The organism is Pseudomonas sp. GNP012 (genome assembly GCF_054343835.1).
Genome location: NZ_JBTGUU010000001.1, coordinates 1,125,172 through 1,355,857, shown reverse-complemented (window position 1 = coordinate 1,355,857; position 230,686 = coordinate 1,125,172). Strand labels below are relative to the sequence as shown.

Sequence of the window (230,686 nt, the reverse complement as noted above, 5' to 3'; positions counted from 1 at the left end):
GACGCCTGGCGGTGTGGGTGTCCCTCGGATTTCTCGCGGCCTCCCTGCTCTGCTCCATGGCCTGGAGCCTGGAGAGCATGATCGTGTTTCGCGCCCTGCAGGGGTTTACCGGCGGTGCGCTGATTCCACTGGCGTTCACCCTGACCCTGATCAAGCTCCCGGAACACCACCGCGCCAAAGGCATGGCCATGTTCGCCATGACCGCCACGTTCGCGCCCTCCATCGGCCCGACCCTCGGCGGCTGGCTGACGGAAAACTGGGGCTGGGAGTACATCTTTTATATCAACATCCCGCCCGGCCTGATCATGATCGCCGGCCTGATGTACGGCCTGGAGAAGAAAGAAGCGCACTGGGAATTGCTGAAAAGCACCGACTACGCCGGCATTCTCACCCTCGGCGTCGGGCTCGGTTGCCTGCAGGTATTCCTGGAGGAAGGCCATCGCAAGGACTGGCTGGAATCCAGCCTGATCGTGACCCTGGGCAGCATCGCGCTGGTCAGCCTGATCACCTTTGTGATCGTGCAGTTTTCCAAACCCAATCCGTTGATCAACCTCGGCATCCTCGGCAATCGCAACTTCGGCTTGTCCAGCATTTCCAGCGTCGGCATGGGGGTCGGGTTGTACGGCTCGATCTACCTGCTGCCGCTGTACCTGGCGCAAATCCAGAACTACAACGCCCTGCAGATCGGTGAAGTGATCATGTGGATGGGGGTGCCGCAGCTGTTTCTGATCCCGCTGGTGCCCAAACTGATGAAGTTCGTCTCGCCGAAATGGCTGTGCACACTGGGCTTCGGGCTATTCGGGTTGGCGAGCTTCTCTTCGGGCGTGCTCAACCCGGACTTTGCCGGGCCGCAGTTCAATCAGATCCAGATCATCCGCGCCCTGGGCCAGCCGCTGATCATGGTCACCATCTCGCTGATCGCGACGTCCTACATCCTGCCCCAGGATGCAGGGTCGGCATCGAGCCTGTTCAACATCCTGCGCAACCTCGGCGGGGCCATCGGCATCGCCCTGCTCGCCACGCTGCTGGATGCGCGAACCAAGGTTTATTTCGATTACCTGCGTGAGTCCATCGTGCCGAGCAATCCGCAGGTGGCCGAGCGCATTGCCTCACTGACCGACCGGCTGGGCAGTGAAACGGCGGCATTGGGCAAACTCAGCGAGATCGCGCGTCAGCAGGCATCGATCATGGCCTACAACGATGCGTTTCATTTTGTCGGGATTGCGCTGGGGATCAGCATGCTGGCGGTGTTGCTGACCCGGAAATTGCCGGCGGGTTTGAAGGCTGGCGAGGCGCACTAATTGATACTTGCAGTACCCTGACCGGCCTCATCGCGAGCAAGCTCGCTCCCACATTGGACCGCGCCCGTCAGGACAACTCAGTCAACTGTGGGAGCGAGCCTGCTCGCGAAGAGGCCCGCACACTCACCGCAAATCTCAAACAGTGATCAACCGCTCGCGCAACTTGGCAATTTCGTCGCGCATCTGCGCCGCCGCTTCGAATTCCAGGTCGCGAGCGAGCTGGTACATCTTCTCTTCCAGGGCCTTGATACGCTTGCTGATCTCACCCGGCGAGCGCAATTCGGCTTCGTACCTGGCGTTTTCCTCGGCGGCCTTGGCCATGCCTTTGCGCTTCTTGCTGCGCGAGCCGGGCACTGTGGCGCCTTCCATAATGTCGGCGACGTCCTTGAACACGCCTTTGGGCGTGATGCCATTGGCCAGGTTAAAGGCAATCTGCTTGTCGCGACGACGCTCGGTTTCGCCGATCGCCCGCTCCATGGAGCCCGTGATGCGGTCGGCATACAGAATCGCCCGGCCATTGAGGTTACGCGCCGCCCGCCCGATGGTCTGGATCAGCGAGCGCTCGGAACGCAGGAAGCCTTCCTTGTCGGCATCGAGGATCGCCACCAGCGACACTTCCGGCATGTCCAGGCCTTCGCGCAACAGGTTGATGCCCACCAGCACATCGAAGGTGCCGAGGCGCAGGTCGCGGATGATTTCGACCCGCTCCACGGTGTCGATGTCCGAGTGCAGGTAGCGCACGCGCACGCCGTGGTCGGCCAGATAGTCGGTCAAGTCTTCGGCCATGCGCTTGGTCAGCGTCGTGACCAGCACCCGCTCTTCCAGAGCGACACGCTTGGTGATTTCCGACAGCAAGTCGTCGACCTGGGTCAGTGCCGGGCGGATCTCGATTTGCGGGTCCACCAGCCCGGTCGGGCGCACTACCATGTCAATCACGCGCCCGGCGTGCTCGGCTTCATAGTTGCCCGGCGTCGCCGAGACGAAAATCGTCTGCGGGCTGATGCTTTCCCATTCATCGAAACGCATCGGCCGGTTGTCCAGGGCCGAGGGCAGGCGGAAACCGTATTCGACCAGGGTTTCCTTGCGCGAGCGGTCGCCCTTGTACATGGCGCCCACCTGCGGAACGCTGACGTGGGATTCGTCGATCACCAGCAAGGCATCGGCCGGCAGGTAATCGTAAAGGGTTGGTGGCGGCGCGCCGGCTTCGCGACCAGACAGGTAACGGGAGTAGTTTTCGATGCCGTTGCAGTAACCCAGTTCGAGGATCATCTCCAGATCGAAACGGGTGCGCTGCTCCAGGCGCTGAGCTTCCACCAGCTTGTTGTTGGAGCGCAGGTATTCCAGGCGCTCCTGCAACTCGACCTTGATGCCTTCGACCGCGCCCATCAGGGTTTCCCGGGGCGTGACGTAGTGGCTCTTCGGGTAGAAGGTGAAGCGCGGCAGCTTGCGGATCACTTCGCCGGTCAATGGATCGAAGGCCGACAGGCTTTCCACTTCATCGTCGAAGAGTTCGATGCGGATTGCTTCGAAATCCGATTCCGCCGGGTGGATATCGATCACATCGCCGCGCACGCGGAAGGTCGCCCGGGCGAATTCCATGTCGTTGCGGGTGTATTGCAGGTCAGCCAGGCGGCGCAGTAACTCACGCTGGTCGAGCTTGTCGCCGCGATCCACGTGCAACACCATCTTCAGATAGGTTTCCGGGCTGCCCAGGCCGTAGATGCACGACACCGTGGTGACGATGATCGCGTCCTTGCGCTCGAGCAGTGCCTTGGTCGCCGACAGCCGCATCTGCTCGATGTGGTCGTTGATCGAGGCATCTTTCTCGATGAAGGTGTCCGAGGACGGCACGTAGGCTTCGGGTTGGTAGTAGTCGTAGTAGGAAACGAAATACTCCACCGCGTTGTTCGGGAAAAACGCCTTGAACTCCCCGTACAACTGCGCCGCCAGGGTCTTGTTCGGCGCCAGCACCAGCGTCGGGCGCTGCACCTGGGCGATCACGTTGGCGATGCTGAAGGTCTTGCCCGAGCCGGTCACACCGAGCAGCGTCTGGTGCGCCAGCCCGGCCTCGATGCCCTCGACCATCAGGCGGATGGCTTCCGGCTGATCGCCGGCGGGCTCGAAACGGGTGACTAGCTGGAATTCAGACATGAAATACCTCTGGATCACTCTTGCCGGTCAAACCGGCACGAACGAGAAAGACCGCAAACGACCGATGTCGCCCGAGGAAAAAACTGGATTGTGCTCAATGTGGAGCCGATTGCCAGCGCTTTCAAGGCAAACGTCCTGCATCACGCAAAACCTTTGCCGACACCATTCGACTGACGGTCGATAAATAATCGGAAAAACTTGCCTTAAAAGGTAAATCGCCTGTCGCCAGCAATCGCCGATGGCCTCTATACTAGCTCCCCGTTTGTGCACCGCTCTAGTGCATTCGGCTGGAGCGCGACACGTCCCTCCACTCTCCATTCAGAGCCGCCGCAATAATGAGCCTGTTCTCCGCTGTCGAAATGGCACCACGCGATCCAATCCTGGGCCTCAACGAAGCATTCAACGCCGATACCCGCACCAGCAAGGTCAACCTGGGGGTCGGTGTTTACTGCAACGAGGAGGGGCGAATTCCACTCCTGCGCGCCGTTGTCGAAGCCGAAACGATTCGCGCCGCTCAACACGTTTCCCGTGGCTACCTGCCAATCGACGGTATCGCCGCCTACGACCAGGCCGTGCAAAAGCTGCTGTTCGGCAATGATTCGCCACTGCTCGCCGCTGGCCGCGTCATCACCACCCAGGCCGTTGGCGGTACTGGCGCTCTGAAAATCGGTGCCGACTTCCTCAAGCAACTGCTGCCGAACGCCGTCGTGGCGATCAGCGACCCGAGCTGGGAAAACCACCGCGCGCTGTTCGAAACCGCCGGTTTCCCGGTGCAGAACTACCGCTACTACGATGCCGCGACCCACGACGTGAACCGTACCGGCATGCTGGAAGACCTGAACGCGCTGCCAAACGGCTCGATCATTGTGCTGCACGCCTGCTGCCACAACCCGACCGGCGTGGACCTGAGCCCGGCCGACTGGAAAAACGTCCTGGAAGTCGTTAAAGCCAAAGGCCACGTGCCGTTCCTCGACATGGCATATCAAGGTTTCGGCGATGGCATCGACGAAGACGCCGCTGCCGTGCGCCTGTTTGCCGAGTCGGGCCTGACTTTCTTCGCTTCCAGCTCGTTCTCCAAGTCGTTTTCGCTGTACGGCGAGCGCGTAGGTGCCCTGTCGATCGTCAGCGAATCGAAAGAAGAAAGCGCGCGCGTACTGTCGCAAGTCAAGCGCGTGATCCGTACCAACTATTCCAACCCGCCGACTCACGGTGCCAGCGTTGTCGCTGCCGTGCTGAACAGCCCGGAACTGCGCGCCCAGTGGGAAGCCGAACTGGCCGAAATGCGCCTGCGCATTCGTGGCATGCGCACCCAGATGGTCGACCTGCTGGCAAAAAAAGCGCCTCAGCGCGATTTCAGTTTCGTCGGTCGTCAGTGCGGCATGTTCTCCTACTCCGGCTTGAGCGTTGAGCAAGTTCATCGCCTGCGCAACGAGTTCGGCATCTACGCCCTGGACACCGGCCGCATCTGCGTGGCTGCTCTGAACCAGAGCAACATCGAGGTGGTGACGGACGCGATTGTCCAGGTCATCTGATTCAGCCTTGAAATGAAAAACGGGAAGCCTGTGGCTTCCCGTTTTTTATGGACCATCGATATTCCCCTAGACTGAGTCAGATCAAGGTGTGGGAGCGGGCTTGCTCGCGAAAGGGCCAGCAGCTCCAACACCGATGTCTCAGTCAGATCGCATTCGCGAGCAAGCCCGCTCCCACAGGTTTGCGCACACCTGAATGACCTATGAGAACCCACATGAAAAACGATGACCTGCGCGCCGACCGCGATGACCTGGATGACCTGGATCACTTCATCCCCCGCGCCCCGGCCAAACGCGGCAACAACCTGGTAATGCAAGTCGCTGCGGGTGTATTCCTCGGCGGCCTGGCCCTGTGGCTGGTGCAATTGGGTGCCACAGCGCTCTACGCAAAACTGATGGTTGCCACCATTACCTTCGGCGGTTAAGCCAGTTCGGTCGCACGCTGGCTGGCAGCGTCGTCGTAGGCGACATACAGCGATTCGGCGATCTGGCTCTTGATCGCCTTGGCGCTTTCCAGCCCCAGGACGAAACCTTCGGCCTTGCCACCCGCGCGGTTCAATGCTTCAGCGGTGCCAGCCTGAGTGATGGCGTCGAACAACTTTTCGGCATGGGGGCCGACACCCTTGGGCAGGCTGATCTGAGAGATGCTCATGGGTGCACCCCGTGGTGTCGAGGTGTGAGGGTCAAATGATTCATGGCGCGTACCTTTTCGGCGAATGGCCGGCAGCGCGTGTCACCACTTCCGGGCGACCATGGTAGACCTCCGTGGCGATCCTGGTAACCGCCAATCGCCGCCAAACCACCGCCCGTCCCGATAATTTGCTCCCGTTGTTATTCGATGCTTGACTTCTCTTTTTGAATCAGTAAGATACGCGCCATTCCGCGATAGCTCAGTTGGTAGAGCAAGTGACTGTTAATCACTGGGTCCCTGGTTCGAGTCCAGGTCGTGGAGCCAGACAGCAACATTGAAAAGCCCCTGAATCGAAAGATCCAGGGGCTTTTTTGTGGCCGATGAAAAGCCATCTCTTGAAAAGAAAAAAGGGCCGATCTGTCTATTCGACAGATCGGCCCTTTTCAGTCGCCGTGAACGTCAGACATGTTCACTGCTTTTCGCGTGCACCGCCCGTGGTTCTGCCCCACCGTGTTCCGATTCCAGCACCGGAATCTCCTTGCCATCGCAATCGTGCAGCTTACCGTCGCTGAAGTAGTCCCCTTCGCGCAACGCCGCAAGATCCTGATAACGCAGCACCCGCTCGGTACCGGCCGCAAACACCGATTGCTGATCGGAGTTACCGGCGGTGAGGTGGTTGAAGGTCAGGTTCAGCACGATGGCCATGATCGCCGACGAGCTGATGCCCGAATGGAAAATGGTCGCGAACCAGCTCGGGAATTGATCGTAGAAGCTCGGTGCCGCGATCGGGATCATGCCGAAGCCGATGGAGGTGGCGACGATGATCAGGTTGACGTTGTTGCGGTAGTCGACCTTGGACAAGGTCCGAATGCCGCTGGCCGCGACGGTGCCGAACAGCACGATGCCGGCGCCGCCCAATACCGAGGTCGGCACGGCGGCGATGACCCGGCCCATGAAGGGCAGCAGGCCGAGGAGCACCAGGAACAAACCGCCAGTGGCCACCACGTAGCGGCTCTTGATGCCGGTGACCGCCACCAGCCCGACGTTCTGGGCAAAGGCGCTCTGGGTGAAGGACCCGAAGATCGGCGCGAACATGCTCGACAGCATGTCGGCGCGCAGGCCGTTGCCCAGGCGCTTGGAGTCAACCTTGGTGTCGATGATCTCACCGACCGCCAGAATGTCGGCCGAGGTTTCCACCAGCGTCACCATCACCACGATGCACATCGACAGGATCGCCGCGAAGTGGAAGGTCGGCATGCCGAAGTGGAAGGGTGTCGGGAAGCCGAACATCGGCCCCTGGGTCACGGACGAGAAATCCGCCATGCCGAGGAACACCGCGATCACCGTACCGACGACCATGGCCAGCAGGATCGACAGGCGGGAGATGGTCGCACTGCCGATTTTGCTCAGCAGCAGCACCAGCACCAGCGTCACCGCCGCCAGACCGATATTCGCCATGCTGCCGAAATCCGGTGCGTGGCTGTTGCCGCCCATGGCCCAGCGCGCGGCTACCGGCATCAGCGTCAGGCCGATGGTGGTAATCACGATGCCGGTCACCAGCGGCGGGAAGAACTTGGTGATACGCGAGAACACCGGGGTAATCAGCAATCCGATCAGGGACGCCGCGATCACCGCCCCCAACACCGACTGGAACCCGCCCTCCCCGCCACTGCTGACAATCGCCACCATGGTCGCGACGCCAGAGAAGGATACGCCCTGCACCAGCGGCAACTGACAACCAAAAAACGGTAGACCCAGGGTTTGCAGCAGCGTTGCCAGCCCCCCCGCAAACAATGAAGCAGCAATCAACAAACCGATGTCCGCTGGCGAGAGCCCGGCCGCCTGGCCGATGATCAATGGCACCGCAACGATACCGCCATACATGGTCAGAACATGTTGCAGGCCATAAGCCATATTCGCGCCGATCCCTAGGTTTTCGTCCTCGGGCCGTTGGTGTGAAACATGGGGCGTTTTCATGGAGGGGGTTCCCTGGTTTTTGTTATGCGCACACTGTATGCAAGACACAGGACAAATGTCTATAGAGCTGTATACAACTTGTCGGTCACAAAATGGATACTTGTCCATTTCCGCCTGATAGCCCCCCTCCTGATCCCGCCAAAAACCTTGAAATACTTCCCTCGCTGCCCCCCCTGGGTGCTGACTAGTCTTTTGAATTCCTGGCGACCATCGGTATGACTCGCCTCTTTTTTATACATATAAAGTATGCATAATGAAGCCATTCGACATTCAGTTCCACAGGGCAAAGAACGCAGCCAACAAACTCAAGCACCAAGGCATCAGCCTCGCAGAGACTGAACCGGTATTCCATGACGAACGAGCGCTAACCATCGAGGACAACCACCACGACGAACAACGCTGGATCACCCTGGGGCTGGATGCCAAAGGCCGTTTGCTGGTCGTCGTGTACACCTACCGCGATCCGAATTTCGTTCGAATCATTTCCGCGCGCATCGCCACCAAAGCGAGCGCCGTCAGTACCTGGAGACATGACCGATGAAAGACGAATACGACTTCAGTGACGCCAGGCGCGGGGCCGTGGCGCCCGCCAAAGGCAAGACCCGCATTACCATCATGCTCGATGACGCCGTCATCGAAGCCGCCCGGGCCCTGGCAGAACACGAGGGGTACGGCTACCAGACGGCAATCAACAATACGTTGCGCCGGGCCCTGCTCAACGAAGGCAAGAGCGCAAAACTGAAACCAACCCTCACCCCTGCCGAACTCAAGGGCCTGGAGCAGAAACTGGCAGAGGCCTTGCGCGAAATTCAACGGGTGATGGCGCCGGGTGTTCGACCCTGAAACGCAAAGAGCCGATCAATCTGACCAGCCCTTTGTGATGCCTGCGATCAGCCCGCTATTGCGGCGGTGCGATCAATCGCTCCAGCGTCCGCGCCAATTGCGCCTGTTCCGGTACGCGGATGCCGAACTCGCTGCCCAGCAGGCCAATCAGTTCCCGCACATCCGTCACCTCCCGCCGCTTGCTGTCATGGCCGATCCGGTGAATGGCGAAACTGCCGTTGTTGAGCGTACGGCGCCAGCCCTCTCCGGTGCGCGCCACCATCAACTGCCTGACGAAGGTCGACTCGGGGTGGGTCGAGACGTACCAGTTGCCCACAGCAAAATCGATATCTTCCTGGCGTTGCAGGTCGAAGATGTACATCGCTCGCCATTCACCGGCTACGTTAGCGCGCAGGGTAAAGCCGTCGACGTGCAGGTCGATGCGATACGATTCGTGCGGGGTGAGTTGTTCGGCGCGGGAATCGAGCAACAGTGGCGCGGTCGGTACCATGCCGCCGAAGCCGACGTCGGTGATATAGCGTACGTCATCAATGATGACCAGGCTCAGGCGATGGGTCCGGGCCGTCCAGGCGCCCTCCGGCTGCCCCATCACTACCCGACCGCTGATGGCGCGGGCGTCGAAACCCAATTCCTGAAGCAAGGCCAGAAACAGCTTGTTGAGTTCGTAGCAATAACCGCCACGACCCGCGTGCAAGACCTTCCGCTCGATGGACGGCAGGTCGATCAGCACCGGTTCGCCGGATAACGTGGTGAGGTTTTCAAACGGGAAAACCCCGGTATGGCGCCCTTGCAGTTGGCGCAAGGTTTCCAGGGTCGGTGCCGGGGGTGCATCGAAGCCCAGGCGTTGCAGATACAGAGCACGGTCAGTCAGGCGTGGATCGCTCATCGTTCAATCCTTTTGCACGCAAGCGGCGGATTGCTCCGCCAGTGGTCGCTATGTATACGGGATCAGGCACGGCCACCGACAATTGATTTAGCCAATCATTCGTCATGAAAAACTCAACGCTGCTTGCGCGAACCCAATTGAATCCAGGTCGGTGCATGGTCGCTGGCATGGGGTTCATTGCGCACCCAGGCATCCACCCCGGCGTCTTGCAGATACGGGCTCAGGACCGGGTTGAGCAGCAGATGATCAATGCGCAGACCGGAGTTTTTCTGCCAGTGCTGACGGAAGTAATCCCAAAATGTGTAGAGCCGATCCTGCGGATGCAGGTGCCGCAATGAATCGGTCCAGCCCTGGTCCAGCAACCGCTGGTAGCACTCGCGACTCTCCGGTTGCAGCAAGGCGTCCTTGAGCCATGAGCGCGGGTTATAGATGTCCAGGTCGGTGGGTACCACGTTGTAGTCACCCGCCAGCACCACCGGATGTTCACTGCCTTGAAGCGCCTGTGCATGACGGATCAGTCGTTCGAACCATGCCAGCTTGTACTCGAATTTCGGCCCCGGCTGCGGGTTGCCGTTGGGCAGATACAGGCAACCCACCAGAACCCCGTGGACCGCGGCTTCCAGATAACGACTGTGGTTGTCGCTGTCATCGCCGGGCAACCCGCGTCGGCTCTCCAGCGGCTGCGCATCCCGCGCCAGGATTGCCACGCCGTTCCATGACGCCTGCCCCTGCCAGATGGCGCCGTAGCCGAGCGCTTCAAGCTCCGCAGCCGGGAATGCACTGTCCACTGCCTTCAACTCCTGCAAGCAGGCGATGTCCGGTTTTTCCCGTTCAAGCCAGGCCAGCAGGTTGGGCAGCCGGGCGCGCAGGCCATTGACGTTGAACGTGGCAATCCGCAGTTTCTTCATGATCGGACACTCCTGAGGACGAGGTGCCTGAACTGTGACACCTACCCTTTTCGGTGGTTGCATCCGTGGTCCCGGGGGCGGCAGCACCTTGAGCGCAAGCTGGTCGATTCGAGGGTGTCCGCAAATTTCCCGTCCGACATATCTCAAGTGTGGGAGCGGGCTTGCTCGCGAATGCGCTGTGTCAGCCAACATAAATGCCGAATGGGCCGACGTCTTCGCGAGCAAGCCCGCTCCCACAGGGTTCTCGCTGGCCATGGATCGGCGGCCCACCAGTCCCCCGCGCCACTCGTCAAGCAGATCGGCACCTACCACGCGCCCTGTCACACTAACCTCAGGTAACGACTCATCCTGGAGACGACCATGATGAACATAAAGATGGCTTCGCTGCTCATGGCCACATGGATGTCGGCTACGTCCCTGGCCACCTTTGCGGCGTCCGGCGAGAGTCCTGGTACGACCGGTACGGCACCCGGCGCAACCCGCAGTTCAACCATGCTGCCAGACAGCAACAGGTCCAGCGACCCCTCGGGTAACAACGGGCGCGCAAAGAGCCCCGGCTCGTCAATGGGCAGCACCGGCGTCAATGGTCCGGGCAGTGGCGCGGGCGGCGGCACCGGCGCCCCCGGAGGTGGAACAGGCGGCGCTGGCGGCGGGACGGGCAGTTGGACAAACAAAAGCAGCCAATGACATGACGTCGTTGGCTGCTTTTTTCGTCCTGGGCTTACAGCTGCTTGATCGCCGGCGGGTTCCACTTGCCATTCAACGCCTCGGCTTTCGGGCCGTACAAACGCATGGTCAGATTGAATGAGCCTTTGGGCGCCGGCAGCCAGTTGGCCTCCAGATCCTTGCCGGGGCTTTCGTTCTGGAAATAGAGGTCCAGCGAGCCATCGGCGTTGTGCTTGAACGGCATCCAGCTACTGACTGCAAAACGGTTGAGTGAGTTGCCGACCTGGAAACCTTGCGGGTCATACAGGGTGATCGACCAGAAGGCGTTAACCGGCGGTGTCTCGCCCTTGCTGAAATGCAACACGTATTTATTCGCGCCATCGAGTGGCTTGCCGTTGCTGTCGCCGATATTCAACGGATAAATCGCGTCCTCGGGCAGGTTAGCGCCGAGCCCCACCTGCGTAACGATGGCACGCTTGAGGTAGTAGTTGCCGTAGACGCCCATGGTGTCGGTGTTCATCGACCAGCCATTGACCTCCCGCGCCAGGGTCGGCACTTTCCAGGTCATCAAGGCCTGCGCATCCTTAGGCACCTTTTGCAGTGCGGCCTGGATTTGCGGGTCCAGCGCGTCCATGTTGAACGACTTGCCGACTTCGATTCCAAGACGCTTGATCTGCGCCAGCATTGGCTGGTCGGTGCTGTGCGGCGGGTTCACCTTCAGCAACTCGGCAGCGTAAGTGAAGTAATCGGCAGCCGACATGGAGTCGACCTGAATCTTCGGTGGCGTTTTCATGTCCACCGCTGGGTCGACTTTCACGGTGACGGCTTCAGGCTCCTTACCTAAACGCGACAACGGCGTCACCGTGTAGCCGGCCTGGATCTTGTGCACCGCCGCGTAATCCTCTGCGCCGTCAGTCTTGGTCCTGCCGATGACCCAGACAAAGGGCGTTGGCGCCGGCAGATGGCTCATCCCGGCAGGCACCGCGCCCGTCCAGCCCGGTGGCGTCACGAGGAATTGTCCGGCCTCGGTGCCCGTGGTGCGCCAGCCCGGCGACGCAAACACGTCGGTCCACATATCGAGCATTGGCAGCAGGTAGAAGCGTCCATCGGTATTCGGCGCGGCGATCACCAGCGGCTCCTTGCTCAAGTCCAGCCAGGCAATCGAATACAAAGTGTCGAAGTTGGAGCGCACCACCCCTTTGAAATCGGCTGGTGGGTACTGCGGCACACTGACAAACATGTTCATCGGGCCCTTGCCGAATTCCTTGCCTGGCTCGATGTTGGTGAATTGCTTGCGGGTGATGTCCATGCTCAGCAGCGGGTAAAAATAGATGTAGGCATCCACGCCGATGGCATGCGCTTCTTCGGCGGTGATTTTCGGTTGCGCCTGGCTGACCAGCGGAAAAATGGCAGCGGCTGCGACGGTCAGAGCAACGGCTGTCAACGTTTGAGGTAGCAACATGTTGGCGATCGTCCTTACGTGGGGGAGCCTGCCGGGTTCGACAGCGCTAACGGAACTCTAGACGATCAATTCTGACTGGCCAGCAAGACGGTCCACCGGCAACAAAAGCACTTCAACGATCGGAGCGCATCAATGCCTCGCCACCGGCCATCGACAATGTGGCCACGCGGTTGCGACCCGAATGCTTGGCTTGATACAACGCCGCATCGGCCCGCTGGACAAACACGTCCATGCTGTCACGCCCCGAGGGCACGAACGAATAGCAGCCCAGGCTGACCGTCACGTAGCCATTGGGTGAGCCGGTGTGAGTGATGTTCTTGTCGATGACACTGCGACGGATCTGCTCGGCAATCGTCATGGCGCCGTGAATGTCGGTGTCGGGCAGCAGCACCGCAAACTCTTCACCGCCGTAACGCACCGCCAGATCGGCCTTGCGCTGGCAGCAACTCTTCAGCGCACGCGCCACTTCGGCCAGGCAGTGATCCCCCACCACGTGGCCGTAGGTGTCGTTGTAGCGCTTGAAGTAATCGATATCGAGCATGATCAGGCTCAAGGAGCTTGCCTGCCGGGCACCGCGCCCGAACTCGATGTCCATCGCCCGCTCGAACAACCGGCGGTTGGCCAGGCCGGTCAGGCTGTCATGCGTGGCGATCAGCTCCAGTGCTTGCTGGGCCCTGCGCAAATCCTTCTCGACCCGCTCGCCCACGCGCACCTGACGAATGAACACCCAACCGAACAACCCCACGCCCAGCAGCACCAGGGCAACGATGAGGCTGGAGCGGAACGCCGTGTCGTACCAGTCCGCGAGAATGGTCTGCGTGGACGACGCAGCGGCGACCACCAGCGGATACGCCTCCAGCTGGCGGTAACCGTACAGGCGTGTCACGCCATCGATGATGGACGTGAACATCACATTGCCAGAGTTGGCCTGTGGCAGGAACTTCTGGAAGATCTCGCCTTGGGCCAGCGACACGCCGATCTGCGCTTCTACAAAGGGTCGACGCGCCAACAAAGTGCCATCGGTCAGGCCGAGAAACATCGAGCCGTTGTCGTCGAGGCTGAAGCTTTTGAAGAACTGGTCGAAGTACGACATCTTGATGCCGGCCAGCAATACGCCCTGGAAATGGCCGTTCCTGTCGTTGACCCGCTTGGAAACAGGGATGATCCACTCGCCGTTTTCCCGGCTGCGGATGGCCGGGCCGATATGCGCCACCGACGATACGTTCTGCTGGTGATACTTGAAGTACTCGCGATCCGCGACCCCGGCACCCCGGGGCAGGTTTTCAAACGAGGTCACCACCCACTGGCCCTTCTGGTCGAACAACAGGATGCCGTGCAATTGATCCAGTGCCAGCACCCGCCGGGCAAAGGTCTGCTGCAAGCGAGGTCGCATGTCCTGGTCGAAACCGTCGACCTGAATCCAGTCCACCAGGCTGGTCAGCACCAGGTCAGCCTTCATGAAGGTGTCTTCGGCTTGCTGCGCCATGGCCCGCGTCAGGTTCGAAGACGCCACTTGCGCCAGGCTCAGATCATGGCGACGGGATTGCTCCAGTTGCAGGTAGAGCAAACCGCACAGGCACAGACACACCGTGGCAATGAACAACACCGCGGCCTTGCGCAGCGGTATGCGTTTCAATGCAACGTCAGGGGCGTGGTCCGGGTTGTTAAAGCGCGTGGGCAAAAGTTCATCCTGTCAGGGACAAGGCATGGGCAACGGCCCAAAGCCCTCAGTTTTTGTGGGCCGTAGTTTACGGGGTTATCCACGACAAAGGGGCAACCACTTGCCCGGTGGCGCTGCAAACATGACCCAGGGCAGTACTGTCTGCGCGTCAACGAGCTACGATTAGACTGACCTCCATACAGGGAATCGACATGAGCAAGGCAGACGAGCTCGCTGCAAAAATGAAACGGACAGGGCTGACCAGCGCAGATCAGGCAATTGATGGCTGGCCGGGCCAGGTCTACGAACTGTATCAACGGATAGAGCACTGGCTGCTGCCCTTGACCGAAGCGGGCCTGGTCCTGCGGCGCAACGCCACCCATGTGTTCGAAAGTCATCCCGAGGATGGCTCCTACGATTACGCCATTGACCAGTTGGTGATCACCGGCAACAAGCACAGCATTACCTTTGACCCGGTTGCACGCTTCACCGCCGATGGCGAGGGGCGCGTCGAGATTCACTCCCCGGGCAACGAGTTCGCCCTGTTGCGCACCGTGGACGAACACGGCGAAACACACTGGTGGCTACAAACGATCGAGCAAGCCACAGCACAACAGGATGCGGTGGCGCTGACAGAAAGCGATCTGCTTGTAGTGGTGCAACAAGGATTGGCGCTTTAGGAAGGTTGCTAAAGGGCATGGGAAACTGTAATTAAATGGACTCGCCCAAGCCGAGGCGTCTGTGCGCCGCGGTGGCATTCTTATAGAAGCCAACGACAGCGAGGGCGAGGCCATGAAAAAGCATACGATGTTCAATCAGTCTTTGTCAGCCGACGTGTCGGCGTGCACGACCGTTGCGGTAGATCTTGCAAAAAAGGTCTTTCAGGTCGCCGGGGAGGATGCTCTCGGCCAGGAGCCAGCCTGCTGGCGATGGACTCCAGTGCGCCGCGTTTATCCAGTTCACACGCGTTATCGTTAACGACCATCGCTGGCAAGCCGGCTCCTACAGGGGACCGTGCCCACGCTCCAAACCAGTACCCCCCCAAAAATGGCGCTCCCGAGGCGTCTTTTCAGTCTTTGGTTACTGTTGGCCCTGCCCCGTCACCACCAGTGGGATCTCTGCCTGACGCAAATCCAGGGGAGGCAATTTCGTCGGCTGACTCAAGCCCTGCAACACCCGGGCATCGTAATCATAAATGTCCGGCTTGAACGTCACCCGCCCGTCATTGCTCAGGTCCACGGTCCAATAGGCCAGCAGCACCGGCACCTTCACCGGCAGCTGGATATTCTCGGTCCTGCCATTGGCCAACTGCTTTTGAATCCCGGCACTGTTCCAGCGCACCGGGTCGTTGAACAACAACTCGACCAGTTGCAGCGGGTTTTCCACGCGGATGCAGCCCGAGCTGGTGGCCCGGACCGTCTTGGCAAACAGCTCGCGGTGCGGCGTGTCATGCAGGTAAATCGCATAGTCGTTGGGGAAGCGGATCACCACCTGCCCCAACGAACTGTCGGGGCCGGCATCTTGACGCAGGCGAATGCCTCGCGGGTTGCTCCAGTCAACGTCCGACGGATCGAGCACATTGCCTTCGCGATCAAGCACGCGAATCCGGTTGGCCGCCAGATAGCCAGGATCGTTCTGGATTTTTGGAATCACGTCCTGCTTGAGGATGGTCGGTGGCACGGTCCAGGTCGGATTGAACGTAATGTAGGTGATTTCGGCCTGGAACACCGGCGTACTGCGCACCGGCTTGCCGACCTGCACCCGCGAACGCCAGATCGGCAGACCGTCGCGGTACATCGCCACCTTGTAGCCGGCGATATCGACGATCACGAACGTGCCCTGAAGTTTGTACAACAGCCAGCGGGCGCGCTCCATGTTGACCCGCACCTGATCGATCCGCGCCTCGACCGGCACGTTCAGCGCCGCCAGCGTCGCCGCCCCCGCCACGCCGTCGGCCCCCAGGTATTGCTCGGTCTGATACTTCTTCACCGCGGCGATGACCTTGTCGTCGTAACCGGCTTTTTTCGCCAGGTGCGGCTCCAGGTACCCGCCCGCCACCAGGCGCGCACGCAATTGTCCGACCGCCACCCCGTCCATGCCAGGCTTGAGCGATTGGCCTTCGGTGACTTTCGGCCAGCCGCCCGCATCACGCACCTGGCGCAACCGGGCCAGGCCTTCACGCAAATTGCGGTAAATCTCTTCCTGAGGAGGCGCATCGGCGAATGCACGTGCCACGTCATGGGCATCGAGGGCGGCGAACAGGTGGTTCATGTCCTCGCGGGCATTGCCGCCGGCAGGATCGAAATTCCAGTGAATGTCCAGCCGCGACGGATCGACCTTGCCCCGGCGCAGTTGCAGCAACGCGGTGATGAAGGTGCGGGTGGCCGCCATGTCGAACATCGCCCGCTGTGCCGTGGAGGGCATGGCGGCCATCAGCGATTCATGGGCCCGGGCCAGTTCGGTGATACGAAAATCCGCCGGGGTCAGGCCGTCGACCCGGGTATCTTCCAGGCTCTTGAGTAACTGCAGCACATCACGATCATCCGTCCACGCGGCGCGATAGTTGCGATGCATATAGAAATCCAGCACCACCCGACTGACGTCCACACGCTGATTGCGCCTTGATGTGAGCAACGGCGGAAAGGCCGAGCGCAGCGGTTCCAGCGTTGCCTGAATCGCCTGGCCGACCGCATCGTCAGGCGCCGCGGCATCGCTTGTGCTGCTCGCTGCAGATACCGTCTCAATCGGCGAAGATTGCGCAAAGGCCGCACCGCTGATCAGAAAGCCCATAAAAAACATGCGGCTTATGACGAATGACCTTGTTAATTGCACCATGGATAATCCTTAATCCCCTGATTCAACGGCGCCAGCTTTGCGCTCGCTGCTAGACTCGAAATTATCATGATGAGACCCGACTATGGCGCTAAACCGCTTTGGCCTTTTATTTGCCATTTTACTGACGTGCCTTTCAGTAACGTCAGCCTACGCCGATTCGCTTGAAAACGCGCTGGTCAAAGCAGCACCAGGCGCCGACGCCAAAGTAATTGCCCTGGCCGTTCGCGCCACCCAATGCAGCCGTGCCCAAGGCGTCGCCCCAGCCCAAAGACTGGCGGTGATCGATTACTCCCTGCCTTCGACCGAACAACGCCTGTGGGTCTTCGACCTTAAACGGCGCAAGTTGCTGTTTCACGAACTGGTCGCCCATGGCCGCAACAGCGGCGAAAACATGGCCACGCTGTTCTCCAACCGCAACGAAAGCCACGCCACCAGCCTCGGCCTGTTCCGCACCCAGCAAAGCTATCTCGGCCAGAACGGATACTCGCTGCGCATGGAAGGCCTGGAGCCCGGTTTCAACGACAACGCCTTTGACCGGGCCATCGTCATTCACGGCGCGCCCTACGTCAGTCCGGTGCTGGCCCGCGCCAATGGCCGCATCGGCCGCAGCCTGGGTTGCCCTGCCGTCAGGCCGGCAATTGCCCATCGGCTGATTGATTCGATGAAGGACGGCCAGTTGTTGTTTTCCTACTACCCGGACCAGCGTTGGCTGAAGTCGTCCTCCTACATCAACTGCGGCGACACCGTGGCCTCAAGGGAAAAGTCCACTTCAAGCCAGAAAGCGACGTCCAACCTGTCAAAACTGTAATCTTCGCCTCAGCCTGCTGAAAGGCGCCGCCTGCTAGCCTCATCGACAAGTTCAACGGTCTGACGGGCGGAACACACGGCATGCACTCCCACACTTCAAGACGCACCTTCGTCAAAGGGCTGGCCATCGGCGGGCTCTTCGGCGGCCTCGGGTTATGGCGCACGCCGGTCTGGGCGATCAGCAGTCCCGGCGAACCGCAGGTGTTGGCCGGCAATGATTTCGACCTGTTCATCGGCGAATCCCCGGTCAACTTCACCGGCACCCCGCGCACTGCACAGACCATCAACGGTGGCATTCCCGGCCCGCTGCTGCGCTGGCGTGAAGGCGATACGGTGACGCTGCGGGTGCGCAACAGACTCAAGGACAGCACCTCCATTCACTGGCACGGCATCCTGCTGCCGGCCAACATGGACGGCGTGCCGGGCCTGAGCTTCAAGGGCATCGAGCCGGGCGGCCTGTACGTCTACCAGTTCACCGTGCGGCAGAACGGCACCTACTGGTATCACAGCCATTCGGGGTTCCAGGAGCAATCCGGCGTCTACGGCCCGCTGGTGATCGACGCCAAGGACCCGGAACCGTTCCAGTACGACCGCGACTACGTGGTGATGCTCAGCGACTGGACCGACGAAGACCCGGTCGACCTGATGAAGACGCTGAAAAAACAGTCCGATTACTACAACTTCAACAAGCGCACCGTAGGCGACTTCATCCACGACGTCAGCGAAAAAGGCTGGGGGCCGACCGCCGCCGATCGCAAGATGTGGGCCGAGATGAAGATGAACCCCACTGACCTCGCGGACGTCGGAGGCGCCACTTACACCTACCTGTTGAACGGCCAGGCGCCTGACATGAACTGGACCGGGGTGTTCCGCCCGGGAGAAAAGCTGCGGCTGCGCTTCATCAATGGCTCGGCCATGAGTTACTTCGACGTGCGCATCCCCGGCCTGAAAATGACCGTGGTCGCCGCCGATGGCCTGCACGTCAAACCGGTGAGTGTCGACGAGTTTCGCATTGCCGTGGCGGAAACCTTCGACGTAATCGTCGAACCGACCGAAGCGGCCTACACCCTGTTCGCCCAGGCGATGGATCGCACTGGCTACGCACGCGGCACCCTGGCGGTGAAGGCGGGACTGGTAGCGCCGCTGCCAGCACTGGACCCACGCCCCCTAGTGACCATGGATGACATGGGCATGGCCGGCATGGACCACGGCAGCATGGCGGGCATGGATCACAGCAACATGCCCGGCATGCAGTCCCACCCCGCCTCGGAAACCGACAACCCGCTGGTGGACATGCAAGCCATGTCCACCTCAGCGAAACTCGACGACCCCGGCATGGGCCTGCGCAACAACGGGCGCCGCGTGCTCACCTACTCCGACCTGCGCAGCACCTTCGAAGACCCGGACGGCCGCGAGCCTGGCCGCACTCTTGAGCTGCACCTGACCGGGCACATGGAAAAATTCGCCTGGTCGTTCAACGGCGTGAAGTTCTCTGATGCAGAACCGCTGCGCCTCAAGTACGGCGAACGGCTGCGGATCGTACTGGTCAACGACACGATGATGATGCACCCCATCCACCTGCACGGCATGTGGAGCGACCTCGAAGACGAGAACGGCGAGTTCATGGTGCGCAAGCACACCATCGACATGCCACCGGGCTCCCGGCGCAGCTATCGGGTCACTGCCGACGCACTCGGCCGCTGGGCCTATCACTGCCATCTCCTGTACCACATGGAAATGGGCATGTTCCGTGAAGTTCGCGTGGAAGAATGAGGCGCACCCCATGATTCGATTCACCCCGGTTTTTCTCGCACTCGTGACCTCGACGGCGATGGCCGCCAGCGACGGCATGCAAGGCATGGATCACAGCCAGATGGACCACAGCCAGATGCAAGGCATGGATCATAGCCAGATGGACCACAGTCAGATGCAAAGCATGGACGAGGGCCAGATGCAGCCCGCCGCCCCCAGCGAAAGCCGTACGCCGATCCCGGTGCTGACCGATGCCGATCGCGCGGCGGTGTATGTCGATCCCGCCGGCCACCATGTGCACGACAACACACTCAATTCGTTTTTCCTCGCCGACAAACTCGAATGGCAGGACGCCGATGACGGCAGCACCCTGGCCTGGGATTTGTCCGGCTGGGTCGGCGGCGACATTGATCGCCTGTGGCTGCGCTCCGAAGGCGAGCGCACCAACGGCGTGACCGAGGACGCGGAAATCCAGGCCCTGTGGGGCCACGCCATTTCCCCGTGGTGGGACGTCGTCAGCGGCGTGCGCCAGGACTTCAAACCCGGCGCCCCGCAAACCTGGGCCGCCTTCGGCGTGCAAGGCATGGCGCTGTACAACTTCGAGGCCCAAGCCACGGCCTTCATCGGCGAAGGCGGCCAGAGCGCCGTGCGGCTGGAAGGCGACTACGACATTCTGCTGACCAACCGGCTGATCCTGCAGCCGACCGTCGAACTCAACGCCTACGGCAAAAACGATCCGCAACGGGGCATCGGCGCGGGGCTGTCCAACACCGAAGCCGGCCTGCGCCTGCGCTACGAAATCCGCCGGGAATTCGCGCCTTACCTCGGCGTGACCTGGAACCGCACCTACGGCAACACCGCCGACTACACCAACGACGAAGGCGAGGACCGCAGCGAAGCCCGCCTGGTGCTCGGTGTTCGGATGTGGTTCTGAACAGACTCACCCAAAACCAACAACAACCGCTTCGAGCGGTAAAGGACCTTGCATGCGCATCATCAAACCCACCGCCGTCGTTATCGCGTTACTCAGCGGTCTGCTCATGAGCACCCTCGCTCAAGCGCACCCCAAACTGCTCGCCTCCACCCCTGTGGAAGGTGCAGAAGGTGCGCCGCCCGACAAGATCGAACTGCACTTCTCCGAAAACCTTGTCACCCAGTTTTCCGGCGCAAAACTGCTGATGACCGAAATGGCCGGCATGGCCCACGCCCCGATGCCGGTCAAGGCCAAGGTCAGCGGCGGCAGTGATCCGAAAACCATGCTCATCACCCCGACAGCCCCTCTGGTTGCCGGCACCTACAAGGTCGAATGGCGCGCGGTGTCGTCGGATACCCACCCGATCACCGGCAGCGTCACGTTCAAAGTGAAATGATCGATGAGCGACTCGGCCAACGTCGTTCTGCGGTTTGTGTTGTATGTGGACTTGATGCTGTTGTTTGGCGTGGCGCTGTTCGGGCTCTACAGCTTCAAAGGACAGGAACGGCGATCCGGGACGGTGCTGCCCTTTCGCCGATTGCTGACGGGAACTGCCGGGCTCGGTGCGCTGCTGTCCATCGTCGGCATGGTGCTGATGGTCCGCGCCATGAGCGGCGAGTCAGACGTTGCCGAGCTACGCCCTCACCTCGAGATGATGCTGTTCGAGACAGACGTCGGGATGGCCTGGGCCGTGCGGATGATTGCGTTGGCGGTCGCAGGCCTGGCAGTGATGCTCAACCCACGCGCCCCCGGTCTCAGCCTGGTGATCGCCAGCACTGCGGGCGGCATCGCCCTCGCCAGCCTGGCCTGGAGCGGGCATGGCGCCATGGACGAAGGCAGCCGTCGTTACTGGCACTTCACCACAGACATCCTGCACCTGCTGGTAGCGGGCGCGTGGCTCGGCGCGTTGCTCGCGTTTGCGTTGATGGCGCAACCCCGGATCCTGCAAACCGAAGCACGCATTCGTTTGCTGGCTCACGCCGTCAGGCGATTCGAGCTTGTCGGTGCGCTGATCGTCGTGATCATCACCGTGACGGGCGTGGTGAACTACCTGTTCATCGTCGGGCCGAGACTCGATGAGGTTTTACTCAGCCATTACGGAATTCTGCTGGCGATCAAAGTGCTGCTGTTTGCCGGGATGCTGGCTTTGGCGGCGCTGAACCGCTTTCATCTTGGCCCCTTGCTGCAGCGGTCATTGCGGGAGGGCCAGTATCGCGTGGCAGCCCATGTACTTCGGCGCAGTGTGGCAGCGGAAATGGCCGCGGCGGTTTTGATCGTGGGCTTGGTGGCGTGGTTGGGGACGTTGAGCCCGGAAGTGGAATGAGCCATCTACAGGGGGGCGTTGATTTTTCACACCGGTGAAAGTTTCACTACACTCCCCTTTCAAAACCACTCCAGCACAAAAGCCCGATAACAATGACGAAAATCAATAGAGCAATGATGCTCGGCGGCTTGCTCGCATTCACCCTTGGCGCCCAGGCAGAACCTTCGCATCTGGACAGCGTCATGCAACGGGGACAACTGCGCGTTTGCACCACCGGCGACTACAAGCCCTACACCCTTAAAGCCGAGGACGGCGCGTATTCCGGCATCGACATCGCCATGGCCCACGCCCTGGCCGACAGCCTGGGCGTCAAGGTCGAGTGGGTGCCCACCACCTGGAAAACCTTGATGCCCGACATGCTCGCCAGCAAGTGCGACATCGCCATGGGCGGCATCTCGGTCACCCTGGAACGGCAGAAAAAAGCTTACTTCAGCAACATCCTGGACGTCGACGGCAAAATCCCGCTGGTGCGTTGCGAAGACCAGGCGCTGTACCAGACTGTCGAACAGATCAACCGGCCCTCGGTTCGCCTGGTCGAACCCGCCGGCGGCACCAACGAAGCGTTCGTCCACGCCTACCTGCCCCAGGCGCAATTGCAGCTGCGCGATAACCTGAGCATCTTCCAGGAACTGCTGGATAAAAAGGCTGACGTGATGATCACCGATGCGTCGGAGGCGCTGTATCAGCAGAAGCTCAAACCGGGCCTGTGCGCCGTCAACCCGACGCACTACATGCAATACGGCGAAAAAGCCTACCTGCTGCCCCGTGACGACATTACCTGGAAGCTGTACGTCGATCAGTGGCTGCACCTGGCCAAGGCAACGGGCATTTATCAGAAGATTCGACGGCAGTGGCTGGCGGTGCCTGAGGGCAAATAACGGCGTGGACAATGAGCAGCACGGATGAATTGCAAACCTACAATGCCAGCCCGAAATGGCAGGAACGTTTCGCTTTTTTTGATCAGTACGGCGGCTCCAAAAGCCCCCGGATAGCAAAACGGTGGAAATCACTCCACCGTTTTGCGTCATCGGTCAATCGCCGTGCAACAACCCCGCACCATACTCGCCGAAGCTATTGCCCAGCGCACTGCCATGGAAATTCATCTGGTTGGCGTTACTGTGGGTGGGTCCCGGACCAAAGCCGGCTGGCTGCACCGAGTCGGCCGAACAATCACGATGAGTACTCACACCCGAACAGGCGCTCAATAGCACGGCACCTGCGATTAGCGAGACCTTGACCAGGTTTGCGATCATTTTTTTATTCCTGTGGGTTGAGGCGTGGGGACATGACCTTTGGCGGTCATCCTATGCCTCGTCTGTGCCGGGCATCATGAAACAATGCGCAGCGACAGCGTCGGTTCAGGAACCCTGTGCACCGGGCGATATCTTGCCAGGCACACAGGCATAGAGCCCCAGCGACACACCATCAGGCAATGATGTCTGCGCTAGCGAGTGTCGCAACACCAATCAGGGAAATCTCGAACTCCGCAGCCGTGTCGGCATCGGTGCTGCCGGACAGGATGCCGCCAGCGAAGCGCAGCTGCCCCGTCGCGTTACTGCTGAAGGCGTTCGCCCCGATAAAACTGAAAGCATCATTGACCGCGGTGGCCACGTTGGCGTCCAGGGTCGACAGGTCGATTTTGTCGCCTTCACTGGTTTTGAAATCCCCAATCACATCGCGCAAGGTGCCCAGGCCCATCTCGCTCAAGGCATCGAAGTCGAAGCGATCGGCTCCGAGATTGCCATTGAGCCGGTCAACACCCACCCCGCCTGTCAGCAGGTCGTTACCGGCACCGCCATTGAGCACATCATTGCCCGCGCCCCCGTTGAGGGTATTGGCAGCCGTATTGCCGGTCAGGGTGTCGTTGAAGTTACTGCCCGTCAGGTTTTCGAAGGCCAGCAGCGTATCGCTGCCTGAACCACCGGTGGCCTGGGCGGTCGTCAGGGCCAGGTTGACCGTCACCGCACTGGCAGCAAAGGCAAAGGACGCGGTATCGACACCATTGCCGCCATTGAGAATGTTGTTGCCGGCCCCGGCAAACAGCGTGTTGTTCAATGCATTGCCGGTACCGTTGGCGGCCGTGGTTGCCAGCAGGCGCAGGTTTTCCACGTTGGCGCCCAGGGTATAACCCGCCAGGGAGCTGTAGACAGTATCCGTGCCGCCAGTGGCGGCAACCGCATTGGTTTCACTGACCACGTCACCCACGTTATCGACAATGTAAATGTCCGAACCGTCGCCACCCACCAGTGTGTCGACGCCGGCACCCCCATCGAGAGTGTCATTGCCGGCGCCGCCATTGAGCACATCATTGCCCGCGCCACCACTGAGGGTATTGGCCGCCGCATTACCGGTCAGGGTGTCGTTGAAGTTACTGCCCGCCAGGTTTTCGAAGGCCAGCAGCGTATCGCTGCCTGAGCCGCCCGTGGCCTGGGCGGTGGTGACAGCCAGACTGGCGACCACCGCACTGGCGGCAAAGGCAAAGGACGCGGTATCGACCCCGTCGCCGCCATTGAGAATGTTGTTACCGGCCCCGGCAAACAGCGTGTTGTTCAATGTATTGCCGGTACCGTTGGCGGCCGTGGTTGCCAGCAGGCGCAGGTTCTCCACGTTGGCGCCCAGGGTATAACCCGCCAGGGAGCTGTAGACAGAATCCGTGCCACCGGTGGCGGCGACCGCATTGGTTTCACTGACCACATCGCCGACATTATCGACAATGTAAGTGTCCGAACCGTCGCCACCCACCAGTGTGTCGACGCCGGCACCCCCATCGAGAGTGTCATTGCCGGCGCCGCCATTGAGCCCATCATTGCCCGCGCCGCCACTGAGGGTGTTGGCGCCGGCATTGCCGGTCAGGGTGTCGTTGAAATTACTGCCCGCCAGGTTTTCGAAGGCCAACAGCGTATCGCTGCCTGAGCCGCCCGTGGCCTGGGCGGTGGTGACAGCCAGACTGGCAATCACCGCACTGGCGGCAAAGGCATAGGACGCGGTATCCACACCGTCGCCACCGTTGAGAATGTTGTTGCCGGCCCCGGCGAAGAGCGTGTTGTTCAACGCATTGCCGGTACCGTTGGCGGCCGTGGTTGCCAACAGGCGCAGGTTTTCCACGTTGGCGCCCAAGGTATAGCCGGCCAAAGTGCTGCTGACCGTATCCGTGCCACCGGTCGCCGCGACGGCATTGGTTTCATTGACCACATCACCGACGTTATCGACAACGTAAGAGTCCGAACCGTCGCCCCCCACCAGAGTGTCTGCACCGGCACCGCCATTGAGGGTGTCATTGCCCGCGCCGCCACTGAGGGTGTTGGCACCGGCATTGCCGGTCAGGGTGTCGTTGAAGTTACTGCCGGTCAGGTTTTCGAAGGCCAGCAGCGTATCGCTGCCCGAGCCACCGGTGGCCTGCGCGGTCGTCAGGGCCAGGCTGACCGTCACCGCACTGGTGGCAAAGGCGTAGGACGCGGTATCGACCCCGTCGCCGCCATTGAGAATGTTGTTGCCGGCACCGGCAAACAGCGTGTTGTTCAAGGCATTGCCGGTACCGTTGGCGGCCGTGGTTGCCAACAGGCGCAGGTTTTCCACGTTGGCGCCGAGGACGTGGTTCGCCAGGGTACTGTTGACCGTATCGATGCCACCGGTAGCCGCAACGGCATTGGTTTCGCTGACGACATCGAACAGGTTATCAACGAAGTAGATGTCGGAGCCGTCGCCGCCAGTCATCCTGTCTATGCCGGCACCACCGTTGAGCGTGTCGTTGCCCGCATCACCGTTGAGATGGTCGTTTGCACTGCCGCCCGTGAGGGTGTCGTTACCCGCCCCGGCATCGATGACCACGCTGCCGACACCCGCCCAGGTCAGCACGTTGGCCGCGGCATCGCCCGCCAGGCCGGTCAGTTTGTTGCCACTTGCATCGAAACGCTGGAAGTAAGTGCCTGAACCTGCGCCATCCTGGCCGATGGACTCCCACACCACCACATAACCGCCATCAGTCAGCGTAGTCACCCGCGTAATGATCTGATCGCCCGCTACCGTCGTGTTGACACGGGTTTGCGCACCGACCAGAGCGCCACTGGCATTAATACGCTGGGTGAAAACGCCATCGACATCACCCGGGCCATTGCCCACCCAAGTGACCAGGTAACCACCATCGAACATTACCGAGACGTGAGCCTCTCCCTGAGCACCAGTGGTCGTGGTGTTGACCCGGGTCTGCGGGCCAATCTTGCCACCGGCGGAGTTATAGAGCTGGGAAAATACGTCTCTTTGTTCCACTCCGGTAACAGTATTAGGGTAAGACTCCCAGACGAGCAGGTAATTGCCGTTGGCCTGCACAGCGACCATATGCTCGGACTGGATATCCACAGAGGGTGTGTTGACCAGGGTTTCCACACCAACCTTGGCGCCAGCCGAGTTAAAGCGCTGGGTGAAGATGCCGTAGTCATCTCCCGGGCCACTCCCCTCCCACACCGCCAGGTAACCACCGTCGGGAACACCAAAAATCTGTGGAAAATCCTGAGGCCCCGCGGTGGTGGTGTTGATGTGAACTTCCCCACCGACCTTGACCCCGCTGGCATTGAAGCGCTGCAGAAAAGACCCGAAGTCGCCAGTGGTCTCCTCTGCCCCCCATGTCACCACATAACCACCGTCGGCCAGGGCGGTAATTTCAGGGGAATCGCGCAAACCTGCCGTGGTTGTATTGACCACAGTTTCGCCACCGACCTTTGCCCCGCTGGCACTGTACTGTTGGGTAAAGAGGCACTGTAGCCCCCCGGTATTGAGGCCGGACCAGGTCACAACGTAACCGCCGTTAAGCAACCCGACCACCGAAGGCTGACTCTGCTCGCCCGCCAGCGTGGTATTGACCAGCGTCTCGCCCCCCACCTTGGCACCGCTGGCGTTATAGCGCTGGGTAAAGAGGCCGGTGGCGTCACCCACACCATTGCCTTGCCAGGCAATGACAAAACCACCATCGATCAACCCGTAGATATTGGGATCTCCCTGGTCCCCTGCAGTCGTGGTGTTGATCAGAGTTTCACCAAAATTTGGCATGGCATACACCTTCTGCGGGATGACGAGGCGAGTCGCGGAGATTTGAGAGTTTGAGGATAGATGGGTGCCATCAAAACGCTAGCTCGTCTGTCGGGTATGGATCCGATTTATGGGGGGTTGGGGGAAGGGGTCGTTGAAAGGAGTGTTTGAGCCAACTGGTGATTTGATTGGTTCGATGTTTAAAACTGTATGGAAATGAACACCGGTGAGGCGGTCGCGCAAGTTGCAAGGTAACGTCGTTTCCGTTTGCGACGCATCCAGACCGGTCGCTCTTTTCACTTCGGTGTTAAGACTTCTTTGGCGTAGGCCTGACAGGCCACCAAGGCGATCAGTCCATGGTGGCCTGCATCAGAGATGCCGATAATTCGCCGAGCATGCGCCGGTCAAATTGGGCACTTGTGACATGAACTACGGCGCCAGCCTCGATAGCGCTAGCTAACACCGTAAAATCCAGGCTCCTCTACCAACGCTCTTGCTCGACTGGTCTTCACACCCCACCAACCGGATCAACATTATCCAACGCCCGATTCACCAACAACTCCCCCACCACCGCCAACTGCTGAATCGACAGCGCCAGACTGCGTGGCGAGCCTTCGAGCTTGCAGGCCAGATCGGTAGTCAGGACGTTCAGCGACGCGAGGGTTTCGCAGGCGTGGCACAGCAAGGTTTCGGTGTCGACGTCGGGAAGGATGGTAAAGACGTGGCAGACGGGGTCGGCGTGATTGGGGTTGCGCAGGCGTTTACTGACGATGCGATGGCTGGCTTCGGATAGCTGGTCGAGATCAAGTGAGTCGCAAGCTGCTGAAGCAACAGGAGGATCAGGCGTGACTTTTTTCATTGTTGTCGTTCCTAGAATTGAATGAAGGAACTGCCAGCATCACTTCCACATGATGGGTGGCAGCTGTGCGCAGGTGTGGAAGACCGGGGATCTAGGAACCCGGCGCACCCGAAGGTGCCCCGCGCACAGCCGCCATAATTTAACAGCAGACATGAAAAAAGCGCCTGCCTAAATTCAGGTGGCGCCTGTGCGCCTAGATCTTGTGAAGGGCTTCCACACCCTTGTCGCTGAATTTGCAGCGACTCAAAAAGGCTATCCGGGTGGCTGAGGGAGTGCAATGTGGGCGATGGGGACGTGTATTGCGGGAAACATCCGACATTTTCATGCTGATTTAAACAGACCTGATTGCCGGTATCCGGACTCCTGAGCCCCGTCATCCCATTCCTGATAAACTCCCCCTCCTCCCAGCCTCACCGATTCCAGATTGCCAATGTCCGCAGCCAACGCTTCACCCGCCCCGCTCTCCCGCCGTTTCTCCGTCGCACCCATGATGGACTGGACCGACCGCCACTGCCGCTTCTTCCTGCGCCTGCTGTCGAAAAACGCCCTGCTCTACACCGAAATGGTCACCACCGGTGCCCTGCTCAATGGCGATCACGAGCGTTTCCTGCGTCACAACGAGGCCGAGCATCCGTTGGCGTTGCAGCTTGGCGGCAGTGTGCCGCTGGACCTGGCGGCGTGTGCGCGCATGGCGCAGGAGCATGGTTACGATGAGGTGAACCTGAATGTCGGCTGCCCGAGCGATCGGGTGCAGAACAATATGATCGGTGCGTGCCTGATGGGGCATCCGCAGTTGGTGGCCGATTGTGTGAAGGCGATGCGGGATGCGGTGTCGATTCCGGTGACGGTCAAGCACCGTATCGGGATCAATGGCCGGGACAGTTACGAGGAGCTGTGTGATTTCGTCGGCACGGTGCGGGATGCCGGGTGCACCAGTTTTACCGTGCACGCGCGGATTGCGATTCTGGAGGGGTTGTCGCCGAAGGAGAACCGTGACATTCCGCCCCTGCGTTATGACGTGGCGGCGCGGTTGAAGGCGGACTTTCCTGAACTGGAGATCATTCTCAACGGCGGCATCAAGTCGCTGGAGGCCTGCCACGAGCATTTGCAGACGTTCGACGGCGTGATGCTGGGCCGCGAGGCGTATCACAACCCTTATGTGATGGCCGAGGTGGATCAGCAGCTGTTCGGCAGTACGGCGCCGGTGATCACGCGTGCCGAAGCGCTGGCGCAGTTACGGCCGTATATCGCTGCACACATCGATGCCGGCGGTTCGATGCACCACATCACGCGGCATGTGTTGGGGTTGGGCACCGGGTTTCCGGGGGCGCGCAAGTTTCGGCAGTTGCTGTCGGTGGATATCCACAAGGCCAAGGAGCCCTTGGCCTTGCTGGATCAAGCGGCCGGGTTGCTTGAAGGGCGTTGATGCCCGGTTGTTATCGCCATTAAGCCAGGCGGTTTGATCCGCCTGGCTCGCCTGTCAGCTGGCGGCCGCAGCCGTCCAGTTCACCCAACCGAATGCCCAGGTCGCCAGGATGAACAATCCGAAAACTATCCGGTACCACGCGAAGGTGGCATAACTGTGGTTCGCAATGAACTTGAGCAAGCCGCGTACGGCGATCATGGCGAAAAAGAACGCTGTGACGAAGCCCAGGGCGAAAACTGCCAGGTCGCCGGCCTGGAACAGCTCCCGGTACTTGTAGCCTGAATACACCGCCGCACCAACCATGGTCGGCATCGCCAGGAAGAACGAGTACTCGGTGGCGGCCTTGCGCGACAGGCCAAACAGCAACCCGCCGATAATGGTCGATCCGGAACGGGAAGTGCCCGGTATCATCGCCAGGCATTGCGCGAAGCCTACCTTCAGCGCATCCGGCCAGCGCATGTCGTCGACATGTTCGATGTGCACCACGTGGTCCCTCTGCTCCGCCCACAACATGACAATGCCGCCCACGACCAATGCGACTGCCACGGTGATCGGGTTGAACAGGTAGTGATGAATCTGGTCGGCGAACAAGACACCCAGAACGACGGCCGGAAGAAAGCCGATCAGCAAGTTCAGCGTGAAGCGTTGTGCATTGCGTTGGGTCGGCAGTCCTTTGACAGTCTCTGTAATCTTGCGGCGAAACTCCCAGACAACGGCAAGAATGGCGCCCAGCTGAATAATGATATTGAACGCCATGGCGCGTTCACCGCCAAACTCCAGTAAGTCCGCAACAATAATCTGGTGGCCCGTACTGGAGATGGGCAAGAACTCGGTCAGGCCCTCTACCGCGCCCAGTACCACCACTTTGAAAAGGGTCCAGAAATCCATCAATCCTCCGTCAGACCGTTCTTTGGGAACGATCCGTCAACTGTACTCAGATATTGAGTAGCTCAAGCAAAACAATCGAGACATCCACACCCATTACCTGATGTAGCGAGGGAGAATATGTCTTATCAAAAGACACACTCAAGCCATGTTAATAATCGTCCGGGTACGAACAGCCCGGAAAATATTTAGGTAATTAGTAGAAAAAAGTCTCGCCACTCAATAAAGTGTGATCGCTCTCACAGTATTTGGGTTCTTACTGGATTCATCACCTTGGCCTGAATAGTGGCACGTAGTGGGCCAAACAGTGGCAAAAGGACATAAAAACAAATCGCCATCGTTTCAAAATAGTGGCACAATTCCATATTGCCACCATCTAAGGACGATATTTCACTAGTTCAGCCTGCCGAGAAAATCAACTAAAAGCTTGAAAAGCTTAACTATTGTTAGAAAACTCGAGAGCCACGTCTAAAATTGGCGTAAATGTTACCAATTGTCAGTCACAGATGAGAACCGGTGCTTTAACATCCCGATGTCAGCACCTATTCGAGTCAATGCATGATGCTTACAGGGAACTTAGCGACTAGAAGCCAGCGCCAGACTAACGATGAACCCGGAGTTCTCACTCTGGGTCGTACCCGTGGCGTGGCTGAACATTTTAGAGCGCTAGTCGCAAGGCATGTGCGGACCGATATGGCACTAGATGCCAATTCCTACACTAGTTCATTCAAGAAGAATGAACGCTCTGGTTCGTACCGCGCCATCTTCATCATCATCGACAGCCCCCAGGCCCTCGAGGAAAGCCTCGCGCTAGTGGAAAACCTGCGCACCAGCAACTTGAAACCCATCATTTGCGCGGTGATCACGGGCCGAGGCAGCTACAACAAGATCAAGTACTATCTTGCGGGGGCTGACTACTGTATCAAGTTCAATACCCTTTCCGATGAAAGCTCCGAGTTGCTCGCCGAGTTCTTCAACAGTGAAGAATGGCAAAGAGATATCAATTTGATATTGGACCCCACCCGTATCTGTCTACTGGGCACCAGCAAGAAGCTGGACATTTCCTTTGCAGAAATGAAGATTCTGGAAGCCTTTGCGCAAACCAGTAACCACATACTAAGCCACGATGAAATCGCCAACATCATGGGGCTCAACACCAACTTTTATGACCCCAGGGCGCTGGAAAAATCGATCAGTCGCCTTCGTGGAAAAATCAAGGACATGTATGGCACAAACGCCATCCAGAGCATCCGGGGGCATGGGTACCGGTTGATGAGGGGGCTGATCTCGACTCCCTGACACACAGCGGAGCTGGCGTTTTAATATCAATTCAACAGGCGATTTTCCTCAACGATACAAAGGTCTCGACTTCATCGTTTTTTTTGTATTTCATACTGACGGCACCTATCGATTCCATCACCGAGGCAACATCGGACCATAACAATAAGAGTTTATTCTGTAGCTGTAGATCGAGTGGAACCTATCGAGGGCCAAATTTGGGCCCAGACCCTGCCTTTCGATTACTTCCGAGGGAGTCTTTACTCCCCTGCCGATCATCTTTTCGCCAAATTTGGTGTGTACTTCAGGAGAGAGACATGGAAACTAGTACAACCCTCCCAAGGAAATACTTTGTCGTCGTGACCCACAGCACTACGTCGCAGCGTGAACTTGAGACCATCCTGTCCAGTGAGCGCTTCAACTCGTTTGGCACCTCCCAGGCACAAATGTTTGTTGAAGGTGTTGCTTCGCCCTCTTCCGCTCCCGTGCTGATGGAGTTCAGCTACCCCAACGTTTCAAGGAAAAACGTTGCGCGCAGTATCGAACACGACACACAGCGACTATTGGCCACCCTGGAATCCGAATGGCTGGCAGCGCAATCGACAAATCCATTCCACAGCATGCCGGCAACTGCCGGGGCAGCCAACGATATCTCGCGAACAATCGAGGGCGACACTCCTTACAGCGAAGCCTGGCAACTCGACAAGGATCAAAGCGTATTGGCAAAAGAGGGCGTCGAAATCAGCCTGACCGGATTGGAAGCCGCGCTGGTAAAGAAAATGTTGCACCATGAAGAGCGTGTCGTCAGTCGCGACGAACTGATCCTCAGCATCGGCAGGGAGCCGGAGCAATATCGCGGCCTGGAAATGTGCCTGAGTCGGCTGCAAGACAAATTCAAATTGGCCAGTAACGGTGAGCGCCTGTTTCGCGCAGTCAGAAATCGCGGCTATTGCCTGATCCAGGAAGTCGTGGCGTAAACACCCCAAACTTTAGCAATTAAAACAAACAGAAACAGTGCGATTACAACAATAAAAAAAGCACTCTGTTTGGTTTCAACCTCCGCGCTGGCACAACCCTCTTATCCCCACCCCTCCTACAATACCAAAGACCACTCTAATTATTCACCCACTTCCATTTGACCTTTTCTAACGCTCGACTTTTTCTAAAAACTCGATAGTTGGCACTTTGCCATCTTGTTAGAACTCGTCAGACAGTATCTTCGCCAATAACTTAGTCTATTGACTGACGACAGTTCGGCATATCGACGTTGTTACCTCAGGACACTCGCTCTAACAACAATAACAAGTCTGCTTAACAACTCGGATTTCAACTGTCGAAACCTGAATGGACGTCTTTTGGGGATATTGTATGGATCTTACTCTTAGTATCAATCGAAACACTGGCCTCAAGGGACTTACCTTTTGGGGACAATGGGCACTGGCACAGGGCTTTGTAGTTTCTCTGCTGTTCATACTTGCTGAACGGCACACCGGATCGGTCGAGTTCTATTACCGAATGTGCGCAACGCTCGCCGTCCTGGCCTCGGTTCCGGCTTATACGTTCAGCGGTGTGTACCGCAAAAGAGACAATTATCTGTCAGGGCTGGGACGCCTGTTCATGGGCTGGTCCATGACGATGGCGGCGCTGGCCTGCATCGCGTTTATCTGCAAGGCCGATGAGCTGTTTTCCCGCCAAGTCATCCTGGGTTGGGCGGTGTACGGTTTCCTCGGACAGGCATTGCTGTATGCGCCGCTGCATGCGTTCTCGAAGTTCTACCAGCGGTCACGTAAAAGCGAGCATAAAACCCTGATCGTCGGCACCGGTGAACTGGCACTGGGATTGGCGAACAAGCTGAGCGATCTCGAAAACCTGCCATTGGTGGGCCTGGTCAGCAACGGCGCCCCTCCTTCCCTGGAACCCGGCGCACCCCGCATCGTCGGCGCCCAGGAAGACCTGCTGGATCTGATCAAGACCCATGACATCCGTCGTTTGTACATCACGCTACCCCTGTCGGAAGCGGCACAAATCGAAGCCATGTACGTCGATTTGCTGGATGCCAACGTTGACGTGGTCTGGGTGCCGGACTTAAACAGCCTGACGCTGCTCAATCACTCGGTGAAAGTCGTGGACGGCTTGCCGGCGATCTACCTGAACGAAAGTCCGCTGACCAGCCGGCCCACTGCCGCACTGAGTAAAAGCCTGGCGGAAAAAAGCGTGGCCCTGCTGGCCATTATCCTGCTGAGCCCGGTTTTGCTGCTCATTGCACTGGCCGTAAAGCTCAATTCGCCCGGCCCGGTGTTCTTCAAGCAGGACCGCCATGGCTGGAACGGCAAGGTGATCCAGGTGTGGAAGTTCCGCTCCATGCGGGTGCACGATGATCATGAGGTCAAGCAGGCCAGCCGTAACGACTCGCGCATCACCGCCGTCGGACGCTTTATCCGTCGCACGTCGCTGGACGAGTTACCGCAACTGTTCAACGTGCTGCAAGGACACATGGCACTGGTCGGCCCGCGCCCTCACGCCATCGCGCACAACAACTACTACTCCGGGAAAATTCTCGCCTACATGGCCCGCCATCGAATCAAACCGGGCATTACGGGCCTGGCGCAAATCAATGGTTGCCGCGGCGAGACGGACACCATCGACAAGATGCAGAAGCGTGTCGAGATCGACCTCAAGTACATCAACAACTGGTCGTTGTGGCTGGACCTGAAGATTCTGGTGAAGACTCCGTTCACCTTGTTGTCGAAAGACATCTACTGATGGTCTAGGGCTGCACCAGGCAACACCGCAAGGGGACGCAAGTCCCCTTTTTTGTGGCTGTGATTCTGGAGTTGGGCGGCTACCCGAATCTCCGGTCCACCAATATTTCCCTGTGGGAGCGTGGCTTGCCCGCGAAAGCGTCGGGTCAGCCAACATCAATGCTGGATATGCCGACGCCATCGCGAGCAAGCTCGCTCCCGCAGGGGATTGGCGGTGTGCCTGGATCTACGGGTCGCCAAGTAACTACTGTGGGAGCGTGGCTTGCCCGCGAAAGCGTCGGGTCAGCCAACATCAATGCTGGATATGCCGACGCCATCGCGAGCAAGCCCGCTCCCACAGGGGATTGGCGGTGTGCCTGGATCTACGGGTCGCCAAGTAACTACTGTGGGAGCGTGGCTTGCCCGCGAAAGCGTCGGGTCAGCCAACATCAATGCTGGATGTGCCGACGCCATCGCGAGCAAGCTCGCTCCCACAGGGGATTGGCGGTGTGCCTGGATCTACGGGTCGCCAAGTAACTACTGTGGGAGCGTGGCTTGCCCGCGAAAGCGTCGGGTCAGCCAACATCAATGCTGGATATGCCGACGCCTTCGCGAGCAAGCTCGCTCCCACAGGGATTGGCGGTGTGCCTGGATCTACGGGTCGCCAAGTAACTACTGTGGGAGCGTGGCTTGCCCGCGAAAGCGTCGGGTCAGCCAACATCAATGCTGGATATGCCGACGCCTTCGCGAGCAAGCTCGCTCCCACAGGTTACTCGGTGATCTTCTCGAAGTTGCGGTAGAACATGTCGTCGTCGCGGCTGTCGGTCATGGAGTGCAGCTGGTAGCTGCGATTGAGCCGTGCACCGCCATCCCGGGTCAGTGGCGACCAGACGAGGTTGGCGCGGCGCATGGTCGACATGCTCATCAGTTCGTCGAACGGAATAGACAGGTAGATGCCTTTGTCGAAACTACCTTCGCCGTATTCAGCGCCGGTGGCCGTGGTGATCGTTGCCCAGGCGCCAAACCGTACACCGTTGGAAAACTCCCGCGAGATATCCAGTGTGCCGCCCCAGTCACCCGCCAGGTAGCGCCCGACGCTGACGGCTGCCAGCGTATCGTAGGGCAAGTCGGTGTAGCCGGTGATGTGGCCGGTCACCACTGAATAATCACGCAAGCCAAACCCCTGGTCGAACTCCCGCTGGCGGACGTAGTTCAGGTCCGCGCCCACCGACCAGCGCTCGCCGGTCGAACGGAACAGCACCTCGCCCCCGACGCCGGCAAACATCGACTCCAGGTAGCCACCGTAGACCATGCCATACAGGTCTTTGTCCAACTGCTCGGCATGGCTGACCTGGAACAACGGCATGGTGACATCGGACGTGGTCATGTACTGGCGCAAGTCCGTGCGCACACGGGGCAAGCCGCTGGGTGCGTCATAGGTGAACTTGTCGAAGTTGTTGATCAGGTTGGCACTGAGCAAGCCGCTCCACCAGGTGTTGCGGTTGAAGCGGTACTCGGCGTCCGCGTCGGCGCTGAACTGATAGAGCAAGCCATCGGGGCCGCCGACGTTCTGCTTGAAGCCCAGCCCGACGCCATAAGCGAATGGCTGCATCGCTTCGGTGTAGAGGGTTTTCTCGTTGTGCGGCATCGCCGGGTTGATCTCGGTGGTGCGGTGCAGCGATTGCAACGGCTCCTCGTTGTTGATGACTTCGCGGAAGGTTTGCCGAGGCACGCTGGTTTCTTCAAGCGGCAGGCCGTAGCGCTTGTTCACCACGGTGAACCAGTCGATATCGTCGTTGACACTGTTGTCCAAAATCCGGCTCGCGCGGCCTACGGCCTTGGCCGAATGGAAGTAACGCTGCTGCTCGCCGTACACGAACAATTCGGAATCGCGCTGGCTGATGCGCTCGACCTTGTACCCGGCATTTTGCTGCAGGCGCCGGGACACATCGGCCCAGTCGACCTGATCCATCCCGGTGCTCGGCGCCTTCGCCGGCAAGGGTTCAGCCGGTGGATCGAACGTCTTGGCCGGCGCCTTGCGGCTGGCGAAGTTGGTGTGGAAAGTGACGCCGAACATCGCCGTGTTGCCGCGCTCCCAGGCCGCGCTGACGTCGATCGAGTCAGTCAGTTTGAACACCGCACCAAGGTTGATCGGCGAGTCCTGCTTGATCTCGTTGTCCTTCGGCTCGTGCTTGTAATCGTTGCCTTCGTATTCGAGTTTCAGGCTGAGCCGATCCCAAGGCGTCTGGTAACTCACGCCGCCGAACAATGAAGGCTCGCCGCGAAAGTAGGCCCCGGTATTGACGTCACCGGTGCCTTCGCTGTCGGGTCGGGTCTTGAAGCGATCGTCGATATAGCCCAGCGGATTTTCAAAGTCGCCGCGGTTGCCCAAGTAACCCCAGGCAATGCCGGCGCTGAAATCAAAATTGTCGTAGCGCTTGTTGGCCACCACGAACTCACTGGAGAACAGGCCTGTACCACCGATGTCCCGGAAACCCAAGGCCACCTCGGGCGCCCAATGGGTTTCTTCCCACAGGCGGGCCTTGAGGTCGACCGCCTTGTCCTTATAGCTCTGGTTGCCGCTCAACGATTCGGGGCCATAGGGACGGTTGGTGATCGCGGTGTAGCGAAACGAACCTTCCAGCCACTCAAGCGGCTGAAGTGAAACGCTGTAGCGACTATAGGGGTCGGTGCGGTTGGCATTCAGGCTCAACTCACCGGCCGGCGCCATCCGCGCCGTCGGCGTTTGCAACAAGCCCGCGCCACCGAAATCATTCTGGGTAATGCGTGGTTCTGCATAAGCCAGACCACACGGCAATAACAATACGGCTGCAAAACGTAAATTCAACGAACCACCTCAGCCAGCTGCGTGGCAATAAATTCGGCCAACTGCTGATTCAGTTCAGTGACAGGCGGATCAAGGTCATCGGTTTTGACCGGGACCAGAATCCTGCTGCCGGCGACAGGTATCTGCCCGCTCTCGCGATTCCAGTGCGCAATGCCGACGCGCCGGGTGACGCCGTTGGGCTGGATCAACCACAGGTAATCGGCGTCCGCATCGACCAGCGGCGTGCAACCCTGCAGGTAATCGCGGGCCTCTTGCAGTGGCTGATAGGTCAACCTGCACGACTCGGCGACAGCGCCGAGCACCTCGACTTCGTCGACCCGCAACGGGTAGATGAGGCGATCGCCGTCGTCCAGGCGGATGTTGCGGGCAAACCCGACTTCCACGGCGACCGGGTCCAGAACGGCCACCTGGCGCCCGGTGACCGGCATGCGCCGGACTTGCCCGGCCAATCGCACCGCCAGGGCAGCCCGGCTCGGCCTGTCGAAAAGCACGGCCATGCGCTGCAACACGTCCAGATCGAACAGCACCCCGGCCTTGAGCCGGGTCTGTTGCTCGAGCAGGGACTGACGAAGCAATACGCCCGCCAACCAGTAACTTTCGGCATTGGGCTGGGCCACGTTGATCACATCCAGCAACCGCCCGCCCGCCGGCAGGTCGACCGGCCCCGGGTTGGCCACGTCACCGGTGACGGTGACCGCTGCATGGCTGACGCTGGCGATCAACAGCAGGCACGCCGATAGAGCCCTGACCCGCTTCACCGGGCATGCCTGCGGTCAGGGGTCAGTTGCACGATCTTGACCCGCAGTTGCGAGGTCAGTTGCTGCTCACTCTGCACAATGAAACCGTCAACGGGGTCGACCCAGTAACGATTGGTCGCACGCAGGCCGATGGCCGGCGCGTCAATCTGCTCATCGACACGTAGCACGGCGTATTCCTTGTTGAGGATTTCCAGGGTTTCCAAGGATTTGCGGGAGAAGCGACTGTTCAAGGTCACCCCGACTTCCTGGCCCTGGTAGAGATCGATCCAGCGCTGGCTGGTGTAGCCATCGGGCACTTGATGAAGGCCTTGCTTGAAGGGCGAGACGTCGGCAAGGCGCGTCCCGTCCAGATCGCCGCCCAGGCCCAGGCCGATGCTGCGCACCGCCAGGCCATCGCGCATGAGCAGGACCTGTTTGCCCGACGCGACCCAGAACTGCAGGTCGTCGCGCTCACGCACCAGCGCCAGCACGCCGGAACCGGACGGTGTGGTCAGCTTGAGCTGGGGATAGCGGACATCCGCGACCTGGGCCGCCGTCACGTCCAGCTCATCCGGCCCCGACACCGCCGATTTGAGGTTGGTCAACGAAGCGACCATCAGCGGGTTACAGCCACACAACATCAAGGCCGCTATCAAGCAGACGCCAACTTTCAACGTTCTCACGATCGGACCCGGCCTTAATTGCTGTTGTTGCTGACTTCACTCATGTTCTTCGCCGCGGAAGCGCCCGTACCGACAATCGATGCCGACGGCACCAACTGGCTGATGAAGCGATTCCAGCGAGTCACGTTGGCAGGACCTACATAGACGACGTCCTGGGGACGTACTTCAAAGTGCGTGGCCAGCGCCATGGCGGTGGGTGATTCGGCTTGCAACTGGTAGACCTTCGCCGGCTCCAGATCGAGGTTTTCAACCCCCCTGATTACGTACACGGCATTACCGTTGGAGGTGGTCTGACTCAATCCGCCGACCGAGCCCAGCACATCGGACAGATTCATGGTGGCGGTCTTGAAGCTCAGTGCACGCGGCTGGTTGACCTCACCCATGACGTAGATGCGCTTCTTGTCGTTGTACGGCAGGTACAACTGGTCGCCACCTTTGAGGTAGACGTTCTGCAACTCGGAATCCGACTGATTGAGCGTGTCGAGATTGAGCGTATAGACCCGCCCGTTTCGCGTCAGCAACAGACCGGACAAGTCGGCGCTCGCCGTATCGATACCGGCCGAACCGAGGGCCTCGACCACACTGAGCGGGTTGGTGGAAATCGGTTGTGGACCGGCCTTCGAAACGGCGCCCGTCACCACGACTTTCTGGCTGGAAAAGCGCAACACGGCGACATCCACTTGCGGCTCCGCGATGAAGGCCGACAGCCTGGATTCGATGTCCGCCCGCAGTTGCTGGACGGTTTTACCGGCCGCCTGGACCTCTTTGATAAACGGGTAGTAGAGCGTGCCATCGGCACGCACCAGGCGACCGTTGGCGTCAATCTGCTGTTGCGCGCCGGAGGGCGCCGTCAACTCCGGGTGATCCCAGACCGTGATGTACAGGACATCGTTGCTGCCGATGAGGTACTCGGCCGGCGCCGCCAGCAACTCCGCCGGCACGGACTCACGCTTTTGCGTGGCCCTGTTCATGGAGATGAGCTTGGGTGTGATCGGAATGAGCTCGACCCGGCTGCTCTCACTGGCGCCCTGACGCGTGATATCACTGGTGCTCAGGTATTGGCCGGGGGAAAACATGCAACCTTGTAAAGCGATGCTTGCCAACATTAAAAGAGAAAAACTACGAGTCATAATGGCACTACGCTATTCAAGGGCGAATCTAAAAACAAAGTCACCCGATTTGCATCGGGCGACCTTGTACTGCACCAACAGGTGTTTCAGTTAGTTGTGCGTGCCGGTTGTACCCGTGGTACCTGTCGTACCCGTCGTACCGCCGTTTGCACTTCCACCACTGTTGGACGCCGCTACAGCACTGGCGACCATTGCAGTACTGGCTGCAGTGGCTTGAGTCGCCGCCACGTTACCCAATACATTGGTCGCAGTTGTAAGCGGCGCTTCTACCGCGGACGCCCAGTTGCTCAACATCGTCAACAGGGCAATTGCCATCGCTTTCTTCATATCAACTCCTTTCTAACATTCAACCTGATAGAAATCGGGCATTACGTTAGAGGTGGTAGAGTTCAAGTCCGCGAAAAATGCGAACAAGATCCGTTGTTCTTTCATAGTCTTACCCAACTGATAAAAGTCGAACGGCAGGTTTATATCTACGGACTTGCAAAAGGCATGGCCAGTGTATTTTCCCGACGATATCTAACAACCTGACCGGAAATAACATTAGGCTAAAACGCCATCATCCCAGGTAGCCTTTGGGGTGATTCGATTGCCAGCGCCAGGTATCAACGACCATGTCCTGCAAGTTGCGCGTAGCCTTCCAGCCCAGTTCCTTCTGCGCCTTGGATGGATCGGCCCAGCTCTCGGCGATATCACCCGAGCGACGCGGCATCATCCGATAGGGCACAGGCTGGCCACACGCCTGCTCGAACGCCCGCAGGACTTGCAACACGCTATAGCCATCGCCCGTACCCAGGTTCCAGGTATGGATGCCGGTGCGCCCGGCGATGGACTGCAAGGCCTTGAGATGCCCGTCCGCCAGGTCCACGACGTGGATGTAGTCGCGCACCCCGGTACCGTCGACCGTGGGGTAATCGTTGCCGAAGATCGACAACTCCTGCAGGCTGCCCACCGCCACCTGGCTGATGTAGGGCACCAGGTTATTCGGAATGCCACTGGGGTCTTCCCCCAGATGACCGCTGTCATGCGCGCCGATCGGGTTGAAGTAACGCAACAGCGCGATGCTCCAGCGCGGTTCGGCCAGGCTCAGGTCGCGCAGCACATTTTCGACGATCAGCTTGGATTGACCGTAGGGATTGGTGGGGTTGCCCGTGGGGAAATCCTCGCGGATCGGCATCTGCTCCGGCTCGCCGTATACCGTGGCCGATGAACTGAACACCAGGCGAAACACCCCGGCAGCAGCCATCGCCTGACACAGCGTGATGCTGCCGCTGACATTGGTCTCGTAATACTCAAGCGGCTTGCGCACGCTCTCGCCCACGGCTTTGAGACCGGCAAAATGCAGGACAGCATCGATGGCGTGCTGCTGGAAAATCCGGTCCAGCAAAGCCCGGTCGCACACATCACCGCGAATCATCAGCGCGCTCTTGCCGCAAATGGCTTCCACCGCGTGCAATGCCGCGTCGCTGCTGTTGCAAAGATTATCCAGCACAACGACTTCATAGCCTGCCTCAAGCAGCGCGAGCGTAGTGTGCGAACCGATATATCCAGCTCCACCCGTTACCAGAATTTTCATAGCGCGGTCCATAGTGGGAAAAGTGCGAAGTTGCGTGTCAAGCCCCTCTTGTTAAAGCTGTGTGCTGAACCACACAAATAAGAGCGACAACAACCCAAAACAAAATTAGTTCAACGACTGGCAATAAATATTTTTTCAGGCCAAACTGTATTGCGGAATACTTATTAGCATTCCGACGCACTCACCACTATCAACAGATACCGACTAAAAATAACTAACAACTATCAACCCGACATCTCATAACATTGTCGCGTTATCCGCACATTGCTATTTGCCACTAGTGGCCAGACTCAGGTATTAAAGTAAGCCTTCAATAATCATTGAAACTTGCAATCACCCGTTATTGCGCGCACCCGTTGGCTGTGTTCCATGACTGTCCAGGATACTTTTATGATTCGTAAATGTTTGTTCCCCGCTGCCGGCTATGGCACTCGTTTCTTGCCGGCGACCAAAGCCATGCCCAAGGAAATGCTGCCGATCGTCAACAAGCCATTGATCGAGTACGCCGTCGAAGAAGCACGGGACGCCGGCCTGCAACACATGGCGATCGTCACCGGGCGGGGCAAGCGCGCGCTGGAAGACCACTTCGACATCAGCTATGAGCTGGAGCACCAGATTCGCGGCACCGAGAAAGAGAAGTTCCTGGCCGGGACCCGCGAGCTCATCGACACCTGCACCTTCTCCTACACCCGCCAGGTGGAAATGAAGGGCCTGGGCCACGCGATTCTCAGTGGCCGTCCGTTGATCGGCGACGAACCTTTCGCCGTGGTACTGGCCGATGACCTGTGCCTGAACCTGGAAGGTGATGGCGTCCTCACGCAAATGATCGAGCTCTACAAGAAATTCCGCTGCTCGATCGTGGCGATCCAGGAAGTCCCCCGCGACCAGACCCACAAGTACGGCGTGATTGCCGGCGAGCCGATCTCCGACGGGATCTACCGGGTCAACAACATGGTGGAAAAACCTGCCCCGCAGGACGCCCCGTCGAACTTGGCGATCATCGGCCGCTACATTCTGACGCCGGATATCTTCGACCTGATCGCCGACACCGAACCGGGTAAAGGCGGGGAAATCCAGATCACCGACGCGCTGATGAAACAGGCGCAGAACGGCTGTGTGCTGGCCTACAAGTTCAAGGGTTTGCGCTTCGATTGCGGCGACGCCGAGGGTTACCTGCAGGCGACCAACTTCTGCTACGAAAACGTGTATTTGAAGGGCCGCTAAGACGGCTCCAACACCCGACGCCCACTCTTCATTCAGGCAGGCCAACCATGAACATTGCACAACTCTCGGCATACATTGAAATGGAGGTGGGCAACCTCGGGGTGATGTCCTCGCTATCGCGCCATCAGCGACTGCCGAGCGCCAACGAATCCTGGCTCGGCCCCACTCTGCTGGTGGAACGAATCGGTATGTTTCCCTCTTCCGGAGACATCCGCCGGCCGATGCTCGACCCCTATCCCCTCCTCGCTCACCTGAAAAAGGTTTACCGCGGGCAGGCGCTGGAAATCGATGACCGCGATGGACTGAAAGTGATTTTCAGCGACTGGCGGTTCAGGGTGCGCATTTGCTGCAACGACCCGGCCATCATCATCAACGTGGAGACCCGTTGTGCTACGCAACTGATGCCGCTTAAAACCGCAGAGTTGCTGAGCCACCTGGAGTCCTTCGAGAAAGGTTGAACGGCTACTCGAAAATTGTCGCTACTTCCGTAGGAGCTGCCGCAGGCTGCGATCTTTTGATCTTGATCTTAAAAATCAAAAGATCGCAGCCTTCGGCAGCTCCTACATCAATCCGCAGACATTCGAAAAAGCCGAAAACAGTCGCAGCTCCTACATCACGCCGGCATCGCAGCTGTCCTGTCCGCCAGCAATCCAGCGATAAAAGAAATCGGCAATCACTCGCCCACCCGTGGCCGGAACCGGATGAATCTTGTCCGGGCCGATCATGGTGGCGGCATAGCGCTTGAAGTCGGTACCGAACGCGCACTGCAGATTGGCGTAACCGAGGTGTTCCTTGCGTGCCCAGGGTTCCAGGACTTGTGCATAGGCCGACATCGGGTAAGCGCTGGAACGTGTGGTGTCCTGACGCAGGATCAGGTTGATGCTCGCCGCCGGTTGAATCTCGCGGACCATCCCCACCAGACCCTGAATGTTCTTCAGGTACTGCTCGGGTTTCACGCCAAAACCCTGGTCGTTACCACCCAGCATGATCAGGTAGATGTCGGCGGGAATCTTCGACACCACCGTCTTCCATTGCGCCTGCCAACGGCCATCGCTGTGGTAGAAGTCAGCGGACGCCGCACCGGACGCCGCCAGCTTGGACACCCTGACGCCGTCCTGTTGGTTGCTCATCCATAGCCCGAAGAGTGTTGGCGCGCCTTTCACCACTTCCAGCCGAAACGCCCAGTCTTTCGCTACCGATGTGCCTGGCAGTGACACTTCCTGAACCCCTGAGCCTGCGAGCGTCAATGGCTGCCAGGATTGCGACGGTGCCCAGCGGTAGCGAACCTCATTGGGTTCGCCATTGCCGAGGTAGAGCAATTTCGCCTGGGTGACAGCCGTGTCGATGGCCGGTGTCGGATCGGCATCGATCTCCAGCCAGGCGCCGGTCCGACCGGTAAGGGTACGACTGTCGGGGCTGGCCTGGCCGAGGGCGGACACCTGCCAGTCACCGCCGAAGTATTTTTCGCTGCTGCGGGTGTATTTGAAGTGCGTGCCGCCAAGTGCCGCGCCGTGGTTGAAGCCGACATAGCCGGGACCGGCGAAACCCGCCTCCCCGGCCAGCCGCTGCACCAGTTTGTTCAGATAGAAATCCTGCCCGGCACTGTAGCTGTCGCCGATCACCGAGATGGACAGGACCTTGCCACCCTTCCCTTCGCGCCACTGGCCGAACCGTTCGCGTGCGTCGCCGACCTCGACCACTGACGCCGCAACAGGCTGGACGTCATCAACTGCCAACATGCATCGCTTCCTTCACTCGGACACTCATCAGGTCTGGGGCACCGGGGCGACGTTTGCCGGCGGTTTTTTCGCCGTCGCACGCTCACCCAGGAACAGTACGGAAGTGAAGTTGAATCGACTGAAAACCATCGACAGCACCACCGGCCCCAGCAAGCCACTCGCCAGGCCACCGAGCACCAGAAGGCTTTCGTCCTTCACGCCCAAACGCCCCAGGACAAACCGCGAAGTGGCGGCAAACAACACATGGAACAGGAAAATCCCATAGGAGTACCCGCCGAGCCAGGTCAGCCATTTCGAGCGCATGTCACTCGACAGCAACGCAATGCAGGACACGCAACCCACGGTCAAACCGATCAGGCTGCGGCGGTCGACGATCAACTCGCGATCCACCGCCGCCACGTACAGCAGCGTCAGCGAGATCAACACAAACACCAACGGCCCGATCACCTTGAACCGTTGCTTCAACCCATCGACATTTTCCTGACCAATCATCCCCGCCACAAAAAACGGTAGCAGGTAGATCGCGCCGTTGATGCCGAACGCATCGAACTTGAACGGCGGTAGCAAAAACAGCACCGCCGCAAAGGCAAACAGCAGATACAGGCGCGTCGCCGAACGCAGCAAACCACGCCACTCCAACAGGCCGACGAACATGAAAATGATGAACACCGCCTGCAAGAACCAGAAGTGGTTGATCGGCACCCAGAACGACAACAACGCGTCGATCACGCTGACGTCCTTGTTCACGCCCGGGCCAACCGCCTGCAATACGGAGAACGGCACGCCCACGCAGAACAGCGGCACGATCAGACGCCGGACCTTGCCGCTGAAGAACGCCGAAAAGTCATTCCCACGGATTTTGTAGATGGAATAGATGTAGCCGGAAATGAAGGTGAACAGCGGCATGCGTACATACACCATCGAGTCGGCAATCACCCGGAACGGCGAGCCCAGGTCTATTTTCAAGCCACCGCCCAACGGGCCGATGACGTGATAGAGCACCAGCAGCAGGCACGCCAAGCCGCGCAGGGTTTCGATCTCCAGGGACTTTTTCTTGCTCGACATAAAGCACCTGCCTCAATTCAGAATTCTTGATTCAACTTGCACCGGCTTGTTCGCCCGCAACATCAACCCCAGGCCCACGAACAACACCGGTACCACCATCGAGAAGTGCCGGGCAAAGGAGCCGAAGTCCGGCTCGAACAGGCCTTGAACCAGCAAAAATGCCAGCGGAATCGCGATCAGTTCCTTGGGTTTGGTCTGGATCGGCGCGCCTTTGTAATCGGTCGAGGTGATGACTTTGAACAGCAGCAGCGCGGTCATGATCATCAACGCCACGAAGATCACCTGGCCTGGCCCCGACAGCAGAATCAACTCCACCGGGAACGACAACCGGAAGAAGATGATCATCGAGTCCAGCGCCTGCGAGACAAAGTCGCCTCCGCTGAGCCACGAGACGATCAACGACTTGGAACCCTCCTCGCCCGCCGTGCGCAGTTCGTTGTTACTGGCGCGAATCGACGACACCGGAAACCCGAGTGCCACCTGGATCGCCATGGCGACCGCCAGGTAGAACAGGAACAGCATCAGGAAAAAGGTGAAGCGCGAGACATACTTCTTCATCACGCAGACGCCGACCCAGGACAGTGAAAACAGAATCCAGTAGGGCCGGATCAGCACGCCGTAGATCACCGCCGAGAGAAAGAATCCGCCGCGATACTTGCGCGTCAAGGCGCTGAGCAAAATGCTCAACACCGCCACCGACACAATGATTTCCTTGGTCAGGTTTTCCAGGAAAAACGAGCGAACGATGCCCCACAGACACAGCGTGCCGAAAATCGTCAGGGGCATGCGCCGGAAGACCACCACCGGAATCGCCGTGAGGAAAAAATTGCAGAACATGCCGTAGGCCCAGGCATTGGTCAGATTGATCCCGGTGGGCCGCAGCAGAAACGCCGAACACTCATAGGAAGAGCGATCCGGCGAGAACGGGTTCCAGAAATTGCAGTTGTCGGCACGGGCGTAGGACGACCACAGGGTCATGGCATCCGGGCCAGGATCGCGGGGGACCAACAGCGGCATGGCCACCGACAGAAACAACCCGGTGAAGAGGATCAGGAACGAAATCGAGGAATCGAGTCTCTTGCCGCGAAACTCGATGCACGGCAGCTTCAACCCCATGCCAAAGCCCCTTTCGGCCGTGTCACACGGGTCAACACGGCAATCACGCCAAGCTGCACGATGATCGCAAAGACATTGCCCCAGGCAGCGCCGTAGATCGAGTAGTGCTTGATCAGCACGTAGCTGACCGGCACCGAAACCAACAAGCAGATCGCCGCACTGGCCAGTGACACCCGGCTGTTCTTCGAGGCAATCAACCCGCCCCAGACGATGTCGCCAATGGCACGCAAGGCGAAGGAAAAAATCAGCACGCCAAGAATCGTATTGTCCGGACGCGGAACACTCGTGGCGACGTAATCGAGCACAACGTTGAAGAATAGATAAATCAACACCGCCACCGCAGCGGACACCAGCAGCGAACGCATGACCCATTTGTTCACGAACAGTTGCCGGACCGTGAACGGCTGTTGATCAGCCTGAAAACGCTTGGCGAGCACTGGAATACCGACCACCGCCACCACCGCATAGGACAGCGCCTGCAAGGTATTGGCCGCCGACCAGGCGTACACGTATTTACCGAGGCTGGCGTAAGGCTCCAGATCGACGATCAGAAAACGCTCGGCGTACTGACTCAACGCGATCAAACCTGTGCCGAGATAGAACGGCAGCCCGGCCTTCCACACGGTTGCCGTGGCCAGCGTCCCGCTCACCCGGCCTTTGTGCACCTTCACCACAATCAGGTAGCCGGCGACAATCACCAGCACGTTGGCCGCCACCCACAACCACAGCACACTGGCGATCCCGGACACCCAGCCGAGCATCATCCCGCCAACGGCCAACAGCGCCCAAAGGCCGGTCTTGATGAAAAACAGCAGCGCGCCGGCCGTGGCTTTCTGCGCGGAAAACACGAAGGAGTTGATTTCGAACGACAGGTGTTCGGTGAGCAAAACCAGGGTCACGCAGAGGATCAGCGCCGTTGCCGCCTCGACTGCCTGGAACAGCGAATACACCAGCACCGTCGCCACAGACAACAGCAGCCCGACGGCCAGGTACAGCAGCAGGACCTTGTCGACGACCCGCCGCGAACTGCCACCGACACTGATCAACCGATTGATTTCGGAACTGAAGCCGACGCTGTAGAACTTCGACGCAATCAACGAGGCGGCGACCACCACGCCGTAAAAGCCCAGCGCCTCATAACCGAGGAAATGGGTGATCGCCAGCACCAGCAAAAACTTCGCGCCCAATGCCCCGCCGCGAAGCAATAGCCGAAATATCATCGAACGATACCTTTGATGATGTCGTCCATGGCCACGGTTTTCGCCTCGATCTCGCGGCAGGTATCGGTCAGACGCTTGCCAAAATTCGACAGCGCATTCGGTGCGTAGACCGTGTCGATGATGGTGTCGACGTTAATGTCTCCGCCGTTGATCACCCAGTCTTCCACACCCATGTCCTGATAGGCGCCGAAACCTTTGCGCTCATAGCTGATGTGGTACGCCGGGACGCCGGACAGCAGCGATTCGATGGCGCCGTGCAAGCGCACCGAAATCACCAGGTCCGGCTGATATTTGGCCAGGGTCGCTTTCAATGGCAGCAGGTCTTCGGTAATGCCCAGTTCGCGATAGAACGCACCGTCATCGTTGCCGCGAACGGCGCTCTGCACCGCGCAAACCACTTTGCTCTTGTTCTTCAAGCGCTGCAGCAGCACCTTCAGATTGGCCACGTAGGCGACCTTCTTCTCCTTGCTCCACTCTGGCGGCTTGCGCAGCACAACGCACACCGTTGCCGGTGATGAGGCGCAACGGGTGAACTTGGGCTGCATGAGGATTTTGCTGGCCAATGACTGGACCGCCAGATCCGGCGCGCGGTAGACATTTTCACAGGCATCGAAAATCGCCGATGAGCGATTGTCGCGCACGAACACCGCATCGGCGCTGGCGTAATGCTCGACGATCTTGCTGCTCTCGCCGTGGAACGGCCCGATGCTTTGCGGCAGGTACACCGACGGCACTTTGCTGAGAATCGCCGTTTCCAGTTGCTTGGCGTGGCCCAGTTTCAACTTGATGTGTTCGAAGGCACTTTTGGAGCGCATGTAGCCGCCACCGACGCCGACGATCAAATCGGTTTTCTTCAACAGATCCGCGAGACCGGCGTAGGACTGGTTGAGGAACACTGCTTGCTTGACCCGCCCCAGCCCCTTGGCCGCCATGACCGGCGCGTCAAAGCGCGGATGCGGCAAGTAACTGAAGGACTCTGGATCGGAAGCCACGACACTGATCGAGGTGTCCTCACCAAAGTTTCGCTGCACCAGGGCGATGGCCAGATCGACGAGCAGACCGTCACCGGAGTTGGACGCACTGTAGCCATGCAAAATCGTTACGTTCATATGCTTGAGTTCTACTTAAAAAGTGGGGGCGCGATACAGGTCATAGGTCTGGCGGATCATCAACGCGGCGCTGAAGCGCTCGCGGACGATGCTGCGCCCTTCGCTGCCAAGGTCGAGCAACCGCGGCTTCTGGATTTTCGTCAGCACATCGGCCAGCGCCTGGTGGTCGCCGCTGGGGAAGACGTAGCCGGACACCTCGTTGGTGACCAGTTCGGGCAGCGACGTGCAGTTGCTGGCAATCACCGGCAAGCCCATGGCCATGCCTTCGAGCGGCACCATGGCAAAGCCTTCCCAGCGACTCGGGACGATCAACGCGTCGGCTTTGCGGTACAGCGCCTGGACTTCGCTCGGCGTCACCCAGGGCAGGTATTCAACCCCGTCCATCGGCGGGCACTCGACCGAATCCTCGTTCACGGCACTGCCGACCACCGTCAGTTTCAGGTCGCTGCGCTGGACGTTGGCGAAAGCCTTGAGCAACACGTCGAAGCCTTTCTGATAGTCGAGACGACCGACGAAGAGCAGATGAATCGGCTCGGGGCTGCTGGCTTTCGGCGCGTCATCCTTGTGATGAATGCCGTTGTAGATCAGCTTCATGCGCTTGCGCTCAATGCCGAACCGCGCGGCTTTGTCGAGCTCGTACTGGCTGACGCAGATGATCACGTCGGTGACCTTCTGCAATACCCGCTCGATCCACGCGTAGGCTTTCTGCTTGGTCGGCGAGCTTTCCATCAGGAACGAAAAGGCATGGGGGCAGTAGACGACTTTCGGCTTGCGCCAAGGTCGCAACATCACGCACACGCAACGCCCGATAACCCCGGAAAAGGTGCTGTGCAAATGCACGACATCGGGTTTTTCCTTGAGCATCACCTGGGTCAGTCGCCAGGCGAAGCGCAGCAACGACGGCACATTGCGTCCGGTCCGGGCGAAGGTGCGGATCTGTTGTCCGGCAATCCCGTGCAGTTCCTTTTCCTGATCCTGCGGGACCAGATAGACCAGTTCATAGCTTGCCGCGTCGCCTTCGGGCGAATCCGAAATCGTGCGGATCACCGTCGCGACGCCACCTTTGATCGTCTCTGCCACGTGCAGTATTTTTTTCACAACTCACCCACTTCAAACATGAAAGGACAACCGCTGACACTCAGGATTTGTCGGACGCGTATTCGTAGTTGTAATAGCCGTAGCCGCCGTTGCCGTAGTAGCTGGCCGCGCGCTTCTCAACGCCGTTGAACACCGCGCCCTTCAACTCGATGCCGTTCTGCGCGAAGCGCCGAATCGTCAGTTCGATCTCTTTGGCCGGGTTCACCCCGAAGCGCGTGACAATCAGGCTGATCCCCGCTTCGCGACCGACAATCGCCGCATCCGTCACCGCCAGCAGCGGTGGCGTGTCGATGATCACCACGTCATACAGCTCGCTGAGTTGCGCCAGCAGCTCACGAAAGTTGGCGTGCATCAGCAGCTCGGAAGGATTGGGCGGGACCTGCCCGCGGCTGATGAAATGCAGGTTGTCGACTTCGACTTTATTGATCGCCTGCTCAAGGCTGCAGCGCTTGACCAACAGGTCCGACAAGCCATTGGCAATCGGTGTGTTCAGGGTCTTGTGCAGATGGCCTTTGCGCATGTCGGCATCGATCAGCACCACTCGCTGCCCGCTCTGCGCCATGACTGCCGCCAGGTTGGAGGAGACGAAGGTCTTGCCGACCTGGGGGCTCGGGCCGGAAATCATGATCCGGTTGCTGGTCGAATCCAGCCCGGCAAAGTGCAGGCAGGTGCGCAAACTGCGGATCGACTCGATGGACAGGTCCGTCGGGTTACGCAGGGCCAACAAGTACGCCGACTTGTCCGCCCCGTCCTTGGCGCGAACTTTTTTACTGTCTTCTTCCTGTTGCAGTGCGCTGTATGGAATCGACGCGTACACCGGCAAGCCGAGTTGCTCGATGGCCTCCGGACCTTCCAGGCCCCGGCTCAGGGACTTGCGCAGCAATACCAGCGCTACCCCGAAAAAGGCACCGAGGAAGGTTGCAATCAGAACGATCAAGGCTTTTTTCGGTTTGATCGGGCTGGTCAGGTCGACATCCGCGGAGTCGACCAAGCGCACATTGCCCACCGCCCCTGCCCGGACGATGTCCAGCTCCTGGGATTTGTTCAGCAGTTGCGTGTAGATCTGCGACGCCACTTCCACATCGCGAGTCAGGTTCAGCAGTTCCTGTTGCGTCGCAGGCAGGTCCTGGGCCTTGCTCTCCAGCGACTTCTGCTGCTGGGTCAATTCGCCGATCTGGGTCATCAGCGCGCGATACGCCGGATGCTGCCTGGTGAACTTGCGATCCATCTCCGCCTGCTGCATTTTCAGCTCGGAGATACGGGTGTCCAGACTGACGACCTGTTCCAGCACCGATTGGGTTTCGAGGGATATGTTGACCGTTTTGCCGCGGGTCTGATAACCGTTGAGCGCTTCGCTGGCCTTGGCCAGGTCGCGTTTGACCTGCGGCAACTGGCCTTGCAGGAACGCCAGGCTCTGCGCCGCTTCCGCCGACGTGCGTTGCACGTTCTGCTGCACATACAACGAAGCGATTTTATTGAGGATTTTCACCGCCTCGGCGGCGTCGGTGCTGGCCAGGGCCAAACGAATAATCCCCGACTCCTTGCCCTGCTCGGAAATATCCAGCGCATCCTGGTAACTCTGGATAGTCACGATCCGTGGATTGCGCACCACTTCGAAGCGGGTGCCAGGGTTCGCCGACAGCTGAGTGATCTGCCCCTCTATACCGTCTTTCGCGAACGCCTCGCCAGCGACTCCTTCGACCAGCAAGTTGTCGTTTTCATCGAACAGCTGGAATCGATGCTGCTCACCGGCAATCAGCGTGAGTTTCTTGCCCAGCCGTTCTTTCGGCAGATTGAGCCGGTTGATCTCCAGGCGCTCACCGCCCCAGGCGTAGCTGTTCAGGCCGAAACGCGGCGCCGCGACACTGAACTCGGTCTCGCCGCGATAACGTCGGGCGAGAAAGCCGCCGATGACCGGGAAGGTGTTGGGGGTGACGTCAATATCAAGGCGCAGATCATCGACCGTTTTGCCGATCACCGCGCGGGACTTGATGATGCCGATTTCGGTCACCGACGGCGATTGCCCGCCGAGCATGCTGTTGAGATCGGAGAACCCGAGCATGTCGTTCTTCTTCGGTTCGACCTGCACCAACGCGTTCGCCAGGTACACGGGAGTTGCCAAAACCGCATAGGCAACGCCGGTCGCCATGAAGGCACCGGTGAGCGCGCCGATCAACCATTTCTGGTCGATCAAACTGCCGAATATGCCGAGAAGATCAATGCTGTCTTGATCGTTGTCACGGGTGCCGATTACTGACGGTAACTGCATAAGTCTGTTCTTACCATTCACTGATCTGAAGAATATTCATCAATGTCCGAGGCGCTGCGCCCATGAGCTAACAGCATCTTCAATCAATGCATGGGCATGAATAAAAGCGGCCTTTCCTTGACGATACGGATCCTGTATTTCTCGTTCGCTCTGCCACTTTCCGAGCAGAAACACTTTGCCCCTGGCATGAGAGGCAATCTTCAGTACTTGTTTTACATGCTCTTTTTCCATGACCAGAATCAGGTCTGATTCATTAACGATGTCCGGTGTAATTTGCCGCGCCTTAAAACCCTGGGCACTGTGCCCATGTTCTTCCAGAACCTGGAGGGCCGACGGTTCCATGGCCTCGCCAACCCGTGCGGCAAGGCCCGCCGAGGTGACAGTGATCGTTGAAGGGGCCAGCGCGTTACGCAGCAAAGTTTCTGCTGTCGGACTTCGGCAGATGTTGCCCACGCAAACGACAAGGATCTTTCTGAACAAGGTTACTTTCCCGTGTAATATCAATAGGCCAACATACCAGTGGGCTTTAGTGAACCCACAAGACCTCGCGGAACTGAGAAATAGATTCGCCCTGTTAATACAAGTGCATTAAGTACCACAGCCCCCAAAAGCCACCCAACCAGAATTACCGGACCAAAAATAACTGTGATTTTCCAGAACTGACTACCTGACAAAAAATAACATTCGCGCACTTCGCACCCTCGCGAGTATCGAAATGAAAGTAACGCGTCAACCATTGGAAAATCGTTATTACCCGCCAGGAGTGCAGGCATGAACGCAGCACGTTTCAAACGGCTCACCGCCTCAACCCTGTTAATGCTGGGTGCAGCCAGTCAGGTTTATGCCAGTGACTTGTTCCCTTTGCTTGCCGCCAACAAGACCATCGGTGTCCAGGTGAAGATCCAGACCTTCTCCCCCACCGACGCCGAGCAGATCAAAGCCGCCGGCTTTGGATTCGTGCGCTTTGGCGTGTGGACCAACAGCCTGGGCGGCCCGGCCTATCAAAAGCAGATCAGCGACGCCTTTGCCGCAGCCAGGTCCGCCGATCTGCCGGTACTGATGACCGTACGCTCGACCAAGGCGCTGACCTCCGCGCCCGACAACACCAGCGAACTCGTTGCGGCGGGCGAATCGTTCGCCAGTTCGGTGAAGGGGCTGGAAAAATCATACGGCGCGCAGCTCGTCGCAATTGAAATATGGAACGAACCGGACCTGGCGAAGTACTGGCCAACCCGAAATCTCGACACGACCTTTGTGCCGTTCATGAGTGCCCTGTGCAAGTCGATGCAGGACCAACCGCCATCGACGCCGCTTATCGGCTTTGGCTTTGCCCGGCCACCGAGTGTCGGCACGACGTCAGCCTTGGCGCTGAAAAAAATCGTCGGTGAATACCCCCAATGCCTGAGTGCGATCTCCTATCACCCCTATGGCATGTCCGGCGAGCAGATCAGTAAGTCCCAGGCGTTTATTCAGCAGAACTACCGTCTGCCGGGCGTCATCACTGAATGGGGCGTACCCTCCCTCAGCTCAAACGGCGGGATTGAAGCCCAGGCCAGCAAAATCAGCACCTTCATCGCCGACGCCAAGAAGCTCGACATCCCGCTGACATCGATTTACGAGTGGAAAAACAGTGAAACGGGCAGCAACGACCGGGAGCGGAATTTCGGTTTCCTGACCTCCGACGGCCAAGCGAAACCGGCGAAAATGGCCGTCTCTACCCAGTTGAATCCGCAGTAGGACGTACGTCCACGGGGCGCTGACGGTCAGTTGCTTTGAACCTGTGCCGCGTTTGGGCATCGTATTAATCGATACCACGCCCCGCCTTTCAAACAATTGTTTTCAGGTTGTTGCCGCAGGGGCCGTCTATACACGTACACGCCCTTGAGTGGCTGTCAGCGCTCGGGTAATGTCATCAGACCCATAGGACAGAGCACGCCCATGACTTCCAAGCTGGAACAACTCAAACAAATGACCACCGTGGTTGCCGACACCGGCGACTTCGAAGCGATCGCTCGCGTTAAACCGGTGGACGCCACCACCAACCCTTCCCTGCTGCTCAAGGCCGCGGCCATTCCTGCGTACGCCGAGCTGCTGAACGCCAGCGTCAACGACTGCAAGGGCGATGTGGGCTTGGCCAGCGACCGTTTTGGCGTGGCCGTGGGCCTGGAAATCCTGAAAGTGATCCCGGGCCGCATTTCCACCGAAGTGGATGCGCGCCTGTCGTTCGATACCGATGCCATGCTCAAGCGCGCCCATCGCCTGATCGAGCTGTACGACAAGGCCGGCATTGGCCGCGACCGCGTACTGATCAAGATCGCCTCCACCTGGGAAGGCATCCGCGCCGCCGAGATCCTGGAAAAGGAAGGCATCCAGACCAACCTGACCCTGCTGTTCTCCTTCGCCCAGGCCGCCGCTTGCGCCGATGCCGGGGTGTTCCTGATTTCGCCGTTCGTGGGCCGTATCTACGACTGGTACAAGAAAGCCAACGGCAACGATTACACCGGTGCGGATGATCCGGGCGTGCAGTCGGTGACGCGCATCTACAACTACTACAAGGCCAATGACTACAAGACCGTGGTCATGGGGGCGAGCTTCCGCAATCTGGGCCAGATCGAACAACTGGCCGGCTGCGACCGCCTGACCATCAGCCCGGACCTGATCGACAAGCTGGCAGCGGATACCGGCAAGCTGGAACGCAAACTGGCGCCAGGCCATGCCGGTGAAGCGCGCCTGAGCCTCAACGAATCGCAGTTCCGCTGGTTGTCCAACGAAGATGCGATGGCGACCGAGAAGCTGGCCGAAGGTATTCGTCAGTTTGCGCGGGATCAGGAGAAGCTTGAGGCGCTGTTGCAGGCCAAGCTGTGATCTGAGCGGGCGTCATGCAAAAAGGGCGAACCCTCACGGGTTCGCCCTTTTTTGTCAGCAAGCTCGCACTCACAGGGATTGTGGATTGAAATCGAATCGTGCGCCAAGTGCAAAACCAATGTGGGAGCGGGCAAGTCGGATCGCCGCACCGCCGCTCCCACAGTGGATTGTGGTGAATCTGTGTTTAGCCAGACCAGACAGCATCACCTCAAGGGATCAATGCCGCTCCAGCGCATTCACCAGGTCATGGAAGGCTTCACGATTGGTGTCGTTCAGGCCCATGAGGATCTTGTGCGCTTCGAGCACCTTGATCCGCACCACTTCTTCGGACTGATCCTGGTCTGGCAGGTCGTCCAGGCATTCCGGGCAGGGCACCGGCTTGTCGACGATGTTGAAGACCTGCTCGAAGCCCATGGACTGCAACAGCCGCGTGATGTCTTCGTGGGTGGTGACGACGGTCGGCAGCAGGCCGACTTTCTGCCGCGACAGGATCGACAGCTTGGCCAGCAGGCCAAGCGTGGTGCTGTCGATGCTGCGAGTTTCGGTCAGATCGATCACGATCGCGTTGAAATTCAATGCGCTGAAGATCCGCTCAATAGTCGCATCCAACGCCGAACACAGGGTCAGGCGAACTTCACCGACGAACTTCAGGACGAAGGTGCCGTCCTGCTCGGCGAACTGGATTCTACCGGTACTCATCAAAGATTCCTGCTCAACACCAACAGGGCGATATCATCCGGCATCTCCCCTAGCGTGGCCAATCCAAAAACCTGCCGCAGCCCATCCAGGGTGCCGCCCGCAGCCTTGACCCTTTGGGGCAATGCCGCTTCTTTTTCTTTGAGTGTGGGTTCTGGCAAAAGGTCCAGAATGCCATCAGACATCAGCGTCAGGCTGAACGTCGGTGGCAATTCCAGCACGTGGTCTTCATAGGTGGCTTCGTTGAAAAGGCCCACCGGCAGGCCACGCCCTTCCAGATAACGAACACTGTCTGGCGTGTACAACACTGGCAACGGCAAATGACCGCCGATGCTATAGGTCAACAAACCGGTCTCCTCGTCGATGACTCCACCGACCATTGTGACGTGTTTGCCCAGCTTACAACTGATCAGGCCCCGGTTGATATGACCAAGAACCTCTGAAGGCTTGAATTCCGGCAAGGTGCCGCTGCGCTTGGACTCGAACAGCAGGCGCGTGGTCATGAACTTCAACAGCACGGTGACGAAAGCTGAAGAGGCGCCATGCCCGGAAACGTCCGCCAGGTAAAACGCTACCCGACGCTCGTCGACGCGAAAGTAGTCGACGAAATCACCCGACAGGTACAGCGACGGGATGATCTGGTGAGCAAATTTGAACTCGTCGATGGTCCATGGGCTGACCGGCAGCATGTTCATCTGCACCTGGCGACCGGCATTCTGGTCTTCCTGGAGCAGGTTCAGGCTGGCTTCGAGCTCGCGGTTGGCCTTCTCCAGCTTCTCGCGGTAGCGCTGGTTTTCCAGCAGCAGGCGCGCGCGATCCAGGGCCCGGCGCACAGAGTGCTCGAGCACCGCCAGATCTTCGAGAGGCTTGATCAGGTAGTCCGCCGCGCCCAGGCGCAGGGCCTCGACCGCGTCGTTCATCACGCCGGCACCCGACACCACGATCACCGGTGTTTGCGGCGACAGCTCGGTGACCTGGCGGATGAGTTCGAGTCCGCCCATCTGCGGCATGCGCAGATCGCAGATGACCAAGTCGGGCTTGTCTTGCTCGAATACCTGAAGACCCTGCTGGCCATTGCTGGCCTGCAAGACGCTGAAACCACTGTCTTCCAAATAGGCGGCGAGGCTCGCGCGCACTACTTCGTCATCATCGATTATCAGCAGCGTGGCACTGGTTTTTGGCATGTGGGCAAACGGCGCCAGAATTAGGTTGGCGTAGCAGGCGGGGAATTTGACCCGGCACTCACTACTGGATTCGCTTTCTAGCCTCTCTGTCGCACCGCTTTCGGGCATTTGCCCTACACACGTGTACACCAGAGGTGCCCTTCTAAGGCGCAGACGGTACTCCCATCCGCGGGGCGTTTCAAGCTCACGCCGATGGTCGCTTGACGTCTTTGTTTGTCAAATCACCGAGAGTTATAAGAACAGTCAAATCCGTAACCCAATGGAAGGTTCGAACCCGCGAGTCAAACCGGTCGGCACTAAAGTAAAAAGCCCGATTTCACCCGCTGGCGGGTCTTCGCAAACAAAAAAGGCGACCTTGATTAACGGCCGCCTTTTTTCAGTTTACCGGTCGAGATCAGAAATCGTCTTCGACCTGACCGTCTTTTACCTTGAATTCCCGGTTCTGCAGGTACGCATTGCGGATGAAGGTGTACTTGTCGCCAGTGATCAGCTTCTCGCTCGACAGCAGGTTGGCACGCGTATCGATGATGTCCAGGGCGAAGAACGAGTTACGCACAGGAACGTCGTTCACGTAGCGATAGGCGCCCGTGTAGCTGTCGACGTACTTGGACGGTGCATCGCGCAAGGTGCTTGGGCCCAGCAGTGGCAGCATCACGTAAGGGCCGCTGCCGACACCCCAGTAACCCAGCGTCTGGCCGAAATCTTCGTCATTGCGTTGCAGGCCCATTTTGGTGCCGACATCAATCACGCCCAGCAAGCCGAAGGTGGTGTTGAAAATGATGCGTGCGGTATCAACGCCCGCGGCATGAGGCTTGGCCTGCAGGATATCGTTGGCGAGGTTGCGCACATCGCCGATGTTGCGGAAGAAGTTGTGAACGCCGTCCTCGACAAACTGCGGTGTTATGTACTGGTAGCCCTGGGCCAAGGGTTTCAGTGCATAGGTGTCGACCACGTCGTTGAACTGGTAGATCGGGCGGTTGACGCTTTCCCAAGGATCATCTTCCGAGGCTGCCTGGGCAACGAACGGAACCAGCATCACACTGGCGCATACACAAATCCTGGCTAGATGATTGCTCCAGCGCATAGAAAAAAAACTCCTTGGTTTGTACCGGCTCGGGCACCTGGCCCGGGCAATAAGTGGGCAAGTATAAGACGTAAACGCCGTTTAAGGCACTTTGCACGCATCTTGCCGTAGGAATCGTGCGAACTGTGAGCGATTCACATCCATGTCACTCAACTGTCACCGTCGCCCGGTAGCCTTCAGGCTATTTCAGGGACGTCCATATGCCGCTCGCCGAAGCCTTGCCCCAAACCGCACCCCGTCTGACCGCCGTACTGTTCGGCCTCAGTGGCTGCCTTGTGGATTTCGGCGCGCACACCCATCGCCACGCCAGCCACTCGGCCGAGCACGCAGAGTCCACACCCGGCGCACTGGACAGCCTGCTCAGTTTGCAGCGCCAGCAAATTCCCTGTGCCTGGCTTGATGAACTGCCCCCGGACCTGAGCCAGTCCCTGGCGGCTGCGCTGCCGGAATGGATCAAACCATCGCAACATCCAGCAACAATTAGCCCATGGCCCGCCCCGGATGCCTGCTGGCAAGCCTTGATGAGCCTGAACGTCGACCGACTCGACGGCTGTGTACTGGTGAGCGGTGAACCGCGCCTGCTGCAAGCGGGGCTTAATGCCGGGCTGTGGACCATCGGCCTGGCGTCCTGCGGTTCGCTGTGCGGGTTGGCGCCCCGGCAATGGCAAGCGTTGACCCAGCAGGAGCGCGACATCAAACGCGGCAAGGCCACGATGCAACTGTTCGGCCTGGGTGTGCATTCGGTGATCGATCACCTCGGTGAACTCGACACCTGCCTGGCAGACATCCAGTTGCGCCGGTTCAAAGGCGAAAAGCCCTGATCGAGATCATGCAGGTTAGACAGGAGTGGATTAATCTAAAGGTCAGCCATAGACCTTTGGCGGACCGCTGCGGTCTATGCCAGTGCCAATCGAGAGAAGGAAGAACGCCATGCCTGCCCGCGAACTGCAAGAACAGCTCAATACCCTGCGCGAGCAATTGGAACAGAATCCTCCACTGTCCGATATTGAACGGGAAGATCTGCGCGCACTGATGCAACAGATCGAACTTGAGCTTGAGCTCGAAACCAAGACCCAGGATTCCAGTATCGCCGACAACGTCAACCTCGCCGTCGAACGCTTCGAACTCGAACACCCTACCCTTGCCGGCACCCTGCGCAACATCGGGCAGGCCTTGGCCAACATGGGGATCTGAACCCTCCTGATGCAAAAACCCCGCTGGCGATGGCGGGGTTTTTTAATTTCCATGATCTGTGGGAGCGGGCTTGCTCGCGAAAGCGGTGGGTCAGTCAACATCATCGTTGAATGTGAAGCAGCCTTCGCGAGCAAGCCCGCTCCCACATTAAAGCGTTACTGGCGGACCAGGCGATGGTTCGGCAACTGCACCTCTTCAGTGCTGCGATACGGGTTGATATCCAGCCCGCCACGACGCACATAACGCGCGTACACCGTCAGTTTCTCCGGTTTCAACAACCGCTGCAGGTCGAGGAAGATCCGCTCCACGCACTGCTCATGGAAGTCCGAATGCTGACGGAAGCTGACGATGTACTCGAGCAGACTCGCGTGATCCAGCGCCGCACCCCGGTACTCCACTGCCACGCTGCCCCAGTCCGGCTGGCTGGTGACCGGGCAGTTGGACTTGAGCAAATGGCTGTGCACGCTCTCCTCGACGATGCGCGAATCATCGCAACGCAGCAGTTCCGGCCGTGGATGCTCGTAGTTGCTGACGCTGATATCCAGTTCGTCGATGCACACGCCCGGCAAGGCCACGACGCCTTCGCGCTCGACATCCTTGAGACTGCGAATGCGCACCCCCACCGGCTTGCCGGCAGCCGCCGACAAGTCCTTGGTCAGCGTCGCCTCGAGGCTCGCGGTGTCGACAAACGGCGTCTGGTTCAGGGAGTTGAGGTAGAGCTTGAACGATTTCGACTCGATGATATTCGGCGAATCCGCCGGAATGCTGAATTCGCCGATCGCCACCACCGGCTTGCCCGAAGGCAGCAGCCAGGACAGTTCGAAGCAGTTCCAGAAGTCCACGCCTTTATATGGCAGGGTTTCAGCCGTCAGGCCCAGCTCCGCCCACTTCGCGGTGCGCGGGATCGGGAACAGCAAGGACGGCGTGTAGGTGGCGATGTATTCGCTGGACTTGCCCAGCGGCGAGTGTTCGGCTGCGGGATGCATGGCGGAAACCTGACTGAAGAATCAGCGGATTCTATCAGCCTTTGCTCCCGCCTTTGAGTGCTTACTGACTGACAGTCAGTTTGCCGACCATACCGGCCTGATAATGACCGGGGATGTTGCAGGCAAACTCAAGGCCGGTGGCCTTGCTGAAGGTCCAGGTCAGCTCGGCGGTCTTGCCTGGCTCCACCAGCACGCTGTTGGGGTCGTCATGCTTCATGCCGTGATCCATTTTGCCGTGATCCATGCCGGCCATTTTGCCGTGGTCCATGGCCTTCATGCCGCTCTGTTGCATCTGCAACATTTCCTGCTGGTGCCTGGCGTGCATCGCCGCATCCCCCAGGTTGAACTCATGCAGCAACCGGCCTTTATTGACCAGCACGAAGCGCACGGTTTCTCCGGCCTTGATGTCGATGGCCTTCGGCGCGAAGGACATGTCCCCCATGACCACTTCGACATTGCGGGTCGCCTTGGCCGCCGGGGCCGGCTGGCCGAAATCGTAGGCATGCCCGCCGTCCGCCCACACCGGTGAGCTCAGCGCCAGCAAACACAGGATTTGCGCCAGGGATTTGCGTAAAAACATCGTCATACTCCAACAAGATAAGGCTCAGCATGAGGAAAACTCTAAACTGCTGCCACTGCCCGTAACCTGACAGCCAGATTACAACTTTGTCAGGTTGACCTGTATGAACGCTGCCCACGGTATAAAGCGTTCGTTCCACTTGCCATGAGTCGCCCATGAAACTGCTGATTGTCGAAGACCAACCGAAGACCGGCCACTACCTGCGTCAGGGTCTGGCCGAGGCCGGGTTCAACACGGAACTGGTGGCCGACGGCAGCACCGGCCAGCAACTGGCCCTCAGCGGCGAGTATGCCCTGCTGATTCTCGATGTGATGCTGCCCGGCCGCGATGGCTGGCAGATTCTGCAAGCCGTGCGCGGCGCCGGCCTGGACACGCCGGTACTTTTTCTGACAGCGCGCGACGCCGTGGAAGACAGGGTCCACGGCCTCGAACTGGGCGCCGATGACTATCTGGTCAAGCCGTTTGCGTTCTCCGAACTGCTGGCCCGGGTCCGCAGCCTGTTGCGTCGCGGTAGCGCCACGCCTCAGGAGACCAGCCTGCAACTGGCCGATTTGCGCCTGGACCTGATCCGTCGCCGGGTCGAACGCAGCGGCCAGCGGATCGACCTGACCGCCAAGGAGTTCGCCCTGCTGGAAATGCTCCTGCGCCGTCAGGGCGAAGTCCTGCCCAAGTCGCTGATTGCGTCCCAGGTCTGGGACATGAATTTCGACAGCGACACCAATGTCATCGAGGTGGCGATCCGCCGACTGCGCCTGAAGATCGATGATGAGTTCCCCAACAAGCTGATCCACACCGTGCGCGGCATGGGTTACGTGCTTGAAGAGCGCCCTGCCTGATGCGCCGTCTCTCCTTGAGCAGCCGCCTGGCGCTGTTGTTTGCCGCCTGCACCGCCGTGGTGTCGCTGTTCGCCGGGGTGCTGTTCAGCCGCGCCAGTGAGGCGCACTTTGTTGAGCTCGACCAGCAATTGCTGGGCGCCAAGCTGACGGGCCTGCGTCGGGCCCTGCACGACTTTCAATCGAGTAACAGCGAAGTGAAGCTGACGGAGGAACTGAGCCGACAGGCTGATCTGTCACTGCGTATCACCGGCAGCGACGGTCAGCGCTGGTATGACAGCTCGACAAACCTTCCGCTGCTGTTGCCGCGCCAGCCCGGATTGTCGACGGTGAGCCATGAAGGCATGGATTACCGCGTGCTGAATGCGCCGCTCGATGCGAACAAACCCGATTCACCGCAACTGACCCTGATGCTGGACATCACCCACCACCAGCACTTTCTGCAACGCATGCAGCATCTGATCTGGCTGACCGTCGGCCTGTCAGCCCTGGCCACCGCACTGCTGGGGGCATGGGCGGCGCGCAGCGGCTTGCGCCCGTTGCGGCGCATCAGTGCGGTCGCCAGCGGTGTTTCCGCGCAATCGCTGAACATGCGGTTGCCTGAAGAAAACATGCCACCGGAACTGGCGGAAATGGCCCACAACTTCAATGCCATGCTCGGACGCCTCGACGACTCTTTTCAGCGCCTGTCCGCGTTCTCTGCCGACATTGCCCACGAACTGCGCACCCCATTGTCGAACCTGCTGACCCACACCCAGGTCACCCTCACCCGCCCCCGCCCCATCGAGGACTACCGCGAAGCCCTGCACAGCAACCTCGAAGAACTGCAGTGGATGGCGCAACTGGTCAACGACATGCTGTATCTGGCCAAGGCTGACCATGGCCTGTTGATGCCCAAGCGCGAGACCTTGGAGCTGGGACACGAAGCGGATCTGCTGCTGGAGTTTTTTGCGCCGCTGGCAGAGGACGCTCAGGTGAAGTTGAGCCGTGACGGTAATGCGCGCATGGAAGGTGATCGCAGCATGTTGCGTCGGGCGCTTTCCAATTTGCTGGACAATGCGTTGCGGTTTACACCGATTGAGGGCGAGGTTCGGGTGCGGATTGTCGAGCAGCCGAAAGAATTGTGCCTGACCGTTGAAAATACGGGCCAACAGATTTCCGAAGATCTATTGCCGCGCCTGTTTGACCGGTTTTATCGGGCCGATCCTGCACGTCGCGAAGGCAGCAGTGAACATGCGGGGTTGGGGTTGGCGATTACGCAGTCAATCATTCGCGCCCACGGCGGGCAGATTCGTTGCGAATCGGAGAATGGATGGACGCGGTTTGTGATCGAGTTGCCAAGGGGGGATTGAGGCCGGCAGTTCCGACCTCTTCGCGAGCAAGCCCGCTCCCACAGGGGGACGCATTCCAATGTGGGAGCGGGCTTGCTCGCGAAAGCGGTGTAACGGCTTACGAATAGCGCAATGCGTGAGCCGGTTCGATCTTCGCCGCACGCCACGCCGGGTAAACGGTGGCGAGGAAGCTCAAGACAAACCCTGCCGAGCAGATCAGCACCACATCGCCGCCTTGCAGCTCGGACGGCAGGTTGCTGACGAAATACACGTCCGAACTGAAGATGTGCTGCCCGCTGACCCGCTCGATCCAGCCCACGATCTGGCTGACATTCAGCGCGGCAATCACGCCCAACACACCGCCAATCAGGGTGCCGACAATACCGATCACTGTGCCCTGCACCATGAAGATCGCCATGATCTGTCGCGGCGTGGCACCGATGGTGCGCAGGATCGCGATGTCTGCGCCCTTGTCGTTCACAACCATGATCAGGGTCGCGATGATGTTGAACGCCGCCACCGCGACGATCATCAGCAACAGCAGGCCGATCATGGTTTTTTCCATCTTCATCGCACTGAACAGGCTGCCCTGGGTGTGGGTCCAGTCGTCAGCCTTGTAGGCGGCACCGAGCCCCGTGGCGATGTCGCTCGACACTTGCGGTGCGGCGTACAGGTCCTTCACCGCCAGGCGCACGCTCTGCACCTGATCCGGCTCCCAATGCTGCATCTGCGCGGCATCGGCCATGTGGATCAGGGCCATGGTGCCATCGAGCTCGGCACCGACCTTGAACACGCCGACCACATTCAGCCGCTGCATGCGTGGGGTAATGCCGCCCGGCGCATTGCTGACTTCCGGCACGATGAGGGTGATCCTGTCGCCGACGTTCAGGCGGAAGCGCCGGGCCGTGATCTCGCCGATCACCACGCCGAATTCGCCCGGCTTCAGGGCCTCGAGACTGCCCTGGACGATGTGCTTGGCGACGATCGACACCTGGCCTTCCAGCGCCGGGTCGACACCGCTGACCTGGATGGGCTGCATCGTGCCCTTGTAGGACAGCATGCCTTCCATCTCGGTGAACGGCACCGCCGCCGTCACTTCCGGGTTTTTCATCGCGGCCGCTGCCACGGGCTTCCAGTCATCAATCGGGTTGACGCCGACGATGGTGGCATGAGGCACCATGCCGAGGATGCGCGAGCTCATTTCGCGCTGGAAGCCGTTCATCACCGACAACACCACGATCATCGCGAGCACGCCCAGGGCGAGGCCGATCATCGAGGTCATCGAGATGAAGGAAACAAAGCGATTACGACGCTTGGCGCGGGTATAGCGCGTGCCGATAAAGATCGATAACGGTCTGAACATTCGCTGGGGCACCGTATAAAAATAAAAGACCCGACGCCTTTCCAGGCATCGGGTTGCAGCCAATCAGATGGGCGTGAGGCAACCTTCCTGCAGGTGCAGGACTCGGTCCATCTGGCGGGCCAGGTTCATGTCGTGGGTCACCACCAGGAACGCCGTGCGCATCGAGGTGCTGAGTTCCAGCATCAAGTCCTGAATGCCCTGGGCGGTGTGGGCGTCGAGGTTGCCGGTCGGCTCGTCGAGCATCACCAGGCCCGGTGTGTTGACCAGGGCGCGGGCGATGGCCACGCGCTGACGCTCACCACCAGATAATTCGGCCGGTTTGTGTTCCAACCGGTGGCCCAGCCCTACCCGCTCCAGCAACGCCGTGGCACGCTGGCGCGCTTCGGGGATCGCGGTCTTGCCGATCAGCAGCGGCATGCAGACGTTTTCCAGCGCGGTGAATTCCGGCAGCAGGTGGTGGAACTGGTACACGAAGCCCAGGGCTCGGTTACGCAGCAGGCCGCGCTTCTTCTCGCTCAGCGCCGACAGTTCTTCGCCATCGAGCCAGACGCTGCCCTTGGTCGGCGTATCGAGGCCGCCCAACAGGTTGAGCAAGGTGCTTTTGCCCGAGCCCGACTTGCCGACAATCGCCACACGCTCGCCCGGATGCATTTCCAGTTGCAGCCCGGCCAGGACCTCTACCGACTCCGGACCTTCCTCGTAGGATTTGCCCAGGTTGCGGCAGCTCAAGATTGCTTTATCACTCATGCCCGACTCACTCATAACGTAGCGCCTCCGCAGGCTGGGTGCGCGCGGCACGCCAGGCTGGATACAGGGTGGCGAGGAAACTCAGGATCAACGCGGCGGCGCAGACCATGACAACGTCCTGGCTCTGCACTTGCGACGGCAGGTAATCGATGAAGTACACGTCGGCGTTGAGGAATTTGTGGCCGATCAGGCCTTCGAGGGCCGAGATCGCGGCACTGACATTCAGCGCGGCGAAGATCCCGACCACGGCGCCGATCGCGGTACCGACCACGCCGATCACCGTGCCCTGCACCATGAAGGTGCGCATGATCGTGCCCGGCGTGGCGCCCAGTGTGCGCAGGATCGCGATGTCACCCTTCTTGTCGTTCACCACCATCACCAGTGTGGAAATGATGTTGAACGCCGCGACGGCAACGATCAGCAGCAGCAACAGGCCGATCATGGCTTTTTCCATGCGGATCGCCTGGTACAGGTTGCCGTGGGTGCGGGTCCAGTCGCGGGCGTAGAAGCGGTCTTCGCCGAGGTCGCGGGCGATGCTCCACGCGGTACGCGGCGCCTGGAACAGGTCGTCGAACTTCAGGCGCAAGCCCTGGACCTGATCCGGTTTCCAGCGATGCAGCCGGGCCAGGTCCTGCAGGTTGGTGACGCCCAGGTAGCCATCGAGCTCACCGGCGCCGACATGGAAAATGCCGACCACGGTAAAGCGCTTCATGCGCGGGAACATCCCGGCCGGGGTCACGGTGACCTCCGGCGCGACGAAAGTCAGCTTGTCGCCGATTGCCGCACCGAGCTTGGCCGCGGCCTTGTCGCCGATAACGATGCCGAACTCGCCCGGCACCAGGTCGTCGAGTTTGCCCTGGGTCATGAAGTGATCGATGATCGACACCTGGCGCTCTTGCGCCGGGTCGATGGCATTGAGCAGGACCTTCGAGACCTTGCCGTTATTGGTCAGCAACCCCTGCATTTGCGTAAACGGCGCCACGGCCGTCACTTGCGGGTTCTGCCTGACCCTGGCCGCCAGGCTTTGCCAATCGCTGATCGGCTCGCCGGACTCGATGGTCGCGTGGGGCACCATGCCCAGCACGCGGGTGCGCATCTCATGATCGAAGCCGTTCATCACCGACAGCACCACGATCATCACGACCACGCCAAGGGCGAGCCCGATCATCGAAGTCAGGGAAATGAATGACACAAAATGATTGCGACGCTTTGCACGGGTGTAACGCGTGCCGATAAATACGAAGAGAGGTCTGAACATGTCGGGGCTTGTTCGGAGGGAAAAGGAACGTCCTTGTGGCGGGGGTCGATAACCAGCTTTACACTCAGACCACCGCCGCTACCATGGGTTCGCCATGTCGACATTAGATGAAGAAGATCGCCGCGAATACTACCGTATCGAGGATACGATCGCACTGGAAATTCGGCCCCTGTCCGCTTCTGAAGCCGCAGACCAGGAAGTGTTGCAGGATGCTTCCCCCCTCTTCAACCTGCTCAGCGAACTGCACCTAAGTGAATTCGAGTCGCAGCACCTGTTGCGCCAGATCAATGAGCGCGACCGCAACATTGCGGCATTCTTGAAATCACAGAACAAACGCATCGATCTGCTGAGCCAGGTGATCGCCATCACCGTGCTCGGGCAGATCGGCGAACCGCAGCCGGTGATCATCTCCGAAGGCGGCATCGACTTTCAGCATCCATCGCCCATCGCCGCTGGCGCACACCTGTCGGTCAAGCTGGTGTTGATGCCGCAAGCCCTGGGCCTGCTGCTGCGCGCCCGCGTCACCCATTGCGACCGCAAGGGCGATGGCTATGACGTTGGCACCGAGTTCGAACACCTGACCGACGCCCAGCGCCAACTGTTGGCCCGCCACATCTTGCAGAAGCAGGCCCAGGTACGACGCCTGGCCCGCGAACAACTCGAATCAGGCAATTAATTTAAGGAAGAACCGTGACCCTCATCTACGGCCATCGCGGCGCCAAGGGCGAAGCACCGGAAAACACCCTGACCAGCTTTCAGGAATGTCTCAAGCACGGCGTGCGTCGCTGCGAACTGGACCTGCACCTGTCCAGGGACGGCGAGTTGATGGTCATCCACGACCCGACCCTCAAGCGCACCACGGACCGTCGCGGCAAGGTCGTCGAACACACGGCGGCCGAGCTTGTGACCTATGACGCGCGCAAGGGTGGCCCGGGCTGGATCAAGCCGTGCCCGATTCCGACGCTGGAAGAACTGTTCGAGAAGTGCGACTTCGATCACTGGCAGCTGGAAGTCAAGAGCGCATCACGGATGCGTGCCGCGACCACCGTGTTGGCGATTCGCGAAATGGTCCAGCGTCATGGCCTGATGGACAAGGTGACCATCACCTCGAGCTCCCGTGAAGTGCTAAAGGCAGCATTGGAGCTGGTGCCGGACGTGTCCCGCGGACTGGTGGCCGAATACGCTTGGCTCGACCCGCTGAAGGTCGCGGCCAGTTATGGCTGTGAGATTCTGGCGCTGAACTGGACCCTGTGTACGCCGGAACGCCTGCAAAAGGCGCAGCGTCAGGGGTTGCATGTGTCGGTGTGGACCGTCAACGAGCCTGCGTTGATGCGCAGACTCGCCGACTTCGGCGTTGACAGCCTGATTACAGACTTTCCCGGTTTGGCCAGCGCCACGCTCGAGAATTGCTGAAATCGGTCTCCCCGGCCGGCTCAGGCCACCGGCCGGAGCCGCTCAAAAAAGCCGGTTGAGGCCGTCGTACGCCGCGACCCGATAGGCTTCGGCCATGGTCGGGTAGTTGAACGTGGTGTTGACGAAATACTTCAGCGTGTTCTGTTCGCCCGGCTGGTTCATGATCGCCTGACCGATGTGCACGATCTCCGATGCCTGATAACCGAAGCAGTGAACGCCCAGCACTTCCAGGGTTTCACGGTGGAACAGGATCTTCAGCATGCCTTGCGGCTCGCCGGCAATCTGCGCCCGCGCCATGCTCTTGAAGAACGCCTTGCCGACTTCGTACGGCACTTTGCCCTGGGTCAGCTCCTGCTCGTTCTTGCCGATCGAACTGATCTCCGGAATGGTGTAGATGCCGGTCGGCACGTCATTGACGAAACGCCAGCTGCCGTTATCAACGATGCTGCCAGCGGCCGAGCGACCTTGGTCGTGGGCGGCACTGGCCAGGCTCGGCCAGCCGATCACGTCGCCGGCGCCATAGATGTTCGGCACGCAGGTGCGATACGCCTCGTCGACTTCGATCTGGCCACGGCTGTTGACCTTCACGCCGATGTTTTCCAGACCCAACTGATCGGTGTTGCCGGTACGGCCGTTGCACCAGAGCAAGGCGTCGGCCTTGATCTTCTTGCCGGACTTGAGGTGCAGGATCACGCCATTGTCCACGCCTTCGACGCGGTCATACTCTTCGTTGTGGCGAACGGTGATGTTGTTGTTGCTGAAGTGATAGCTCAGGGCCTGGGAAATTTCCGAGTCCAGGAAGCTCAGCAACTGACCACGGTTGTCCACCAGTTCGACCAACACACCCAGCCCGCTGAAGATCGAGGCGTATTCGCAACCGATCACGCCTGCGCCGTAAACGATGAGTTTGCGCGGGGTGTGGCCGAGGCTCAGGATGGTGTCGCTATCGTAGATACGCGGGTGGTGGAAATCGATGTCCGCCGGGCGATACGGACGCGAACCGGTGGCGATGATGATGTGCTTGGCCACCAGTTTCTCGACCACGCCGTTGGCGCAGACCACTTCGATGGTTTGCTCGTCGGCGAAACTGCCGGTGCCGAAGAACACGTCGACGCGGTTGCGGGCGTAGTAGCCGGTACGCGAAGCGACTTGCTTGGAGATGACTTTCTCGGCGCTTTTCAACACGTCCGGGAACGAGAACCAGCGCGGCTCACCAATGGCCCGGAACATCGGGTTGGTGTTGAACTGCATGATCTGCCGCACCGAGTGACGTAGTGCCTTGGAAGGGATGGTGCCCAAGTGAGTGCAGTTGCCGCCGACCTGGCGACGGCTATCGACCATCGCCACCTTGCGCCCTGCCTTGGCGGCGTTCATTGCCGCGCCTTCCCCCGCCGGGCCGGAACCCAACACCACCACGTCGTAGTTGTAGACAGCCATGCGTACTCCTCAGAACAGGCCGCGGCACCCTCGGCACCTGCGGCTAAATCACGCCAATCTATGGCATGAAGGAACAATTTGGGGCCAGTGCAGAACCCGGACACAGTCTATAGAAGCGTCAACGCCGGGCACATTAACCCTTGGTCGCGTCGTAGGCTACTTTTGCCTGCACTACAACGCCAGTTTTCAATGCTCAAATCGCCACAATCACTCGGTTTTCTTGCCACTGAGGCGCTCAAAAGCGTGACTGCTGCGTGTGACGAAACCTGTATCGGCACGAATCACAAAAAATGCGCCGATATCGTGTTTTTCCGCGTAGTCCCAACCGCGTTCCGGGCCGAGAATCAGCAACAGCGTCGATAAGCCATCGGCCATCAACGCTGAAGGATGAATGACCGTGACGGACGCCAGAGCGTGTGAGACCGGCGCACCGGTGCGGGCATCGAAGGTGTGGGAAAAACGCTGGCCGCCCTGCGCGAAATAATTCCGGTAGTCGCCGGAAGTTGAAAGGCCATAACCGTCGACCACAATGACGCGCTCAGCCACCTGCCGATCATCCCGCGGCTCTTCCAGTGCAATGCGCCATGGCGAACCGTCGGGTTTCCTGCCAGCCGCCTTGAGCTCGCCTGTCGCCTCGGCGAGGTAGTCGTGGATGCCCATCGCCTCGAGTTTTGCGGCAATCGTGTCCACCGCATAACCGGCGGCGATGCTGTTGAAATCGACCTCGACGGCGGCGTCCTTGCACAAATTGTCGCCTTCGATGCGCAAGTGCTGGTGGCCGACGCGCTGGCGGGCTTCAGCGAGCGCTTCGGCGACCGGGACCTTCTCCTCCCGTGCCTGCGGACCAAACCCCCAGAGGTTCAGCAACGGCTCCACTGTCAGGTCGTAGGAACCATCGCTTTGCACTGACAGTTGCTCGCCCACGCGGACCAACTCTAGGATCGACGCCGGCATTGCCTGACAGCGGTTGGCCGGCAACGCGTTGAAGCGCTCGATGTCCGAGTCGCTGCGGTAGGTCGACATTTGCAGGTCCACGTCAGCGAGGATTTGCTCGACCTGGACACGGACTTCGTCCGACGCCGGAAGGCCGGCATGGCGTACGTACTTGATCGAATAAGTGCTGCCCATGGTCGGGCCGCCGAAGCTTTCGAGGGCGTCGTTGTTGCCACAGCCTGATAGTGCGCCGAGTAGCAAACATGCCACCCCCTGCCACCTGATCAACAATTCCCGAGCTCCCCAATACATCCCCTGACACGCCGCCAAGGCCAGCCATTATGCGATAGAACTGTGGGAGCGGGCTTGCTCGCGAAGAGGCCGGCACACTCAACAGAGATGTCGACTGATCCACCGCTTTCGCGAGCAAGCCCGCTCCCACAATTTTGATCTTCAGTGACCGCCAATCCCACGGCCGGCCACAATCCCTGTGGGCGCGGGCTTGCCTGCGAAGTGGCCAGGCCGAACAACACACCCATCAACAGCCAAAAGCAGCACAAACAAAAACGCCCCGACCAAAGTCGGGGCGTTTTCATGTGCAGCTAAGGCTTAGCGCGGGAATGCTGGCGGGTTTACACCGGCCATGTCTTCCATCACGCGAACCACCTGGCAGCTATAACCGAACTCGTTGTCGTACCAAACGTACAGCACAACGCGGTTATCCTGGGTGATGGTCGCTTCAGCGTCCACTACGCCTGCGTGGCGCGAGCCAACGAAGTCGGTGGAAACCACTTCCTGGGAGCTCACGTAGTCGATCTGCTTGTGCAGATCCGAGTGCATGGCCATCTGGCGCAGGTACTCGTTGATCTCTTCGCGAGTGGTGGCCTTTTCCAGGTTCAGGTTCAGGATGGCCATCGACACGTTCGGCGTAGGAACGCGAATCGCGTTGCCGGTCAGCTTGCCCTTGAGCACTGGCAGCGCCTTGGCGGCTGCGGTGGCGGCACCGGTCTCGGTGATTACCATGTTCAGCGGCGCGGCGCGGCCACGACGGCTGCCCTTGTGGAAGTTGTCGATCAGGTTCTGGTCGTTGGTGAACGAGTGAACAGTTTCGACGTGACCGTTGACGATGCCGTACTTGTCGTTGACTGCCTTGAGCACCGGCACGATGGCGTTGGTGGTGCAGGAAGCCGCCGAGATGATCTTGTCGTCAGGGGTGATGTCGCCGTGGTTGATGCCGTGCACGATGTTCTTCAGCGCGCCCTTGCCAGGTGCGGTGAGGATCACGCGGGCAGCGCCCGGGCAGGCCAGGTGCTGGCCCAGGCCGTCGGCGTCACGCCATACACCGGTGTTGTCGACGATCAGAGCGTTTTCGATGCCGTACTGGGTGTAGTCGACTTCGGTCGGGCTCTTGGCGTAGATAACCTGGATCAGGTTGCCGTTGGCGGTGATGGTGTTGTTGGCTTCATCGATGGTGATGGTGCCATCGAACGGACCATGCACCGAGTCACGACGCAGCAGGCTGGCGCGCTTGACCAGGTCGTTCTCGGCGCCCTTGCGGACAACGATGGCACGCAGGCGCAGGCCGTCGCCGCCACCGGTTTTCTCGATCAGGATGCGCGCCAGCAGACGGCCGATACGACCGAAGCCGTAGAGGACAACGTCGGTGCCTTTGCGGGCCGATGCGTTTTGCTGGCCAACCACGTCGGCCAGTTCTTCACGGACGAACTGCTCTGCAGTACGGCCATTGCCTTCGGCCTTGAATTTGGCCGCCAGCTTGCCCAGGTCCACCGAGGCGGCACCGAGCTTGAGTTCGCTCATTGCCTTGATCAGCGGGAATGTTTCGTGGACGGACAGCTCGCTTTCGTCGGACTGACGGTGACGAGCAAAGCGGTGAGCTTTGAGAATCGCAATGACTGAACGATTGATCAGGCTGCGGCCATAGATCGAGCTCACCACGTTGTTATTGCGGTAGAGCTGACCGATAAGCGGAATCATCGCTTCTGCGAGTGCTTCACGGTCGATCCATTCACCAAGACACTGGTCGGGCTTCTGAGTCACGGGAACCTTCCACATGTAGGGGCAGAAAAAAGGGGCTACATTATGCCGCCGAGTGACAGCCGTAGCAATGCGCGCCCGTCGTGCTTTACGTAACAATTCGTCGTTCAAAAAAATTGCGCCTCGCGCAAACCCAATAAAACCGGGGCTTTCAGCGCAGTCAATTTTTTGGAGGTCACGCTACCTTATCCGTAACCCTCCGTAACACTCGTTGTATTTGCCACTACATATTCAATAATTTCCGGCAAATAACCGCCGAATTTTGTCTTTACCACTACATTTCACCAAACCCGTGCTTTAGACACAGTCAGCAACTGACAGGCGGCATCCTGGACCGCTACAATTACCGACTTTGTCGCAACGCTTGGAGCTCAACCTTCCGTGCCCGTTCTGCGTCTACCGCTTCTCCCTGCCTCGGCAGGTAAACAGCACTGGGGCAACCTGCCCGGTGCCGCCCTGAGCCTGGCCATTGCCGAGGCCGCCAGCGCTGCCAAGCGCTTTACCCTGCTGCTGACCGCCGACAGCCAAAGTGCCGAACGGCTGGAACAGGAGCTGGGTTTCTTCGCCCCGGATTTGCCCGTACTGCACTTTCCCGACTGGGAAACCCTGCCCTACGACCTGTTCTCGCCGCACCAGGACATCATTTCCCAGCGCATCGCCAGCCTGTACCGGTTGCCGGAACTGAGCCATGGCGTACTGGTGGTGCCGATCACGACCGCCCTGCATCGCCTGGCACCGACCAAATTCCTGCTCGGCAGCAGCCTGGTGCTGGACATCGGCCAGAAACTCGACGTCGAGCAAATGCGCACCCGGCTTGAAGCCACGGGTTATCGCTACGTCGATACGGTGTATGAACACGGTGAGTTCACCGTTCGCGGCTCGCTGATCGATCTGTTCCCGATGGGCAGCAAGTTGCCGTATCGCATCGACCTGTTCGACGACGAAATCGAAACCCTGCGCACCTTCGACCCGGAGAACCAACGCTCGATCGACAAAGTCGACTCGGTCAAGCTGTTGCCGGCCAAGGAGTTCCCGCTACAGAAAGAAGCGGTCACCCGTTTCAAGGCGCGCTTCCGTGAGCGTTTTGACGTCGACTTCCGCCGCTGCCCGATTTTCCAGGATTTGAGCAGCGGGATTACCCCGGCCGGCATCGAGTACTACCTGCCGCTGTTCTTCGAGGAAACCTCGACGCTGTTCGATTACTTGCCCCAAGACACGCAAGTGTTTTCCCTGCCGGGCATCGAGCAAGCCGCGGAAAACTTCTGGAACGACGTGCGCAATCGCTATGAAGAACGCCGTGTCGACCCGTCCCGTCCTTTATTGCCGCCCGCCGAACTGTTCCTGCCGGTAGAGGATTGCTTTGCCCGCCTCAAAAACTGGCCACGGGTGGTCGCCAGCCAGCAGGACGTGGAGCCCGGCGTCGGCCGCGAACGCTTCCCCGCGCGGGAACTGCCGAACCTGGCCATCGAAGCCAAGGCCACCCAGCCGCTGGCGGCGTTGGCCGGTTTCCTCGACGAGTTTCCCGGTCGCGTGCTGTTTACCGCCGAATCCGCAGGCCGTCGCGAAGTGCTGCTGGAACTGCTGGAACGCCTGAAGCTGCGACCGAAAACCGTCGACAGCTGGCCAGATTTCGTCGCTGGCAAAGACCGCCTGGCGATCACTATCGCGCCGCTGGATGAAGGCCTGGTACTGGACGATCCAGCCCTGGCCCTGGTTGCCGAAAGCCCGCTGTTCGGCCAGCGCGTGATGCAGCGCCGTCGCCGGGAAAAACGCGCCGATGCCAACAACGACGCGGTCATCAAGAACCTCACCGAGCTGCGCGAAGGTGCGCCGGTGGTGCACATTGACCACGGTGTCGGCCGTTACCTGGGCCTGGCCACCCTGGAAATCGACAACCAGACCGCCGAATTCCTTGCCCTGGAATATGCCGAAGGCGCCAAGCTTTACGTGCCGGTGGCCAACCTGCACCTGATCGCCCGCTACACCGGCAGCGACGATGCCCTGGCCCCGCTGCACCGCCTCGGTTCCGAGACCTGGCAGAAAGCCAAGCGCAAAGCCGCCGAACAGGTGCGCGACGTGGCCGCCGAATTGCTCGACATCTATGCACGCCGCGCCGCCCGTGAAGGCTATGCCTTCGCCGACCCGAAAGCCGACTACGCCACCTTCAGCGCCGGTTTCCCGTTCGAAGAAACCCCGGATCAGCAAACCACCATCGAGGCGGTGCGCGAAGACATGCTCGCGCCCAAGCCAATGGATCGCCTGGTGTGCGGCGACGTCGGCTTCGGCAAGACTGAAGTGGCGATGCGCGCCGCGTTCATCGCGGTGCATGGAGGTCGCCAGGTGGCGATCCTGGTGCCGACCACCCTGCTCGCCCAGCAGCATTACAACAGCTTCCGCGACCGCTTCGCCGACTGGCCGGTGACCGTGGAAGTGATGAGCCGCTTCAAGTCGGCCAAGGAAGTGAATGCCGCCGTCGCCGATCTGGCCGAAGGCAAGATCGACATCGTCATCGGCACGCACAAGCTGCTGCAGGACGACGTGAAGATCAAAAACCTGGGCCTTGTGATCATCGACGAGGAACACCGTTTCGGCGTGCGCCAGAAAGAACAGCTCAAGGCCCTGCGCAGCGAAGTCGACATCCTGACCCTGACCGCCACGCCAATTCCGCGCACGCTGAACATGGCGGTGTCGGGCATGCGTGACCTGTCGATCATCGCCACCCCGCCGGCCCGCCGCCTGTCGGTACGCACCTTCGTCATGGAGCAGAACAAGAGCACGGTCAAAGAGGCCTTGCTGCGTGAGTTGCTGCGTGGCGGCCAGGTCTATTACCTGCACAACGACGTGAAGACCATCGAGAAATGCGCCGCTGACCTCGCCGAACTGGTACCGGAAGCACGGATCGGCATCGGTCACGGGCAGATGCGCGAGCGCGAACTCGAACAGGTGATGAGCGACTTCTACCACAAGCGCTTCAACGTGCTGATCGCCTCGACCATCATCGAGACCGGCATCGACGTACCGAGCGCCAACACCATCATCATCGAGCGTGCCGACAAGTTCGGCCTGGCCCAGCTGCACCAGCTGCGCGGCCGGGTCGGGCGCAGTCACCACCAGGCCTACGCCTACCTGCTGACGCCACCGCGCCAGCAAATCACGCCGGACGCGGAAAAGCGCCTGGAAGCGATCGCCAACACCCAGGACCTCGGCGCGGGCTTCGTGCTCGCTACCAACGACCTGGAAATCCGTGGTGCCGGCGAACTGCTCGGTGACGGTCAGAGCGGGCAGATCCAGGCGGTCGGCTTTACGCTGTACATGGAAATGCTCGAGCGCGCGGTGAAGTCGATCCGCAAGGGCGAGCAGCCGAACCTCGATCAACCGCTCGGCGGTGGGCCTGAAGTCAACCTGCGGGTACCGGCACTGATTCCGGAAGACTACCTGCCGGATGTCCACGCCCGCCTGATTCTCTACAAGCGCATTGCCTCGGCCACCGATGAGGACGGTCTCAAGGATTTGCAGGTGGAGATGATCGATCGTTTCGGCCTGTTGCCGGAACCGACCAAGAACCTGATCCGCATCACTGCATTGAAGTTGCAGGCCGAGCAACTGGGCATCAAGAAAGTCGACGGCGGCCCGCAAGGCGGTCGCGTCGAGTTCGCGGCGCAGACGCCGGTCGACCCGCTGACCCTGATCAAGCTGATCCAGAGCCAGCCAAAACGCTACAAATTCGAAGGGGCCACGATGTTCAAGTTCATGGTTCCGATGGAGCGCCCGGAAGAGCGCTTTAATACTGTAGAGGCGCTGTTCGAGCGCCTCGTTCCGAAAACTGCTTGAAGGACGCCGCATGCGCCTGTTCCGCTCACTGACCCTGCTGACCCTTTTGATGCCAGCGCTGGCCGCCCCCACGGCATCTGCCGATGACCTGTATCAGGTCGAAATGATTCTGGTCCGGCAAAACGCCGTGCCGGCGATTGTCAGCCGCGCCGCACCGGAAGACTGGGCTGCTGGCGCCCAACCCGTCAGCCCCGACAGCCTGCGTACGCCAAGCCTGAATGGCGAGGTGGAAAAACTCACCAGCAGCGCCGACTACACGGTATTGCTGCACAAGGCCTGGCAACAGACGCTCGGCGAAAACGCCAGCAAAGTGGCGATCAGCGACGGCAAGGAACAATATGGTCAGTTCCCGATCGAGGGCACGCTGAGCATGAAACTGGGACGTTTTACCGACGTCGACGCCGATTTCTGGGTCAATCAGATCGATGCCAATGGCATGGTGACTGCCAGCGAGCGCTTGAAACAGGAAAGCCACACCAAGAACGGCCAGTTGAACTTCCTCGACAACGGCCACCTCGGCCTGCTGATCAAGATCACTTCGCTGACCGCCCCCGCCCCCCGAGCAGCTCCCGAAGAAATTCCGGACTGATTCCCTATGTCCGCGACCCTGAGCAAACCCCTGGCACCATCCTGGGTCAGCCGATTCAAGGAACAGAGCCTGGAGCGTGGTCGCCGTTACGCGCTGGAGAATCGTGTCAGGATCGTCGAGGCCGGCGACGCAACCATCGTCGCCGCCTGCGAAGGCTCGGGCGGTAACGTTTACCGTCAGACCATTCGCCTGCGCGAGTCAGCCAAAGGCACGCTGCTGATGGTCGACGCCATCTGCTCCTGCCCGGTCCACAACAACTGCAAACATTGCGCAGCGGTGCTCCTGCAAGTGCAGGAAACCCTCGACTACCCCGCTGCCGCCAAAGACGCCGAACTCCTGGAAAAACTCCAGGCCGTCCTGGAAAACCGCAGCCCGAAAGCCCCGCCGCAAGTGCTGGTGGACAATGTGCAGCCGGTTCCGCGCCTGTGGCTGGCCAGCATCGAGTTCAGCGCCTTCGAACCGCGCAACGGCCGGATGCAGCGTTACATCCAGCATCGCGCGGCGCTGTCCTTCAGCTATCTGGACGAGTACGTCTCCGGACAGAAAAACACCGATATCCTGATTCGCCAGGAAACCCAGACGCTGCGGATAAAACGCCACCCGGAAGTGGAACAGTCCTACCGGGAACAGTTGAGAATCCTCGGCTTCAAAGTCGCTACCCGGCAAAGCAAGGCCTTGCCGGAAAGTGCCGGCGAGCTGTTCGAAATGGTCAATGACAGCGCCTGGCTGACCTTTACCCTCAATGAACTGCCGAAGTTGCGCACCCAGGGCTGGGAATTGCAGATCGACGAGGACTTCGGGTTCGACCTGACGGCGGTAGATGACTGGTACGCCACGGTCGAACAGGCTCCGGAGCGCGACTGGTTCGACCTGGAACTGGGGATCATCGTCAACGGCGAGCGCTTGAGCCTGCTGCCGATCCTGCTCAACCTGATGCGCTCCCACACCGAAATCCTCAACCCGGAGCGCCTTGCCCGACGCCGCGACGACGAGTTGATCCTGGTCAACATCCCCCATCGCCCGAACTCCGAGCACGGCCCGCTGCAAGTCGCCCTGCCCTTTGGCCGCTTGAAACCGGTGCTGGCCACCCTCGGCGAGTTCTACCTGCAGGAACCCGGTGACACCACGCTGCGCCTGAGCAAGGCCGATGCCACGCGCCTGAATCCGCTGGAAGACATGCCACTGCTCTGGGAGGGTGGCGAACAGATCCGCACCTTTGCCCAGCGCCTGCGTGACATCAAGGACCACACGGCCGCCGCCCCCGAAGGTTTGAATGCGACCCTGCGCCCGTATCAGCTTGAGGGCTTGAGCTGGATGCAATCGCTGCGGCAGCTGGAAGTGGGTGGCATTCTCGCCGACGACATGGGCCTGGGCAAAACCCTGCAGACACTGGCGCACGTACTGAGCGAGAAAAACGCCGGCCGTCTCGATCGGCCGTGCATGGTGGTGATGCCGACCAGCCTGATTCCCAACTGGCTCGACGAAGCAGCGCACTTTACGCCGCAGCTCAAGGTACTGGCGCTGTACGGTGCCAGCCGCAAAAAACACTTCGACAAGCTGGCTGACTACGACCTGATCCTGACCACCTATGCGCTGTTGCCCAAGGATGTCGAGCGTCTGGCGGCGCAGCCCTTGCACATACTGGTGCTGGATGAAGCGCAGTACATCAAGAATCCGACCAGCAAGGCCGCCCAGGCTGCCCGCGAGCTCAATGCCCGGCAGCGCCTGTGCCTGAGCGGCACGCCACTGGAAAACCATCTCGGCGAACTCTGGTCACTGTTTCACTTCCTCTTGCCCGGCTGGCTCGGTGACGTCAAAAGCTTCAACCGCGATTACCGCGTACCGATTGAAAAACGCACCAGCGAGGTCCGGCTTCAGCACCTCAACGGCCGGATCAAACCCTTCCTGCTGCGCCGCACCAAGGAACAGGTGGCCACTGAGTTGCCGCCGAAAACCGAGATCATCCACTGGGTCGAACTCAACGAGGCCCAGCGTGACGTTTACGAAACCATGCGCCTGGCCATGGACAAGAAAGTCCGCGACGAGATCACCCGCAAAGGCGTAGCCCGCAGCCAGATCATCATTCTCGAAGCGCTGCTGAAACTGCGTCAGGTGTGCTGCGATTTGCGCCTGGTCAACGAGGCGACCCTGCCAAGCCGTGGCAGCACCTCGGGCAAACTCGACAGCCTGATGGAAATGCTCGAGGAATTGTTCGAGGAAGGTCGGCGGATCCTGCTGTTCTCGCAGTTCACTTCAATGTTGTCGCTGATTGAGGATGAGCTGAACAAGCGTGGAATCGCCTACGCCCTGCTGACCGGCCAGACCCGCGACCGCCGCACTCCGGTGAAGGAATTCCAGAGTGGCAAGCGTCAGATATTTCTGATCAGCCTGAAGGCTGGTGGCGTTGGCCTGAACCTGACTGAAGCGGACACGGTGATTCATTACGACCCGTGGTGGAACCCGGCGACTGAAAACCAGGCGACCGACCGGGCGTATCGCATTGGCCAGGAGAAGCCCGTGTTCGTTTACAAACTGATTGCGCGCGGCACGGTGGAAGAGAAGATCCAGCACCTGCAGAAGGAAAAATCCGACCTCGCGGCCGGCGTGCTGGATGGGCGCAAGGCCGGAGACTGGAAACTGCAGAATGATGATATCGAGGCGCTGTTTGCGCCGTTGCCGGAAAATCTCGGAAAACGTTGAGATATGCGGCGCTTATTCGTCCGCTATCGCGAGCAAGCTCGCTCCCACAATGACCGCGTCGAACACAAACTCTACGAACGCCACTAAACCTGTGGGAGCGAGCTTGCTCGCGATGAAGTCAACTCGATATCAAGCGGAGCTCAGCCCTTGAGCACCCGCGCCAACGTCGATTTCACCTTGCCCATGCCGTCATGCAACGCCTGCTCGATCTCGGCCATGGTGATCACCGCCGTCGACTTGCCCGCCGCCGGGTTCACCACCAGCGCCAGACAGGCGTAATCCAGTTCCAGCTCGCGGGCCAGGGCCGCTTCCGGCATACCGGTCATGCCGACGATGTCGCAACCATCACGCTCCAGCCGGGCGATTTCAGCCACCGTCTCCAGGCGCGGCCCTTGAGTGCAGGCATACACGCCATGACTGCTGTAGCCCACACCTTCCGCCGCCAGCGCCGCGATCAATTGCTGGCGCAACGGCTCGCTATAGGGGTAGCTGAAGTCGATATGGGTGACGTGTTCCAGGTCATCGGCAAAGTAGGTGTGCTCGCGACCACTGGTGTAGTCGATCAACTGATGCGGCACGCAGAAATGCCCGGTGCCCATGGCGGCATGGATGCCGCCCACGGCATTGACCGCCAGAATGGCTTCGGCACCTGCCTGCTTCAGCGCCCAGAGATTGGCGCGGTAATTGACCTGATGCGGCGGAAAACGATGGGGATGGCCGTGACGCGCGAGGAACAGCACTTCCTTGCCGGCATACTCGCCGATTTGCACGTCGGCCGAAGGTGCACCATAAGGCGTGTCCACTGCCAGTGACTGGCGAATGCTCAGGCCTTCGAGTTGAGTCAGGCCAGTGCCACCGATAATCGCGTAAACCGTCATAACGAACAGTCCTTAATCAATCAATTGAGCTTCTTTGAGCGCGCCGACAGCGGCCAGCCAACGCGGGTCTTGACGGTATTCGGTGCTGGCAAACGACTGGCCGCGCATCCGCGCAATGCGCTCGGAAGGCTTGACCTTCAGGCGTTGCGCAGCGCTCAGGGCCAATTCGGCGGCAGCGCGATCGTTGCACACCAGGCCCATGTCGCAACCGGCCGTCAGCGCCGCTTCGATACGGCTGGCGGCATCGCCGACCACGTGGGCGCCCGCCATGGACAGGTCGTCACTGAAGATCACGCCATCGAACTGCAACTCGCCGCGCAGGATGTCCTGCAACCAGCGGCGGGAGAAGCCTGCGGGCTGGGAATCGACCTGTGGATAAATAACGTGGGCCGGCATTACCGCGGCCAGTTGCTTGCTCAGTCTGGCAAACGGCACCAGGTCGTTGGCGCGGATCTCATCGAGACTGCGTTCATCATTCGGGATCGCGACGTGGGAATCAGCCTCGGCCCAGCCATGACCCGGGAAATGCTTGCCAGTAGCGGCCATCCCGGCGCTGTTCATGCCACGGATGAATGCACCCGCGAGCAAGGCAGCGCGCTCGGGATCACCTTCGAACGAACGGGTGCCGACAACGGCGCTGCGCTGGTAATCGAGGTCGAGCACCGGGGCGAAGCTCAGGTCCAGGCCAACGGCCAGCACTTCGGTCGCCATGATCCAGCCGCACTGCTCGGCCAGGTATTCGGCGTTCGGGTTGTCGGCAATGGCGCGCATGGCGGGCAGGCGCACGAAACCCTGGCGCAGGCGCTGCACGCGGCCGCCCTCTTGATCCACCGCCAACAGCAGATCGGGGCGAATGGCGCGAATCGCTGCACTCAGCTCGCGCACTTGACGCGGATGCTCAATGTTACGGGCAAAAATGATCAGGCCGCCCACTTCGGGCTGGCGCAACAATTGGCGATCTTCAGCCGTCAGCCAGGTACCGGCGACGTCCACCATCAACGAGCCTTGCAAGCCAGCAGTCATAAAAATTCCTTGATAACAGAAAACCCTGCCCACACGAATTCGCCACCAGGGGCAAGACCTGGCAGATTGGCGAGTTCGATGGAAAACGGGTTCAGAACGAGAGTCGGCATGGGCGGCTAGCTTAGCGGATGTCAGCTGCCGCGCCCACCCGTGCGCGGTTAAACCTTGGCGGCAACCGGTGTCGATTTGCTGCGCGGACGCAACTGGGCAGTGGCCATGGCCGTATCGGTCACACCGGATTCGGCACGCATGCCGGCGGCCAGGAATGGCACCATCAGGCGCATGACCTGCTCGATCGAGGTGTTCACGCCGAAGTCGGTTTCGGCAATCGCGCGCAAGGCCTTGATACCGGACATGCTGAACGCCGCCGCACCCAGCATGAAGTGCACCCGCCAGAACAGTTCGATGGGCGGAATACGCGGCGCCGCTTCATTGACCAGCATCATGTAGCGGCGGAATACCTTGCCGTACATGTCCTCCAGATAACGACGCAAGTGCCCCTGACTCTGACTGAACGCCAGCCCCAGCAAACGCATGAAGATGGACAGGTCGTTGCCGCTGCGCGGCTGCACCACCAGGGCCTGCTCGACGAGGATTTCCAGCAACTCTTCGAGGGTCGGCTTGATTTCAGGCTTGGCCTGACGCCGCTCCAGCTCTTTATCGAGGCTGATGCAGAACGGCCCGAGGAACCGCGAGAAAACCGCCTGGATCAACGCCTTCTTTGAACCGAAGTGATAGTTCACCGCCGCCAGGTTGACACCGGCCTTGCTGGTGATCAGGCGCAACGAGGTTTCAGCGAAACCTTTTTCCGCGAACAACTGCTCGGCTGCATCAAGAATGCGTTCAACGGTTTCCGACTGGGCCATGGCTACTCCGCCTGACAAACACTTGTTTGAAACATACGTTTCAGCCTGTGCCTTGTCAAGTCTGGCAGTTCGTTTCGGGAATGGTCGGTCAGATATTTAACCACACAACGGCGAAGCTTGAATCCACTGACTGATTGACCGTCTGGCGGCGACTGAAAAATGGAGCATTGCCAAGATCGCCTTACTGTATATAATCCCAGTCACTGTATAAAAAAACAGAGCGATCAATATGCTAAAGCTGACGCCACGACAAGCAGAGATTCTGGCTTTCATCAAACGCTGCCTGGAAGACAACGGATACCCCCCCACCCGTGCGGAAATCGCTCAGGAACTGGGTTTCAAGTCACCCAATGCGGCGGAAGAGCACCTCAAGGCGCTGGCCCGCAAGGGTGCCATCGAGATGACGCCTGGCGCCTCCCGTGGCATTCGCATCCCCGGCTTCGAAGCCAAGGCCGACGATTCCACCCTGCCGATCATTGGCCGGGTCGCAGCCGGTGCCCCGATTCTAGCGCAGCAACACATCGAAGAGTCCTGCAACATCAATCCTGCCTTCTTCCATCCGCGCGCCGACTACCTGCTGCGCGTCCACGGGATGAGCATGAAGGATGTCGGCATTTTCGACGGCGACCTGCTGGCCGTCCACACCACCCGCGAAGCCCGTAACGGCCAGATCGTGGTTGCACGAATCGGCGACGAAGTGACCGTCAAGCGCTTCAAGCGTGACGGCAGCAAAGTCTGGCTGATCGCCGAGAACCCCGAGTTCGCCCCTATCGAAGTGAACCTTCAAGATCAGGAACTGGTGATCGAAGGCTTGAGTGTCGGCGTGATTCGCCGCTAAAGGAGGCTCCATGCAGTTCCCACAGCCATCACCACAGCAAACCCAACTGCCGTTGTTCGAAGCGTTCATGGCACAGCCATTGGCGCCGATCCTGAAAGACGTAGTCGAGTCCCCTTGGAGCGCCGAACCTGACGTTTTCAGCGAGCTGTCACTGCGTGGTGCAGCCGGGAACTGCCTGAGCCTTCTGGCACCTATCCTCAGGGAGTTGAGCCAGGACCAGGACGCACGCTGGCTGACACTGATCGCGCCGCCCGCCAGCCTGACTCAAGCCTGGCTGCGAGATGCCGGCCTCAACCGCGAGCGCATTCTGTTGCTGCACCCCCGAGGCACCCAAAGTGCTCAGCAACTGACCTGCGAAGCCCTGCGTCTTGGGCGCAGCCATACGGTTGTCAGCTGGCTCAACCCGTTGAGCAGCCAATCCCGGCAACAGCTGATCAGCGCCGCCCGGACCGGGGACGCTCAGAGCCTGAATATTCGTTTGGGATAACTGACAGCCGGGGCGCGAACTTCACCGCGCGAGGCTTCTCCAGGGAGAGAGAAGCCGATGTGTAGCGACATCAAAAAAACCGACGGACGGGGATCAATGAAGAACCCGCGGCCCCTCGTCCTTGTCGAATTCGCCTTCAACCAGGCGACCTGCCATCTGGACTCCCACGCTCAACATCGCCTTGGCGACTTCCACGTGCTGCCCTTGCAGGAACGCTTTGGCGTCCTCGGAGAAATCCAAAGTAACCAGAGAACCCTCGTCCTCAGCCCTGCGCAGCTCGATACGGCCGTCTGGTAACTCGACAATTTCTAGAAAGGACGTTGGCATAAAGGACTGTTCTCCACGAAAGGCGGGGATTATATAGGCATCGGCCAGGCTTCGCTCGGGATCTTGACCAGATGCCATCCCAAAACTGTTTCTGTCAGCACTCGTTCAGACCTTCGCGAAAGCGGATCGCCAATCCTTTCAGATTCTGGCGCCAGCTCTCCAGCTCTTCCCGACTCAGTTCCTCTGGCTCATCCACTTCATCCAGATTGACCGCCTGGATCAGTGGCTGGGTCACGTCCCCTTTTGGCTTGTGGGGCGCGCGCGGCGGCTGAAACAACGCAGCATGGGCAGCCAACAACTTGGCCAGCCAGGTCTCCGGGTTATTGGCCAGTTCGACCAACTCGGCCATTTCCGGAATGGCGATGGTTTCCAGCACTTCGCGGGTCAGCAGCAGCTCCGCACGGGGTGCATTGGCCTGAGGCAGGCGATAGAAGCCGGCGATTTCATGACACAGGCCCAACAGCGCGCCGTACAGGTGAAACAACGCAGATTCGCGTCCGGCCTGGATCAGCGCCAGCGAATTCATCGCCCGACCCTCTTCAGTGCGCGCCAGTGCTTCCAGCGACAAGCCGGCGAAATAAATCTTCTGATTGGTGCGGGTATAAAGTTCGTGGGCCATGACGGCAGCCTCCACAACGAAATAATTGCTTCACGCAGGTCCTGTAGGAGCGAGCCTGCTCGCGATGGACTTGAGAGCAACGCGGGCATCCTGAAAGCCCGCGTTATCGTTGACGACCATCGCGAGCAGGCTCGCTCCTACAGGGGTCTTGCGATTCTACGCCTTCGCAGTTCCCATGCGGCCTTTTGTAGGAGCGAGCTTGCTCCTACAGTTTCAAGCCTTCGCTGCCGGGCGCTTGTCTTCAACCGTCCACTTGCCACCGTCGTAGAACGCTTTCCAGCCAGTCGGCTTACCGTCAACTTCGGTCTGCACGTACTGTTCCTTGGTCTTGCGGCTGTAACGAATCACAGCCGGGAGGCCATCGGGATCTTTCTTCGGCGCTTCGCAGAGGAAGTGATACTTCGGATCGATCTCATCCTTGTGCGGGATGATTTCCATCACCAGCGGAGCACGAGTCTCACGGTTTTTCGGGAACTGGCTGGCCGCCAGGAACAAGCCGGATGCACCGTCGCGCAGGATATAGGTGTCGTTGACCTTTTCGCATTTCAGCTCAGGCATCTTCACCGGGTCCATCTTCGGCGGCGCCGCATCACCGCTCTTCAGCAGTTTGCGGGTGTTCTTGCAGGTCGCGTTGGTGCAGCCGAAGAACTTGCCGAAACGGCCGGTCTTGAGCTGCATCTCGCTGCCGCACTTGTCGCATTCCAGGCTCGGACCTTCATAGCCCTTGATGCGATAGGTGCCCTCTTCGATTTCGTAGCCATCGCAATCCGGGTTGTTACCGCAGATGTGCAGCTTGCGCTTCTCGTCCAGCAGGTAGGCATCCATCGCCGTGCTGCAGATCGGGCAGCGATGCTTGCCACGCAATACCAGCGACTCCGACTCACCTTCGTCGTCCGCGGCGATTTCGTCGCCCGGTACCAGGTTGACGGTGGCCTTGCAGCGTTCTTTCGGCGGCAGGCTGTAGCCCGAGCATCCGAGGAACACGCCGGTCGACGCGGTGCGGATCTGCATCGGACGACCGCAGGTGGTGCACGGAATGTCTGTCATCACCGGCTGGTTGGCACGCATGCCGCTTTCCGGGCTTTCGGCTACTTCGAGCTTCTTCTTGAAGTCGCCGTAGAACTCGTCGAGTACGTTTTTCCAGTCGCGTTCGCCCTGGGCCACGTCATCGAGATGCTCTTCCATGCCGGCGGTGAAACCGTAGTCCATCAGGTTCGAGAAGCTCTCGGCCAGGCGTTCGGTGACGATGTCGCCCATCTTTTCCGAGTAGAAGCGACGGTTGTGCAACGCCACGTAACCCCGGTCCTGAATGGTCGAAATGATCGCTGCGTAGGTCGAAGGACGACCGATGCCGCGTTTTTCCATTTCCTTGACCAGGCTGGCTTCCGAGTAACGCGCCGGTGGCTTGGTGAAGTGCTGGGTCGGATCAAGCTTGATCAGCTTCATCGCGTCGCCCTGGGCCATGTCCGGCAGCACATCGTCGTCGCCTGGCTTGGCGATTTGCGGCATGACACGGGTGTAACCGTCGAACTTCAGGATGCGGCCCTTGGCGCGCAGCTCGAAGTCGCCGGCGCCCACAGTGACGGTCGTCGACAGGTATTGCGCCGGCAGCATCTGGCAAGCCAGGAACTGGCGCCAGATCAGCTCGTAGAGGCGCTCAGCGTCACGCTCCATGCCCGACAGCTTGCTTGGTTCGGTGTTGGCGTCGGAGGGACGAATCGCTTCGTGAGCCTCTTGTGCGCCTTCCTTGCTGCTGTAGACGTTCGGGGTTTCCGGCAGGTACTTCTTGCCGAACTCGCCTTCAATATAAGTACGCGCCATCGCCACGGCATCAACCGAGAGGTTGGTCGAGTCGGTACGCATGTAAGTGATGTAGCCGGCTTCGTACAGACGCTGGGCCATCATCATGGTTTTCTTCACCCCGAAGCCCAGGCGGTTGCTCGCGGCCTGCTGCAGGGTGGAGGTGATGAACGGCGCCGACGGCTTGCTGCTGGTCGGTTTGTCTTCGCGCTTGACGATGCTGTAGCTGGAAGCCTTGAGCTTCTCCAGCGCAGCCATGGCCTGGGCTTCGTTGAGCGGCTTGAAGGCTTCGCCTTTTTCGCGGGCCACGTCGAAACGCACGGTCGCGCCTTTTGCGGTGCCGAGGTCGGCGTGCACTTCCCAGTACTCTTCCGGGATGAACGCACGGATTTCACGTTCGCGCTCAACCACCAGCTTCACGGCAACCGACTGCACGCGACCGGCGGACAGACCACGAGCGATCTTGGCCCACAGCAGTGGCGAAACCATGTAGCCCACGACGCGGTCGAGGAAACGACGGGCCTGCTGGGCGTTGACGCGGTCGATATCCAGCTCGCCCGGCCGGGAGAAGGCTTCCTGGATCGCCTTCTTGGTGATTTCGTTGAATACCACGCGCTTGTAGCGGCTATCGTCACCACCGATGGCTTCGCGCAGGTGCCAGGCAATGGCTTCCCCCTCGCGGTCCAAGTCGGTTGCGAGATAGATGGTGTCAGCATCCTTGGCGAGCCGGCGCAGCTCTTCGATGACTTTTTCCTTGCCCGGGAGGATCTCGTACTTGGCTTTCCAGCCATGATCCGGATCGACCCCCATGCGCGCGACCAGCTGCTTGCGCGCTTTTTCTTTAGGCGACAGTGCCGGCGCTTCACCCGCAGCAGCCTTGCCGCGCTTGGCGGCCGGCTCTTTGCTGGCGCTAGCCGAACCGCTGGTGGGCAGGTCTCGGATATGGCCGATACTCGACTTCACCACGTATTCGTTGCCCAAATACTTGTTGATGGTCTTGGCCTTAGCCGGGGATTCCACAATGACCAGCGATTTGCCCATGGATCAGAAAATTCCTGAATTCGAGAAGTGAAAGGCGGTTGGCGCCTGACGCGGCACCGCTATATATAGTGGCTACAAGGTGAGGTCAAGCGCAGGGTATTGCGCGCACTCAGCTTATGGCTTGGTAAAAAGGCTTTCTTCGGCCTGCACCAAAGCAAAGCGTGGCACCTGTTCGCCGTCAACTTCGACCGACTCCAGGAACATGCTCAAGGGACGCACCCAAAAGCCGTAATCGCCATACAGGGCTTGATAGAAGACCACTTCTTCTTCGGTTTCCGAATGCCGCGCAACACTGAATACGCGGTACTGCGGACCTTTGTAATGTTGGTAGAGCCCAGGTTGTATCGGCATGCTTTGGCCCTCACTCAAATTTTTTCAAAATAAAAACAAAAATAAATCCGGAAAAACAAAAACCGGGGCACTTGGCCCCGGCTTCCTTCAACGAAACGCTTAAACGCGTTCGAAGACGGTGGAGATGCCTTGGCCGAGACCAATGCACATGGTGGCTACCCCGAAGGTACCGCCATTCTGCTTCATCACGTTGAGCAAAGTGCCGGAGATACGCGCACCGGAGCAACCGAACGGGTGGCCCAGGGCGATCGCGCCGCCGTGCAGGTTAACCTTCTCGTTCATCTTGTCGAGCACTTTCAGATCTTTCAGCACTGGCAGGGCCTGTGCGGCGAAAGCTTCGTTGAGCTCGAAGAAGTCGATGTCGGAGATGCCAAGACCCGCGCGCTTCAGTGCTTTTTGTGTGGCCGGTACTGGACCATAGCCCATGATTGCCGGATCCACACCTGCTACCGCCATCGAGCGAATCACCGCCATAGGCTGGATGCCCAGGTCCTGTGCGCGCTGCGCCGACATCACGATCATGCACGAAGCACCATCGGTGATCTGCGACGAAGTACCCGCTGTCACGGTGCCGCCCTTCGGATTGAACGCTGGCTTGAGAGCCGCCAGGCTTTCCAGGGTGGTTTCCGGACGAATGGTTTCGTCGTAGTCGAAGGTTTTCAGGAAACCGTTCTCGTCGTAGCCCTGCATCGGGATGATTTCGTCTTTGAACTTGCCTTCCACGGTCGCCTTGTGGGCGAGTTGGTGGGAGCGCACGCCGAAAGCATCTTGCTGCTCGCGCGTAATGCCGTGCATTTTGCCCAGCATTTCCGCGGTCAGGCCCATCATGCCCGAGGCTTTCGCCGCGTACAGCGACATGTGCGGGTTCGGATCGACACCGTGCATCATGCTCACGTGACCCATATGCTCGACGCCACCAACGACGAACACGTCACCATTGCCGGTCATGATCGCTTGCGCAGCAGTGTGCAAGGCGCTCATGGACGAGCCACACAGACGGCTGACGGTCTGGCCGGCCGAGGTGTGCGGGATCTGGGTCATCAGCGACGCCATGCGCGCGATGTTCCAGCCCTGCTCCAGGGTCTGGTTCACACAGCCCCAGATCACGTCTTCGACTTCGTTCGGGTCGACCTTGACGTTGCGTTCCAGCAATTTGCTGATCAGGTGCGCCGACATGTCTTCGGCGCGGGTGTTGCGGTGCATGCCGCCCTTGGAGCGGCCCATCGGAGTACGACCGAAGTCGACAATCACGACGTCTCTAGGATTCAAGCTCATAAGTTCACTCTCACTCTAGTTGGGGGCGCTTAACCGAAGAAGCTCTGGCCGTTCTTGGCCATTTCGCGCAGCTTCGCGGTCGGGTGGTACAGCGCGCCCAAATCAGCGTACTGGTCAGCCAGGGCAACGAACTCTGCCACACCGATCGAATCGATGTAACGCAGCGCACCGCCACGGAATGGAGGGAAACCAATGCCGTAGACCAGACCCATGTCGGCTTCGGCAGCGGTTTCGACGATGCCGTCTTCCAGGCAACGCACGGTTTCCAGGCACAGCGGGATCATCATCCAGTTAATGATGTCTTCGTCAGTGACTTCGCGCTGTTCAAAGACGATTGGCTTGAGCACTTCCAGCACCGAAGGATCGGCGACTTTCTTCTGCTTGCCGCGCTTGTCGGTCTCGTAGGCGTAGAAGCCCTTGCCGTTCTTCTGGCCCAGGCGCTTGGCTTCGTAGAGCACGTCGACAGCCGAGCGACGATCGTCCTTCATGCGGTCCGGGAAGCCTTCAGCCATCACGTCACGGCCGTGGTGGCCGGTGTCGATGCCGACCACGTCCATCAGGTAGGCCGGGCCCATAGGCCAGCCGAACTTTTCCATGATCTTGTCGATACGGACGAAGTCCACACCGGCGCTGACCAGCTTGGCGAAACCGCCGAAGTACGGGAACAGTACGCGGTTGACCAGGAAGCCCGGGCAGTCGTTGACGACGATCGGGTTCTTGCCCATTTTCTTGGCGTAGGCAACGGTGGTGGCAACGGCCAGCTCGCTGGACTTCTCGCCACGGATCACTTCCACCAGCGGCATCATGTGCACCGGGTTGAAGAAGTGCATGCCGACGAAGTTTTCCGGGCGCTTGAGGGCCTTGGCCAGCAAGGTGATGGAAATGGTCGAGGTGTTGGACGCGAGGATGGTGTCCTCTTTGACCTGGTCTTCAACCTCAGCCAGTACGGCCTGCTTGACCTTCGGGTTCTCGACGACCGCTTCCACCACCAGGTCCACGTGACCGAAATCACCGTAGGACAAGGTCGGACGAATGCCGTTGAGCACTTCAGCCATTTTCGCGGCGGTCATGCGGCCTTTATCAACGCGGCCAACCAGCAGTTTGGCGGCTTCGGCCAGCCCCTGCTCGATGCCGTGCTCGTTGATGTCCTTCATCAGTATCGGCGTGCCTTTGGAAGCCGACTGATAGGCGATACCGCCACCCATGATGCCGGCGCCCAGTACGGCGGCCTGCTTCACGTCCTTGGCGATTTCGTCGTAGGCCTTGGCCTTTTTCTTCAGCTCCTGGTCGTTCAGGAACAGACCGATCAGGCTCTGCGCAGCAGAGGTCTTGGCCAGCTTGACGAAACCTGCGGCTTCAATTTCCAGGGCCTTGTCGCGACCGAAGTTCGCGGCTTTCTGGATGGTCTTGATCGCTTCAACCGGCGCCGGGTAGTTCGGGCCAGCTTGACCGGCCACGAAACCCTTGGCGGTTTCGAAAGCCATCATTTGCTCGATAGCGTTCAGCTTCAGCTTTTCCAGCTTCGGCTGGCGCTTGGCCTTGTAGTCGAACTCGCCGCAGATGGCGCGCTTGATCAGTTCCAGCGCGGCCTCTTGCAGCTTCTCTGGAGCAACCACTGCATCGACAGCGCCAACTTTGAGCGCGTCTTCAGGACGGTTTTCCTTGCCGGCGGCAATCCACTCGATGGCGTTGTCGGCACCGATCAGACGCGGCAGACGAACGGTACCGCCGAAGCCCGGGTAGATGCCCAGCTTGACTTCCGGCAGGCCGATCTTGGCCTTGGTGGACATGACGCGGTAGTCCGCCGCCAGGCACATTTCCAGACCGCCACCCAGCGCGATGCCATTGATCGCGACAACGGTCGGAACGTTGAGGTCTTCGAAATCGCTGAAAATCTTGTTGGCTTCGAGGTTGCCAGCAACAAGCTCTGCATCCGGCAGCTTGAAGTTGTCGACAAATTCGGTGATGTCGGCGCCGACGATGAACACGTCCTTGCCACTGCTGACGATCACGCCCTTGATCGAAGCATCTGCCTTGATGGTGTCTACGGCCTGACGCAGTTCGTTCAGGGTTAGACGGTTGAACTTGTTGACGGACTCACCCTTGAGGTCGAACTTCAGTTCGACGATGCCACTTTCAAGAGCCTTAACCGTGATGGCTTTACCTTCGTAAATCATCAACTGATCTCCACGATATGGAAGCTGAACAGTACACGTCGGACGCAGGCGAATGGCTTGGCAGGGACGTCGATCGTCAATGCTACGCCCATTCCCCCGGCACACCCGCCAACGCGATAGTCGGGATTCTGTAGGAGCGGTCTGAAATACAAACGCTCAATTCATACGCCCGTTTGATTTGGGTACGTCACCTTCACGGAATTTCCGACAATTGTCAATCGCCCGAAACACGGGTTGAAACGCGACTTTCCGGTCATATCCGTACTGCGAAGACCTTAAACACGCCGAAGCATGCAGGGTCATTCATAGAATCAATTGTTAGAAAATGCGCCCTAATTCGCTGCAGCCCGTGTTTAACAAGCTACGCTGGCGGAACCAGGGGGAAATTGTGAACGCTTTTGGCGAATGCCCAGCGTAAGATCAGCCAACACCGTTTTACCGGCCTGCCTGGCCAACTCCAGCCCGATGATGAATGTCGGGCTTTTTATTGCGTACAAAAAAGCGGCAATTGCGCTCCTCTGCACTCTGTAGGAGCGAGCCTGCTCGCGATGAACCTGAGAGCGCCACGGGGTGTCAGGTTTCAAGCATCATCGTTCACGTCCATCGCGAGCAGGCTCGCTCCTACAGGGGATCGGAGCTTCAGGCGAGCGCCTTGAGGGTGGCATCGATGTGCTGCAACACCTCGGCCTCGCCCTTCTCGCCCCAATACAAGGCAATCATTTGCTTGTCGGCCTCGACCTTGTAGACATTACCCGGCAATTTTTCGAAATAATTGAGCAGCGCTCGATCTTCACAGGTTTCCTGCCATTGATTGACCCAGACACCCGGTGATTTTTGCCAGTAACTCCAGCACGCCGCCTGACTGCCACGCCGCGGGCGATGGTATTGGGCACACGGGCTCGGCGGCTCCTGGCTCAGCCAGTGTGGCCACTCCTGGGGCGCCAGCTGCATGGCCAGCCCAATGCGCCGAGCCTCCATGCGCAGGGCGATGCGCCCACTCTGAACACGCGACGGGCGCAACCATGCCAGTGGGCTGAGTACCACCAACAGGATTGACACCACTATCCACACCGTCATATCTGTACTCCCGATTCTTGATGAGCCCATTGTGTCACTTTGGAACCAATGCGCTTGAAACCAGCCATACTTACCAATATTGCAATCCTCAGGAGGAGCACCTCATGCCCTACAACCATATTCTGGTCGCTGTAGATCTGACCGAAGAGTGCGACCCTGTGATCCACCGCGCTCGCGAGCTGTCGGTGAGCAACGGCGCGAAATTGTCACTGGTGCACATTGTCGAGCCGATGGCGATGGCCTTCGGCGGCGACGTGCCGATGGACCTGTCACAACTGCAACAACAGCAGTTCGATCAGGCCAAGGAGCGCCTTGACCGGTTGATCCTCAAATACCCGGAGCTCTCCAAGGAATACAGCCACCTGACCTATGGCCAGCCACGCCAGGAAATCCACCACCTGGCCAAGGAGCAAACCTGCGACCTGATCGTGGTGGGCAGCCACGGCCGGCACGGCCTGGCACTGCTGCTGGGCTCCACCGCCAATGACGTGCTGCATGGCGCGCCTTGCGATGTGCTTGCGGTGCGCCTGCAAACCAAAAGCTGACAACACCCGTCCTGTAGGAGCGAGCTCGCTCGCGATGAACCTGAGAACGCCGCGGGGCATCAGGTTTCCCGCGTCATCGTTGACGACCATCGCGAGCGAGCTCGCTCCTACAGGGAACTGCAGTTCATATGAAAAGCCCGGCGTTCACGTGTGTGAAGCCGGGCTTTTTTATTGCAGGATCAATCAGGCATCCAGTTCGGCCCAGCGCTCGACCATCACGTCGAGTTCAGCCTGCAACTGCGCCAGCTGAGCGATCACTGCAGCCGTCTCGGCAGCCGGGCGCAGGTAGAAACCCGCGTCGGCCATCTGCGCTTCAACGGCAGCGATCTGCTGCTCCATGGCTTCGATCTCGCCGGGCAACGCTTCCAGCTCACGCTGCAATTTGTAGCTGAGCTTCTTCTTCGCCACTGGCGCTTCGACTGCCGCCGCAACCGGTGCCGGCTCGGCCTTCACCACTGCAGAGTTCAGGTCGGCCTTGCCGGACTTGCTCTCGGTTACGCCGAGCAGGCGCGGCGAGCCGCCCTGACGCAGCCAGTCCTGATAACCGCCAACGTATTCGCGCACCTTGCCTTCACCTTCGAAGACCAGGGTGCTGGTCACCACGTTGTCGAGGAATGCCCGGTCGTGACTGACCATCAATACGGTGCCGTTGAAGGTCAGCAGAACCTCTTCGAGCAATTCGAGGGTTTCGACGTCGAGGTCGTTGGTCGGTTCGTCGAGTACCAGCAGGTTGGCCGGCTTGCTGAACAGCTTGGCCAGCAACAGACGGGCACGTTCACCGCCGGACAGCGCCTTGACCGGCGTGCGGGCACGCTGCGGGCTGAACAGGAAGTCGCCGAGGTAGCTCAGCACGTGGCGACTCTGGCCGTCGATATCGATGAAGTCGCGGCCTTCGGCGACGTTGTCGATCACGGTCTTTTCCAGATCCAGCTGATGGCGCAACTGGTCGAAGTAGGCAACATCGATCCTGGTGCCCTCTTCCACCTTGCCGCTGGTTGGCTGCAAGCCGCTGAGCATCAGCTTCAGCAGCGTGGTCTTGCCGGTACCGTTGGCGCCGAGCAGACCGATACGGTCGCCGCGCTGCAGCACCATGGAGAAGTCCTTGATCAGGAACGGACCGTCCGGGTGAGCAAAGCTCACGTTATCGAGGACCATGACCTGTTTGCCGGACTTGTCGGCGGTTTCCAGCTGAATGTTGGCCTTGCCGGTCCGCTCGCGACGTTCGCTGCGCTCGACGCGCAAGGCTTTGAGCGCGCGTACGCGGCCTTCGTTACGGGTGCGGCGGGCCTTGATGCCCTGGCGAATCCACACTTCTTCCTGGGCCAGGCGCTTGTCGAACAGCGCGTTGGCGGTTTCTTCGGCCGCCAGCGCGGCTTCCTTGTGTACGAGGAAACTGGCGTAGTCGCCGTTCCAGTCGATCAGGCCACCACGATCCAGTTCGAGGATGCGGGTTGCCAGGTTCTGCAGGAAAGAACGGTCGTGCGTGATGAACAGCACGGCGCCCTGGAAATCCTTCAGCGCCTCTTCAAGCCAGGCGATGGCACCGATGTCCAGGTGGTTGGTCGGCTCGTCGAGCAGCAGCAGGTCCGGCTCGGACACCAGGGCCTGGGCCAGCAGGACGCGACGACGCCAGCCGCCGGACAACTCGGCGAGGGTCTTGTCGGCCGGCAGTTGCAGGCGACTCAGGGTGCTGTCGACCAGCGTCTGCAAGCGCCAGCCATCGCGGGCTTCGAGGTCGTGCTGGACGTGCATCAGCTTGTCCAGATCGGCATCGGTGACGATGTTCTGGCTCAGGTGGTGATACTCGGCGAGCAACGCACCGACGCCGTCCAGGCCTTCGGCCACCACGTCGAACACTGTCCGCTCGTCGGCCACCGGCAATTCTTGCGGCAATTCGCCGATCTTGAGACCGGGTGCGCGCCAAACGGAGCCGTCATCGGGCTTCTGGTCGCCCTTGACGAGCTTCATCATGCTGGACTTGCCAGTGCCGTTGCGGCCGATGATGCACACCCGCTCACCACGGGCGATCTGCCAGGACACCTTGTCCAACAACGGCATAGCGCCGAAAGCAAGGGACACATCGCTGAATTTGAGCAGGGTCATGAGCTTCTCCAAAAACCGGGCGCGCATTCTACCTGACTTGAGGCTTCAGAAGGCCGGCAATTTCACTCTCGTAGCACTCTGAACGACAAATGTTGCGAACTGATGCGGGAAGACCCGCAAAGCTTTCGCCGGCTGCTGGCAAAAGGCTAAGCTACAGACAATTCAGTGCGGGCCTGACCCGCACTTGTCATGTTTTCTCTGCCTGGACGTCTCATGCGCAGTCGCCTTTTCAATCTTTTGTCGTGTTTTTTACTTTCAGCCGCAGCGCTTCAATCCGCCCAGGCGGTGGACCTGTCCACCCAACGCCAATATTACGATGAAGCCAAGCGCGCCCTGGCCAAGGGCGATTCCGGCCCGTATTTCCGTTACAGCCAGGCCCTCGCCGATTATCCGCTGGAGCCGTATCTGGCCTATGACGAACTGACCGCGCGCCTGAAAACCGCGAGCAACGCCGAAATCGAGAAATTCCTCGCCGAACACGGCGACCTGCCCCAGGCCAACTGGATGAAACTGCGCTGGTTGCGCTGGCTGGCGGACCGGGGCGACTGGGCGACTTTCGTCAAGTATTACGACCCGAAAATGAACTTCACCGAACTGGACTGCCTGAATGCGCAGTACCAGATCAGCCACAACCTCAAGGCCGAAGGTTACGCCAACACCGAAAAGCTCTGGCTGACCGGCAAATCCCAGCCCGAAGCCTGCGATGCCCTGTTCGGCATGTGGGCGGCCGAAGGCCAGTTGACCGAGCAAAAACGCTGGGAGCGCGCCAAACTCGCCGCCCAGGCGCGCAACTATCCGCTGGCCAACAGCCTGGTCAACGGCTTGACCACCCTCGCCCCGCGCGGTCGCTTGCTGGTGGACGTCGCGCAGAAACCGGAACTGCTCAACCAGCCGTCACGCTTCACCCCGGCAGATGAAGCCATGTCCGACGTGGTCAGCCTCGGCCTGCGCCGCCTGGCTCGCCAGGACCCGGACAGGGCCATGAACCTGCTCGACGGCTACGCCAGCAGCATGCACTTCTCCCGGGATGAAAAAGTCGCAATCGCCCGGGAAATCGGCTTGACCCTCGCCAAACGTTTCGACGGCCGAGCCCTGGACGTCATGACCAAATACGATCCGGAACTGCGCGACAACACAGTTTCCGAATGGCGCCTGCGCCTGCTCCTGCGCCTGGCGCGCTGGGACGATGCCTACCAGTTGACCCGCCGCCTGCCCCAGGACCTGGCCACCACCAACCGCTGGCGCTACTGGCAGGCCCGCAGCCTGGAACTGGCGCAACCGCAGAATCCGGAAGTGCAGACGCTCTATAAAAACCTGGCCCGCGAACGCGACTTCTATGGTTTCCTCGCCGCCGATCGCTCGCAGTCACCCTACTCGCTGAACAACAAGCCGCTGGTGATGAGCCAGGCGCTGATCAACAAAGTGCGCAACACCCCCGGCATACGTCGCGCCCTGGAGTTCCACGCTCGCGGGCAAATCGTCGACGGTCGCCGCGAGTGGTACCACGTCAGCCGCCACTTCAGCCGTGACGAGATGGTTGCCCAGGCCAAACTGGCCTACGACCTCAAATGGTACTTCCCGGCCATTCGCACCATCAGCCAGGCGCAGTATTGGGACGATCTGGATATTCGCTTCCCGATGGCCCACCGCAACACGCTGGTGCGTGAAGCGAAGAATCGCGGCCTGCATCCGAGCTGGGCATTCGCCATCACTCGCCAGGAAAGCGCCTTCATGGAAGATGCCCGCTCCGGGGTCGGCGCCTCGGGCCTGATGCAACTGATGCCCGCCACCGCCAAGGAAACCGCACGCAAGTTCAGCATTCCCTATAGCTCGCCACAGCAACTGTTCAACCCGGACAAGAACATCCAGCTCGGCGCCGCTTACCTGAGCCAGGTGCACAGCCAGTTCAACGGCAACCGCGTCCTTGCCTCCGCCGCCTACAACGCCGGCCCGGGTCGCGTGCGCCAATGGCTGCGCGGTGCCGACCACCTGAGTTTCGATGTGTGGGTAGAAAGCATCCCGTTCGACGAAACCCGCCAGTACGTGCAAAACGTGTTGTCGTACTCGGTGATCTACGGCCAGAAGCTCAACTCGCCACAGCCGATCGTGGATTGGCATGAGCGGTTTTTCGACGATCAATGACCGGTAATGCCGGTTATGTAGGAGCTGCCGAAGGCTGCGATCTTTTGATCTTGCTCTAAAAATGCCCGCATCAAACGATGCGGGCATTTTTTTGTCAGGGGTCTTCAAGATCAAAAGATCGCAGCCTGCGGCAGCTCCTACAGTTCGGCGGCAATCTTGCCGTCACTGAACTGCAACGCCGCCAGCCGTGCATACAAGGCATTGCTGGCAATCAGTTCCTGGTGCGTCCCTACCGCCACCAGCTTCCCCTGATCCATCACCGCGATCCGGTCGGCGTTTTTAACCGTGGCCAGGCGATGGGCGATCACCAGGGTGGTTCGGTTCTTCATCAGGCTCGGCAGCGCCTGCTGGATCAGGTGCTCACTCTGGGCATCGAGGGCGCTGGTGGCTTCGTCGAGGAGCAGGATCGGGGCGTCCACCAGCAACGCGCGGGCGATAGCCAGGCGTTGGCGCTGGCCGCCGGACAAGCCGAGACCGCCATCCCCCAGATGAGTCTGGTAACCGCTGGGCATGGCTTCGATAAAGTCATGGGCGTAAGCGATCTTTGCCGCATCCTGTACCTCGGCCAGCGTCGCCTGCGGATTGCCGTAGCGAATATTGTCTTCAATGCTGCCGAAAAACAGCGCCGGGGTCTGTGACACCAGGGCGAAGCAGCGGCGCAAATCCAGCGGATCGAGCTGAGTCAACGGCACGCCATCGAGCAGGATGCGCCCCTCGGCCGGGTCGTAGAAACGCAGCAGCAAGTCATACACCGTCGACTTGCCGGCCCCGGAGGGCCCAACCAGCGCCAGCGTCTCACCGGCATTGACTGTCAGGCTCAAGCCGTCGACAGCGTAACTTTCCGGCCGCGACGGGTAGGAAAAACGCACATTTTGCAGCTGCAGGTGGCCGTCGACCCGTTCCGGCAGCGTCACCGCGCCTGCGACCGGTGGCAGGATGATGTTTTCCGAACGCAGCAACTCGGCAATCCGTTCGGCTGCGCCGGCCGCCCGCTGCAATTCCCCGATCACCTCGCTCAAGGTGCCGAACGCACTGCCGACGATCAGGCTGTAGAACACGAACGCCGCCAGCTCGCCGGCGGAAATTCGCCCGGCGATGACGTCCATCCCGCCGACCCAGAGCATCACCCCGACCGCGCCCAGGACCAGCACGATCACCAGGGTAATCAGCCACGCCCGCTGGAAAATGCGCTTGCGTGCGGTGTTGAACGCCTCCTCCACGGTCAGGGCAAACCGTTGCTCGTCCTGGACCTGATGGTTGTAGGCTTGCACGGTCTTGATCTGCCCCAGGGTTTCGGAAACATAACTGCCGATATCGGCAATCCGGTCCTGGCTAAGGCGCGAGAGGTTACGCACCCGGCGACCGAAAATCAGGATCGGCGCGATCACCAGGGGCAAGGCCACCACTACGATACTGGTGAGCTTGGGGTTGGTGATGAACAACAGGACGATCCCGCCGATCACCATCAACAGATTGCGCAGGAACAACGATAGCGAAGACCCGATGACCGATTGCAGCAGCGTGGTGTCGGCGGTCAGGCGAGACTGGATTTCGGAGCTGCGATTGTCTTCGTAAAAACCCGGGTGCAGGTAAATCAGGTGATTGAACACGTCACGCCGGATATCGGCGACGCAGCGCTCGCCGATCCACGACACCAGGTAAAACCGTACAAAGGTGCCGATCGCCAGCCCCACCACCAGCAACATGAACAGGCCAATGGACTGATTGAGCAGGTGTGGCGACTGGGTCATGAACCCCTTGTCCACCAGCATGCGGATGCCCTGCCCCATGGACAAGGTGATGCCGGCAGTGACGATCAACGCCAGCAAGGCGCCGAAGGCCTGCCAGCGATACGGCGCAATGAAACGACTGGCCAGGCGAACAGCACGGCGGTGACGGGCAGAGAGCATCGCAAACATCCGGGACAAGACAATCATTAGGGTCAGCCTACACCGCTCAATGGGGTGGCTCGCTGCAAATCACAATGAGTCAGGTTAATTATGTCCACCAACACTAGAGGCTAGACGCTATTGGTCTAAAGTTCGGCTAGCCACGCGAAGGCATTTCTGCTGCACTGGTTCTGTTCCCCCGGAAAGATCGCAGGGAGTTGTCATAGCCCGGTCACCTGGTGGTTCTACAGTAAGCGCACAACCTGATGAGGAGACAGGCCATGTCCTTGCAACACAGCAGCGATGACAAGATTCAAGTGATCCGCACGCAACCAGACCAGTCTCTGGGCTGCTCGATTATCGACGAGCAAGGCCGCGAAGTACCGATCACTGAAGAAATGATCCAGAAAGCTTGCAGCGAACTGGAAAAGCGATTGGTCAAGCCTGCCGAACAAGAGTGATATAGCCACCGTCTTCTTGACCCGGCCCATAGTTGGCCGGGTTTTTTATGGGTGCCTGTCCGGACATTGTGGGGTGCCCTTCGCGAGCAAGCCCGCTCCCACACTGGATCTATATGCACCACAAATCCCCTGTGGGAGCGGGCTTGCTCGCGAAGGGGCCGCCATGGCCCATCAGATTGCCATCGCTCCCAACGCCGCCACAATCCTCTGCAACTCAGGCGCATCCCCCTCGATCCGCACCTGCAAGCCGTCGATCTCACGGCGCGACGGGTATTGCTTGCGCAGCACATCGAACGCCGCGCGCTGCTCGCTGACACTGCCGACAAGGCTGCGGCGGAAATCCGCATCGTCACGACGCGGGTCATACACGCCACGGCACAGCATCGCCAAGGCCCAGGCCGGGTCGCTTTGCGCATTCAGTGTCACGTGCGACAACCAGGGTGCCGGCAGCAAATCGCTCAGACTGACGCGGGGCGGTTGCCCGAGGAAATCGCAATAGGCCTGATAGATCTGCGCGGTCCCCCGCTGCTTGCCGTCGAGGCTGTAACCGGCAATGTGCGGCGTGGCCAGCACGCACAGCTCGGCCAGCGCCACGTCGACTTCAGGCTCGCCTTCCCAGACATCGAGCACTGCTTGCAGGTCTTCACGCTCCAGCAGCAAATCGCGCAGTGCCGCGTTGTTGACCACAGGTCCACGACTGGCATTGATCAGCCAGGTACCGGACCTGAGCTGGTTGAGGCGTTTTTCATCGAACAGATGCCAGGTCGATTGAGGCCCCTGCTTGGTCAGCGGCGTGTGCAGGCTGATGACGTCGCACTCGTCGATGATCTGCTCGAGGCTGACGTAGTCACCGCCTTCATTCGCCTGCCGTGGTGGATCGCACACCAGCACCTTCCAGCCCAGACCCTGCAGGACCTTGACCAGTCGGCCGCCCACCTCGCCGGCGCCGACCACGCCGTAGGTACGCCGGGTCAGGTCGGCCCCTTCGATTTCAGCCAGGGTCAGCAAGCTGCCGAGCACATAGTCGACCACGCCGCGGGCATTGCAGCCCGGTGCACTGGACCAGGTGATGCCGGCCTGCTGAAAGTAATCCAGGTCCAGATGATCGGTGCCGATGGTGCACGTACCGACAAAGCGCACCTTGCTGCCTTCAAGCAGCGCGCGGTTGACGTTGGTCACCGAACGCACCAACAGCACATCGGCCTGCTCGACCGTGGCACGGTCGATGGCGCGACCCGGCACCCGGCGGATTTCACCGAAGCCTTCAAAGAAGGCCTCGAGCAGGGGGATATTTTCGTCGGCAACAATCAGCATGGCAGGCTCCTTTTGGCGGATCGGCAGTGTAGGCGTAGATGACGCATCGCGCCTAGACGCATCTCTCTGTAGGAGCGAGCTTGCTCGCGAAGGACGCAAGGATGCCACGTTCATTCAGGCATCCCGCGCCATCGTTGACGCTCATCGCGAGCAAGCTCGCTCCTACAGAGGGTTGATTACAAATCCATAACACGGGCCTTTTCCTGACTGCCGCGTCAACGCGTAGAATGCGCGGCTGTGCATCAAAACCTCTTGGACGTTTCGCTATTGAATCCTGTTATTGAAAGTACCGTCGCCACTGCGCCTTCGCGGACGACCCCCGTTCGCCTGGAACTCAAGGGCCTGCTCGGCCTGGCCCTGCCCATCATGATCGCGCAACTGGCCACCACGGCCATGGGCTTCGTCGATGCGGTGATGGCCGGCCGTGTCAGCCCGAGGGACCTGGCCTCGGTGGCCCTGGGCAACTCGATCTGGATTCCGGTCTACCTGTTGATGTCCGGCGTTCTGCTGGCAACCACACCCAAGGTCGCGCAACGCTTTGGCGCCGCACAGTTCGACGAGATCGGCCCGCTGGTACGCCAGGCGCTGTGGCTGGCATTGTGTGTCGGCTTGATCGGCAGCGGCCTGCTGCTCAGCGCCGAGCCGATCCTGCACTGGATGAAAGTCGATCCGCAATTGATCGAGCCGAGCATGGGTTACCTGCACGGGATCGCCTTCGGGTTTCCCGGCATGGCGTTCTACTACGTATTGCGCTGCTACAGCGATGGCATGGGGCGTACCCGCCCGAGCATGGTCATCGGCTTGTGCGGCCTGCTGCTGAACATCCCGCTGAACTATGCGTTGATCTACGGCCATTTCGGCGCACCGGCCCTGGGCGGCGTCGGTTGCGGCTGGGCCAGCGGCATCGTGATGTGGTTCATGGCGTTGAGCATGGCTGGCTGGACCTTCTGGGCCCCCTTCTATGCCCGCACCCGGGTACTGGTGCGCTTCGACCGCCCGCAATGGGCCGTGATCAAGCGCCTGGTCGGCATTGGCCTGCCGATTGGCATAGCCGTCTTCGCCGAGTCCAGCATCTTCGCAGTTATCGCGCTATTGATCGGCAGTCTCGGCTCTACCGTGGTGGCCGGGCATCAGATCGCCCTCAATATCAGCTCGTTGCTGTTCATGATTCCTTATTCGCTAGGCATGGCGGTGACCGTGCGCGTCGGTCAGGCACTGGGGGCCGGCAATCCCTGGCAGGCGCGCTTCGCGGCGAAGGTCGGGCTCGGCGCGGCACTGGTGTTCGCGGCGTTCTCGGCGAGCCTGATCCTGCTCCTGCGCGAACCTATCGCCTCGATCTACACGCCTGACAAGGCCGTGATCCAGATTGCGTCGATGTTGATTGTGTATGCCGCGCTGTACCAGTTTTCCGATGCCATCCAGGTGATTTGCGCGGGCGCGTTGCGTGGCTACCAGGACACCCGGGTGACCATGATCCTGACCTTGTTCGCCTATTGGGGCATCGGTCTGCCGGTCGGCTACGTGTTGGGACTGACCGACTGGTTCGGTCCGGCCAGCGGCCCGAGCGGGCTGTGGGAAGGGTTGATTGCCGGCTTGAGCTGTGCGGCGCTGATGTTGTCGATCCGCCTGACGCTCAGTGCGCGCAAACGGATTCGTAACAGCCGCTCGGCCGGCTGATTGCACAAACAAAAAGACCTGCGTTTGCAGGTCTTTTTTTGGAGGTGTCGTCAGCCTGACTTCTTGCGAATCCAGTAGAGGTAGGTGCCCTCCTCCTCGTGCTGCGCTACCAGTTCGTGGTCAAGAAACACACAGAACTTGGGAATGTCACGACGGGTCGACGGGTCGGTGGCGATGACCTTGAGCAGGCCGCCGGGCACCAGGTCACGGATGTGCTGGTGCAGCATCATCACCGGCTCGGGGCAGTTGAGGCCGGTGGCATCGAGGGTGCCGTCTACCGGCGTATCAAGCATTTCACTCATGATTCACTCCTGAAACTGGCCGGCATTGTCGCCCATTGCCGGGTGTAACGTCATCTGTGGCATAACGCCGTACTCTTGTAGGAGCGAGCTTGCTCGCGATGATCGTTAACGATAACGCTGGATGCCTGACACCCCAATGCGCTCTCAAGTCCATCGCGAGCAGGCTCGCTCCTACAGGGGGGTTGCGGTGCTTCAGCGGGACTTGGGTTTCTTCACGTCCAGCCGGCGCAAATGGCAAGTCACTTCCTCGCGGTCGTGGTACAGCTGCTTGCAGCCGATCTCGACCTTGATACCCCGTGCCTTGAAACCATCGGCAATGCGCTCGAGCAGCCGCTTCACTTCGGCATAGCGCTGCTTCATCGGCAGCTTGAGGTTGACCACCGCCTCACGGCAATGGCCGTCACCGATCCACTCTTCCAGCATCGCCGCATTGCGCGCCGGCTTCTCGACGATGTCGCAGACCATCCAGTCCACCGGCTGCTTGGGTTTGAAGGTGAAACCGTCGGCCATCAGGTGTTGCACCAGCCCCGTGTCCATCAGGCTTTCAGCCATCGGGCCGTTGTCGATGGCGGTCACCAGCATGCCGCGGTTGACCAGTTGCCAGGTCCAGCCACCGGGAGCGGCCCCGAGGTCGACGCCGGTCATGTCGCTGTGCAGGCGCTCGTCCCACTGGTCGCGCGGGATGAAGTGGTGCCAGGCCTCTTCCAGCTTCAGGGTCGAGCGGCTCGGCGCCTCCCGAGGAAACTTCAAGCGGGGAATGCCCATCGGCCACATCGCCGAGTTGTTCGACTCGGCCAGCCCCATGAACACCTCACGGCCGCTTTTGAAGGTCAGCAACAGCCGCGGCTTGTGAGCGTCTTCCACCAGTTTGCCGGCGGCCATCAGCGCCTTGCGCAGGTGCACTTCGAACTTTTTGCAGAAGTTCGACAGTTCCTTGCCATCATTGGTGTCGACCATTTCCAGCCACAGGCTGCCGCACAGCGGAAAGTCCGCCATATGATCGAGGATCACGCTGATGCGGTCGGTTTCCGGCAGATCGATGAAAATCCCCCGGGCCCATTGGCGCGGGAAGATCAGCTCGGCGAAACGCTGCCCGCGCATCAGGCGCTCGGCGCCGTCTTCTTCGGTGCAGACGAATTCGGCGCAAGCGGTGGCGGCTTTGGCCTTGGCGTAGCCGGCCACGTTCAAGCGCGCGGCGAGGTCGGAAATCTCGGAACAGACTTCACCTTCGAAGCCCGGCCGGCAATGCATGAATAGGGTGTTCATTCTTACTCCTGGACCCTGTAGGAGCGAGCTTGCTCGCTCCCACAAAGAGAGACCGCTTGCGTTGAAGCAAAGCCTGTCACGAAAACCGGCGCATGATAGCCGAGATCGGAACCTGGGTCTGTCCATAGAGTCCAGTTATTAGCCAGCTACCGAAAACAGGGCTAGGTTTAAGGCTCTGTCCGTCCCCTCAGTCCGTAGCCGTGCGGACTTCAAGGAGTGATCGCAATGCCGTCCCTCGATAGCCTGAATACGTTGAAAACCCTGCAGGTCGGCAACAAGACCTACCACTACTTCAGCCTGCCCGACGCCGCCAGGAGCCTGGGCGAGCTGGACAAGTTGCCGATGTCGTTGAAAGTCCTGCTGGAAAACCTGCTGCGCTGGGAGGACGAAAAAACCGTCACCGGCGCCGACCTCAAGGCACTGGCCGCGTGGCTCAAGGAGCGCCGCTCCGACCGCGAAATCCAGTACCGCCCGGCGCGGGTGCTGATGCAGGACTTCACCGGTGTTCCCGCCGTGGTCGACCTGGCCGCCATGCGCGCGGCGATGGCCAGGGCCGGCGGCGATCCACAGCGCATCAACCCGCTGTCGCCGGTGGACCTGGTGATCGACCACTCGGTGATGGTCGACAAGTTCGCCAGCAGCAGCGCTTTCGAGCAGAACGTCGACATTGAAATGCAGCGCAATGGCGAGCGCTATGCGTTCCTGCGCTGGGGCCAGAGTGCCTTCGACAACTTCAGCGTGGTGCCGCCGGGCACCGGGATCTGCCACCAGGTGAATCTTGAATACCTCGGTCGCACGGTCTGGAACAAGGACGAGGACGGCCGCACCTATGCCTTCCCCGACACCCTGGTCGGCACCGACTCCCACACAACCATGATCAACGGCCTCGGCGTGCTCGGCTGGGGTGTCGGTGGCATCGAGGCGGAAGCGGCGATGCTCGGGCAACCGGTGTCGATGCTGATTCCCGAAGTCATCGGTTTCAAACTCACCGGCAAGCTCAGGGAAGGCATCACCGCCACCGACCTGGTGCTGACCGTCACCCAGATGCTGCGCAAGAAAGGCGTGGTGGGCAAATTCGTCGAATTCTACGGCGACGGCCTTGCCGACCTGCCGCTGGCCGACCGGGCGACCATCGCCAACATGGCGCCGGAATACGGCGCCACCTGCGGTTTCTTCCCGGTGGACGACGTCACGCTGGAGTACCTGCGCCTGTCCGGCCGCCCACTTGAAACAGTGCAATTGGTCGAGGCCTACAGCAAGGCCCAGGGTCTGTGGCGCCTGCCCGGCCAGGAGCCGGTGTTCACCGACACCCTGGCGCTGGACATGGGCAGCGTCGAAGCCAGCCTCGCGGGACCAAAACGTCCGCAGGACCGGGTGTCGCTGCCGAATGTCGCGCAAGCCTTCAGCGACTTCGTCGACCTGCAATTCAAACCCACCAGCAAGGAAGAAGGTCGCCTCGAAAGCGAAGGTGGTGGTGGCGTCGCCGTCGGCAATGCCGATATGGCCGGTGAAGCGGACTACGATTACGAAGGCCAGACCTATCGCCTGAAAAACGGCGCCGTGGTCATTGCCGCCATCACCTCCTGCACCAACACCTCCAACCCGAGCGTGATGATGGCGGCCGGGCTGGTGGCGAAGAAGGCCGTGGAAAAAGGCCTGAAACGCAAACCCTGGGTGAAGAGCTCGCTGGCCCCCGGCTCGAAGGTGGTCACCGACTACTACAAGGCGGCCGGCCTGACCCGCTACCTCGATGAATTGGGCTTTGCCCTGGTCGGCTACGGCTGCACCACCTGCATCGGCAACTCCGGACCGCTGCCGGAACCCATCGAGAAAGCCATCCAGCAAGCCGACCTCACCGTGGCATCGGTACTCTCGGGCAATCGCAACTTCGAAGGCCGGGTGCATCCCCTGGTGAAAACCAACTGGCTGGCTTCCCCGCCACTGGTGGTCGCCTATGCGTTGGCAGGTACGGTACGCACCGACCTCAGCCGCGAACCGCTGGGCGAAGACAAGGACGGTAAACTGGTATACCTGCGGGACATCTGGCCCAGCAGCAAAGAAATCGCCGACGCGGTGAGCCAGGTCAACACCGCCATGTTCCACAAGGAATACGCCGAAGTGTTTGCCGGAGACGAACAATGGCAGGCGATCGAGGTGCCGCAAGCGGCGACCTATGTCTGGCAGGACGACTCGACCTACATCCAGCATCCCCCCTTCTTCGACGACATCGGCGGCCCGCCGCCCCTGGTCAAGGATGTCAGCGCAGCGAACATTCTCGCCCTGCTCGGCGACTCGGTGACCACTGATCACATCTCCCCCGCCGGCAACATCAAGGCGGAAAGCCCGGCAGGGCAATACCTACGCGACAAAGGCGTGGAACCGCGGGACTTCAACTCCTACGGTTCGCGACGCGGCAACCATGAAGTGATGATGCGCGGCACCTTCGCCAACATCCGCATACGCAACGAAATGCTCGGCGGCGAGGAAGGCGGCAACACCCGCTACATTCCCACCGGGGAGAAAATGCCGATCTACGACGCCGCCATGCGCTATCAGGCGTCGGGCACCCCGCTAGTGGTGATTGCCGGCCAGGAATACGGCACCGGATCGAGCCGCGACTGGGCGGCCAAAGGCACCAATCTGCTGGGCGTCAAAGCGGTCATCGCCGAAAGCTTCGAACGCATCCACCGCTCCAACCTGGTGGGCATGGGCGTATTGCCGTTGCAGTTCAAGCTGGATCAGAACCGCAAGAGCCTGAACCTCAACGGCAGTGAAACCCTGGACATCCTCGGCTTGACGGGTGTCGAGCTGACACCACGGATGAACCTGACACTGGTCATCACTCGCGAAGACGGCAGCCGCGAGAAAATCGAGGTGCTGTGCCGCATCGATACGCTCAATGAGGTGGAATACTTCAAGTCCGGAGGGATTCTGCATTACGTGTTGCGGCAGCTGATTGCCTCCTAGCCATGCGCTGATACAAACACCGCCTTCGGGCGGTGTTTTTGTTTGTGACCACATCCCTATAATCTCGCACTGCTTGATGTTGGCCCGACACTAGTCCCTGTGGGAGCGAGCTTGCTCGCGATAGCGGAGTGTCATTCAACATCATCTTTGAATGTTCCGCCGTCATCGCGAGCAAGCTCGCTCCCACTGGAGACTGGGGGAATCCAGAATTTCGATACAAGGACTTTCAATGTTTGCTCTGCCAAGGACTTTTCTGGCCCTCCTCTCCCTCGGCTACTACTTAGCACTGGACTTCAGCAGTATGAGTTGGCCGGCGGCGACTTCTGTTGCTTTGCTGTTGGTTTCCGGTTTTGCCGCTAGCCAGCAAACACTTCAGTTCGGTCGGTACCTCGGCCATGGCCTGTTCATCATTCTCGCGCTGGCCCTTGCCACGCATTGGTGGCCCGGTTTCTACAACGGCCCAATCATCGCCACGCAGCGTTTCACCGACGACGCGGTGCCGTTTTCCATGTACGCGAACCTTGACAAACCCCTGATCGGTTTTTGGCTGTTACTGGTCTGCCCATGGCTTGTCGGTCGGCGCTCGTTTCGATCGATCCTGTTTGCCACCGCACTGGCGTTGCCCCTGAGTGCCGTGCTGGCCTTGGGCGGCGCACTGTTGCTGGGTGTCGTCACTTGGGCACCGAAGTGGCCGGATTCTGCCTGGTTGTGGCTGCTCAACAATCTGCTGCTGGTGACGCTGGTCGAGGAAGCGCTGTTCCGCGGCTATATCCAGGGTGGCCTTAACCGATGCCTGAAAAACCTGCGCCATGGCGAAAACCTTGCCCTGCTCCTGGCTTCGTTGATCTTCGGCCTGGCCCATGCCGGGGCAGGCTGGCAATGGGTCCTGTTGGCCGGCCTGGCCGGGATCGGCTATGGCCTGGCCTACCGCTTCGGCGGGCTGGCGGCCGCCATCGCCACCCACTTCGGCTTGAACCTGCTGCACTTCGGCCTGTTCACGTATCCGATGCTCGCCGGCTGACGCAAGGGTCATTTTGCGACGCATCGCTAATTATCGAAAAATAATCTCAACAATCCGCCGGTATTGCCGATACAGCACTTGAAAGCCTTGCGGATTAAAAAAGCCATGCGTAACAACCAGCCAATTACACAACGCGAGCGGACCTTCCCGGCCCAGCAACGGTTGATTTCCACCACCGATGCCAAGGGCATGATCACCTACTGCAACGACGATTTCGTCGATATCAGCGGGTTCTCCCGGGAGGAGCTGATCCGTGCACCGCACAACCTGGTCCGTCACCCCGACGTCCCGGCCGCGGTGTTCGCCCACATGTGGGGCACGCTGAAACAAGGCTTGCCATGGATGGGCATTGTGAAGAATCGCTGCAAGAGCGGTGATCACTACTGGGTTAACGCCTATGTGACACCGATCTTCGAAGGCAATCAGGTGACCGGTTACGAGTCGGTGCGGGTCAAGCCCACCGCCGAACAGATCCGCCGTGCCGAAGCGCTCTACCAACGCATCAACCAGGGCAAGTCAGCCATTCCCTCTTCGGATAAATGGTTGCCGATCCTGCAGGACTGGCTGCCGTTCATCCTGGTCAGCCAGTTGAGCTTCATGATCGGTGCATCGCTTAACTCCCATTGGGGTTTTGCCCTGGCCGCCGGTCTTTCGGTGCCGCTGGGCCTGATGGGCCTGCAGTGGCAACAGCGCGGTCTCAAGCGTTTGCTGCGCCTGGCCGAGCAGACCACCTCCGATCCGTTGATCGCACAGATGTACACCGACAGTCGCGGCGCCCAGGCGCGGCTGGAGATGTCTATCCTCAGCCAGGAAGCACGCTTGAAAACCTGCCTGACGCGACTGCAGGATACGGCCGAGCACTTGACCGATCAGGCCAGGCAGTCCGATGCCCTGGCGCACAACAGCTCCAGCGGCCTGGAACGTCAACGGGTCGAGACCGAGCAAGTGGCCACGGCGGTCAACCAGATGGCCGCGACCACCCAGGAAGTCGCCAGCCACGTGCAACGCACGGCCGACGCCACCCAGGAAGCCAATCGGCTGACCGGTCGCGGTCGTGACATCGCCGGGGAAACCCGCGAAGCCATCCAGCGCCTGTCGGTGGTGGTGGGTGAAACCGGCGTCACCGTGACCCAACTGGCCAAGGACAGCAACGAAATCGGTGGCGTGGTCGACGTGATCAAAGGCATCGCCGACCAGACCAACCTGCTGGCCCTGAACGCCGCCATCGAAGCGGCCCGTGCCGGTGAGATGGGTCGTGGTTTTGCGGTGGTGGCCGACGAAGTCCGTCAGCTGGCGCAACGCACCAGCGAGTCCACCGGGCAGATTCATGCGCTGATCGCCAAGCTCCAACAAACCGCCGGTACTGCGGTGCAAACCATGGAAGCCGGGCATCGTCAGGCGGAAGAAGGCGTGGCGCGGGTGCTGGAAGCGGACCAGGCACTGGTGGGGATCAGTGAAGCGGTGGCCAACATCACCGACATGACCACCCAGATCGCCGCCGCGACCGAAGAGCAAAGTGCCGTGGCCGAAGAAATCAGCCGCAACATCAGCAACATCTCGGAGCTGGCGGACCAGACCTCGGAACAGGCGCAGAACTCGGCTTTGTTGAGTGAAGAGCTGACCAAGACTGCGAACACCCAGTATTCGTTGGTGGAACGGTTTAACCGCTGATTGCTGCTGGAATGACAAGAACCCGGACAGTGAGAGCTTCCGGGTTTTTTATTATCAATTTGAAAAGTATGTTGTCTGTGCGGGCGCCTTCGCGGGCAAGCCCGCTCCCACAGGGTTTTGCATTGATCACACGATCAAGCCACACCACAGATCACTGTGGGAGCGGGCTTGCCCGCGAAGAGGCAGGCCCAGACACCACTCATCTCAGAGAAGAAATGCGACCACTTTCTGCGCCGCAGCCGCCAAATGCTGCTCATGGCTAAAGCCCGAAGCTTTCAACGGCTTCAAGTCATGATCCCCCGCCACCAGCCAGAACACCTCGATAACCGGCGATAGCGAATACCCTTCGACCGCCTCCCGGTTGCACAACGCATCGCGCTCGCCTTGCACGATCAAGGTTCTAGTCTTGAGCCCCGCCAGATGCTCGACCCGCGGCTTCTCCGGCTTGCCCACCGCATAAAACGGGTAGCCCAGGCACACCAGCGCATCCGCCCCCAACTCATCGGCCAGCAAACTGGCCATGCGCCCACCCATGGACTTGCCGCCGATGGCCAGCGGCCCAGTGACATGGCGTCGCACCTGGGCATACACCTCACGCCAGCATTCGAGCAGTTTCGGCGCCGGATTCGGTGGGCGCTTGCCGCCGTCGAGGCGCCGCTGCGCCATGTAGGGAAACTCGAAGCGCAACACGTTGACGCCTTGTGCGGCGAGGCGTGCAGCCATGTCGCTCATCCAGTCGCTGTCCATCGGTGCACCGGCGCCGTGGGCGAGGATCAGCGTCGCCGCTGCCTTGCCGGCAGCGGCATTCCACAACCATCCATGATCCCGCACACACTGCGCCCATTGATCCCCGTCAATACCGGCCTTGTGCCCTTTGTCCATGCTTGCCTCGCTTTTAGTCTGCCTATAACTCCGGCCGAAGGGTGCGCTGCCTTGCGCGAGTGCGCTCACTTCGGCTGAACCGTGGATGGGGAACCATGAACACTTCTATCAGTACCGCCTACAACTACAAGGTGGTCCGCCAATTCGCCATTATGACGGTGGTGTGGGGCATCGTCGGCATGGGGCTCGGGGTTTTTCTCGCTGCCCAGTTGGTCTGGCCCGAACTCAACTTCAATTTGCCCTGGACCAGTTTCGGCCGCTTGCGCCCACTGCACACCAACGCGGTGATCTTCGCCTTCGGCGGCTGCGCGCTGTTCGCCAGCTCGTTCTATTCGGTGCAACGCACCTGCCAGTCGCAACTGTTTGCACCGAAAATCGCCGCGTTCTGCTTCTGGGGCTGGCAGCTTGTGATTCTCCTGGCGGCCATCAGCCTGCCGCTGGGCTACACCAGTTCCAAGGAATACGCCGAGCTGGAATGGCCGATCGACATCCTGATCACCATTGTCTGGGTCGCCTACGCCATCGTGTTCTTCGGCACGATCATGCAGCGCAAGACCAAACACATCTATGTCGGCAACTGGTTCTTCGGTGCGTTCATCATCACCGTGGCGATCCTGCACATCGTCAACAACATGGAGTTGCCGGTCAGTTTCACCAAGTCCTATTCGCTGTACTCCGGTGCCACCGACGCGATGGTGCAATGGTGGTACGGACACAACGCCGTGGGCTTTTTCCTCACCGCCGGTTTCCTCGGCATGATGTATTACTTCGTGCCGAAACAGGCCGAGCGCCCGGTGTATTCCTATCGCTTGTCGATCGTGCACTTCTGGGCGCTGATCACCCTGTACATCTGGGCCGGCCCCCACCACTTGCACTACACCGCGCTGCCGGACTGGGCGCAGTCGCTGGGCATGGTGATGTCGCTGATCCTGCTCGCGCCGAGCTGGGGCGGCATGATCAACGGCATGATGACCCTGTCGGGCGCCTGGCATAAGTTGCGCAGCGACCCGATCCTGCGCTTCCTCGTGGTGTCGCTGGCGTTCTACGGCATGTCGACCTTCGAAGGGCCGATGATGGCGATCAAGACGGTCAACGCCCTCTCCCACTACACCGACTGGACCATCGGCCACGTACACGCCGGCGCGCTCGGCTGGGTGGCGATGATTTCCATCGGCGCGCTGTACCACATGATCCCGAAAGTCTTCGGACGCGAGCAGATGCACAGCATCGGCCTGATCAACGCGCACTTCTGGCTCGCCACCATCGGCACCGTGCTGTACATCGCCTCGATGTGGGTCAACGGCATCGCCCAGGGCCTGATGTGGCGTGCGGTGAACGAGGACGGCACGCTGACCTACTCCTTCGTCGAGACCCTGGTGGCCAGCCACCCTGGCTTCGTCGTGCGGCTGGTGGGCGGCGCGATCTTCCTCAGCGGCATGTTCCTGATGGCCTACAACACCTGGCGCACCGTGCGGGCCTCGCAGCCTGCCGAAGTCGCCGCTGCCGCGCAGATGGCCTGAGGAGTCCGCCATGAAACACGAAACTATCGAGAAAAACGTCGGCCTGTTGCTGCTGTTGATGATCCTGGCCGTGAGCATCGGTGGCCTGACCCAGATTGTCCCGCTGTTCTTCCAGGACGTGACCAATAAGCCGGTCGAAGGCATGAAGCCCTACACCGCGCTGCAACTGGAAGGCCGCGACATCTACATCCGCGAAGGCTGTGTCGGCTGTCACTCACAGATGATCCGTCCGTTCCGCGCCGAGACCGAACGCTACGGGCACTACTCGGTGGCCGGCGAAAGCGTTTGGGACCACCCGTTCCTGTGGGGTTCGAAACGTACCGGGCCGGACCTGGCACGGGTCGGTGCGCGCTACTCGGATGACTGGCACCGCGCGCACTTGTACAACCCGCGCAACGTCGTGCCGGAGTCGAAGATGCCCGCCTACCCGTGGCTGGTGGCCAACCAACTCGACAGCAGCCACACCGAATCCAAGATCAAGGCCATGCGCACCCTGGGCGTGCCGTACACCGACGAGGACATCACCGGCGCCGTCGCTTCGCTCAAGGGCAAGAGCGAGATGGATGCGCTGGTAGCCTACCTGCAAGTGCTCGGCACTGCCATCAAGAGCAAGAGGTGAGCAATGTTTGAATTGAGCACTGGAATGATCCGCGGCCTGGGCACCGTCGTCGTGTTCGTGGCCTTCGTCGGCCTGACGCTGTGGGTATTCAACAGCAAGCGCGGCCCGGAATTCGCCGAAGCGCGCCTGCTGCCGTTCGCCGACGAACCACAACCCGACATCACCGAAGATTCAGCAACAAGGAGTACCCGGCCATGACCACCTTCTGGAGTACGTGGATCTGCGTACTGACCATCGGCAGCCTGATCGGCCTGACCTGGCTGCTGATTGGCACCCGCAAGGGCGAGACCAAGGGCAGCGTCGACCAGACCATGGGCCACAGCTTCGATGGCATCGAGGAGTACGACAACCCGCTGCCGCAATGGTGGTTCATGCTGTTCGCCGGCACGCTGGTGTTCGCCGTCGGTTACCTGATCCTTTATCCCGGCCTGGGCAACTGGAAAGGCGTCCTCCCCGGCTATGAAAACGGCTGGACCGGGGCCCACGAGTGGGAAAAGGAAATGGCCAGGGCGGACGCGAAATTCGGACCGATCTTCGCCAAATTTTCGGCAATGCCACTGGAAGAAGTCGCCAAAGACCCGCAAGCGCTGAAAATGGGCGGCCGCCTGTTTGCCTCCAACTGCTCGGTGTGCCACGGCTCGGACGCCAAGGGTGCATTCGGTTTCCCCAACCTGACCGACAGCGACTGGCGCTGGGGTGCCAGCGCAGAAACCATCAAGACCACCATCATGGGTGGCCGGATGGCGATGATGCCGGCCTGGGGTGAAGTGCTGGGGGAGGAAGGTGTGAAAAACGTCGCCGCTTATGTGCGCCATGATCTGGCCGGCCTGCCGTTGCCGGAAGGCAGCAAGGCGGACCTGCAAGCCGGACAGCAAGCCTTCAGCACCACCTGCGTCGCCTGCCATGGAGCGAACGGCCAGGGAACCGAAGCCATGGGCGCGCCGAACCTGACGCACCCGGCCGGCTTCATTTACGGCACCAGCCTGACGCAGCTTGAACAGACGATTCGTCATGGCCGCCAGGGCCATATGCCGGCGCAGAACGAACTGCTCGGCAATGACAAGGTGCAATTGCTGGCCGCGTATGTGTACAGCCTGTCCCACGGTTTGAATACCGAGCGCCTGCAGGCTGAAGACAACCGCGAATAAATCCCGACCGCTCTGCTGCCGCATTCTCCCGGATGCGGCAGTTCCCTGCCCCTTTGCGACGCATTGTCGCACCCTCTCTGACTCTTCCTTTCGGTTCCCCGGATTCAGGTCTAAGCTTCCCCCGATGCGGACTGGCCGGTGCCGGTTCCAGGTCGACCCTGAACGATGTGTTCGACGAATCTGCCCGATGACAGGCCGCAAAGGCTGGTAGATACCGGCTGTCGCGCCAATCTCCTTCGGTCAGCCAAACGTTGCGTTTGAACACACCCCGTTACATCCGACCTGACCCCCTCGCCTGATCATTCCGCCGGGACGTTTTGCCCGCGGGCAATTTTGTCCCTACGCGGCGCATGGAAAGGCCGCAGAATCAGCATTTGAAAGCATTGACCCAGGTCATGGCGCGTTGCAATGACCCCCTGCTTTCTCCATACTTGCGGCCGATTTTTAATCCTAATAAAACACCCAAACCGTGGAACCTTAGAATGAGCACAGCAATCAGTCCGACTGCTTATAACTATAAGGTAGTCCGCCAGTTCGCCATCATGACGGTGGTCTGGGGGATCCTTGGCATGGGGCTCGGTGTCTTCATCGCCTCGCAACTGGTCTGGCCGGAGTTGAACTTCGGTCTGGCATGGACGAGCTTTGGACGCCTGCGCCCGCTGCACACCAACCTGGTGATTTTCGCCTTCGGTGGATGTGCACTGTTTGCCACTTCCTATTACGTCGTGCAGCGAACCTGCCAAACGCGACTGATTTCCGACAGCCTCGCCGCCTTCACCTTCTGGGGATGGCAAGCGGTGATCGTCGGCGCGATCATTACCTTGCCGATGGGTTTCACCACCACCAAGGAATACGCGGAACTGGAATGGCCCCTGGCTATTCTGCTGGCCATTGTCTGGGTCACCTACGGTCTGGTGTTCTTCGGCACCATCGTCAAGCGCAAGACCAAGCACATCTATGTGGGTAACTGGTTCTACGGCGCCTTCATCGTCGTGACCGCGATGCTGCACATCGTCAACCACATGTCGCTGCCGGTCAGCCTGTTCAAGTCCTACTCGGCCTACTCGGGTGCGACGGACGCAATGATCCAGTGGTGGTACGGCCACAACGCCGTGGGCTTCTTCCTGACCACCGGCTTCCTGGGCATGATGTACTACTTCGTGCCGAAACAGGCCGAGCGCCCGATCTACTCCTATCGCCTGTCGATCGTGCACTTCTGGGCGCTGATCACCCTGTACATCTGGGCCGGCCCCCACCACCTGCACTACACCGCACTGCCGGACTGGGCTCAGTCGCTGGGCATGGCGATGTCGATCATCCTGCTGGCTCCGAGCTGGGGCGGCATGATCAACGGCATGATGACCCTGTCGGGCGCCTGGCATAAGCTGCGCACCGACCCGATCCTGCGTTTCCTGGTGGTGTCGCTGGCGTTCTACGGCATGTCGACCTTCGAAGGCCCGATGATGGCCATCAAGACCGTCAACTCGCTGTCGCACTACACCGACTGGACCATCGGTCACGTACACGCTGGCGCCTTGGGCTGGGTAGCGATGATCTCGATCGGCGCCATCTACCACATGATCCCGAAACTGTTCGGTCGTGCGCAGATGCACAGCACCGGCCTGATCAACACGCACTTCTGGCTCGCGACCATCGGTACCGTGCTCTACATCGCCTCGATGTGGGTCAACGGCATCACCCAGGGCCTGATGTGGCGTGCAATCAACGACGACGGCACCCTCACCTACTCGTTCGTCGAAGCGCTGCAAGCCAGCCACCCGGGCTTCATCGTTCGCGCCCTGGGCGGTGCGTTCTTCGCCACCGGCATGCTGTTCATGGCCTACAACGTATTCCGTACCGTACGCGCCTCGAACCCGGCTGAAGCTCAAGCCGCCGAACAGATCGTTGTAGTTGGAGCTCACTGATGAAGCATGAAGCAGTCGAGAAGAACATTGGCCTGCTGGCCTTCTTCATGGTCATCGCCGTCAGCGTCGGCGGCCTGACCCAGATCGTTCCGCTGTTTTTCCAGGACGTCACCAACAAGCCGGTCGAGGGCATGAAGCCCCGCACCGCCCTTGAACTGGAAGGCCGGGACGTTTATATCGCCAACGGTTGTGTCGGCTGCCACTCGCAGATGATCCGTCCGTTCCGTGCTGAAACCGAACGTTATGGCCACTACTCGGTCGCCGGTGAAAGCGTCTGGGACCACCCGTTCCTGTGGGGTTCCAAGCGTACCGGTCCGGACCTGGCCCGTGTCGGCGGTCGTTACTCCGATGACTGGCAGCGTGCGCACCTGTACAACCCGCGCAACGTCGTGCCCGAATCGAAAATGCCGGCCTACCCGTTCCTCGTGGAAAACAAGCTCGACGGCAAAGACACCGCCAAGAAAATGGAAGTGTTGCGCACGCTCGGCGTCCCTTACACCGACGAAGACATCGCCGGCGCCAGGGATGCCGTGAAGGGCAAAACCGAAATGGACGCGCTGGTGGCCTATCTGCAAGGCCTGGGCACCATCATCAAAAGCAAACGGTGAATTAGATGGATATCGGGATGATTCGTGGCCTGGGCACCGTTGTCGTGATGGTGGCCTTCATCGGACTGGCACTGTGGGTGTTCAGTCCCAAGCGCAAGTCGGAGTTTGAAGACGCGACCTTGCTGCCTTTCGCGGATGATCCCGAAGCCATCAAGCACGTCGAGCAAGCTTCTAGGAGTAACAAAGAATGACTACATTCTGGAGTCTGTACGTCACAGTCCTCAGTCTCGGTACGATCTTTTCCCTGACCTGGCTGCTGCTGTCGACCCGCAAGGGCCAGCGCACCGAGCAGACAGACGAGACGGTCGGGCACTCCTTCGACGGGATCGAGGAGTACGACAACCCGCTGCCGAAATGGTGGTTCATGCTGTTCGTGGGCACCATCATCTTCGCACTGGGCTACCTGGCGCTGTATCCGGGCCTGGGTAACTGGAAAGGCCTGCTGCCGGGTTACGGCTACCTCGACAACGAGAAGCAGACCCCCTTCGCCAACGGCCAGACCGGCTGGACCGGCGTCCACGAGTGGGAAAAGGAAATGGCCAAGTCGGACGCCAAGTTCGGTCCGATCTTCGCCAAATTCGCAGCCATGCCAATCGAAGAAGTGGCCAAGGACCCGCAAGCCCTGAAGATGGGTGGCCGACTGTTCGCCTCCAACTGCTCGGTCTGCCACGGTTCCGACGCCAAGGGCGCCTATGGCTTCCCTAACCTGACCGACGCCGACTGGCGCTGGGGCGGCGAGCCGCAAACCATCAAGACCAGCATCATGGGCGGCCGTCATGCGGTGATGCCGGCGTGGGCTGAAGTGATCGGCGAGCAAGGCGTGGCCGACGTGGCAGCGTTTGTCCTGACCAACCTCGATGGTCGCAAGCTGCCGGAAGGCGCCAAGGCCGACCCGGTTGCCGGACAGAAGCTGTTCGCCGCCAACTGCGTGGCGTGCCACGGTCCGGAAGGCAAAGGTACGCCAGCGATGGGCGCACCCGACCTGACTCACCCGGCAGCGTTCATCTACGGTTCGAGCTTCGCTCAACTGCAGCAGACCATCCGTTACGGCCGCCAGGGCCAGATGCCTGCGCAAGAGCAACTGCAAGGTAACGACAAGGTTCACCTGCTGGCCGCTTACGTCTACAGCTTGTCTCATGGTGAGAAGGCTGCGGACGCCGAGTAAGGCAAACGCTTGATGCAATAAAAAACGGCCCCGCCAATGAGAATTGGCGGGGCCTTTTTTATGGTTCTTCACGCATTCCCGGGAAACTGTAATTAAATGGACTCGCCCAAGCCGAGGCGTCTGTGCGCCGCGGCGCCCTTGACTCCATCGCCAGCAGGCTGGCTCCTACAGGTTGTTGCGTTGAGAAATGACTCCGCCCACACCCAAAAACCGTCCATAATTCCCAAGTCAATTGATTCAAGTCATTACACCATCAATTGATTTTGCCAAACGTGACCAAAGGTCGCACCCTTGAGCTAGAGCGACAGGCGTATCATTGCGCCACTGCAACACTCCTTTTTGACCGCGGTCGGCACGTACTGACCGAGGCACTTTTCCACTGCCGTGGGATGCAATGATGAGCAACCAGATTCCGGTACACGACGTCACTCCACCCACCAAGAACGCGAACAACAGCGTCGACCTCTACGCCGCCAGGGAAAAAATCTACACCCGCGCCTTCACCGGCCTGTTCCGTAACCTGCGGATGACCGGCGGTGCCCTGTTGTTCCTGCTGTATTTCGGTACGGTGTGGCTGGATTGGGGCGGTCATCAGGCGGTCTGGTGGAACCTGCCGGAGCGCAAGTTTTTCATTTTCGGCGCCACCTTCTGGCCCCAGGACTTCATCCTGCTGTCCGGCATGCTGATCATCGCCGCGTTCGGCCTGTTCTTCATCACGGTGTACGCCGGCCGGGTCTGGTGCGGTTATACCTGCCCGCAAAGTGTGTGGACCTGGATCTTCATGTGGTGCGAAAAAGTCACCGAAGGTGATCGCAACCAGCGCATCAAGCTCGACAAGGCGCCGATGAGCGCCAACAAGTTCCTGCGCAAGTTCAGCAAGCACAGTCTGTGGCTGTTGATCGGTTTCGTCACTGGCATGACCTTCGTCGGTTACTTCTCGCCAATCCGCGAACTGGTGTTCGACTTCTTCACAGGTCACGCCGATGGCTGGTCTTACTTCTGGGTCGGTTTCTTCACCCTCGCCACTTACGGCAACGCTGGCTGGTTGCGCGAACAGGTGTGCATCTACATGTGCCCGTACGCGCGCTTCCAGAGCGTGATGTTCGACAAGGACACCCTGATCGTTTCCTACGACCCGCGCCGCGGCGAAGGCCGTGGCCCGCGCAAGAAAGGCATCGATTACAAGGCCCAGGGCCTGGGTGACTGCATCGACTGCACCATGTGCGTCCAGGTCTGCCCGACCGGTATCGACATCCGCGACGGCCTGCAAATCGAATGCATCGGCTGCGCCGCCTGCATCGATGCCTGCGACGCCATCATGGACAAGATGGATTACCCGCGCGGGCTGATCAGCTACACCACCGAGCACAACCTGTCCGGGCAGAAAACCCATAAACTGCGTCCACGCCTGATCGGCTATGCCGTGGTACTGCTGGCGATGATCAGCTTGCTGGTGACCGCGTTTTTCATGCGTGCGCTGGTGGGTTTCGATGTCAGCAAGGACCGCGTGCTGTACCGCGAGAACGCCGAAGGCCGGATCGAAAACGTCTACAGCCTGAAAATCATGAACAAGGACCAGCGCGACCATACCTACCTGCTCGAAGCCTCCGGCCTGCCGGATCTCAAATTGCAGGGCCGGCGCGAGATCAAGGTCGCGGCCGGCGAGATCGTCAGCCAGCCTGCCGAACTGTCGGTCGCGCCGGAAAAACTGCCGTCGAGCACCAACGAGGTGAAATTCATCCTCAAGGATGCCGATGACGACAGTGTCCACATTGAAGCCAAGAGCCGGTTCATCGGCCCACAAATTCGTTGAGAGAACTGAACATGCCCGCAGCAACTGCCGCAAGCCCCTGGTACAAGCACCTCTGGCCGTGGATCATCATCGGGATCCTGGCCTGCTCGGTTGCCCTGACCTTGTCCATGGTGACCATCGCGGTGAAGAACCCGGACAACCTGGTCAACGACAACTACTACGAGGCCGGCAAAGGCATCAACCGCTCCCTCGACCGTGAGCTGCTGGCCCAGAACCTGAAAATGCGCGCCAGTATTCATCTCGATGACGTGACCGGCGAAGTTGACCTGCGCCTGAGCGGCGACAGCCATCCGAAAACCCTGGAGCTGAACCTGATCTCGCCGACCCAGCCCGAGAAGGATCGCAAGATCACCCTGACCCGCAGCGAAACCGAGCAGGGTCGCTACATTGGCCAGTTGAGCGACAAGATCGAAGGCCGGCGTTTTGTCGAATTGCTTGGCACCCAGGACGACCACATCTGGCGCATGTTCGAAGAAGAACTGGTCAACCATGACAAGGATCTGCAGCTCGGTGATGAACCTCTGCAAGGCGCCGAAGACCTGAAGAAATAAAGCAGCGCTTCGCGCATCGCGAGCAAGCTCGCTCCCACAGTTGATCACCGCCGTGCTCAGAACCTGAGTACACCTATGATCCCTGTGGGAGCGAGCTTGCTCGCGATGAGGCCCTATCAGACGCCAGAGATTCAGCAGTACTAGTGAATACTCCATGACCACCACCCCACTCCCCTGCTACCACTGCGCCCTGCCCGTTCCGGCCGGCAGTCGCTTCACCGCCGTCGTACTCGGGGAGTCCCGCGAGTTCTGCTGCCCGGGTTGCCAGGCCGTGGCCGAGGCCATCGTCGCCGGGGGACTGGATAGCTATTACCAGCACCGCAGCGAAGCCTCGGCCAACCCCGAGGCGCTACCGGTACAACTGGTCGACGAACTGGCGCTTTACGACCGCGCCGATGTGCAGCAGCCCTTTGTCCGCCACGAAGGCGAAATGGCCGAAACCACGCTGCTGATGGAAGGCATCAGTTGCGCCGCCTGCGGCTGGCTGATCGAAAAACACCTGCGCACCTTGCCGGCGGTGGCCGAAGCGCGCCTGAACCTCTCCAACCACCGCCTGCACGTGCGCTGGAGCGACGCGCAATTACCCCTGAGCCGGGTCCTCAGCGAACTGCGCCACATCGGGTACGCCGCACACCCCTATCAGGCCGATCGCGCCAGCGAGCAACTGGCCAGCGAAAACCGCCTGGCCCTGCGCCAGCTTGGCGTGGCCGGGTTGCTGTGGTTCCAGGCGATGATGGCAACCATGGCCACCTGGCCTGAATTCAACATCGACCTCAGTCCCGAACTGCATACCATCCTGCGCTGGGTCGCGCTGTTCCTCACCACCCCGATCGTGTTCTACAGCTGCGCGCCGTTTTTCAAAGGCGCCATGCGCGATCTGCGCACCCGCCACCTGACCATGGACGTTTCCGTGTCGCTGGCCATCGGCAGCGCCTACGTTGCCGGGATCTGGACCTCGATCACCGGGGTGGGCGAGCTGTATTTCGATGCCGTCGGCATGTTTGCCCTGTTCCTGCTGGCCGGGCGCTATCTGGAGCGGCGCGCCCGCGAGCGCACGGCCGCCGCCACCGCGCAGCTGGTGAATCTGTTGCCCGCCTCGTGCCTGCGCTTGACGCCTGAAGGCCAGAGCGAACGCATTCTGCTCAGCGAACTGCGAATCGGTGATCAGGTACTGGTTCATCCAGGCGCCATTCTCCCGGCTGACGGCAAGATCCTCGACGGCCAATCGAGTATCGACGAATCGCTGCTGACCGGCGAATACCTGCCGCACCCTCGCACCCTCGGCGATGCGGTCACCGCCGGCACTCTGAACGTCGAAGGCGCACTGACCGTCGAGGTCCAGGCCCTGGGCCAGGACACACGTCTCTCGGCCATCGTTCGCCTGCTCGATCGTGCCCAGGCCGAAAAGCCGCGCCTGGCGGAAATCGCCGACCGCGCCGCACAATGGTTCCTGCTGTTGTCGCTGATCGCGGCTGCGGCCATTGGTCTGTTGTGGTGGGAACTGGACTCATCGCGAGCCTTCTGGATCGTGCTGGCGATGCTCGTGGCGACCTGCCCGTGCGCGTTGTCGCTGGCGACGCCGACCGCCCTCACCGCGGCCACCGGCACCTTGCACAAACTCGGCCTGCTGCTGACCCGCGGTCATGTGCTGGAAGGCCTGAACCAGATCGATACGGTGATTTTCGACAAGACCGGCACCCTCACCGAAGGCCGGCTGGCGTTGCGCTCGATCCGCCCCCTCGGCGCCCTCGACAGCGACCAATGCCTGGGCCTGGCCGCCGCCCTGGAAAACCGCTCCGAACACCCCATCGCCCGCGCTTTCGGTCGTGCCCCCATGGCGGCCGAAGAAGTCCACAGCACACCGGGTCTTGGCCTGGAGGGGCTGGTTGAAGGGCGGCGCCTGCGCATCGGTCAACCGGGATTCGTCTGCGAACTCAGTGGCGCCCTGGTGCCGTCGATGCCCGAAGAAGCCGGCCAATGGCTGCTGCTCGGCGACAGCGAAGGGCCGCTGGCCTGGCTCGTCCTCGATGATCGCTTGCGCGCCGATGCGCCGGCCTTGCTGGCCGCGTGCAAGGCGCGGGGCTGGCGCACGCTGTTGTTGTCCGGCGACAGCTCGCCGATGGTCGCCAGCGTGGCAGCGGAACTGGGCATCGATGAAGCGCGCGGCGGCTTGCGCCCGGACGACAAACTGCAAGTCCTGCAACAACTGCACAAGGAAGGTCGCAAGGTGTTGATGCTGGGGGACGGCGTCAATGACGTGCCGGTGCTGGCGGCTGCGGATATCAGCGTCGCCATGGGCTCGGCCACTGACCTGGCGAAAACCAATGCCGATGCGGTGCTGCTGTCCAACCGCCTCGACGCGCTGGTGCAAGCCTTCAGCCTGGCGCGGCGCACCCGTCGAGTCATTATCGAGAACCTGTTGTGGGCCGGGTTGTACAATGGCCTCATGTTGCCCTTCGCTGCCCTCGGCTGGATCACTCCGGTCTGGGCGGCGGTAGGCATGTCGATCAGTTCGTTGACCGTGGTGCTGAACGCGCTGCGCCTGACTCGCATGCCGAGCGAGCGCACCCTCGACACCCCGCCAGAAACCCGCCCGCTGCCGGCCTGAGCCGCGCGGGCATGGAGTCCAGATGCCAGCTCTCTACGTGATGATTCCCGCTGCGCTGCTGATCGTGGCCATCGCCGTCTATATCTTCTTCTGGGCGGTCGACAGCGGGCAGTACGACGACCTCGACGGCCCGGCCCACAGCATCCTGTTCGACGACCAGGACCCGAACCACACCGCCGCCGTGGACGAAGCCAGCGGCCAACCGGCCAAACCGCAAGACAAGGCCCCGCCCCATGCTTGAACTGGCGCCACTGCTGGTATCGGCGGTGATCCTCGGCTTGCTCGGCGGCGGTCATTGCCTGGGCATGTGCGGCGGCTTGATGGGCGCGCTGACCCTGGCGATTCCCAAGGAGCAACGCAGCCGCCGCTTTCGCCTGCTGCTGGCCTACAACCTGGGGCGGATTCTGAGCTACGCCTGCGCCGGACTGTTGATCGGCCTGGCCGGATGGGCCGTGGCCAGCAGCCCGGCGGCGATGTTCCTGCGCATCCTCGCCGGCTTGCTGCTGATTGCCATGGGGCTTTACCTGGCCGGCTGGTGGAGTGGCCTGACCCGTATCGAAAGCCTCGGTCGAGGCTTGTGGCGGCACATCCAGCCAGTCGCCAACCGGTTGCTGCCAGTATCAAGCGTTCCGCGCGCGTTGCTGCTGGGTGCGCTCTGGGGCTGGCTGCCGTGCGGCCTGGTTTACAGCACCTTGCTGTGGTCGGCCAGCCAGGGCAACGCGCTGGACAGTGCATTGTTGATGCTCGCGTTCGGGCTTGGCACTTGGCCGGTGCTGCTGGCGACCGGCCTGGCCGCCGAGCGCGTCACCGCGGTGTTGCGCAAGCGCAGCGTGCGGATGGCGGGTGGGGTGCTGGTGATGTTGTTCGGCATCTGGACCTTGCCGGGACCGCATCAGCATTGGCTCATGGGGCACTAACATTGTGGCGAGGGGGCTTGCCCCCGTTCGGCGGCGAAGCCGTCGTAAACCCGGTAACTCCTTTCGCACTGACTCACCGCATTCTCCGATTTTGGGGCTGCTTCGCAGCCCAACGGGGGCAAGCCCCCTCGCCACAAATGAGCCTCAAACACTCACTTGATGCAAATCAAGATGCCCCACCCCGCCCTCGCATAAAGTGGCCGACACTGCCAGCCTATCCGGGGAATGCCCGCATGATGCTCGACGCCATTCGTTGGGACACTGATCTGATCCGCCGTTATGACCTGGCGGGACCCCGCTACACCTCGTACCCGACCGCCGTGCAATTCAACAGCCAGGTCGGCACCTTCGACCTGTTTCATGCCCTGCGCGACAGCCGCAAGGCCCAACGCCCATTGTCCCTGTACGTGCACGTGCCGTTCTGCGCGAACATCTGCTACTACTGCGCCTGCAACAAGGTCATCACCAAGGATCGCGGCCGGGCGCAGCCGTATTTGCAGCGCCTGGAACAGGAAATCCAGCTGATCGCCTGCCACCTCGACCCCACCCAGAAAGTCGAGCAACTGCACTTCGGTGGCGGCACGCCGACCTTTCTCAGCCACGACGAATTGCGCCAGTTGATGGCGCACTTGCGCAAACACTTCAATTTGCTGGACGACGATTCCGGCGACTACGGCATCGAAATCGACCCTCGCGAGGCCGATTGGTCGACCATGGGACTGCTGCGCGAACTGGGTTTCAATCGGGTCAGCATCGGCCTGCAAGACCTCGACCCGGCGGTGCAGCGAGCGGTCAATCGCCTGCAAAGCCTGGAAGAAACCCGCGCGGTGATCGACGCTGCCCGCACCTTGCAGTTTCGCTCGATCAATATCGACCTGATCTACGGCCTGCCGAGACAGACGCCGGAGAACTTCGCCCGCACCGTCGAAGAGGTCATAAACCTGCAACCGGACAGGTTATCGGTATTCAACTACGCCCACCTGCCGGAACGCTTCATGCCCCAGCGACGCATCAACAGCAATGAGCTGCCGACGCCCGCGCAGAAACTGGAAATGCTGCAGCGCACCATTGAGCAACTGATCAGCGCCGGTTACCGCTACATCGGCATGGACCATTTCGCCCTGCCTGACGACGAGCTGGCGATCGCCCAGGAAGAATCGACCCTGCAACGTAATTTCCAGGGCTACACCACCCACGGTCATTGCGATCTGATCGGCCTCGGCGTCTCGGCAATCAGCCAGATCGGCGACCTCTACTGCCAGAACAGCAGCGACCTGAACCACTATCAGAACACCCTGGCCTCAATGCAACTGGCCACCAGCCGCGGCCTGCTGTGCAATGCCGATGACCGGCTGCGGCGCGCGGTCATTGCGCAATTGATCTGCAACTTCAGCCTGGAATTCTGCGACATCGAACAGGCCTTCAACGTCGACTTCCAGGGCTACTTCGGCGAACTCTGGCCCCAACTGCAAGACATGGCCAAAGACGGGCTGATCGAACTCGATCGCGACAGGATCACCATCCTGCCCGCCGGGCGACTGTTGGTGCGTTCGGTGTGCATGGTGTTCGACGCGTACCTGGAACAACACAGTCGCCAGCGATTTTCGCGGGTGATCTAATTCTGCAAGCTAGCGCCCCAGACTGGCCTCGATCTCCTATGGTGAGTTACCCTTACGTCTTATGTGTGATTTCCCACAAGGATTGCAGAAATGTCCGAGCCAGTAAAACAGCGCGCTCATAATCAAGCCCATTGCAAGGATTGCAGCCTGGCTCCTCTTTGCCTGCCTCTTTCGCTGAATCTGGAAGACATGGATGCGCTGGACGAAATCGTCAAGCGCGGCCGGCCGCTGAAAAAAGGCGAGTTTCTGTTTCGCCAGGGCGATACCTTCGATTCTGTCTACGCCGTCCGTTCCGGCGCCCTCAAGACCTTCAGCCTGAGCGACAGCGGTGAAGAACAGCTCACCGGTTTCCACCTGCCCAGCGAACTGGTCGGCCTGTCGGGCATGGACACCGAAAAGCACCCGGTGTCGGCACAAGCCCTGGAAACCACTTCGGTGTGTGAAATTCCTTTCGAACGCCTCGACGAGCTGGCCCTGCAACTGCCGCAGTTGCGCCGTCAGTTGATGCGCGTGATGAGCCGCGAAATCCGTGACGACCAGCAGATGATGCTGCTGTTGTCGAAAAAGACCGCCGACGAACGCATCGCCACCTTCCTGGTCAACCTGTCGGCACGTTTCCGCGCCCGGGGTTTTTCCGCCAATCAGTTCCGCCTGAGCATGTCGCGCAACGAAATCGGCAACTACCTGGGCCTGGCGGTGGAAACCGTGTCCCGGGTCTTTACCCGCTTCCAGCAAAACGAGCTGATTGCGGCAGAAGGCAAGGAAATCCGGATTATCGACCCGATCCAGCTGTGCGCCCTGGCCGGTGGCTCACTGGAAGGCTGAAACAAAACGTTGCGGCTGAGCGCAACGGTTCAGCCGCCGTTATACTGCCTCGTTTGCAGCCCTGCCAGGACACCTAGACGATGGTCTTCGACTCCTTCGACATCAAATCCCTCATCCGCCCTGTCATCGACTTCCCGAAGCCGGGCGTGATCTTTCGCGACATCACCCCGCTGTTCCAGTCGCCCAAGGCCCTGCGCCTGGTGATGGACAGCTTTGCCCACCGTTACGTCGAGGCGGACTTCACCCACATCGGCGCGATGGACGCCCGTGGCTTCCTGATCGGTTCGGTACTGGCCTATCAGTTGAACAAGCCGCTGGTGCTGTTCCGCAAGCAAGGCAAGCTGCCGGCTGACGTGTTGGCCGAGGGCTATGCGACCGAATACGGCGAAGCCTTCCTGGAAGTGCACGCCGACAGCCTGTGCGAAGGTGACTCGGTGGTGATGTTCGATGACCTGATCGCGACCGGCGGCACCCTGATTGCCGCCGCCAACCTGATCCGCCGCATGGGCGCGCGAGTGCATGAAGCGGCGGCGATCATCGACCTGCCGGAGCTGGGTGGCTCGCAGCGCCTGGAAGACATGGGCATTCCTACGTTTTGCCTGACGCAGTTTGCGTTGACTGACATGTAAGCGGCGCCTGTCAGACCGCCATCGCGAGCAAGCTCGCTCCCACACTGGACTGTATTCTTCCTGAAAGAACACGATCAAATGTGGGAGCGAGCTTGCTCGCGATGGCGTCAGTAGCTTCACTACATCCCTTCAAAGCCCCATCTGCTTGCTGATGATCTCGTTCATCACTTCCCGCGTCCCGCCGCCAATCGACAAAATCCGGTTGTCGCGGTACAGCCGCTCCACCAGGCTCTCGCGCATGTATCCCAGCCCACCGAGTATCTGCACCGCATCGGTCACGATCCGGTCTGCGGTATCCGTCGCAAAATTCTTGGCCATGGAAATTTCCTTGATCACGCTCTGCCCCGCCGCCATCTTTGCCGCCTGGCGGTAAGTGAACTCCCGGGACACTTCCAGCCCGGTCGCCATCTCGGCGAGGCGATGCTTGATCACCTGAAACTTGCCGATCGGTTTGCCAAAGGCTTCACGCTGGCGCGCCCACTTCAGGCTTTCCTCCAGCGCCAGCTGTGCGGTCATGTTGGCCATCAGTGCCAGGGCCAGGCGTTCGCTCTGGAAATTGCCCATGATGCAGGCAAAGCCCATGTTCTCGGCGCCGATCAGGTTTCCCACGGGCACCGGGCAATCATCGAAGAACAGTTCGGCCGTGTCTGACGCCCACCAGCCCATTTTCTTCAGTTGCCGTCCTACGGTGAAACCGGGCGTACCCTTTTCGATCAGCAACAGGCTGATGCCGGAGAACCCCGGCTCACCGGTACGCACCGCGACAGTATAAAAGTCCGCACGCACGCCACTGGTGATAAAGGTTTTGCTGCCATTGACCCGGTAAAAGTCGCCGTCGCGCACGGCGCGGGTTTGCAGGTTGGCGACATCGGAGCCGCCGCCGGGCTCGGTGATGGCCAGGGCGCTGATCTTCTCTCCCGACAACACCTGGGGCAGCACACGATCCCGCACTTCGGGTCGGGCCCACTTGAGAATGGGCGGCAAGCCGATATCCAGCGACCCCAGGCCGGCCACCAGCCCGCCTGAGCCGCAGCGCATCAACTCTTCACTGGCGGCAACCTTGGCGAACAGATCCCCTTCGTGGCTGCCTCCGTAAGCTTCCGGGTACCCAATGCCGAGAATCCCCGCTGCGCCGGCTTTGAGGTAGAGCTCACGAGGGAAGCTTTCGGCTTCTTCCCACTGCTCGATATCAGGAAGAATCTCGCGCTCGACGAAACGTCTGACGCTGTCGCGGACCAATTGGTGGCTGGGGTCGAAGTATTCCTGAAAGGCAGACATCGGCGAGCTCCACTGAAGGGGTCAGTGAAGTTAACCGAGCGCTTGCTTGGTTTTCAACAGGATTGTGTGAATCAGCGACTCCGAGGTGCGCCCTTCGCGAGCAAGCCCGCTCCCACATTTGGAATGCAATCCCCTGTGGGAGCGGGCTTGCTCGCGAAGGCGTCAGTAAAGACACCGCACAACTCAGAGCGAAATCGGCTTACGCCCGGCAAACGAATGCGCCAGCGTGCCGCCATCCACCAGCTCCAGTTCACCACCGAGCGGCACGCCATGGGCGATACGCGAGGCGATCAGGCCTTTGCTGCTGAGCAACTGGGCGATGTAATGCGCTGTGGCTTCACCTTCCACGGTCGGGTTGGTCGCCAGGATGACTTCGGCGAAGGTGCCGGCCTCTTCGATCCGCGCCATCAATTGCGGAATGCCGATGGCTTCCGGCCCCAGACCGTCGAGCGGCGACAGATGCCCCTTGAGCACGAAGTAGCGCCCGCGGAAACCGGTCTGCTCCACCGCATAGACATCCATCGGGCCTTCCACCACGCAGAGCAAGGTGTCGTCGCGACGGGTATCGGCGCATTGCGGGCAGAGATCATCTTCGGTCAGCGTACGGCACAAGCGACAGTGACCGACCCCTTCCATGGCCTGGCTCAAGGCCAGCGCCAGGCGCGAGCCGCCGCTGCGGTCACGCTCGAGCAACTGCAACGCCATGCGCTGGGCGGTTTTCTGACCCACGCCAGGCAAAATTCGCAGGGCGTCGATCAGTTGGCGAATCAAAGGGCTGAAGCTCATGGTGGAAAAGTCCGACAAAACAACGAGACGCGGTTTATACCCGCGCCTCGGTTAAGCGTCAAATTGCAGCGTCGATTACTCAGTCCCGGGAAACCCGAACCACCAGTTTGCCGAAGTTGCGCCCCTCCAGCATGCCGATGAACGCGTCGGGAGCCTGCTCCAGACCATCGACCACGTCTTCGCGGAATTTCACCTTGCCATCACGTACCCAGGGCGCCATGGCACTGAGGAATTCCGGCTGGCGATCACCATAGTCATCGAACACGATGAAACCCTGGATGCGCACCCGCTTGGTCAACAGGGTGCGCTGCAACAGGGGCAGGCGATCCGGCCCGCTCGGCGCTTCATGGGCGTTATAGGAGGCAATCAGGCCGCACAGTGGAATCCGTGCCTTGGGATTGAGCAATGGCACCACAGCGTCGAAGACCTTGCCACCGACGTTTTCGTAGTAGATGTCGATGCCCTTGCCGCAGGCCTTGGCCAGTTCATCGGCAAAGTCAGGGCTCTTGTGGTCGATGCAGGCGTCGAAGCCCAGTTCGTCGACCACATAACGGCACTTGTCCGCCCCGCCGGCCACGCCGACCACACGCAGCCCCTTGATCTTCGCCACTTGGCCGACCACCGAACCCACAGCGCCTGAGGCCGCTGCAACCACCAGGGTTTCGCCGGCCTGAGGCTGGCCGATGTCCATCAGGCCCATGTACGCGGTCATGCCCGGCATTCCCAGCACCCCAAGGGCCATCGATGCACTGGGCAATCCCGACGGCACCGGGATGATGCTGCGCCCGTCATTGATGCTGTGGCTTTGCCAACCGGTGGCACCAACCACCAGGTCTCCTTCCTGAAACTTCGGATTGAGCGAGCGTTCGACCCGACTGACCGCACCGCCGGTCATCACTTCGCCGATTTCCACCGGTGCGGCGTAGGACGGCGCGTCGCTCATGCGTCCGCGCATGTAAGGATCCAGCGACAGGAAAACTGTCTTGAGCAGCACCTGACCGTCGGCCAGTTCCGGCAACGCCACCCGCTCCATGCGGAAGTTTTCCGGCGTTGGCGCGCCGACCGGGCGTGAAGCCAGGACAATGCGTTGATTGAGGGTCATGGGGTCGGACATGGCAGCGTCTCCTGTGATCGATGGGGTTGGGTGATATAGGGAGCAGACCTTTGTGGCGGTATGGCGTTCGATGTGTTTTCAGTTGCACCGGGGCGACCTCATCGCGAGCAAGCTCGCTCCCACAGGGGATTCTCGCCGTACACAAATCCCCTGTGGGAGCGAGCTTGCTCGCGATGACGACACTTCAGACACCACATTTCCAATGCCAGAAACAAAAATGCCAGGCGCAATGCCTGGCATTTTTTGTAGCTCATCTGCCGCCTGAAGGCGAATCAGAATGGCAGTTTCATGCCCGGCGGCAGTTGCATGCCGGCAGTCATGCTGCCCATCTTGTCCTGGCTGTTGGCTTCGATCTTGCGCACGGCATCGTTGACCGCGGATGCGATAACCGCTTCCAGCATTTCCTTGTCGTCTTCGCTCATGCCTTCGACCAGGCTCGGGTCGATGGTCACGCTCTTGACGTCATGGCGACCGGTCATCACCACGGTGACCATATCGCCACCGGCCTTACCGGTGACTTCGGCGTTGGCCAGCTCTTCCTGCATCTTGGCCATTTTTTCCTGCATCTGCTGCGCCTGCTTCATCAGGCCGGCCATGCCACCTTTCATCATGGTAATCACCTCAAAAGTACTTGGATCAAAACAGCGCCCGGCGGAGTGTAGCCGAGCGCCTTCAGTTATGAGCCCTGGGTGACCAGGGCGTCGACAGGTTCAATAGTATCGTTACGGACCACCGCACCGAACTGCTGCATCATTTGCTGGATGAACGGATCGCCGTGGATCGATTCCTCTGCCTCGCGCTGACGGTTGGCGCGGCGGCGCGAAGCCGCTTGTGCCGGGGTTTCCTGCTCGGGCTTGATCAGCTCGATGCTCAGGGTCAGCGTCCGCTGGTGATACTGGTTCAACGCATCGTTGAGGCGACGCTGCTGAGTGGCGTTGAACAAGGCACTGTGGGCCGGGTCCAGGTGCATCAGCCAATTGTCGCCATCCACCGCGATCAGCGTGCAGTTGGCGGCGATGCTGCCGGTCATGCCGGAAATCGGCAATTTCGGGAACAGCTCCAGCCATTGCAGGGCCAGACCGGTGGCCGGCATTGCCGCGGGCTCAGGCTCGGGCTCCGGAGCCGGGTCGGCGGCATGCTCGCTGGCCAGTTCGTCGAGGTAACTGTAGGCCGAATCCATGTCCGGTTCGATGTAATCCTCGTCCAGCGGCGGCTCGTCATCCAGGTCCATGCCCGGCGTTGCGGCATCGACGTCGGCCACCGAAGGCTCCGGAATTGGCGCGGCGGCCCACTCCGGGGCGTCCGGCACCACGCTGTCCGGCGTCGGCAACGGCATCGGCGGTAATTCGGGTTGTTCGCTGGCGGTTTCCAGCACCGGCTCCACCGCCGGTTGCTGAACAGGGGCAGGCTCGACCGGGTCATTCCACGGCAGGTCGACCACCTCTTCGACCACGACCGCTTCAACCACGGGCACAGGCGCAGGTTCTGGCACAACGACCGGCGCCACCGGTTCCGGTGCTGGCGCAGGAGCTGCCACTGGCGCAGCCGCAATCGGTGCAACGGCCGCAGCGGCTAACGGCGCAACAACCTGCGCGGCAGCCACTGAGTTTGCGGAATCAACTGTGGCCTGGCTGATCCCCACTGGCTTTAGCGGTTGCCTCGGGGCATCCGCGGTGTCTGCGGGCCGGAACGCCAGCATCCGCAGCAACACCATTTCAAAACCGCCCCGGGGATCCGGCGCCAGCGGCAAGTCGCGGCGGCCGATCAGGCCCATCTGGTAGTAGAACTGCACGTCTTCGGCCGGCAAGGCCTGGGCCAGTGCCAGCACGCGATCACGGTCGCCGTGACCGTTATCGACACCTTCCGGCAAGGCCTGGGCGATGGCAACGCGGTGCAGCACATTGAGAATTTCCGAGAGCACGCCATTCCAGTCCGGGCCTTGTTCGGCCAGGTGGCGGACGGCTTCGAGCAACGCCCTGGCATCGCCTTCGATCAGCGCATGCAGGACGTCGTAGACCTGCCCGTGATCGAGGGTTCCGAGCATCGCCCGCACATCGGCGGCCAGCACCTTGCCTTCACCGAAGGCAATCGCCTGGTCGGTCAGGCTCATGGCATCACGCATCGAACCGTCGGCAGCACGGCCCAGCAACCACAGTGCATCGTCTTCGAACGGCACGTTCTCGACACCCAGCACGTGGGTCAAGTGCTCGACAACCCGTTCCGGCGTCATGTTCTTCAGGGAGAACTGCAGGCACCGCGACAGAATCGTTGCCGGAAGTTTCTGCGGATCGGTGGTCGCCAGGATGAACTTGACGTAGGGTGGCGGCTCCTCGAGGGTTTTGAGCAGCGCGTTGAAGGAATGGCTGGAGAGCATGTGCACTTCGTCGATCAGGTAGACCTTGAAGCGCCCACGGCTCGGGGCGTACTGCACGTTGTCGAGCAATTCACGGGTATCTTCGACCTTGGTGCGGCTCGCGGCGTCGATCTCGATCAGGTCGACAAAGCGGCCTTCGTCGATTTCGCGACACACCGAACACTCGCCACAGGGGGTCGACGTGATACCTGTCTCACAGTTAAGGCATTTGGCAATGATCCGCGCGATGGTGGTCTTGCCGACCCCACGGGTACCGGTGAAGAGGTAGGCGTGGTGCAGCCGCTGGCTGTCCAAGGCATTGATCAGAGCCTTGAGCACATGGGTCTGGCCGACCATTTCGCGGAACGAGCGCGGACGCCATTTACGTGCAAGAACCTGATAACTCATCGAAAACCGTCGCAGCGAAGGAAGCAGAAGCGGCTAATGCTAGCGGAGCAAGGCACAAATTGCATCCGGTGCGCTCGTGTATTGTGGCTAAGCTGCACATCACAGGCATTTAACGGAGTGTTTATGCGGCTGGCCTTGGGGGCATTGCTGTTGATCAGCCTGGACGTCGCGGCGGCGCCAGCACCGCTGCGCTTCGTGATAACCGACAGCTGGAGCATGCCCATGGTGCAGCTTGAGCGGGGCAAACCGACCCAGGGCATCCTCTATGACATGATGCTCAGCCTCGCGACCCAGGTCGGCGTACCGGCCGAATTCCACGTATTGCCCCGCAGGCGCATACAAGGCGCCATGGAGCAAGGCGAGGTCGATGTCCGCTGTTATGCCGCGCAATCGTGGCTGCCTGAACAGCCTGGCGATTATCTCTGGAGCATCCCGCTCTTCACTCAGCCTGACGTGCTGATCACCCGGCATGCGCCGCCCGACGCAGTCAAACCCGCCGACTTACTGCAACAGCCCATAGGCACCGTGCTGGGCTACAGCTACCCGACCCTGCAGCCGCTGTTCGACAGCGGCCAACTGCAACGCGACGATGCGCGCAATCAGGAACAAGTGCTGGAAAAACTCCTGGCCGGCCGCAATCGCTATGCCGTCAGCAATCAATGGAGCCTGGACTGGTTCAATCACCGCCTGCTGCCGCAGCAGCAACTGCAAAGCGTGGCAGTACTGCAGGAAAACCGTCTCGGTTGCTACGTTCGCAACGACCCACAGGTCCCGGTGCAGAGCATTCTGCGCACCCTGGCGCGGATGAAGATGTCCGGGGAGATCGATGAAATTGTTCGGCTGTATATCGGTGGCGAGCCTGCGGCTGTGGATAAACCGCAAACGACGAAAAACCGCCCCGGAGAAGATCCTGGCAGCTAGCGAAAGTCTGTATTCAAGAAGATAACGCGAGAGAACACTCGCGTGGCGTTAAGGTGGTAACCCTACCAGCCACACCCCGGCACACAATGTCACCGCTGCGGCTGCTCCCTTCCAGGCCTGACCGGGTTCACGGCTGATCGTTGCGGGGGGACCGATAGGGTCACCATAACGACGCTCACCTGTCGGCGAGCCGCGCCATTGTACCTATCTGAGGCGAAGTTACAACCGTTGGTTTCGGATTAAAAACATGAGGGGCTTCAAGCACTTGCTATTGCGCCTCAAGCACCGCATCCGCCCTGCCGCCCGCCTGCTGAATCACCAGGTGAATGAAATGCAGCTTGGCAACGACAGCAGGCGGCAGGACGAAGGGGTAGAAATCCGGCTGCCCCATGCTGCGTGACAGCTCGTTGAGCATGCCGGCCAGTTCGATCCAGGCGTTGACGAACGACAAAAAAGCCGCGCCGCCGGGATGCTGCGGATCGTAGAGGGTTTGGGGTGGAAACGGCTGATAGTCGAAGTCCATTTCCCGGGCGCTCATGCCAAACCCCAGCGCGGTGTCCACGGCGTCCATCATGTGCAGGTAATGCGCCCAGGTTTCCGCCCAGTCTTCCCACGGGTGCATGGTCGCGTAGGCGCTGACGCAGTGCTGCTGCCAGTCGAGCGGCGCACCCTGCTGATAATGCCGTTCGAGGGCATCGGCGTAGCTCGCGCGCTCATCGCCAAACAAGCCGCGAAACGGCTCAAGCCAATGGCTATGGGCGATCAATCGGTCCCAGTAGTAATGCCCGACCTCGTGACGAAAATGCCCGAGCAACGTGCGATAGGGTTCGTGCATTTGCACCCGCACCTGCTCGCGGTGCGCGTCGTCCGCCTCCTTGATATCGAGGGTGATCAGGCCGTTGGCGTGGCCCGTGGTCGGCGGCTTGCCTTCAAGGTCGACGCCGATGAAATCGAAGGCAAGGCCAGCCTCTTCATCGACTTTCCTGGGAATCACCCGCAACCCCAGGCTGACCAGTTGTGCGACCAGGCGCCGCTTTGCGGTTTCCACCTTGCGCCAGCGCTCGTGATTTTCGGTGATCGACAGGTCGGGAATCGTGCGATTCAAGCTACAGGCCATGCACAAGGTTTCGTGGTGATTGGCCGCAAGCAGCCAGTTGCACGCAGCCGGTGAATCGAGGTTGGCACAGCGGCGGAACGCGCCCGCCTGCGGATCGGCGTCGAGCCACCAGGTGTCGGGGCGCTCGCCCGGTTGCAGGGAAGATAAACGACTTTGCTCAGGCTGATACCCAAGGGCTGCTGAACACGCCAGGCACTGGCTGTTGCGAAAGAACAGCGACTGCCCGCAACGACAGGACCAGACTTTGCTGTTGCGCGAGCTTTCGCCCATGAACGGTGCAGCGATGCGCGAACTGAGCTGTTCGAAGAAAGGGTGCATGGCGATCTCTTCCTGGGGCTTGCCAAGACTAGATCATTTCCGAGAGTTGATTGTTCCGGCTTTCTGCCAAGGTGCTGAAATCGCCTTCGCGAGCAAGCCCGCTCCCACATTCGATCGGATTCTTTCAGGAAGAACTCGGTTAAATGTGGGAGCGGGCTTGCTCGCGAATGGCTTCACACCGAAATATCGTGCTCGCGCAGAAACTCGACAAACGCCTCTTCATCCAGCACCTTCAACCCCAGCTCATTGGCCTTGGTCAACTTCGAACCGGCGCCCGGCCCTGCGACCACGCAATGGGTCTTGGCCGACACGGAGCCGGCGACCTTGGCCCCCAGGCTTTCGAGTTTGTCCTTGGCCACATCGCGGCTCATCAGCTCCAGCGAACCGGTCAGCACCCAGGTCTGCCCGGCCAGCGGCAGGCCTTCGACGACCTTTTTCTGGCTATCCCAGTGCATACCTAATTCCTGCAGTTGCGTCGACGCCGATATAGTTTTTTCTTTATTTTCGTCGTTAGCAAAGTAATCAAAAACAGAATTCGCCTGCTTTTCTGGCAAAGTTTGCCTCAAATCAAAAAGCTGAGCCGCGAAGATTTGATCTAACCCATCAAACTTTTCCGCCAACTTTTTAGCGCCACCGGGCCCAACTGAAGGGATATGCAACTTATCGATAAAGCCAGCAAACGTCGTACTGGCAGTTAGTGAAGCGGCCAATTCACCTTGATCCTGAATCTCTAGACCGTACTCAAGCAAATCAGCAATAACCTTCTGATTGTGTGCGTCTTTGAAAAAGCTGTGTATTTCATGTGCCACTTCCAATCCAATATCCGGCAACTCCGTAAGCACTAGTGGCAAGGCCTGCTGCACCCGTTCCAGCGAACCTAGGGAGCGCGCCAAAACCTTGGCCGTTTCCTCGCCGACATCGGGAATTCCCAGGGCGTAGATGAACCGCGCCAACCCCGGCTTCTTGCTGTCTTCAATGGCGCCGAGCAGGTTCTTGCTCGACAGCTCGGCAAAGCCTTCCAGATCGACGATCTGCTCGAACGTCAGGGCGTACAGATCGGCCGGCGAACTCACCAGGCCTTCGTCGACCAGTTGCTCGACGCTCTTCTCGCCCAGGCCTTCGATGTCCATGGCTCGACGGGAAACAAAGTGAATGATGGCCTGCTTGAGTTGCGCGCCACAGGCCAGGCGACCGACGCAGCGGTACACCGCGCCTTCGCTGACCGTCTCGCGACCCTTGCTGCGCTTGATCAGTTGTGTGCGCTCGACATGGGAGCCACACACCGGGCACTGCTCCGGGATCTGCACCGGCCGGGCGTTTTCCGGACGACGCTCCAGGACCACCTGCACCACTTGCGGAATCACGTCACCGGCGCGGCGAATGATCACCGTGTCGCCGATCATCAGGCCCAGGCGCGCCACTTCGTCCATGTTATGCAGCGTGGCATTGGCCACCGTGACGCCCGCGACCTTGACCGGCTTCAGACGCGCCACTGGTGTCACCGCACCGGTGCGGCCGACCTGGAATTCCACATCGAGCAGTTCGGTGAGCTCTTCCATCGCCGGGAATTTGTGGGCGATGGCCCAGCGCGGCTCACGGGCGCGAAAACCCAGTTCGCGCTGCGAAGCGATGCTGTTGACCTTGAACACCACGCCGTCGATTTCATAGGGCAGCGCATTGCGCCGCTCACCGATGTCGCGATAGTAATCCAGGCACTCGGCGATACCCTGCGCCAGCTTCAACTCATGGCTGATCGGCATGCCCCAAGCCTTGAGTTGCTGCAAATTGCCGATGTGCGTATCGGCAATGTCCGCCGACACCTGGCCGATGCCGTAGCAGCAGAATTCCAGTGGACGGTTGGCGGTGATCTTCGAATCCAGCTGGCGCAAGCTGCCCGCTGCTGCGTTGCGCGGGTTGGCGAAAGTCTTGCCGCCGACTTCCATTTGCGTGGCGTTGAGCCGTTCGAAACCGGCCTTGGACATGAACACTTCGCCGCGCACTTCCAGGGTCGCCGGCCAGCCAGTACCGTGCAGCTTGAGCGGAATGTTGCGCACGGTGCGCACGTTGACGCTGATGTCTTCGCCTGTCGTACCGTCGCCACGCGTGGCGCCGCGCACCAGGAGGCCATCCTGGTACAACAGGCTGACGGCCAGACCATCGAGCTTGGGCTCGCAGCTGTATTCGACTGTTGCGCCGCCACCGAACAGGTCGCCCGCCGGCAAGTCCAGACCTTCGATCACCCGGCGGTCGAACTCACGCATGTCGGTTTCTTCGAAGGCGTTGCCGAGGCTGAGCATCGGCACTTCGTGACGCACCTGGGTAAACGCCGACAGCGCCGCGCTGCCCACTCGCTGGGTGGGCGAGTCGCTGGTGATCAGCTCGGGATGGGCCGCTTCCAGCGCCTTGAGCTCGTTGAACAAGCGGTCGTATTCGACGTCCGGAATGCTCGGCTCGTCGAGCACGTGATAGCGATAGTTGTGCTGATCCAGCTCAGCGCGCAGCTCTAAAATGCGGTTCTTGGCGGCGGTCATGGGTGTTCTCTCGTAAAGCAAAAGAGCAGCCGAGGCTGCTCAATTTTCATATTTCGGCCCGGCAAGGGGCTGCATTTGTGGCGAGGGGGTTTACCCCTTCGCCACAAAAGCTCTCCTGACATAGAGAGCTCCGTTTGAATTAGCGCTTCTGGGTCAGGGCGCGGCGTTCGAATTCGACGATGCGCTGACGGTAGTGCTCAATCGTCTGGGCAGTCAGTACGCTGCGCTGGTCGTCCTTCAGTTCGCCGTTGAGCTCCTGGGACAATTTGCGCGCTGCGGCCACCATCACGTCGAAGGCTTGCTTCGGATGGCGAGGGCCTGGCAGCCCCAGGAAGAAACTTACCGCCGGGGTGCTGAAGTGGTCGATGTCGTCCAGGTCGAATACGCCCGGCTTGACGGCGTTGGCCATGGAGAACAGCACCTCGCCGTTGCCCGCCATGCTTTCGTGACGGTGGAAAATATCCATCTCGCCAAAACGCAGGCCGCTTTCCAGAATGTTCTGCAACAGCGCCGGGCCCTTGAAGCCGGCAGCGTCGCGGCAGATCACGCTGATCACCAGCACTTCTTCAGCTTGCGGCTGATCTTTTTCGCTGTGCGCAGGCGAAGACTTGGTGTCATCCGGGAAATCGTCGTCGCGACTGCTGAAGCTCGGGCCGCCATCCAGATCCAGGCTTAGGTTCATGTCGCCCTGGGACGGTTCGCTGTGGCCACGCTTGCCGCGCTTGGAGCCCGATTCACGAGGCTCGCGGGCCGGCATGCTCACCGACGGCAGGTCCTGCTCGTCCAGTTGCGGCTCTTTATGCGTATCCAGCACGCGCGGCGGGCCCAGCAGCTCGGCGCTGCTGTCCTCGTCCGGCAGGTTGGACAGACTTCGGTCAAGGCGGAATTTCAGTTTTCCCTTGCCGCCGCGCATACGGCGCCAGCCATCAAAAAGAATACCGGCAATGACAATAATGCCGATGACGATCAGCCACTCGCGCAGACCGATTTCCATGTAATCCCGTGCCTCTATAAAAAATGCTGAAAAATAAGGGGTTTACAACCTGCAAACCGCTTTAAAACGTGGCGCCAACTCTATGTTCTGACAGGCGTTTTGCCCACGTATACGAAAAATTGACATTAAACTAGCACGACCAAAGGCAACTTTACACCGTCTACCACCTTGGCTAGCGCGAATATGTCGATTGGCCAGCAAGTCGAAGCGAGGAAAAGAGTCCTACAACCCATAAACACGCCTTCCTGCAACCACGACTCAGGCATCCACCATCGCCATCGCCTCCTCGACATCCACCGCCACCAGACGTGAACAACCGGGTTCGTGCATCGTCACCCCCATCAGTTGATCGGCCATTTCCATGGCGATCTTGTTGTGGGTGATATAGATGAACTGCACTGACTGCGACATCTCTTTAACCAATTTTGCGTAGCGTCCAACGTTAGCGTCATCCAGTGGCGCGTCAACTTCATCGAGCATGCAGAACGGCGCCGGATTCAACTTGAAGATCGCAAAAACCAGGGCCAATGCGGTCAGGGCTTTTTCGCCACCGGAGAGCAAATGGATGGTGCTGTTCTTCTTTCCGGGCGGCTGCGCCATGATTGTCACCCCTGTATCGAGTAGATCTTCGCCCGTCAGTTCCAAATACGCGCGGCCTCCACCGAAAACTTTTGGGAAAAGCGCCTGTAAACCGCCATTGATCTGATCAAAGGTATCCTTGAAGCGGTTGCGGGTTTCCTTGTCGATCTTGCGAATCACGTTCTCAAGGGTTTCAAGCGCTTCCACCAGATCGGCGTCCTGGGCATCCAGATAACGTTTACGCTCCGATTGTTGCTGGTACTCATCGATGGCCGCCAGGTTGATCGCGCCCAGACGCTGAATTCGCGCGGCGATGCGCTCGAGTTCATCCTCGGCTTCCTTCTCGCTGGCCTCGGCGGTCAATGTCGCGAGTACGCCGTGGAGATCGTAGCCGTCTTCCAGCAACTGGTCCTGCAAGGTCTTGCGGCGTACGGTCAGGGCTTGCCATTCCATGCGCTGGGTTTCGAGCTGGCTGCGAATCAACTGGGATTGCTGTTCGGCCTGGCTGCGGCGCTTCTCGGCGTCGCGCAATTCGCGGTCGGCGTCTTCGAGGGCGATCTGCGCGGTCTTGAGTTCCTCGTCAACGGTCATGCGCTTGTCGAGCAACTCCTCGAGTTTCAGGCGCAGCTCTTCCAGGGGGGCTTCGCCCTCCTCCAGATTGAGGCTCAGTTGTTCGCGCTTTTCGGTCAGGCGTTCGGACTGCATCTCCAGACGCTCCAGCGCCTGGCGAGTCGAATCGTGCTGCGCCTTGAGCGAACCCAGGCGCACCGCCAACTGATGGGCGTGATCCTTGTGTTGTCGCGCTTCCTGCCGCACCCGATCCAGGCGCTCGCGCAAACTGTCGCGCTGGGCCAGCAACAGCTCGCGCTGCTCGGTGTCCAGCGCCATGCTGTCGAGGGCTTCCTGCAGTTGCAGGCGCGCTTCACCGATGTTTTCGTGCTCCAGCGCGCGCTGCTCATCCAGCTCGATGAGCTCTTCGTCGAGGCGAGTACGGCGCAGGGTCAATTGCTCGGCCTTGGCTTTTCCGGCCGACAGCTGGGCTTTCAATTCACCTTGCTGGCGGGCTTCGTCTTGCAGCAAGCGGCGCAAATGTTCGCGGCCGTTTTCCTGCTGACGCTGCTGCGCCCTGAGATTCTGCAGTTGGGTTTCCAGGGTTTCGACGGCGGCTTCGCGCTCTTCGCGCTCAAGGCCCAGTTGCTGGATTTCCTGACCACGGGCGAGCACGCCGCTTTCCGCTTCACTGGCCCGACGCACGCGCAAAAAATGCCGACCGACCCAGTAACCGTCACGGCTGATCAGGCTCTGCCCGGCAGCCAATTGCCCGCGCAAGGCCAAGGCCTGCTCAAGGCTGTCGACCGGCTTGACCTGCCCCAGCCATGGCGACAGATCGATCTGCGCCTCGACCTTGTCCAGCAGGCTGCCCGGCACCCGTACGCCATCGCCGGCCGGGCTGAGCAAGCGCAAGTCGCCCTGGGCAAAGCCCGACAAATCGAAATCGTTGAAGTCGTCCACCAGCACCGCTTGCAGGTCGGCACCGAGCACGGTTTCCACCGCCAGCTCCCAACCGGCCTCGACCTTCAGGCCTTCGGCCAGACGCGGGCGATTCGCCAGGTTCTGTTCGCGCAGCCATTCAGCGGTGCCGGTGCCCGGATCGAGCGCGGCTTGCTGCAAGGCTTCGAGCGAAGCCAGTCGACCATTGAGCCGCTGCAAATCGCCCTGGGCCTGTTGTTGCGCCGTCAGCGTTTGCTGTAATTGCTGGCGCAGTTGCTCGAGCTTTTCGACCTGAGCCTCTTCACTGGTCTGCAAATCCTCGAGGGTCGCCTCGGACTCGGCGAGTTGCTCGCTGAGCTCCATGATCGCCGCGTCTTCCGGGTCCGCCGAGAGCAAGGCGCGCTCTTCGCCCAGGCGCTTCTGACGATCGGCCAGGCGCTCCAGGCTGGTTTCCAGCTGCTGGATCCGCGATTGCTGGACTTCGGCCTGACGGCGCGGTTCGGCGGCGGTGAGGTTGAACGTATCCCACTGCTCCTGCCAGCCATGCATGGTGGTTTCGGATTCTTCCAGCGCGGCGGCGGCCTCTTCGGCGGCGGCGCTGGTGACTTCCTGTTCCGGGGTCAGCATGTCCAGCTCTTCGCCCAGGGTCAGCAGCAGCGTGCGGTCATGACCGAGGTGGGATTCGGTTTCCAGGCGTGCGCGCTCGGCTTCCTTGAGGTCGTCCTGCAATTGCCGCAAGCGTTGCTGGCCGTGCTGGATGCTCTGCTCGACCCGGGCAATGTCACCGCCGACCGAGTAGAAGCGCCCTTGCACCAGATTGAAGCGTTCCGACAGGTCATGGTGCCCGTCACGCAGGCGCTCGATGCTCGCGTCGGCATTGCGCTGTTCGGCCACCAGGGCTTCGAAGGAAACCTCCTGGTTGCCGATGATCGCTTCACGCTGGCCGACCTGATCGTTCAACGCCTGCCAGCGCAGGGCCGACAGTTGCGCCTTGAGCTGGCGCTCCTCGCCCTTGTATTCCTGGTATTTCTTGGCGGCCTCGGCCTGGCGATGCAAGCGCTCGAGCTGACGCGTCAACTCTTCGCGCAGGTCGGTCAGGCGCTCCAGGTTCTCGTGGGTACGACGGATGCGGTTTTCGGTTTCGCGCCGGCGCTCCTTGTACTTGGAGATGCCCGCCGCTTCTTCGATGAAGTTGCGCAGGTCTTCGGGCTTGGACTCGATCAGTTTGGAGATCATCCCCTGCTCAATGATCGAGTAGCTGCGCGGGCCAAGGCCGGTGCCGAGGAAGATGTCGGTGATGTCACGACGCCGGCACTTGGTGCCGTTGAGGTAATAGGTGGTCTGGCTGTCGCGCGTCACTTTGCGGCGAATGGAAATTTCCGCGTAGGCGGCGTATTCGCCAAGCAGGGTGCCGTCGGAGTTATCGAACACCAGTTCGATGCTCGCCTGGCTCACCGGCTTGCGGCTGGTGGAGCCGTTGAAGATGACGTCGGTCATTGACTCGCCACGGAGGTTCTTCGCCGAACTCTCACCCATTACCCAGCGAACGGCGTCGATGATGTTCGATTTGCCGCAGCCATTGGGCCCGACCACCGCCGCCATGTTGCTGGGGAAGTTCACCGTGGTCGGATCGACGAAGGACTTGAACCCCGCCAGCTTGATGCATTTGAGCCGCACGCTCAGGCGTCCGTCAGGGCGGAGATCACCAGATCGCAACTGCGCTGGCCGTAGGCGGTCAGCACGGTGCGGATCTGTGCAAAGTCACGGGCGATCACGGCCGCGAGCAGGCGTTCGAACAGCTCCAGGTATTCGCTCATCGACGCCTTGCGCTGGTCCAGGGCAAGGAAATAGGCACGGCTCATGGCCGGCTGCAGATTCTCGACGGTTTCCTGCAGGTACGGGTTGTTGGCAAACCCGTACGTGGCGCGCATCACGCTGAAACTGTCGTCGACGAAGGTGTGGATGTCCTGGCGCTCGTAGCTGGCGGTCAGGCGCTGCTGGATCTGCACGAACGGCGCCAGGTCGGCCTGGACTTTCCAGCCGCTGGCCACGGCGTTGGCCAGCAGGATGTACATCTCGCTCATCAGCGTGCACAGGCTCTGCACCTTGTGCGGCGTGAGCTCGGTGACGTGGGCGCCACGTCGCGGCAGGATCGCGATCAGGTGCCGACGCTCGAGGATCAGCAAGGCCTCGCGGACCGAACCACGGCTGACATTGAGGGCCAGCGTGACCTTCTGTTCCTGGATGCGCTCCCCGGGCTTCATTTCGCCGCGAATGATGCGTTCGGCGAGGTGGTGAGCGATTTGCTCGGCGAGGCTGTCCGGCGCCTTGAACGTCATGGTTGTCCTTCAAACTCTTTGATCTGTACAAGCGGCGCAGTGTAGCGCAATTGCTGCGTCAGGGCGCAGTGCCCGCCCGGAGGTTTTTGGCACGATTCAAGCAAAAAAGCAGGCTATCGAACCAACGACAATAATTAAGGAACAAGGGGTTGATCGACAAAATGCAATTTCCTGACCCTTAAGTCAGAAAATCATTGACCGAAAAGTCAGACCTGCTAAATTCGGTTCCTATCGGTTAACAACAATAATGAGTCTGCGAGGCCTTCCGTGATCCAGTTTTTACTAAACCAGGAACTCCGTAGCGAGCACGCCCTGGACCCGAACCTGACCGTGCTCAATTATCTGCGCGACCATGTGGGCAAACCCGGCACCAAAGAAGGCTGCGCCAGCGGTGACTGCGGCGCCTGCACCGTGGTCGTCGGCGAATTGCAGACCGATGACGAAGGCCGCGAACACATTCGCTATCGCAGCCTCAACTCATGCCTGACATTCGTATCGTCCCTGCACGGCAAACAACTGATCAGCGTTGAAGACCTCAAGCACAAAGGTGAACTGCACAGCGTGCAGAAAGCCATGGTCGAGTGCCACGGCTCGCAATGCGGCTTCTGCACCCCCGGCTTCGTGATGTCGCTGTTTGCCCTGCAAAAGAACAGCGATGCACCGGATCATGCCAAGGCCCACGAAGCACTGGCCGGCAATCTTTGCCGCTGCACCGGTTACCGTCCGATCCTGGAAGCCGCCGAGCAGTCCTGCTGTGGCAAGCAGCCGGACCAGTTCGACGCCCGCGAGGCCGACACCATCGCGCGCCTCAAAGCCATTGCCCCAACCGATATCGGCGAACTCAACAGCGGCGACAAACGCTGCCTGGTGCCGCTGACCGTGGCCGACCTGGCCGACCTCTACGACGCCTATCCACAGGCCCGCCTGCTGGCTGGCGGTACCGACCTGGCGCTGGAAGTCACGCAGTTCCACCGCACACTTCCGGTGATGATCTACGTCGGCAACGTCGCCGAGATGAAACGCATCGAGCGCTTTGACGATCGCCTGGAAATCGGCGCCGCCACCGCCCTTTCCGATTGCTACGAAGCCCTGAACGCCGAGTACCCGGACTTCGGTGAATTGCTGCACCGCTTTGCGTCCCTGCAGATCCGCAATCAGGGCACCCTGGGCGGCAACATCGGCAACGCCTCGCCGATTGGTGACTCGCCGCCCCTGCTGATCGCCCTCGGCGCGCAAATCGTGCTGTGCAAAGGCGAAACCCGCCGCACCCTGGCGCTGGAAGATTACTTCATCGATTACCGCGTCACGGCGCGCCAGGAAAGCGAGTTCATCGAGAAGATCATCGTGCCCCGCGCCAGCGTCGAAAAACTGTTCCGCGCCTACAAGGTTTCCAAGCGCCTGGACGATGACATTTCCGCCGTGTGTGCTGCCTTCAACATTCGCCTGGAAAACGGCGTGGTCGCTGAAGCCCGCGTCGCCTTCGGCGGCATGGCGGCCATCCCGAAACGCGCCGCCGCCTGCGAAGCCGCGCTGCTCGGCTCGCCCTTCAACAACGCTACTGTCGAACGCGCCTGCGCCGCCCTGGGCGAAGACTTCACGCCGCTCTCGGACTTCCGCGCCAGCAAGGAATATCGCCTGCTCAGCGCGCAGAACCTGCTGCGCAAATACTTCATCGAACTGCAAACACCGCACATCGAGACCCGGGTGACCGCTTATGTCTAATCATCACGCCGTAGAGAAGACCCAAGCCGAATTGGCTGAACTGTTCGCCAAGGACCTGACCACCGGTGTCGGCCGCGCCGTCAAGCACGACAGCGCCGCCAAGCATGTCGCCGGTGAAGCGCAGTACATCGACGATCGCCTGGAATTCCCGAACCAGTTGCACGTATATGCGCGCATGTCGGACCGTGCCCACGCCCGGATCATCAGCATCGACACCTCGCCCTGCTACGCCTTCGAAGGCGTGCGCATCGCCATCACCCACGAAGACGTGCCGGGCCTGAAGGACATCGGTCCGTTGCTGCCGGGCGATCCGCTGCTGGCGATCGACACCGTGCAGTTCGTCGGCCAGCCGGTGGTCGCCGTTGCCGCGAAAGACCTGGAAACCGCGCGCAAGGCGGCCATGGCCGCGATCATCGAATATGAAGATCTGGAACCTGTGCTGGACGTGGTCGAAGCCCTGCGCAAGCGCCACTTCGTACTCGACAGCCACACCCACAAGCGCGGCGATTCGGCCACGGCGTTGGCCACTGCCGAGCACCGCATCCAGGGCACCCTGCACATCGGCGGCCAGGAGCACTTCTACCTGGAAACCCAGATCTCTTCGGTGATGCCGACCGAAGACGGCGGCATGATCGTCTACTGCTCCACGCAGAACCCCACCGAAGTACAGAAGCTGGTGGCCGAAGTACTGGACGTGTCGATGAACAAGATCGTCGTCGACATGCGCCGCATGGGCGGTGGTTTCGGCGGCAAGGAAACCCAGGCGGCGAGCCCCGCGTGCCTGTGCGCGGTGATCGCGCACCTCACCGGCCAGCCGACCAAGATGCGCCTGCCGCGGGTCGAAGACATGCTGATGACCGGCAAGCGTCACCCCTTCTATGTCGAGTACGACGTCGGCTTCGACAGCACCGGCCGCCTGCACGGCATCAACCTGGAACTGGCCGGCAACTGCGGTTGCTCCCCTGACCTGTCGGCGTCGATCGTCGACCGCGCAATGTTCCACTCGGACAATTCGTATTACCTGGGCGACGCGACCATCAACGGTCACCGCTGCAAGACCAACACCGCGTCGAACACCGCCTACCGTGGTTTCGGCGGACCGCAAGGCATGGTCGCCATCGAAGAAGTGATGGACGCCATCTCCCGCCATCTGGCCCTGGATCCTTTGGCCGTGCGCAAGGCCAACTACTACGGCAAGACCGAGCGCAACGTCACCCACTACTACCAGACCGTCGAGCACAACATGCTCGAGGAGATGACCGCCGAACTGGAAGAAAGCAGCCAGTACGCCGAACGTCGCGAAGCAATCCGTCGCTACAACGCCAACAGCCCGATCCTGAAAAAAGGCCTGGCGCTGACCCCGGTGAAGTTCGGCATTTCCTTCACCGCCAGCTTCCTCAACCAGGCCGGTGCTCTGGTGCACGTCTACACCGACGGCAGCATCCACCTGAACCACGGCGGCACCGAAATGGGCCAGGGCCTGAACACCAAGGTCGCGCAGGTCGTGGCCGAAGTGTTCCAGGTGGAAATGGACCGCGTACAGATCACCGCGACCAACACCGACAAAGTGCCGAACACCTCGCCGACTGCCGCGTCCAGCGGTGCCGACCTGAACGGCAAGGCTGCGCAGAACGCCGCCGAAACCATCAAGCAGCGCCTGGTGGAATTCGCCGCGCGCCAGTACAAGGTCAGCGAAGAAGACGTGGAGTTCCACAACGGCCACGTGCGGGTCCGCGATCACATCCTGACCTTCGAAGCGTTGATCCAGCAGGCGTATTTCGCCCAGGTGTCGCTGTCGAGCACCGGGTTCTACAAGACCCCGAAAATCTATTACGACCGCAGCCAGGCCCGTGGTCGGCCGTTCTACTACTTCGCCTTTGGCGCGGCGTGCTGCGAAGTGCTGGTCGATACCCTGACCGGCGAATACAAGATGCTGCGCACTGACATCCTCCACGACGTCGGCGCCTCGCTGAACCCGGCCATCGACATCGGTCAGGTCGAGGGCGGTTTCATCCAGGGCATGGGCTGGCTGACCATGGAAGAGCTGGTGTGGAACAACAAGGGCAAGCTGATGACCAACGGCCCGGCCAGCTACAAGATCCCGGCCGTGGCGGACATGCCGCTGGACCTGCGGGTGAAGCTGGTGGAAAACCGCAAGAACCCGGAAGACACGGTGTTCCACTCCAAAGCCGTGGGCGAGCCGCCGTTCATGCTCGGCATCGCTTCGTGGTGTGCGATCAAGGACGCCGTGGCGAGCCTGGGTGATTACAGGCATCAACCGAAAATCGACGCACCGGCGACTCCGGAGCGGGTGTTGTGGGGCTGTGAGCAGATGCGCCGGTTGAAAGTGGCGAAGGCTGTCGAGGCGGAGACCGAGTTGGCTTCGCTTTAAGACCGAGGTGCGGCCTTCGCGAGCAAGCCCGCTCCCACATTGAAATGCATTCCAAATGTGGGAGCGGGCTTGCTCGCGAAGAGGCCCGAACTGACAACAGAGATGTTGAGGTGAAACATGTACAACTGGATCGACGCCCTCGCCGACCTGCAAAACCGGGGTGAGCCCTGCGTGCTGGTAACCATCATCGAAGAGCTCGGCTCCACGCCGCGCAACGCTGGCTCAAAAATGGTCATCAGCGCGAACCAGGCCTTCGACACCATCGGTGGCGGGCACCTGGAATACAAGGCCATGAAGATCGCCCGCGAGATGCTGGCCAGTGGCAAGCAGGACACCCATCTGGAGCGTTTCAGCCTCGGTGCCAGCCTCGGCCAGTGCTGCGGCGGTGCCACCGTTCTGCTGTTCGAACCGATGGGCCAGGTGCAGGCGCAGATCGCCGTGTTCGGTGCCGGCCACGTCGGCCGCGCCCTGGTGCCGCTGCTGGCCAGCCTGCCTTGCCGGGTGCGCTGGATTGATTCGCGGGAAGAGGAATTCCCCGAGCAGATCCCCCACAGCGTGCGCAAGATCGTCAGCGAAGAACCGGTGGATGAAATCGATGACCTGCCCGCCGGCAGCTATTGCATCGTGATGACCCACAACCACCAGCTCGACCTCGAACTGACCGCGGCAATCCTCAAGCGCAACGACTTCGCCTACTTCGGCCTGATCGGTTCGAAGACCAAACGCGTGAAGTTCGAACATCGCCTGCGCGACCGCGGTTTCGACAACAGCGTCGTGCAACGCATGCGCTGCCCGATGGGCATCGGCGAAGTCAAAGGCAAGTTGCCTGTGGAAATCGCCATCTCCATCGCCGGCGAAATCATCGCCACCTATAACGCGAACTTCGGCCAGCAGACGTCCAGCGCCGAACCGATTGCCAAACTGCTGCCCGCGTCACGCCGCAGCCAAACCGCAAACTTGAAAGCCTCGAACTGAGAATCTCATGCCTTTGACTCGCAAAGCTTACCGCGCCGCCATCCTGCACAGCATTGCCGACCCAGCCGAAGTCGGTATCGAAGCCTCCTACGAGTATTTCGAAGACGGCTTGCTGGTTGTGGATAACGGCCAGATCAGCGCCCTGGGCCACGCCAGCGAATTGCTGCCGACCCTGCCGGCGGATATCGAGATCACCCACTATCAGGATGCGCTGATCACCCCCGGCTTCATCGACACCCACATCCACCTGCCGCAAACCGGCATGGTCGGCGCCTATGGCGAACAATTGCTGGACTGGCTCAACACCTACACCTTCCCGTGCGAAAGCCAGTTCGCCGACAAGTCCCACGCCGACCAGGTCGCCGACATTTTCATCAAGGAACTGCTGCGCAACGGCACCACCACCGCGCTGGTGTTCGGCAGCGTGCACCCGCAATCGGTGAACTCGTTCTTCGAAGCGGCTGAGCAGCTCGACCTGCGGATGATCGCCGGCAAGGTGATGATGGACCGCAACGCCCCGGACTACCTGACCGATACCGCCGAATCCAGCTACGTCGACAGCAAGGCGCTGATCGAGCGCTGGCACGGCAAGGGTCGCCTGCACTACGCCGTCACCCCACGCTTCGCACCGACCAGCACCCCGGAACAGCTGACCCTGGCCGGCCAGTTGCTGACCGAATACCCGGATCTGTACATGCAGACCCACATCAGCGAAAACCTCAAGGAAATCGAGTGGGTCAAGGAGCTGTTCCCCGAGCGCAAAGGCTACCTGGACGTCTACGACCACTATCAGTTGCTCGGCGAGCGCTCGGTGTTCGCCCACGGTGTGCACCTGTGCGATGACGAGTGCGCGCGACTGGCAGAAACCGGTTCGGCCATCTCGTTCTGCCCGACCTCGAACTTCTTCCTCGGCAGCGGCCTGTTCAACCTGCCGATGGCCGAGAAGCACAAACTCAATGTCGGCATCGGCACCGATGTCGGCGGCGGCACCAGTTTCTCGCTGCTGCAAACGCTCAACGAGGCGTACAAGGTGATGCAGCTGCAAGGTGCGCGCCTGAGTCCGTTCAAGTCGCTGTACCTGGCCACCCTCGGCGGCGCCCGTGCGCTGCGTCTGGAAGACAAGATCGGCACCCTGCAACCGGGCACCGACGCCGACTTCCTGGTGCTGGACTACAACGCCACGCCGCTGCTGGGCTATCGCCTGAAGCAGGCCAATAACATCGCCGAGACGTTGTTTGTGTTGATGACGCTGGGGGATGACCGGACGGTGTTGCAGACCTATGCGGCGGGGAATCTGGTGCATCAGCGCTAAGGTATTGCGGGCATAAAAAATCCCCCGCCGCTTTTCAGCCCGGGGGATTTTTTGTGTCTTTAAGGCCGCCTTCGCGAGCAAGCCCGCTCCCACATTTGATCTGTGCCGTTCACAAATCCTCTGTGGGAGCGGGCTTGCTCGCGAATCAGGCGACGCGGTCTATCAGATTTTCGCCGGCGAACGACCCGGCTTCTTGGTCTGCAGCAAATGCGAGAACACCGCATGCAGGTCATCCGAAGCACTTTCCTCGTCGAGGTTGAGCTTGCTGTCGATGTGATCCATGTGATGCATCATCAGGTTCACCGCCAGTTCAGCGTCGCGCTTCTCGATGGCGTCGATCAACTGGGTGTGCTCGTCGTAGGAACAGTGGGAGCGGTTGCCGCTTTCGTACTGGGCGATGATCAGCGACGTCTGGGACACCAGGCTGCGCTGGAAGCTGATCAGCGGGGCGTTTTTCGCCGCTTCAGCCAGTTTCAGGTGGAATTCGCCCGACAGGCGGATGCCGGCACCACGGTCGCCACGGGAGAAGCTGTCGCGTTCGTCGTTGACCATCTGGCGCAATTCGGCGATCTGTTCGGCGGTGGCGTGCTGCACCGCCAGCTCGGTGATCGCGCGCTCGACCAGACGCCGGGCCATGAACACCTGGCGCGCCTCTTCGACACTCGGGCTGGCAACCACGGCGCCGCGATTCGGACGCAACAGCACCACGCCTTCATGGGCCAGGCGCGACAGGGCGCGGCGAATGATGGTGCGGCTGACCCCGAAAATTTCCCCCAGCGCTTCTTCGCTCAACTTGGTGCCGGGCGCCAGACGCTGCTCGAGGATGGCCTCGAAGATATGCGCGTAGACAATATCGTCCTGGGTACCGCTACGGCCGGCTTTGCCTGCTCGCGGTTGTTTCTTTAGGGGTTGCAACTGTTCGTTCATGGGCACTCGAGTCGGAAGAACTGCGGCGAATTGACCGTGACTGTAATACGGCACAGTGGGTCGCTGGCAAGTATCGCGTAAAAAACACTGCGATTGTACACAATGGATGGTGGCAACACGACTGTACGGCTGAATGTTGCCTCGGCTGTATCGCAACACCTGATTACTTTTGAGTTTAGGCTTGTTCGCAGAATCCGCCTTTTTGGCACGATCCCTGTGGGAGCGGGCTTGCTCGCGAATGCGGTCTGTCTGCCATATCAATGTCGACTGACACGCCCCCTTCGCGAGCAAGCCCGCTCCCACAAGGTTCAGCGTTACTGCGGACATCTTCATTTGTATAAGGAACACCACCGTCATGAACGACGCCACCCACACGCAAATCCGCCCTCTGGCCGACACCTCGCCCTCGGCCATCGTCGCCGGGTTCATTGCCATGATGACCGGCTACACCAGCTCCCTGGTGCTGATGTTTCAGGCCGGGCAAGCGGCGGGCCTGAGCAGCGGGCAGATTTCTTCGTGGATCTGGGCGATCTCCATCGGCATGGCGGTGTGCTCCATCGGCCTGTCCCTGCGCTATCGCACGCCGATCACCATTGCCTGGTCGACCCCCGGTGCCGCGCTGCTGATCACCAGCCTGGGCGGCGTGAGCTACGGCGAAGCCATTGGTGCTTATATGACCTGCGCGGTCCTGGTGACGATTTGCGGGCTGACCGGCAGCTTCGAACGGCTGGTGAAGAAAATCCCGGCATCCCTGGCCGCCGCCCTGCTGGCAGGGATCCTGTTCAAGATCGGCAGCGAGATTTTCGTCGCCGCACAACACCGCACGGCCCTGGTACTGGGAATGTTCGTCACTTATCTGCTGGTCAAGCGCCTGTCGCCGCGCTATGCGGTGCTGGCAGCCTTGTTGGTCGGCACGGCATTGTCAGGCTTCATGGGGCTGCTGGACTTCAGCGGTTTTCACCTGGAGGTCGCCACGCCGGTCTGGACCACACCGCAGTTCTCCCTGGCCGCGACCATCAGCATCGGCATCCCGCTGTTTGTCGTCGCCATGACCTCACAGAACATGCCCGGCATCGCCGTATTGCGCGCCGATGGCTACACCGTGCCAGCCTCGCCGCTGATCACCACCACCGGCATCGCCAGTTTGCTGCTGGCACCGTTCGGTTCTCACGGGATCAACCTGGCGGCAATCAGCGCGGCGATCTGCACCGGTCCGCACGCCCATGAAGATCGCAACAAACGCTACACCGCAGCTGTCTGGTGCGGGATTTTCTACGGGATCGCCGGCGTCTTCGGCGCAACGCTCGCGGCATTGTTTGCCGCGCTGCCCAAGGAACTGGTGCTGTCGATTGCCGCACTGGCGCTGTTCGGCTCGATCATCAACGGCTTGAGCATCGCGATGAGCGAAGTGAAGGAGCGTGAAGCGGCGCTCATCACCTTCATGGTCACGGCATCGGGGCTGACGCTGTTTTCCATCGGTTCGGCGTTCTGGGGGATTGTCGCGGGGGTGGTGACGCTGCTGATTCTGAACTGTGGGAGCGAGCCTGCTCGCGATGGTCGTCAACGATAACGCTGGAAGCCTGACACCCCGCGGTGTTCTCAGGTTCATCGCGAGCAAGCTCGCTCCTACAAAAAAAAGGCAAAAAAAACGGCGACCCTTGGGTCGCCGTTCTTTTTCAGAACATCAAGCTACCGGATTGATCGGCTTTTCCGGGTACCAGACGTCCAGCAGCGGGCTGACTTCAACGCTGGTCAGCTCGGTGCGGCCTTTGAGCCAGGCTTCAACGGCAGCGCGCTGTTCGGCGCTGACCGAGCCACGCTTCTGCAGGCAAACCAGACCGTAGTCGTCGCCGCCAACATAACCCAGACCGTTGGCTTCCATGGCTTCTTTGAGGAACGCGTCGAGGAAAGCATCAATGGCTTCATCAGCCAAATCTTCTTTGAAATCCAGGTTCAGTTCGAAACCCAGCTCTTGAAATTCATCGACGCACAGTTTTTTGCGCAGACGCTGGGAACGGTTAGTCGCCATTGGAACAATCCTCTTAAGTAATAACGGGCGGCACTTTAGCAGTTTAAGCCGCCGATTGCCTGACTCTCTGGGCCACCTCGCCTACCGTCGGTAAAAAAATAGCCGATCGGACAGCCCTCGCACGGCACAAGTCGTGACACCTTGGGGCATAATGCCGACACTTTCATGACCATTGAGGGAATTTATCTTCATGCCCTCATCTTATTTCCCCCTCGGCTGTAGGGTTTTATTTCAGATGATCAAGTCTTTGCGTCCATTGCTGTTGGCCGGTTTTCTTCTCCCCCTGGCCCTCCCCGTTTGCGCCGCTCCAATCAATACCGCGTTGTCGCCCAACGTTGAAAAAGCCCTGAAAGCCAGCAAATTGCAGGACAACGCCCTGTCGCTGGTGATGATCCCGCTCACCGGCCCCGGCACTCCTACGGTGTTCAACGCCGACGTGTCGGTCAACCCGGCGTCGACCATGAAACTGGTCACCACCTACGCAGCCCTGGAAATGCTCGGCCCGAACCACCAGTGGAGAACCGAGTTCTACACCGACGGCACCCTCAGTGGCGGCATCCTCAATGGCAACCTCTACCTCAAGGGTGGCGGCGATCCGAAGCTGAACATGGAAAAACTCTGGCTGCTGATGCGCGACCTGCGTGCCAACGGTGTCACCCAGGTCACCGGCGACCTGGTGCTGGACAAAACCTTCTTCGTGCAACCGCAACTGCCGGAGTTCAATGACGACGGCAACGATGACAACAAGCCGTTCCTGGTCAAACCCGACTCGCTGCTGGTCAACCTCAAGGCACTGCGCTTCGTTGCGCGCAATGACTCGGGCAAGGTACTGGTCTCGGTGGAACCGCCGATTGCGAGCATCCGCATCGACAACCAGGTCAAGGCCCTCAACTCCAAGCAATGCACCGGTGGCGTGCGTTACAACCCGGTGGCGCAAGCCGATGGCACCGTGACCGTTACCGTCGGCGGTCAACTGGGTGAAGGCTGCAGCTCGCAGACTTACCTGTCGCTGCTCGACCACGCGACCTACACCGCTGGCGCCGTCCGCGCGATCTGGAAGGAGCTGGGTGGCAGCATCCAGGGCAGGGATGTGCTGGCGCCAACCCCTAAAGACGCCAAGGTGCTGGCCCGGGCGTTCTCGCCGGACCTGGCGGAAATCATCCGCGACATCAACAAATACAGTAACAACACCATGGCCCAGCAGTTGTTCCTGAGCCTGGGCCAACGTTTCCGCACCGATGCCGATGGTGATGACGCCAAGGCTGCCCAGCGTGTCGTGCGTCAGTGGCTGGCGAAAAAGGGCATCACCGCGCCGCATCTGGTGATGGAGAACGGCTCCGGCCTGTCCCGCTCCGAGCGCGTCAGCGCCCGGGAATTGGCCTCGATGCTCGAAGCGGCGTGGCGCAGCCCGTATGCCGCCGAGTACATCAGTTCGATGCCGATTGCCGGCACCGACGGCACCATGCGCAAGCGCCTGAAGACCACGGCGATGCGCGGTGAAGCCCACGTCAAGACCGGCACGCTGAACACCGTACGGGCGATTGCCGGCTTCAGTCGCGACGTCAACGGCAACACCTGGGCGGTGGTGGCGATCCTCAACGACAAGGCCCCGTTCGGCGCCTCGTCGGTGCTCGATCAGGTGCTGCTCGACCTGTACCGCCAACCGAAAGCGCCGCAGACGGCTTCGGTGTTGTAAAGCACAGCTCTGCCCCCTGTAGGAGCGAGCCTGCTCGCGATGGTCGATAACGATAACGCGGACATACTGGATGTACGCGGCGCTCTCGAATCCATCGCGAGCAGGCTCGCTCCTACAGGGGCAGCGTACAACCCGGGTTAATTCATCTCCTCTTCTACCCGGTCTCGCCCTGCCTGCTTCGCCGCATAAACCCCCGAGTCCGCGCGCAACAGCAAGGCATCGGCGCCCTCCCCGGCGCGCCAACTGGCAATCCCGAAACTGGCGGTGACCGTACCGACGCCTTCAATGGGTGAACTGCGCAGGCTGTGCCACAATTGCTGGGCCAGCACATAGGCATGTTCGCCGCCGATATCCGGGCACAACACCATGAACTCTTCGCCGCCCAGGCGGCAGAACACATCGGTGCGACGCAGCCGGTGGCCGATCCGCTCGCACACTGCCTGCAACACCCGATCACCGATGGCGTGGCCATGCAGGTCATTGATGCGTTTGAAATGGTCGATATCGAGCATGATCACCGACAAATCCCCACCGCCACGCTCCACCCGAACCATTTCGGTGCTCAGGCGCTCCTGGAAATAACGTCGGTTATGGATACCGGTCAGGGAATCGGTGACTGACAACGCACGCAACTCTTCTTCCACCCGCTTCATATCGGAAATGTCCGAGATGTAGCCGTGCCAGAGCACGCCGCCACCGGGCAGCTCCTCCGGAGTGGCTTCGCCGCGAACCCAACGCAAACCCCGTAGCGGCAGTTGCACGCGGTACTCCTCGCGCCAGGGGCTGAGGGTTTCGGCCGAAGCGCGGATCGATTCGCGGACACGGGTAGTGTCCTGGGGGTGAATGCGGGTGAAGATCGCTTCGGCATTGAGCAGCAGTACGTCGGGTTCCAGCTCGTAGATATCGCGAATGCCGTCGCTGGCATAGATCACGCTGAAGCGCCCGTCGAATTCCATCTTGAACTGGTAGATGCCACCGGGCACGTGGGCGCTGAGTTTTTTCAACAGCAGGTCCCGCGCCGCGAGCGCTTCATGGACCCGCTTGCGTTCGGTGATGTCGATGCACACCGCCAGGTGCCCGACCCACAGACCTTGCTCGTCGAGCACCGGCGTGGCGAGCATGTTGACCATCAGATGGCTGCCATCGCCGCGCACCAGGGTCCACTCCCGCGCCTCGTGATCGCCCTCCACGTCGCCTTCGACCAGCATCGCCTGGCAGCTCGGTACCGGCTTGCCATAGCGCGCGCTCAACTCTGCCGAGCGAGCAGCCAGCTCCCGGGGCAGGTGCAGGTTCTCCAGGGTCATATGGCCGACCACTTCGGCACTGGTATAGCCGAGCATCTGCTCGGCACCGGCGTTGAACGTGCTGATGACGCCGCGCAGGTCGGTGGCGATGATCGCAACCTGGGTGGCGGCATTCAGCACGCCACGCAACTGACCATGGGTGCCACGCAGCTCCTGTTCCCGATCGCGCAGCTCCTGGGTACGCTGCTCGACCAGTCTCAACGCCCGCTGCCGCTGACTGACCAGCACATAGAGCAAGGCACTGAGCAACAGGCTGAGCAATCCGCCCAACACGAGCAGACTGGTCACGGAGGAATGGTTGGCCTGCACGAACGCGTCGCTGGGCCGGATATCGACTTGATAGTGATGGTCGGCCATGCGCAACAGGCGCGTGGCCGACAGCTCGCTGACGGCTGGCGGGTTGGCCGACTCGAACAGCACTTCGTGCCGGTCGTCGGTGGACAAATCGAGGATGCGTACCGAGAGATAGTCGCGACTCGCTTCCGGCAGTCCGTCCGCCAGCAATTGGCGCATGCTGATCACGGCCATCACATACCCGTAGGGCTTCGTGGCATTGTGGGCCTGTCCGGTGCGCTGCGTGACCGGCGCGACCAGCAGCACGCCGCGCGCATAGGCCGGTTCAATACTCACCAGATGCATCGGTTGCGACACCGCCATGCCGCCACGCTGATCAGCCCAAGCGAGCGTGGCACGCCGCAGCGGCTGGGCCAGCAAGTCGTAACCGAGGGGAGCGCCGAGTTTGCTTTGCGTCTGGCTATACAGCACCGCCACGTACTCATCGCGCTCGCCGGCCAGTTGCAATTGGCCGTCGGCGTTGAGTTCTCTCAGGGTGAAGCTGTTCAAGCCCTCGTCTCGCACCCGTCGCTCGAACGCCGCCCGCTCGTCACGAGTGACCCGCTGGGCATAGGAATACGCCTGGGTTCGCAGCAACAAAGGTTGGGTGTAACCGTCGAATTCCGCTCGGGACACCGAACCGGAATTGGCGAAAAACCGGCGCAGGCCGTCGAGGCGCTGCTCCTGATCTTCGAAACGTTCTTCGATACGGCTGTAACGCTCACTGGCCAGCAGTTGGAAGCGTTGCCGCAATTGATGGTGAAACAGATTAAGTGTCGACCACGCCAGTAACCCGGTGAGCACCCCGCCGATCAACAAAACCAGCAACGCGACCAGCCAGGCCGAGGCATCTTCGCTGATAAAACCCAGGATCCTGGGGCGCACGGCGTGCAACGACATAAAACGCAACTCAAAACGCCAGGTGCAGGAAAGCCCTTTGGCCCTGAGTGGAGTTATAGCTATTAGCCACTAATTTGACCAGCACTGATCGGGCCCTGTAGGAGCGAGCTTGCTCGCGATGGATTCGAGAGCGCCGCGTACTCCAAGATATACGCGTTATCGTTGTCGACCATCGCGAGCAGGCTCGCTCCTACAGGGGGGCAACCATCAACGTGCCATGATTTTCCAGGCGCGATGGATCTTGGCGTTACGGGCAAAATCCGGATCGAGGGTCTGGGCAGTGATGTCCTCGACCGCATAGCGCTCGCCGAGATTGGCCTCCAGTTCGAACTTGCGGAAGTTGTTGGAGAAGTACAACACGCCACCGGGTGCCAGACGCGCCATGGCCAGGTCGATCAGTTGCACCTGGTCGCGCTGCACGTCGAACACGCCTTCCATGCGCTTGGAGTTGGAGAACGTCGGCGGGTCGATGAAGATCAGGTCGTACTCGTCACGACTGGCTTCGAGCCACGCCATCACATCACCCTGCTCCAGGCGGTTCTTGTCGGAAAAGCCATTCAGAGACAGGTTGCGACGCGCCCAGTCCAGATAGGTTTTCGACAGATCGACACTGGTGGTGCTGCGCGCGCCGCCCTTGGCCGCATGCACGCTGGCCGTTGCGGTGTAGCAGAACAGATTGAGGAAGCGTTTGCCGGCCGCCTCTTTCTGGATACGCATGCGCATCGGCCGATGGTCGAGGAACAGACCGGTGTCGAGGTAGTCGGTGAGGTTCACCAGCAACTTCACACCGCCTTCATTGACCTCGACAAATTTGCCCTGCGCCGCCTGGCGCTCGTACTGTTTGGTGCCGCTCTGACGCTCGCGGCGCTTGACCACCACACGGTTCTTGTCGATGTTCAGCGCCTGCGGGATGGCGGCCAGGGCATCGAACATGCGGGCCGACGCTTTTTCCGGATCGATGGATTTCGGCGCGGCGTACTCCTGAACATGGACCCAGTCGTGATACAGGTCGATGGCCATGGAGTATTCCGGCATGTCGGCATCGTACACGCGGTAGCAGTCGATACCTTCACGCTTGACCCACTTGCCCAGGGCCTTGAGGTTCTTTTGCAGACGGTTGGCAAACATCTGCCCGCCTTCGCTCAGGCGCGGCTGCTCGACCACCGGAGCCGGTGCCGGCGTCGGTTTGATCGGGTTGCCGTTTTTATTGAACTTGCGTTCCTGCGGTTCGTTCGGCGTTTGATCGTAGGCGGCTTGCTCACGCTCGACCTGGCGCTGTTCCGGCGTACGACGCTCGCCGGTGACGAACTGATCGGGCAGCACCTTGATCAGCAGCAGCTTGCACGGCAAGGCGCCGTTCCAGAACGAATACTGCTTGTGGCTGCGGATGCCCATGCGCTTGCCCAGGTCCGGCGCGCCGGTGAACACCGCCGCTTCCCAGTTCAGGCAGGCCTGACGCAGGCGTTCGCCGAGGTTCTGGTAGAGATAGAGCAGGCTCGCCTCGTCGCCCAGACGCTCGCCGTACGGAGGGTTGCAGATCACCAGGCCTTTCTGGTTCTGGTCCGGGCGCGGCTCGAAGGTTGCGACTTCACCCTGGTAGATCTTGATCCACTCGCTCAGGCCGGCCCGCTCGACGTTGTTGCGCCCCGGTTGAATCAGGCGCGGATCGGCTTCGTAGCCGCGAATCCACAGCGGTGTCTTGGCCAGGCCGGCCGCGGCACGCTCGGACGCTTCTTCGTGGAGTTTTTTCCACAACGCCGGGACGTGACCGAGCCAGGCCGTGAAGCCCCACTGCTCGCGGCGCAGGTTCGGCGCGATGTCGGCGGCGATCATCGCCGCTTCCACCAGGAACGTACCGACACCGCACATCGGGTCGGCCAGCGCGCCGCCTTCGGCCGCGATACGTGGCCAACCGGAACGGATCAGGATGGCGGCCGCGAGGTTTTCCTTCAGCGGTGCAGCACCTTGCTGCAGGCGATAGCCGCGCTGGTGCAGGCTGTGGCCGGACAGGTCGAGGGACAGAATGGCTTCGCCACGGTCCAGGCGCAGGTGAATGCGCAGGTCCGGATTGAGCTTGTCGATGGACGGACGGTCGCCTTGCGGGGTGCGCAGTTTGTCGACGATGGCGTCCTTGACTTTCAGCGCGCCGAAGTGGGTGTTGTCGATACCCGAGCCATGGCCGCTGAATTCGACGGCCAGGGTGCCGTCGTTGAGCATGTGGTCTTGCCACTCGATGTCCAGCACGCCGTGGTACAGGTCTTCGGCGTCCTTCATCGGGAAACGCTTGAGCACCAGCAGCACGCGGTTGGCCAAGCGTGACCACAGGCACAGGCGATAAGCGGTTTCCATGGTGGCCATGCCGCGCACGGCAGAGGTGTGCTCCCGCGCTTCCTCAAGGCCAAGCCCGACGGCTTCCTCGATGAGCAGGCCTTCAAGGCCTTTTGGGCAAGTGAGGAAGAGTTCGAAACGATCGGACATGGGAATTCCAGAACCTTTAGCTGAGCGACCGGGCAACGCATTGCCGGTCCGGTTTTCAATCAGGCGCTTTTCTCGAAGAGCGCCCGCGTGGCACGAAGGTGTGCCGTTCCACCCCTGCTGCTCGGGTTAAGTGAGCTTAGATGCAAGGACAGATAAAAAAGTTGATGCAATGAAATGTCATAAGTCGACCCTTCGTCGAATAGTGCCTCCCGGCAACGGGAGCCATTCTCACTAAAGGATTAAGCCCATCATCCAGCGCAGAGCCGATCATACCGGGGTTTGACTAATAAATACGCTACAAACACTCTGTTACTTATGGCCATAACACATGAATGGTTACGTCCTTATGACAAAACGATCATTCCCTCGATGTGACGCATTGGTTAGAACTCAACTCAGGTTGGCGCCGCAATGACGCCAACACCTTGGCTCGTCACGCCGGCAACGAGCCCCCAACGGCAGAGTTTTTCTGCCAGACCTCAATAGAGGTCGACGCGATAAATACAGTCAACAAGTGAGGGCAACACCCTATGAGAAGACTTAAGCGTGATCCGTTGGAAAGAGCATTTTTGCGCGGATATCAATATGGCGTTGGTGGCAAATCCCGTGAGCTTTGCCCATTTACTCTACCGTCGGTACGCCAAGCCTGGATCAACGGCTGGCGAGAAGGACGCGGCGACAACTGGGACGGTATGACCGGCACTGCGGGAATCCACAGACTCAACGAACTTCACGCCGTCGGCTAATTACAGGGCACAACACTGCGACACGACAATCTGATTTTGTACTGAATTAACCACGCACGTCCCATCCGGACGGCGGGCTGCGGCCCAGGGGCTCCTTTAAAGGGGCCCTTTTTTATGCCTCCCCGTTCGCCACACCATTTCCTGTAGGAGCGAGCCTGCTCGCGATGGACTCGAAAACATCGCGTGTATCCAGAAAGCACGCGTTATCGTTATCGACCATCGCGAGCAGGCTCGCTCCTACAGGGGATCAGCGCAAGGCTGCGATAGCGTCTACGGACTCGCGAATCAGCGCCGGGCCCTTGTAGATGAAGCCCGAATAGATCTGCACCAGGCTCGCGCCCGCGGTGATTTTCTCGGCGGCGTGCTTGCCTTCGGTAATGCCGCCGGCAGCGATGATCGGCAGGCGACCACCCAGCTCCGATGCCAGCACTTTCACGGTGTGGGTGCTCTTGTCGCGAACCGGTGCGCCGGACAGACCACCGGCCTCGTCGCCATGTTCCATGCCTTCGACGCCTACGCGGCTCAGGGTGGTGTTGGTGGCGATGACCGCATCCATTCCGGTTTCGATCAGCGCTTGTGCAACCTGTGCGGTTTCTTCGTCGCTCATGTCCGGCGCGATCTTGATCGCCAGCGGTACATGCTTGCCATGACGCAAGGCCAGTTCCGCGCGGCGCTCGGCCAGATCGGCCAGCAACTGCTTGAGCGAGTCGCCGAATTGCAGACTGCGCAGGCCCGGCGTATTCGGCGAACTGACGTTGACCGTCACATAGCTGGCATGGGCGTACACCTTGTCCAGGCAGATCAGGTAGTCGTCCACGGCACGCTCGACCGGCGTATCGAAGTTCTTGCCGATGTTGATGCCCAGCACACCCTTGTATTTGGCCGCCGCCACGCGGGCCAGCAGGTGATCGACGCCAAGGTTGTTGAAGCCCATGCGATTGATGATCGCCTCGGCTTCCGGCAAACGGAACAGGCGAGGCTTGGGGTTGCCCGGCTGCGGACGCGGGGTGATGGTGCCGATTTCGACAAAACCGAAACCCAGTTGGGCGAACCCGTCGATGGCCGCGCCGTTCTTGTCCAAACCGGCGGCCAGGCCCACCGGATTGGGGAACTCCAGGCCCATGACATTCACCGGCATTTTTGCCGGGGCCTTGCACAGCAAGCCGTTGAGCCCAAGACGCCCGCCCGCGCCGATCAGGTCCAGGGACAGATCGTGGGAGGTTTCCGGGGAAAGTTTGAACAACAGCTGACGGGCCAGGGTGTACATGGGCGGATTTGACTCAAGGCTACGAAAAGTGGGGCGATTATAGCCATGTGGAGGGTGGCGGGCGAGAAACTCTGCTTTTCAAAGTCGTAGACCTGATCCACCACCCGGATCGCCGCTGTCGAGCCGGGTGGTGGCGTATCAGGTTACGCCTGCGACTGCGCTGCAGGTTTAGCCTCAGGCGCGCTCTGGGAGCAACTCCAGATGAATGGGAAGTAGATGAGCATCATCATTATCCCCAGGCCGATATTCAGGAGTTGAGCTTGAGTGTTTTCTCCAAGATCAGTCAACGACAGTTCAACGGCTGTGGCCCCCAAGGCAAGAACAAGGCCCATGAACGCAGACGTTCGCGACGCCGCGTTATTGAACATCGCATTCCCCAACTGCTGTGCCGTGGGCACGCGTGCTTCGGTGCGCACTTCAAGGACATGTTGCTGGAGTGATTCGGGGTCAATCGATACCGCCCCCAACCCCACTGATGGCGATAACAACGGCCAGCTTCGGCAAAGGATAAAGACGAAATCGTCAATCACCGCGCCAAAAGCATTCACGGCTCCCGCAATGGCATCGGCCCCCAGACTCAAACCAAGGTCCGCCGCTGCGCGCCCCGGGCCACTGGGAGGCATCAGTGGGGCCAATTGCTCCAATAGATACTGCACCGTACCGAAGGCTGCCATGGAGACTCCCGTCGCTCTGTCATTCACCGCTCCGGCGTTGTCATTCAAAGGAAAGAAGGCATTGCACAGGTCCCGGGCAAATGTATAAACAGTCGTATTGACCGCCGTCGAAAGCATCGAACTGGATGCGCCGGTCAGATGTGCCGCGATCAGCGCCCCCATCGTGATGCTCGCCATACACACTCGCCCCAGTCTAGTCTGAAGATTGGCGGTGCCTGCGCACTCATCGCGGATGGCCCCCATCAGGCTCAGTGCCGGACCAATCATCGTGATGGCGGCCACCTCCCATGCGCGAGATGCCTCGGGTGAATCGCCCTCCCGGATAGCTCGCTCCACGTAATAACCGACGATCTGGCGCAACACCGTGGTCAGCGCGACGACCAGGCCTGTGCGCGCCGCGACATTAAGCAGGTTCAGCCCGGGCCCTCGGGCGCTCTCTAGCAATTCCAGACCGGCTTCAAGCACCGTGCGCATTCGACTTTCGCGGGTTTGCTCGGTGTCCGCCGAATTTAACTCGCGGGCTCGAGCAAAAAGGTCTTCATTGTGCGCCCCTTCAGGTAAGTCTCCATGATCAATGAAGACGCGCACCTGCTCTGCACCAATGTGGCCTGTCTCGCCCTGCCCTGCCTCGACCGCCTGCAACTCACTCGCAACCCTGCGCTCCAGGAGCGCCATCCCCGCGACTACTTCCCTGGGTGTCCCCAGCGTTTGCACTTGAAAACCAGAGCTCGCGAGATCAAGAGCCTCTATCAAACGGCTGCCAGCTGCATTGACGAGTGAGGTGTCATTGTTGGAAATGGAAGAGATATTTCCAGTTGAATTACCAATTGAGTGAATCATTTTTGCTTCCCTGATCAGCTAATTAAATTCTTAGTGCCCGGCTTCACCACTCACTCTTCTCCCAAGCGTCATCCTCCATCGGTTTAAACACCTCACGCATGAAGCCCTTGACGAAGAGGTCCATGTTGAACGCCAGGCCATTGGCACCTTTGACTTCCTTATAAAGCTGCGACTCTTGCAGCCCGTCGTCCTTCAATCGAACCAATACCTGGAGCGTGACCGCCATCAACGCCTGGGCAGTGGGGTACGCGGGTGATTGGCCATCTGCACCTCGAAGGGAACGGAGAAACTCATAGATGACCTTTTCTCCCTGCCCCTCCATGGCTGACAGCAACTCATATAAACGCTCGAATTCGGGGTCAGGGCGCTTGTTTTCAGGCACGTTCCGGTTAGCCGCAAGCACACGTGACTCAAGCGACTCGACCGTTGCGTGCCCCCCGCTCTCGGTTGTGCGCTGACTCAAACCGGTTTCAATCTTCATGACGGACCTCGGGCGGGGTCGTGTCAGTGCAACCGGGCGAGCGTTCGGCAAAGGTCGAATACAGATCCATGAGCGCCTGCATGGAGGCCCGGTCCAGAGCGCGAACCGATTCCGGCAGGTTCGCAACGCATGCCAGCAACCGCGGCTCCAGTCGTTGCTGCGTCGTTTCCAGATCGAATTCCAGCAACTGATCTGCAAGCCGCGCCACATAGCGCTCTTGCGGGTGATAGTCGAGGACCAGTTCACCGGGCCAATGCCTGCGCAAGCGCTCGCGCAGCTCATTGCCCTGCGGCCGACAACGCAGCGGCAGCAGCACTTGCAACACGGCGCTCGAATCGCCCGGTTGCTCGCTCAGCCAGCGCTCCAGCATGTCATCCAGCCATTCGGGACGACTCAAGGCTTGTGCGAGCAAATCGCGGGCGGCCTGCGCAAGGTCTTTGCGCAATTGCAGCCCCAGCGTCTGGGACATCAGCAAGCCGTCAGCCAGCTGCCCGGTCGCGCGCAAGATGCCCGCCGCATAGCCCTCCTGAAAGGCCTGGGCATGAAGCGCTTGGGCATCGCGCCGGGCCTGCTCGACACAATCGCAGGCCCAGCGCTGCGCCTGTCGCTGCAAGGTCTGGCGTCGACGTGCGGCGGCGATGTCCTCGCGGGACAAATGGGCGTCGCTCGACTCGGGGAGTTCAGTCAGGGTTCGGATAGCGTCGAGCATGTTGCACCGCCAAAAAGAAAAGAGTTGTATCGGGTTGCGTGACCGGCCATTGCCTGTGCAGGCGAACAACCGGTTCGGAAAATTGCAAGGTCAGGCGTTCGAGCAAGGCTGGCGGTACCTGCTCGTACCAACTCCATAACGCATTGAGGCCGGCGGCTTCGATCTGGTCTATCGAAACGGGCGAGCCCTCGATCGGCAGGCCGCATCGAACACCGAGGCTGTAACCGGCGAACCGGCGCAATGACAAGGGCAGGCCTAGCAACGCTGCGCCTCGCGCCAGGTCGGGCTTCAAGCGATAAGCGCCCATCAGCCTGGCGATGTAGGTCAGGTGGCGCCAATGGCGAACCCATTGCCTGGCTACGGCTGTCAACGGCGTCGAAGGCCACGGGCCTGGCCGTTCGAGATCTTCAAGCAGGATCTGGTTGAGCCAATGGCGTGCCTCGGGCCGATCAAATCCCTGCGGCGTCGACAGGCGCTGCGGATGCAGATAGCTCAGGGGCTCGGCGAGAATCTGCGCCAAACACTCAGCGTGCGACATCATGCTGCCCTGCGCTTGATTGGCGGTAAGCCCAGGCTGCGCCACTGGCCACCAGCAATGCGGTCACCGCGGCCAACCACCAGACCCAGTGCGAATGCCCTTGCGTTGCGGCCACGGACGGCGCGACATGCTGGGTCGGGGAACGCTTGGACAGTACCACCGAGATGTTCTCGTACTCGACCGCCGCAAAACTGTTCTTGAGAAAACGCTTGATGTCGGTGATCAGCAATTGCGGGTCGACGTCGAGCTCATGGATCGCCACTGCCGAGAGGTGGACAGGCGGCGCCTTGCGTCCGCCTTCGCCGGCCTCAAGGTCATAACTGACATGCACTCGCGCCGACACCACGCCTTCGAGCACACCCAGCGACTGTTCGATTCGCTGCTCCAGCGCCGAATAAAGCCGGGCTTTTTCAGCGCGGGGCGAGGCCACCAGCGAGTCGGCAGGAAACATCTCTGCCACTTGCAGGCGCGGCCGCGAAGGCAAGGAATAGAGGTTGAGCAAATCGACGGCCGCGGAAAAATCGACCTGATCGATTTTCACCGCATAGCCGGTTTTGCCGGCATCGACTTTCACCGCAGCAATATTGTTGCGCTGCAGCACCGAAAGCACTTCATTGGCCTGCTGTTGATCTAGCCCTTCAAGCAGATTTGGTTGGCGACACCCCGCCAGCACCAGGCACAGCAGTATCAGCAACACGCCAGGCTTCATGAGGCACGCAACAGGGTTTCGGCAGTACCTACCGCTTTGCGGACCAGTACGTTAAGCAGGTTGATGTCCACGTTGTATTGTCCTGTCAGTTCCTGCAACTTGGCCAATACTTCGGGGCTGGTGATATCCGGGCGCTGCATGATCTGATTGATGGCTGCAACGTCCTGCTCGCTATTGACCGCAGAACCGGCAAACGCTTCGATCAATCGGGACTCGAGGGATACGATCGGTCCTTCCTGGGGGCCGCGCAATTCCGTAAAGGCTGTCCGGCCGATGTCAGACAGGGAAATATTTTGAATAGCCATGCGATGCACTCGTGAAAATGGCCATTGGCACGTACCAATGGCCGATCAAAAAAGGATGAATCAGCGAGCTGCCTGGATGATTGCCATGTCGATATCCTTGAAGCCCTTGATGGTGTTGGTCTGGGCGTTTCGAAACACCGTGTAGGATGAAAACGCGGTCTGATACAAGGCCAGCAGACCAGGGTCCGATGCATTGCCCTCCAGGTTTTTCAGCGCTTCGTCCAGCTTGTCCTTGAGTTTGGATGCACCCTCTTCGAATGCCTGGGCCTGACGCCCGAGAAAGTCATCGGGAAAGTCGATGGGGATACCGATGTCGGCCATGAGTCACCTTTTAGTGTTGTGTAGGAAAGTGCCAGGATGACGAGGTCATCTTGATGTAGCCCTGCGGGCCGGTCTGGAACGACTTGTCCTTGAGCGAGTCGTCCTTGAGTTCGACGGTGAAGTGCACGTAGCGATCCCCCCACTGCCGGTAAAAGCTGTCGACGTACCGGCGAGCGTTCGCCAATTCGGAATCCTGCAAATTGCCTGCAATGGCAAACGTGACACTGTCCTCATGCTCGACGCGGCTGAAGTCCAGTGACAGGCGCTGCAACCCCTCTTGCGCCAACTCGACGAGCAGGCTGTCATCCTGCATTTGCACCGCTATGTCCTGGGCATAAGGCGCGGCCAAAAGCAGTGCTTCGAGCAGTTTTGCCTGTTTTTGCGGGGTGAGCAGATTGCGTTGTGCACTCAGCAGCAGTCGCGGTATCGATGGATCCTTCAGATCAATGGAGTGCCAGGCCAGTTGTGGATCATGGTCGTCCAGCAAATGCTCCAGCCGACGACGCTCCTGGTCCATCACCAGCACTTTGCCGCTCAGCGTGTTGTGCCGCACCAGCACTTGCCGACTCCAGCCGGCATCGCGTTCGGAAGCCACGAACACATAGATCGCATTGTCACGCCCGCTCAACACCCTGGCCTCGTCACTGGCCCCGGCGATCAACGCGCGAACATCGGTTTCAGGTGTGGGCGGCCCAGGCATCGACCAGATGCCAACCGCGGTGAGCAGTGCGACCAGCGCCAGACCGCTGGCGACCCACCCGGACAGAGGGGCACGCCACCACACAACAGCGGCGGCGTCAGCGGTAGCGTCAGGTTGCAGCCCGAGCAGTTCAGGTGCCCAGGATTGGTCTTCCGGCCGCAAGGCGATGTGCAGGCCGCCGATCTGCACCCTGGTGTGGAAGGCACAGTGGCGTATTTCCATTGACTCATTGAGCACCCGCAGCGGCAGACCATCCGGCGTGACTTGATCGGCCAACACCTCAAAATTGCATCCCCCCGACTCCAGGGGAACGAAGATCGCATCCGCCGGGACGCTGGCAGTCAGTACCCCCTCTCCCAGCAGATCCACAGTCCCTACCACGAACAGGGTTGTAGTTTCGCCGAGGGGGAATTCGCAACCTTGCAGCGCGCCATTGAGTATCCGTAGAACGCAGGGTCGGGGGTCGGGGGTCGGCAGAACTGTCACCGTTCCAGCTCCTGGGCTGTGAAATGAACGGCCATGGTAGACAGGCTGGCTGCAGGCTTCCTGATCGAATTCTGCCGATCGCGCCCTGCAGAGGATCAGAATCTTGCGCCAGCGCTCATGGCACCGTCATTGTCGAGCCAGGGAAAACACCTGATAGCGCTGCCAGACCTTGCGTGCATAGCGCAGGCGCGCGGCTTGCCGGTCGGGTGAATGACCGGCGTTGTAGGCACCCACTGCCGTCCAGTTGTAGCCGTAACGCGCGATAAAATCGGCAAGCACCGACGCACCGACTTCAACCGACAGGCAAGGCTCACCCAGCAGTCGCTGCTCAGTGATGCCCTGGGCACTCAACCGGGGGAGATGATAGCTGTTGATCTGCATTAACCCGATGTCTCGCGAACCATCCTTGTTGTAGTTCATTGCGCTCGGGTTCTGTCCCGATTCGACATCGGCAATCGCTTGGAGCAGTTCGGGTTCGATTGCATGTCGCGCCCCTGCCTCACTCCAGCACCAGGCTTGCGCCTGACCTGCGCCAAGGCACACCAGTACCGTTAGCCACTTGAGTCCGCGCTGTGTCATGCCATACGCCGCTCGCTGACCAGCATCAGTTGCTCGCGGACAGGATCGTCCTGCGTCGATGCCTGATAGCCCACTTCAGGTGTTCGTTGCAAAGAACTCCAGAGCGGCTCAATCACCGGACCACCAGATAATCCGGACCCACCTGACAACGGAATGTCATCAACGGATCGCAGCCGGGTCAGAGCCAACCAGTTCGCATGCAAGTCGCGGGCACTGAACGGATTGGCGCCGAACAGCACATTCCAGGCAGCCAGTCCCTGTTCACCGATTGCACTTTCGCAGAGCCCGGCCTGTTCGAGCTCGTTCCAGGCTGCCGCGTGATGGTCAAAATAAGCCAACACCACGGCATACAGAATCACCAGCAACGAGCTGCCCGAGGCGCCTTGTTGCAGGGCTCGACGAGCCATCTGCAAGGCCGACTCGGGACTTGCGGCAAGCGCAATGCGCATACGCAAGACCTGCGCCCTTACGCAATCAGGATCGTACCGCAGAGCATTGTCGATGCTTTGCGCAGCCTGATCGTTATGCCGCCAGAACCAGTGATGCCAGGCATGAAAGTAATGAACGTCAGCCTGATCGGCAGCCAGCAGACAGCGTCGGAAAAGCACCTGGGCCGCCTGTTCGCAGCCGCCCAAACTGGTGAGCAAAGCCAGGCGGGCCAATGCAGGGATGTTGCCAGGGTCCAATGCCAAGGCATTGGAAATCGCCGATTGTGCCTCATCGATTGCCCGGCCCTGATCACAGGATCCGATCATTGCCTGCCCCAGCCACGCATCCGCCAAACCATACCAGGACAATGTGTGCCCGGCATCGAGCTTCAGGCACTGGCGAAACAGTACCAGAGCATCGCGCAGGCTTTGCGGCGTGTGCTGCTGCACGCTACACAAACCACGCAGGTACGCCACCGCTGCCGGGTATGACGCGCAGGCATCACCGACAAAGCTCAAGCCGGGAATGCGCTGTGCAACCAGGCACGTCAATGCCCCAAGCGATGCCCCGGGATCAAGGGCATCCAGTGTCTGCCCATGCAGCAGAGCGTGATCGCGGCCACGGATCAACTCGACCGACCATTGCTGCTGATCGCTTGGGCCGCTACAACGCCCGCTCAAGCAGTAGTCCGCAGACAACTGCCCGACCAGCGACCGCACATCGACCGGTTGCGTATATGCGGCCATCAATCCCGATGGAATGACGTGCAACATCTCGCCGAACGCCAACGTCAACTGACGGATCATCAGATCTTGCAGATCCAGCGCCGCCGTCTCCCCCAGATTGCGAAACGGCAAAACAGCCAGCGAAGGCGCCACAGCCCTCGCCTGACCCGGTGTGTCGAGTTCGACAACCGCACAGGTAAAGCGATAACCCTGGCCGTATACCGTCGCAATGTAATCCTTGTTTTCCCTGAGCAGCTTGCGCAAAGCATAAATGCAGCGGGTCAACGATTCTTCGGCGGCATCCATCTCGGGCCATACATGGTCCAGCAAATAATCCTTGCTGACGACCGACCCCGCCGACTTCAGCAGCAGGCGCAAAATATTCAACTCTTTGGGCGGGACGTGAACGCCATCTCCATCTCGCATCAGCGTTCCATCACTTTGCAATAGCCAGTGGTCAAAAACGAATGACTTGACCAGCGTTTGATCAGCTGCACTGTCCATACTTTGAAATTTCTCTATAGAAAGTTACTGAGCGCAATCAAGCCTGTTCGTAATCAGGCTCGAGATGACAAACCGCGTGACTATAGGAAATTGAATAGGAGGGTTCCGTAGGAGAATTGATTTACTACGAAATGAAACTACGATTTTTCCTGTAGGAAAAATCGCAAAACAAACAACAACCATGCAAAAATGCCTTGCTTATATATAAACAAGGCATTTTGTTTTCTCACTCAAAATCTGACGCCCGGCAACTTCTTGAACTCATCACTGATTCACAAACATCTTCTACCGTCCTCCACAACCCGACTCTATCCTCAGGAAGGTCAATATCGAAGGTTTCATTCAACGCCATGACAATTTCAATCAGACTGATGGAGTCAACATACAAATCCTGGACCAATCGCGAAGTCAACTCGATGCCTCGACGACCCGCCGGAAAATAGTCCGACAACACCTTGATCACTTGACTCGCGATGTCGAACTTATCACTTGACTCATCTGACATTCTTTTCTCCCACACAACAAAATGCAGGCGCAACGCCAGCTCAAACAAACCCGTGTTACGCCCGATCTACTGACATTCAAATGCTTTGCCCAAACAACCCGGACTCACATCAAAAATTCAACATCGCCTTCAACATGTCAAAAAACTGATTTAAATGTGAAGACAGCGTTTTGCTGAAATTGTCATGATAAGAATTGGCATTCGAGTATTTCTGCGTAAAGGACTGCAATGTGTTTTTCAGGCGCTCTTCCTGGGCATTGAAGCCGGTTTGCCAAGCCTGGAATCTGGCGTTATCAAAGTAAACACTATCATCCCCCGCGCCTGGTGGCAGGCTGCCTAGCATTGTCCAAAGCGGCCCAGTGTCTATGACGACGCAGTAACTGCCGTCGGAATTTTGCTTAAGGCAAGCGTCAGGCAGCCCCAGCGCTGTTAGCCACTTTTCCGCCTCCGCCTTGCTCACGCCTTCTTTTCCGGGTTCGGGAAACAGCACGGATGCAGGATTTGGATGGCTGTATTTTTTGATCAGTTCATTGAGTGCGGTTCGCAGCGGACCGTTGTACAACCAGACCCCGTTACCTTGGTCCTCACCCACGACCCAGTCTTTCAACCTCGCGGTAATTAGCTCATTGAAATCGACGAAGAAGTCCGAATAGGCCCTCATAATGTATTCATAACCGCCCAGATAACCGTTTTTGATCAGGTCAATGAGGTCGATCAACTTGTCGAAAAATTCGACTGAAGAGTTCACCCGCACGTCGAACTCGTCAGCGATCTCATCCGGCACCGACATTCGTCTGTGCTCATCGAGAATACGATCTTGCTCATCGTAGAGTGGCTGACGTTGCTCCATTGGCAGCGTATCGAGGCAAAGATTGAACACCATTCCAGTCTGACGCATCTGGTGTGTCCACATCAGCGATCGAATACGTTTAGCGTGAGTCTGCTCGGCAAACTCGGTAGACGAAAAATACTGCGCAAGAATTTCTGCAGGCGAGCTTTGAAGGTCTCTTGGAACGCCCGCTTGACACTTAAGCATGTTTTCCAGGTTACGATTGAGCACCTTCCCCGAACGCTCGAGCAACTGCGCAAGGGAAAATCCGGCGTGAACCTCGGGAGGCATTTCGGGAGGCAGTGGCGCATCAACGTTGGCATTGAAGTCAGCAGGCAAACTGCTTGACGGATGTGAGGGCTCTGCAATTCTCATATTGGTTTCCTCACTCAAACCCTTCCAAGGACTTCAATGCGCGACCGGCTTATCTGCACTATCTCATCCATCATCTTTTGCACCAGTGCCCTGTCGGCGGAGTCTTTCTGAGCGACCTCGTCACTCAGGCTTTTCTGAGTGTTCTGTGCACTTTGCTGCAGGACTTCTTTCTCCCGCGCAGCGTACTCGCTCATGCGCACCATGCTGGACACGACCTGACTCAGGCTCATCGACATCGCACTGAGCGCACGGCCGATTTCGAGCTTTTTCTCAATGCCTTTGATGCCCGAAAGGCTCAACCAGTCGGATTCTTTCACAACCTGTTTCGCCTTGTAGATTTCCCCGTCGAACCACGCCTGCTCCTGAGGCGTCAGCGTGGTCCCCTCGGGTTTGAAGTCGACGAATTTCGACCGGCCGAAATCGTCGAAAGTCTCTATTTTGTAGGTGGTTTGCGGATCCCAGTCATCGCGGGAACGATGTAGCTTCAGGTCATGCTCAATTTTGTTGGCGTCCAGAGCGTTGCGCTTGTGCAGGTTGATATCGTCATGCTTGAGCCCCTGGCCTTTCAACGTCTTGATCATAGCGAAACCGGCAACTACGCCGGACACTACGGCGGCAGTGACGGCGCTGTAGAAGGCTGCCTCACCGGATTCGACGATGGCCGCGCCCTGGGCCTTGGCGGCCTCCGCCGCCATGACACTGAAATGCCCGCGCAAATGCGCGTTGGCGACCCGTGCGACGTTGAGTGCAATGATCGCGGCGACCAATACGTTGGCATGTTTCTCCCAAGCGCCCGGATCAAATACCAGATCGTTGCGCACTTCATCGTTGAGCATCGTCAAAGCTGCAGCGAAGTCTTGCCAGTCCGACTCACTGGGCTGGTAGGCATTGATTGCACTTTCGAGCGCCGCAGCCGTAGGCGCTATGAAGCTACCGTTCTGGAGCACTTGCTTGGTGGTGACCTGGTTGAGAAACGTCGTATCCGAGAGGCGCTTGCCTTTGAGATCTTTCGAGAATTGCTCCTGGGCAATCAACTCGCTCAACCCTGCGTCGTTCACCGGATCGTGAGTCAATACCGCTGGAGCAGGCCTGGTCGTGGTGTGAATGGTGGTCATGAAAAATTACCTTTTTATCAGTGACTTCAAACGTGCCGGGCCATTTGCAGGCTCACGTCATGACTGCGATGCATGTCGGCAATTAAATTCCCGATCTCATCGGTGCGGACCTTCATCGCCTGGCCGTAGTCTTCGACCAGCCGGGTGAGGTAGTCAGTGATCTCTTCGCTGATCGCCATGCGCACCTGCACGTCCGCCAGGTGCTTCGCTGCCTTGGCCAGATGTTCGCCGCTACCGATCTGCAAACCGCCCTGCACTGCCACATTGCCGAACTCGGTGACGGCCTGAGCCGTCTGCAGATAGGCGGTAATGCGGGCCAGGGTCACCGCATCGGCGCCTCTGGTGATGAAGCTGCGCAACTGGGTCAGCATCTGCGTCAGTGAATTGCTGACCGATGAAGCCACCTGCTTGAGCGCCTGCATGGCTGCAGGCACAGCGTTGGCGATCATCGAGGCCAGTCTCGAGGCAATGGCGCCGATCATTGGCCCGACTACCTGTGCCCCGACCACGACCACCAATGCAACGGCAGCCAACGTGGCCGCGATCCCCTGGATCATGCCTGCGATTTTCGCAATGTCTTTTGCGGTCTCCTCGTCGACAAACGTCACCAGCAATGTTGTATAGATTTCGGTGAACAGCTTGATGGCTTCCTGCATGACCGTGGTCAGCGGCTTCATGGCTTCGGCCATGAACGACTTGCCCGTCACTTCCTCGGCCACCACATCGGAAATCATCACTACCGCGCCAATCACCCCCACCGCGATCAGCGCCGGGTTGACGGTCAAAACACCGACAGCGATTGTCGCAACGGTCAATATCGCGCCGACGATCTTGCCAATGCAGCCCATGGTGCTCTGCAGCGCCTCAGCCTTACGCACTTCTTCCAGGTACTTTTCCGACTCGAGCTTCATGTGTTCCTGAAGCTTTGCTTGCATCTCCTGGAACAACTCCTGATTGAGCTCCTCCTTGTTCTGCGCCGCCTCGCCAAGCAACTCGATAATCTTCAAGCGGTTCAGGAGCGCCAGTGCGCTGCTGTTCAGCGCTTTTTCGTTGGACTCCTTCACCAAGGGTCCGGCGAGTCCGGCTTCTTGCACCTTCACGGCCACCATGGCCAGCGTTTTGGCGCAGGCGTTGGCGATCTCGATCAGTTTCAGGTGAGCATCGGTCGCCTTTTGCAGTGTTTGGGTATGGCCCGCCAGTTCACCTTTCAGCTTGTCGCGCAGTGCCAGTTCGCGAGCGTATCCCGGTGATTCAGAATCCAGTTCCGCCAACCGTGCCTCACTCTCATTCAGCAGTCCCTGGACCTGCCGAACCCGCTCCTGCAACTGATCGAGGTGCTCCTGGCTGCTGCCGATATTGCCTTCGGCGACTTCCAGCGCCTCAACGGCGGCGGCGTAGTCAGCCGCCAGCTTTTCATACCCCTGCTGCTTGGCTCCGGCCATGCTTTGCAGCATCGCCAGGCGGTTTTTCAGTTTTTTGACGTCGACTTCGCCGATCAACTCGCTGATCATCGCCATCAACAGCGTGAACAGATCACCGTTGGTTTCCTGTTTGTTGCCGTCAGCGAGTAGAGCTGGCACTTGCAACATCGGTCTGCCCGCACTGGCGACGGATGGGCCAGGCTGGCCTTCGTAGCTCACCGACATCAGGCGAGCCAATGCCTCTTGGCCGGCCTTCTGATAATCCGCCGTCCTGGCCGCTTGACTGGCAGCTTGGCCATATTTTTCAACGGCTACGTCTCGACCGGTCAAGCTCAAAGAAGCCGGGTTGAAGGTGCTTCTGATTTCACTCATGTTCAGTCTCCGAACAATCTTTTTCAATGTGACTCAAGGTGTCGAGATACACCTGAGCCTGTTTGCGCAAATCGTCTTCCGTGGCTTGCTCAAGCACATATTCGAAGCACAATCTGGCCTTGCCGACCTTGCCCAGCGCCAGGTGACACTGGCCGGTGTACAGCATCGGTCGGTAGTCGTTCTTGCCTTGGGCGAAGGCGATCGCATACAGGTCGATCGCTTTCTGGTGGTTCTGCTTGAGTTGGTGTACGGCGGCCAACCCCATCCAGTAATGGCTGTTGTTGAAGTCGTAGATGCACAGGAAATGGAAGAACTTTTCGGCATCGTCCAGCCGCCCTTGCTCGTAAAACTGGAACGCGAAGGCATAGAGACCGTTCATGTGTTCGTCACTGATGCCTTGCACGTCTTTCAATGCCACACCACCGAGCACCGCATCCACGACATCGAGGGCCAGTTGTTCATCTTGTTGTTTGTCGCGACTCATCAGCCACACTCCTGAAAAACGTCAGCGTTGCTGACGACTGCATTGAGCCAAAGCGCTGCTGAGCACGCTGCCAAATTGCGCTCATGCCAACGTTTGGAGGAAAAAGGAAAAGGGAGAAATCAGGCCTGCTCGACCTGTTCGAGCCAGATCAACAGACGCAGGACTTCTTCGATTTCCTGTACTTGAAGAAAGCTGTAGCGCTGGTGGGTTTTGAATATCCGCCGGGCCAATGCGATGTCATTGATCACCGGCACACCGACCTCTTTGGCATAGGCGCGAACGGCCAGGGCGCGCTGGTTGGTTTCCATCAGGGAGATAAACGGCAACACGGTGATTTCCGGGCGGAAATACACACCGATGGCAATGTGCGTCGGGTTGGCGATAATCATCCGCGAGTTGCGCACATCGGATTTGATTTGCTCCGACAGCAACTCACGATGCAGGTCACGACGGCGTCCCTTGATCTCGGGATTGCCATCCTGTTCCTTGTGTTCGCGCTTGACCGAGTCCTTGTCCATCATCTGATCCTTCATGAACAGCCAGTATTCGCTCAACGCATCGAGCACGACGATCAGCAGCACGCATCCGAGGAACGCCAGCACCAGCACCAGCAACAAGTGGCCCCAGATTGCGAACAGGTCAGATGCCTGGGCGAACAGTTGGGCAAACAGCAATTGCCGCTGGGTGATCCAGACAATCCACAGGGCCAGGGCAAAGCTGCCCAGGTACAGCAGCGCTTTGACCGTGTCCTTGACGGTGCGCATGCTGAACAGTTTTTTGAAGCCATTGATCGGGTTCAACGCTCCCAGGTTGAGCTTCAAGGCTTCGCTGGCCAGCGCAAAACCGCTTTGCAACAGTGCAGGCAATGCGCTGGTCAACACACAGACCAGCAGCAACGGCAACAATGCCTTGAGCCCGACCAGCACCAGCATGGCCGAGTACGCTTGCAGGTCCACGTCAAAGTCACTGGCAATGATGCGCCGATAGACTTCCATGACCTCCACCAGCGAGCTGTTGAACACCATGTAGGTGATGCCGCAGAGGGTCAGGCAGGTGATCACCAGATCCTTGGCCTTGAACGTCTGCCCTTTGCGTGACGCATCGCGCAGGCGCTTGGCGGTGGGTTTCTCAGTCTTCGAGGCGCTGGACGACATCGGCAGCCTCTCCTTCGCGGCCCAGATAATGTTCCAGCCCTTGGGACTTCATGCCCATGCGCAGGACTTCGTCCGGCAGGTGAACGCCGAAATACAGCATCAACACCACCAGCGCCACCAGGCTCTTGACCGTCAGCGACACCGAGAACGCATTCATTTGCGGCGCATACCGCGAGAGCAAGCCAAGCAGCGCTTCGCTGATCAACAGCGTGGCCACCACCGGCGCGCTGATCACCAGGGTCTTGCTCACCAGCGCGTCGAGCAGGCTCAGAATCGATGTCAGGTGTATCTCGCAGCCATTGACCGGCGCGCATAGGCGGTAACTGTGGCCAATGGTTTCAAGCATCAGCAGCATGCCGCCGCCCTCGAGATAAACCGCCGCGGCGAACAACTGGAGAAAATTTGCCAGCTCCGACGTATCGACGCCGTTGGCCGGGTCCACGGTGCTGCTGAGCATCGCCCCGCGCTGGTTGTCGATCAGGTTGCCCATGGCGTGCAGCACCCAGAACGGCCAGCACAGCAGGCATCCAAGCAGAACGCCAATGCCAGCCTCGCGCAACATCAGACCGAAGAACGCCAACCCGTCGAGGTCAGGCAGCGGCCCCCCCACATAAGCCTGGAAACCCAACGCCACCAACACAATGACAGCCTGGCGTGGCGCGCCCGTGAGCACCCCACTGTTGAGGAACGGCAACATGAAAAAAATCGGCGCCAGGCGTGCAAACCCCAGGAGGGCGGCGGCAAACCAGGTGTACAGGTCGAAAAACAGCGTCACCGACATCGCGCTAACCCAGCGCCAGGCGGATGACTTCTCGACTGAAATTGAGCAAGGTTTCGCCGTACCAGCCCGACAGCAGGAACAGGCACGCGGCGACGGCCAGCAGTTTGAAACCGAACGGCAGGGTCTGCTCCTGTAACTGGGTCACGGTCTGAATCAGACCGACCACCAGGCCGACCACCGTGGCAACGATGATTGGCCACGCCACCATCAACAGGATGAGGTAAAGGGTTTTATTGCCGGCATAGACCAGATCGTTCATGAACCTGCGCCTATGCCAGCAACGTCAGGTATTGCTTGACCAGCCCGGTGGACAGCAGCGCCCAGCCGTCCAGAGCAACAAACAATACCAATTTGATCGGCACCGAAATGATCACCGGGCTCATCATCATCATGCCCAGCGCCAGCAGGATGCTGGAGATCACCAGGTCGACGATCACAAAGGGTAAGTACAGGTAGAAGCCGATCTTGAAGGCGCTTTTGATTTCACTCAATGCGTAGGCCGGCAGCAGGGAAAACAGCGACGGCGTGAGTTCTTCATCGGCGGGCATAACGATATCGGACTCACTCTGCACCGCTTGCGCCCGCTCGAAGAACAGCGCCAGTTCCGGGTCGGTGTACTTGCGCAGGTAGTCCTTGTAGCCGCCCAACCCGTTCTCGGCGAAATTCACCACCGACTCGATGTCGGTAAAAGCCACCTGTTCTTCCTTGTAATAGCCATAGCCCTGTTTCATCACCGGCGTCATCACGAAAATCGCCAGCATCAAGGCGATCGCATTGAGGGCCATGTTCGAGGGCACTTGCTGCAAGCCCAAGGCGTTACGCACGATGACAAAGACAATGGAAAACTTGATGTAGCAGGTGCCGGCCGCCACCAGAAACGGCAGTAGTGAAGCGAACGCCAGCAGCGCAATCAGCGAGACGTCGTTCATCGCGGCATTCCGTCCGGTGAACCGTTGCGATAGACCTCGAGCAACTCCACAGCCAACTGCTCTTGCAGTTGCACCAGTTCGCCACGGGCCACCGGCTTGCCATTGGCACGCACCTCGATGTGCCGCACCGCATCGTCCGCCAGCGGGATCAGTTGGCCCGCGATGATGTGCGACAGCGTGGCCAGGTCGATTTCCCGGGTCGCGAGCAAGAACTCCAGACGCACCGGCAAAGCGCCGAGGTCAAAATCGGTATCGGTATCGGTATCGAAATCTGCCGTGCTTTGGGCGTCGGTCGCGGTCGATAGCATGTGTACCCCCTGTTCAGTAAAGGTGAAAGCGCCGAGGCATTGACGCCCCAGGTAGCATCGTTGCGAACGCTGAATGATTCGCAGGACATCGCCGGCCTTGAGCCGTATCCCGTGTCCGAGGTGACTCGCCCCCAGTATCAACTCCAGGCGCAGCGGCAAATCGCTCAGCCATGAGTCGGCGTCCAGGGGCTGGTTGGCGGCCCGTGCCGGCGGCAATCGGGTCAACCACAGGCGCCCGCGAGGCGTGTCGAGCCATGGCAGTTCTTGCGGGGGCAATTGCCCGGGAGGGACCCCATCGACGTCGGATATTTGCCGGTAGTGCAAGTCGTCTACCTCCAACAGCAAGGGTTGCGGCACCGCGCGGAACAGTTCGGCGATGTTCATCAGCGAGCACTCGACCGACAGTAACGAGCGCAAACCCGGGAGCGATCGATGCAACCAGTCGCGGGCGTCGATCAAACCCCACCATTCCCCGCCCTCGCCTGATGCGCGAAAGCACAGATAACCCGATTGCCTTGGCGGATGGCCTGAACCGGCGTCGACATCCGCGTTTCGCCAGCGTCGTATCGCTTGCGCGGCGGTATGCGCCGAAGCGTTGACCCGACGCAACTTCAGTGCGCTCATGCACCCTGCCCGGCGTCTTCGGTCTGCTCGTCGTCCGGCGGCTGCCGCGAGCCCTGGCGCTGATGCTCGCCGTCGCTATCGGTCAGGCGCCAGGCGGGTTCGCGGACGTGCTCCAGCGACACTTTGAGTTGTTCGAAAACCAGGGCATTGCTCGGGCTCAGTTGCAGGTTGCGGGTGGACTCATCGGCCACGCGGCTGATCGTCACCTGCCCGCTGGCGGTACCTTTATTGAACGGAACCTGCAGCAACCCCCGGTCGGCAACCGGCAGGGTCTCGATGATCGGGTCGAGGGCAGGCGGCGCTGGCGGCATCCCGGGCGCCGAGGTCGCAGGTGAGGCAATTGGCGGCACATGGCGCGCGGTCGGGAGGCTCGATAAGGCTTCGGGCCTTTGCCCTTCGAACTCAAAAATCGAGGGTGCACCTGGACTGGTGGCACGGTCGACCGGTAGCGGTTCGACGATGTTTGATGGGCGCTCGGTCAGCCCTGACTCAACAACGATCCGAGTCGGCAGGTTTGCAGGTGCCAGTGTCAGTGTCAGTGTCGGTGTCGGTGTCGGCGCGCCCCCCCTGTCGACAACAGGCGCAACGTCAGCCACCGCTGGCAACACCCGAGGCTGCTCAGGTTTACTCGACAGCGGCTGCGCTTGTGGATGAGACGCCGGTGTGGGCAGCCGTACTTCGTCGAATTCAGCCGCCGGCTTTTCCGGGAGCGTGACCATCGCCTGCAGAGTGATTGCGCGCCCCGTGTCCATCAGGGGTCGATGACGCAGGATCAACGGCGCCATCAGCTCCAGCACACCTTGCGGCAGCTCATCCTCCCGCACCGGCACCAGCCTGTCGTGCGACTCATCCATCGGCTGTTCGGTGACAGGGTCCAAGGGTTGAACCGGCAAGGGTGAAATTGCAGATACATTGCTCATCGCGAAACTCCGTTCATCTCTTCGGCTTCTCTTTCTTCCCGGCGTACCTGCTCCAGCCGTTGCCCCCGTAACAGCTGCTGAACAGCCCCTTCGTACTTGTCGTGTTTGCGCTGCGTGAACCGCAGTTGCTCGCGCTGCTCCTGCAACGCTTGCTCAATCTCCCGGCACTGCTGATCGACCCGGTTACGCTCGACGCGCAACAGCTCGATCTGCCGCCGAATGACCGCCTGCCTTCGCAACAGCGCCAACAGTTGCCCGTGATCGAGCACACAGTCATTGGCGCGATGGCTGGCCAACAAACCGTGTAGCGCCGCCTCTTGTCCATCGAAAGCGGCCCGCTCCTGGACCAGCGGCTGCAGTTTCTGCCGGGTACGCGCAATCAGCAGTTGACCGCGTTGCAGGCGGAACTGGCTGAGCGCCAACAGGCGACGACGATCGGCTAATGGATTCATGCCATGACCCCCTGCAATTGGCCCAGGCCCTCGTCCGGTTCACAGCGTTCGCCAGTGGGCTGGCACAACCACTGGTAGAGGGCTGCACGGCGTTGCAGCGCCTGGTCATTGGCGGCGTCCGCGCCTGGGCTGTACTCGCCCATGTCGAGAAAAACCTGCAGCTGCTCAAGCCGCGTCAGCGTTTCCCGGGTCGCCGCCGCCAGTTGCTGCACCTGCGGTGGGGTGACTTGCGTCGCCACGCGACTGACGCTGCGCAGCACATCGATCGCCGGGTAGTGCCCCTTGGCCGCCAGCGCACGGCTGAGGTAAATATGGCCGTCGAGGATTGAGCGAATCTCCTCGGCGATCGGGTCCGGTTCGTCGTCACTTTCCAGCAGCACCGTGTACCAGGCGGTAATGCTGCCGGAGGCAGTCACCCCGGGCCGTTCCAGCAGGCGCGGCAAGGCATCGAACACCGAGGCCGGATAGCCTCGTCGCGCCGGCGCTTCACCCGCGGCCAGGGCCAGATCGCGACGGGCCCTGGCGTAGCGCGTCAACGAGTCCAGCAACAACACCACACGCAGGCCCTGGTCACGGAAATATTCGGCGATGGCCGTAGCCTGCAGGGCCGAGTTGCAGCGATCCACCGAGGAAAAATCCGAGGTGGCATACACCACCACGCATCGTGAGCGTATTTCAGACTGACGCAGATGCTCGATGAATTCGGTCACTTCACGTCCGCGCTCACCGATCAGGCCAATGACAAACACATCGGCGTCGGTGTGGTTGATCAGCATATTGATCAGGGTGGTTTTGCCGGAGCCGGCGGCGGCGAAAATGCCGATGCGCTGGCCGATACCGCAAGTCAGCAAGCCGTCGATGACCCGAATACCGGTGCGCAACGGGGTGTCCACCGGGCGCCGCTGCTGGTATGACGGCGGGTCGGCGTCCACCGGATAGTCCTCTTGCGCCAGCGCCGTAGACGGAGCCAGACGCTCGACGATAGTGCCTTGAGGGTCGACTACGCTGCCAAGCAAGGCATCACTGCACGTCAATTGCAGGATCGAGCCCGTGGGAACGATCATCGACTCTCTGGACAAGCCCTTGGCATCGCCGAGCAAACTGAGCACGACCGCGCCGGGCTTGAAGCCAATGACCTGCGCCCTGGCCGCTACCTCAGGCAAGCGCCAATGCCGACGCACTTCGCAGACTTCACCGATCACCACGTCGCCCAGCGCCGCTTCGATCAATGGACCACTCAAACGCAACGGATGGGCACCGTGCCGTTGCAGCCGGATTTTCATCGACGCAACAGTTCGCACAGTGTTTCAAGCGCCAGCACAAACGAGTCGAGGGCCTGGGCGAAATGCCCGGCGTCACACAGGGCATCGGCATTGGCCATCAACCGCAGTTCCAGGCGCTCCTGAACCTCGCACAGATGCAATTGCCCGGTGCGGGAAAAGGCGTTGCCTTCAAGCAAAAACCGTATCAACTCACCGGCACAATGATGGGCAAACTGTGGGCCGGCTTCGGCGACCACCGCCCATACCCATACATCGCCCTCCACCTCAGCGACGTTGACATCAGGCAGGCTCTTCATCTGCATTTCGATTGTACTGTGACTGTCGAAGTGCCCTATCTGGCTGTCCATGCAGCCGCTGTGCCGCAGCGCTTCGCGCAACAGGTCGGCAATATCCGTCGGAGCCATTTGCAGTATTTCCTTACAGTGTTTTGATGACATTGACGGAGACGGTCTCGGAGATTTCGCCGAACGACATCACGTCCAGCTCCCGGAACCGCCCCTCGATCAGCTTCTTGATGTAGCGCCGCACATCGACCGAACACAGCAACACCATGTCCTTGTGTGCAATGTGCAGACTGTCCAGGCCGACACTCAGCCGGTCCATCAGCTCTTCCGACTCGGCCGGTTCCAGGTTGATGAAACTGCCGCCCGAGGTTTGCCGGATGCCCTTGCGCACCACCTCTTCGAACTCCGCCGACAACAGCAACACCCGCAAGTCATTACCCTGGGCAAACTTGTTGCTGATGTAGCGGGCCAGTGAGCCACGAACGTGCTCGACCAACGCCAGCGCGTCTTTTTCCCGGGACGCCCAATGGGCCAGGGACTCAAGAATCAGCTTCATGTTGCGCACGGAAATACGCTCGCCAATCAGGCGCTGCAACACTTCGGTGATCTTCTGCACGGTGACGTGGCGATAGACTTCCTTGAGCAGATCGGGACAGCGGGTTTCCATTTCGTCGAGCAGTTGCTTGGTTTCCTGCACGCCAAAAAATTCCTGGATGTTGCGCGCCAGCAAGGTGACCAGGCAGCGGTAGCATTCCTCGTCCGCCGGGCGCAGGTGATAGCCCAATTGCTGCACCCGTTCCTGGTCGGTGGCGTTGACCCACACCCCGCCCAGGCGATTGCTGTCACTGCCGTGCACCAGGGCAAAGCCCATGGGTTCCAGCTCCGGCGAGTAGTCGAGCAGGCGCCAGTGATCGAAATGGATATCGAATTGCTCGGCGCGCACTTCGTTGATCAGCACCGCCACTTGATGCGCCGGCAAGGCATCGCTGGCGCGCAATTGCGGCTCGGGAATGCGCAGACCGTAATCGACGAAAAACTGACTGCGAAAACGCGCCGCCCAACGGGCCGTGTTCAACTCATCGAGGCGTGCCGTGGGCACCAACAACATCAGCGGGATGGTTTCAGTGGCGACGTTATCGATGTCCTCGAGCAGGCCCGAGCCGGTCTGCATGGCTTGGCCCTGCGTCGACGATGGACGGCTGTCACCCTGCCCCTCGGCCCTGGAGGCCTTGCGCCGGCGCACGAATACCAGCAGTGCCAGGGCCGCGGCGATGGGCAGGAAAGTCAGCAGCGGAAAACCGGGCAGCAGGCCGACGCCCACCGCCAGCAGCGCCGTCACCCCCAGCACGAACGGATGACCAAGCATCTGGGCGAGCATGTTGCGCCCCAGGTTGGCGTCATCGCCGTTGACGCGGGTGACGATGAAGCCGGCGCCGATGGCGATCAGCAACGCCGGAATCTGCGCCACCAGACCATCGCCGATGGTCAGCAGGGTGTAGGTCGACAAGGCGGTGGACAGGTCCATGCCCATCTGCCCGACGCCAATGGCCATGCCGCCGATGAAGTTGACGAAGATAATGATGATGCCGGCGATGGCATCGCCCTTGATGAACTTCATCGCGCCGTCGAACGAGCCGTACAACTGGCTTTCGCGCTCCAGCACGCTGCGCTTTTCCTTGGCTTCCTCGGCCGTCATGGCACCGGCCTTGAGGTCGCCGTCGATGCTCATCTGCTTGCCGGGCATGCCGTCCAGCGAGAAGCGCGCCGCGACTTCGGCCACCCGCTCCGAACCCTTGGTGATCACGATGAACTGGACAATAGTGACAATGGAAAAGATCACGAAGCCCACCACCAGGCTTTCGCCGATCACGAACTCACCGAAGGAGGCGATGATCTCCCCCGCATCAGCCTGGCTGAGGATCAGCCGGCTGGTACTGATCGACAGCGCCAGGCGAAACAGGGTGGTCAACAGCAGCAACGCCGGAAAGGTCGAGAAACTGAGGATGCGTTCGATGTAGAACGACCCCATGAACACCAGCAGCGAAATCACGATGTTCAGGCCGATGAGAAAATCCACCAGCACCGTCGGCAGGGGAATGATCAGCATGGCGATGATCATCACCATCAACGTCAGGATCAGCAGCTCCGGACGAGCGCCGACGTTGCGCAAAAACACATTGAGCATGGCAGGTCAGCTCCGGGGAAAAGTCATGAGCAGCCGCCGAGGCGTCGCCGTTCTTTACATTCATGGGCGTAGGCAATGTCAGCCAGTCGGGTGAACTGTTCTGCCAGGCGCAGTGGCGCTCCTTCATCGGCAAACAGTTGCGGCGGCAACTGCAGGCTGTGCCGGCGCACCTTCTGCAGCAGCGTCGAACGCTCACGGTGCGGGCTCAACAGCACACGCTCACCCAACGCACCGAGCAACAGCTGGTCGAGCTCATCGGGGTATGTCAGCAGGCCGAGCAGGAACACCAGCCAGTCGGGCTCATTGGCGTTGTGCCGGCAAATGAGTGCATCGCCCAGCAGTTGGGTGATAAACAGCTCATCAGCTGAGCGCAGGCGCTTGAGGTCGGTCACCCTGGCCAGCAGTTGACCGAACTCCACGCGCGAGCAACTGGGGTCCTGGGCACTGATATCCGTGAGCAATGCTGCTTCGATGAAGGCAAGTACCGCCATGCGTTGTGACGGACCATACAGTGCGATCCAGTCCTGATAACAACTGATCGGGCCCTCGTCGGACTCCAGAAAATCCCGGTAGGTCTCGCGCAACAACCCTGCGCGCACCGCCATGCTCGCCCCGAACATCCTGGCTTTGAGGGCGGCGTTGATCCCGGCATTCATCCGTTTGGGGGAACCTTGGGCAACCACAGTCTGTAAAAGCGTTTCAAGTCGCTGACGGGTGGTCTTTTCCAGTTTCTTGCGACGTAGCAGTTCTCGCAGCACCAACGCCAGATCACTGTCATCGGGGAACAGTTTTCGCGCCATTTGCAGCAACCAGGCAACCGGCTTGTCCGCCAGCCGCGCGAGGCTGAGCACCTGCTGCACCTTGGGCACAGTGTCGTCTTCAAGGACTCGTTCGAAGTTGTCCATCAGGGTCTCGGACTTGAGTTCGAAATGTCGCCGCCCGCGAAACTGAGCCAGTGCCGCCGACATTTCATCGCTGATCTGCACAAAGCGCTGCGCAACGGCAACCGTCGAGCTGTCGTCGAGATCAACCTGCGCATCCGCCTGGGGCTGTGGATGTTCGGCGGCCTTTTCGGCATTGAGCCGTGCCTGGGCGGCTCGCCCACCTGTGGAAACCGGTGGCAGGATCATTTTTCTGCCGCCCGCAAATAGGCGCGACGCACCCGCTCATGCTGCTGCGGGGTCAGCAGCCCGTTGGACGGATCAGTCGTGGCGGGCTCCAGTGTGTCGAGAATCTCCTTGGGTTGAATCAGGAACACCCGCACCGTGTTGGCCGAGCGGTTCTGGCGATAGCTGAACAGGCGCCCGATCCACGGAATCGAACCCAGTACCGGAATCCGCCCGACTTGCTCGCTGTGATCATCGCGGGTGAAACCACCCACCAACAGACTCTTGCCCTGGGGCACACGCGCCACCGTGCTGATCCGTGTGCGCCCGACCGTCGGCAAACTGCCGGGTAGCTTGTTCTGGTCAGGTTTTTCTACTTCGTTGCCGTCTTCGATATTGAGTGACATTTCAATTTCGTCCGCCTGGGCGAAACGGGGCAGAACACTGACGAGCGTGCCATAGGTCACGTGCTGCAAATCGACACTGCGCTCCCCAACCAGCGGGGCATAGAAGGTGCGGTTGTTGTCGAAGATCGCCGGCACGTTCTCTTGTGTCAGGATCACCGGACGCGAGACCACATTCGCCCGGTTGGTGCGCTCCAGGGCCATGACCTGGGCGACGAACGAAGCGCCATCGAGGGTGGTCGCCGAGCCGGCGTTCAGCGATACGGTGAATGTCCCACTGGACTTCAATCCGCCCTGCCAGTTGATGCCCAGCTGATTGAGTTCATCCTTGTGCAAATCGATGATCCACAACGACAACTCCACGTGCCGTTTCGGCGTGTCCAGCGCACTCACCAGGTTCTCGATAAAGCGCACTTGCTCCGGCAGCCCCTTGACCAGCAGGCTGTTGGTGTCGGGATAGGCCACCACCCGTATATTTCCGGCAGCCACCTCTCGCGCAATGATTCGCGGCGCGGTCGGGTCTTGCTCCGAGGGGGCGCTCGCCAAGCCTTCCAGGGGAAACGCCGGCATCAATCCCTGCGGACGCTGCGCGGGGGCTTGTGCCACCGACGGCTCGACCTCGCGCTTTTCGCCACGCAACAAGTCCTCGATCACGGTGGCCAGCCCGGGAATGGTCACCTTGTCATCACGCAGCTCATACTTGCGGTCGCTGACAAAGGTATTGCGCACCTGGATCACGCCGATCTGCTGCTTGCCCAGCAACAGTTCCGAGCGCTGGTTATCCATCAGTCCGGCGGCTTGCACCACCAGATCGACATACATCGGCGGGCCCGACACATGAAAAGTGCGCAAGCCGTCGTGGCGCAATGGATAACGTGCATCGTGCAACCCGGAACGCTCAAGGAACGCCTGAAGTCTGGTGACAGTCAGGGTCTGCAGCGACATCATCGAGCTTTTGACTTCCGACGCGTCATACAGATAAATCGCCTGGCCATCGCTATACCAGATAAGCCCCATCTGCGCGCTGACCCGCTCAAAGGTCCGCTGCGGCGAACGCAGATCGAAGGCACCGGAAATCCGTTTGGCGGCGGCAGTCTTGCTGACGATGACAGGTTTGCCCAACGGCCCGGACAACTCGCTGAAGAATGTGCGCACGCTCTGTTCGCGAGCCACATAGCCGTCGGCATTGGCGCGCGCGGCAAGCGGCACCAGCGACAACAGGGCGCCTAACCAGAACGGCAAAACAAATAACGAAAGCAATCGGCGGTTCATTGACTCACTTGCCTGGGAGGTAGGTTATGTCGGCCAGGCTACTGGGCGTGAAGCCAACCAGATCACGGATTTCCTTGGAGAAATGCGAAGAAGAGGCAAAACCCAACTCCAGCGCGATATCCGTCAGGGAGTCGTCCTGCAGGCTCATGTTCAACAGCGCCCTGGCCGCACGCCAGCCGCGCAATGCAGGCTTGGCCGCCGTGCCCAGGGCCTGCCGGCACAGTCGACGGAAGTGCGACACGGAAACGCCATAACGCTGAGCCAGGGTGGTCAACTTTTCGCTGTGGGTGCCCTGCTCCAGCAGGAAGCGCACAAGTCCGTAACTTTCGGTATGACGCAGCACGCCGGCGAAGGTCTGGTAAGCCATACCCCCGACCATGGCCTGTTCGATGTACCAGCGCTCTAGCGCCCGCCCGGACCACACGGCGGGGTACGCCACCGGCAATGCCGCCCAGGATGTCGGGCTGGGTCGTTGATCAACCAGTGTGTTTCCCAGATCGATGAACACTTGCAATTTAACCAGCGCCGCTTCTGCAACCGGCCGGGTCTGCACGCCGCCGCCCAGCTCGAATGTATCGCTCGTTGCAATCAGCCCTTCCCAACCGACCGGCAGACAGACCCGCGGGCGCTGCGCCGAAGCCAGATACACAGGGGATTCGCTGACCCGCACATGCAGCACCCGCTCGCTGCAACGAGCATCAGGCAGACCGGTGGCGTGTAGTAATTGGATTTGCACGCCAACCTCCTTTGCGGCCTGACGATCAACGGCCGGCAGGATGAAAGACATGGCGCGATGAATCCTGATGTAAAGCTGATGAACCGGTGATGGCATATGCCTTGCACCCTTCCGTGTACCAGCACCCATGCCAGCGTCGGAACGGGTGCAAAGACAATGGCGTCGTCCCCGGCCTGCCCATGCACGGACCCGGGACGACGTTTTTTTTGCAAGGTGAACACGCGATGAACGAACCGTCAGTCGGCCCTCTGGCCTGGGTCAATGGCAGCGATGCCCCGGAAAAAACCGAAATCAATCTCGGCTTCATGGCCCTGAGCGACTGCGCCTCGGTGGTGGTCGCCGCCACTCAGGGCTTCGCCCAACCCTATGGCTTGACCCTGAACCTCAAGCGCCAATCGTCCTGGGCCAGCCTGCGGGACAAGCTGGTCAGCGGCGAACTCGATGCAGCCCACAGTCTCTACGGTCTGATTTACGCCGTTCACCTGGGCATCGGTGGCGTGGCCGCGACCGACATGGCGGTGTTGATGGGCCTGAATCAAAACGGCCAGAGCATCAATCTGTCCCGCGGTTTGCAGGCGCTTGGGGTGACCAGTCCTGAGGCATTGGATCGGCACGTGCACCAAACTCGCGCAAAACTCACCTTCGCTCAGACGTTTCCTACCGGTACCCACGCCATGTGGTTGTATTACTGGCTGGCCAGCCAGGGCATTCACCCGCTGCTGGATGTCGACAGCGTCGTAGTGCCGCCGCCGCAAATGGTCGCCCACCTGCGGGCCGGGCGTATCGACGGGTTCTGTGTCGGCGAACCCTGGTCCGCCAGCGCCGTGCAGCAGGACCTCGGTTTCACCCTGGCCACGACCCAGGCCCTCTGGCCCGATCACCCGGAAAAGGTCCTCGGCTGCACCCGTGCGTTCGTCGAGCAATATCCCAATACCGCGCGGGTGTTGGTGATGGCGATTCTGGAAGCCAGCCGCTTCATCGAACAAAGCAGCGAAAATCGTCGCAGCACCGCGCAATTGCTCAGTGCAGCGCAATACCTCGATACGCCGCTGGAATGCATCGAGCCGCGCCTGCTGGGCGACTATGTCGATGGCCTGGGCAATCGCTGGCAAGACCCGCACGCCCTGCGCTTCCATAGTGAAGGCGAGGTCAATCTGCCGTACCTGTCCGACGGTATATGGTTCATGACCCAGTTCCGTCGCTGGGGCTTGTTGCGCGATGACCCGGATTACCTCGCCGTGGCCCGTCAAGTCCATCAACTAGACTTGTATCGTGAAGCGGCCAGCGCTGTCGGTGTCGCGGCATTGGGCAAGGAGATGCGTAGCAGTCAATTGATCGACGGCAAGATCTGGGACGGTTCGGACCCGGCCGGTTATGCCCGCAGCTTCAAACTGCACGCCATGAGCGACAGCTCACACCGATCCGCCAGCCGCTGACAGGAGACGACGAACATGCTGCGTATCCTGCTGATCAACGACACCGCGAAAAAAGTCGGACGCCTGAAGGCCGCCCTGACCGAGGCCGGGTTCGAAGTGATCGATGAGTCCGGCCTGACCATCGACTTGCCCGAACGCGTCGAAACGGTGCGTCCGGACGTGATTCTGATCGATACCGAGTCACCAGGCCGCGATGTCATGGAACAAGTGGTGCTGGTCACTCGCGACCAGCCACGACCGATTGTGATGTTCACCGACGAACATGACCCCGATGTGATGCGCCAGGCTATCAAGTCCGGGGTCAGTGCCTACATCGTCGAAGGCATTCACGCACAACGCCTGCAGCCGATTCTCGATGTGGCCATGGCACGCTTCGAAAGCGATCAGGCTTTGCGTGCCCAGTTGCAGGCCCGCGACCAGCAACTGGCCGAGCGCAAGCGCATCGAGCTGGCCAAAGGGCTGCTAATGAACATGAAGGACTGTAACGAAGAAGAGGCCTACACACTGATGCGCCGCCAGGCAATGAGCCGTCAGCAGAAGCTGATTCAAGTGGCGGAGCAGATTATTGCCATGAGCGAGTTGCTTGGCTGAAGCCCTGTGGTGAATGTTCTATCGCCTTCGCGAGCAAGCCCGCTCCCACATTTGATCGCGGTCGAATGTGGGAGCGGCGGTGCGGCGATCCGACTTGCTCGCGAATGGCGGCGACCCGGTTTCAAGTGTTGGCACAAATCTCGCAGTGTAATCACCACAGGTAACCAACGGCGGTTGCCCCACCTACGACAAAGACGTCGCTCACCTCATTTGCCCTTGGCGGATCGGGTGGCGGCGTTTTTTCGTTTTGGCCCCAGAGCACGGGGCCGGTGGAGCGGCCGTAGCGGCGCCCCACCTGCAAGCTCATGACTCCTTTCGAGACTCTTCACAGCTGAGGTGCGCAATGAATTCAAGCTTCTGGAAATCCGGCCATACCCCCACATTGTTCGCAGCCTTCCTCTATTTCGACCTGAGCTTCATGGTCTGGTACCTGCTCGGCCCTCTGGCGGTACAGATCGCCGCCGACCTGCACCTGACGACACAGCAACGCGGGCTGGTGGTCGCCACGCCGATTCTGGCCGGGGCGGTCTTGCGTTTTGTCATGGGGATGCTGGCTGATCGCCTGTCGCCGAAAACCGCCGGCCTGATCGGTCAGGTCATCGTGATCTGCGCGCTGTTCGGCGCCTGGAAGCTCGGCATCCACAGCTACGAGCAAGCGTTGCTGCTGGGTCTGTTTCTCGGCATGGCCGGCGCGTCCTTTGCCGTTGCCCTGCCCCTGGCCTCGCAGTGGTATCCGCCGCAGCATCAAGGCAAGGCCATGGGCATCGCAGGCGCCGGGAACTCGGGGACGGTGTTCGCCGCCTTGATCGCTCCGGTACTGGCGGCGGCGTTTGGCTGGAGCAACGTATTCGGCTTCGCCCTGATTCCGCTGATCCTGACCCTGATCGTCTTTGCCTGGATGGCGAAAAACGCCCCCGAGCGACCAAAAGCCAAATCCATGGCCGACTACTTCAAGGCCCTGGGCGACCGTGACAGCTGGTGGTTCATGTTTTTCTACAGCGTGACGTTCGGCGGCTTCATCGGCCTGGCCAGCGCCCTGCCCGGCTATTTCAACGACCAGTACGGCCTGAGCCCGGTGACGGCCGGGTACTACACGGCGGCCTGTGTGTTCGGCGGTAGCCTCATGCGCCCCTTGGGCGGCGCTCTGGCTGACCGGTTCGGTGGCATTCGGACCTTGTTGGCGATGTACACCGTCGCAGCGATCTGCATCACTGCGGTGGGTTTCAACCTGCCGAATTCCTACGCCGCACTGGCACTTTTCGTCTGCACCATGCTCGGCCTGGGTGCCGGCAATGGCGCGGTATTCCAGTTGGTGCCGCAGCGTTTTCGTCGGGAGATCGGTGTGATGACCGGCCTGATCGGCATGGCCGGCGGCATCGGTGGCTTTGCCCTCGCGGCCGGCATGGGCGCGATCAAACAAAGCACTGGCAGCTATCAACTGGCACTGTGGTTGTTCGCCAGCCTCGGCATTCTGGCCTGGTTCGGCCTGCACGGCGTGAAACGGCGCTGGAGAACCACCTGGGGTTCGGCGGCCGTGACGGCTGCGCGGGTCTGACGCCTCGATGAGCCTGCAACTGAGTTTCGCCGAAGCCAGCGCCATCGGTCCGCGCGAGGAGAACCAGGATGCCCTGCGCCTCGTCACGCCGGCCCCGGCGCTGGCGGCGAGCAAAGGCTACCTGTTCGCCATCGCCGACGGTGTCAGCCAGTGCGCCGATGGCGGCCTGGCGGCCCGTTCGACGCTGCAGGCCCTGGCGCTGGATTACTACGCCACGCCGGAAACCTGGAGCGTGGCGCAGGCACTTGATCGCCTGTTGCTGGCGCAAAACCGCTGGTTGCAGGCCAACGGCGGCGGACAACCGCTGCTGACCACCCTCAGTGCGCTGGTCCTGCGTGGCCGGCGTTTTACCCTGGCGCATGTCGGCGATTGCCGGGTGTACCGCTGGCACGCCGACCGATTGCAGCGAATCAGCGAGGATCACGTCTGGGACCAGCCGGGCATGCAGCATGTGCTGAAACGGGCGCTGGGCCTCGATCAACATCTGGTGCTGGATTTTCTCGACGGTGAATTGCGCCCCGATGAAAGTTTCGTCCTGCTCAGCGACGGCATCTGGGCCGTCCTGGGCGATACGGCCATTGCGGCGATCCTGCGAGATCAACCGGACTTGCACAGCGCAGCGCAGACCCTGGTCAATGCCGCACACCTGGCAGGCAGCCAGGACAACGCCAGCGCCCTGCTGGTGCGGGTCGACGCCCTCGGTGAAGCGAGCATTGGCGATGCATTGATGCACTTGCAGCAATGGCCGCTGCCGCCGGCCCTGAAACCGGGCCAGGTGTTCGAGGGCTGGCAGGTCGAAGGGATCGTCGCACAGAGCCAGCAATCGCTGCTTTATCGCGTGCGCGACACTCAGCAACAACCCTGGCTGCTGAAAACCCTGCCGGGGCGCCTGCACGACGATCACCAGGCCGGGCAAGCGTTGCTGTCGGAAGAGTGGTTTCTCAAACGCGTGGCCGGCCGGCATTTTCCCGAAGTGCATGCCGCCAGTCAGCGTCAGCATTTGTACTACGTGATGCGCGAATATTCGGGCGCTACCCTGGCGCAACGGCATGAGCAAAGCGGACCGTTGCCGCTGCCCCAGTGGCAAGACATCGCCGAACGCTTGCTGCGAGCGGTCGGCCTGTTGCATCGACGGCAGATTCTGCATCGCGATATCAAACCGGAAAACCTGTTGCTGGGGGACGACGGTGAACTGCGCCTGCTGGATTTCGGCCTCGCCTACTGCCCCGGTCTCTCGCAAGACCTGCCCTGGGCTTTGCCTGGTACACCCAGTTACATCGCGCCGGAAGCCTTTCGGGGCGACGTGCCGACACCACAGCAGGACCTGTATGCGGTTGGTGTGACCTTGTATTTCCTGCTCACCGGGCACTATCCCTATGGCGAAATCGAAGCGTTCCAGCGCCCCAGGTTTGGTCTACCGGTCAACGCCAGCCGCTACCGGCCCGACCTGCCGGACTGGATCGCCCATCACCTGGAGCGCGCCGTGGCGGCGGCCCCCGAACAGCGTTTCGAAACGGCGGAAGAATGGTTGCTGCTGATCGAGCAAGGCGAACGCCGCAGTTTGAGCGTGCGTCCAAAACCCTTGCTGGAGCGTGAACCGCTGAAAGTCTGGCGGACGTTGGCGCTGGTATCGCTGCTGCTCAACCTGGTGCTGCTGGTGGCGGCGCTCCATTAGCGGGCAACGCGCCTTTAATCGGTGCATTCCCTCACAAACCTGCCCTTGCGAACGGGAAGAACGCCAACAAACACGGGGCCCGAGCAACTTGGCACAACCACTGCATTACCCTTTTCAACAGACATAAAGCGCAGGCTTCAACGACGAAGGCTGCACTTCCCGAGAGAACGGGACCAGGACAAAGGCGTCCTCGCTAGGTAACTAGCGGGACGCCTTTTTTTGTTTGCGCAAAATTTGTCGAGCATGGCCTGAACCCTGATGAGGCAGGCCTGGACTCCCCGGAGAACCTGATGAAAAAACTAAAACTGGTGATGATCGGCAACGGCATGGCCGGGGTCCGGACCCTGGAAGAACTGCTCAAGCTGAGCACAGAGCTGTACGACATCACGGTCTTCGGCGCCGAACCGCACACCAACTACAACCGCATCCTGTTGTCGCCGGTGCTGGCGGGCGAACAGACCTTCGAAGAGATCGTGCTCAACGACCTGGACTGGTACCTGGACAACAACATCAAACTGCTGCTCAACCGCAAAGTGGTGGAGATCGACCGGGTCAAGCGCCGGGTCATTGCCGAAGACGGCAGTGAAGCCGAATACGATCGCCTGCTGATCGCCACCGGCTCGACGCCTTTCATCCTGCCCATTCCCGGCAACACCCTCGAGGGCGTGATCGGCTACCGCGACATCGCCGATACCCAGGCCATGATCGACACCGCGAAAACCTACCGCCACGCCGTGGTGATCGGCGGCGGCCTGCTCGGCCTGGAGGCCGCCAACGGCCTCATGCTGCGGGGCATGCACGTCACCGTGGTGCATCTCGGCGAGTGGCTGCTGGAGCGGCAACTGGACAAAACCAGCGGCCAGTTGCTGCAAACCGCCCTGGAGTCTCGCGGCCTGCATTTCCGTCTGTGCGAGCAGACCCAGGCCTTGCACGACGCTGGCAACGGTCGGGTCGGTTCGGTGCAATTCAAGAATGGCGACATCATCCCCGCTGACCTGGTGGTGATGGCTGCCGGCATTCGTCCCAATACCGAACTGGCGGAAAAATCCGGCATTCCGTGCAATCGCGGGATTCTGGTCAACGACACCCTGCAAACCTATGACCCGCGGATCTACGCCATCGGCGAGTGCGCCAGCCACCGCGGCATCGCCTATGGTCTGGTGGCGCCGCTGTTCGAACAGGCCAAAGTCTGCGCCAACCACCTCGCCCAACTGGGTTTTGCCACTTACAAGGGGTCGGTGACCTCGACCAAGCTGAAAGTCACCGGCATCGATCTGTTCTCCGCCGGCGACTTCATGGGCGGTGAAGGCACCGAGACCATCACCCTCTCCGACCCGATTGGCGGGGTCTACAAGAAACTGGTGATAAAGGATGACGTGCTGGTCGGCGCCTGCCTGTATGGCGATACGGCCGATGGCGGCTGGTATTTCCGGCAGATCCGTGAAAACCACGTCATCGGCGAGATCCGCGATCACTTGATGTTCGGCGAAAACGCTTTGGGCGACGTAGGGCACCAGGGCCAGGACAAAGCCATGAGCATGGCCGACACGGCCGAAGTCTGCGGCTGCAACGGCGTGTGCAAAGGCACCATCGTCAAGGCCATTCAGGAACACGGGCTGTTCAGTGTCGACGAAGTGAAGAAACACACCAAGGCTGCCAGCTCCTGCGGTTCGTGCGCGGGTTTGGTGGAGCAGATCCTGATCAACACGGTGGGCGGCGCCGCCGACGTCAAACCGAAAAGCGAAAAGGCCATCTGTGGCTGCAGCGACCTCAACCACGGGCAAATCCGCCAGGCCATCCGCGAGCAACACCTGCTGACCATCGCCGGCACCCTGAGCTACCTGAACTGGCGCACACCCAACGGCTGCGCCACTTGCCGGCCGGCGCTCAACTACTACCTGATTTCCACCTGGCCGGGGGAAGCCAAGGATGATCCGCAATCGCGCCTGATCAACGAACGCGCCCACGCCAACATTCAGAAAGACGGCACCTACTCGGTAGTCCCGCGGATGTGGGGCGGTGTGACCAATCCTTCGGAACTGCGGCGCATTGCCGACGTTGCCGACAAGTACAACGTACCGATGGTCAAGGTCACCGGCGGCCAGCGCATCGACTTGCTGGGGATCAAGAAGCAGGACTTGCCAGGCGTCTGGAAAGACCTCGACATGCCATCCGGCCATGCCTACGGCAAATCCATCCGCACCGTGAAGACCTGCGTCGGCAGCGAGTTCTGCCGCTTTGGCACCCAGAACTCCACGCAGTTGGGCATCGAGCTGGAGCACGACCTGTTCAACATGTGGTCGCCGCACAAAGTGAAACTGGCTGTCTCCGGTTGCCCGCGCAACTGCTCGGAAGCGGGCATCAAGGACGTAGGCATCATCGGCGTCGATTCCGGCTGGGAGATGTACATCGGCGGCAACGGCGGGATCAAGACCGAAGTCGCGGAGTTCTTCGTCAAACTGAAAACCGCCGAAGAAGTCCGCGAATACAACGGCGCATTCCTGCAGCTCTATCGCGAAGAAGCCTTTTACCTCGAACGCACCGTGCACTACCTGCAACGGGTCGGCATGGACCACATCAAGAAGGCCGTGCTGGAAGACCCGGAGCGACGCAAGGCGCTCAACGATCGCCTGCAGTTCTCCCTGTCGTTCGAACAGGACCCGTGGAAGGAACGCCTGGAACAGCCGCAACTGAAAAAAGAATTCGACGTCATCCCCGTGAAAAACCTGGAGGTGCTGGCATGAACTGGCTGGATATCTGCGCACTGGATGAAATCAATGCCCTGGGCTCGCGGATCGTTGCCGGCCCTAAAGGCGACATCGCGATTTTTCGTACCAGCGACGATGAAGTGTTCGCCCTCGACGACCGCTGCCCGCACAAGGGCGGACCGCTGTCCCAGGGTTTGATCTACGGCAAACGCGTGGCCTGCCCACTGCACAACTGGCAAATCGACCTGGAAAGCGGCGAAGCCCTGGCCCCGGACGTCGGCTGCGCCCACCACCATCCGGCGCGGGTCGAAAATGGCCGAGTGATGCTGGCCTTGCGGGACGCAGGCTGATGGACCGCCAGATCACCGCGTCCACCTGCTGCTATTGCGGGGTCGGCTGCGGCGTGCTGATCGAGCATGACGGCGAGCGCATCCTCGGTGTCAGCGGCGATCCGGCGCACCCGGCCAACTTCGGCAAGTTGTGCAGCAAGGGATCAACCCTGCATTTGACCGGCGACTTGACGGCAAGGGCGCTGTACCCGGAACTGCGCCTGGGCAAAGGCCTGGCGCGCAGCCGCACCGACTGGGATAGCGCGCTTGATCACGCCGCCAGCGTTTTCGCCCAAACCATTGCCGAGCATGGCCCGGACAGCGTGGCGTTCTACATTTCCGGGCAGTTGCTGACCGAGGACTACTACGCCTTCAACAAACTGGCTCGGGCGCTGGTGGGCACCAATAACATCGACAGCAATTCACGGCTGTGCATGTCGTCGGCGGTGGTCGGCTACAAGCGCAGCCTGGGCGCCGACGCCCCGCCATGCAGCTATGAAGACCTGGAATTGAGCGATTGCGTGATGATCGTCGGCAGTAACATGGCCTACGCCCACCCGGTACTGTTTCGCCGACTGGAAGAAGCCAAATCCCGCCGGCCGCAGATGAAAGTCATCGTCATTGACCCACGCCGGACAGACACCTGCGATCTGGCTGACCTGCACCTGGCGATTTTGCCTGGCACCGATGTCGCCTTGTTCCATGGGATTTTGCATCTGCTGCTGTGGGAAGACTGGATCGACCGTGACTTCATCAAGGACCATACCGAAGGCTTGCCCGAGCTGAAGAAACTGGTGCGCGATTACACGCCGCAGATGGTCTCGCAGCTCTGCGGAATCAGCGTCGGGCAATTGCAGCAATGTGCCGAGTGGATCGGCACATCACCGTCTTTCCTGTCGCTGTGGTGCATGGGGTTGAACCAGTCCACCGCCGGCAGCGCGAAAAACAGTGCACTGATCAATCTGCACCTGGCCACCGGGCAGATTGGTCGTCCGGGTGCAGGTCCTTTCTCATTGACCGGTCAGCCGAATGCCATGGGCGGGCGGGAAACCGGTAGCCTGTCCAACCTGCTGCCGGGTCATCGTGACGCCGCCAACCCTGAGCACCGTGCCGACGTGGCCGCTTACTGGGGTGTTGATCAACTGCCTGAAAACCCGGGGCTGACTGCCATCGAGTTGTTTGAGCAGGTGGGCAGCGGCAAGATCAAAGCCTTGTGGATCGCCTGCACCAACCCCGCGCAGTCTCTTCCCGATCAGGCTGCCGTGCGCACGGCACTGGAGGCCTGCCCGTTCGTGGTCTTGCAGGAGGCCTTTCGCACCACCGAAACCGCCAGGTTTGCCGACCTGTTGTTGCCCGCCGCCAGTTGGGGCGAAAAGGACGGCACGGTGACCAACTCCGAACGGCGTATTTCCCACGTCCGCCGCGCTATCGTCGCACCGGGTGAAGCGCGTCCAGACTGGACGATCACGGTGGATTTCGCACAGCGCCTGGAGAAACATCTGCGTCCGCAAGCCACCAGCCTGTTTGCCTTTGACACCCCGGCGCAGGTCTTCGACGAATACAAACAGCTGACACGGGGCCGGGATCTGGATTTGTCCGGGATCAGCCACGGGTTGATCGACACCATCGGCCCGCAGCAATGGCCCTTTCCTGCGGGGTCCAGCGCAGGCACCGCCCGCCTCTATCTCGACGGCACTTTCCCGACTTCCAGCGGACGCGCGCAGTTCGTGGCCGACCCGTATCGCGCCGCCAAGGAACAACGGGATGCGCGTTTCCCGCTGACGCTGATCACCGGTCGTCTGCGCGATCAGTGGCACGGTATGAGCCGCACCGGCACCGCCGCGCAGTTGTTCGGCCATGTCAGTGAAGCCGTATTGAGCCTGCACCCGGATGAGCTGCGCAGGCATCGCCTGCAAACGGGCGATTTGATCAGCCTGAAAAGCCGTCGCGGCGCGGTGATCGTGCCGGTCGCCAGTGACGACAGCGTACGTCCGGGCCAAGCCTTCTTGCCGATGCATTTTGGTGACCGTTTTCTCAAGGGGGGCGTGAACAGCCTCACCCTGCCCGCCTTCGATCCGTTGTCGAAACAACCGGAGCTCAAACACAGCGGCGTGCGCCTGGAACCGGTGCAACTGCCTTGGCACCTTTTCGCGCTGATAGAAGGCGATGTCCAACAACACTTTGAGACTCTACGCCCCCTCTGCGAGGCGTTTTCCTACGTCAGCCTCAGTCTGACCGGTCGTGAGCGCCCTGCGCTGCTGATACGCGCTGCCAGCGCCACGGCGCCAGATCCGCAACTTCTGCGCGATATCGATCAATGCCTGGGGCTAAACGACGGACCGGTGCTGGCCTACGACGATCCACGACGCTCCATCGGTAAGCGGGTGCGGATCGAGAACGGCCGGATCACCGCGATCCGCCTGGCGGGTGAAACCCTCGCCCGGCACTGGCTGCAAAACCTCTGGCTCGAAGGTCGCGCCGATGAACAGCTACGGCGCTGGCTGCTCGCGCCCTTGAGTGCCCCACCGGGCCAGGTTGACGCCGAAGCGATCGGTAACAAAACCCTGTGCAACTGTAAGAACGTCAGCCAAAACGCGGTCTGCGCCGGCATCCGCCGAGGCCTGGACTTGCCGGGGTTGAAACAAGAATTGGGTTGCGGCACGCAATGCGGCTCCTGCGTCCCGGAAATCAAGCGTTTGTTGGCCGCCACCGCGCAGCCGCAAGCTGCCATCTCGTGAGGAAAACACTATGAGCGCAAAAGTCTGGCTGGTGGGTGCAGGTCCCGGTGATCCTGAATTGCTGACCCTCAAAGCCGTTCGGGCGTTGAGAGAGGCGGATGTCGTGCTGATCGACGATCTGGTCAACGACGCGGTGCTGGAGCACTGCCCCGGCGCGCGGATAATTCCTGTGGGTAAGCGCGGTGGCTGTCGTTCAACGCCGCAAGCCTTTATCCATCGCCTGATGTTGCGTTATGCCCGCCAGGGCAAATGCGTGGTGCGCCTCAAGGGTGGCGACCCGTGCATCTTCGGGCGTGGCGGCGAAGAAGCGCAGTGGTTGCGCGAGCGTGGTATCGAGGTTGAGCTGGTCAATGGCATTACCGCCGGCCTGGCGGGCGCGACGCAATGCGATATTCCATTGACCCTGCGCGGCGTGGCACGAGGGGTAACGCTGGTGACCGCCCACACTCAGGATGACAGCAGCCTGAACTGGCAAGCGCTGGCCCAAGGTGGCACGACACTGGTGATCTACATGGGAGTGGCAAAGCTCAGCGAGATCCGTGAGCAACTGCTGGCAGGCGCTATGGCGGCAGATACGCCGGTGGCAATGATTGAAAATGCATCGTTGCCGCATCAACGGGAATGTCGAAGCAACCTGATGGCAATGGAGGAAGATGCCTGTGCCTTCGAGTTGAAAAGCCCGGCAATCCTGGTGATCGGTGCTGTGGCCGCCAGTGATGAGATCAAAAGATCGCAGCCTTCGGCAGCTCCTACACTGGTTCGGCATTTATCCCTGTAGGAGCTGCCGCAGGCTGCGATCCTTTAGAAGCAAAGCAAAACCAATGCTGAAACCCAAATCGCAGACAAAGAAAAGCCCGGCCTGAGCCGGGCTTTTCTCAGAGCTGCGGGCTAATTACTTAGCTTGAGCTTCAACCTGCGCTTCTACGCGACGGTTAACAGCGCGACCAGCTTCAGTTTTGTTGTCAGCAACTGGGCGGGATTCGCCGTAGCCAACGGACTGAACGCGGGACGATTCAACACCGTACTGGTTGGTCAGAACTTGTTTAACGGCGTTTGCACGACGCTCGGACAGTTTCTGGTTGTAAGCGTCAGGACCGACGGAGTCAGTGTGACCTTCAACAGTAGTGCTGGTGGATGGGTACTGCTTCATGAAGTCAGCCAGGTTCTTGATGTCGCCGTAGCTGTTTGGCTTGACTACCGACTTGTCGAAGTCGAACTTCACGTCCAGCTCAACACGAACAACTTCAGCAACTGCCGGGCAGCCGTCAGCGTCAACAGTTACGTTAGCTGGGGTGTCTGGGCACTTGTCAACGTTGTCGCAAACGCCATCGTTGTCGCTGTCAGAGCAAACTTCCGGAGCTGGAACTGGAGCAGCAGCTGGCTTGCTGCCGCCACCGAAGTTCACACCAAGACCAATGCTAGGAGCCCACTCGGTGTTGCCCTGGTCGATGTTGTACTGAGCTTCAACGCCAGCACGGGCGTAGAAGTTGTCGGTGAAGTACAGCTTGGCACCGCCGCCAACGTTGGCGAAGGTGGAACGGTTACGACCGTTCGAGCCGTTCTGGTCGATGCTCTGGTCGGAGAAACCGCCCGAGACGTAAGGACGCAGCATGTCGCCTGGGTTGTTGAAGTGGTACAGAGCGTCCAGAGCGGTGTTCGCGCCCTTAACGTTCTTGCCATCGTTTGCACGGGCGTTGTGCACTTCGTCGTAGGCCAGACGCAGTTCAACGTCGTCTGTCAGGAAGTAACCGATCGAACCACCCGGCAGGATGCCGTCGTTCTTGAAGTTACGGTCGCTATCGAAATATTGCTTCTTTGCGTAGCCTTCGATTTCAACTGCGCCTTGGCCCTGTGCCAGAGCGCCGATGGAAGTGGCGGCAATAAGAGAACCAATGGCCAAGCCCAAGGTGTTTTTCAGTTTCATCCGTTAAATCCCCATCTGGTGATTGTGAAGCAGTCCCGCAAACCGGGGGACAACTCGGCGGCAAGTCTAACAGAACTTGCCTACACGTAAGAGATATTTGCGCTGAACTAAGTTTCAGCAATGCCTGCAAATTTCTCACGCAATTTATCTAGAGCGCGTTTGTACCGCATTTTTGTTGCGCTCAAACCCATATGCATGATGTCTGCGATTTCCTGAAACTCCAGCTCTGCGACAAATCGTAGCACCAGAATTTCACGATCAATCGGGTTCACATACACCAACCAGCGATCAAGTCCGCCTTTTTCCTCAGGTTTCGGCGTCTTTTCTTCGGACGCTTCCTCGAGGGGGTCAAGACTCAATGCGTCCATCAAGCGACGCTTTCGCCGTTCCTTGCGATACTGTGTGATGCACTCGTTGTACGTGATGCTATATAGCCACGTCTTGAACTTCGATTTACCCTCGAAGTTCTTCAGGCCATACAGCACCTTCAACATGACCTCCTGACAGACATCGTCTGCATCGCGATCGTTCCCGAGATATCTTGCGCACACATTAAATAATGTTCGCTGGTAACGCCGCATCAGTTCCTCGTAGGCGCGTGTTACGTGAAACAGCTCGGTATGCGAGCGCGCGACCAACTCCTCATCAGAGAGCTCGCGGGGGTCGTAGCGCATGGAGAGCGATTGAGCTTTATTCAAAACAAGTCGGGCCGACAGTCAGGTCAATATCCTCCGCAGCCAGCGTCAGCTGGCATTTTGCGGCGGCATACATTAGCAGGGTTTGCCGGGTTAGCGGCTACTCACATGCTGCTCGAGGAGGATCCGATTGGAAAGAGAGACTAGCTCACCCTCATCGGTCAGCAATGTGGTTTTAACCGTGCCGATCTCTTCGATCTGGCCTTCGACCTCGCCAACACGCACTTGTTGCCCAACCTGGTACAGCTCACGCACGTAGATTCCCGCAAGAATCTGGCCGGCAATTTCCCGGCTTCCCAACCCCATGGCCAGCGCTACCGCCAGACCAACGGTAATCAGCACAATCACGATCACGTGGTTCAGCAGGTCGGTCTTGACCTCCAACTGGCTGATCGCCACCGAAATACTGATGATGATCACCAGGCCCTGGGCAATTCGTCCAAGCCCTGAAGCATAGTCCAGACCCACGCCTTCTGCCGCTCCGCGCACCAGCCCGTTGGCCAGTTGCGCCAGCAAAACACCTACCAGCAACACCAGCGCCGCGCCGAATACCTTCGGCAAATACAGCGCAAGCATATCCAGCGTAGCTGATACTCGCTCAAGTCCAAGGGATTCTGCGGCAGAAACCAGAAAAATAAGCAGAACGAACCAATAGACGATCTTGCCGATCAGGGTCGAAATGGGAACCTGCAGGCCGGCGCGGGACATCAGCTTGGTCAGGCCAGTGCCGCCCATCAAGCGGTCCAGGCCCAGTTTGGCGAGCAATTTGGAAAGCAAGGTGTCCAGCAGTTTGGCCACGACAAAACCCAACAACAGCACAACCAGTGCGCCGAACAGGTTTGGAATGAAGTTCGCAACCTTGGTCCACAACGCAGTCATTGCAGTGACGAGGCTCTGTGTCCAGAGATCAAGTTCCATATTCAATCAGCCTTATCAGCAGTGCGGGCAGCAGGTTTACGGAGACGGGATACCGGCGAGACATGGGCCGATCCGTTATTCAGGGCAATCATCAGTGCGGGCAACCAGCGCCCCAGCAAGCTGAACAAATCACCGGCGCCGACCTGGCGGTTGGCGGTTTTCAGCACACGCCCCAGACACGCATCGTCGTCCCGGGTGGACGGTGAGGCGTTGAGCATGTCGCGCAAAGACTGTTCAAACGGATCGTGCATACGCACCTCTCGTGATGTCTGTGGGAGACGAGGTCAGTTTTGGTCGGGTCACATGCTTTCCCTCAGACCCAGCGCAAACGCCGGAATAACCACCATTGCCCCAGCGCCACCGAGGCCATCATCAGGCAGGCGATCAGAAAGCCATAAGGGCTGGCAGAAAATGGAATGCCACCGACGTTGATCCCCAAAAGCCCGGCCAGAAAACTCATCGGCAAAAAGATCCCGGTGATGATCCCGAAGCGATACATCGTGCGATTCATGCGCACGCTCAAGCGACGGTCTTCAGCCTCCAGGACCAGCCCCACCCGCTCCCGGGTCAGTTCCAGCTCCTCGAGGTAGCGGGTCAGGCTGTTGTTCAATTCGTTCCAGTAATCAGCGTCGTCCTCGACGAACCAGGGCAACTTGATTCGCGTCAATTGCCCGAAAATATCCCGCTGCGGAGCAAGAAAGCGCTTCAACGCTGCCGCCCGCCGACGAATCTGCAAAACCGCCCCGTGTTCAGGCGTATACCGTTCGTCGGCATCCAGCTTTTCCTCCTCCTCATCGACCACTTCCGAGAGACAGCTGACCAGATCCTGCACCTTGTTGGTGAGGTACTGCGCCATGCACAGGATGAGTTCGGAGGCGGTTTTCGGCCCCTTGCCCTCGGACAGTTGCACCAGCAACTCGTCAGTGGCACGCAATGGACGCAAACGCAGGGAAATGACACGCTGGGCAGAACCGAAGATCCGCACCGACACCATGTCTTCCGGTTCGGCACCGGGGTTCAGATTGACCCCGCGCAAAAACAGTAGCAGTTCGCCGTCCGAAAGCTGTAAAAGTCGCGGACGGGTGTTTTCTTCGAGTAACAGGTCACAGCTGAATTCGCTCAGACCGCTGGATTTGCGTAGCCAGGTCCGGGTTTGCGGATGACTGCGATCCCAGTGCAACCACAGGCTTTCATGGGCCTGCAACTGCAAGTCGTCAAGTTCAGTCCGGGCAATCGAACGCGCACCGCCTCTACCGTCCAGCACCAGGGCATGCACCAGCCCCCATTGCGCGTTTTCTTCCTCGAACATCCGCACTCCTCTGGTCTGCAGCCGTTTTTATTCAGGCATTTTCAGCGGACTGGGCGAGATGATCACGCCGTTGTTGTCCGCATAGATGTAATGGCCCGGATGGAAGGTCACGCCGGCGAAGGTCACGGCAACGTTGAGATCGCCGATACCGCGCTTGTCGGTTTTCATCGGGTGGCTGGCCAGCGCCTGAACCCCCAGATCGGTTTGCGCGATGACGTCGACGTCACGGATGCAACCATAGATCACCAGGCCTTCCCAGCCGTTTTTCGCGGCTTTCTCGGCGATCATATCGCCCAGCAACGCACGGCGCAGGGAACCGCCACCATCGACGACCAAGACCTTGCCATTACCCTTGAGCTCGGCTTGCTCCTTGACCAGCGAGTTGTCTTCGAAGCACTTGATGGTCACGATTTCGCCACCGAAGGAATCACGGCCGCCGAAATTGCTGAACATCGGTTCCAGCACCTGCACCAACTCCGGATAGGCGTCGCACAGGTCAGGCGTGAGGTAATGGTTCATCGAGAAACTCCTGTTAAAGAGGAAGACAGCACGAACATCAGTGATGACTCAATCACGCAAAGTGACTGGAACAGCTCAATGCGTCATATCTTAGCCGCAAGCCGACCGGAGCGAAATGCCCTTGTTAGAGCATCAGGCTCAAACCGCCGCGGCCAAATCCCCTTGCTCACCCAACAAGGGTGTCTGCTGATCCGCCAGCCAGCGGGTCACCAATGGCCAGACTTCGGCCTGGGCAGGTTTGCTGACGAGCATTTCAACATGACCGAAATTGTCGCTGAAACCCTGATCACGACCCAGATTGATAAATTGCTTGTGCTCGGAACCGAACTGCTCGAACAGTTTGCGGCACGCCCACGCCGGGTCCTGATGATCACCCGCGGCACTCACGGCGAGCACCGGCAACCTGACCTCGGCCAAACCGGCCCACCAGTCTTTATCGGCATCGCCAAAGCGCCCGAACAGGCCGAACCAGCGCATGCTTTCCAGGGCCAGGCCGATCGGTTCGTCCTCCGGGCCGCGTTTGAGCCTTGCTCCGGACAACTGGGCAAAACGCTTGAGAATGAAGCGACTGCTCCACTCCACCGGCGGAATCTTCAATGGCCAGTAGGTGCGGCTGACTTGTGTACCGAAAAAAGCCGCCGAGGCCACCACCGGCTCACCGATGTACTCGCCACCCAGCGCTGCGGCCAGTGTAGTACCGCCCAGCGAGTGACCGATCCAGTGCGGCACCTGCCCGCTCTGTTCACGCACGAACGCGCCGATGGCCGGCAGGTCATAGCGTGCGTAGTCGGCGACCCGGTTCTTGCGGTAGTCGTGGTTGCGCTGGGACAGGCCATGGCCGCGCATTTCCGGAATCCAGACGTCGAACCCCAGGCGCGCCAGATAGGCGCCCAACCCCAGGCCCTTGGGAGAAAACCAGAACCGGCGATTGGAAAAGCTGCCGTGCAGCAGGATCACCGGCACACCACGGGATGAGGGCTCATCGGCCATGCCAAGGCGTGTCACAGCCAGTTCGACGGTAAAGTCGGGGCTGTTACCGGGTTTCAAACGATACACATCTTCGCTCAGATCGCCGCGCCGTTCGGCGCTGATCAGGGCGACAGGAAATAGGTTGCTGCTGCTTTGCATAATCTCTTGCACAAAAAAGGGCGGCATCCGGAGGAGCCCGCCCTGCTTGAATCTCTAAAAGACCGCTCCCTGACACTACGTCGCCCCTGTAGGAGCGAGCTTGCTCGCGAAAAACTTCAGGACACCTCGTTTATCCAGGATAAGCGCGTGATCGTTGACGTCCATCGCGAGCAAGCTCGCTCCTACAAAGGTATGTGAGCGGCCCGTATATAGGGGATCAAGCCTGCGCCTGACCCTCTGCCAGGAAGAACCAGGTTTCCAGTACGGAGTCCGGGTTCAACGAAACGCTTTCAATGCCCTGCTCCATCAGCCACTTGGCCAGGTCCGGGTGGTCCGAAGGACCCTGACCGCAGATGCCGATGTACTTGCCGGCCTTGTTGCAGGCGGCAATGGCGTTGGCCAGCAGCTTCTTGACCGCCGGATTACGCTCGTCGAACAGGTGCGCGATGATACCGGAATCGCGGTCCAGGCCCAGAGTCAGCTGAGTCAGGTCGTTGGAACCGATGGAGAAACCGTCGAAGAACTCGAGGAATTCTTCGGCCAGGATGGCGTTGGATGGCAGTTCGCACATCATGATCACGCGCAGGCCGTTTTCGCCACGGGCCAGACCGTTTTCCGCCAGCAGATCGACCACCTGGCTCGCTTCTCCCAGGGTACGAACGAACGGCACCATGATTTCGACGTTGGTCAGGCCCATCTCGTTGCGCACGCGCTTGAGGGCGCGGCATTCGAGTTCGAAGCAGTCGCGGAACGACTCGCTGATGTAGCGCGAAGCACCGCGGAAGCCCAGCATCGGGTTCTCTTCTTCCGGCTCGTACAGCTTGCCGCCGATCAGGTTGGCGTATTCGTTGGACTTGAAGTCCGACAGACGCACGATGACCTTCTTCGGCCAGAACGCAGCCGCCAGGGTGCTGATGCCTTCGACCAGTTTCTCGACGTAGAAGCCGACCGGGTCGTTGTAACCGGCGATGCGTTTGTCGACGCTTTCCTTGATGTCCAGCGGCAGACCGTCGTAGTTCAGCAGTGCTTTAGGGTGCACGCCGATCATGCGGTTGATGATGAACTCCAGGCGGGCCAGGCCAACGCCGGCGTTCGGCAGTTGCGCGAAGTCGAAGGCGCGGTCCGGGTTGCCGACGTTCATCATGATCTTGAACGGCAGCTCCGGCATGGCATCCACGGAGTTCTTCTTGATGTCGAAGCCCAGTTCGCCTTCGAAGATGAAACCGGTGTCGCCTTCAGCGCAGGAAACGGTCACGCCCTGGCCGTCTTTCAACAGCTGGGTGGCGTTGCCGCAACCGACTACCGCTGGAATACCCAGCTCACGGGCGATGATCGCCGCGTGGCAAGTACGACCGCCACGGTTGGTGACGATGGCGCTGGCGCGCTTCATGACCGGTTCCCAGTCCGGGTCGGTCATGTCGGACACCAGTACGTCGCCTGGCTGGACCTTGTCCATCTCGGACACGTCCTTGATGATGCGGACCTTGCCGGCGCCGATACGCTGGCCGATGGCGCGACCTTCAACCAGCACGGTACCGGTTTCTTTCAACAGGTAACGTTCCATGACGTTGGCCTGGGTGCGGCTCTTCACGGTTTCCGGACGGGCCTGCACGATGTACAGCTTGCCGTCGTCACCGTCCTTGGCCCACTCGATGTCCATCGGGCACTGGTAGTGCTTCTCGATGATCATCGCCTGCTTGGCCAGCTCGCTGACTTCAGCGTCGGTCAGGCAGAAACGTGCGCGCTCGGCCTTGTCCACGTCGACGGTCTTGACCGAACGACCGGCCTTGGCCTCGTCGCCGTAGATCATCTTGATGGCCTTGCTGCCCAGGTTGCGACGCAGGATCGCCGGACGACCGGCAGCCAGCGTGCCCTTGTGGACGTAGAATTCATCCGGGTTCACCGCGCCTTGAACGACGGTTTCACCCAGGCCGTAGGCGCCGGTGATGAACACCACGTCACGGAAGCCCGATTCGGTATCGAGGGTGAACATCACGCCGGCGGTGCCGGTTTCGGAACGGACCATGCGCTGCACGCCGGCCGACAGGGCAACCAGCTTGTGGTCGAAGCCCTGGTGCACGCGGTAGGAAATGGCACGGTCATTGAACAGCGAGGCGAACACCTCTTTGGCGGCGCGAATGACGTTTTCGACACCACGGATGTTCAGGAAGGTTTCCTGCTGACCGGCGAAGGAAGCGTCCGGCAGGTCTTCGGCGGTAGCGGAAGAGCGCACGGCCACGGCCACGTCGGGGTTGCCGGCGGACAGCGTGGCGAACGCGGTGCGAATTTCGGCATTCAGTTTTTCAGGGAATTCGGCTTCCATGATCCATTGACGGATCTGGGCACCGGTCTTGGCCAGGGCATTCACGTCATCGACGTCCAGGGCATCGAGTGCGTCGTGAATCTGCTTATTCAGGCCGCTCAGCTCCAGGAAATCACGATAAGCCTGAGCGGTCGTGGCGAAGCCGCCGGGCACCGATACACCGGCACCTGCAAGGTTGCTGATCATCTCGCCCAGGGATGCGTTCTTGCCCCCCACATGCTCAACATCGTGTTTGCCGAGCTTATCGAGGGAAACTACGTACTCTACCAAGGTGATCTCTCCACTAACTGTGTTGGAAAAGCTCAGAAACCGGCTGCTTAAGTGAGCATTTGCCGGCTATATGGCCTGGACCTGGAAAATAAGTGAGAATGCAGGCCATTGGCGGCCGGCAAATCGCGCCTATCATATCCAAGATTCGTCACTAGCTTAAGGCCCAAGGTGCAAATGAAACGATCTGCTTTCTTTATCTCCGATGGTACCGGCATTACCGCCGAAACCCTGGGTCAAAGCCTTCTGGCGCAGTTCGAAAACATTACCTTCAGCAAAGTCACGCGGCCGTACATCGACAACGTGGACAAAGCGCGGGCCATGGTACAACAAATCAACAAAGCCGCCGAAACCGACGGCTTCCGTCCAATTATCTTCGACACCATCGTCAATCAGGACATTCGTGAGATTCTCGCAACCTCGAATGGTTTCATGATCGACATCTTCTCGACGTTCCTGGCACCGCTTGAGCAGGAGCTGACCGAGCATTCTTCCTACACCGTCGGCAAGTCCCACTCCATCGGCGCCAACACCAATTACATGGAGCGTATCGAGGCCGTCAACTTCGCCCTCGACAACGACGACGGCGCCCGCACGCACTATTACGACAAGGCCGACCTGATACTAGTGGGCGTGTCGCGATGTGGTAAGACGCCGACGTGCCTGTATATGGCGATGCAATTCGGTATCCGCGCGGCCAACTACCCGCTGACCGAAGACGACATGGAACGCCTGCAACTGCCAAACGCCCTGCGCGCCCACCAGCACAAGCTGTTCGGCCTGACCATCGACCCGGACCGCCTCACCGCGATTCGCAACGAGCGCAAGCCCAACAGCCGCTATTCGAGCTACGCCCAGTGCGAATTCGAGGTGCGCGAGGTCGAGAACCTGTTCCGTCGCGAAAACATTCCGCACATCAACTCCACGCATTTCTCCGTGGAAGAAATCTCCGCGAAGATTCTCGTGGAGAAAGGTGTGGAGCGGCGTTTCAAGTAAATCTCCGGCGCTTGTTCCGGCCCTATCGCGAGCAAGCTCGCTCCCACATTTGATCTTTGTACACCGTCGATCCAGTGTGGGAGCGGGCTTGCTCGCGAAGGCGGAGTGTCAGTCGACATCTACGTTGCCTGACACTCCGCTTTCGCGAGCAAGCCCGCTCCCACAGGGTTTTGGGTGATCTTAGAAAGAATCCCCCGGCACCCGCACAAACCCTTCCATCAACACCCGCGCACTGCGGCTCATGATCGCCTTGTTCACGGTCCATTCACCATTGACCAGGCTGGCCTCGGCGCCGACTCGCAGGGTACCGGACGGGTGTCCGAAGCGCACCGCGTTGCGTTCGATACCGCCTGCCGCAAGGTTCACCAAAGTGCCGGAAATCGCTGCAGCCGTACCGATCGCCACGGCCGCGGTACCCATCATCGCGTGGTGCAACTTGCCCATGGACAAAGCGCGCACCAGCAGGTCGACATCGCCTGCGGCAATTGCCTTGCCGCTGGACGCCACGTAGTCCGCCGGCTTGGCCACGAAGGCGACTTTCGGCGTGTGCTGACGCTTGGCCGCTTCGTCGATGTTGGAAATCAGGCCCATGCGCAATGCCCCGTAGGCGCGGATGGTTTCGAACATCAGCAAGGCTTTCGGGTCGCCATTGATCGCGCCCTGCAACTCGGTGCCCTTGTAGCCGATGTCTTCGGCATTGACGAAAATCGTCGGGATGCCGGCATTGATCATGGTCGCCTTGAAGGTGCCGACGCCGGGCACTTCCAGGTCATCGACCAGGTTGCCGGTGGGGAACATCGAACCGCCGCCGCCCTCTTCTTCCGCTGCCGGATCGAGGAACTCGATCTGCACTTCGGCCGCCGGGAAGGTCACGCCGTCGAGTTCGAAATCGCCGGTCTCCTGCACTTCACCATTGGTGATCGGCACGTGGGCGATGATGGTCTTGCCAATGTTGGCCTGCCACACACGAACCACGGCTACGCCGTTATGCGGGATACGGCTGGCGTCCACCAGGCCGTTGCTGACCGCGAACGAACCGACCGCCGCCGACAGGTTGCCGCAGTTGCCGCTCCAGTCCACGAACGGCTTGTCGATGGACACCTGACCGAACAGGTAATCGACGTCGTGATCGGCCTTGGTGCTTTTCGACAGGATCACGGTTTTGCTGGTGCTGGAGGTCGCGCCGCCCATGCCGTCGATTTGTTTGTCATACGGGTCGGGGCTGCCGATCACGCGCAGCAGCAACGCGTCGCGGGCCGGGCCTGGGACCTGTGCGGCTTCAGGCAGGTCCTTGAGACTGAAGAACACGCCTTTGCTGGTGCCGCCGCGCATGTAAGTGGCGGGTATCCTTATTTGCTTTGGAAACGTAGCTGCGTGAGCCATGGTGCTCGTTACTCCTGATCTGAAAGCAGACACGGGACTTGAAGTCCCGTGTCTGTATTGCGTGCGTTAAACGGCAACCGCCGACTCTTCGAGGAAGTCCTGGGCGAAGCGTTGCAGCACGCCGCCGGCCTCGTAGATCGACACTTCTTCGGCGGTGTCGAGGCGGCAGGTCACCGGCACATCGACGCGCTCGCCGTTCTTGCGATGGATCACCAGCGTCAGCTCGGCGCGCGGAGTGCGATCGCCGATCACATCGTAGGTTTCGCTGCCGTCGATGGCCAGGGTGTGACGATTGGTGCCCGGCTTGAACTCCAGCGGCAACACGCCCATGCCCACCAGGTTGGTGCGGTGAATGCGCTCGAAACCTTCGGCGGCAATCGCCTCCACACCCGCCAGACGCACGCCCTTGGCCGCCCAGTCGCGGGACGAACCCTGACCGTAGTCGGCACCGGCGATGATGATCAGCGGCTGCTTGCGATCCATGTAGGTTTCGATGGCTTCCCACATGCGCATCACTTTGCCTTCCGGCTCGACACGGGCCAGCGAACCCTGCTTGACCTTGCCGTTTTCCAGAACCATTTCGTTGAACAGTTTCGGGTTGGCGAAGGTGGCGCGCTGCGCCGTCAGGTGGTCACCGCGGTGAGTCGCGTATGAGTTGAAGTCCTCTTCCGGCAGGCCCATTTTCGCCAGGTATTCGCCGGCGGCGCTGTCCATCATGATCGCGTTGGACGGCGACAGGTGATCGGTGGTGATGTTGTCCGGCAGCACCGCCAGCGGGCGCATGCCCTTGAGCGGACGAGCTCCGGCCAACGCGCCTTCCCAGTACGGAGGACGACGGATGTAGGTACTCATTTCGCGCCACTCGTACAGCGGCGCGACTTTCGGGCCGGTGTCTTCGTGGATGGCGAACATCGGGATGTACACCTGGCGGAACTGCTCCGGTTTCACCGACGCCTTGACCACCGCGTCGATCTCTTCGTCGCTCGGCCAGATGTCTTTCAGGCGGATTTCCTTGCCATCGACCACACCCAGCACGTCTTTTTCGATGTCGAAACGGATGGTGCCGGCAATCGCATACGCAACCACCAAGGGCGGCGATGCGAGGAACGCTTGCTTGGCGTACGGGTGAATCCGGCCGTCGAAGTTACGGTTGCCGGACAACACCGCAGTGGCGTACAGGTCGCGGTCGATGATCTCTTGCTGGATCACCGGGTCCAGTGCGCCGGACATGCCGTTGCACGTGGTGCAGGCGAAGGCCACGACGCCGAAGCCGAGCTTGTCCAGCTCTTCGGTCAGGCCGGCTTCATCGAGGTACAGCGCCACGGTCTTCGAACCCGGTGCCAGGGACGACTTGACCCAAGGCTTGCGGGTCAGGCCGAGCTTGTTGGCGTTGCGCGCCAGCAGGCCGGCGGCGATCACGTTGCGCGGGTTGCTGGTGTTGGTGCAGCTGGTGATGGCGGCGATGATCACCGCGCCGTCCGGCATTTGCCCCGGCACATCGTCCCACTGACCGGAGATGCCTTTGGCCGCCAGATCCGAAACCGCCACACGGGCGTGGGGGTTGCTCGGGCCGGCCATGTTGCGCACAACCGAAGACAGATCGAAAGTCAGGCCGCGCTCGTACTGCGCGCCTTTGAGGCTGTCAGCCCACAGGCCGACCTGCTTGGCGTAGTTCTCGACCAACTGCACCTGCTCGTCTTCACGGCCGGTGAGCTTGAGGTAGTCGATGGTCTGCTGGTCGATGTAGAACATCGCCGCGGTGGCGCCGTATTCCGGAGCCATGTTGGAAATGGTTGCGCGGTCGCCGAGGGTCAGCGCGGAGGCGCCTTCGCCGAAGAACTCCAGCCATGCGCCAACGACTTTTTGCTTGCGCAGGAACTCGGTCAGCGCCAGCACCATGTCGGTGGCGGTGATGCCCGGTTGCAGCTTGCCAGTCAGTTCGACGCCAACGCTTTCCGGCAGACGCATCCAGGATGCGCGACCGAGCATCACGCTTTCGGCTTCGAGACCACCGACACCGATGGCGATCACGCCCAACGCATCGACGTGCGGGGTGTGGCTGTCGGTACCGACGCAGGTATCAGGGAAGGCCACGCCGTCGCGCACCTGGATCACCGGGGACATTTTCTCCAGGTTGATCTGGTGCATGATGCCGTTGCCCGGCGGGATCACGTCGACGTTCTTGAACGCCTTCTTGGTCCAGTTGATGAAGTGGAAACGGTCTTCGTTGCGACGGTCTTCGATGGCGCGGTTCTTTTCGAACGCGTCCGGATCAAAGCCACCGCGTTCGACGGCCAGGGAGTGGTCGACGATCAGTTGGGTCGGCACCACCGGGTTGACTTGCGCCGGGTCACCGCCTTGCAGGGCGATGGCGTCACGCAGGCCGGCGAGGTCGACCAGCGCGGTCTGGCCGAGAATGTCGTGGCACACCACGCGGGCCGGGAACCACGGGAAATCGAGGTCGCGCTTGCGCTCGATGAATTGCTTCAGGGATTCGGTGAGCGTGGCCGGGTCGCAGCGACGCACAAGGTTTTCCGCCAGCACACGGGAGGTGTACGGCAGGGTGTCGTAGGCGCCAGGCTGGATCGCCTCGACCGCTGCGCGGACATCGAAGTAATCCAGGTGGCTGCCAGGCAGCGGTTTACGGAATTGTGTGTTCATCGTCAGGACTCGGTCACGGTAGTTACAAAAGGTGGGGCCTGGCACTGGTACTAAAGGTCACACCATCCACTGTGGGAGCGAGCCTGCTCGCGAAAGCGGTATATCAGTCAACATCGATGCTGAATGTCAGTCCGTCTTCGCGAGCAGGCTCGCTCCCACAGGTTCTCGGTTCCTTCAGTTGCCGAGGTTCAAGCCCTCCACCATTCAGCGCTGTTCGATTGGCACGAACTTGCGCTGCTCAACGCCGGTGTATTCGGCGCTTGGACGGATGATGCGGTTGTTGGCGCGTTGTTCGTACACATGTGCAGCCCAGCCGGTCAGGCGCGAGCAGACGAAAATCGGTGTGAACAACTTGGTCGGGATGCCCATGAAGTGGTATGCCGAGGCATGGTAGAAGTCGGCGTTAGGGAACAGTTTCTTTTGCTCCCACATGGTCTTGTCGATGGCTTCGGAGACCGGGAACAACACCTTGTCACCCACTTCGTCGGCGAGTTTTTTCGACCAGCCCTTGATCACCTCGTTGCGCGGATCGTTGTCCTTATAGATCGCGTGGCCGAAGCCCATGATCTTGTCCTTGCGCTCGAGCATGCCGAGGGTGCCCTTGATCGCGTCTTCCGGCGACGAGAAACGCTCGATCATTTCCATCGCCGCTTCGTTGGCGCCGCCGTGCAGCGGGCCGCGCAGCGAGCCGATGGCCGCGGTGATGCACGAATACAGGTCGGACAGGGTCGATGCGCAAACACGGGCGGTGAAGGTCGACGCGTTGAACTCGTGCTCCGCGTAGAGGATCAGCGAAACGTTCATCACCTTGACGTGCAGCTCGCTTGGTTTCTTGCCGTGCAGCAGGTGCAGGAAGTGGCCGCCGATCGACTGCTCGTCGCTCACGCAATCGATGCGCTTGCCTTCGTGGCTGAAGCGATACCAGTAAGTCATGATCGCCGGGAACGCAGCCAGCAGGCGATCGGTCTTGTCGTGTTGCTCGGAGAAATTGTTCTCCGGCTCCAGGTTGCCCAGGAACGAGCAGCCCGTGCGCATCACGTCCATCGGGTGGGCGTCGGCGGGGATGCGCTCGAGCACTTCCTTGAGCGCTTGCGGCAGGTCACGCAGCTTGCTCAGCTTGGCGATGTAGGCATTCAGTTGCGCCTTGCTCGGCAGTTCGCCGTACAGCAGCAGGTAGGCAACTTCTTCGAACTGTGCGTCAGCCGCCAGTTCACGTACGTCATAACCACGATAGGTCAGACCGGCACCCGACTGGCCCACGGTGGACAGTGCGGTTTGCCCGGCTACCTGGCCACGGAGCCCGGCGCCACTGAGTACTTTTGCTTCGGCCATTGCTGTCTCCAGTTTTCTTGAATTTTTTAGGGGAAACTCATTGCTCTTCTGTGGGAGCGAGCCTGCTCGCGATGGTGGACGGCACACCGCGGGGTATCAGGCTTCCCGCGTCATCGTTGACGTCTATCGCGAGCAGGCTCGCTCCCACAGGTACAGGGTGTTCGTTACTTCTTCGCGGCAAACAACGCATCGAGCTTCTGCTCGAAGGTGTGGTAGTCGATGCGATCGTAAAGCTCCATGCGAGTCTGCATGGTGTCGATGACATTCGCCTGCGTGCCATCGCGGCGCAGTGCGGTGTAGACGTTTTCCGCGGCCTTGTTCATGGCGCGGAAGGCCGACAGCGGGTACAGCACCAGCGACACGTCGACAGCGGCGAGTTGCTCGGTGGTGTACAGCGGGGTCGCGCCGAATTCGGTGATGTTGGCCAGGATCGGCGCTTTCACGCGGCTGGCGAACAGCTTGTACATCTCAAGTTCGGTGATGGCTTCCGGGAAAATCATGTCGGCGCCGGCTTCGATGCAGGCAGCGGCGCGATCCAGGGCAGACTCCAGGCCTTCCACCGCCAGGGCGTCGGTACGGGCCATGATCACGAAGCTGTCATCGGTACGCGCGTCGACGGCGGCCTTGATGCGGTCGACCATTTCCTGCTGGGTCACGATCTCTTTATTAGGACGGTGGCCGCAGCGTTTGGCGCCGACCTGGTCTTCGATATGAATCGCCGCCGCGCCAAACTTGATCATCGACTTGACGGTACGAGCGACGTTGAACGCCGAGGAGCCGAAACCGGTGTCCACGTCAACCAGCAGTGGCAGGTCGCAGACATCGGTGATGCGGCGCACGTCGGTCAGCACGTCATCCAGGCCGGTGATGCCCAGGTCAGGCAAGCCGAGGGAGCCGGCAGCCACCCCGCCACCCGACAGGTAGATCGCCTTGAAACCGGCGCGCTTGGCCAGCAGCGCGTGATTGGCGTTGATTGCGCCGACCACTTGCAGTGGATGTTCGCTGGCGACCGCATCGCGGAAACGCTGACCTGGTGTGCTCTTGTTCGAACTCATGACTCACCTCGTTTGGCTGTCGGGTTGACGCCGTCCTGGTAATGACGGGCGATATTGCGTTTGGAGGCGCCGATGTGACGGCGCATCAACAACTCGGCCAGCTCACCGTCACGGTCGGCGATGGCATCGAGAATGCGGTGGTGCTCGGCGAACGCCTGATGCGGGCGATTGGGCGTGGTGGAAAACTGGATGCGGTACATGCGCACCAATTGATAGAGCTCGCCGCAGAGCATTTGGGTCAGCGTGCGGTTGCCGCTGCCCTGGATGATTCGGTAATGGAAGTCGAAATCGCCTTCCTGCTGGTAGTAGCCCCGACCTGCCTGGAATGCCTCATCACGTTCATGGGTTTCCAGCACCCGACGCAGCTCGTCGATTTCTTCGAGGCTCATGCGCTCGGCGGCCAGGCGACAGGCCATGCCTTCCAGGGATTCGCGGATTTCGTAGAGTTCAAGCAGCTCGGCATGATTGAGCGACACCACCCGCGCCCCGACATGCGGCACGCGTACCAGCAGGCGCTGGCCTTCCAGGCGATGGATGGCCTCGCGCAACGGGCCACGGCTGATGCCGTAGGTACGCGCCAGCTCTGGTTCGGAGATTTTGCTGCCCGGCGCGATCTCGCCTTTGACGATAGCCGCCTGAATGCGGCGGAAGACGTTCTCGGAAAGTGTCTCCGTATCGTCTTGCGTAGAAACCGGGGGATCGAGTTGATCCAGCATATTGTCGACACCTTGTGAGCCAATGCCGCAAAAACTAACGAATACCGGGAGCGCAGTCAAAGGATAAATCGATATTGTCGACAATCTTCTGATAACCGGTTGCACCATAACGAAGCGACCGGCTGGTTTATAGCCACCGGCCAGCGCTGGCGCCGTCAAACCACCGTGCTAGAATGCCGCCGCATTTGTTTGTCACATCTGCACTGCCTGTCATAAAACCGTGCCAGGCATACGAGGGAGCTTGCGCAGCGATGCCAGGGCCTTGAATCAAGTCGGACCGCTGCGCACCAGGATTTATGAGACTCAAGCCCTTCCCTGCTTTTCTTTACTTTCTTTGCCTGCCCGGGTTCGCAATGGCCGGGGAAAAGACCGTGTATGGCCTCAATGAGTACGCATCGCTCAATGGCATCGACCTGGAAGTGGCGGCTAAACTCGACACCGGGGCGAAAACCGCTTCCCTGAGTGCACGGGACATCAAACGCTTCAAACGCAACGGCGAATCCTGGGTGCGGTTTTACCTGGCCATCGACGCCGCCCATTCGCATCCGATCGAACGCCCGCGGGCCCGTGTCAGCAAGATCAAGCGCCGGGCCGGCGACTACGACCCCGAGGAAGGCAAGAAGTACACCGCCCGCCCCGTGATCGAACTGGACATCTGCATGGGCTCGGCCCTGCGCAGCATCGAAGTGAACCTGACCGACCGCAGCGCGTTCCAATATCCGCTCCTGATTGGCTCCGAAGCGCTCAAGCGTTTCGATGCACTGGTTGACCCCAGCCTTAAATATGCTGCCGGCAAACCCGCCTGCACCACCGACGCTCATACCGCCGAGTAATTCAAATGCGCTCTCTTACCCTTCATCTGAAACTGCTGATCGCCATCCTGGTGGTGCTGGGCATTTCAGTTACGGCCTATCAGATCTTCGTGCTGGGCATCCCGGTGACCGAAGACGCCACTGACGACCTGTGGAACATCGACGCCAAGGTCGAGTTCGTCGCCAGCGCCAAGGATCCGGTCAAGATCCAGATGTTCGTGCCACCGCTGAGCCGCGACTTCGTCAGCCTCAACGAGAGCTTCATCTCCAATAATTACGGCGTGGCCGTGAACCGGGTCGACGGCAACCGCAAGGTCACCTGGTCGGCACGCCGGGCCAAAGGCAATCAGACGCTGTATTACCGCCTGGTGCTGACCAAGCGCTATTCCGGCGAGAAGGCCAAGATCAAAGGCCCGACCTTTCGCGACAGCATCACCATCGAAGGCCCGGAAAAAATCGCCGCCGAAGCCCTGCTCGCACCGATTCGCCAGCACTCGGCCGACGTCGAAACCTTCGTCGGCGAAGCTATCAAGCGGGTCAACAACCTCAACGACGACAACGTGAAACTGTTGCTGGCCGGAGATCCATCCACCGCGCACAAGGCGAAAATCGTCGAGCTGCTGCTGTCCATCGCCCATGTGCCGATCGAGAAGGTCCACACCATCCGCCTGGTGGCCGACCAGCCGCAGATACCGGAACTGTGGCTGCGCAGTTTCAATGGCACCGACTGGCTGTACTTCAACCCGGAAACCGGCGAGCAAGGGTTGCCGACCGACCGCCTGCTGTGGTGGACCGGCGACGAGAACCTGATCACCGTCGACGGCGGCAAGAAGGCCAATGTGACCTTCAGCCTCAACAACAGCGAAATGAACGCCATTCGCCTGGCCAAGCTGACCGACGAAAACACCGACGCCAACTTCCTCGAGTACTCGTTGTATGGCCTGCCGCTGCAAACCCAGCAGACCTTCATGATCATGGTGATGATCCCGATCGGCGTGCTGGTGATCCTGATCCTGCGCAACCTGATCGGCATCCAGACCCTGGGCACCTTTACCCCGGTGCTGATCGCCCTGGCCTTCCGCGAAACCCAGCTCGGCTTCGGTATCGTGCTGTTTACCATCATCACGGCGCTGGGGCTGTCGCTGCGCTCCTATCTCGAACACCTGAAACTGCAGATGCTGCCGCGGCTGTCGGTGGTACTGACCTTCGTGGTGGTGCTGATCGCGGCCATCAGCCTGTTCAGCCACAAACTCGGCCTGGAGCGCGGCTTGTCGGTGGCGCTGTTCCCGATGGTGATCCTGACCATGACCATTGAACGCCTGTCGATCACCTGGGAAGAGCGCGGCGGTGGCCATGCCATGAAAGTGGCCATCGGCACGCTGTTCGCCGCGTCCCTGGCGCACCTGATCATGAGCGTGCCTGAACTGGTGTACTTCGTGTTCACTTTCCCGGCGATTCTGCTGATCCTGGTGGCCTTCATGCTGGCCATGGGTCGTTATCGCGGCTATCGCCTGACCGAACTGGTGCGTTTCAAGGCCTTCCTGAAAAAGGCTGACGCCTGATGTTCGGCTTCTGGAAGACCTGGAAAGCCCTGGAAGCCCGGGGCATCATGGGGATCAATCGGCGCAACGCAGACTACGTGCTCAAGTACAACAAGCGCAGCCTGTACCCGATCGTCGATGACAAGATCATCACCAAGGAACGCGCCATCGCCGCCGGCATCCATGTGCCCGAGCTCTATGGCGTGATTTCCACCGAGAAGGAAATCGACAATCTCGAAGCGATCATCGGCGCACGCAATGACTTCGTGATCAAACCGGCCCAGGGCGCTGGCGGCGATGGCATTCTGGTCATCGCCGACCGCTTCGAAGGGCGCTATCGCACGGTGTCCGGCCGGATCATCAGCCATGAAGAAATCGAGCACCAGGTTTCCAGCATCCTGACCGGCCTGTACTCCCTGGGCGGTCACCGCGACCGGGCGCTGATCGAGTACCGCGTGATTCCGGACCAGATCTTCAAGAGCATCAGCTACGAAGGCGTGCCGGACATCCGCATCATTGTCTTGATGGGTTACCCGGTGATGGCCATGTTGCGTCTGCCGACGCGCCAGTCCAACGGCAAGGCCAACCTGCACCAGGGCGCCATCGGCGTCGGCGTGGACCTGGCCACCGGCTTGACCCTGCGCGGTACCTGGCTTAACAACATCATCAACAAACACCCGGACACCACCAACGCGGTGGATGGCGTGCAACTGCCCTACTGGGACGGTTTCATGAAACTCGCCGCTGGCTGTTATGAGTTGTGCGGGCTGGGCTACATCGGTGTCGACATGGTCCTGGACCAGGAAAAAGGCCCGCTGATCCTTGAACTCAACGCCCGGCCGGGGCTGAATATCCAGATTGCCAATGACTGCGGGCTGACATTGCGTACTCATGCGGTGGAAGCACGACTGGAAGACCTGAAGGCTCGTGGCGTGACCGAAACGGTCGAAGAGCGCGTGGCGTTTGTGCAGGAGATGTTTGGGCATATTCCTGCAGTCGAGGGCTGACCCCTGTGGCGAGGGGGCTTGCCCCCGTTCGGCTGCGCAGCAGTCGTAAATCTGCACAACGCGGTATGCCTGAATAACCGCATAGGCTGGTTTTGGGGCCGCTTCGCGACCCAACCGGGGCAAGCCCCCTCGCCACAAAAAACCTCTCGCCATAGGTTTCATCAGGGTAAGCCCCGTCGTCGCAACTCAGGCCAGGCTCTCGCTGATCTGCGCCGCCAGTTGCACCAGCATCCCCGGCACTTCCTGGACAATCTCGCCCATGCGCGCAAAGTCGTGGGTCATGCCGGCCTTCACGTCCAGCACCAGGGATTGCCCCGCAGCCCGCAGCTTTTCGGCCCAGGCCAGGCCTTCATCGAGCAATGGATCGTACTCGGCCAACCACAGCACAGTCGGCGTCAGGCGTTGCAGGCCCTCGACGTACAGCGGTGAAAAACGCCAGTCGGCACGATCCGCTTCGCTGCGTTGGTATTGCTGGTAGAACCATTCCAGCGTGGTGGCTTCAAGCAGATAGCCTTCGGCGAATCGCTCCAGGGACGGGCGCTTTTTTACCGCGTCGATCACCGGGTAGAGCAACACTTGCAGGCGCGGCACCAGCGGCCATCCCAGCGGATCCTTGGCAATGGCGATGCACAGCGATGCCACCAGGCTGCCGCCGACGCTATCCCCTGCCAGCGCAATGCGCCTCGCGTCCAGTCCCAAGGCTTGAGCACCGGTCATAGCCAGCCAGCGCGTCACGTCTTCGGCATCGTTGTAAGCGGTGGGAAAACGGTGTTCCGGCGCCAGTCGATAATCCGCCGACAACACGGCAAATTCCCCTGCCAGCGCAAGACGCCGGCACAGGGTGTCGTGGGAGTCGAGGCTGCCCACCACGTAGCCGCCGCCATGGAAGTACAACAACACCGGGCGTGGTTCGTTGTCCGGTTGCGCTTTGGCGTACAGCCGCGCGTTGAGCACATGCCCGTCCCGCGCAGGCAGGCTGACCGCCGTCACCGTCAACGCGCCTGTCGGGGTGGCATCGAGCAACTGCGACGTCTGTTCGAATTGCTGCCGCGCTTCGCCAGGCGTCAGCTCATGCATGGGTTGGCTTTTGCCGCTGAGGCGGCCGAACTCGGCCAGTTCCAGAAAACCTTCGATGTCCGGGTGCAGAGCCATGGGCGGTAGTCTCCAAAAAATAAACAGGCTTGCCCTGGTAAACGAACCGGGAGGGTCGTTCATTAGGGGGAGCTCAAGAACTGCTCGAACCGAGTGACAATCTGTGGCCAGAACCACTTCCCTGTGGCGAGGGGGCTTGCCCCCGTTGGGTCGCGTAGCGGCCCCAAAACCAGCGATCGCGGTTCTTCAGGCATACCGCGTTGTTCGGGTTTACGGCTGCTGCGCAGCCGAACGGGGGCAAGCCCCCTCGCCACAGGCAAGCCCCAAATCACAGGCAAACCCCAGACCACAGGCACGCCCCACATCACAGGCAAGCCCTCCACAAGTGATCGGCTTAGATCTGCGGCACCACCTCCCGGCCAAGCAGCGCCACCACGGCATCCAGGCACTCATCCTGCTGCAGGATATCGACGTGCCCGGCCGTCACCGTTTGCACCTGGCGCAGCCGCGGTTGCTGGCGTTCGAGCGTGGCGCGTTCGGCCGTCGGGTTGCCATCGGCCCACCAGCAATGCAGCCCGGCTTGCGGAATCGGCAGGGTGTCGACCTGCCGCGACAGCGCCTTCAAGCGTGTGCTGACCATGAACGTCTGGGCCAGTTCATCGGCACCGAGCAGCGCATAACCGCTGGCCTGATCGCTTTGGCTGTCGATCACCGCGCGAATGATCCGTGCCACGGCGTCGTGGTCCCCCGCCGACTCGGTACTCAACGTCCGGGCGATCACCTCGCCATCCATGCCCAAGGTTGCACCGAGGAACCCGGCCAGATCCACACGCCACTCATCCGCACTGGCAAGGGCATTGGCCTGGGTCGGTACAAAGCTGTCCACCAGACCGACGAACGCCACACGCTGGCCCTGCTGTTCGAACAGCTCACTCACCAGCAACGCCAACGCCCCACCCAGCGACCAGCCCAGCACGTGGTACGGCCCCTGGGGTTGTCTGGCGCGGATCGCCTCGACGTAGTCGGTGGCCATCTGCGAAAGCGAGGTGTCGTGCCACTTCCGGTCGAGCAGCATCCGGCATTGCACGCCGTACACCGTGCGCTCACCGTCCAGGCGCCGGGCCAACGGCTCGTAATCGAACACCGTGCCGAAACCGGCGTGCAGGCAGAACAATGCTGGCTGATCCGCCACCAGCTGATTGAGCAGCAACAGCGGTTGCGGACTCTGGCGCACGGGCTGCTCGTCGACGCCGGACAACCCGGCAATCGTCGGCTTGGCCATCATGTCACGCAGCTTGAGCTGGAAATCCGGCTCGTTCAGGGCGCGCACTTTCGAGATCACCTTGAGGGTGCGCAGCGAATCACCGCCCAGTTCGAAGAAATTGTCGGTGATGCCGATCTTCTCGATGCCCAGCACCTGTTGCCAGATGTCCGCCAGCGCCCATTCCAGCGGCGTGCGCGGGGCCACGTAGTCGCGGCCGCTGAAGGCCGGATCCGGCAGAGCCTTGCGGTCGAGCTTGCCGTTGGGCGTCAGCGGGAAGCGCGGCAGCACCACGACCTGCGTCGGCACCATGTAGTCGGGCAGGCTTTCGCGCAATGCCGCCTGGCAACGCGGGCCGAGGCCATCGTCTTGCGCCGCCACCACATAGCCCACCAGTTGCGGCCCCTGGCCGTTGTCCCGCACGACCACCAGCGCATCGTTGACCCCGGCCTGTTCGCGCAAGCGCGCTTCGATTTCGCCCAGTTCGATGCGGAAGCCGCGCACCTTGACCTGATGGTCGATGCGCCCGACGTAGTCGAACACGCCATCTTCGCGACGGCGCACCAGGTCACCGGTGCGGTACAGGCGCCCGCCTTCAGTGCTGAACGGATCGGCGACGAAGCGCTCGGCGCTCTGCCACGGATGACGATGGTAGCCGCGCGCGACACCCCGTCCGCCGATGTACAGCTCACCGACCATGCCCACCGGCAGCGGGTTGAGGTCCATGTCCAGCACGTGCAGGCTGCGGCTGCCGACGCGCTGACCAATCGGCGCGTACATCGCCTGGCAATGGCCGTCGGCGGCGATCTTCCACAGCAGCGGCGTGACCACGGTTTCCGTCGGGCCGTAGCCGTTGACCAGGTATTGCGGCTTGAGTGTGTGCTTGACCCGCTCGAACGTGGCGTCCGGCACCGCATCGCCACCGAAGCAATAGATGCGCACCGGCGGCGGATCACCGCCCTGCAGTTCGGCGTGCTCGGCCAGTTGCAGCAGGTACGCCGGGGGGAAGCAGGCGACGCTGATACGCTGGCGGTGCAGTACGGCCAGGGTCTGTTCGGCGGTCCACAGATTGTTGTCACGTATGACCAGGGTCGAGCCGCTGATCAGCGCGGTGATCCAGCGTTCATGGGCGCCATCAAAGGCGAACGACATGAAGTGCAGTTCGCGATTGCCCGGGTCCATTTCGTACAGCTCGGCGATGGCCTGTACGTGCATGCTCAGGGATCCGTGGGCGACGGCGACGCTCTTCGGTTTGCCGGTCGAACCGGAGGTGTAGATCAGGTAGGCCAATTGCTCGGCGTGTACGGCGCACGATGGCGCCACCACCTCGATGTCGAGGTTCAATCGGTCCACCGCGACCATCGCCGTGCCCGGATTCAACTGCGCGGTGTCGCGCAGCCGTTCCTGGGTCAGCAGCAGGCGCATGTCGCTGTCGGCCATCATGTAGCGCAGGCGTTCCTGCGGGTATTGCGGGTCCAGCGGCACGTAGGCGGCGCCACACTTCATCACCGCCAGCAGCGACACCACCAGCTCCAGCGAACGCTCCATGAACACGCCGATCACGTCTTCGGCCTGCACGCCTTGTTCCAGCAGATGCACCGCCAACGTATCGGAGCGCCGGTCCAGTTCGGCGTAGCTCAGGTGCTCGGCGTCACGGTCGGCATAGCTGAGCACCAGCGCCGTGTGATCCGGTTGCAGTCGCACACGCTGACGGATCAGCTCGTGCACCGGTGTCTCGTCACCGTCCGCCAATACCGGCAGTTCGCCGTCCAGCGCCCGGCCTTCGTCCAGGGTCAGCAGGCCCAGCTCGCCGACGGCACGCCCGGCGTCTTCGCACAGGCGCTGCATCAGGCTTTCCATGTGGCTGCGCAGGCTTTCGACGGTCGCCAGATCGAACTGGTCGCGCTGGTGCATGTACTCGATGCGCAGCCCCTCGTCGAGGCTGACCATCAGGTCCATGGCGAAGCTGGTCAGGCCGAAGTCGGACACGTCTTCGAAGCGCAGCGAGTCGCCGTTCCATTCGCGCAGGGTGCGGTCCACCGGCTGGTTTTCGAAGACGATGATGCTGTCGAACAACGACTGCCCGCCCTGCCCGGCCCAGCGCTGGATATCGCTCAGCGGGGTTTGCTGGAAGTCGCGGATGTCGAGGTTGTAGGCCTGGATTTCGCGCAGCCAGTCACCGACGCTGGCCTCGGTCGGCACGCTGTTGACCACCGGCAAGGTGTTGATGAACAGCCCGAGCATGTTCTCGGAGCCGTTGAGGGTTTCCGGACGCCCGGACACGGTGGCGCCGAATGTCACCGTGCGCTGGCCGGTGTAGCGCTGCAACAGCAGCAACCACGCGGCTTGCACCAGGGTGTTGAGCGTCACCTGCTGTTGCTGGGCAAAGGCCTGCAAACGCGCGGTCTGCCCGGCACTCAGGTGCGTGTAGATCGCGTGGTAACCCGCTTGCGGCGCCTTGACCGACAAGGCGCGAGCCAGGTGCGTGGCGCCTTCGAGGTTGGCGAGTTTGCCTTTCCAGAACGCCTCGCTGGCCTCGGCGACTTGCTGGCCGAGCCAGTCGATGTAGTCGCGATAGGCGGCTACCGGCTCGTGCTCATCGCCGCTGTAATGGCGCAGTACTTCACCGATCAGGCGCGACACGCTCCAGCCGTCCATGAGGATATGGTGGTAGGTCCAGATCAGGCGATAGCGGTCGTCTTCCAGACGCACCAGCAACAGGCGCAACAAGGGGGCGCGATTGAGCGAGAAACCGCGTTCGCGCTCCTCCAGGGCCAGTTGACGGACGCGTTCAGGCTGATCATCCAGCCCGCGCCAGTCCAGCTCGGTCAGCAGCGCAGGCGCATCGCGCCGCACCACTTGCAGCGGTTCCTTGTCGCCTTCCCAAAGGAATGCGGTGCGCAGAATCCCGTGACGCCGGGCAGCATCGGCCCAGGCTTCACGGAAACGCGCGCCATCCACGCCGCGCACGCCCACTTCGATCTGGTTGACGTACAGCCCCGAATCGCCATCCTGCACCGAGTGGAAGAGCATGCCTTGCTGCATTGGCGACAGCGGATAAACGTCTTCGACTTCGTCCGCCGTTAATGCCAGCGCCTGATATTGCGCTTCAGTCAGTTCGAGTTTTGCTGTCGGTGCAACCACAGTCGGCACGGTTTGATCCGCCTCGACCGGCTGGGCGACCGTGGCCAGTTCGGCGAGGGTCGGATGGCTGAACACGTGCTTGGGCGAAATGCTCAAGCCGGCCTTGCGTGCGCGGCTGACGGCCTGGATCGAGACGATGGAATCGCCGCCCAGTTCGAAGAAGTTGTCGTGCATGCCAATCTGCGGCACTTCGAACAACGCCTGCCACACCGCTTGCAGCGTCGCTTCCACGACAGTGCGCGGCGCCACGTACTCGCGAACCTGCTGGTCCGGCTGCGGCAATGCGCGGCGGTCGAGCTTGCCGTTGGGCGTCACCGGCAACTGATCGAGCAACAGTATGTGGCTTGGCTGCATGTGCTCTGGCAGTGCGTTGCGCAGGTGTTGCTTGAGACGATCAACAGCGGCATCACCTACGACGTAAGCCACCAATTGCTTGGACTTGCCGACATCCAGGGCAATCACCACGGCTTCGCGCACCTGTGGATGCTCCAGCAGGCAGGCTTCGATTTCCCCCAGTTCGATGCGCAAGCCGCGGATCTTCACTTGATGGTCGATGCGGCCGACGTACTCGATCACGCCGTCCTCGCGGTAGCGCGCCAGATCGCCGGTGCGGTACAGGCGCTCGCCCTGCTCACCGAACGGGCTGGCGACGAAGCGCTCGGCGGTCAGGTCCGCACGGTTGTGGTAACCACGGGCAAGGCCGATGCCGCCCAGGTACAGCTCGCCCACACACCCCTGCACCTGCGGTTGCAGGCTGTCGTCGAGGATGTAGGTCACCAGGTTGGCAATCGGATAACCGATCGGCACGCTGAACCCGCCGTCATCGACACAGGTCCAGTGGGTTACGTCGATCGCCGCTTCAGTCGGACCGTACAGGTTGTACAGGCCGACGTCCGGCAGGACGCGGAACAGGCTGTGCTGCAAGTCTGCCGACAAGGCTTCGCCGCTGCACATGATCTGCCGCAGGCTGGCGCAACGCTCGAAACCTTCGCCCTGGACAAACGCCTGCAACATCGACGGCACGAAATGCAGGGTGCTGACCTGGTACTGCTCGATCAGGCTGACCAGTTGCGCCGGATCGCGATGGGCACCCGGCTCGGCCACGGCCAACCGTGCGCCGGTCATCAGCGGCCAGAAGAACTCCCAGACCGACACGTCGAAACTGAACGGGGTTTTCTGCAAGACGGTGTCGCGCCCATCCAGCGGATAGGCGCCCTGCATCCACGCCAGGCGGTTGTACAAGGCATCGTGACGGTTGGCCGCGCCCTTGGGTTTGCCGGTGGAACCGGAGGTGTAGATCATGTAGGCCAGCGATTGCAGCTCGACCACGCAGGACAGGTTTTCCTCGCTCAGCCCTTCGAGCAGCGGCGCCATGTCGTCCAGGCAGATCGCCGTGGTGGCGGCCGGGATCGGCAACTGCTCAAGCAAATGACGCTGGGTCAGCAACAGGTGCACGCCACTGTGGTCGAACATGTGTTCCAGGCGTTCGCGCGGGTAGTCCGGGTCGAGCGGCACGTAGGCGCCACCGGCCTTCATGATCGCCAGCAAGCCGATCACCAGTTCCAGCGAGCGCTCGGCAGCGATGCCCACCAACACTTCGGCGCCCACACCCTGACGGCGCAACAGGTGCGCCAGGCGGTTGGCCTGTTGGTTGAGCTGGCGATAACTCAGGGTCCGGCCGGCAAACACCAGGGCCGGGGCCTCCGGGGTTTGCAGCACCTGGGCTTCGAAGCACTGGTAGACCGGGCGCACATCCGCCCAGTCCTGCACCGTGCGGTTGAAGCCTTCGACCTGCTGCGCCGTTTGCACAGCATCGAGCAGGCTCAAACGCCCCAATGGCTGTTGCGGCGCGCAGACCATGGCATCGAGCAACGCCGCCAGCCGAGTGCTCAACCCCTCGATGGCTTCGGCACTGAACAGCGCCGTGTCGTAGTTGAAACGCAGGTCCAGGCATTCGCCCAGCTCGGCGGCAATGGCCAGCGGGAAACTGGTCTGGTCGTGGTTGCTGATGCCGGAGAATTTCAGCGCGCTGCTGTTGCCCTCCTCCAACGCTTGCGCCACCGGGTAGTTTTCGAACACCAGCAGGGTGTCGAACAGCGCCTCGCCGGAATGACCGGCCCAGCGCTGCACATCCGCCAGCGGCGTGTACTCGACTTCGCGCAACCGGAGGTTGAGCGCCTGGACTTCATCGATCCATTGGCTGACCGTGCGCTCGGGGTGCGGCGTGGCGATCACCGGCAAGGTGTTGATGAACAACCCGATCTGCTGCTCGATGCCTTGCAGTTCACTCGGACGCCCCGACACCGTGGCGCCGAACGCCACCGTCGACTGGCCGGTGTAGCGCTGCAATATCAACAGCCAGGCGGCTTGCAGCAGGGTGTTGGGCGTGACGCGGGCCTGACGGGCGAACACGCTCAGGCGCTCGGTGGCCGCGCGGTCCAGGCTCAGGTGCAGGGTGCGATGACCGTCGCCCTGCCCTGCGACCGGCCCCGGCAAGGCGCCGGCCAGTCGCGTCGGCTCGGTGAACGCCTGCAATTGCTCCAGCCAGAACGCCTCGCACGCGGCACGGTCACGAGTACCCAGCCAGCTCATGTAATCACGATAACGACCGACACCCGGCGCCGGCATGACGCCGCAGTAGCGTTGCAGCACTTCGCCGAACAACTGCGAGGTGCTCCAGCCGTCCAGCAGGATGTGGTGGTTGGTGAAGATCAGGTGATGGCTGTCATCGGCGGTCTGCACCAGGGTCAGGCGCAGCAGCGGTGCCGCCGTCAGGTCGAAACCGCGCAGGCGATCGTCCTCGGCCAGTCGCTCCAGCGCGTGCGGCAGATCAGGCCGGTCGCGCCAGTCGAGCAGGCTCATTGGCAGCGTGGCTTCGGCCAGGATCACTTGCAGCGGTCGCGAGCCATTGCTTTCGCTGAAGAACGCCGCGCGCAGCACTTCATGGCGCGCCAGCGTCTGCTGCCAGGCATCGCGGAACGCCTCGACGTCGAGCCCCTGCACATCCACGCGCATCTGCGGCACGTAGGCACCGGCATCCGGGGCGAACAGGCTATGGAACAACATGCCTTGCTGCATCGGCGACAGCGGCAGGATGTCTTCGATGCGGCTGGCCGCCAGCGGCAAGGCATCGAGCTGCACCTGATCGACACGCACCAGCGGTACATCGCTCGGGGTCAGGCCGCCGGCACCGCTCAGGCAATGTTCGATCAGCCGTTGCAACTCCATGGCATAGGCATCGGCCAGGTGCTGTACGGTTTGCGCTTTGAACAGGTCGCTACTGAAGGTCCAGCTCAGGCGCAGTTGGCCAGCGTAGACCTGGCCGTTGATGCTCAGGCCCCGGTCCAGCTCGGCCGAGGCGCCCTGTTCGGCACCGCCGCTTTCCTTCGCCGGGCGCCACGGCGCCTGCTCGTCGAAGCTGGCGTCGAACTGGCCCATGTAGTTGAAGGTGACCTGGGGTGATGGCAGAGCCTCAAGGCCAACGTCGGCCAGATAGCGCAGGATGCCGAAACCGATGCCTTTGTCGGGCACGGCGCGCAGCTGTTCCTTGACCGCCTTGATGCTCGCGGCCAGGTCGTCCGCCGGGGTGAGCTTGACCGGAAAAATCGAGGTGAACCAGCCCAGGGTGCGGGTCAGGTCGATGTCGTCGAACAGGTCTTCGCGGCCGTGGCCTTCCAGTTGGACCAGGGTCGAGGATTGACCGGTCCATTGGCCCAGTACCCGCGCCAGTGCCGTCAGCAACAGGTCGTTGACCTGGGTGCGGTAAGCCGCCGGGGCCTCTTGCAGCAGTTGGCGGGTCAAGGTGATGTCGAGCACGGTTTCCACGCTGATGGCGTGCCGGCTGGCCAGACTGCCTTGCGGGTTGTCCGCCGGCAGTTGCACCACGACGTCGTGGTATTGGGTTTGCCAGTAAGCGGCTTGCTCCACCAGCGCCGGGCTTTGCGCAAGACGTTGCAAACGTGCGGCCCAGGCCTGATAGGCGCTGGTCTTGGCCGGCAGGCGCAGCGGCTCGGCCCGACGTGCCTGAGCGTAAGCGGCTTGCAGGTCTTCGAGCAGCAGACGCCAGGAAACGCCGTCCACCGCCAGGTGATGCACCACCAGCAACAGGCGCTGGCCTGCCGCGCCCATGTCCACCAGCAAGGCACGCAGCAACGGGCCGTCCTGCAAGTTCAGGCTCGCCTGTGCGGCGTTGCACAGTTCAAGCAGTTCATCGGCATCGGCGGCTTGGCGCTGCCACAGTACATCGGCGCTGTTCCATTGCTCGGCTTGTGCCTGTTGCCAGACACCCTCCACCTGACGCAAACGCAGGCGCAATGCGTCGTGATGTTCCAGCAACGCCGCCAGCGCCTGTTGCAGGCAGCCGCTGTCCAGTGGCTCGCGCAGTTCCAGCAATACCGACTGGTTCCAGTGATGACGGGCCTCGATGCCTTGTTCGAAGAACCAGTGCTGGATCGGCGTCAGCAACACGTCACCGCGCACCGGCCCCTGATCGATGACCAGCCCGGCGCTGCGCACAGCGACCTTCGCCAGGCTCTGCACGGTCTGGTGCTGGAACAGGTCGCGCGGGGTGATGCGAATCCCGGCCTGACGCGCGCGGCTGACCACCTGGATGGAGATGATCGAGTCGCCGCCCAGCTCGAAGAAGTTGTCATCGATGCCTACGCGCTCGAGCTTGAGCACGTCTTGCCAGATCGCCGCCAACTCGGTCTGCATGTCATCCATCGGTGCCGTGTAAGCCTGCTGCGCCAGCGCCGCATCAGGCTTGGGCAGTGCGTTGCGATCCAGCTTGCCGTTGCTGGTCAGCGGCCAGTGCTCGAGTCTGAGCAGGTGCGCCGGCACCATGTAGTCCGGCAGACCGCCCTGCAAATGTTCGCGCAGGGACTGGCGCAAATCCTTGTCGTCGTTGGTCGCGGTGAACCACGCCACCAGTTGCTGGCTGCCGTTGACCTGCGGTGCCAGGACCAGCGTCTGCTCGATGGCCGGGTGGCTTTGCAGGCGGTCCTGGATTTCCCCCAGTTCGATGCGAAAGCCACGGATCTTCACTTGATGGTCGATACGCCCGGCGTACTCGATGCTGCCATCGGCGCAATATCGCGCCAGGTCGCCGGTGCGATACAGGCGCGCGCCCGGCTCGGCGGCGAACAGGTCCGGCACAAAGCGCGTGGCGGTCAGGTCGGCACGCTGGTGATAACCCCGTGCCAGACCGGCACCGCCGACGTAAAGCTCACCGACGCAGCCCTTGGCCACCGGGTTCAGGCGCGGGTCGAGCACGTACCAGCGCAGGTCGGCGATCGGCTCGCCCAGCGGCGAGCTGCTGGCGCCATCGAGGTCGGCGCGGGACAGCGGGCGGTAGGTCACGTGCACCGTGGTTTCGGTGATGCCGTACATGTTGATCAGCAACGGCTGCCGATCGTCGAAGGCGTCGTACCACGGCCGCAGGCTGGCCACGTCCAGCGCCTCGCCACCGAACACCACGTAACGCAGGGCCATGCCTGGCGCGTTGGCGCAGGCGAACGGCATCAACTGGCGGAAGGCCGAGGGGGTCTGGTTGAGTACCGTGACACCTTCATCACTGAGCAAGCGGGCGAAGTCTTCCGGGGAGCGGCTGACCGCGTGCGGCACCACCACCAGCTTGCCGCCGTAGAACAGCGCGCCAAAGATTTCCCATACGGAAAAGTCGAAGGCGTAGGAATGGAACAGGCTCCAGACGTCGTCCGCACTGAAACCGAACCAGTGCCCGGTGGCGCTGAACAGCCGGGTCAGGTTGCCGTGGGGCAGCAGCGTGCCCTTGGGTTTGCCGGTGGAACCGGAGGTGTAGATGACGTAGGCCAGGTTCGCTGCAGCGGTCAGGTTCGGCAGGTTATCGGCGCTGGCCTCATCGAGCCAGTCGCTGGCGTGATCGAGGCAGATCACTTCAATGCCTTCGTTCAACGGCAGACGCGGCATCAGGGCCGAATCGGTGAGCAACAGGCGCGTGCCGCTGTCGGCGAGCATGTAGGCCAGGCGATCCTGCGGGTAATCCGGGTCCAGCGGCACATAGGCGCCACCGGCCTTGAGGATCGCCAGCAGGCTGACGATCATCTCCAGCGAACGCTCCAGGGCGATGCCCACCAACACGTCCGGGCCGACCCCGCGTTCGCGCAGACGATGGGCAATGCGGTTGGCGCGGCTGTTCAGTTCGGCGTAAGTGAGGGTGATGCCCTCGCAGGTCACGGCAATGTTGTGCGGGTGCGCGGCGGCCTGGGCTTCGATCAGTTGATGGGCACACAGGGCATTCGCAGCTTCTGCCGTGTTGATTTCGGCGCTGCGATTCCAGTCCAGCAAGGTGGCCTGCTGTTCGGCAGCGTCGAGCATGCTCAGGTCGGCCAAGGCCACACCGGTATCGGTGCAGATGGCCTGCAACAGGTTCAGCCAGTGCCGACCGAGACGCTCGATGGTCGCGACGTCGAACAGTTCGGTGGCGTAGACGAACGACGCGTGGATGCCCTCGTTGCTTTCGACGGTGTCGAGCATCAGGTCGAACTTGGTGGTCTTTTCGTCCCAGATCAGCGGTTCGACACTCAGCCCCGGCAGGTCCCAGCGTTGCGGGTCGCCACTGTCGCGCTGGTGGTTGAACATCACCTGGAACAGCGGCGTGTGGCTCAGGCTGCGCTCCACGCCCAGGCCATCGACCAGTTGCTCGAACGGCAGGTCCTGATGGGCCTGTGCGCCGAGTGCCGCGGACTTGATCTCGGCCAGCAACTGCACGAACGGCTGGTCGGCCCGGGGCTGGCTGCGCAACACCTGGGTGTTGACGAAAAAGCCCAGCAGGTTTTCCACATCCTGGCGGGTACGGTTGGCAATCGGCACGCCGACGCGAATGTCCTGCTCGCCACTGTAGCGATGCAACAGCGTCTGCAACGCTGCCATCAGCAGCATGAACAGGGTGCAGCCTTCGCGACGGGCCAGCTCGCGCAGTTGCGCGGTCAACGCAGCGGGGATTTTCAGCTCGACGCTGGCGCCCTGCTGGCTCGGAATCGCCGGGCGACGGCGGTCGGTCGGCAGGTTCAGCGGTGGATGCTCGTTGCCCAACTGCCCGCGCCAGTAAGCGAGCTGACGCTCGGCTTCGCCGGCCTCCAGCCACAGGCGCTGCCAGCGGGCGAAGTCGGCGTATTGAATGCCCGGTTCCGCTAGCTGCACGGCCTGCCCGGCACTCAATTGCCCGTAGACCCGGGTGAATTCCTGCAACAGGATCGGCAGCGAGCCGCCATCGGTGACGATGTGATGGAAGGTCAGCACCAGCACATGTTGCCGGGCATCGAGGCGGATCAAGCGGCAGCGCATCAACGGGCCGTGCTGCAGGTCGAACGGCTGCCCGGCGTTTAGGGCGATCTGGCGTTGCAGTTCGATGTGGTCGGCGGCAGTGACCTCGACCAGCGGGGTGTCCATCTGCGGATGGATGTGCTGCAGCACTTGCTGTTCGTCGAAGACGAACGTGGTGCGCAACACCTCATGACGTTGCACCAGTGTCGCCAGGGTCTGCGCCAATGCATCGCGGTTCAACTCGCCATTGAGGCGGAAGGCACCGGTCAGGTTGTAGGCCGTGGCCTGGGGCTGCATCTGCCAGAGGAACCACAAGCGCTGCTGCGCGTAGGACGCCGGCAGCGTGTCGACGGCGCGGTCCCGTGGCGGGATCGGCAACAACTCCAAGGTCAGCCCCTGAGCGTGCATCTTTTCTTGCAACGCACGCCGGGCGTCCGCGCTCAAGCCGCAGAAACGCTGGGCCAGGGTCATCATTCTGTCCGGTGCAGCACTCATTGCGCGTGTTCCTCATCCACTTCGTCGAACAACGCTTCGAGGGCGTCTAGATCGTTTTCCTGGTGTTCACTTTGCTCGCGGAACTGCTCGATCTGCGCCGCCAGGCGTTCCAGGGTGTCACCGTCGAAAAACAGCTTGAGCGGGATCGCCAGGTTCAGTTCGTCCTGAAT

At 60.5% G+C, this 230,686-nt stretch carries 186 protein-coding genes, 1 tRNA gene, 1 other RNA gene and 2 pseudogenes (2 of these 190 running past the window's edge); 76 read left to right on the top strand and 114 right to left on the bottom strand.

The window, feature by feature from the left end:
• Positions 1-1,301, top strand: partial view of an MDR family MFS transporter gene (locus ACXX83_RS05880; protein ID WP_458547800.1) — the 3' portion only. Its footprint begins 250 nt before the window's first position; only the last 1,301 of its 1,551 coding nucleotides appear in the window; its start codon lies beyond the left edge, outside the window; its stop codon occupies positions 1,299-1,301.
• Positions 1,302-1,436: 135 nt separating this feature from the next.
• On the opposite strand, the gene uvrB is transcribed toward ACXX83_RS05880, so the two are convergent.
• A complete protein-coding gene (uvrB, locus tag ACXX83_RS05875; protein ID WP_458547799.1) occupies positions 1,437-3,452 on the bottom strand; it encodes an excinuclease ABC subunit UvrB in 2,016 nt (671 codons plus the stop codon).
• 335 nt (positions 3,453-3,787) lie between these two features.
• Here uvrB and ACXX83_RS05870 point away from each other — a divergent pair, with 335 nt between their 5' ends.
• Together ACXX83_RS05870 and ACXX83_RS05865 are read left to right on the top strand one after the other, a co-directional pair.
• Complete coding sequence (locus ACXX83_RS05870) at positions 3,788-4,984, top strand: amino acid aminotransferase (RefSeq protein ID WP_015095910.1); 1,197 nt, start codon at positions 3,788-3,790, stop codon at positions 4,982-4,984.
• A 212-nt stretch (positions 4,985-5,196) separates the two neighbouring features.
• Positions 5,197-5,406: a hypothetical protein gene (locus ACXX83_RS05865; protein ID WP_007986927.1), complete on the top strand. Its 210-nt coding sequence runs from the start codon at positions 5,197-5,199 to the stop codon at positions 5,404-5,406.
• Here ACXX83_RS05865 and ACXX83_RS05860 read toward each other — a convergent pair.
• Entirely contained in the window at positions 5,403-5,633 is a 231-nt protein-coding gene (locus ACXX83_RS05860; RefSeq protein WP_217837735.1) for a hypothetical protein, read from the bottom strand. The two genes, ACXX83_RS05865 and ACXX83_RS05860, sit on opposite strands and share 4 nt — an antisense overlap.
• Before the next feature lie 227 nt (positions 5,634-5,860).
• On the opposite strand from ACXX83_RS05860, the gene ACXX83_RS05855 reads away from it, so the two are divergent.
• Positions 5,861-5,936: transfer RNA gene (locus tag ACXX83_RS05855), tRNA-Asn, on the top strand.
• A 135-nt stretch (positions 5,937-6,071) separates the two neighbouring features.
• On the opposite strand, the gene ACXX83_RS05850 is transcribed toward ACXX83_RS05855, so the two are convergent.
• Complete coding sequence (locus ACXX83_RS05850) at positions 6,072-7,589, bottom strand: nucleobase:cation symporter-2 family protein (RefSeq protein ID WP_217837734.1); 1,518 nt, start codon at positions 7,587-7,589, stop codon at positions 6,072-6,074.
• 253 nt (positions 7,590-7,842) lie between these two features.
• Between ACXX83_RS05850 and ACXX83_RS05845 the strand changes: the two are divergent.
• A pseudogene (locus tag ACXX83_RS05845) lies at positions 7,843-8,123 on the top strand (BrnT family toxin).
• A 3-nt stretch (positions 8,124-8,126) separates the two neighbouring features.
• The gene (locus ACXX83_RS05840; protein ID WP_095965273.1) at positions 8,127-8,432 is read left to right on the top strand and encodes a BrnA antitoxin family protein; all 306 of its coding nucleotides are present in this window, start codon (positions 8,127-8,129) and stop codon (positions 8,430-8,432) included.
• Between the two features lie 55 nt (positions 8,433-8,487).
• Here the strand turns inward: ACXX83_RS05840 and ACXX83_RS05835 are convergent, their stop codons facing one another.
• Entirely contained in the window at positions 8,488-9,318 is an 831-nt protein-coding gene (locus ACXX83_RS05835) for an arylamine N-acetyltransferase family protein (protein WP_458547797.1), read from the bottom strand.
• A gap of 113 nt (positions 9,319-9,431) precedes the next feature.
• Complete coding sequence (locus tag ACXX83_RS05830) at positions 9,432-10,226, bottom strand: exodeoxyribonuclease III (RefSeq protein ID WP_458547796.1); 795 nt, start codon at positions 10,224-10,226, stop codon at positions 9,432-9,434.
• Between the two features lie 360 nt (positions 10,227-10,586).
• Here ACXX83_RS05830 and ACXX83_RS05825 point away from each other — a divergent pair, with 360 nt between their 5' ends.
• Positions 10,587-10,913, top strand: a complete 327-nt coding sequence (locus ACXX83_RS05825; protein ID WP_437179733.1) for a hypothetical protein — start codon at positions 10,587-10,589, stop codon at positions 10,911-10,913.
• 34 nt (positions 10,914-10,947) lie between these two features.
• Here ACXX83_RS05825 and ACXX83_RS05820 read toward each other — a convergent pair whose 3' ends face one another.
• Together ACXX83_RS05820 and ACXX83_RS05815 are read right to left on the bottom strand one after the other, a co-directional pair.
• The gene (locus tag ACXX83_RS05820; protein ID WP_217837729.1) at positions 10,948-12,354 is read right to left on the bottom strand and encodes a DUF1254 domain-containing protein; all 1,407 of its coding nucleotides are present in this window, start codon (positions 12,352-12,354) and stop codon (positions 10,948-10,950) included.
• A gap of 112 nt (positions 12,355-12,466) precedes the next feature.
• Positions 12,467-14,035, bottom strand: coding sequence for a sensor domain-containing diguanylate cyclase (locus tag ACXX83_RS05815; protein WP_217837728.1), 1,569 nt, complete (start codon positions 14,033-14,035; stop codon positions 12,467-12,469).
• Between the two features lie 191 nt (positions 14,036-14,226).
• Here ACXX83_RS05815 and ACXX83_RS05810 point away from each other — a divergent pair, with 191 nt between their 5' ends.
• Positions 14,227-14,694, top strand: a complete 468-nt coding sequence (locus tag ACXX83_RS05810) for a hypothetical protein (protein WP_458547795.1) — start codon at positions 14,227-14,229, stop codon at positions 14,692-14,694.
• Between the two features lie 400 nt (positions 14,695-15,094).
• On the opposite strand, the gene ACXX83_RS05805 is transcribed toward ACXX83_RS05810, so the two are convergent.
• Positions 15,095-16,849 carry a L,D-transpeptidase family protein gene (locus ACXX83_RS05805; protein ID WP_458547794.1) on the bottom strand — a complete coding sequence of 585 codons (1,755 nt, stop codon included), beginning with the start codon at positions 16,847-16,849 and terminating at the stop codon, positions 15,095-15,097.
• 82 nt (positions 16,850-16,931) lie between these two features.
• Here ACXX83_RS05805 and ACXX83_RS05800 point away from each other — a divergent pair, with 82 nt between their 5' ends.
• The 6 genes from ACXX83_RS05800 (at position 16,932) to ACXX83_RS05775 (ending at position 22,583) form a co-directional block, all read left to right on the top strand.
• Complete coding sequence (locus ACXX83_RS05800) at positions 16,932-17,657, top strand: murein L,D-transpeptidase catalytic domain family protein (RefSeq protein ID WP_126046408.1); 726 nt, start codon at positions 16,932-16,934, stop codon at positions 17,655-17,657.
• Between the two features lie 80 nt (positions 17,658-17,737).
• The gene (locus tag ACXX83_RS05795; protein WP_458547793.1) at positions 17,738-19,429 is read left to right on the top strand and encodes a copper resistance system multicopper oxidase; all 1,692 of its coding nucleotides are present in this window, start codon (positions 17,738-17,740) and stop codon (positions 19,427-19,429) included.
• 10 nt (positions 19,430-19,439) lie between these two features.
• Positions 19,440-20,342 (top strand): copper resistance protein B, encoded by a 903-nt coding sequence (locus ACXX83_RS05790; protein WP_458547792.1) that lies wholly within the window; start codon positions 19,440-19,442, stop codon positions 20,340-20,342.
• Positions 20,343-20,394: 52 nt separating this feature from the next.
• Positions 20,395-20,778: a copper homeostasis periplasmic binding protein CopC gene (copC, locus tag ACXX83_RS05785; RefSeq protein ID WP_458547791.1), complete on the top strand. Its 384-nt coding sequence runs from the start codon at positions 20,395-20,397 to the stop codon at positions 20,776-20,778.
• 3 nt (positions 20,779-20,781) lie between these two features.
• Entirely contained in the window at positions 20,782-21,705 is a 924-nt protein-coding gene (copD, locus tag ACXX83_RS05780; protein ID WP_458547790.1) for a copper homeostasis membrane protein CopD, read from the top strand.
• Positions 21,706-21,821: 116 nt separating this feature from the next.
• A complete protein-coding gene (locus ACXX83_RS05775) occupies positions 21,822-22,583 on the top strand; it encodes a transporter substrate-binding domain-containing protein (RefSeq protein WP_458550161.1) in 762 nt (253 codons plus the stop codon).
• Between the two features lie 153 nt (positions 22,584-22,736).
• Here ACXX83_RS05775 and ACXX83_RS05770 read toward each other — a convergent pair whose 3' ends face one another.
• The 4 genes and pseudogenes from ACXX83_RS05770 to ACXX83_RS05755 form a co-directional block, all read right to left on the bottom strand.
• Positions 22,737-22,958, bottom strand: coding sequence for a hypothetical protein (locus tag ACXX83_RS05770; protein WP_458547789.1), 222 nt, complete (start codon positions 22,956-22,958; stop codon positions 22,737-22,739).
• Positions 22,959-23,130: 172 nt separating this feature from the next.
• Complete coding sequence (locus ACXX83_RS05765) at positions 23,131-26,748, bottom strand: beta strand repeat-containing protein (RefSeq protein ID WP_458547788.1); 3,618 nt, start codon at positions 26,746-26,748, stop codon at positions 23,131-23,133.
• Positions 26,749-27,023: 275 nt separating this feature from the next.
• Positions 27,024-27,131, bottom strand: a pseudogene (locus ACXX83_RS05760) (lysis protein); the annotation flags it as partial.
• 104 nt (positions 27,132-27,235) lie between these two features.
• Entirely contained in the window at positions 27,236-27,586 is a 351-nt protein-coding gene (locus ACXX83_RS05755; RefSeq protein ID WP_458547787.1) for a DUF6124 family protein, read from the bottom strand.
• A gap of 430 nt (positions 27,587-28,016) precedes the next feature.
• On the opposite strand from ACXX83_RS05755, the gene dusA reads away from it, so the two are divergent.
• Positions 28,017-29,012: a tRNA dihydrouridine(20/20a) synthase DusA gene (gene dusA / locus ACXX83_RS05750; protein WP_458547786.1), complete on the top strand. Its 996-nt coding sequence runs from the start codon at positions 28,017-28,019 to the stop codon at positions 29,010-29,012.
• Between the two features lie 54 nt (positions 29,013-29,066).
• Here the strand turns inward: dusA and ACXX83_RS05745 are convergent, their stop codons facing one another.
• On the bottom strand, positions 29,067-29,900 hold the full coding sequence (locus tag ACXX83_RS05745) for an undecaprenyl-diphosphate phosphatase (RefSeq protein ID WP_458547785.1): 834 nt from the start codon (positions 29,898-29,900) through the stop codon (positions 29,067-29,069).
• Positions 29,901-30,455: 555 nt separating this feature from the next.
• Here ACXX83_RS05745 and ACXX83_RS05740 point away from each other — a divergent pair.
• The 3 genes from ACXX83_RS05740 to ACXX83_RS05730 all read left to right on the top strand — a co-directional run bounded on the left by ACXX83_RS05740 (position 30,456) and on the right by ACXX83_RS05730 (position 33,938).
• Complete coding sequence (locus tag ACXX83_RS05740; protein ID WP_458547784.1) at positions 30,456-31,196, top strand: winged helix-turn-helix domain-containing protein; 741 nt, start codon at positions 30,456-30,458, stop codon at positions 31,194-31,196.
• 296 nt (positions 31,197-31,492) lie between these two features.
• Positions 31,493-32,152: a winged helix-turn-helix domain-containing protein gene (locus ACXX83_RS05735; RefSeq protein ID WP_217837714.1), complete on the top strand. Its 660-nt coding sequence runs from the start codon at positions 31,493-31,495 to the stop codon at positions 32,150-32,152.
• 391 nt (positions 32,153-32,543) lie between these two features.
• Positions 32,544-33,938: an undecaprenyl-phosphate glucose phosphotransferase gene (locus ACXX83_RS05730; protein WP_458547783.1), complete on the top strand. Its 1,395-nt coding sequence runs from the start codon at positions 32,544-32,546 to the stop codon at positions 33,936-33,938.
• Between the two features lie 747 nt (positions 33,939-34,685).
• Here the strand turns inward: ACXX83_RS05730 and ACXX83_RS05725 are convergent.
• From ACXX83_RS05725 to galE, 6 genes are all read right to left on the bottom strand, one after another.
• Positions 34,686-36,764, bottom strand: a complete 2,079-nt coding sequence (locus tag ACXX83_RS05725; protein WP_458547782.1) for a YjbH domain-containing protein — start codon at positions 36,762-36,764, stop codon at positions 34,686-34,688.
• A complete protein-coding gene (locus tag ACXX83_RS05720; RefSeq protein WP_217837711.1) occupies positions 36,761-37,522 on the bottom strand; it encodes a capsule biosynthesis GfcC family protein in 762 nt (253 codons plus the stop codon). The genes ACXX83_RS05725 and ACXX83_RS05720 overlap by 4 nt, the downstream gene beginning before the upstream one ends.
• On the bottom strand, positions 37,519-38,184 hold the full coding sequence (locus tag ACXX83_RS05715; protein WP_458547781.1) for a YjbF family lipoprotein: 666 nt from the start codon (positions 38,182-38,184) through the stop codon (positions 37,519-37,521). The genes ACXX83_RS05720 and ACXX83_RS05715 overlap by 4 nt, the downstream gene beginning before the upstream one ends.
• 14 nt (positions 38,185-38,198) lie before the next feature.
• Entirely contained in the window at positions 38,199-39,314 is a 1,116-nt protein-coding gene (locus ACXX83_RS05710) for a polysaccharide biosynthesis/export family protein (RefSeq protein WP_458547780.1), read from the bottom strand.
• A 90-nt stretch (positions 39,315-39,404) separates the two neighbouring features.
• Positions 39,405-39,641, bottom strand: coding sequence for a hypothetical protein (locus ACXX83_RS05705; protein WP_102698709.1), 237 nt, complete (start codon positions 39,639-39,641; stop codon positions 39,405-39,407).
• 232 nt (positions 39,642-39,873) lie between these two features.
• Positions 39,874-40,890, bottom strand: a complete 1,017-nt coding sequence (gene galE, locus ACXX83_RS05700) for a UDP-glucose 4-epimerase GalE (protein ID WP_217837708.1) — start codon at positions 40,888-40,890, stop codon at positions 39,874-39,876.
• A 390-nt stretch (positions 40,891-41,280) separates the two neighbouring features.
• Between galE and galU the strand changes: the two genes are divergently transcribed.
• Together galU and ACXX83_RS05690 are read left to right on the top strand one after the other, a co-directional pair.
• Complete coding sequence (galU, locus tag ACXX83_RS05695) at positions 41,281-42,114, top strand: UTP--glucose-1-phosphate uridylyltransferase GalU (protein WP_102698711.1); 834 nt, start codon at positions 41,281-41,283, stop codon at positions 42,112-42,114.
• A gap of 47 nt (positions 42,115-42,161) precedes the next feature.
• Positions 42,162-42,572: a phosphohexomutase domain-containing protein gene (locus ACXX83_RS05690; protein ID WP_458547779.1), complete on the top strand. Its 411-nt coding sequence runs from the start codon at positions 42,162-42,164 to the stop codon at positions 42,570-42,572.
• A gap of 150 nt (positions 42,573-42,722) precedes the next feature.
• On the opposite strand, the gene ACXX83_RS05685 is transcribed toward ACXX83_RS05690, so the two are convergent.
• From ACXX83_RS05685 to ACXX83_RS05650, 8 genes are read right to left on the bottom strand one after another with little or no spacing between them, the layout of a single operon-like run.
• Entirely contained in the window at positions 42,723-43,853 is a 1,131-nt protein-coding gene (locus ACXX83_RS05685) for an SGNH/GDSL hydrolase family protein (protein WP_217837705.1), read from the bottom strand.
• Between the two features lie 27 nt (positions 43,854-43,880).
• Complete coding sequence (locus ACXX83_RS05680; protein ID WP_458547778.1) at positions 43,881-44,918, bottom strand: acyltransferase family protein; 1,038 nt, start codon at positions 44,916-44,918, stop codon at positions 43,881-43,883.
• A gap of 12 nt (positions 44,919-44,930) precedes the next feature.
• Positions 44,931-46,034, bottom strand: coding sequence for a hypothetical protein (locus ACXX83_RS05675; RefSeq protein WP_458547777.1), 1,104 nt, complete (start codon positions 46,032-46,034; stop codon positions 44,931-44,933).
• The gene (locus ACXX83_RS05670; RefSeq protein WP_458547776.1) at positions 46,025-47,254 is read right to left on the bottom strand and encodes an MATE family efflux transporter; all 1,230 of its coding nucleotides are present in this window, start codon (positions 47,252-47,254) and stop codon (positions 46,025-46,027) included. The genes ACXX83_RS05675 and ACXX83_RS05670 overlap by 10 nt, the downstream gene beginning before the upstream one ends.
• Complete coding sequence (locus ACXX83_RS05665; RefSeq protein WP_458547775.1) at positions 47,251-48,363, bottom strand: polysaccharide pyruvyl transferase family protein; 1,113 nt, start codon at positions 48,361-48,363, stop codon at positions 47,251-47,253. Before ACXX83_RS05665 ends, ACXX83_RS05670 begins: the two co-directional genes overlap by 4 nt.
• A 15-nt stretch (positions 48,364-48,378) precedes the next feature.
• A complete protein-coding gene (locus ACXX83_RS05660; RefSeq protein WP_217837700.1) occupies positions 48,379-49,461 on the bottom strand; it encodes a glycosyltransferase in 1,083 nt (360 codons plus the stop codon).
• Positions 49,462-49,501: 40 nt separating this feature from the next.
• Positions 49,502-51,730, bottom strand: a complete 2,229-nt coding sequence (locus ACXX83_RS05655; protein ID WP_458547774.1) for a polysaccharide biosynthesis tyrosine autokinase — start codon at positions 51,728-51,730, stop codon at positions 49,502-49,504.
• A gap of 39 nt (positions 51,731-51,769) precedes the next feature.
• Positions 51,770-52,210, bottom strand: coding sequence for a low molecular weight protein-tyrosine-phosphatase (locus tag ACXX83_RS05650; protein ID WP_458547773.1), 441 nt, complete (start codon positions 52,208-52,210; stop codon positions 51,770-51,772).
• Positions 52,211-52,501: 291 nt separating this feature from the next.
• Between ACXX83_RS05650 and ACXX83_RS05645 the strand changes: the two genes are divergently transcribed.
• Both ACXX83_RS05645 and tal read left to right on the top strand, forming a co-directional pair.
• The gene (locus ACXX83_RS05645) at positions 52,502-53,467 is read left to right on the top strand and encodes a glycosyl hydrolase family 5 (protein WP_458547772.1); all 966 of its coding nucleotides are present in this window, start codon (positions 52,502-52,504) and stop codon (positions 53,465-53,467) included.
• 201 nt (positions 53,468-53,668) lie between these two features.
• Complete coding sequence (tal, locus tag ACXX83_RS05640; protein ID WP_458547771.1) at positions 53,669-54,595, top strand: transaldolase; 927 nt, start codon at positions 53,669-53,671, stop codon at positions 54,593-54,595.
• Positions 54,596-54,811: 216 nt separating this feature from the next.
• Here tal and rssC read toward each other — a convergent pair whose 3' ends face one another.
• The 3 genes from rssC to ACXX83_RS05625 form a co-directional block, all read right to left on the bottom strand.
• Positions 54,812-55,294: an anti-sigma factor antagonist RssC gene (gene rssC, locus ACXX83_RS05635; protein ID WP_007978612.1), complete on the bottom strand. Its 483-nt coding sequence runs from the start codon at positions 55,292-55,294 to the stop codon at positions 54,812-54,814.
• On the bottom strand, positions 55,294-56,475 hold the full coding sequence (rssB, locus tag ACXX83_RS05630; protein ID WP_032829882.1) for a two-component system response regulator RssB: 1,182 nt from the start codon (positions 56,473-56,475) through the stop codon (positions 55,294-55,296). The genes rssC and rssB overlap by 1 nt, the downstream gene beginning before the upstream one ends.
• Positions 56,476-56,869: 394 nt before the next feature.
• Entirely contained in the window at positions 56,870-57,559 is a 690-nt protein-coding gene (locus tag ACXX83_RS05625; RefSeq protein WP_217837696.1) for an MlaA family lipoprotein, read from the bottom strand.
• A gap of 200 nt (positions 57,560-57,759) precedes the next feature.
• Between ACXX83_RS05625 and pcrP the strand changes: the two genes are divergently transcribed.
• Both pcrP and ACXX83_RS05615 read left to right on the top strand, forming a co-directional pair.
• The gene (gene pcrP / locus ACXX83_RS05620) at positions 57,760-58,380 is read left to right on the top strand and encodes an HAD superfamily inactivated hydrolase PcrP (protein ID WP_217837695.1); all 621 of its coding nucleotides are present in this window, start codon (positions 57,760-57,762) and stop codon (positions 58,378-58,380) included.
• Positions 58,381-58,489: 109 nt separating this feature from the next.
• A complete protein-coding gene (locus ACXX83_RS05615) occupies positions 58,490-58,753 on the top strand; it encodes a DUF4404 family protein (protein ID WP_217837694.1) in 264 nt (87 codons plus the stop codon).
• A 155-nt stretch (positions 58,754-58,908) separates the two neighbouring features.
• Here ACXX83_RS05615 and queF read toward each other — a convergent pair whose 3' ends face one another.
• Both queF and copI read right to left on the bottom strand, forming a co-directional pair.
• Positions 58,909-59,739, bottom strand: a complete 831-nt coding sequence (queF, locus tag ACXX83_RS05610) for an NADPH-dependent 7-cyano-7-deazaguanine reductase QueF (RefSeq protein ID WP_458547770.1) — start codon at positions 59,737-59,739, stop codon at positions 58,909-58,911.
• Between the two features lie 61 nt (positions 59,740-59,800).
• Positions 59,801-60,319 carry a copper-resistant cuproprotein CopI gene (gene copI, locus ACXX83_RS05605; RefSeq protein ID WP_458547769.1) on the bottom strand — a complete coding sequence of 173 codons (519 nt, stop codon included), beginning with the start codon at positions 60,317-60,319 and terminating at the stop codon, positions 59,801-59,803.
• A gap of 155 nt (positions 60,320-60,474) precedes the next feature.
• On the opposite strand from copI, the gene ACXX83_RS05600 reads away from it, so the two are divergent.
• Together ACXX83_RS05600 and ACXX83_RS05595 are read left to right on the top strand one after the other, a co-directional pair.
• On the top strand, positions 60,475-61,155 hold the full coding sequence (locus tag ACXX83_RS05600) for a heavy metal response regulator transcription factor (protein WP_015095939.1): 681 nt from the start codon (positions 60,475-60,477) through the stop codon (positions 61,153-61,155).
• Positions 61,155-62,504 (top strand): heavy metal sensor histidine kinase, encoded by a 1,350-nt coding sequence (locus ACXX83_RS05595; protein WP_458547768.1) that lies wholly within the window; start codon positions 61,155-61,157, stop codon positions 62,502-62,504. The genes ACXX83_RS05600 and ACXX83_RS05595 overlap by 1 nt, the downstream gene beginning before the upstream one ends.
• Before the next feature lie 97 nt (positions 62,505-62,601).
• Here ACXX83_RS05595 and ACXX83_RS05590 read toward each other — a convergent pair whose 3' ends face one another.
• The 3 genes from ACXX83_RS05590 to ACXX83_RS05580 form a co-directional block, all read right to left on the bottom strand.
• Positions 62,602-63,846, bottom strand: coding sequence for a lipoprotein-releasing ABC transporter permease subunit (locus ACXX83_RS05590; protein ID WP_095965252.1), 1,245 nt, complete (start codon positions 63,844-63,846; stop codon positions 62,602-62,604).
• A 63-nt stretch (positions 63,847-63,909) separates the two neighbouring features.
• Entirely contained in the window at positions 63,910-64,593 is a 684-nt protein-coding gene (lolD, locus tag ACXX83_RS05585) for a lipoprotein-releasing ABC transporter ATP-binding protein LolD (RefSeq protein ID WP_177323586.1), read from the bottom strand.
• 7 nt (positions 64,594-64,600) lie between these two features.
• Entirely contained in the window at positions 64,601-65,851 is a 1,251-nt protein-coding gene (locus tag ACXX83_RS05580; protein ID WP_458547767.1) for a lipoprotein-releasing ABC transporter permease subunit, read from the bottom strand.
• 94 nt (positions 65,852-65,945) lie between these two features.
• Between ACXX83_RS05580 and ACXX83_RS05575 the strand changes: the two genes are divergently transcribed.
• Positions 65,946-66,527, top strand: a complete 582-nt coding sequence (locus ACXX83_RS05575) for a PilZ domain-containing protein (RefSeq protein WP_015095943.1) — start codon at positions 65,946-65,948, stop codon at positions 66,525-66,527.
• Between the two features lie 14 nt (positions 66,528-66,541).
• Positions 66,542-67,264 carry a glycerophosphodiester phosphodiesterase gene (locus tag ACXX83_RS05570; protein ID WP_015095944.1) on the top strand — a complete coding sequence of 241 codons (723 nt, stop codon included), beginning with the start codon at positions 66,542-66,544 and terminating at the stop codon, positions 67,262-67,264.
• Between the two features lie 42 nt (positions 67,265-67,306).
• On the opposite strand, the gene sthA is transcribed toward ACXX83_RS05570, so the two are convergent.
• The 3 genes from sthA to ACXX83_RS05555 form a co-directional block, all read right to left on the bottom strand.
• Positions 67,307-68,701 carry a Si-specific NAD(P)(+) transhydrogenase gene (sthA, locus tag ACXX83_RS05565; protein ID WP_458547766.1) on the bottom strand — a complete coding sequence of 465 codons (1,395 nt, stop codon included), beginning with the start codon at positions 68,699-68,701 and terminating at the stop codon, positions 67,307-67,309.
• Positions 68,702-68,908: 207 nt separating this feature from the next.
• Positions 68,909-69,946: an FAD:protein FMN transferase gene (locus ACXX83_RS05560; protein WP_458547765.1), complete on the bottom strand. Its 1,038-nt coding sequence runs from the start codon at positions 69,944-69,946 to the stop codon at positions 68,909-68,911.
• 297 nt (positions 69,947-70,243) lie between these two features.
• A complete protein-coding gene (locus ACXX83_RS05555; protein WP_015095946.1) occupies positions 70,244-71,707 on the bottom strand; it encodes a glyceraldehyde-3-phosphate dehydrogenase in 1,464 nt (487 codons plus the stop codon).
• Positions 71,708-72,070: 363 nt separating this feature from the next.
• On the opposite strand from ACXX83_RS05555, the gene mfd reads away from it, so the two are divergent.
• From mfd to ACXX83_RS05540, 3 genes are read left to right on the top strand one after another with little or no spacing between them, the layout of a single operon-like run.
• Positions 72,071-75,520 (top strand): transcription-repair coupling factor, encoded by a 3,450-nt coding sequence (gene mfd, locus ACXX83_RS05550; RefSeq protein WP_126046419.1) that lies wholly within the window; start codon positions 72,071-72,073, stop codon positions 75,518-75,520.
• A gap of 10 nt (positions 75,521-75,530) precedes the next feature.
• Positions 75,531-76,109 (top strand): CsiV family protein, encoded by a 579-nt coding sequence (locus tag ACXX83_RS05545; RefSeq protein WP_015095948.1) that lies wholly within the window; start codon positions 75,531-75,533, stop codon positions 76,107-76,109.
• Positions 76,110-76,115: 6 nt separating this feature from the next.
• A complete protein-coding gene (locus ACXX83_RS05540; protein WP_458547764.1) occupies positions 76,116-78,809 on the top strand; it encodes an SNF2-related protein in 2,694 nt (897 codons plus the stop codon).
• A 140-nt stretch (positions 78,810-78,949) separates the two neighbouring features.
• Here the strand turns inward: ACXX83_RS05540 and ACXX83_RS05535 are convergent, their stop codons facing one another.
• The 3 genes from ACXX83_RS05535 to ACXX83_RS05525 form a co-directional block, all read right to left on the bottom strand.
• Positions 78,950-79,687: an S-methyl-5'-thioinosine phosphorylase gene (locus ACXX83_RS05535; RefSeq protein ID WP_007974037.1), complete on the bottom strand. Its 738-nt coding sequence runs from the start codon at positions 79,685-79,687 to the stop codon at positions 78,950-78,952.
• A 12-nt stretch (positions 79,688-79,699) separates the two neighbouring features.
• A complete protein-coding gene (nagZ, locus tag ACXX83_RS05530; RefSeq protein WP_007974039.1) occupies positions 79,700-80,710 on the bottom strand; it encodes a beta-N-acetylhexosaminidase in 1,011 nt (336 codons plus the stop codon).
• 158 nt (positions 80,711-80,868) lie between these two features.
• Positions 80,869-81,576 (bottom strand): TetR/AcrR family transcriptional regulator, encoded by a 708-nt coding sequence (locus tag ACXX83_RS05525; protein WP_007974041.1) that lies wholly within the window; start codon positions 81,574-81,576, stop codon positions 80,869-80,871.
• Positions 81,577-81,805: 229 nt separating this feature from the next.
• Between ACXX83_RS05525 and lexA the strand changes: the two genes are divergently transcribed.
• Both lexA and sulA read left to right on the top strand, forming a co-directional pair.
• The gene (gene lexA, locus ACXX83_RS05520; protein ID WP_007974043.1) at positions 81,806-82,414 is read left to right on the top strand and encodes a transcriptional repressor LexA; all 609 of its coding nucleotides are present in this window, start codon (positions 81,806-81,808) and stop codon (positions 82,412-82,414) included.
• A gap of 10 nt (positions 82,415-82,424) precedes the next feature.
• Entirely contained in the window at positions 82,425-82,901 is a 477-nt protein-coding gene (sulA, locus tag ACXX83_RS05515) for an SOS-induced cell division inhibitor SulA (protein ID WP_095965240.1), read from the top strand.
• A 93-nt stretch (positions 82,902-82,994) separates the two neighbouring features.
• Here sulA and ACXX83_RS05510 read toward each other — a convergent pair whose 3' ends face one another.
• From ACXX83_RS05510 to ACXX83_RS05480, 7 genes are all read right to left on the bottom strand, one after another.
• The gene (locus tag ACXX83_RS05510) at positions 82,995-83,228 is read right to left on the bottom strand and encodes a hypothetical protein (RefSeq protein ID WP_007991404.1); all 234 of its coding nucleotides are present in this window, start codon (positions 83,226-83,228) and stop codon (positions 82,995-82,997) included.
• Positions 83,229-83,322: 94 nt separating this feature from the next.
• The gene (locus tag ACXX83_RS05505) at positions 83,323-83,847 is read right to left on the bottom strand and encodes a DUF6586 family protein (protein ID WP_015095954.1); all 525 of its coding nucleotides are present in this window, start codon (positions 83,845-83,847) and stop codon (positions 83,323-83,325) included.
• A gap of 213 nt (positions 83,848-84,060) precedes the next feature.
• Positions 84,061-86,688 (bottom strand): type I DNA topoisomerase, encoded by a 2,628-nt coding sequence (gene topA / locus ACXX83_RS05500; RefSeq protein WP_458547763.1) that lies wholly within the window; start codon positions 86,686-86,688, stop codon positions 84,061-84,063.
• Positions 86,689-86,802: 114 nt separating this feature from the next.
• Positions 86,803-87,039 (bottom strand): DUF1653 domain-containing protein, encoded by a 237-nt coding sequence (locus ACXX83_RS05495; RefSeq protein WP_007986363.1) that lies wholly within the window; start codon positions 87,037-87,039, stop codon positions 86,803-86,805.
• A 99-nt stretch (positions 87,040-87,138) separates the two neighbouring features.
• Entirely contained in the window at positions 87,139-88,314 is a 1,176-nt protein-coding gene (gene fadA, locus ACXX83_RS05490) for an acetyl-CoA C-acyltransferase FadA (protein ID WP_007986361.1), read from the bottom strand.
• A gap of 29 nt (positions 88,315-88,343) precedes the next feature.
• Entirely contained in the window at positions 88,344-90,491 is a 2,148-nt protein-coding gene (gene fadB / locus ACXX83_RS05485; RefSeq protein ID WP_458547762.1) for a fatty acid oxidation complex subunit alpha FadB, read from the bottom strand.
• Between the two features lie 639 nt (positions 90,492-91,130).
• Positions 91,131-91,568 (bottom strand): hypothetical protein, encoded by a 438-nt coding sequence (locus ACXX83_RS05480; protein WP_458547761.1) that lies wholly within the window; start codon positions 91,566-91,568, stop codon positions 91,131-91,133.
• Positions 91,569-91,672: 104 nt separating this feature from the next.
• Here ACXX83_RS05480 and ACXX83_RS05475 point away from each other — a divergent pair, with 104 nt between their 5' ends.
• Positions 91,673-92,113, top strand: coding sequence for a universal stress protein (locus ACXX83_RS05475; protein ID WP_015095958.1), 441 nt, complete (start codon positions 91,673-91,675; stop codon positions 92,111-92,113).
• A 183-nt stretch (positions 92,114-92,296) separates the two neighbouring features.
• Here ACXX83_RS05475 and ACXX83_RS05470 read toward each other — a convergent pair whose 3' ends face one another.
• On the bottom strand, positions 92,297-94,216 hold the full coding sequence (locus ACXX83_RS05470) for an ATP-binding cassette domain-containing protein (RefSeq protein WP_007974055.1): 1,920 nt from the start codon (positions 94,214-94,216) through the stop codon (positions 92,297-92,299).
• Positions 94,217-94,429: 213 nt separating this feature from the next.
• On the opposite strand from ACXX83_RS05470, the gene ACXX83_RS05465 reads away from it, so the two are divergent.
• Complete coding sequence (locus tag ACXX83_RS05465) at positions 94,430-96,358, top strand: transglycosylase SLT domain-containing protein (RefSeq protein ID WP_015095960.1); 1,929 nt, start codon at positions 94,430-94,432, stop codon at positions 96,356-96,358.
• Positions 96,359-96,495: 137 nt separating this feature from the next.
• Here ACXX83_RS05465 and ACXX83_RS05460 read toward each other — a convergent pair whose 3' ends face one another.
• The gene (locus ACXX83_RS05460) at positions 96,496-98,277 is read right to left on the bottom strand and encodes an ABC transporter transmembrane domain-containing protein (RefSeq protein WP_458550160.1); all 1,782 of its coding nucleotides are present in this window, start codon (positions 98,275-98,277) and stop codon (positions 96,496-96,498) included.
• Positions 98,278-98,528: 251 nt separating this feature from the next.
• Here ACXX83_RS05460 and ACXX83_RS05455 point away from each other — a divergent pair, with 251 nt between their 5' ends.
• Positions 98,529-98,708: a PA1571 family protein gene (locus tag ACXX83_RS05455; RefSeq protein WP_007974065.1), complete on the top strand. Its 180-nt coding sequence runs from the start codon at positions 98,529-98,531 to the stop codon at positions 98,706-98,708.
• Between the two features lie 171 nt (positions 98,709-98,879).
• On the opposite strand, the gene pdxB is transcribed toward ACXX83_RS05455, so the two are convergent.
• Positions 98,880-100,022: a 4-phosphoerythronate dehydrogenase PdxB gene (gene pdxB, locus ACXX83_RS05450; protein WP_458547760.1), complete on the bottom strand. Its 1,143-nt coding sequence runs from the start codon at positions 100,020-100,022 to the stop codon at positions 98,880-98,882.
• A gap of 267 nt (positions 100,023-100,289) precedes the next feature.
• On the opposite strand from pdxB, the gene ACXX83_RS05445 reads away from it, so the two are divergent.
• A complete protein-coding gene (locus ACXX83_RS05445; RefSeq protein WP_458547759.1) occupies positions 100,290-101,699 on the top strand; it encodes an MATE family efflux transporter in 1,410 nt (469 codons plus the stop codon).
• A 50-nt stretch (positions 101,700-101,749) separates the two neighbouring features.
• Here ACXX83_RS05445 and tusA read toward each other — a convergent pair whose 3' ends face one another.
• Both tusA and rlmM read right to left on the bottom strand, forming a co-directional pair.
• On the bottom strand, positions 101,750-102,001 hold the full coding sequence (gene tusA / locus ACXX83_RS05440; protein WP_007974070.1) for a sulfurtransferase TusA: 252 nt from the start codon (positions 101,999-102,001) through the stop codon (positions 101,750-101,752).
• A gap of 192 nt (positions 102,002-102,193) precedes the next feature.
• Positions 102,194-103,267, bottom strand: a complete 1,074-nt coding sequence (gene rlmM / locus ACXX83_RS05435; RefSeq protein WP_008022982.1) for a 23S rRNA (cytidine(2498)-2'-O)-methyltransferase RlmM — start codon at positions 103,265-103,267, stop codon at positions 102,194-102,196.
• A 225-nt stretch (positions 103,268-103,492) separates the two neighbouring features.
• Between rlmM and acnA the strand changes: the two genes are divergently transcribed.
• From acnA to ACXX83_RS05420, 3 genes are all read left to right on the top strand, one after another.
• Positions 103,493-106,234 (top strand): aconitate hydratase AcnA, encoded by a 2,742-nt coding sequence (gene acnA / locus ACXX83_RS05430; protein WP_458547758.1) that lies wholly within the window; start codon positions 103,493-103,495, stop codon positions 106,232-106,234.
• 229 nt (positions 106,235-106,463) lie between these two features.
• Positions 106,464-107,255: a CPBP family intramembrane glutamic endopeptidase gene (locus tag ACXX83_RS05425; RefSeq protein WP_217837674.1), complete on the top strand. Its 792-nt coding sequence runs from the start codon at positions 106,464-106,466 to the stop codon at positions 107,253-107,255.
• Positions 107,256-107,360: 105 nt separating this feature from the next.
• Positions 107,361-108,926: a methyl-accepting chemotaxis protein gene (locus tag ACXX83_RS05420; protein WP_217837673.1), complete on the top strand. Its 1,566-nt coding sequence runs from the start codon at positions 107,361-107,363 to the stop codon at positions 108,924-108,926.
• A gap of 204 nt (positions 108,927-109,130) precedes the next feature.
• On the opposite strand, the gene ACXX83_RS05415 is transcribed toward ACXX83_RS05420, so the two are convergent.
• Positions 109,131-109,808 (bottom strand): alpha/beta family hydrolase, encoded by a 678-nt coding sequence (locus ACXX83_RS05415; RefSeq protein ID WP_458547757.1) that lies wholly within the window; start codon positions 109,806-109,808, stop codon positions 109,131-109,133.
• A gap of 95 nt (positions 109,809-109,903) precedes the next feature.
• Here ACXX83_RS05415 and ccoN (ACXX83_RS05410) point away from each other — a divergent pair, with 95 nt between their 5' ends.
• The 16 genes from ccoN (ACXX83_RS05410) (at position 109,904) to ACXX83_RS05335 (ending at position 125,755) form a co-directional block, all read left to right on the top strand.
• Entirely contained in the window at positions 109,904-111,328 is a 1,425-nt protein-coding gene (gene ccoN, locus ACXX83_RS05410) for a cytochrome-c oxidase, cbb3-type subunit I (RefSeq protein ID WP_015095988.1), read from the top strand.
• 10 nt (positions 111,329-111,338) lie between these two features.
• Positions 111,339-111,947 carry a cytochrome-c oxidase, cbb3-type subunit II gene (gene ccoO, locus ACXX83_RS05405; protein WP_458547756.1) on the top strand — a complete coding sequence of 203 codons (609 nt, stop codon included), beginning with the start codon at positions 111,339-111,341 and terminating at the stop codon, positions 111,945-111,947.
• Between the two features lie 3 nt (positions 111,948-111,950).
• Positions 111,951-112,145 carry a cbb3-type cytochrome oxidase subunit 3 gene (locus ACXX83_RS05400; RefSeq protein ID WP_458547755.1) on the top strand — a complete coding sequence of 65 codons (195 nt, stop codon included), beginning with the start codon at positions 111,951-111,953 and terminating at the stop codon, positions 112,143-112,145.
• A complete protein-coding gene (gene ccoP, locus ACXX83_RS05395) occupies positions 112,142-113,095 on the top strand; it encodes a cytochrome-c oxidase, cbb3-type subunit III (protein ID WP_217837672.1) in 954 nt (317 codons plus the stop codon). Before ACXX83_RS05400 ends, ccoP (ACXX83_RS05395) begins: the two co-directional genes overlap by 4 nt.
• Positions 113,096-113,577: 482 nt before the next feature.
• Positions 113,578-115,020, top strand: coding sequence for a cytochrome-c oxidase, cbb3-type subunit I (gene ccoN, locus ACXX83_RS05390; RefSeq protein WP_458547754.1), 1,443 nt, complete (start codon positions 113,578-113,580; stop codon positions 115,018-115,020).
• Positions 115,020-115,628 carry a cytochrome-c oxidase, cbb3-type subunit II gene (gene ccoO, locus ACXX83_RS05385; RefSeq protein WP_011333287.1) on the top strand — a complete coding sequence of 203 codons (609 nt, stop codon included), beginning with the start codon at positions 115,020-115,022 and terminating at the stop codon, positions 115,626-115,628. Before ccoN (ACXX83_RS05390) ends, ccoO (ACXX83_RS05385) begins: the two co-directional genes overlap by 1 nt.
• A 5-nt stretch (positions 115,629-115,633) precedes the next feature.
• On the top strand, positions 115,634-115,819 hold the full coding sequence (locus ACXX83_RS05380) for a CcoQ/FixQ family Cbb3-type cytochrome c oxidase assembly chaperone (protein WP_003175465.1): 186 nt from the start codon (positions 115,634-115,636) through the stop codon (positions 115,817-115,819).
• A complete protein-coding gene (gene ccoP, locus ACXX83_RS05375) occupies positions 115,816-116,793 on the top strand; it encodes a cytochrome-c oxidase, cbb3-type subunit III (protein ID WP_015095991.1) in 978 nt (325 codons plus the stop codon). Before ACXX83_RS05380 ends, ccoP (ACXX83_RS05375) begins: the two co-directional genes overlap by 4 nt.
• A 397-nt stretch (positions 116,794-117,190) precedes the next feature.
• Positions 117,191-118,606 carry a cytochrome c oxidase accessory protein CcoG gene (ccoG, locus tag ACXX83_RS05370; protein WP_458547753.1) on the top strand — a complete coding sequence of 472 codons (1,416 nt, stop codon included), beginning with the start codon at positions 117,191-117,193 and terminating at the stop codon, positions 118,604-118,606.
• 11 nt (positions 118,607-118,617) lie between these two features.
• Positions 118,618-119,157: a FixH family protein gene (locus ACXX83_RS05365; protein WP_458547752.1), complete on the top strand. Its 540-nt coding sequence runs from the start codon at positions 118,618-118,620 to the stop codon at positions 119,155-119,157.
• A gap of 154 nt (positions 119,158-119,311) precedes the next feature.
• Positions 119,312-121,765 carry a heavy metal translocating P-type ATPase gene (locus tag ACXX83_RS05360; RefSeq protein ID WP_458547751.1) on the top strand — a complete coding sequence of 818 codons (2,454 nt, stop codon included), beginning with the start codon at positions 119,312-119,314 and terminating at the stop codon, positions 121,763-121,765.
• Positions 121,766-121,787: 22 nt separating this feature from the next.
• On the top strand, positions 121,788-122,006 hold the full coding sequence (ccoS, locus tag ACXX83_RS05355; RefSeq protein WP_007971444.1) for a cbb3-type cytochrome oxidase assembly protein CcoS: 219 nt from the start codon (positions 121,788-121,790) through the stop codon (positions 122,004-122,006).
• Positions 121,999-122,682, top strand: coding sequence for a sulfite exporter TauE/SafE family protein (locus ACXX83_RS05350; RefSeq protein ID WP_458547750.1), 684 nt, complete (start codon positions 121,999-122,001; stop codon positions 122,680-122,682). The genes ccoS and ACXX83_RS05350 overlap by 8 nt, the downstream gene beginning before the upstream one ends.
• A 236-nt stretch (positions 122,683-122,918) precedes the next feature.
• Positions 122,919-124,301: an oxygen-independent coproporphyrinogen III oxidase gene (hemN, locus tag ACXX83_RS05345; protein ID WP_458550159.1), complete on the top strand. Its 1,383-nt coding sequence runs from the start codon at positions 122,919-122,921 to the stop codon at positions 124,299-124,301.
• A gap of 90 nt (positions 124,302-124,391) precedes the next feature.
• Positions 124,392-125,126 carry a fumarate/nitrate reduction transcriptional regulator Fnr gene (gene fnr / locus ACXX83_RS05340; RefSeq protein ID WP_015095997.1) on the top strand — a complete coding sequence of 245 codons (735 nt, stop codon included), beginning with the start codon at positions 124,392-124,394 and terminating at the stop codon, positions 125,124-125,126.
• A gap of 80 nt (positions 125,127-125,206) precedes the next feature.
• A complete protein-coding gene (locus tag ACXX83_RS05335; protein WP_015095998.1) occupies positions 125,207-125,755 on the top strand; it encodes an adenine phosphoribosyltransferase in 549 nt (182 codons plus the stop codon).
• 129 nt (positions 125,756-125,884) lie between these two features.
• Here ACXX83_RS05335 and ACXX83_RS05330 read toward each other — a convergent pair whose 3' ends face one another.
• The 5 genes from ACXX83_RS05330 to dnaX all read right to left on the bottom strand — a co-directional run bounded on the left by ACXX83_RS05330 (position 125,885) and on the right by dnaX (position 131,694).
• Complete coding sequence (locus ACXX83_RS05330; protein WP_458547749.1) at positions 125,885-127,033, bottom strand: acyl-CoA dehydrogenase family protein; 1,149 nt, start codon at positions 127,031-127,033, stop codon at positions 125,885-125,887.
• A 183-nt stretch (positions 127,034-127,216) separates the two neighbouring features.
• The gene (recR, locus tag ACXX83_RS05325; RefSeq protein WP_008050204.1) at positions 127,217-127,819 is read right to left on the bottom strand and encodes a recombination mediator RecR; all 603 of its coding nucleotides are present in this window, start codon (positions 127,817-127,819) and stop codon (positions 127,217-127,219) included.
• A 79-nt stretch (positions 127,820-127,898) separates the two neighbouring features.
• Positions 127,899-128,933, bottom strand: a complete 1,035-nt coding sequence (curA, locus tag ACXX83_RS05320) for an NADPH-dependent curcumin/dihydrocurcumin reductase (protein WP_015096000.1) — start codon at positions 128,931-128,933, stop codon at positions 127,899-127,901.
• A gap of 272 nt (positions 128,934-129,205) precedes the next feature.
• Positions 129,206-129,544, bottom strand: coding sequence for a YbaB/EbfC family nucleoid-associated protein (locus tag ACXX83_RS05315; RefSeq protein ID WP_007971455.1), 339 nt, complete (start codon positions 129,542-129,544; stop codon positions 129,206-129,208).
• Between the two features lie 65 nt (positions 129,545-129,609).
• Complete coding sequence (gene dnaX / locus ACXX83_RS05310) at positions 129,610-131,694, bottom strand: DNA polymerase III subunit gamma/tau (RefSeq protein WP_458547748.1); 2,085 nt, start codon at positions 131,692-131,694, stop codon at positions 129,610-129,612.
• Between the two features lie 123 nt (positions 131,695-131,817).
• Here dnaX and ACXX83_RS05305 point away from each other — a divergent pair, with 123 nt between their 5' ends.
• Positions 131,818-132,615 carry a substrate-binding periplasmic protein gene (locus tag ACXX83_RS05305; RefSeq protein ID WP_458547747.1) on the top strand — a complete coding sequence of 266 codons (798 nt, stop codon included), beginning with the start codon at positions 131,818-131,820 and terminating at the stop codon, positions 132,613-132,615.
• A 60-nt stretch (positions 132,616-132,675) separates the two neighbouring features.
• Here ACXX83_RS05305 and ffs read toward each other — a convergent pair.
• From ffs to ACXX83_RS05275, 6 genes are all read right to left on the bottom strand, one after another.
• An RNA gene (gene ffs / locus ACXX83_RS05300) (signal recognition particle sRNA small type) lies at positions 132,676-132,772 on the bottom strand.
• 111 nt (positions 132,773-132,883) lie between these two features.
• The gene (locus tag ACXX83_RS05295) at positions 132,884-134,050 is read right to left on the bottom strand and encodes a zinc-binding metallopeptidase family protein (protein ID WP_458547746.1); all 1,167 of its coding nucleotides are present in this window, start codon (positions 134,048-134,050) and stop codon (positions 132,884-132,886) included.
• A gap of 173 nt (positions 134,051-134,223) precedes the next feature.
• Entirely contained in the window at positions 134,224-136,581 is a 2,358-nt protein-coding gene (gene ligA, locus ACXX83_RS05290) for an NAD-dependent DNA ligase LigA (RefSeq protein ID WP_458547745.1), read from the bottom strand.
• A gap of 139 nt (positions 136,582-136,720) precedes the next feature.
• Entirely contained in the window at positions 136,721-137,575 is an 855-nt protein-coding gene (gene zipA / locus ACXX83_RS05285; RefSeq protein ID WP_007971469.1) for a cell division protein ZipA, read from the bottom strand.
• Positions 137,576-137,833: 258 nt separating this feature from the next.
• Entirely contained in the window at positions 137,834-141,322 is a 3,489-nt protein-coding gene (gene smc / locus ACXX83_RS05280) for a chromosome segregation protein SMC (RefSeq protein ID WP_458547744.1), read from the bottom strand.
• Positions 141,323-141,324: 2 nt separating this feature from the next.
• On the bottom strand, positions 141,325-141,984 hold the full coding sequence (locus ACXX83_RS05275; protein ID WP_095965188.1) for a GntR family transcriptional regulator: 660 nt from the start codon (positions 141,982-141,984) through the stop codon (positions 141,325-141,327).
• Between the two features lie 267 nt (positions 141,985-142,251).
• Here ACXX83_RS05275 and xdhA point away from each other — a divergent pair, with 267 nt between their 5' ends.
• The 4 genes from xdhA (at position 142,252) to guaD (ending at position 148,385) form a co-directional block, all read left to right on the top strand.
• Complete coding sequence (xdhA, locus tag ACXX83_RS05270; protein ID WP_095965186.1) at positions 142,252-143,706, top strand: xanthine dehydrogenase small subunit; 1,455 nt, start codon at positions 142,252-142,254, stop codon at positions 143,704-143,706.
• On the top strand, positions 143,699-146,098 hold the full coding sequence (gene xdhB, locus ACXX83_RS05265) for a xanthine dehydrogenase molybdopterin binding subunit (RefSeq protein ID WP_458547743.1): 2,400 nt from the start codon (positions 143,699-143,701) through the stop codon (positions 146,096-146,098). Before xdhA ends, xdhB begins: the two co-directional genes overlap by 8 nt.
• A gap of 117 nt (positions 146,099-146,215) precedes the next feature.
• Positions 146,216-147,073: a xanthine dehydrogenase accessory protein XdhC gene (gene xdhC / locus ACXX83_RS05260; RefSeq protein ID WP_458547742.1), complete on the top strand. Its 858-nt coding sequence runs from the start codon at positions 146,216-146,218 to the stop codon at positions 147,071-147,073.
• Between the two features lie 7 nt (positions 147,074-147,080).
• On the top strand, positions 147,081-148,385 hold the full coding sequence (gene guaD, locus ACXX83_RS05255; RefSeq protein ID WP_458547741.1) for a guanine deaminase: 1,305 nt from the start codon (positions 147,081-147,083) through the stop codon (positions 148,383-148,385).
• Positions 148,386-148,547: 162 nt separating this feature from the next.
• Here guaD and ACXX83_RS05250 read toward each other — a convergent pair whose 3' ends face one another.
• On the bottom strand, positions 148,548-149,312 hold the full coding sequence (locus tag ACXX83_RS05250) for a GntR family transcriptional regulator (protein WP_007971481.1): 765 nt from the start codon (positions 149,310-149,312) through the stop codon (positions 148,548-148,550).
• Positions 149,313-149,667: 355 nt separating this feature from the next.
• Between ACXX83_RS05250 and ACXX83_RS05245 the strand changes: the two genes are divergently transcribed.
• The gene (locus ACXX83_RS05245) at positions 149,668-150,882 is read left to right on the top strand and encodes a benzoate/H(+) symporter BenE family transporter (protein WP_458547740.1); all 1,215 of its coding nucleotides are present in this window, start codon (positions 149,668-149,670) and stop codon (positions 150,880-150,882) included.
• 114 nt (positions 150,883-150,996) lie between these two features.
• Here the strand turns inward: ACXX83_RS05245 and ACXX83_RS05240 are convergent, their stop codons facing one another.
• Positions 150,997-151,341 carry a YggL family protein gene (locus ACXX83_RS05240; protein WP_007971486.1) on the bottom strand — a complete coding sequence of 115 codons (345 nt, stop codon included), beginning with the start codon at positions 151,339-151,341 and terminating at the stop codon, positions 150,997-150,999.
• A 235-nt stretch (positions 151,342-151,576) separates the two neighbouring features.
• On the opposite strand from ACXX83_RS05240, the gene dacB reads away from it, so the two are divergent.
• Entirely contained in the window at positions 151,577-153,037 is a 1,461-nt protein-coding gene (gene dacB, locus ACXX83_RS05235) for a D-alanyl-D-alanine carboxypeptidase/D-alanyl-D-alanine endopeptidase (RefSeq protein ID WP_015096026.1), read from the top strand.
• Positions 153,038-153,174: 137 nt separating this feature from the next.
• Here dacB and ACXX83_RS05230 read toward each other — a convergent pair whose 3' ends face one another.
• Both ACXX83_RS05230 and rlmKL read right to left on the bottom strand, forming a co-directional pair.
• Positions 153,175-155,574: a sensor domain-containing diguanylate cyclase gene (locus tag ACXX83_RS05230; protein ID WP_458547739.1), complete on the bottom strand. Its 2,400-nt coding sequence runs from the start codon at positions 155,572-155,574 to the stop codon at positions 153,175-153,177.
• Positions 155,575-155,781: 207 nt separating this feature from the next.
• The gene (gene rlmKL / locus ACXX83_RS05225; protein WP_217837653.1) at positions 155,782-158,052 is read right to left on the bottom strand and encodes a bifunctional 23S rRNA (guanine(2069)-N(7))-methyltransferase RlmK/23S rRNA (guanine(2445)-N(2))-methyltransferase RlmL; all 2,271 of its coding nucleotides are present in this window, start codon (positions 158,050-158,052) and stop codon (positions 155,782-155,784) included.
• Between the two features lie 530 nt (positions 158,053-158,582).
• Between rlmKL and rmf the strand changes: the two genes are divergently transcribed.
• Positions 158,583-158,798 carry a ribosome modulation factor gene (gene rmf, locus ACXX83_RS05220; RefSeq protein WP_003223300.1) on the top strand — a complete coding sequence of 72 codons (216 nt, stop codon included), beginning with the start codon at positions 158,583-158,585 and terminating at the stop codon, positions 158,796-158,798.
• Positions 158,799-159,045: 247 nt separating this feature from the next.
• Here the strand turns inward: rmf and ACXX83_RS05215 are convergent, their stop codons facing one another.
• The 29 genes from ACXX83_RS05215 to ACXX83_RS05075 all read right to left on the bottom strand — a co-directional run bounded on the left by ACXX83_RS05215 (position 159,046) and on the right by ACXX83_RS05075 (position 185,655).
• Complete coding sequence (locus ACXX83_RS05215; protein WP_095965179.1) at positions 159,046-160,065, bottom strand: quinone-dependent dihydroorotate dehydrogenase; 1,020 nt, start codon at positions 160,063-160,065, stop codon at positions 159,046-159,048.
• A 143-nt stretch (positions 160,066-160,208) separates the two neighbouring features.
• On the bottom strand, positions 160,209-161,579 hold the full coding sequence (locus ACXX83_RS05210) for a hypothetical protein (protein ID WP_458547738.1): 1,371 nt from the start codon (positions 161,577-161,579) through the stop codon (positions 160,209-160,211).
• A 43-nt stretch (positions 161,580-161,622) separates the two neighbouring features.
• Positions 161,623-162,060 (bottom strand): hypothetical protein, encoded by a 438-nt coding sequence (locus ACXX83_RS05205; RefSeq protein ID WP_458547737.1) that lies wholly within the window; start codon positions 162,058-162,060, stop codon positions 161,623-161,625.
• Positions 162,050-162,769 carry an oxygen-regulated invasion protein OrgB gene (locus ACXX83_RS05200; RefSeq protein ID WP_458547736.1) on the bottom strand — a complete coding sequence of 240 codons (720 nt, stop codon included), beginning with the start codon at positions 162,767-162,769 and terminating at the stop codon, positions 162,050-162,052. Before ACXX83_RS05200 ends, ACXX83_RS05205 begins: the two co-directional genes overlap by 11 nt.
• Positions 162,741-163,310: an OrgA/MxiK family T3SS sorting platform protein gene (locus ACXX83_RS05195; protein ID WP_458547735.1), complete on the bottom strand. Its 570-nt coding sequence runs from the start codon at positions 163,308-163,310 to the stop codon at positions 162,741-162,743. Before ACXX83_RS05195 ends, ACXX83_RS05200 begins: the two co-directional genes overlap by 29 nt.
• On the bottom strand, positions 163,294-164,016 hold the full coding sequence (locus ACXX83_RS05190; RefSeq protein WP_458547734.1) for an EscJ/YscJ/HrcJ family type III secretion inner membrane ring protein: 723 nt from the start codon (positions 164,014-164,016) through the stop codon (positions 163,294-163,296). Before ACXX83_RS05190 ends, ACXX83_RS05195 begins: the two co-directional genes overlap by 17 nt.
• A complete protein-coding gene (sctI, locus tag ACXX83_RS05185) occupies positions 164,013-164,321 on the bottom strand; it encodes a type III secretion system inner rod subunit SctI (protein WP_015096034.1) in 309 nt (102 codons plus the stop codon). The genes ACXX83_RS05190 and sctI overlap by 4 nt, the downstream gene beginning before the upstream one ends.
• A gap of 60 nt (positions 164,322-164,381) precedes the next feature.
• On the bottom strand, positions 164,382-164,642 hold the full coding sequence (gene sctF / locus ACXX83_RS05180) for a type III secretion system needle filament subunit SctF (protein ID WP_458547733.1): 261 nt from the start codon (positions 164,640-164,642) through the stop codon (positions 164,382-164,384).
• Positions 164,643-164,652: 10 nt separating this feature from the next.
• The gene (locus ACXX83_RS05175) at positions 164,653-165,828 is read right to left on the bottom strand and encodes a PrgH/EprH family type III secretion apparatus protein (protein ID WP_458547732.1); all 1,176 of its coding nucleotides are present in this window, start codon (positions 165,826-165,828) and stop codon (positions 164,653-164,655) included.
• A gap of 126 nt (positions 165,829-165,954) precedes the next feature.
• Positions 165,955-166,407, bottom strand: a complete 453-nt coding sequence (locus tag ACXX83_RS05170; RefSeq protein ID WP_458547731.1) for a transglycosylase SLT domain-containing protein — start codon at positions 166,405-166,407, stop codon at positions 165,955-165,957.
• Entirely contained in the window at positions 166,404-167,987 is a 1,584-nt protein-coding gene (locus ACXX83_RS05165; RefSeq protein ID WP_458547730.1) for a winged helix-turn-helix domain-containing protein, read from the bottom strand. The genes ACXX83_RS05170 and ACXX83_RS05165 overlap by 4 nt, the downstream gene beginning before the upstream one ends.
• Positions 167,988-168,291: 304 nt before the next feature.
• Positions 168,292-168,618 (bottom strand): phosphopantetheine-binding protein, encoded by a 327-nt coding sequence (locus ACXX83_RS05160; RefSeq protein ID WP_458547729.1) that lies wholly within the window; start codon positions 168,616-168,618, stop codon positions 168,292-168,294.
• A 61-nt stretch (positions 168,619-168,679) separates the two neighbouring features.
• On the bottom strand, positions 168,680-169,774 hold the full coding sequence (locus tag ACXX83_RS05155; protein ID WP_458547728.1) for an IpaD/SipD/SspD family type III secretion system needle tip protein: 1,095 nt from the start codon (positions 169,772-169,774) through the stop codon (positions 168,680-168,682).
• Between the two features lie 14 nt (positions 169,775-169,788).
• Positions 169,789-170,889, bottom strand: coding sequence for an IpaC/SipC family type III secretion system effector (locus tag ACXX83_RS05150; protein WP_458547727.1), 1,101 nt, complete (start codon positions 170,887-170,889; stop codon positions 169,789-169,791).
• A gap of 26 nt (positions 170,890-170,915) precedes the next feature.
• On the bottom strand, positions 170,916-172,682 hold the full coding sequence (gene sctE / locus ACXX83_RS05145; RefSeq protein ID WP_458547726.1) for a type III secretion system translocon subunit SseC family protein: 1,767 nt from the start codon (positions 172,680-172,682) through the stop codon (positions 170,916-170,918).
• On the bottom strand, positions 172,675-173,166 hold the full coding sequence (gene sicA / locus ACXX83_RS05140; protein ID WP_458547725.1) for a type III secretion system translocator chaperone SicA: 492 nt from the start codon (positions 173,164-173,166) through the stop codon (positions 172,675-172,677). Before sicA ends, sctE begins: the two co-directional genes overlap by 8 nt.
• Before the next feature lie 119 nt (positions 173,167-173,285).
• Positions 173,286-174,320 carry an EscU/YscU/HrcU family type III secretion system export apparatus switch protein gene (locus ACXX83_RS05135; protein ID WP_458547724.1) on the bottom strand — a complete coding sequence of 345 codons (1,035 nt, stop codon included), beginning with the start codon at positions 174,318-174,320 and terminating at the stop codon, positions 173,286-173,288.
• The gene (gene sctT / locus ACXX83_RS05130) at positions 174,295-175,101 is read right to left on the bottom strand and encodes a type III secretion system export apparatus subunit SctT (RefSeq protein WP_458547723.1); all 807 of its coding nucleotides are present in this window, start codon (positions 175,099-175,101) and stop codon (positions 174,295-174,297) included. Before sctT ends, ACXX83_RS05135 begins: the two co-directional genes overlap by 26 nt.
• Positions 175,102-175,105: 4 nt before the next feature.
• Positions 175,106-175,360 (bottom strand): EscS/YscS/HrcS family type III secretion system export apparatus protein, encoded by a 255-nt coding sequence (locus tag ACXX83_RS05125; protein WP_458547722.1) that lies wholly within the window; start codon positions 175,358-175,360, stop codon positions 175,106-175,108.
• Between the two features lie 10 nt (positions 175,361-175,370).
• Positions 175,371-176,030 carry an EscR/YscR/HrcR family type III secretion system export apparatus protein gene (locus ACXX83_RS05120; protein ID WP_458547721.1) on the bottom strand — a complete coding sequence of 220 codons (660 nt, stop codon included), beginning with the start codon at positions 176,028-176,030 and terminating at the stop codon, positions 175,371-175,373.
• The gene (locus ACXX83_RS05115; RefSeq protein WP_458547720.1) at positions 176,027-176,962 is read right to left on the bottom strand and encodes a FliM/FliN family flagellar motor switch protein; all 936 of its coding nucleotides are present in this window, start codon (positions 176,960-176,962) and stop codon (positions 176,027-176,029) included. The genes ACXX83_RS05120 and ACXX83_RS05115 overlap by 4 nt, the downstream gene beginning before the upstream one ends.
• Positions 176,959-177,882: a SpaN/EivJ family type III secretion system needle length determinant gene (locus ACXX83_RS05110; RefSeq protein ID WP_458547719.1), complete on the bottom strand. Its 924-nt coding sequence runs from the start codon at positions 177,880-177,882 to the stop codon at positions 176,959-176,961. The genes ACXX83_RS05115 and ACXX83_RS05110 overlap by 4 nt, the downstream gene beginning before the upstream one ends.
• Positions 177,879-178,334, bottom strand: coding sequence for a SpaM family type III secretion system protein (locus ACXX83_RS05105; protein ID WP_458547718.1), 456 nt, complete (start codon positions 178,332-178,334; stop codon positions 177,879-177,881). Before ACXX83_RS05105 ends, ACXX83_RS05110 begins: the two co-directional genes overlap by 4 nt.
• Entirely contained in the window at positions 178,331-179,617 is a 1,287-nt protein-coding gene (sctN, locus tag ACXX83_RS05100; protein WP_458547717.1) for a type III secretion system ATPase SctN, read from the bottom strand. Before sctN ends, ACXX83_RS05105 begins: the two co-directional genes overlap by 4 nt.
• Positions 179,614-180,021 (bottom strand): InvB/SpaK family type III secretion system chaperone, encoded by a 408-nt coding sequence (locus ACXX83_RS05095; RefSeq protein WP_458547716.1) that lies wholly within the window; start codon positions 180,019-180,021, stop codon positions 179,614-179,616. Before ACXX83_RS05095 ends, sctN begins: the two co-directional genes overlap by 4 nt.
• A 13-nt stretch (positions 180,022-180,034) precedes the next feature.
• A complete protein-coding gene (locus tag ACXX83_RS05090; protein ID WP_458547715.1) occupies positions 180,035-182,086 on the bottom strand; it encodes an EscV/YscV/HrcV family type III secretion system export apparatus protein in 2,052 nt (683 codons plus the stop codon).
• Positions 182,087-182,109: 23 nt separating this feature from the next.
• On the bottom strand, positions 182,110-183,216 hold the full coding sequence (sctW, locus tag ACXX83_RS05085; protein ID WP_458547714.1) for a type III secretion system gatekeeper subunit SctW: 1,107 nt from the start codon (positions 183,214-183,216) through the stop codon (positions 182,110-182,112).
• Positions 183,213-184,868 carry a type III secretion system outer membrane ring subunit SctC gene (gene sctC, locus ACXX83_RS05080; RefSeq protein WP_458547713.1) on the bottom strand — a complete coding sequence of 552 codons (1,656 nt, stop codon included), beginning with the start codon at positions 184,866-184,868 and terminating at the stop codon, positions 183,213-183,215. The genes sctW and sctC overlap by 4 nt, the downstream gene beginning before the upstream one ends.
• 4 nt (positions 184,869-184,872) lie before the next feature.
• A complete protein-coding gene (locus ACXX83_RS05075) occupies positions 184,873-185,655 on the bottom strand; it encodes a helix-turn-helix domain-containing protein (protein ID WP_458547712.1) in 783 nt (260 codons plus the stop codon).
• Between the two features lie 173 nt (positions 185,656-185,828).
• On the opposite strand from ACXX83_RS05075, the gene ACXX83_RS05070 reads away from it, so the two are divergent.
• The 8 genes from ACXX83_RS05070 (at position 185,829) to cobA (ending at position 197,414) form a co-directional block, all read left to right on the top strand.
• The gene (locus ACXX83_RS05070) at positions 185,829-187,040 is read left to right on the top strand and encodes a CmpA/NrtA family ABC transporter substrate-binding protein (protein WP_458547711.1); all 1,212 of its coding nucleotides are present in this window, start codon (positions 185,829-185,831) and stop codon (positions 187,038-187,040) included.
• Between the two features lie 15 nt (positions 187,041-187,055).
• Positions 187,056-187,631: an ANTAR domain-containing response regulator gene (locus tag ACXX83_RS05065; protein WP_458547710.1), complete on the top strand. Its 576-nt coding sequence runs from the start codon at positions 187,056-187,058 to the stop codon at positions 187,629-187,631.
• Between the two features lie 343 nt (positions 187,632-187,974).
• A complete protein-coding gene (locus tag ACXX83_RS05060) occupies positions 187,975-189,186 on the top strand; it encodes a nitrate/nitrite transporter (RefSeq protein WP_015096058.1) in 1,212 nt (403 codons plus the stop codon).
• Positions 189,187-189,193: 7 nt separating this feature from the next.
• Positions 189,194-190,861, top strand: coding sequence for a bifunctional protein-serine/threonine kinase/phosphatase (locus ACXX83_RS05055; protein WP_458547709.1), 1,668 nt, complete (start codon positions 189,194-189,196; stop codon positions 190,859-190,861).
• Between the two features lie 290 nt (positions 190,862-191,151).
• Complete coding sequence (gene nirB / locus ACXX83_RS05050) at positions 191,152-193,605, top strand: nitrite reductase large subunit NirB (RefSeq protein WP_458547708.1); 2,454 nt, start codon at positions 191,152-191,154, stop codon at positions 193,603-193,605.
• Positions 193,602-193,919: a nitrite reductase small subunit NirD gene (gene nirD, locus ACXX83_RS05045; RefSeq protein WP_007971500.1), complete on the top strand. Its 318-nt coding sequence runs from the start codon at positions 193,602-193,604 to the stop codon at positions 193,917-193,919. Before nirB ends, nirD begins: the two co-directional genes overlap by 4 nt.
• On the top strand, positions 193,919-196,636 hold the full coding sequence (locus tag ACXX83_RS05040) for a nitrate reductase (RefSeq protein ID WP_458547707.1): 2,718 nt from the start codon (positions 193,919-193,921) through the stop codon (positions 196,634-196,636). Before nirD ends, ACXX83_RS05040 begins: the two co-directional genes overlap by 1 nt.
• Positions 196,637-196,646: 10 nt before the next feature.
• The gene (gene cobA / locus ACXX83_RS05035; RefSeq protein WP_217837644.1) at positions 196,647-197,414 is read left to right on the top strand and encodes a uroporphyrinogen-III C-methyltransferase; all 768 of its coding nucleotides are present in this window, start codon (positions 196,647-196,649) and stop codon (positions 197,412-197,414) included.
• A 114-nt stretch (positions 197,415-197,528) separates the two neighbouring features.
• Here cobA and ACXX83_RS05030 read toward each other — a convergent pair whose 3' ends face one another.
• From ACXX83_RS05030 to ppsA, 8 genes are all read right to left on the bottom strand, one after another.
• A complete protein-coding gene (locus ACXX83_RS05030) occupies positions 197,529-198,560 on the bottom strand; it encodes an OmpA family protein (RefSeq protein ID WP_126046536.1) in 1,032 nt (343 codons plus the stop codon).
• Positions 198,561-198,667: 107 nt separating this feature from the next.
• A complete protein-coding gene (gene sigX, locus ACXX83_RS05025) occupies positions 198,668-199,258 on the bottom strand; it encodes an RNA polymerase sigma factor SigX (protein WP_015096065.1) in 591 nt (196 codons plus the stop codon).
• Positions 199,259-199,348: 90 nt separating this feature from the next.
• Complete coding sequence (locus ACXX83_RS05020; RefSeq protein ID WP_007916401.1) at positions 199,349-200,173, bottom strand: mechanosensitive ion channel family protein; 825 nt, start codon at positions 200,171-200,173, stop codon at positions 199,349-199,351.
• A gap of 2 nt (positions 200,174-200,175) precedes the next feature.
• Complete coding sequence (locus tag ACXX83_RS05015; RefSeq protein ID WP_007971509.1) at positions 200,176-200,424, bottom strand: hypothetical protein; 249 nt, start codon at positions 200,422-200,424, stop codon at positions 200,176-200,178.
• Between the two features lie 62 nt (positions 200,425-200,486).
• Positions 200,487-201,482, bottom strand: coding sequence for a divalent cation transporter CmaX (gene cmaX / locus ACXX83_RS05010; protein WP_458547706.1), 996 nt, complete (start codon positions 201,480-201,482; stop codon positions 200,487-200,489).
• A gap of 27 nt (positions 201,483-201,509) precedes the next feature.
• Positions 201,510-202,001: a ribonuclease E activity regulator RraA gene (gene rraA / locus ACXX83_RS05005; protein WP_027922555.1), complete on the bottom strand. Its 492-nt coding sequence runs from the start codon at positions 201,999-202,001 to the stop codon at positions 201,510-201,512.
• Positions 202,002-202,139: 138 nt separating this feature from the next.
• Positions 202,140-203,129 carry an alpha/beta fold hydrolase gene (locus ACXX83_RS05000; RefSeq protein WP_015096068.1) on the bottom strand — a complete coding sequence of 330 codons (990 nt, stop codon included), beginning with the start codon at positions 203,127-203,129 and terminating at the stop codon, positions 202,140-202,142.
• 217 nt (positions 203,130-203,346) lie between these two features.
• Complete coding sequence (ppsA, locus tag ACXX83_RS04995; protein ID WP_015096069.1) at positions 203,347-205,722, bottom strand: phosphoenolpyruvate synthase; 2,376 nt, start codon at positions 205,720-205,722, stop codon at positions 203,347-203,349.
• A gap of 174 nt (positions 205,723-205,896) precedes the next feature.
• Between ppsA and ppsR the strand changes: the two genes are divergently transcribed.
• Positions 205,897-206,715 (top strand): posphoenolpyruvate synthetase regulatory kinase/phosphorylase PpsR, encoded by an 819-nt coding sequence (gene ppsR / locus ACXX83_RS04990; RefSeq protein ID WP_007971527.1) that lies wholly within the window; start codon positions 205,897-205,899, stop codon positions 206,713-206,715.
• Between the two features lie 180 nt (positions 206,716-206,895).
• Here ppsR and prpF read toward each other — a convergent pair whose 3' ends face one another.
• The 5 genes from prpF to ACXX83_RS04965 form a co-directional block, all read right to left on the bottom strand.
• Positions 206,896-208,098 (bottom strand): 2-methylaconitate cis-trans isomerase PrpF, encoded by a 1,203-nt coding sequence (prpF, locus tag ACXX83_RS04985; RefSeq protein WP_015096070.1) that lies wholly within the window; start codon positions 208,096-208,098, stop codon positions 206,896-206,898.
• Between the two features lie 66 nt (positions 208,099-208,164).
• On the bottom strand, positions 208,165-210,759 hold the full coding sequence (acnD, locus tag ACXX83_RS04980) for a Fe/S-dependent 2-methylisocitrate dehydratase AcnD (RefSeq protein WP_102698814.1): 2,595 nt from the start codon (positions 210,757-210,759) through the stop codon (positions 208,165-208,167).
• 204 nt (positions 210,760-210,963) lie between these two features.
• On the bottom strand, positions 210,964-212,091 hold the full coding sequence (prpC, locus tag ACXX83_RS04975; RefSeq protein WP_007971533.1) for a bifunctional 2-methylcitrate synthase/citrate synthase: 1,128 nt from the start codon (positions 212,089-212,091) through the stop codon (positions 210,964-210,966).
• A gap of 164 nt (positions 212,092-212,255) precedes the next feature.
• Positions 212,256-213,146, bottom strand: a complete 891-nt coding sequence (prpB, locus tag ACXX83_RS04970) for a methylisocitrate lyase (RefSeq protein WP_015096071.1) — start codon at positions 213,144-213,146, stop codon at positions 212,256-212,258.
• A complete protein-coding gene (locus ACXX83_RS04965; protein ID WP_007971537.1) occupies positions 213,143-213,862 on the bottom strand; it encodes a GntR family transcriptional regulator in 720 nt (239 codons plus the stop codon). The genes prpB and ACXX83_RS04965 overlap by 4 nt, the downstream gene beginning before the upstream one ends.
• A 296-nt stretch (positions 213,863-214,158) precedes the next feature.
• Between ACXX83_RS04965 and rloA the strand changes: the two genes are divergently transcribed.
• The 3 genes from rloA to ACXX83_RS04950 are packed head-to-tail and all read left to right on the top strand — an operon-like array spanning position 214,159 to position 217,222.
• On the top strand, positions 214,159-214,695 hold the full coding sequence (gene rloA, locus ACXX83_RS04960; protein WP_458547705.1) for a retropepsin-like aspartic peptidase RloA: 537 nt from the start codon (positions 214,159-214,161) through the stop codon (positions 214,693-214,695).
• A 5-nt stretch (positions 214,696-214,700) separates the two neighbouring features.
• A complete protein-coding gene (gene rloB, locus ACXX83_RS04955) occupies positions 214,701-216,236 on the top strand; it encodes an osmotic stress tolerance membrane protein RloB (RefSeq protein WP_015096073.1) in 1,536 nt (511 codons plus the stop codon).
• The gene (locus tag ACXX83_RS04950) at positions 216,236-217,222 is read left to right on the top strand and encodes an alpha-L-glutamate ligase-like protein (RefSeq protein WP_015096074.1); all 987 of its coding nucleotides are present in this window, start codon (positions 216,236-216,238) and stop codon (positions 217,220-217,222) included. Before rloB ends, ACXX83_RS04950 begins: the two co-directional genes overlap by 1 nt.
• A gap of 186 nt (positions 217,223-217,408) precedes the next feature.
• On the opposite strand, the gene ACXX83_RS04945 is transcribed toward ACXX83_RS04950, so the two are convergent.
• The 3 genes from ACXX83_RS04945 to ACXX83_RS04935 all read right to left on the bottom strand — a co-directional run.
• Entirely contained in the window at positions 217,409-218,374 is a 966-nt protein-coding gene (locus tag ACXX83_RS04945; protein ID WP_458547704.1) for an alpha/beta hydrolase, read from the bottom strand.
• Between the two features lie 334 nt (positions 218,375-218,708).
• Positions 218,709-230,516 carry a non-ribosomal peptide synthetase gene (locus ACXX83_RS04940; RefSeq protein ID WP_458547703.1) on the bottom strand — a complete coding sequence of 3,936 codons (11,808 nt, stop codon included), beginning with the start codon at positions 230,514-230,516 and terminating at the stop codon, positions 218,709-218,711.
• Positions 230,513-230,686 carry the final stretch of a non-ribosomal peptide synthetase gene (locus tag ACXX83_RS04935; RefSeq protein ID WP_458547702.1) on the bottom strand. Its footprint extends 2,925 nt past the window's final position, so the window shows 174 of its 3,099 coding nt (coding positions 2,926-3,099); its start codon lies off the right edge, out of view — the gene reads right to left on this strand; its stop codon occupies positions 230,513-230,515. The genes ACXX83_RS04940 and ACXX83_RS04935 overlap by 4 nt, the downstream gene beginning before the upstream one ends.

Bases quoted from the DNA above. Each gene is read 5' to 3' on its own strand.
- ACXX83_RS05195 (WP_458547735.1), bottom strand. From the start codon at position 163,310: ATGATGTCGCACGCTGAGTGTTTGGCGCAGATTCTCGCCGAGCCCCTG.
- nagZ (WP_007974039.1), bottom strand. From the start codon at position 80,710: ATGACTGCTGGCTTGCAAGGCTCGTTGATGGTGGACGTCGCCGGTACC.
- prpB (WP_015096071.1), bottom strand. From the start codon at position 213,146: ATGAGTTCGAACAAGAGCACACCAGGTCAGCGTTTCCGCGATGCGGTC.
- ACXX83_RS05205 (WP_458547737.1), bottom strand. From the start codon at position 162,060: ATGAAGATTGAAACCGGTTTGAGTCAGCGCACAACCGAGAGCGGGGGG.
- ACXX83_RS05535 (WP_007974037.1), bottom strand. From the start codon at position 79,687: ATGACGGTTTACGCGATTATCGGTGGCACTGGCCTGACTCAACTCGAA.
- ACXX83_RS05055 (WP_458547709.1), top strand. From the start codon at position 189,194: ATGAGCCTGCAACTGAGTTTCGCCGAAGCCAGCGCCATCGGTCCGCGC.
- ACXX83_RS05250 (WP_007971481.1), bottom strand. From the start codon at position 149,312: ATGAACGAACAGTTGCAACCCCTAAAGAAACAACCGCGAGCAGGCAAA.
- ACXX83_RS05060 (WP_015096058.1), top strand. From the start codon at position 187,975: ATGAATTCAAGCTTCTGGAAATCCGGCCATACCCCCACATTGTTCGCA.
- ACXX83_RS05245 (WP_458547740.1), top strand. From the start codon at position 149,668: ATGAACGACGCCACCCACACGCAAATCCGCCCTCTGGCCGACACCTCG.
- ACXX83_RS05115 (WP_458547720.1), bottom strand. From the start codon at position 176,962: ATGAGCGCACTGAAGTTGCGTCGGGTCAACGCTTCGGCGCATACCGCC.
- ACXX83_RS05230 (WP_458547739.1), bottom strand. From the start codon at position 155,574: ATGTCGTTGCACGCCGTGCGCCCCAGGATCCTGGGTTTTATCAGCGAA.
- ppsR (WP_007971527.1), top strand. From the start codon at position 205,897: ATGAAACGATCTGCTTTCTTTATCTCCGATGGTACCGGCATTACCGCC.
- sctI (WP_015096034.1), bottom strand. From the start codon at position 164,321: ATGGCTATTCAAAATATTTCCCTGTCTGACATCGGCCGGACAGCCTTT.
- ACXX83_RS05330 (WP_458547749.1), bottom strand. From the start codon at position 127,033: ATGTCTGCCTTTCAGGAATACTTCGACCCCAGCCACCAATTGGTCCGC.
- ACXX83_RS05090 (WP_458547715.1), bottom strand. From the start codon at position 182,086: ATGCTCAATGTGTTTTTGCGCAACGTCGGCGCTCGTCCGGAGCTGCTG.
- prpF (WP_015096070.1), bottom strand. From the start codon at position 208,098: ATGGCTCACGCAGCTACGTTTCCAAAGCAAATAAGGATACCCGCCACT.
- ACXX83_RS05315 (WP_007971455.1), bottom strand. From the start codon at position 129,544: ATGATGAAAGGTGGCATGGCCGGCCTGATGAAGCAGGCGCAGCAGATG.
- ACXX83_RS04945 (WP_458547704.1), bottom strand. From the start codon at position 218,374: ATGGCTCTGCACCCGGACATCGAAGGTTTTCTGGAACTGGCCGAGTTC.
- ACXX83_RS05735 (WP_217837714.1), top strand. From the start codon at position 31,493: ATGGAAACTAGTACAACCCTCCCAAGGAAATACTTTGTCGTCGTGACC.
- ACXX83_RS05295 (WP_458547746.1), bottom strand. From the start codon at position 134,050: ATGCACCCTTTCTTCGAACAGCTCAGTTCGCGCATCGCTGCACCGTTC.
- ACXX83_RS05810 (WP_458547795.1), top strand. From the start codon at position 14,227: ATGAGCAAGGCAGACGAGCTCGCTGCAAAAATGAAACGGACAGGGCTG.
- dnaX (WP_458547748.1), bottom strand. From the start codon at position 131,694: ATGAGTTATCAGGTTCTTGCACGTAAATGGCGTCCGCGCTCGTTCCGC.
- ACXX83_RS05615 (WP_217837694.1), top strand. From the start codon at position 58,490: ATGCCTGCCCGCGAACTGCAAGAACAGCTCAATACCCTGCGCGAGCAA.
- sulA (WP_095965240.1), top strand. From the start codon at position 82,425: ATGCAGTTCCCACAGCCATCACCACAGCAAACCCAACTGCCGTTGTTC.
- zipA (WP_007971469.1), bottom strand. From the start codon at position 137,575: ATGGAAATCGGTCTGCGCGAGTGGCTGATCGTCATCGGCATTATTGTC.
- ACXX83_RS05275 (WP_095965188.1), bottom strand. From the start codon at position 141,984: ATGACGTTCAAGGCGCCGGACAGCCTCGCCGAGCAAATCGCTCACCAC.
- sctN (WP_458547717.1), bottom strand. From the start codon at position 179,617: ATGAAAATCCGGCTGCAACGGCACGGTGCCCATCCGTTGCGTTTGAGT.
- copI (WP_458547769.1), bottom strand. From the start codon at position 60,319: ATGTTTTTACGCAAATCCCTGGCGCAAATCCTGTGTTTGCTGGCGCTG.
- ACXX83_RS05545 (WP_015095948.1), top strand. From the start codon at position 75,531: ATGCGCCTGTTCCGCTCACTGACCCTGCTGACCCTTTTGATGCCAGCG.
- rlmKL (WP_217837653.1), bottom strand. From the start codon at position 158,052: ATGTCCGATCGTTTCGAACTCTTCCTCACTTGCCCAAAAGGCCTTGAA.
- ACXX83_RS05800 (WP_126046408.1), top strand. From the start codon at position 16,932: ATGGCGCTAAACCGCTTTGGCCTTTTATTTGCCATTTTACTGACGTGC.
- rloA (WP_458547705.1), top strand. From the start codon at position 214,159: ATGAGACTCAAGCCCTTCCCTGCTTTTCTTTACTTTCTTTGCCTGCCC.
- ACXX83_RS05675 (WP_458547777.1), bottom strand. From the start codon at position 46,034: ATGGGGTTGAAGCTGCCGTGCATCGAGTTTCGCGGCAAGAGACTCGAT.
- ACXX83_RS05670 (WP_458547776.1), bottom strand. From the start codon at position 47,254: ATGATATTTCGGCTATTGCTTCGCGGCGGGGCATTGGGCGCGAAGTTT.
- ACXX83_RS05360 (WP_458547751.1), top strand. From the start codon at position 119,312: ATGACCACCACCCCACTCCCCTGCTACCACTGCGCCCTGCCCGTTCCG.
- galU (WP_102698711.1), top strand. From the start codon at position 41,281: ATGATTCGTAAATGTTTGTTCCCCGCTGCCGGCTATGGCACTCGTTTC.
- ACXX83_RS05240 (WP_007971486.1), bottom strand. From the start codon at position 151,341: ATGGCGACTAACCGTTCCCAGCGTCTGCGCAAAAAACTGTGCGTCGAT.
- pdxB (WP_458547760.1), bottom strand. From the start codon at position 100,022: ATGCTGATTGTTGCCGACGAAAATATCCCCCTGCTCGAGGCCTTCTTT.
- ACXX83_RS05200 (WP_458547736.1), bottom strand. From the start codon at position 162,769: ATGCTCGACGCTATCCGAACCCTGACTGAACTCCCCGAGTCGAGCGAC.
- rssB (WP_032829882.1), bottom strand. From the start codon at position 56,475: ATGCCAAAAACCAGTGCCACGCTGCTGATAATCGATGATGACGAAGTA.
- lexA (WP_007974043.1), top strand. From the start codon at position 81,806: ATGCTAAAGCTGACGCCACGACAAGCAGAGATTCTGGCTTTCATCAAA.
- nirD (WP_007971500.1), top strand. From the start codon at position 193,602: ATGAACTGGCTGGATATCTGCGCACTGGATGAAATCAATGCCCTGGGC.
- ACXX83_RS05400 (WP_458547755.1), top strand. From the start codon at position 111,951: ATGTTTGAATTGAGCACTGGAATGATCCGCGGCCTGGGCACCGTCGTC.
- ACXX83_RS05690 (WP_458547779.1), top strand. From the start codon at position 42,162: ATGAACATTGCACAACTCTCGGCATACATTGAAATGGAGGTGGGCAAC.
- sctF (WP_458547733.1), bottom strand. From the start codon at position 164,642: ATGGCCGACATCGGTATCCCCATCGACTTTCCCGATGACTTTCTCGGG.
- ACXX83_RS05170 (WP_458547731.1), bottom strand. From the start codon at position 166,407: ATGACACAGCGCGGACTCAAGTGGCTAACGGTACTGGTGTGCCTTGGC.
- ACXX83_RS05595 (WP_458547768.1), top strand. From the start codon at position 61,155: ATGCGCCGTCTCTCCTTGAGCAGCCGCCTGGCGCTGTTGTTTGCCGCC.
- ACXX83_RS05645 (WP_458547772.1), top strand. From the start codon at position 52,502: ATGAACGCAGCACGTTTCAAACGGCTCACCGCCTCAACCCTGTTAATG.
- ACXX83_RS05655 (WP_458547774.1), bottom strand. From the start codon at position 51,730: ATGCAGTTACCGTCAGTAATCGGCACCCGTGACAACGATCAAGACAGC.
- ACXX83_RS05765 (WP_458547788.1), bottom strand. From the start codon at position 26,748: ATGCCAAATTTTGGTGAAACTCTGATCAACACCACGACTGCAGGGGAC.
- ACXX83_RS05040 (WP_458547707.1), top strand. From the start codon at position 193,919: ATGGACCGCCAGATCACCGCGTCCACCTGCTGCTATTGCGGGGTCGGC.
- ccoN (WP_458547754.1), top strand. From the start codon at position 113,578: ATGAGCACAGCAATCAGTCCGACTGCTTATAACTATAAGGTAGTCCGC.
- ACXX83_RS05865 (WP_007986927.1), top strand. From the start codon at position 5,197: ATGAAAAACGATGACCTGCGCGCCGACCGCGATGACCTGGATGACCTG.
- ACXX83_RS04965 (WP_007971537.1), bottom strand. From the start codon at position 213,862: ATGCTGGATCAACTCGATCCCCCGGTTTCTACGCAAGACGATACGGAG.
- ACXX83_RS05540 (WP_458547764.1), top strand. From the start codon at position 76,116: ATGTCCGCGACCCTGAGCAAACCCCTGGCACCATCCTGGGTCAGCCGA.
- ACXX83_RS04940 (WP_458547703.1), bottom strand. From the start codon at position 230,516: ATGAGTGCTGCACCGGACAGAATGATGACCCTGGCCCAGCGTTTCTGC.
- ACXX83_RS05790 (WP_458547792.1), top strand. From the start codon at position 19,440: ATGATTCGATTCACCCCGGTTTTTCTCGCACTCGTGACCTCGACGGCG.
- ACXX83_RS05425 (WP_217837674.1), top strand. From the start codon at position 106,464: ATGTTTGCTCTGCCAAGGACTTTTCTGGCCCTCCTCTCCCTCGGCTAC.
- ACXX83_RS05745 (WP_458547785.1), bottom strand. From the start codon at position 29,900: ATGGATTTCTGGACCCTTTTCAAAGTGGTGGTACTGGGCGCGGTAGAG.
- ACXX83_RS05070 (WP_458547711.1), top strand. From the start codon at position 185,829: ATGAACGAACCGTCAGTCGGCCCTCTGGCCTGGGTCAATGGCAGCGAT.
- ACXX83_RS05495 (WP_007986363.1), bottom strand. From the start codon at position 87,039: ATGCCGATACAACCTGGGCTCTACCAACATTACAAAGGTCCGCAGTAC.
- ACXX83_RS05805 (WP_458547794.1), bottom strand. From the start codon at position 16,849: ATGGTGCAATTAACAAGGTCATTCGTCATAAGCCGCATGTTTTTTATG.
- ACXX83_RS05215 (WP_095965179.1), bottom strand. From the start codon at position 160,065: ATGTACACCCTGGCCCGTCAGCTGTTGTTCAAACTTTCCCCGGAAACC.
- fadB (WP_458547762.1), bottom strand. From the start codon at position 90,491: ATGATTTACGAAGGTAAAGCCATCACGGTTAAGGCTCTTGAAAGTGGC.
- curA (WP_015096000.1), bottom strand. From the start codon at position 128,933: ATGTCCGACCCCATGACCCTCAATCAACGCATTGTCCTGGCTTCACGC.
- ACXX83_RS05350 (WP_458547750.1), top strand. From the start codon at position 121,999: ATGCTTGAACTGGCGCCACTGCTGGTATCGGCGGTGATCCTCGGCTTG.
- ACXX83_RS05135 (WP_458547724.1), bottom strand. From the start codon at position 174,320: ATGTCGTCCAGCGCCTCGAAGACTGAGAAACCCACCGCCAAGCGCCTG.
- lolD (WP_177323586.1), bottom strand. From the start codon at position 64,593: ATGAGTGATAAAGCAATCTTGAGCTGCCGCAACCTGGGCAAATCCTAC.
- ACXX83_RS05510 (WP_007991404.1), bottom strand. From the start codon at position 83,228: ATGCCAACGTCCTTTCTAGAAATTGTCGAGTTACCAGACGGCCGTATC.
- ACXX83_RS05505 (WP_015095954.1), bottom strand. From the start codon at position 83,847: ATGGCCCACGAACTTTATACCCGCACCAATCAGAAGATTTATTTCGCC.
- recR (WP_008050204.1), bottom strand. From the start codon at position 127,819: ATGAGCTTCAGCCCTTTGATTCGCCAACTGATCGACGCCCTGCGAATT.
- ACXX83_RS05150 (WP_458547727.1), bottom strand. From the start codon at position 170,889: ATGACCACCATTCACACCACGACCAGGCCTGCTCCAGCGGTATTGACT.
- ACXX83_RS05065 (WP_458547710.1), top strand. From the start codon at position 187,056: ATGCTGCGTATCCTGCTGATCAACGACACCGCGAAAAAAGTCGGACGC.
- ccoO (WP_458547756.1), top strand. From the start codon at position 111,339: ATGAAACACGAAACTATCGAGAAAAACGTCGGCCTGTTGCTGCTGTTG.
- rmf (WP_003223300.1), top strand. From the start codon at position 158,583: ATGAGAAGACTTAAGCGTGATCCGTTGGAAAGAGCATTTTTGCGCGGA.
- rloB (WP_015096073.1), top strand. From the start codon at position 214,701: ATGCGCTCTCTTACCCTTCATCTGAAACTGCTGATCGCCATCCTGGTG.
- sthA (WP_458547766.1), bottom strand. From the start codon at position 68,701: ATGGCTGTCTACAACTACGACGTGGTGGTGTTGGGTTCCGGCCCGGCG.
- ACXX83_RS05415 (WP_458547757.1), bottom strand. From the start codon at position 109,808: ATGGACAAAGGGCACAAGGCCGGTATTGACGGGGATCAATGGGCGCAG.
- ACXX83_RS05455 (WP_007974065.1), top strand. From the start codon at position 98,529: ATGTCCTTGCAACACAGCAGCGATGACAAGATTCAAGTGATCCGCACG.
- fadA (WP_007986361.1), bottom strand. From the start codon at position 88,314: ATGAGCTTGAATCCTAGAGACGTCGTGATTGTCGACTTCGGTCGTACT.
- ACXX83_RS05825 (WP_437179733.1), top strand. From the start codon at position 10,587: ATGATGAACATAAAGATGGCTTCGCTGCTCATGGCCACATGGATGTCG.
- ACXX83_RS05685 (WP_217837705.1), bottom strand. From the start codon at position 43,853: ATGTTGGCAGTTGATGACGTCCAGCCTGTTGCGGCGTCAGTGGTCGAG.
- hemN (WP_458550159.1), top strand. From the start codon at position 122,919: ATGCTCGACGCCATTCGTTGGGACACTGATCTGATCCGCCGTTATGAC.
- ACXX83_RS05665 (WP_458547775.1), bottom strand. From the start codon at position 48,363: ATGAACGTAACGATTTTGCATGGCTACAGTGCGTCCAACTCCGGTGAC.
- ACXX83_RS05755 (WP_458547787.1), bottom strand. From the start codon at position 27,586: ATGAAAAAAGTCACGCCTGATCCTCCTGTTGCTTCAGCAGCTTGCGAC.
- uvrB (WP_458547799.1), bottom strand. From the start codon at position 3,452: ATGTCTGAATTCCAGCTAGTCACCCGTTTCGAGCCCGCCGGCGATCAG.
- ACXX83_RS05155 (WP_458547728.1), bottom strand. From the start codon at position 169,774: ATGAGAATTGCAGAGCCCTCACATCCGTCAAGCAGTTTGCCTGCTGAC.
- ACXX83_RS04950 (WP_015096074.1), top strand. From the start codon at position 216,236: ATGTTCGGCTTCTGGAAGACCTGGAAAGCCCTGGAAGCCCGGGGCATC.
- sctW (WP_458547714.1), bottom strand. From the start codon at position 183,216: ATGATCCTGCCACCGGTTTCCACAGGTGGGCGAGCCGCCCAGGCACGG.
- ACXX83_RS05120 (WP_458547721.1), bottom strand. From the start codon at position 176,030: ATGAACGACGTCTCGCTGATTGCGCTGCTGGCGTTCGCTTCACTACTG.
- dacB (WP_015096026.1), top strand. From the start codon at position 151,577: ATGATCAAGTCTTTGCGTCCATTGCTGTTGGCCGGTTTTCTTCTCCCC.
- rssC (WP_007978612.1), bottom strand. From the start codon at position 55,294: ATGAGTACCGGTAGAATCCAGTTCGCCGAGCAGGACGGCACCTTCGTC.
- queF (WP_458547770.1), bottom strand. From the start codon at position 59,739: ATGCATCCCGCAGCCGAACACTCGCCGCTGGGCAAGTCCAGCGAATAC.
- ACXX83_RS05305 (WP_458547747.1), top strand. From the start codon at position 131,818: ATGCGGCTGGCCTTGGGGGCATTGCTGTTGATCAGCCTGGACGTCGCG.
- ACXX83_RS05740 (WP_458547784.1), top strand. From the start codon at position 30,456: ATGATGCTTACAGGGAACTTAGCGACTAGAAGCCAGCGCCAGACTAAC.
- ACXX83_RS05030 (WP_126046536.1), bottom strand. From the start codon at position 198,560: ATGAAACTGAAAAACACCTTGGGCTTGGCCATTGGTTCTCTTATTGCC.
- ACXX83_RS05835 (WP_458547797.1), bottom strand. From the start codon at position 9,318: ATGAGCGATCCACGCCTGACTGACCGTGCTCTGTATCTGCAACGCCTG.
- ccoN (WP_015095988.1), top strand. From the start codon at position 109,904: ATGAACACTTCTATCAGTACCGCCTACAACTACAAGGTGGTCCGCCAA.
- ACXX83_RS05705 (WP_102698709.1), bottom strand. From the start codon at position 39,641: ATGAAGAAAGCGATGGCAATTGCCCTGTTGACGATGTTGAGCAACTGG.
- ACXX83_RS05165 (WP_458547730.1), bottom strand. From the start codon at position 167,987: ATGCGAGATGGAGATGGCGTTCACGTCCCGCCCAAAGAGTTGAATATT.
- rlmM (WP_008022982.1), bottom strand. From the start codon at position 103,267: ATGAACACCCTATTCATGCATTGCCGGCCGGGCTTCGAAGGTGAAGTC.
- ACXX83_RS05680 (WP_458547778.1), bottom strand. From the start codon at position 44,918: ATGTCGAGCAAGAAAAAGTCCCTGGAGATCGAAACCCTGCGCGGCTTG.
- ACXX83_RS05600 (WP_015095939.1), top strand. From the start codon at position 60,475: ATGAAACTGCTGATTGTCGAAGACCAACCGAAGACCGGCCACTACCTG.
- ACXX83_RS05775 (WP_458550161.1), top strand. From the start codon at position 21,822: ATGCTCGGCGGCTTGCTCGCATTCACCCTTGGCGCCCAGGCAGAACCT.
- galE (WP_217837708.1), bottom strand. From the start codon at position 40,890: ATGAAAATTCTGGTAACGGGTGGAGCTGGATATATCGGTTCGCACACT.
- ACXX83_RS05730 (WP_458547783.1), top strand. From the start codon at position 32,544: ATGGATCTTACTCTTAGTATCAATCGAAACACTGGCCTCAAGGGACTT.
- sicA (WP_458547725.1), bottom strand. From the start codon at position 173,166: ATGAGTCGCGACAAACAACAAGATGAACAACTGGCCCTCGATGTCGTG.
- ccoS (WP_007971444.1), top strand. From the start codon at position 121,788: ATGCCAGCTCTCTACGTGATGATTCCCGCTGCGCTGCTGATCGTGGCC.
- ACXX83_RS05590 (WP_095965252.1), bottom strand. From the start codon at position 63,846: ATGTTCAGACCGTTATCGATCTTTATCGGCACGCGCTATACCCGCGCC.
- dusA (WP_458547786.1), top strand. From the start codon at position 28,017: ATGTCCGCAGCCAACGCTTCACCCGCCCCGCTCTCCCGCCGTTTCTCC.
- sctC (WP_458547713.1), bottom strand. From the start codon at position 184,868: ATGAACCGCCGATTGCTTTCGTTATTTGTTTTGCCGTTCTGGTTAGGC.
- rraA (WP_027922555.1), bottom strand. From the start codon at position 202,001: ATGAACCATTACCTCACGCCTGACCTGTGCGACGCCTATCCGGAGTTG.
- ACXX83_RS05335 (WP_015095998.1), top strand. From the start codon at position 125,207: ATGGTCTTCGACTCCTTCGACATCAAATCCCTCATCCGCCCTGTCATC.
- pcrP (WP_217837695.1), top strand. From the start codon at position 57,760: ATGCCGCTCGCCGAAGCCTTGCCCCAAACCGCACCCCGTCTGACCGCC.
- ACXX83_RS05125 (WP_458547722.1), bottom strand. From the start codon at position 175,360: ATGAACGATCTGGTCTATGCCGGCAATAAAACCCTTTACCTCATCCTG.
- ccoP (WP_217837672.1), top strand. From the start codon at position 112,142: ATGACCACCTTCTGGAGTACGTGGATCTGCGTACTGACCATCGGCAGC.
- ACXX83_RS05525 (WP_007974041.1), bottom strand. From the start codon at position 81,576: ATGGCCCAGTCGGAAACCGTTGAACGCATTCTTGATGCAGCCGAGCAG.
- ACXX83_RS05710 (WP_458547780.1), bottom strand. From the start codon at position 39,314: ATGACTCGTAGTTTTTCTCTTTTAATGTTGGCAAGCATCGCTTTACAA.
- ACXX83_RS05380 (WP_003175465.1), top strand. From the start codon at position 115,634: ATGGATATCGGGATGATTCGTGGCCTGGGCACCGTTGTCGTGATGGTG.
- ccoG (WP_458547753.1), top strand. From the start codon at position 117,191: ATGAGCAACCAGATTCCGGTACACGACGTCACTCCACCCACCAAGAAC.
- ACXX83_RS05560 (WP_458547765.1), bottom strand. From the start codon at position 69,946: ATGTATTGGGGAGCTCGGGAATTGTTGATCAGGTGGCAGGGGGTGGCA.
- ACXX83_RS05190 (WP_458547734.1), bottom strand. From the start codon at position 164,016: ATGAAGCCTGGCGTGTTGCTGATACTGCTGTGCCTGGTGCTGGCGGGG.
- acnA (WP_458547758.1), top strand. From the start codon at position 103,493: ATGCCGTCCCTCGATAGCCTGAATACGTTGAAAACCCTGCAGGTCGGC.
- xdhB (WP_458547743.1), top strand. From the start codon at position 143,699: ATGTCTAATCATCACGCCGTAGAGAAGACCCAAGCCGAATTGGCTGAA.
- acnD (WP_102698814.1), bottom strand. From the start codon at position 210,759: ATGAACACACAATTCCGTAAACCGCTGCCTGGCAGCCACCTGGATTAC.
- sctT (WP_458547723.1), bottom strand. From the start codon at position 175,101: ATGTCGGTGACGCTGTTTTTCGACCTGTACACCTGGTTTGCCGCCGCC.
- ccoP (WP_015095991.1), top strand. From the start codon at position 115,816: ATGACTACATTCTGGAGTCTGTACGTCACAGTCCTCAGTCTCGGTACG.
- guaD (WP_458547741.1), top strand. From the start codon at position 147,081: ATGCCTTTGACTCGCAAAGCTTACCGCGCCGCCATCCTGCACAGCATT.
- ACXX83_RS05470 (WP_007974055.1), bottom strand. From the start codon at position 94,216: ATGACCCTGCTCAAATTCAGCGATGTGTCCCTTGCTTTCGGCGCTATG.
- xdhC (WP_458547742.1), top strand. From the start codon at position 146,216: ATGTACAACTGGATCGACGCCCTCGCCGACCTGCAAAACCGGGGTGAG.
- ACXX83_RS05460 (WP_458550160.1), bottom strand. From the start codon at position 98,277: ATGTTTGCGATGCTCTCTGCCCGTCACCGCCGTGCTGTTCGCCTGGCC.
- fnr (WP_015095997.1), top strand. From the start codon at position 124,392: ATGTCCGAGCCAGTAAAACAGCGCGCTCATAATCAAGCCCATTGCAAG.
- ACXX83_RS05860 (WP_217837735.1), bottom strand. From the start codon at position 5,633: ATGAGCATCTCTCAGATCAGCCTGCCCAAGGGTGTCGGCCCCCATGCC.
- ACXX83_RS05475 (WP_015095958.1), top strand. From the start codon at position 91,673: ATGCCCTACAACCATATTCTGGTCGCTGTAGATCTGACCGAAGAGTGC.
- ACXX83_RS05575 (WP_015095943.1), top strand. From the start codon at position 65,946: ATGTCGACATTAGATGAAGAAGATCGCCGCGAATACTACCGTATCGAG.
- ACXX83_RS05850 (WP_217837734.1), bottom strand. From the start codon at position 7,589: ATGAAAACGCCCCATGTTTCACACCAACGGCCCGAGGACGAAAACCTA.
- copC (WP_458547791.1), top strand. From the start codon at position 20,395: ATGCGCATCATCAAACCCACCGCCGTCGTTATCGCGTTACTCAGCGGT.
- tusA (WP_007974070.1), bottom strand. From the start codon at position 102,001: ATGAGTGAAATGCTTGATACGCCGGTAGACGGCACCCTCGATGCCACC.
- ACXX83_RS05210 (WP_458547738.1), bottom strand. From the start codon at position 161,579: ATGATTCACTCAATTGGTAATTCAACTGGAAATATCTCTTCCATTTCC.
- sctE (WP_458547726.1), bottom strand. From the start codon at position 172,682: ATGAGTGAAATCAGAAGCACCTTCAACCCGGCTTCTTTGAGCTTGACC.
- ACXX83_RS05000 (WP_015096068.1), bottom strand. From the start codon at position 203,129: ATGCAAAGCAGCAGCAACCTATTTCCTGTCGCCCTGATCAGCGCCGAA.
- ACXX83_RS05105 (WP_458547718.1), bottom strand. From the start codon at position 178,334: ATGAATCCATTAGCCGATCGTCGTCGCCTGTTGGCGCTCAGCCAGTTC.
- ligA (WP_458547745.1), bottom strand. From the start codon at position 136,581: ATGACCGCCGCCAAGAACCGCATTTTAGAGCTGCGCGCTGAGCTGGAT.
- copD (WP_458547790.1), top strand. From the start codon at position 20,782: ATGAGCGACTCGGCCAACGTCGTTCTGCGGTTTGTGTTGTATGTGGAC.
- ACXX83_RS05625 (WP_217837696.1), bottom strand. From the start codon at position 57,559: ATGCGCTGGAGCAATCATCTAGCCAGGATTTGTGTATGCGCCAGTGTG.
- ACXX83_RS05075 (WP_458547712.1), bottom strand. From the start codon at position 185,655: ATGTCTTTCATCCTGCCGGCCGTTGATCGTCAGGCCGCAAAGGAGGTT.
- nirB (WP_458547708.1), top strand. From the start codon at position 191,152: ATGAAAAAACTAAAACTGGTGATGATCGGCAACGGCATGGCCGGGGTC.
- ACXX83_RS05555 (WP_015095946.1), bottom strand. From the start codon at position 71,707: ATGTGGAAGGTTCCCGTGACTCAGAAGCCCGACCAGTGTCTTGGTGAA.
- ACXX83_RS05020 (WP_007916401.1), bottom strand. From the start codon at position 200,173: ATGGAACTTGATCTCTGGACACAGAGCCTCGTCACTGCAATGACTGCG.
- ACXX83_RS05870 (WP_015095910.1), top strand. From the start codon at position 3,788: ATGAGCCTGTTCTCCGCTGTCGAAATGGCACCACGCGATCCAATCCTG.
- ACXX83_RS05830 (WP_458547796.1), bottom strand. From the start codon at position 10,226: ATGAAGAAACTGCGGATTGCCACGTTCAACGTCAATGGCCTGCGCGCC.
- ACXX83_RS05015 (WP_007971509.1), bottom strand. From the start codon at position 200,424: ATGCACGATCCGTTTGAACAGTCTTTGCGCGACATGCTCAACGCCTCA.
- ACXX83_RS05840 (WP_095965273.1), top strand. From the start codon at position 8,127: ATGAAAGACGAATACGACTTCAGTGACGCCAGGCGCGGGGCCGTGGCG.
- prpC (WP_007971533.1), bottom strand. From the start codon at position 212,091: ATGGCCGAAGCAAAAGTACTCAGTGGCGCCGGGCTCCGTGGCCAGGTA.
- cmaX (WP_458547706.1), bottom strand. From the start codon at position 201,482: ATGTTCGAGGAAGAAAACGCGCAATGGGGGCTGGTGCATGCCCTGGTG.
- ACXX83_RS05110 (WP_458547719.1), bottom strand. From the start codon at position 177,882: ATGAGCAATGTATCTGCAATTTCACCCTTGCCGGTTCAACCCTTGGAC.
- ccoO (WP_011333287.1), top strand. From the start codon at position 115,020: ATGAAGCATGAAGCAGTCGAGAAGAACATTGGCCTGCTGGCCTTCTTC.
- ACXX83_RS05365 (WP_458547752.1), top strand. From the start codon at position 118,618: ATGCCCGCAGCAACTGCCGCAAGCCCCTGGTACAAGCACCTCTGGCCG.
- ACXX83_RS05095 (WP_458547716.1), bottom strand. From the start codon at position 180,021: ATGGCTCCGACGGATATTGCCGACCTGTTGCGCGAAGCGCTGCGGCAC.
- ACXX83_RS05580 (WP_458547767.1), bottom strand. From the start codon at position 65,851: ATGTTCAGACCTCTCTTCGTATTTATCGGCACGCGTTACACCCGTGCA.
- topA (WP_458547763.1), bottom strand. From the start codon at position 86,688: ATGGGCAAATCGCTGGTCATTGTGGAATCCCCGGCTAAGGCCAAGACC.
- ACXX83_RS05820 (WP_217837729.1), bottom strand. From the start codon at position 12,354: ATGTTGCTACCTCAAACGTTGACAGCCGTTGCTCTGACCGTCGCAGCC.
- ACXX83_RS05420 (WP_217837673.1), top strand. From the start codon at position 107,361: ATGCGTAACAACCAGCCAATTACACAACGCGAGCGGACCTTCCCGGCC.
- cobA (WP_217837644.1), top strand. From the start codon at position 196,647: ATGAGCGCAAAAGTCTGGCTGGTGGGTGCAGGTCCCGGTGATCCTGAA.
- ACXX83_RS05465 (WP_015095960.1), top strand. From the start codon at position 94,430: ATGCGCAGTCGCCTTTTCAATCTTTTGTCGTGTTTTTTACTTTCAGCC.
- tal (WP_458547771.1), top strand. From the start codon at position 53,669: ATGACTTCCAAGCTGGAACAACTCAAACAAATGACCACCGTGGTTGCC.
- ACXX83_RS05480 (WP_458547761.1), bottom strand. From the start codon at position 91,568: ATGACGGTGTGGATAGTGGTGTCAATCCTGTTGGTGGTACTCAGCCCA.
- ACXX83_RS05795 (WP_458547793.1), top strand. From the start codon at position 17,738: ATGCACTCCCACACTTCAAGACGCACCTTCGTCAAAGGGCTGGCCATC.
- ACXX83_RS05770 (WP_458547789.1), bottom strand. From the start codon at position 22,958: ATGATCGCAAACCTGGTCAAGGTCTCGCTAATCGCAGGTGCCGTGCTA.